Raw genomic sequence first — 230,686 nt, forward strand, 5'->3', positions numbered from 1 at the left:
GTGGCCGACGAGTTGTTCTGGTAAGCGATACCGTTGTCGACGATACCGTACAGGGTCACGCTGCTCTGGGCGTGGGCAGCGGTAGCGGCTGCAAGGCCCACTGCCGTCATGGCGAAAGCGACGCGCTTTTTCATTGATTCTCCGTCCTCAAAGAATGATTTCTTTTCTGGTGTGGTTTTATGACTGACACATGTGCGAGTACATGCCGACGCGATTCTGACGGATTACCAATTGTTTCCCAATACGTGCAGTCGGTCATCGTATGATCGACGCAACGCACGGGTTCACCAAGCGGTTACATAACACCTTGAAACGCTTATGCAGCGGGCCTTTCCGGCATTTCCCGGTGAAAACCCTAGCTTTACATTTTTACTGGTGCAACACGACCGTCCGATGTCGTCAGACGCCTTCGGCAAAAAATCATCTTACAAATGCGCGGTCGCAGCTGACACTGCGATTCACGCCGCCGCGCAGGATCGCTGACATTCATGACACCCACATTTCGGGAAGCGAAATCATGAAAACGTTTTAGTCGATCGGCGGGAAACCGGACGGGCGCGGCCCGGCGAACGCGGGCCGAGGGGATGCCGGCGCAGTGCGCCGGCGATATTCAGCGCGATGCCGGGCCGGCGAGCCGCGCGTTCAACGCATCGGTGAGCGCGGCCATGCGCGCGCGGATCGCCGTGTTCGACCCGACCAGCGCAAGCGACGACGCCATGATCCGGTAGATGCGCTTTCTCGGCACCTTGGCCGGCTTCGCCGGATCGAGCCACGCATCGTGGCCGGCCAGCAGCTCGAGCGTTTCGAGGCCGATCATGATCGGCCACAGGCACGCGAGCCGCAGCCGCATGTAACGGCGCGGAATCGCGAGCGTATACAGGCACGCGTCGCGATACTGGTCGAGCGTCACGCGCAACAGGTCGACCAGCACGCCGCGCGCACGCGCCGACGCACCGGGTTGCATCAGGTCGGCCACACCGAGCCCGTGCGCGCCCAGTACGGCGTCCGGCAGATAGCAGCGGCCGATGCGCAGGTCCTTCGCACAGTCGCGCAGGATGTTGGTCATCTGCAGCGCCTTGCCGAAACGGATGCCCTTCTCCCGCATGTCCGGCAGGTCCCAGCCGCGCGCGGCGCGCGTGTGCGCGCCCGTCATGTCGGTCCAGAACTCGCCGACGCAGCCGGCAACGAGGTACGTGTAGCGATCGAGTTCGCCGCGCGTCGGCAGCGACGCAACCTGCCCCGACTGCTCGTCCGGGAACGTGTGCAGGTCGAATTCCATCCCTGAGATCAGCGTCGCGACGACCTTGCGGATCGACGCGCGATCCGCATCCGGCTGCGCGCGCAGCAGCGCGAGCATCGGCTCCATCGAGCCGAGCAGCACATGCTCGTGCGAATCGGTCTGCATCCGCGTCACGTCCTCGAGCGAACGCGACAGCGCCGCGCCGTCGCCGAGCCGCTCGATCTCGTCGCGCAGGCCGGTCAGCAACGCCGCGCGGCGACCGGGCGCGACGAGCGCGGTGTCGGCGATCGTGTCGGCCGCGCGCGCGAGCAGGTACGCAAGGCCGACCGGGTCGCGCATGCCGTCGGGCAGCACGCGCAGCGTCAGGTAGAAGGAGCGGGAAACGTTCTTCAGCAGCTCGCCGAGCAAATAGGCGGGATCGGTATGGGTCGTCATGGGTCGGGAAAAATCGGCCGGCGCGAGCCCCGGACGCACTCGGGCGCCGGGCGCCCGCGCCGTCCGCGAGTCGCCGCATCGTCGCGCCGGGCGGGCGTCGGCCCCCGGCGCGGCGATGCAAAATTCCCGCAAGTTTAGTGCATCCGGCGCGCGGCCTGCCTGCGGCGGCCGGATTGCGGCATACGCCAGGCCATCGTCAACGCGCCTGTCACGGGCATCGCACCCTAAAAAATCAGAACGGAAAGGTCAAAGTAATACATATGTAATTATTCGGTGCGACGATCGCGCACCGTTCGATCCCGTGCGGCACGGCCCCCCGGCCGCGCCGCCGGAACGACCGCCCTTTTCCGACTCCCGTTTCGAAGGTTCATCGACATGCTCTTCAAGCGCCCGACCTCCCTGCGCTATGTCCCGTTCGCCTGTGCCGCCGCGTTCCTGCTCGCCGCGTGCGGCGGCGACGACGATGTGGCGTCCGATCCCACGCAGCCGATTTCCGCGAAGGTCCAGGTGGTCGGCCATCGCGGCGCGAGCGCGCTGCGCCCCGAACACACGCTCGCGTCGTACCGCAAGGCGGTCGAGGACGGCGCGGACGTGATCGAGCCCGATCTCGTGTCGACGCGCGACGGCGTGCTCGTCGCGCGCCACGAGAACGAGATCTCGGGCACGACGAACGTGTCGGTGCTGCCGCAGTTCGCGAGCCGCAAGGCGACCAAGACGATCGACGGCGCCCAGCTGACCGGCTGGTTCACCGAGGACTTCACGCTCGCCGAGCTGAAGACGCTGCGGGCGCGCGAGCGCATTCCGCAGGTCCGCCCCGCGAACACCGCGTACAACGACCAGTTCGAGATTCCGACGTTCGACGAGATCGTCGCGCTCGCGAAGCAGATGTCCGCGCAGACCGGCCGCACGATCCACCTGTATCCGGAAACCAAGCATCCGACCTACTTCCAGTCGATCAATCTGCCGCTCGAGGACCGTCTCGTCGACGCGCTGCTGAAGGATACGTACACGTCGCGCACGGCGACCGTCTACATCCAGTCGTTCGAGGTCGCGAACCTGAAGACGATCCGCAACCGGATCAGGTCGAGCCAGCCGAACTGGAAGCTCGTGCAGCTGATGGACGAAGCCGGCCAGCGCCCGTACGACTTCGTCAAGGCCAACGACAAGCGCACCTACGGCGACCTGTCGACGCGCGACGGCATGCGCGAGATCGCGACTTATGCGAACGGCGTCGGTCCGTACAAGACGTCGATCATCGCGGTCGCCGCGGACGGCACGCTGCAGCAACCGACGCCGTACGTGCGCTACGCGCACGAGGCCGGCCTCGTCGTGCATCCGTACACGTTCCGTCCGGAGAACAACTTCCTGCCCGCGTCGCTGAAGGACGGCGGCACGCCGGCCACGCGCAATACGGCCGGCTCGGTGCGCGAGATCCAGGCGTACCTGCGCGCGGGCATCGACGGCTTCTTCACCGACGATCCGGCCGTCGGCCGCACGGCCGTCGATACGTTCAAGCGCTGACACGCGCGACCCGGGCGCGGCGCACGTCGCACGCACCGCGCCCGGTTGCACCGTATCGGTCAGATCACGTTGAAGTGGTGCGTGCCGTCCCGCTTCAACTGGTCGACCAACCCGTATTCCCAGTCGAGATACGCCTGCATCGCGGCCGCCGCGTTGTCGGTGCCTTCGTACGGGCGCCGGTAGCGGTCGACGCGCGGCGACGCGAGATGCGTCTCGCCGCTTTCGAGCGGCAGCCCCGCGTCGATCCACGCGGCCGTGCCGCCGGTCAGCACCGAGATGTCGGCCGACGCCGGCAGCAACGCGCGTGCATCGTCCGCCGCGAACCGCGCCAGCAGGCTCGATCCGCACGTGAACACATAGCGCTTCGCGGGCGGGATCGCCGCGAGCGCATCGCGCAACTGCGCGCGCACGGCGAACCACGCGCCCGGAATATGGCGCTTCACGTAATTCGCGCTGGCCGTCACGTCGACGATCGCGAGTTCGCCGGGCGCCGCTTCCTTCAGCCAGCCCGCGAGCGTCGCGGGCGACACGTCGGTCGCAGGCGGCGTTGCCGGCACGTCGCGCGGCGGCTGGCCGCGCTCGCCGAACGCGGCCTCGCCGGCCGGTTCCACGACACGCACGTCCCAGCCCATCTGCGCGAGCCACGACGCGGTCATGTCCGCGCGCACGCCGTCGTCATCGGCGAGCACGATCCGTGCACCGCGCACGGCCGCGTGATGGTCGGTCTCCTGCACGAGCTGGCCGCCCGGCGTGCTCAGGAAGCCCGGCAGGTGGCCGGCTTCATATTCCTCCGGCGTGCGCACGTCGAAGCGGTACAGCGTGCGGCCCGGCTCGTCGAGCGCGGCGACGTCGGCCAGCGCCATGCGCGGCACGCCGGCACGTTCGGCCACCGCGCGTGCAGCCTGACGCGCGTCGGCGCGCTGCGTCGCGTCGATCTCGTCCGGAAAGCGGCGGGCGGCGCCGCGCTCGAGCGCCTGGCCCGCGAGCGTCCAGCCGATCGTGCCGTTGCGCAGTGCCGCGACCGGATTCGGCAGCCCCGCGTTGACGAGCGACTGCGTGCCGATGATGCTGCGCGTGCGGCCCGCGCAGTTGACGACCACCTGCGTCGCCGGATCGGGCGCTAGCGCACGCACGCGCAGCACGAGTTCCGCGCCCGGTACGCTCGTCGACGTCGGGATGTTCATCGTCTGGTATTCGTCGAACCGGCGCGCGTCGACGATCACGACATCGGCCTTCGCATCGATCAGCGCCTGGACTTCCTGCGCGGACAGCGACGGCGTATGGCGTTCGGCCTCGACCCATTCGCCGAACGACTTGCTCGGCACGTTCACGTCGATGAACAGCTCGCCGCCCGCAGCCTGCCAGCCGGCAAGGCCGCCGTCGAGCAACCGCACATCGGTATAGCCGAGTGCCGCGAGCTTCGCGGCCGCGCGCGGCGCGAGATCCTCGCCGCCCGCGTCGCCGAACACGACGATCGGCGTGTCACGGCGCGGAATCCGCGTCCATGCGTCGAGTTCGAGCTTCGACAGCGGGAAGTTGGCAGCCCACAGCGGATGGCCCTGCGCGTACGGATCTTCCTCGCGTACGTCGATCAGCGCGAGCTCGTCGCGGGCCAGCAGGCGTGCGCGCACGTCTTGATACGACGCGACGGGAAAACGGGAGGTGGAATCGGCGGATTGCGTCACGATGTCTCTGGGTTGAATACGTTGAAGTCGGTGAAGAAAGCGGAACGGATCAATCTTGGGCCTGCCGGCACGCGCCCGCAACGGGCCGCGACGACGGGCGTTGCGTCAGGCATTCGAATAGCCCGACACGAAAGGCTTCACGGTGCCGTCGTCCAGGAACACCGCGCGCTCGACCTTGCCGATGTTCGCGCCGTACACGTGAATGCTGATCGACACCTGGTCGGCAAATGCGTTGGTCACGCGATGGACGTCGCCGATGCGCGGCGACACGGCCTCGACCTCGCCGGGCGCCAGCCGCACGGCGTCGCCCGCGGCCACCGGCTTGCCCGCTGCGTCGAACCGGTACGGCTGCGAGAACTCGCCGCCGCGCAGCATCCCGATCAGCCCCCACACCGTGTGGTTGTGGATCGGCGTCGTCTGGCCGGGGCCCCACACGAAGCTGACGACTGAGAACCGCTCGTCCGGATCGAGATGCAGCAGGTATTGCCGATAGCGCTCGGGATCGGGCTGCGCGAACGCGTCGGGCAACCAGTCGTCGTGTTCGACGAGCGCGGCGAGCAATGCGCCGCCCTCGTCGAGAATGCGCGCCTCGTTCGCGCCGGACGCGAGCAGCGCGCCCAGACCGTCGACGAACGGACGCAGCGGCGTCTGCTGCAACGAAAGCGTACTCATCGGCTGTCTCCTCGAATATGATGCCGAATATGATGGATCGTCATGATGCACCCGAAAGACCATGCAGAACAAACATGAAAATTAGCGATATCGACGCTTTTGCAGCGGTCGTCCGCTGCCAGACCCTGAGCCAGGCCGCGGCCGAGCTCGGGATGACGCAGCCCGCGATCACGCGGCGCGTCCAGAATCTCGAGGAAGCGCTCGGCGTGATCCTGCTCGACCGCAACACGAAGCCGCCGCGCCCGACCGACATCGGCCGGCAGGTCTTCGAGCAGTGTCGCGCGATCCTGCGCGAGGTCGATGCGCTGCGCGAGCTGACGGCCGGTGAGCAGCCGCCCGCCGGCGAATTCCGGATCGGGCTCACGCAGGGGCTCGGCGAACTGATGTTGCCGGCGCTGATCGCCGATCTCGCCGCGCAGTGGCCCGCGCTCGCGACGCAGGTCACGACGGCCTGGGGCGGGATGCTCGTCGAGCGTGTCGCCCGCCGCGAACTCGATGCGGCGCTCGTGTTCCTCGCACGCGAAATGGTGCTGCCGGCGCAGGTCGAGGGCGAACGGCTGCTGGCCACGCGGCTCGTTGCAGTCGGCCGCCGGGGCGACTGGCCGCGCCGCAGCTACCGGCTCGCCGATTGCCACGCGCGCGGCTGGGTGCTCAACCCGGACGGCTGCGGCTTTCGCGCGGGGCTGCGGCGCGCGCTCGACGCGCAAGGCCTGCCGATGCCGGTCACGCTCGACACCTACGGCCGCGACCTGCAACTGCAGAGCGTCGCGAATGGCTTCGGCCTGGGGTTGATGCCGCTGCCGCTCGTCGAAGGCAGCCCGCTGCGCGATGCGCTCGACATCGTGCCGCTCGCCGATTTCAAGCCGCAGATCGATCTGTGGCTGCTGCGCCGGCGCGATGCGGCCCGCTTCGACGCGCCGCTCACGGCCGTCGCCACACATGCACGCGCGGCGTTTGCCGTGCCCGGGCAATCGCACGGCAAGGCCGCTTAACCCGGCGGGGCGGCACGTCCACCGCGCCGCCCGGTCGTCACGCGCGACACCCCAGCCTCGCTCATGCATCGTGTCGATCGCGTTCGACCTCGCTGCGTGACGCGTCTCCCGCCTCGATCCTCGTTTCGCTCGCGCTTGCCGCGTCAAGCGCCGCCCGCCCCGCCGCCACCGCGATCGCGTCGTCCTGCGGCGTATGCACACGGCTGCACAGCACGTCGCGATAGTGGCGTTCGAGCGGATTGGCGCGGCTCAGCCCGTGATTGCCCGACAGCTTCAGCGCCTGCTCGACCACGCGGATCGCGTGCCCGGTCACGGTGCGTTTGACGAGGCCGCTCGTCGTCACGGACGGCGCGTTGCCCGCGTCGGTGCGTGCGATGTGATCGTCGAGCAGCACCCGGTTCGTGTGCAGCCAGCCCTCGATTTCGCCGACGGCTTCCTGCACGCGCGGCAGCGTCGCGAGCGGCGCGCCGAGCCCGCTCGGCGCACGCGTCGTCGCGAATCCGGCCAGCCAGTCGCGCGACGCGCGCGCAACCGCGTCGTACAGGCTGCCGAGCAGCGCGACCATCCACGCTTGCTGGTCGGCCTGCGCGTCGGCATCCGCATGGGTCGCGCCCGACACGGCCCACGCGTCCGGCGCGCGCACGTCGACCGCGTGATCGGGCGGCACCCACGCATCGTCGAACACGACTTCGTGACTGCCCGATGCGCGCAAACCGAGGTGGTTCCAGCTTTCGATCACGCGGATGCGGTCGCCGTCCGCGTCGCGGTCGCGCGGAACGAGAAACACGCCAACGCGCGACTCCGGTTCGTCGGTGCGTGCCCACACGGCCAGCCAGCGCAGTGCCGGAATGCCGGTGCTGTACAGCTTGTGGCCCGACAGCCGCCAGCCGTCGCCGTCGCGACGCGCGATGGTTGCCGGGAGCCCGCCGCGCGACGGCGAGCCGAGTGCCGGCTCGACGCGCAGCGCGTTGATCAGCGCGCCGTGCGCGACCGCGCTGTCGAACACCGCGCGCCGCACCTGGGCCGGCCAGCGGTTGTCGGCGCGGCCAAGCGCGCGATGCTGCAGGTACGTCATCGTCAGTACCAGCGCGGTGGCCGGATCAGACCGCGCGACGGCTGCCACGATCCGGCTCGCCTGCGCGAGCGTCGCACCGGCGCCGCCATGCTCGCGCGGCACCACCTGCGCGATCAGCCCCGCGCGATGCAGCCGCGCAAAGTTCTCGTGCGGAAAACGGCCTTCAACGTCGTTGCGGGCCGCATCGTCGGCAAGCTCGGGGGCGAGACGGTCGAGCAGCGCGGCGACGCGTGCGTCGTTCGCCCGGTCGGCGTCGCCGGCATCGTCGGCAGGCAGGAGGCGCAGCGCAGGCTGCGGGGACGGCGAGGAAGCGGCAAGGCTGGCGGACATCGAGACGGATTCCCTGGGGAGTGCAAACACGGCGCCAACGCGCGCCCGATCATTCACGAGCCCACAGCGTATGCGCAACGCAACCGGCCCCAAACCATGCAAATCTGATATTCAAATCGGGATTGATTATTTCCATTCCGCATGATCGCGGCGTTAACCTGCGCTCCATTCCTGCCCGGCCGTGCGCCGGGATACCCCTGCACCGGAGACCCAGATGAGCGTCGAATTCATCGGCATGATCCAGAGCCAGAAGCAGTCGGAGATCCACCCGGCATCCGGCCCCGTGGTCGATCCCGACTATGTGCGCGACTTCGCGCGCGCCCACGAAACGGCCGGCTTCGACCGGATCCTCGTGCCGCACCATTCGACCGGCCCGTCGGCCACGCTGACGATCGCGTTCGCGGCGGCCGCGACCGAGCGCATCCACTTCATGCTCGCGCATCGTCCGGGCTTCACCACTCCGACGCTCGCCGCGCGGCAGATCGCGACGCTCGACCAGTTCAGCCGCGGCCGGCTCGCCGTGCACTTCATCTCCGGCGGCTCGGACAGCGAGCAGCAGCGCGACGGCGATTTCCTCGACCACGATGCGCGTTATGCGCGCACCGACGAATATCTCGGCATCCTGCGGCGGATCTGGACCGCAGCGCAGCCGTTCGATCACGACGGCGCGCACTACCGGTTCACGCAGGGCTTTTCGGAAGTGAAACCGTTCCAGCAGCCGCATGTGCCGATCTACTTCGGCGGCGCGTCGGAAGCCGCGCTCGCGGTGGCCGGCAAACACGCAGACGTGTACGCGCTGTGGGGCGAGTCGCTCGACCAGGTGCGCGACCTGACGACACGCGTGCGCGCCGAAGCCGCGAAGCACGGCCGGCAGGTGCGCTTCTCCGTGTCGTTCCGCCCGATCCTCGCCGCGACCGAAGACGAAGCGTGGGCGCGCGCGCATCGCATCCTCGACGAAACGCGCCGGCTGCGCGAAGCCGCCGGTCTCGGCGCCGGCGGCCCGCAGCAGAGCGAAGGCGCGCGTCGCCTGCTGGCCGCGGCCGATCGCGGCTCGCGTGTCGACAAGCGGCTGTGGACCGAGATCGCGAAGCTCACCGGCGCGCGCTCGAACTCGACGGCGCTCGTCGGCACGCCCGAACAGGTCGCCGACGCGCTGCTCGACTACCACGACCTCGGCGTGACGACCTTCCTGATCCGCGGCTTCGACCCGCTGGAAGACGCGATCGACTACGGCCGCGAACTGATTCCGCGCGTGCGCAGCGCCGTCGCCGCACGCGACGCAGCACGCCGCGCCGCCTGAGCCCAACGGAGCAACCCGCCATCATGTCCGCCGTCCTTTCCTCGCCCGTCCGCACCGCGTCGGGCCTCGAACTTGCCGAAGCACCGCGCCAGCATTTCTGGTTCGACCCGGCCGCACCGCGCATCGACGTCACCGCCGAACGCCGCCACCGTCAGGAGCGGCTCGCAGCCGCGTTCCGCCTGTTCGCGCGCTTCGGCTTCGCGTCGGGCCTCGCCGGCCACATCACCGCGCGCGATCCGGAACTGCCCGATCACTTCTGGGTGAATCCGCTCGGCGTGCATTTCTCGCAAATCAAGGTGTCCGACCTGCTGCTCGTCAACGCACGCGGCGAAACCGCGATCGGCACGCGGCCGCTGAACAAGGCCGCGTTCGCGATCCATGCGGCGATCCACGAAGCCCATCCGCACGTCGTCGCCGCCGCGCACACGCATTCGACCTACGGCAAGGCGTGGTCGACGCTCGGCCGCCCGCTCGATCCGCTCACGCAGGACGCTTGCGTGTTCTACGAGGATCACGCGCTGTTCGACGACTTCACGGGAATGGTCGTCGACACCAGCGAAGGTGCACGGATTGCCGGTGCGCTCGCGAAACCGGACGGCACCACGCACAAGGGCGTGATCCTGAAGAACCACGGGATCCTGACGGCCGGCCCGACGGTCGAGGCCGCCGCGTGGTGGTACATCGCGCTCGACAACGCCGCGCACACGCAATTGCTCGCGGAAGCGGCCGGCACGCCGCAGCCGATCGATCACGCCACCGCCCGCCACACGCACGGACAGATCGGCGGCCCCGACGGTGCGTTGCATGCGTTCGACAGCCTGTTCGCGCGCGTCGTCGCCGACGAACCCGACCTGCTCGACTGAGCGCCCTTCCGCAAGACCGGAGACCCGACAATGACCCACCCCACCGCTCCCGCTCCCGCCGGCACGCACGACGACAAGCGCCGCCGCCTGCTGCGCGCGGCCGGCGTCGCCGCGCTCGCCGTGCCGGCGATCACGCTCGGCCGCAAGGCATGGTCCGCGCCGCCACTGAAGAAGCTCACGTTCGCGTGGAACCAGAACGCGTTCTGCCTGACGCCGATCGTCGTCGCGCAGGAGCGCGGCTTCTTCGAGAAAAACGGCCTGAAGGTCGAGTTGGTCAACTACAGCGGATCGACCGACCAGTTGCTCGAATCGATCGCGACCGGCAAGGCCGATGCGGCGGTCGGAATGATCCACCGCTGGCTGAAGCCGCTCGAAGCGGGCTTCGACGTGAAGATCATCGGCAGCTCGCACGGCGGCTGCGTACGGCTGCTCGGCGCGAAGGCGGCCGGCGTCACGACGCTGCAGGCGCTGAAGGGCAAGACCGTCGGCGTTAGCGATCTCGCTGCGCCCGGCAAGCATTTCTTCTCGATCCTGCTCGCAAGGAACGGGATCGATCCCGAGCGCGACATCACGTGGCGGCAGTATCCGGCCGACCTGCTCGGCGTCGCGGTCGACAAGGGCGAAATTCATGCGATCGCCGACGGCGACCCGAATCTCTATCTGCTCGAAAAGCGCAGCAACGGCGCGTATACGGAACTCGCGACGAACCTGTCCGGCGAATACGCGCGCAAGGTGTGCTGCGTGATCGGCGCACGCGGCGACCTCGTACGCAACGACCGGCCGTCGGCCGCCGCGCTTGCGCGCTCGATCGTCCAGGCCACCGAGTACACGCACGACAACCCGAACGAAGCCGCGAAGGTGTTCGCGAAGTATTCGCCGAAGATCAGCCCCGAAGACCTGCGCAAGCTGTACGCGACGCTTACCTACACGCATCACCCGACCAACGTCGACCTGCAGCAGGAAATCGCGTTCTATGCGGACGATTTCCGCCGCATCAGCGTGTTGAAGAAGAGCACGGACCCGCAGCGTTTCGCGCAGCAGGTCTATGCCAACGTACTGGGGTAACGCGATGTCGACGATCGAACACGCTTCCACGGCCCGCACCGCCGCGGCACCCGCCGGCGGCAGTAGCGCCACGTCTGCGCGCGTTGCCTGCACGGCCTGCGAAGCCACGCTGGCCGCCGAAGCGCGCCGCGCGCGCATCTGGCCGGCCGGGATCGCCGCCGCGCTCGCGTGGGCCGCGCTCGGCGCGCTCACGCAACTGTGGCCGAACCGCATCGTCGGCTTCAGCGACTGGGCGTACACCGACACGTTCGGCACCGCCGCATGGACGATCGCCGCGCTGCTGCTGGCCGCCGCGACGCTCGGCCATCTCGTCCCCGCGACGCGCACGCGGCTCGCGCGCGTGCGCCCGGCCGGCCCGTGGCTCGTCGCGCTGCCGCTCGTGCTCGCCGCGTGGGAAATCGTCACCGCGAAAACCGGCTGGCTGCCGACGCCGTTCTTCGCGCCGCCGCAGGCGCTGATCGAGGTCTACGTCGACGACTGGCCGCGCCTGCTGGGCAGCGCCGGCAACACGCTGAAGCTGCTCGCGCTCGGGTTCGCATACGGCGTCGCGGTCGGCTTCGCGGTTGGCGTGTCGATCGGCTGGTCGCGCCGGATCGGCTACTGGATCCATCCGGTGCTGCGCGTGCTCGGCCCCGTGCCGGCCACCGCGCTGCTGCCGCTCACGTTCTACTTCTTCCCGTCGAGCTATTCGGCCGCCGCGTTCCTGATCGCGCTCGCAACCGGTTTCCCGGTCGCGGTGCTCACGTGGTCGGGCGTCGCGAGCGTGAACAAGCAGTACTACGACGTCGCCCGCACGCTCGGCGCGAACGCGCGCTTCCTCGTGCTGCGCGTCGCGATTCCGGCCGCGCTGCCGCACGTGTTCGTCGGCATCTTCATGGGGCTGAGCGCGTCGTTCACCGTGCTGGTCGTCGCCGAGATGATGGGCGTGAAGTCGGGGCTCGGCTGGTACCTGAGCTGGGCGCAGGGCTGGGCGTCGTACGTGAACATGTACGCGGCGCTGATCGTGATGGCGCTGCTGTTTTCCGGGCTGATCGCGCTGCTGTTCGCGGTGCGCGACCGCGCGCTCGCGTGGCAGAAAGGAACCGTCAAATGGTAAGCGCCGCCGTACTCGAATCATCCGATGCCGCTGCACCCGCCGGCACTGCGCCGCGCGGCGCACGCATCGACATCCGCCGCGTAAGCCATGCGTTCGACGGCCCCGGCGGTGCGCTGCCGGTGCTCGACGACGTCACGCTGTCGGTCGCGGCCGGCGAATTCGTCGCGCTGCTCGGCCCGAGCGGCTGCGGGAAATCGACGCTGCTGCGCCTCGTCGCGGGGCTCGATGCCGCGCGGCAAGGCGGAATCGCGCAGGACGGCGTGCCGATCGAGCAACCCGATCCGTCGCGCATCGTCGTGTTCCAGGACCCGACGCTGTACCCGTGGCGGCGCGTGCGCGCGAACGTCTCGCTCGGCCTCGAAGCGCGCGGCGTGGCGCGAACCGCGCAGCACCGCGTCGACGATGCGCTCGCGCGCGTCGGGTTGCAGGACTTCGCGAACGTGTTCCCGCATCAGTTGTCCGGCGGGATGGCGCAACGTGTCGCGCTCGCCCGCGCGCTCGTCAACGATCCACGTCTGCTGATTCTCGACGAACCGCTCGGCAAGCTCGACTCGCTGACGCGGCTCACGATGCAGGCCGAGCTGACCGCGCTGTGGCAACGTGACGGGTTCTCGGCGCTGCTCGTCACGCACGATGTCGAGGAAGCGCTGTTCCTCGCGCAACGCGTGATCGTGTTCGGGCCGCGCCCCGCACGGATCGTCGCCGAATTGCGCGTCGACCTGCCCTACCCGCGCCATCGCGGCGACCCGCGCCTCGCCGAACTGCGCCACGACGCGCTGCGGCATCTCGGGCTCGACGCGAGCTGGTAGATGCGAGGTGCCGTTCGACGACGGGTTGTGACACGGCGGAGACGCGTGCGATGAATGCGCCGCCGTTCTCCGACTGGGCGATCGCATTCCTGCAATTGCTGTATCGCGCGCAAATCGCATTGGCGCACGTGTTGCACGCAGTTGGCCTGACGGGTGACGCCGACGGCCAGGCCGCGTGGCCGTGGACGCACCGTATTGCGCTCGAAACATTGCGCATCGATGCCGGACTGACGCGACAACTCGCGTTCGCCTGCGCAGTGACGGCGCTGGCCGTCGTGCTCGCCGGCGTCGCGCTCGCTGCGCGCAAGTGGCGCGTGCCATCTGCGATTGCCGCTCTGGCAGTCGCATGGCTCGCGCCGTGGCCGCCGTCGTCGCTGTGGCTCGCGCCCGCCGTGCCGACGAGTTTTCAGCGCGATCCCGCGCCGTTTTCCGTATCGAACGTGATGCGCGGCGCGCACCTGTATGCGCAGCACTGCGCGGCCTGCCACGGCGCGGACGGGCGTGGCGAAGGACCGCTCGCGGCCACGCTCACGCACTGGCCGCCAACCTTTGCCGGCGCGCTGCTCGCGCGTCGTCTCGACGGCGAACTGTTCTGGCGTGTGCGGAACGGCACGCACGACGAACGGGGTGTGTCGACGATGCCCGGGTTCTCCGCGACACTCGGCGCGCAGGACACGTGGGCCGTGCTCGACTACCTGAAGGCGCTGGCTGCGGGCAGCGGCGCGCAGGCGGACGGCGCATGGCCGGTACCCGTCCCGCTGCCGGCGCTCGACGTGCGCTGCGGCAACGCCGCGCCGCAATCGCTCGACCGCTGGCGCGAAGGCCAGCGCGTGCGCATCGTTGCGCTCGCGCCGGGTGCGGCAGCGCCCCCCGAAGACGCGCGCTGGCAAACCTTGCTCGTCACTGAACAGGGGGCGTCCGTGGCGCCCTCGACCGCCACGCGCGCGAACTGCGTCGCGACGACGCCCGACGCATGGCTCGCGTTCGCAACGATTGCCGGCGTCGCGCCCGACGCGCTCGGCGGCACGCAACTGCTCGCCGATCGCCGAGGCTGGCTGCGGGCACGCGCGTTGCCGGGCAGCGCCGGCTGGTCGGACGCCGACCTGCTGTGCCGCTCGGATGCGGGCGCCCGGCCGGCTGCCTCGACCGCCGGTGGCGACGCGCTGAGCGCCCTGCTGCTGCGCGTCGACACCGAACCCGTGCGCGACGTGCAGGCCGGACTCCCGCATTGACCTCCTCGAATCCTTCTTCCGACCGACCTTCACGATGAATCCGACCCGACGCCATTTCCTCGCGCAAGCGAGCGCCCTCGCCACGATCGCCGCCGTGCCTGCCGCACTGCGCGCGCAATCGGGTTCACGGCCGCTGCTACGCGCCGGCGACCAGAAAGGCGGCCTGCGCGCGCTGCTCGAAGCGGCCGGCGAACTGAACGGCCTCGCGTACGACATCGCGTGGACCGAGTTCCCGGCTGCCGCACCGCTCGCCGAAGCCTTGAACGCGGCGGCCGTCGACTGCGGGCCGATCGGCGACGCGCCGGTGATCTTCGCGCTCGCGTCGGGCGCTCGCATCAAGGTGATCGGTGTGAACCGTTCCGATCCGTACGGCACGGCCGTGCTCGTGCGCCCCGACGCCGCACTGAAAGGCGCGGCGGACCTGAAGGGCAAGCGCATCGGCACCACGCGCGGTTCGATCGGCCATTTCGTCACGCTGAAGGCGCTCGACGCCGCCGGCCTGCCGCCCGATGCGGTGTCGTTCCGCTTCCTGCCGCCGGCCGACACGATGCTTGCGCTCGCCACCGGGTCGATCGACGCGTGGGCGACGTGGGAGCCCTATACCGCGCTCGCCGAAACGAGCGGCCGCGCGCGCGTGCTGGTCAACGGCCGCGGGCTGTGGTCGGGCCTCAGCTATCTCGCGGCGACCGACGCGGCGATCGCATCGAAGCGCGACGCGTTGCACGATTTCCTGCGGCGCGTCGTGCGCGCACAGACGTGGTCCTACCGGCATGCCGACGCGTATTCGGCGGCGCTCGCGCGCATCATCGGCATTCCGCCGGCCGCCGCGAAGCTGCAGTTCGAGCGCCGCAACACGCGCTGGCTGCCGATCGACGCGACGGTGATCGCCGAACAGCAGCGCACGGCCGACTTCTACCTGAAGGCCGGGCTGCTGCGCCAGCCGCTCGACGTGCGCACGACCTTCGACACCGGGTTTCCGCTCGCCTGAGCCGCGGCGCGGCAGCGTGCAACGGCCCAAACGGCATCGGCACGATCTGGCACAATCGCGATTCGACCATCCCGCGTTCAGCCAGCGTCATGCCAGCCATCACCGAACTCTTCGTCTATCCGATCAAATCCTGCGCCGGCATCGCGCTGACGCGCGCACAACTGCTCGAAACGGGCCTCGCGTACGACCGCCACTGGCTGATCACCGATCCCGACGGGCAGATGATCACGCAGCGCACGCATCCGCGCCTCGCGCTGATCCGCACCGCGCTCGACCAGGATGCGCTCGTACTGAACGCGCCGGGCATGCCCGAGATCCGCACGCCGCTCGACGGCGACGCATCGCCCGCGACGCCGAAGATGGCCGCGACCGTCTGGCGCGACACCGTCGACGCGATCGACACGGGCGCCGAAACGGCCGCGTGGCTCACCGCATACCTCGGCACGCCGACGAAGCTCGCGCGCTTCGGGTCCGACTCGCGCCGTGGCTGCAACCGCAAATGGACTGGCGAGATCGACACGCATACGCAGTTCGCTGACGGCTATCCGCTGCTCGTGATCGGCCAGTCGTCGCTCGACGACCTGAACGCGCGGCTCGCCGCGAAAGGCGCGCCGGCGATTCCGATGAACCGCTTCCGCCCGAACATCGTCGTGTCGGATCTCGATGCATACGAAGAGGATTTCGTCGAACACCTCGACACCGACGGCGAAACGCCGGTGCGGCTGCGCCTCGTGAAGCTGTGCACGCGCTGCCCGATGCCGACGATCGACCAGGCCACCGGCGCACCCGATCCGGCGTGGCCGCACGAGCCGACCGACACGATGCAGACCTATCGCGCGAACCCGAATTACGACGACGCGCTGACGTTCGGCATCAATGCGATCGTCGTCGAAGGCGCCGGTGCGTGGCTGGAAATCGGCCAGCCGGTCGAAGCGGAAATCGGGTTCGGCGACTGAGCCGGGCAGTTCCCCCTTCCGGTCCCGCAGCGTCACGCACCCTCACGCGGCGCGTGACACCACCGCCTCCTTCACCGCCACCGGCAGCCGGATCGTCACGACCAGCCCGCCGCCTGCCGCATCGGCAAGGGTGACGCTGCCCTGATGCACGCGTGCGATTTCCCGCACGATCGACAGCCCGAGCCCCGTTCCTTCGACCGTCTGCGTCTTGCTGCCGCGATGAAAGCGCTCGAACACGGCATCGCGTTCGTCCATCGGGATGCCCGGCCCGTTGTCGATCACGTCGAGCCGCGCCTGCTCGCCGTCGCGCGACACGCGCACCGTGATCACCGCATGGTCACCCGCATAACGGATCGCGTTGTCGATCAGGTTGCCGATCATCTCGCCGAGCAGGTCGGACTGCCCGTGCACGTCGACGTCGGTCTCGTGCTCGAAGCCGAGATCGATGTCGCGCGCACGCGCGACGGGCGACCAGTCGAGCGTCACGCTGCGCGCGAGCCGGTGCAGCGCGACCGGCTTGTGCGCGACCGCATGGCCGCTGTCCGAATCGAGCCGCGACAGCGACAGCAGTTGCTGGACGATCTTCGCCGCCTGCCGCACCGCACCGTTCGCGCGCCGCAGGTGCCCGTTCGCGCGCGGCTGCTCGTCGGGCCGCAGCGCGAGCTCGACGCCGGCCTGCACGGCCGCGAGCGGCGTCTTCAACTGATGCGCCGCATCGGCGAAGAAGCGGCGCCGGGCAACCTGCATCCGCTGTGTGCGACCGATGTACTGGTTGATCGAATCGACGAGCGGCGCCAGCTCGCTCGGCATCGCGCCGGTGTCGAGCGGCGTCGTGTCGTCCTCGCTGCGGGCGGCGACGGTGGCCGACAGCCGGTTCAGCGGCCGCAGCCCGCGCCCGACACCGAGCCACACGATTCCGAGCGCGAGCACGACGAGCAGCCCTTCCTGCAGCAGCGACCCGATCAGGATCTCGCGTGCGAGCGCCTGGCGCGCCTCGATCGTCTCGCCGACCATCACCCACACGATGCGCGACTGCGCGGTCGGCACGTCGTGCACCGGGATGCGCAGCGCGGCCATCCGCAACTGTTCGCCGCGATAGACGACGTCATAGTAGCGCGTGACGAACAGCGCGCCGTCGCCCGCGTCGCGCCCCTGCGGCAACGGCAGGTCCGGATAGCCGGTGATCGTGTGGCCGTTGTCTTCGCGGATCAGGTAGTAGATCTTGCCGCCGTCGCTCGATTCGAGCATTTCGAGCGCGAGATACGGCAGGTCGACCTCGATCTCGCCGTCGTTGAGGCGCACGCCTTCGCGGATCGACTTCAGCGACGACGACAGCGTGCGGTCGAACGCGACGTGCGCGGCGCTCATCGCGCGCTGGTACGTCAGCCACGAGTCGAGCGCGAGCAGCCCGAGCAGCGGCAGCAGCAGCCACAGCGCGACCTGCGCGCGCAGGTTCGGGCGGGTCATTCAGCGCGCTCCACCTTCGCTTCGAGCAAGTAGCCCAAGCCGCGCAACGTGACGATCGCGACGCCCGTGTTCTCCAGCTTCTTGCGCAACCGGTACACGTAGATCTCGATCGCATCGGCATTGACCGACTCGTCGAGCCCGAAGATCTTCTCCGACAGCGTGTCCTTGTTGATCGCGCGGCCGTTGCGCAGGATCAGCACCTCGAGCACCGAGCGCTCGCGCGGCGTGAGCGACAGCGGCTCGCCCGCGAGGTGAAAGCTGCGGTCGATACTGTCATACAAAAGCGGCCCGCATTCGACGCGCGAATGCTCGTGGCCGAGGCTGCGCCGGATCAGCGCGCGGGCGCGCGCCTCCAGCTCCGTCAGCTCGAACGGCTTCGCGAGATAGTCATCGGCGCCGAGATCGAGCCCCTTCACGCGGTCCTCGACCGACCCGTGTGCGGTGAGGATCAGCACCGGCACCGGGTTGCGGCGCGCGCGCAGCCGCCGCAGCACCTCCAGCCCGTCGAGCTTGGGGAGCCCGAGATCGAGGATCACCAGCGCGTAATCCTGCGTGCGCAGCACGTGGTCCGCCGCCTCGCCGTCCGCCATGTGATCGACCGCGAAGCGCGCGGCGCTCAGCGCGTCGCTCAGCGACTGGGCGAGGTTCGGATTGTCTTCGACGAGCAGCACACGCATGGGGATTCCGGTAAGGTCAGCGACAGGCCGCTACATTACATGATCCTTTCCATGCCGACGCCTCGCGGAAACACGGGTTGCGCGGGTGCCGCCAAGCCGCCGCGCGCGGCCCCGACGCTGCGGCTCAGCGCTCGGCGGCGGAACGGTTGCCCGTCGCGAATCGCGCCTTGCCGACCCCGCTCCGTTCGCGAAAACCGACCACCACCGCCAGGAACGCGACGCTCGCGCCGACCGTGACGACGATCATCGGGTGCGGCGTACCGTCCGACAACCACGCCAGTACGCCGCCGCACGCGGCCGTGATCCCCATCTGGATAAAGAAGAACAGCCCCGACGCCGTGCCGGCGATTTTCGTGTACGGCTGCATCACCGCGAACTGGCAGGCCGGGATCGCGATCCCGACGGCGATCATCACGACGAACATCGGCACGACGAGGGCCGTGACCGCCATCGGCGCGACCGCGCCGCCGATCCACAGCACGGCGGCGCCGGCCAGATTGACGGCTGCCGCCGCCGCGATCACGGCATCGGCGTTCCAGCGCCTGCTGGTCCGCGCGAACGCGCTCGAGCCGATCAGGTAGCCGAGCACGGTCACGCCGAAAATCGCCGCATAGACCGGGCCGGACACGCCGATTTGCCGCTGGAACAGCGTCGACGATTCCGCGATGAACGGATAGTACGTGCAGTAAACGAAGCTGATCGCCAGCGAGTAACGCAGGAAACGGCGTTCGCGCAGCAGGCCCGCGTAGATCCGCACGAGCCCGGGGCCGGCCTGCGGCCCCGCATCGCGCTCGCGGGTCTCGGGCAGGTAACGCAGCACCATCGCGGTTGCGACCAGCCCGCCCGCCGCGAGCCACCCGAACACCCCGCGCCAGCCGAGCCACTCGGCAATGGCGCTGCCTGCCAGCGGCGCGACCACCGGCGACAGCGCCATGCCGGCCGAAATGTGGCCGAGCATCGTGGCCTGCGTCGCGGCCGGAAAGCGCTCGCGCACGATCACGCGCCCGATCACGGTGCCGCTGCAGCCGCCCAGCGCCTGGAGCACGCGCGCGGCGATCAGCGCCGGGATGCTGGTCGACAGCGCGCAGGCGACACTCGCGACGACGTACAGGCCCAGGCCGCCGAGCAGCACGGGACGGCGGCCGTAGCGGTCGGACAATGGCCCTGACACCAGCATCGACAGTGCATAGCCGACCATGTAGAGGGTCAGCGTCAGCTGCAATTGGGCGTCGGTGCCATGCAGCGCGTCCGCCATCGCGGGCAGCGACGGCAGATACGCATCGATCGTGACGCGCGGCAGGCACACGACGAGCATCAACAGGAACAGCCAGCCCCATTGGGCCAAGGAACGCGTCTTCATGCGATAAGTCCGTTTCAGTCCGGATGGATGGGATCGATCGCAATTTATGAGGAAAGTGATATAAGCTGAAGGGCCATTAAATCCACCATTGACTGGACCACTATGCCGCGAGGCAAAGCCGCGATTCCGCTTGATCTGCCGCGCCCCGCCGGGTTGTCGGCCGGCAGTCCGCAATCGAAACAGGAGTGCATCGCCGACACGATTCGCGATGCGATCCTGAAGCGCCTGCTGCCCGGCGACAGCCCGCTGCCGTCCAGCCGGACGCTGGCCGCGCGCTGGGACATCGCGCGCGGCACCGTCGAAGCGGCTTACGACATCCTGTGCGCCGAGGGCTACATTGCGCGCACGCAAGGGTCCGGAACGCGGGTCTGCGCGGTGGTGCCGGACAGCTATCTGCGCGCGGCCGCGCAGTCGCGCGACGGCACCCCGCGCGTCACCGCGGAGTCCGTCGCGCCGACCGCCGCCGAGCCCGAACATGGCGTGCGCCCGGGCGTCCCGTTCGTCGCGCGGCTCGCCGATCCCGGCCTGATGCCGATGCAGCAATGGAAGAAGGCACTCGGCGCGAGCCTGCTCGCCGCGACGGCTGACGACCTCGGGGCGACGCCGGCACAAGGCGTCGAGGGCCTGCGCAGCGAAATTGCCGCGTACCTGCGGGAATACCGCGGCATCCCGTGCGAAGCCGGCGACATTTTCATCACGACCGGCATCCGGAACGCGATCGATCTCGTCGCGCGCACGCTGCTCACGCCCGGCTCGACGGTCCTGATGGAAGATCCCGGCTACGCGTCGGCCTGGCAGATTTTCACGATCGCGGGGGCGACCGTGATCGACGTGCCGGTCGATCGCGAGGGGATCGACGCCGCGGCGCTGGACCGCTATCCCGATGCGTGTGCCGCTTACGTGACACCGGCCCATCAGGCGCCGCTCGGCATCACGATGTCGGTATCGCGCCGCCTCGAGCTGCTCGACCGGGCGCAGCGCCACCGCACGTGGATCATCGAAGACGACTACGACGGCGAATTCAGCTACCAGACCGCCCCGCTGCCCGCGCTGAAATCGCTCGACGCGTGCGACCGCGTGATCTACTGCGGCTCGTTCAACAAGACGCTGTTTTCGGGGCTGCGTATCGGCTTCATGGTCGTGCCGGAAGCATTGCGGCCGGCGCTGTCGGCCGTGTGGCACGCGACTGCGCGCGCGGTCGGCGTGGCACCCCAGCTGGCGCTCGCCCGCTTCATCGCAAACGGCGATTTTGCGAAGCACCTGCGCGCCGCCCGCCATGCGTACCGCCAGCGTCGCGACATCGTGCTCGACCAGTTGGCGAAGCACGCCGGCGGGCGCTACACGGTGTCCGGCGAGCACGCGGGCTTTCATTTCGTGCTGTGGCTGCCGCCCGGGATCGACGACGCGACCTGTGTCGCACAGGCCCGCGCGGCCGGCGTCGCGTTGCAGCCGATCCGCGAATTCTGTCGCAGCGCCCGGCGCGAAGCGGGCGTCGTCGTCGGGTATTCCGCGCTGACCGCCGCGCACGCGCGGCATGGCGGCCGCCTCCTCGGCAAGCTGCTGGCCGCCGCCGCGTAGCCCGCCGCCAACAAGGGCGTCCGCGCCCGCCTGCGCACCGCTTTCTTCCCCTGTCGAACCGTGCCGCGCGCCGCGAAACCCGCGGCCGCCGCCGCTTCGACCTCGGGAAATCCATGACACAAACGACACGATTGTGAACCGGAATGAAAGCAGGCTGAAAGTGCCTCGCAATTAACATCCGCGTCACTCGAACAACACTATGCGTAACTGGAGGAAGACATGCCGTTTGCACCGAAGCACCTCGCCGCCGCGCTGGCGATCGTCCTGGGCACTGCCGCCGGCAGCGCCGTCGCGCAGGTTCCGGCCGGGTATCCGGGTAACTACCAGGGCGTGATCGACGCCGCGAAGAAGGAAGGCAAGCTGATCGTCTACTCGACGACCGACACGGGCCTCGTGCGTCCGCTGCTCAAGGACTTCGAAAGCCTGTACGGCGTGAAGGTCGAGTACAACGACATGAACAGCACCGAGCTGTACAACCGCTACATCAGCGAGAACGCGGCAAGCAGCACCAGCGCCGACGTGCTGTGGAGCTCGGCGATGGACCTGCAGGTGAAGCTCGTCAACGACGGCCTGATGGCGTCGTACGATTCGCCCGAAAGCCCGAACGTGCCGCAATGGGCGCAGTACCAGAAGCAGGCGTACGGCACGACGTTCGAGCCGCTCGCGATCGTCTACAACAAGCGCCTGATCCCCGAGAACGAAGTGCCGACGACGCGCGCCGACCTGATCAAGCTGCTCACCACGCAGGCCGACAAGTTCAAGGGCAAGGTCACGACCTACGACATCGAGAAATCGGGCGTCGGCTTCAACTACCTGACGCAGGACGCGCACGTGAACGAGAAGGTCACGTGGGAGCTCGTGAAGGCGATCGGCGCGACCGGCCCGAAGCTGCAGTCGAGCACCGGCGCGATGATGGAACGCATCTCGTCGGGCGAGAACCTGATCGGCTACAACATCATCGGTTCGTATGCCTATGCGAAGGCGAAGAAGGACAAGTCGATCGGCTACGTGTTTCCGAAGGACTACACGCAGGTCGTGAGCCGCCTCGCCACCGTGTCGAAGAAGGCGAAGAACCCGAACGCCGCGAAGCTGTGGGTCGACTACCTGCTGTCGAAGCGCGGCCAGACGCTGATCGCGAACCAGGCGAACCTGTACGCGATCCGCGCGGACGTGAGCGGCGAAACGTCGGCCGCCAGCCTCACGAAGGAACTCGGCGATTCGCTGAAGCCGATCCAGATCGGCACCGGCCTGCTCGTCTATCTCGACCAGTCGAAACGCCTCGCCTTCCTGAAGCAATGGCAGCAGGCGATCAAGCGCTGATCCGCTGACTGCCGGCCGCCCGCCGCACATCGCGCGGGCGGCCCCTTCCCCTTACCGACTTCCTTGAGGCGGCCATCCGGATGGCCGCAGGGGCGAACTCATGCTTTCAACCAGCACACGCGGCACGGCACCGGCCGTTCCACCCGCCACCGGCCCGCGCGACGCGATTCCCGCGCTGCCGGTCAACAGCCTGCAGCCGCTCGCCGGCATGCTGCGCTGGATCGTCGTCGCGGTACTGACCATCGCGGTCGCACTGCCGCTCGGCTTCATCCTGTTCCAGAGCCTGCTGTCCGCGCCGTTCTTCGACGCGAACAAGACGCTCGGCATCGAAGGCTTCCGCTTCATCTTCAGCGATCCCGACTTCTGGTCGGCGGTGAAGAACTCGTTCATCATCGCCGGCGGGATGCTGTTCATCTCGATCCCGCTCGGCGGCATCCTCGCGTTCCTGATGGTGCGCACCGACCTGCCCGGCCGCCGCTGGCTCGAACCGCTGCTGCTCACGCCCGTGTTCGTGTCGCCGATGGTGCTCGCGTTCGGCTACGTGGTCGCGGCCGGCCCGGTCGGCTTCTACTCGGTGTGGTTCAAGGAACTGTTCGGGGTGCAGAACGTGCCCTGGAACGTGTATTCGATCTTCGCGATCACGGTCATCGTCGGCCTCACGCACGTGCCGCACGTGTACCTGTATTCGTCGGCCGCGCTGCGCAACCTCGGTTCGGACGTCGAGGAAGCCGCGCGAGTGACGGGCGCCCGCCCGTTCCGCGTCGCACTCGACGTGAGCCTGCCGATGACGATGCCCGCACTGCTGTTCGCCGGCGTGCTCGTGTTCTTCCTCGGCTTCGAGGTATTCGGGCTGCCGCTCGTGCTCGGCGATCCGGAAGGCCACCTCGTGCTCGCGACCTACCTGTACAAGCTGACCAACAAGCTCGGCGTGCCGTCGTATCACCTGATGGCCGCGGTCGCCGTGTGCATCGTCGCGATCACGTTCCCGCTCGTGCTGCTGCAGCGCCGCCTGCTGAAAACCGCGAACCGCTTCGTCACCGTGAAGGGCAAGGCCGGCCGCGCGACGGTGCTGCCGCTCGGCGTGTGGCGCTGGGTCGCGCTCGCGATCGTCGCGCTGTGGCTGATGCTGACCGTGATCGTGCCGATCTCCGGCATCGTGCTGCGCGCGTTCGTGACCAACTGGGGCGAAGGCGTCGCGCTCGCCGAGGTGCTGACGCTGTCGAACTTCGTCGAACTGTTCGAACAGGACAACCTGGTGCGCGCGATCGTCAACACGCTCGGCATCGGCGTGATCGGCGGCGCGCTCGCGATCGGCTTCTACTCGCTCGTCGCGTTCGCCGGCCACCGCCGCCCCGACTGGGCGACCAGGCTGCTCGACTACCTCGTGCTGCTGCCGCGCGCGGTGCCCGGCCTGCTCGCCGGCCTCGCGTTCCTGTGGATCTTCCTGTTCGTGCCGGGCCTGCGCGAGCTGAAGAACTCGATGTGGAGCATCTGGATCGCGTACACGGTCGTGTGGCTCGCATACGGGATGCGCCTCATCCAGAGCGCGCTGCTGCAGGTCGGCCCCGAGCTCGAGGAAGCCGGCCGCAGCGTCGGCGCGACGCGCAGCCGCGTATCGCTCGACGTGACGCTGCCGCTCGTGCGCTTCGGCCTGCTCGCCGCGTGGCTGCTGATCTTCATGATCTTCGAGCGCGAATACTCGACGGCCGTCTACCTGCTGTCGCCCGGCACCGAAGTGATCGGCGCGCTGCTCGTGTCGCTGTGGGCGACCGGCGCCGTCGACCAGGTTGCCGCGCTTTCTGTCATCAACATCGCGATGGTCGGCGCCGGTCTCGGCGTGGCCCTGCGCTTCGGAGTGAAACTTCATGGATAAGCTCATCGTCGACGACCTGCATCTCAGCTACGGCGCCAATCCGATCCTCAAGGGCGTGTCGTTCGAGCTGAAGGCCGGTGAAGTCGTGTGCCTGCTCGGCGCGTCGGGCAGCGGCAAGACCACGCTGCTGCGCGCGGTGGCCGGCCTCGAACAGCCGTCCGACGGCCGTATCCAGCTCGACGACCGCGTGTTCTTCGACGGCGCGCGGCGCGTCGACCTGCCCGTCGAGCAGCGCTCGCTCGGCCTCGTGTTCCAGTCGTACGCGCTGTGGCCGCACCGCACCGTCGCCGACAACGTCGGCTACGGGCTGAAGTTGCGCCGCGTCGCCCCGGCCGAACAGAAGCGCCGCGTGCAGAGCGCACTCGACCAGCTCGGCCTCGGCCATCTCGCGGAACGCTTTCCGCACCAGTTGTCGGGCGGCCAGCAGCAGCGCGTCGCGATCGCACGCGCGCTCGTCTACAACCCGCCGGTGATCCTGCTCGACGAGCCGCTGTCGAACCTCGACGCGAAGCTGCGCGAGGAAGCGCGTGCGTGGCTGCGCGAGCTGATCGTGTCGCTCGGGCTGTCGGCCCTGTGCGTGACGCACGACCAGACCGAGGCGATGGCGATGTCCGACCGCATCCTGCTGCTGCGCAACGGCCGCATCGAGCAGGAAGGCACGCCGGCCGAGCTGTACGGCGCGCCGCGCTCGCTGTACACGGCCGAGTTCATGGGCAGCAACAACCGGATCGACGCGCGTGTCGCGGCGATCGACGGCGAATGCGTGACGCTCGCCGGCGACGGCTGGGAGCTGCGCGCCCTCGCCCGCGACACGCTCGCGCCGGGCCAGGACGCGCAGGCCGTGATCCGTCTCGAACGCGTGCAGGTCACCGACGGCCCGGGCGCGAACCGGCTGCAGGCCGACCTCGTCACGTCGATGTATCTCGGCGACCGCTGGGAATACCTGTTCCATTGCGGCGACATGCGCCTGCGCGCATTCGGCCACGTACCGCGCGCGGCCGGCAAGCACTGGATCGAATTCCCGACCAACGACTGCTGGGCGTTCGCGAAAGCGGGCTGACCCGGTCGCGGCGGCCCACGTGCCGCCGCGCATGCACGCCGCGCGCATCCCGCCATGCGATGACACGCCTGTCCGGCGGACGCCTGGCCGCGTCCGCCGCGGCCGGTTGCGCGCCGCCCCCGTTTCACCCCACCCACAAGAAACAAGGAGACACCGTCAATGAAGTCACGCGCAGAACGCTCCCTTCGCGCCGCCGTCCTGACCGGATCGGCCGCCGTCGCCGGCCTCGCGGCAGGCGCCGCGCACGCGCAGTCGTCGGTCACGATGTACGGGATCATGGACGCCGGCATCGAATACACGAACCATGCGGCGCCGGAAGGCGGCAGCTCGGTCAAGCTCAAGTCGGGCAACAAGAACACGTCGCGCTGGGGCTTGCGCGGCGTCGAGGATCTCGGCGGCGGATTGAAGGCCGTGTTCCGCCTCGAAAGCGGGATCGACCTCGCGAACGGCGCATTCGACGACGGCCCCGACTCGATCTTCGCGCGCCGCGCGACGGTCGGCCTGAAAAGCAAATGGGGCGAACTCACGCTCGGCCGCAACTACACCGTCACGTACGACTACATGCTGCCGTTCGACCCGATGGGTTACGCGCAGAACTATTCGTGGGCCACGTCGTCGATGGCGACGGGCGGCCGCAAGGACGGCATGTTCACGCGCTCGTCGAACGCGGTGCGCTACGACGGCGAGTTCAGCGGCTTCAAGTTCGGCGCGATGTACGGCTTCGGCAACGTGCCGGGCAGCATGAAGACCAGCTCGAAATACGACTTCGCGGTCGGCTACGAGAAAGGCCCGTTCGCGGCGGTCGTCACGTTCGACCGGCAGAACGGCGCGGCCGACAGCGTCACGCCGGCCGATACCGTCAACTATATCCAGGGCATCCACGCGGGCCTGAGCTACGACTTCGGCAACCTGAAGACGATGGCCGGCTATCGCAACTACAAGCGCACGTTCCACACCACGGCGGCGAACCAGTTGAGCGACACGGTCTGGCTCGGCGGGTCGTATCAGTTCACGCCGGCGTTCTCGCTGATCGCGGCCGTCTATCACCAGAACATCAAGGGGGGCAGCGATGCCGATCCGACGCTGGTGTCGATGCGCGCGAACTACGCGCTGTCGAAGCGCACGGTGCTTTACGCGGCAGGCGCGTTCGCGATCGCGAAACATGACCAGAAGGTCGGCGTGTCGCGCGATTTCGCGGGCTACGGCACCACGCAGGTCGGTGTCACGGCGGGGATTCAGCAGCGGTTCTGACGCCGGCTCGACGGGCGGCAGCGGTCGGCCGCCCGTTCTTCACGCCACGCGCGGCGGCATGACGGCGAACGGCCGATCGCTGCCGCGCAGCTCGCCACCCCGCGCCGTCTCCGGCTGGCGGCGTTTCGATACGCCGCTCACTCACTGTGCATCGTGAACACCGGGCGCACGAGACTGTTTGCTTCGCTCCAGTGCTCGCCAACCGCCGACAGCGGCACCGTGCGCGTGCCGATCGCGAAACCCGCCGGCCCGGCCGCATCGAACACGCCGCGCACCGACGCCAGCAAGCGCGGCAGCGACACGCTGCCGAGGCCGCTGCCCATCAGTTCAATGGCAGTCGCACGCAGTACCGCGCCCGGCAGCAACACGTCCGCACCGCCGATCGAGCCGATCTGCACGAAACGCAGCCGCCGACCATCAGGCGTCGCCTTCGCGGCGGCAACCAGCAGCGTCTGCGCGCTGGCCCCCCACAGATAGTCGAGCACGACATCCACGCCTTCACGGAAATGCGGTTCGAGCGCCCGTGCCAGATGTGCGTCGTCCTGCTGCAACGACACGACGGCATCCGCACCTGCATTCAGTAGCCCCTGCAACACCGCCGCGTTGCGGCCCGTCGCGATCACCTTTGCGGCGCCGAGATGTTTCGCGATCCGCACCGCCAGCCGCCCCGACGTCCCGGTTGCGCCATTGACGAGCACCGTCTCGCCCGCGACGAGCCGCGCGCGTTCGGTCAGCGCCGCCCACGACGACATCCCGGGAATCGCAATCGCCGCAGCCGTGACGTCGTCGAGCGTATCCGGCAACGGCACGCACTGCGTATCGGGCGCGATCGTGCGTTCGGCCAGCGCGCCGAACGGCGCGGCAGCGCCGAAGAAGTAGACGCGTTGACCATCGTCGAGGCGGCCGACACCGTCGACGCCGACGACGAACGGATAGCGTCCGTCCGACGAGTAATGCTGGCCGGACGCACGCGCCTGCGCGATCCGGCTCAATGCCGACGCCGTCACGTCGATCAGGCGGTGGCCCGGCATCGCGTGCGGCGCATCGAATTCCATATGAACGGGACGCTCGCCGGCGCCCGTCACGACTGCTGCTTTCATGGTGACTCCTTGAATCGGGGATCTCGATCGACTGATCCGGTGCGCATCAGCGTGCGTCGAGCCATGCGCGCAGCGCGGGATCGCGGACTTCGAGCACGTCGAACAGGCCGAGCGCCCGCAGTGCGGGCAACGCGTCGATCGCGTCGGCCTCCGCGCGCGCCCGGTCGGCGGGTGCTGCGCTCGGGTCGATCAACACACGCGCGTTGACCAGGAACGCGCCGACGGTGCCCTTGCGGATCGTCGTTCCGCCGGTTTCAATCTGGTCGACCTGGTCGGGAAGCATCTGTTCGGCTCGCATCGCGTCGTACTCCGGTTGTCATCGATGGACGCAGTGTAGGCGTGCGAAGCCGGCCGATCTCCGGTATAACTGCCATTCGATACCGATTTCCGGCCATGTCCGATCCGCTCCTGCCCGCCCGATTCATCACGTCCGACGACGGCCCGTTCGTGGTCGCCGCCGTGCTGTCGCAACGCGACCCGCGCGTGACAGCCGCGCATTCGCATGCGCGCGGCCAGCTCGTCGGCGCGCTGAGCGGGCTGGTGACGATCGGTCTCGACGATCAGGACTGGGTCGTGCCGGCGATCCACGCGATCTGGATTCCGCCGCATTGCCGGCATTCGCTGCGCTCGTTCGGGCCGATTGCCGGCTGGTCGGCGTTCATCGCCGAGGCGCGCTGCGCGGCGCTGCCGGCCACGCCGCGCGCGCTCCGCACGACGCCGCTACTGCGCGAAGCCGTGCAGCGCGCGGCAAGCTGGGGCGATTCGGAACTGGACGCCGCGCAGACGCGGATCGCCGACGTGATCCTCGATGAAATCGCGGCGTCGGAGGTCGAGGCGCTGGGGCTGGTACGGCCGCAGGATCCGCGGCTCGTGAAGATCACCGATGCGCTGGCCGCGGATCTCGCGGACAACCGGCGGCTGGAGGAATGGGCCGAATGGGCCGGCATCAGCGCACGGACGATGAGCCGCCGCTTCGTCGCCGAAACGGGGCTGACGTTCGCGCAGTGGCGTCAGCAGGCCAGGCTGCTGCGGGCGCTGGAGCGCATTGCCGACGGCGTGCCGGTGACGACGATCGCGCTCGATCTCGGGTACGACAACGTGAGCGCATTCATCGACATGTTCCGGCGTGCGCTGGGAACGACGCCGGGAAGATATATGGAGGCGGGACGGCGCACGGAAGAATAAGTGCAGCGATGCACGGCGGAAGGCGGACCGTTCGACAGGTCGAACCCTGCCTCCCGCCGCCGCGTCAATACGTGCCGTCGCCCTGCTTCACGGCCTCCCCGCCGTTCCCCTTGAACTGCGCGGCCAGCCGCTCCGCGCTTCTCGCGAGCAGCGTCGTATCGACACCGACCGCGACGAACCGCGCACCCGCTGCCAGGTAACGCCGCGCGGCCGTTTCATCGGCACTGAGTATGCCCGGCGCCTTGCCGGCCGCCTTGATCGTCCGGATCGCGCCGTCGATCGCGGCCTGCACGTCCGGATGCCCCGGATTGCCGAGATGCCCGAGGTCGGCGGCGAGATCGGCCGGCCCGATGAACACGCCGTCGACCCCCTCGACCCGCGCGATCGCATCGATTGCATCGAGCCCCGCCCGCGTCTCGACCTGCACGAGCACGGCCATTTCGTCGTTCGCGCGATGCAGATAGTCGCCGACACGATTCCACCGCGACGCACGCGCCAGCGCACTGCCGACGCCGCGAATCCCGTGCGGCGGGTAACGTGTCGCGGCCACGGCCGCGCGCGCTTCGTCGGCGCTCTGCACCATCGGCACGAGCAGCGTCTGCGCGCCGAGGTCGAGCACCTGCTTGACGATCACCGGATCGTTCCACGGCACGCGCACGACCGGATGCGACGGGTACGGCGCGATCGCCTGCAGCTGCGCGAGGATCGTCGGCACCGTGTTCGGCGCATGCTCGCCGTCGATCAGCAGCCAGTCGAAACCGGCGCCCGCGACGACTTCGGCACTGTACGGATTCGCGAGCCCGAGCCACAGCCCGACCTGCGCATCGCCGCGTGCCAGCGCGGCCTTGAACACATTCGACGGAATCTGCATCGTTCGCTCACCTCACTCGAAATAGCACTGGATCGTCCCGAGCGGGCCGTAGTCGACGCTGAACGTGTCGCCCGAGCGCGCCGCGCACGGCCGTGTGAACGAGCCGCCGAGCACGATCTGCCCGGGTTCCAGCGCGACGTCGAAGCGCGACAGCCGGTTCGCGAGCCACGCGACGCCGTTCGCCGGATGGTTCAGCACGCCGGCCGCGACCCCCGTTTCCTCGACCACGCCGTTGCGCGACATGATCGCCGCGACCCAGCGCAGGTCGACGTCCTGCGGCCGCACCGGCCGGCCGCCGATCACGACGCCCGCGTTCGCCGCGTTGTCGGCGATCGTGTCGAACACCTTGCGCGGCCGTTTCGTATCGGGGTCGATCGACTGGCTGCGCGCGTCGATGATCTCGAGCGCCGGCACGACGTAGTCGACCGCGTCGTACACGTCGAAGATCGTGCAGTTCGGGCCGGTGAGCCGCTTGCCGAGCACGAACGCGAGCTCGACCTCGACGCGCGGCACGATGAAGCGGCCGGTCGGGATCGTGCCGCCGTCTTCGAAGAACATGTCGTCGAGCAGTGCGCCGTAGTCGGGCTCGTCGATCTGCGACGTGTTCTGCATGGCCTTCGACGTCAGGCCGATCTTGTGCCCCTTCAGCGTGCGGCCTTCCGCGAGCTTGAGGGTCACCCACGCGCGCTGGATCGCATACGCGTCGTCGATCGTGATGTCGGGATGGTCGAGCGAGATCTGGCGGATCTGCTTGCGCTCGCGCTCGGCGTCGTGCAGACGCTGCGCGAGCTGGTCGATGATGGCGGGTTCGAGCATGGTCGGATCGGGAATGGGGTTCAGCCGGCCCGCTTGTAGCGGGCGTGAATGTTGTTGTGCTTGTACGAGCCGCTTTCGCTGAACTCGGTCAGTTCCATCGACAGCGCGAGGGTGCGTTGCGCGTACAGTTCGGCGAAATGCAGCTTGATCGCGTCGAACAGCGCGTCGCACGCGGCCTTCTTCTGCGCGTCGGTGCGGCCCGAGCCGATCTTCAGCGTCACGTGGACGAACGCGTCGTCCTCCGTGCCGTCGGCGACGCAGTAGTCCTGCAGTTCGATCGCGCGCGAACGGATGCCGCCGGTCGGGAACACGCCGCCCTGCGCGATCAGCGTCGCGTTGATCGTGCGCAGCAGCGCGGGAATGCGCGCGTCGTCGCGGATGTTCGCGGTGTATTCGACGACGATGTGTGGCATGGAAAACCTCCGGTCGGATGTCGGGTGCGCGGCGCTCAGGACAGCGGGAAGATCGCGTTGATCTGCCCGGTGCCCGAACTCGCGAAATAGTCGGTGACGATCTCGACGGGCTTGTCGTAGCGGTCCCAGCCGAGCAGCCCGAGCAGCATCGCCGTATCGTGCATCCCGCCTTCGCCGTGGCAGTGCGTGTTGTACTCGGGCAGCATCGCGCAGAAGGTCTTGAAATCGCCCTGCTTCCACAGCTCGACCACGCGCAGGTCGACCTGCCGGAAGAATTCGCGGCTGATCTGGTGGATCGATTCCTCGGGGCTGCCGTTGTCGTTGAAGCGGTGCGACAGCGAACCGCTCGCGAGAAACGCGACGTTCGAATCGCTCTGCTCGATCGCTTCGAGCAGCGCCTCGCCGAAGCGGCGGCTTTCGTCGAGCTGGTGCCACATGCACCAGCCGGCGATCGACACGACCTTGAAATGCTGGTCGGCGTTCATGTAGCGCATCGGCACCAGCGTGCCGTATTCGAGTTCGAGGCTGTCGATCTCGTGCGCGCGCGTCGCGATGCCGCGCCCGGTCGCCGTCTCGGCGATCAGCCGGCCGAGCGCCGGATTGCCCGGATACGCGTACTGCATGTCGCGGATGAAATGCGGCAGCTCGTTGCTCGTGTAGGTGCCCGAGAACCGGGCATTGCAGTTCACGTGATAGCCCGCGTTGACGAGCCAGTGCACGTCCGACACGACGATCGTGTCGACGCCGAGCGCACGGCAGCGCTCGCCGATCAGCTGGTGGCCGCGGATCGCCGCCTCACGGCAGCCGTGATGCTTGCCGGGCAACTCCGACAGGTACATCGACGGCACGTGCGTGATTTTCGCGGCGAGGGACAATTTGCCCATCGTTTAGTCTCCGTATGGTCTTTGCAGCGACTCGACCCGCGCCCGTCACACGCCCCAGCGCGGGACGTGATGCGAACCCATCGAGATGCACACGTTCTTGATCTCCGCGAACACCTCGAAACTGTATTCGCCGCCTTCGCGCCCGGTGCCCGACTCCTTCACGCCGCCGAACGGCTGGCGCAGATCGCGCACGTTCTGGCTGTTCACGAACACCATGCCGGCCTCGATCCCGCGTGCCAGACGATGCACCTTGCCGACGTCCTGCGTCCAGATGTACGACGCGAGGCCGTACGCCGTGTCGTTCGCGAGCCGCAGCCCGTCGTCTTCGTCCTCGAACGGGATGATGCAGGCGACCGGCCCGAAGATCTCTTCCTGCGCGATACGCATCCGGTTGTCGACGTCGGCGAACACGGTCGGACGCACGAAGTTGCCGTTGCGCAGATGGTCGGGCAGCCCGGCCGGCTTGTCCGCGCCGCCCGCAACCACGCGCGCGCCTTCCTGCTCGCCGATGCGGATATAGCCCGTCACCTTCTCCCAGTGCTGGCGCGTGATCATCGCGCCGAGATTCGTGCCCGGATCGGCCGGATCGCCCACCACCAGGTTGTTCGCGCGGCGCGCGAATTCCTGCACGAAGCGATCGTAGATCGTGCGCTGCACGAAGATCCGCGAACCGGCGGTGCAGCGTTCGCCGTTGATCGAGAAGATCGTGAACAGCGACGCGTCGAGCGCGCGATCGAAATCGGCGTCGTCGAAGACCAGCACCGGCGACTTGCCGCCCAGCTCCATCGAATACTTCTTGAGACCGGCACGCTCCATGATGCGCTTGCCGGTGACGGTGCCGCCGGTGAACGACACCGCGCGCACGTCCGGATGCCGCACGAGCGCGTCGCCGGCGGTTGCGCCATAGCCCTGCACGACATTCAGCACGCCGGGCGGAATGCCGGCTTCAAGAGCGAGCCGGCCGAGCTGGTCGGCCGTCAGCGGCGACAGTTCCGACATCTTCAACACGGCCGTGTTGCCGAGCGCGAGGCACGGCGCCGTCTTCCACGTCGCGGTCATGAACGGCACGTTCCACGGCGACACCAGCGCGCACACGCCGACCGGCTGGTACAGCGTGTAGTTCAGCATCTGGTCGTCGACCGGATACGTGCGGCCGTTCATCTGCACGCATACTTCCGCGAAGAAGTTGAAGTTCTCGGACGCACGCGGAATCAGCTGCTTGCTCGTCTGCGCGATCGGCAGGCCCGTGTCCTGCGTCTCCAGCGCCGCGAGCATCGGCACGTTCTTCTCGATCAGCTCGCCGAGCTTGCGCATCAGCTTCGCGCGCTCCTTCGCGGGCGTGTTCGCCCATTTCGGAAACGCTTCCTTCGCCGCGCGCACGGCCGCGTCGACCTCGACCTCGCCGCCCGACGCGACGTCGGTGATGACGTCACCCGTCGCGGGGTTCAGCGTCGTGAAGGTTTCGCGGCTCTCCACTTCGCGGCCGCCGATCCAGTGCTTGATGGTCATGTGCTCTCCTTGGGCGACGGGCTCAGCCGGCGCGATAGTAGTCTGCTTCGCCGACGATCGTGTTCACGAGCCGGCCAATCCCTTCGATCTCGGTCACGACCTCGTCGCCCGGCTTCGTGTCCGCCAGCCCCTCGGGCGTGCCGGTCAGGATCAGGTCGCCCGGCGAGAGCGTCATGAAACCGCTGATGTGCTCGATCAGCGCCGGCACGTCGAAAATCATGTCGCGCGTGCTGCCGCGCTGCGTCTCCTGGCCGTTCACGGTCGTGCGCAGCATCAGGTCGCCTGCGTCGCCGATCTCGTCGCGGCTGACGAACCACGGCCCGAGCGGCGTGCAGGTGTCGCGGTTCTTCACGCGCAGGTTCGGGCGGTAGTAGTTCTCGAGATAGTCGCGGATCGCGTAGTCGTTCGCGACCGTATAGCCGGCCACGTAGTCGATCGCCTGCGCGCGGCCCACGTTGCGCGCGGGCCGGCCGATCACGACGGCCAGTTCGCACTCGTAGTGCATGTGCGTCGCGTCCGCCGGGCGCACGGTGCGCGATCGGTGGCCGACGAACGTGTTCGGCCCCTTCAGGAAGATCAGCGGCTCGCTCGGCGCCTTGAACGCGAGTTCCTTCGCGTGGTCGGCATAGTTCAGGCCGAGCGCGAACGTCGTGCGCGGCGCGACGGGCGGCAGCCACGCCACCACGTCCTCGGCGACCGTGCGCCCCGTATCGAGGCGGATCATGCCGTCGCCGGCCGGTTCGGCCGCATGCAGTGCGCCGTTGTAGATCACGCGCGCCGTCTTCATCGTGCTTCCTCCGCAACCAGCGTATGCCGCAGCGTGCCGATGCCGGCGGCTGAAATCTCGATCGTGCTGCCCGCGCGGGCGCGCGGTGCGCCGCCCGCGACGCCGAGCAACAGCACGTCGCCCTCGTCGAACGACATGAACGCCGTCACCTCGGCGATCAGCTCGCGCACCGGGCGGACCAGCGTCGCGGTCGATCCGGACACCGCCACCTCGCCGTCGATCCACACGGTCAGGCCGATCGCGTCGACATCGCCGAGCGCGGCGGCCGGCACGATGGCCGGGCCCAGCGGGCAGAAGCCGTCACGGCACTTGAAGCGCACGGCCGGACGGTAGTAATCGGGATGCGGCACCGAGACGTCGCTCGCGAGCGTGAAACCGTGCACGTAGTCGAGCGCCTGCTCGGCCGGCACGCGCGTCGCGCGCCGGGCAAACACGACGGCCACCGATGCGCCGATCTCGAGCGCATCGACGCCGGCCGGCACGACGACGGCCGCACCGTCGGCCGCATGCGTGTTGGCAGGCTTGATATACAGGATCGGCGCCTGCGGCGGGCGGCCGTAAGGCGGTGCGTTCACGGCATCGCCGAGCGCGTCGAGCGCCGCGCGCTCGTTGAGCAGCGCCCCGTAGACGGTACCGATGGCGACCGGCAACGGCGGTGCCGCGGCGGTCGTGCAAGACAGCTCCATGCGTCATTCCCCTGCCGCGCGTCGCGGCGCATCGTCAATAGTTAACATCTTAAGTAAACAATCGGGCGCTGGCAACCTCGATTACCCTGAGATGCGAAATTCATCACCTTCGGCTGTTAAGATTGATGCGTCCCCGTCCTCTACCCACCCCGATGAACCGTACGCTCGACCATCGCAACCTGGCCATGCTGCTGCTCGAGGCCCGCGAAACGCTGATGGGTCTGTTTCGCCCCATTCTCAAGGAATTCGCGCTGACCGAACAGCAATGGCGGATCATCCGCGTGCTCGACGGCGAACCGGCGCATGCGCTCGAAGCAGGACAGATCGCCAGGCGCTGCTGCATCCTGAGCCCGAGCCTCACGGGCGTGCTGGAACGGATGGAGCGCGACGGCCTGATCACGCGCACGCGCGCGCAGGAAGATCAGCGCCGGCTGCTGGTCAGCCTGACGCCGCAAAGCAGGAAACTGGTGACGGAAATCGGTCCGCGCATCGACGAGCAATACCGGCAGCTCGAGTCGCGCTTCGGCCAGGACGGCCTCGAAGACATCTACCGCGCGCTCGACCGGCTCATCGAGCTCGGCGGCAACGCGTGATGGCGGCGCCCGCTCCCGTCACGCACGGGAACGGGCACCGGCCCGGTGCGGGCGGTCAGTGCACCGCGCCGCGCATCAGCTCGGTCACGGCGACGCCACGCGACGTGCGCATGCATTCCTCGACGTAATCGATGAACGGCAACGGCTCGAAATCGATTTCGTCGCGTACGCGGCGGTTGTCGAACACGCGATCGACCGTCGCGAATTCCCCGCAGCGCTGCAGCGCCCGGCCGATCACGCGCTCGAGCGCCGGATCGGGCCGCCCGAGCACATCGCGCACCACGAGCGGCAGTTCGGCCGGCGCGCACGCCGCGTAGCGCGGCGCCCCCGTCATCCCCGCCGCCTCGTCCATCGCGCGCACGATCTGCGCGACCTGCGGCGCCTCGTCGCCGGCCGACACGTGATAGACGTCGTGCGCGAGCGTCGGCTTCACGGCCAGCAGCATCGTCGCGCGCGCCACGTCGTCCACCGACACGATGTCGATGCGCGTCATCGGCCGCGCGGTGAAGCGGCGCGCGGCATGCGCCAGCCGGAACATCCAGAACGAATTCGGCGCAGGCCGCGTGCCGAGCACCGTATGGCCGACCACGTGCGACGGCCGCACGACGACGAGCGGCAGCCCGAGCGCGCGCAGGCGCTGCTCCGTTTCCGCCTTCGCGTGCAGGTAGCCGGCCGCGAGCACCGCGCCCGGCAGGCCTTCGTCGTTGTGCGCCGTGTCGTTCAACGCGTCGCCCATCGCTTCCTCCTGCACGATCCCGCCGCGGCCCGCATGCGCATAGGCCGTGCCGACGTACACGAAGCGCTGCAGGCGCGGCGCGCGTGCAAAGCGTTCGGCGAAGTGCACCGCATCGGCGATGTCGGCCTGCAGGTGCGCGCCGTCTGCGGGCGATGCATGGCCCGCGCAGTGAATCACATGCGTCGCGCCGGCGAGGCGCGGTGCATCGGCGCCGCGCCATACGTCGCCGAGCGCACCGACGATCACGTTCGCGTCGGTCAGACGCGATGCCCAATACGGCGCGAGCCCGGCGCGCAATGCCGCTTCGCGCAGCCGCGCGACCGCATGGCCGCGGTCCTGCGCACGCACGACGCAGACGATGCGGTCGAGCAGCCCAGCATTCACGAGCGCCGTCAGCACGGTACTGCCGATGAAGCCGGTCGCGCCGGTCAGCACCAGCCGTCCGACGTTCGCCGCCGCGACCGGTGCGCTGGCCGGCGACACGAGGCTCGTCCGCCAGTTAAGCGACAACGCGGTTTTCCAGATCAGCACGATAGTCTCCTTCGAAGAATCGGCCGGGCGGCGCGGCACCCGCGGTTGCGGGCTGCGCACGGCACACCGGCCGGGCCGGGGCTGACGCGCGCCCTGGCAGCCCCGATCGGGCGTGCGGCCTGCGATCGCGTCGATCGCGCTCTGGCACGAGGCGGCGGCAGCCGCCGCGGACGGGCGTCCGCGGCACCGGATCGGGAAGTTCCCAGTGTGGGGCCCGACCGAATGCAAGTCTGTCCCGAAAGTTTCGTGAAAGTGTGCCGATTTGTACGCGATTGTCGGAGTGTGTCAGGCCGGCCGCACCGTCAACACGCTGAAACATCCGTCCGGGCAGCGTCCGGGCCCGGTCTTGCCGCATCCGTCGGCACCGTGTCCGGCGGCACATCGCGCGCGACAGATCGACGCGCCCCGCCGCCATGTCATCCCATGTCTCGCGCACCATCGACGGGCGCATCGGCGGAACGGCCGCCCGTGATGCCCGTCACTGCGCAAGCCTCCGGAATGACCACGAATCGTCAGACGTCTTTTCATCTGAAACCGCAATAGACTCAATACGGACTTATTGCGGATTAACACTTGCGTTTCACACCAGTCTATCTAGACTGATCAAGTCAAAACGGTCCAATGTGTCATTTTCTAGGAGACGATCACAATGCGCCTCACCATTCGGATTAATGGCAGCGAATCGGCAACCCGGCATTCCTTCGCGGTACTGTGGGTCGACACCGACGAGGGGCTGTGGTCGCGCGAGGCACATCAGGGCATCGATCTTCCGACCTGGGGCAAGGTCCGCGACGTCGAGGGCGCAATGGCGCTCTGCGCGGCCGACAGCGGGAACGCCGTGTGCCAGTTGAAGGGGCTGTCGTTCGACGCGACCCAGCGCGAACAGGGCCCCGCCGTGCTCGCCGGCGATCATGCCGGTGCGTGGCGGCTGCAGGAAATCGATCGCTGCACGACCCAGCCGGAATACCGCGAATTCATTTCCGTTGCACGCTAGGATTTATTGACGTGAATCGTCTGCGGTTTTCGGGTTTATTCCGGTCTCGGTAATATTCATTTCGATATTCAGTATTAACGACGCCCCTTTTCGGGGCGTTTTTCATTTTCTGGCATAAAGAAATAATCGAGGCCCGGGCAATTGATCGCGCTGCGCCGACGGCCGCGATCGACCGGCGCCGGCATCCGCATACGCGGATCGACGCGCGGCCGGACGCTCGCCTCATCGCCTGCCGCCGCACCGACATCCCGCGTTCCCCGCGCCGTTCCTGCCCCCGTTTCCGCGTACGGCCGAATCGCCGTTTAACGTTTTTCACGGGGCCGGAACACACTTTCCCCACACGGTGTTTACTCATTTATTACAATCGCATTATCCAGACTGATTTGCCGCCGCCCGGCGGCCTGACCCGGCCATTGCATGAGCGTGAAAAAGAAGACCCACCCCGCCGATCCGTACGCGGCTGCGACCAAGAATCCGATGCTCGCGTCGCGCCTGCCGATGTGGCGCTCGAGGTTCATCGTGGTCATCGTGTTCCTCGCGTTCGCCGCGCTGATCGCGCGGGCTTTCTGGGTGCAGGTCGCGAACCAGGATTTCTACGTCGGCCAGGGCCAGAAGCGCTACCAGCGCACGATCGAGCTGGATGCAATGCGCGGGCGCATCGTCGACCGCAACGGTGCGATGCTCGCGGTCAGCCTGTCGACCTATGAAATCTGGGCGAACCCGAAACAGGTCGCCGATACCGACTACCCGCAGATCGCGAAGCTGCTCGACATGCCGCTCGTCGAGGTGAAGCGGCGGCTCGGCAACGAGAAGACCTTCGTGCTCCTCAAGCGGCAGGTCGACGCCGATACCGCGGGCCGCCTCGACAAGCTCGCGATCGACGGCATCACGCAGATCGCCGATTCGAAGCGCTTCTATCCCGAAGGCGAATCGGCCGCGCACGTGGTCGGCTTCACGAACGTCGAGGACAAGGGCCAGGAAGGCGTCGAGCTCGCGGCGAACGCCCGCCTGCAAGGCACGTCCGGGCAGCGCGAAGTGATCCGCGACCGGCTCGGCCGCATCGTGTCGGATACGCGCCCGCTCGTCCCCGCGCAGCACGGCGCGACGATCGAACTGACGATCGACCGCCGGATCCAGCAGCTCGCGTACAGCCAGCTCAAGGCGGCCGTGGTCGAGAACAACGCGGAGGCCGGCAGCGTCGTCGTGCTCGACGCGCAGAACGGCGAAATCCTCGCGCTCGCGAACTACCCGACTTTCGACCCGAACGACCGCGCGCGCCTCACCGGCCAGCAATTGCGCAACCGCGCGGTGATCGACACGTTCGAGCCGGGCTCGACGATCAAGCCGCTCGTCGTCGCGCTGTCGATCGACGAACGCAAGGTCACGCCGAACACGATCATCAACACGTCGCCGGGCACCTACAAGATCGGCCCGGCCGTGATTCACGACACGTCGAACCACGGGTCGCTGACCGTCTCGCAGGCGCTGCAGAAGTCGAGCAACGTCGCGCTCGCGAAACTCGCACTGAACCTGCCCGCCGAAACGATCTGGAACAAATACCAGGAGTACGGGATCGGCCGCGCGCCGGAACTGACGTTCCCGGGTGTCGCGTCGGGCCGGCTGCGCGGCTACAAGCGCTGGCGGCCGATCGAGCAGGCGACGATGGCGTACGGCTACGGGCTGTCGATGTCGCTGCTGCAGATCGCGCAGACCTACACGGCCTATGCGGGCGACGGCACGCTGCACCCGGTGTCGCTGCTGAAGAACGGCACCGACCAGCAGACGATCGACGCGCATCGCGGCCACCGCGTGACGTCGCCGCAGACGGCCGCGTCGATCCGCTCGATGCTCGAGATGGCGGTCGGCGAAGGCGGCACGGGGCGCCGCGCGCGCGTCGACGGCTACCGGATCGGCGGCAAGACCGGTACCGCGCGCAAGCAGGTTGGCGCGACCTATGCAAAGGGCAAGTACCGCGCGCTGTTCGCGGGGATGGCGCCGATGAGCAACCCGCGCCTGATCGTCGCGGTGATGATCGACGAGCCGCGCGGCAAGGGCTACTACGGCGGCACGGTGGCCGGCCCGGTATTCGCGTCGGTCACGAGCGGCTCGCTGCAACTGCTCGGCGTGCCGCCCGATGCACCCGTCGAGCCCGAGAAGAATGCGCCGGCGAAGGCTGCTGCGCCGCAGAAGACGGTGGCTGCGCCGAAGGCGGCGGCCCCGGCCAGGACGGCCGTCTCGCAGAAACCGGCCCCGCTCAGGACGGCCGCGCACGCTGCGACGGCTGCGCCGGCGAAGACTGCTGCCGCAAGCTGAAGAAGCCGCTCGGGCGATGCTGCATGCGCGTCGCCCGCTCCCTCCTCGCCCCCGCTTTCATCCCACTTTCTAGGAATGCGCCGCATTATTTGAGCGTTCCCGCCGCGTCCTCCTACAATTTTTGCGCGCCGCAGGCGGCCTTGCCTGCGCGCCCGACTACAAAAACGGAGAGAGACGCATGCGATTCCACTGGAAAACGCTCGTGCTGGCTACCGCGAGCGTCACGCTGCTGGGCGGCGCCCCGGCCCGGGCCGCCGATGCCACCGACGTGAAAATCGGCTTCCTCGTCAAACAGCCGGACGATCCGTGGTTCCAGGACGAATGGCGCTTCGCCGAGCAGGCCGCGAAGGAAAAGCACTTCACGCTGATCAAGATCGCGACGCCGAGCGGCGAGAAAGTATCGACCGCGCTCGACAGCCTCACCGCGCAGAAGGCGCAAGGCGTGATCGTCTGCGCGCCCGACGTGAAGCTCGGCCCCGGCATCGCGGCAAAAGCGAAACGCGCGGGGATGAAGCTGATGTCGGTCGACGACCAGCTCGTCGACGGCCACGGCGCGCCGCTCCCGGGCGTGCCGCACATGGGCATCTCCGCGTACAAGATCGGCCAGCAGGTTGGTCAGGCGATCGCCGACGAGACCAGGCGGCGCGGCTGGAACCCGGCCGAAGTGGGCATTATCCGGATTGCCTACGACCAGTTGCCGACCGCGCGCGAACGCACGGCCGGCGCGGTCGATGCGTTGAAGGCCGCCGGATTTCCGGCCGCGAACGTGATAGACGCGCCCGAAATGACAGCCGATACCGAAGGCGCGTTCAACGCGGCTAACATCGCGCTCACCAAGCATGCGAACTTCAAGCGCTGGGTCGCGTTCGGCTCGAACGACGATACGACGGTCGGCGCAGTGCGCGCCGCCGAGGGGCGCGGGATCGGCGCGGACGCGATGGTCGCGGTCGGCATCAACGGCAGCCAGGTCGCGCTCAACGAATTCGCGAAGCCGAAACCGACCGGTTTCTACGGTTCGATCCTGCTGAATCCGCGCCAGCACGGCTACCAGACGAGCATCGACATGTATGACTGGATCACGAAGAACCAGGCGCCGCCGCCGCTCGTGCTGACGTCCGGCACGCTGATCACGCGCGACAACGAGAAGCAGGCGCGCGCCGCGCTCGGCCTGTGAGCCTGCACCAGGAGCCGACATGACACGCACTACCCTCGTGACGGGCGCCGCCGGCGGCATCGGCCAGGCGCTGTGCCGTACCTTTCTTGCTGCCGGCGACCGCGTGCTCGCGCTCGATCGCGACCGCGCGGCGCTGGACCGCTTCATCGATACGCTCGGCGACGCGCGCGCGACACCGGTCGTCGACGACCTGACCGACGCCGAACGGCTGCGCTCGGTGCTCGAAGCCCATCCGCCGGCCGACGTGCTGGTCGCGAACGCGGGCACGGCCGCATCGACCACGCTGCGCGACACGACGCCCGCCAGCTGGCGCACCGATCTCGATGCGAACCTGACGGCCACTTACGTGAGCGTCGAGGCCGTGCTGCCCGGCATGCGCGCGAACCGGCGCGGCGCGATCGCGATCATCGGTTCGGTGAACGGCGTGCACGCGCTCGGGCATCCGGCCTACAGCGCGGCGAAGGCCGGGCTGATCAGCTACACGAAATCACTCGCGATCGAATACGGCCGCGACGGCGTGCGCGCGAACATCGTGCTGCCGGGCACGGTGAAGACGCCCGCCTGGGAAGCGCGCGTGCAGCGCAACCCGCAGGTGTTCGAGCAATTGAGGAAGTGGTATCCGCTCGACGATTTCGCGACGCCCGACGACGTCGCGCAGGCCGCGCTGTTCCTGTGCTCGCCGGCCGCGCGGATCATCACCGGCGTCGCGCTGCCGGTGGACGGCGGCCTGCTGGCCGGCAATCGCGTGATGGCGCAGGAACTGACGCTCGAGACGTTTTACTGAGCGATCGTGAAGCGGCCCGCAGGGCCAGCGGCCGCCCGGGCCGCCGCGCCGTGCCCGATACGCGGCCCGATATGCGGCGCGATGCCGCGCGCCATCAGTGCGCGGCCGCGACCGGCTTCACCATCCGGCCGAGCACGTGCTCGGTCATCCCGCGTGCGAGTTCGGTCTCGCCCATGAATACGGTGCCGATTCCTTCATGCGACAGCAGCGCGGCCTCGTCGCCGCTGTTCGTGCACAGCACGACCTCGAGCGTCGGGTTGAGCGTGCGCGAGATCTCGACGATCTGCCGCACATCGAACACGTCGGGCAGCGTGACGACCAGCATCCCGGCGCGCGCGATATGCGCCTGCACGAGCACGATCGGCTCGATCGCGTCGCCCGATACGGCCGCAATGCCGTCCGCGCGCAGCTTCTCGACGAGTTCGCGATTCTGCTCGACGACGACGTACGCGATCCCGCGCTCGTCCAGCGCATGTGCGATCCGTGTGCCGACCTTGCCGTAGCCGACGATCACGACCTGCCCGGTCAGGTGCGTCTGCGGCGTCGACATCGGCAGCGCGGCGAGCGGATCGTCGCGCGCCTCGAGTTTGCGCGCGAACGCGGAATGCTTGCGGATCCATGCGAGTGCGGGGTCGATCATCGCGAACAGCAGCGTGTTCATCGCGATCGAGATCAGCGCGACCGCGAGAATCAGGCTTTGCCCCTCGGCCGACAGCAGCCCGAGCGCCCGGCCCAGCCCCGCGAGGATGAACGAGAATTCGCCGATCTGCGCGAGGCCCGCGCCGACCGTCAGCGCGGTGTTCAGTGGATAGCGGAACGCAATCACGAGCGCGACGGCCGCGAGCGTCTTGCCGACCAGCACGATCGCCGCGACCTCGATCACGTGCAGCGGCTCGTCGAGCAGCACCTTCGGGTCGAACAGCATGCCGACCGAGATGAAGAACAGCACCGAGAACGCGTCGCGCAGCGGCAGCGTCTCGTCGGCCGCGCGCCGGCTGAATTCCGACTCGCGCATCATCATCCCGGCGAAGAACGCGCCGAGCGCGAACGACACGTCGAACAGCTTCGCCGCGCCGAACGCGATGCCGACCGCGGCCGCGATCATGCACAGCGTGAACAGCTCGCGCGAACCGGTGCGCGCGACGAGCCACAGAATGCGCGGGAACACGCGCTTGCCGACCACCAGCATCAGCGCGATGAATGCCGCGACCTTCAGCATCGTGACGCCGAGCGTGCCCCACACGCTGCCGCCGGCCGCCTGCGTATCGCCGGGCGGCGTGCCGCCGAGCAGCCCCGCGACGGGCGGCAGCAGCACCAGCACGAGCACCATCACGAGATCCTCGACGACCAGCCAGCCGACCGCGATGCGCCCGTTGACCGTCTCGACGAGCCCGCGCCCTTCCAGCGCGCGCAACAGCACGACGGTGCTCGCGACCGACAACGCGAGCCCGAACACGAGCGCCGCGCCGAGGCTCCAGCCCCACGTGAGCGCGAGCCCGCCGCCGAGCAGCGTCGCGACGGTAATCTGGACGACGGCGCCCGGCAGCGCGATCTTGCGCACCGCGAGGAGATCGCCGAGCGAAAAATGCAGGCCGACGCCGAACATCAGCAGCATCACGCCCACTTCCGCGAGCTGCTGCGCGAGCGACAGGTCGCCGACGAAACCGGGCGTGCCGGGGCCGATCACGATCCCGGCGAGCAGATAGCCGACGAGCGGCGGCATTTTCAGCAGCGACGCGAGGTAACCGAAGATCATCGCGAGACCGAAACCGGCCGCGAGCAACGCAATCAGGCTGACGTCATGAGGCATCCCCCCTCCCAAGTTCTTGTAACTATTTAGTAAGGTTCAAGAGTGAGAGGATAAGGGATGAGGCGGAAGAATGGCGCGCGGCCACGAAAATATCACGCGGCGGCGTGCCTTTGCGGGGTGCAACCCCGGCGGAACGGCAGGCGCCGCACGTCGCGGCCGGCGCCCTGAAACGGGCCGGGCTGGCGGGGCCGGGGCCCCGCCGCCGGCGTCAACGCGACGCTTGCGGGAACCGCGCGCCCGGCGGCGGTTCGGGCCGCGTCGACGGCACGCTCTTGCGCACCTTCGCGACCTGCGCGGCCGTCACCGGCGCGCCGGTATTGCCCCAGCTCGTGCGCACGAAGTTCGACACGTCCGCGACTTCCTGGTCCGACAGGCGCCAGCCGAACGGCGGCATCGTGAAGGTCGACGGCGCGGTGCGCGTCCCCTCCAGCGCGCTGCCTTCCAGTACGACGTGGATCAGCGAGGTCGGATCGTCGCCCTGCACGACCGGGTTGCCGGCCAGCGCCGGGAACACGCGCGTGTAGCCGTGGCCGTCGCTGCGGTGGCAGGCCATGCAGTTGTCGCGATAGACGGCCGCGCCCGGCTTGCTCGCATCGCCGGTCTGCAGCGCCTTCGCGGCGGCCGCATCGTACACGTGCGGCTGCTCGCCCTGCACGCGCGGCGGCAGCGTCTTCAGGTAGCGCGCGATCGCGTTCAGGTCGCCGTCGGTCATGTGCTGCATGCTGTGGCCGACCACGTCCGTCATCCCGCCGAATGCGGCCGTGCGCAGCGTGCGGCCCGTCTTCAGGAACTGCACGATCTCCGCTTCGTTCCAGGAGCCGAGGCCCGTGCGCGGCTCGCCGCGCAGGCTCGTCGGCACCCAGCCGTCGATCGCCGCGCCGCCAGCCAGGAAGTCCGGGCCGTCCGCGTCGGTCAGCCCGCGCTCCTGCATCGTCGGCGCGCGCGGCGTGTGGCACGCGCCGCAGTGGCCGAGGCCCTGCACGAGATACGCGCCGCGCGCGACCACCGGATCGGTGTACGGCGCCGCATCGAACGGCTTCGGCGTCGGCGCGAACATCTTGCGCCAGATGCCGAGCGGCCAGCGCATCGACAGCGGCCACACGATGTCGACGGCGCGGTTCTCGTGCTCGACGGGCGCGACGCCGTGCATGAAGTACGCGTACAGCGCCTTCATGTCGTCGTCGGTGACGCGCGCGTACGACGGGAACGGCATCGCCGGATACATCGTGTCGCCGTTCTTGCGCACGCCTTCGCGCACCGCACGCGTGAAGTCCTCGTAGGTCCAGCCGCCGAGGCCCGTCTTCGGGTCCGGCGTGATGTTCGTCGAGTAAATGCCGCCGATCGGCGTGTCGAACTTCAGCCCGCCCGCGAACGGCTTGCCGCCGCTCGCGGTGTGGCACGCGATACAGTCGCCGGCGCGCGCGAGGTATTCGCCGCGCTTGATCAGGTTCGCGTCGGCGGACTGGGCCACCGGTGCAGCCGCCGGGCCGGAAGCCGCGGCGGGCGCCGCCGGTTGCGCGAAGGCCGTCGTGCCGGCCAGGCCGAACACGGCCCAGCTCGCACCGGCCGCCAGTGCGCGCCACAACGGGGACATACGGCGCGTGGCGAGGGAGTTCATCGTCCTCTTCATACGGTCACCAGCGGGGCAGGATTCTTCAGGTATTGCTCGCGGATCGCACGTGCCGACCAGTAGGCCAGCGCCGCGATGATCCCGGTCGGGTTGTAGCCGATGCCCTGCGGCAGCGCGGACGCGCCCATCACGAACACGTTGTGCACGTCCCAGCACTGCAGGTAGCGGTTCAGCACGCTCGTCTTCGGGTCGGTGCCCATGATCGCGCCGCCGACGAGGTGAGTCGTCTGGTACGCACGCGAATCGAAGTGCTTGCCGAACTCGCGCGTCGACACGCCGATTGCCTTCGGCCCCATCGCTTCCGCGATCTTCTTCATCTGCCCGGTCACGTACTGCGCCATCTTGATGTCGTTGTCCTTCCAGTCGAACGTCATCCGCAACAGCGGCTGGCCGTACGAATCGCGATAGGTCGGATCGAGGTCGAGATAGACGTCGCGATACGACATGTTGGTGCCGTGCGCGTCCATCGAAATCGTGTGCGCGTAGTTGTCCTTGACGGCCTTCTTCCACGCCGAGCCCCACTGCGGCGTACCGGGCGGCGTGGCGATGCCGCTGATCGGCTTCACGCCGGCCTGGTTCACCCACAGCGGCGAGCCGCCGACGAAGCCGAGCGGGCCGTGGTCGAAGTTGTCCGCGTTGAAATCGTCCACCGCGACGCCGTTTCCGCCCGCGCCGATGAACGGGTTCGTGTAGGTGTCCTTGTCGAAGAATGCCTTGATCGTCGACAGGTTCTGGTACGCGAAATTGCGGCCGACGACGCCCTCGCCCGAGACCGGATCGTACGGCTTGCCGATGCCCGACAGCAGCAGCAGGTGCACGTTGTGGTACTGGAACGCGGCCACGATCACGAGATCGGCCGGCTGGTGCACTTCGCGCCCGGCCGGATCGACGTAGGTCACGCCCGTTGCGCGCTTCTTCGTGTCGTCGAGATCGACGCGCAGCACGTGGCACTTCGAGCGCAGCTCGAAGTTCGGCGCCTGCTTCAGCGCGGGCAGGATGTTCAGGTTCGGCGACGCCTTCGAGTACATGTAGCACGCGTAGCCGCTGCAATAGCCGCAGAAGTTGCACGGGCCCATCTGCACGCCGTACGGGTTCGTGTACGGGCCCGACGTATTCGCCGACGGCAGCCGGTACGGATGCAGGCCGAGCGACTTGGCGGCATCGGAGAAGCGCTGCGCCGAATACGTATTGAGCTGTGCGGGCAGCGGGAAGTTGTCGCTGCGGTTCGCTTCGAACACGTTGCCGTCGCCGACCACCTTGCCGCCGACCTTGTACGCCTGACCCGACGTGCCGAACACCTTCTCGGCGAAGTCGAAATACGGCTCGAGCTCGTCGTAGGTCACGCCGGTATCCTGGATCGTCATCCCTTCGGGGATGAACTTCTTGCCGTAGCGCTCTTCATAGTGGCTGCGCAGGCGCAGCTCTTCCGGCGTGATCCGGAAATGCACGCCCGACCAGTGCAACCCCGCGCCGCCGACGCCTTCGCCCGGCAGGAACGCGGCGAGCTGCCGGTACGGCAGCGCGGTGTCCTGCAGGCCGTGGCGGATCGACACGGTCGTCTTCGACAGGTCGAGGAACAGCTTCTTGCGGATGTTGTAGGTCAGCTCGTCGATCGTGTTCGGATACGCGCCGTCCGGATAGGTGTCGCGATATTCGCCGCGCTCGAGCGCGACGACCTTCAGGCCCGCTTCGGTCAGTTCCTTCGCGAGAATCGCGCCGGTCCAGCCGAAGCCGACGATCACCGCATCGACATGCGGTTTTTTCTCTGCGGCCATCAGCTGCGCTCCCCGTTGATCGAGACGGGGCCGTACGGATAGGCCTTGCCGCTCTGGTTGACGAAATCCATGAAGTCGGCGCGCGCGCCCGGAAAGCCGATCATCTTCCACGCGGCCATGTCGCGATTGCCGCCATGCACCGGGTCGCAGAAATAGCCTTCCCGCGTGTTCTGCAGCAACTGGCCGAAGAACACGCCGGGCGGCACGTCGTCGATCTGCGCGCCGCCCTTCTCCAGCGCGCCGAGCACCGCGTCGCGCGCCGGTGCGTCGAGATCCGCGAACGCCTTGCCGTGCGCCTTCTCGCAATAGCGGTTGACCGCCGCGATGCCGAGCCGGTAAATGTCGCGCGGCACCAGCTTCATCTGGTAGCCGAGTTCGGGTACGCCCTGCTGGAACGGCCCCTGCATGTACCACGTCGCGCCGTGCGCATACGGCGTCTCCATCTGGCGGTCGATGAATTCGGGCACGCCCGATTCGAGCGCGCCGGGGCCTTCGGCGTCGGCCGGGATCAGCCGGTCGACGGCGGCCTGGACGAACGCCCACTCCTTCGCATCGAAGAAGGTCGGCTTGTACGGGGCGCGTTCGGCGTTGGCCGATGCGGCGGGCGCGTTGCCGGCCGTCGTCGCGGATTGCGACGACGAGCGCAGGTCGCAACCCGCGACCGACGCGATCGGCACGAGCGCGACCGACGTGCGCAGGAAACGGCGGCGCGAGTTGGGTTTGTCAGGTGGCGTGGACATGGTCGGATGTTGATCGTTGGGGATCGGGGTCCGGACGCGCGCACTCCGCATGCGGCATGTCCGGCATGGCAGCCATGCCGCGCGCGGCCGGCCGTCCTGTTCTTTCGTGTGTTGCGAACAACCTCGATGCGGGCGCCCGCCGCGCTATCTGCAACGGCGCCTTCATGCAGCCGCACATCGCGCCGGTTCCGGCGGCGCTGCGCGGATCGGCCTCTTCGCGAGCCTTATCGTCTGACAAATGCCGGCATCGGCCTGCATCTGCCCCTCATCGCCCATGACCCTCATTCAACTTAGACGTCGCGTTTGCCGACAGCAAGCGCAACGTGCACGACCCTCTTTCGGGTCCGGCGACGAGTGCCGCGAATTATATATGGAACCGGTTCCATTACGAGGGGGATCAATGCAATTCAATGCATCGAAATTCGCAACAATTGAAAAATCCGGAAGCCGGAATGGGCAAGGATGGCGGGATCACAAGCGGATGAAGGTCGCGGGCGCGTTTGTTCCGCGCCGGTATCCGGCCGTGCAACCGCCCGAGCGCCTCTATCACGGCACGGCGACACGCTTCCTGGATTCGATTCGTGCACAAGGACTGAAACCCGGCACCCGGCATCACGTGCACCTGTCGTGCCGACATCCGGACTGCGCTGGCTGTCGGCGCGCGCTACGGCGTGCCGGTGATTCTCGAAGTCGCTGCGCAACGCATGCACCGGCAGGGCCACGCGTTCTTCGTCGCCGAAAACGGCGTCTGGCTAACCGATGCCGTGCCGGCCGATTGCCTTACGGCGATCGGTACGCAGGCGGGCTGAACCGTCCGCCCCTCACCACGGCCAGAACATCGACGCGATCGACAGCGACAGCGCCGCGCAAAGCGGCGAGTAATACAGCGTGTCCATCCGCGCGAAACGCGACCCGCGAATCCGCTTGAAGAAGCCGACGTAGCGAAAATCGCCGACGGCACGCACCGCGAAAATCAGTGCGAACGCAACGACTGCGAATGCGATCGTGCCGGGATACGCGTTGCGCCCCAGCCAGCCCGCCCGCGCGGCAACCACGCACGCACCGCCCAGCAGTGCCACCGCGACGGCAAGCGTGCCAATGGCGGTCGGCCGCAGCAGCGGCACGCCATCCTGTTCCGGAATCGCCGCACGCTTGCCGCGCCGCCCGCCCAACGCCCAGTAGACGTGCACGAGCGCGATCGCGCAAAGCGTCGGCACGCTGAAATACGCACCGGTCATGTCGGTAAATGTCCTCGTCTCGTTGTTCTGCCGGAACGGTTCCGGCACGCGGCCCCGGCCCGCGCCACGCATGACGATACCGAAACCCGGCATGGCGTGCATTGCGACGTCCGGTCGCAACCCGCGGCAGCGCATGGTGCGATGCAGTGCGCACGCATCGCCGCGGAGGCCGGCCGCTTGACTTCCCTCCGCGCACTACTACCCTGTTATTCCAGTGCTGCGCCGGCACGCCGCTGCGCAACCGGCTGCCCGCACGACAACGATAACGAAGGCCAAGGAGGCGACTCATGCTGATCGGTGTGCCGAAAGAGATCAAGAACCACGAATACCGCGTCGGCCTCACGCCGGCCGGCGCGCGTGAACTCACGCGGCACGGCCATCGCGTACTCGTGCAGCGCGGTGCGGGCACGGCGATCGGCCTGCTCGACGACGACTACACGGCCGCGGGCGCGACGCTCGGCGACGGCGCCGACGAAATCTTCGCGCGGGCCGACATGATCATCAAGGTCAAGGAGCCGCAGCCGGCCGAATGCGCGATGCTGCGGCGCGGCCAGATCCTCTATACGTACCTGCATCTCGCGCCCGATCCCGACCAGGCGGCTGCGCTGGTGAAATCCGGCGCGGTCTGCATCGCGTACGAAACCGTGACGGGCCCCGGCGGCGGCCTGCCGCTGCTCGCGCCGATGAGCGAAGTGGCCGGACGCATGTCGATCCAGGTTGCGGCGACCCACCTCGAAAGCCCGCGCGGCGGCCGCGGCCTGTTGATGGCCGGCGTGCCCGGCGTACCGGCCGCGCATGTCGTCGTGCTCGGCGCGGGCGTCGTGGGCACCGGCGCGCTGCAGATGGCGGTGGGCCTCGGCGCGCGCGTCACCGTGCTCGACAACAACGTGAACCGGTTGCGCCAGCTCGACCTCGTGTTCGCCAACCGGATCGCGACGGTCTGTTCGAATGCGCATACGGTCGACGAAGCCGTACGCGATGCCGACGTCGTGATCGGCGCGGTGCTCGTGCCGGGCGCATCGGCGCCGCGGCTCGTCACGCGCGACATGATCGCGACGATGCGTACCGGCGCGGTCGTCGTCGACGTCGCGATCGACCAGGGCGGATGCTTCGAGACATCGCACGCGACGACGCACGCGGATCCGACCTTCGTCGTCGACGGCGTCGTGCACTACTGCGTCGCGAACATGCCCGGTGCCGTCGCGCGCACGTCGACCTTCGCGCTGAACAACGCGACGCTCGGGCACGCGCTCGCGCTCGCCGACAAGGGCTGGAAACAGGCGATGACCGACGATCCGCATCTGCGCGCGGGGCTGAACGTCTGCGACGGGCACATCACGTACGAAGCGGTCGCGCAGGCGCTCGGCCTGCCCTACGTACCGGCGGCCGGCGTGCTGGCATGACCGTGCCGGCCTGACCTGGATGCACGGCTGGCGGCACGCGCCGCCGGCCGCGTTCACGCGCCCTTCGACCGGCTCCGCTTCGCCCCGCCGCCCGCGCCCATCGTGCGGGCCAGCAACGGCCGCAGTTGCGCGAGCGTGCGCGTGTTCAGCACATCCTGCCGCGTGAGCCAGCCGCGTCGCGCCTGATCGACCCCATACGCGAGATTGTCGAGTTCGTCGCCACTGCACGCATCCGAACCGATCGCGACCGCCACGCCGGCCTGCGCAGCCTCGCGGCACCAGATGTCCGGCAGATCGAGCCGCCGCGGCTGTGCATCGAGCTCGACGAAGCAGCCGCGCGCCGCGGCCTGCGCGATCACGCGCGGCACGTCGAGTTCGCATGCGTCGCGCTCGCCGAGCACGCGGCCGGTCGGGTGCGCGAGAATCGTGAAATGCGGATGGTCCATCGCGCGCAGCATCCGCCCGGTCTGCGCGTCGCGCGGCAGGTCGAAGCCGTCGCGCACCGCACCGACCACGAGATCGAGCCGGCCGAGCATCGCATCGGGCACGTCGAGACTGCCGTCCTCGCGAATGCCGGCTTCCACGCCCTTGAGCAGCACGAAATCGTCGAACGACGCGTTGACGCGATCGATCTCGTCGAGCTGCCGCGCGAGCCAGTCGAAGTCGTTGCGGCCGCCGCCGGCAGGCGGTGCGCGGTCGGTGACGGCCAGGTACGCAAGCCCGCGCGCACGGGCCGCATCGGCCATCGCGCGCAGGCTGTCGCGACCGGCCGACACGTCGGTATGCGCATGCAGGTCGCCACGGACGTGCTTGCGCTCGACCAGCGCCGGCAGCGTGCCGGCACGCGACGCGTCGATCTCGCCGCGATCCTCGCGCAGTTCGGGCGGCACGTCGTGCAGCCCGATGGCGGCGTACACCGATGCCTCCGTGTCGCCGGCAATCCGCTCGTCGCCGCGAAACACGCCGTATTCGTTGATCTTCAGGCCGCCGGCCTGCGCGATCCTGCGCAGCGCGATGTTGTGCGCCTTCGATCCCGTGAAGTAGACGAGCGTCGCACCGAACGCATCGGCATCGACCACCCGCAGGTCGACCTGCAACCCGCTGGCGAGCACGACGCTCGATTTCGTCTTGCCGTGCGCGAGCACGCGCGCCACGTCGCCGTAGCCGACGAACGCTTCGGCAACCGCCACCGGGTCGCTCGCGGTAACGAGGATGTCGAGATCGCCGACCGTCTCGCGGCGGCGGCGGAAACTGCCGGCCGGTATGACCTTGGCGACGCCGGCGACCGCACGCAGGCGTTCGAGCAACGGCATCAGCGCATGCGCGGCGTCGGGCAGCAGGAAGCGCTGCGGTCCGCGCTGCAGGCGGTCGTCGATCGCTTCGAGCAGATGGGCCTCGGTCTTTGCGCCGAAGCCCGGCAGTTCGCGCACATGCCCGCTCTTCGCTTCGGCGCGCAGCTGTTCGAGCGAATCGACGTGCAGCGCGTCATGCAGCGCCTTCACGCGCTTGGCACCGAGCCCCGGCACATCGAGCAGCTCGACGATCGCGCCCGGCAGCGCCTGGCGCAGCGTCTGCTGCAGTTCGCAGGTACCGGTCGCGGCGATCTCGCGCAGCTTCGATGCGAGATCAGGCCCGATCGACGGAATCTTCCCGAGATCGTCGCCGTTCGCGATCATCGCCGGGATATCGCGACCGTAGTCGGCAATCGTCCGCGCGGCATTGCGGTACGCCCGCACGCGAAACGGATTGGCGCCCTGGATCTCGAGCATGTCGGCGATCTCGGCGAACACGGCCGCGCACTCGGCATTGTGGATCGGCATGATCGGCGTGGCTCCCTTCCACGTGGATGGCGCCGCACGCGTGCGCGACGGCGTCTGCCCGCCCGGCGCCGCATGTCGACGCCGCCGGGCGCCCGTTCGTCATCGTACGCCGCCGGCGCGCCGCGTGCAGCGCCGTTGCGGCCGCGACGTCAGAGCGACGCGCGCGGTGTCGTCGCGTAGTGCCGCTCGTAGATCGACTGGCAATGCGTGCAGCGTTCGGCGGTCGGGCGCGCCAGCAGGCGCTCGTAGCCGACCGAGCTGTCGCAGTCGATGCATTCGCCGTAACTGCCGTCGCGCATCCGCTGCTGCGCACGGCCGATCGCGCGCAGTTCGGTCAGCTTCATGCCGATCAATGCATGATCGACGTCGACGAACAGATCCGCGTTCGCCTCGTCGCCTTCGTCCGGCGCCGCGCCGGCAAGGTCCGCATAGGATTCCGACGCACGATGGTCTTCGCTCGTGCGGATCTCCGCACGCAGCGCCTGCTCGCTCTCGTTCAGCCGCTGTTTGAGCGTCTGCCGTTGTTGTTGGTCGAGCGACATGGCCGTCTCTCCTGTTCCGGGTTCCGCGCGGAAAAATGCGGCGCGCGGTATCGCGCCGGTGCGCGGCAGGCAGGCGCCACCGCCGCTGCCGCGTCCGGATGTGCGCCCGGCAGCACGAAGCACCGGACGCCTTCGACGCAGGATAAACCCATTGAACACGCGTGTGTTGACCGGAATCAGCCCGCCGGTCGCGCGCGCGGCCGGCGCGCGAAAACTGGGGACGGACGCGAAATCGCGGCCGGCCACGCTCGCCGCGCAGCCCGTCGGCGCAACCGCAGCGCAGCAATTTTCCGTACGGCCCCATTGCTTCTTCGACGCGCGGCCCGGCATCCATCCGTCGACCGGATCGCTCGCGCAGCGCGCCGCCTCCTCAATGATTCGTCATCCTCAGAAAGCATTGCGCCCGATGAAGCCGCGCACGACCGTCAGCAAGATGATCTTCATGTCGAACCAGAAGCTCCAGTTCTGCATGTAGAACAGGTCGAACTTCACGCGCGCGGCCATCGCCTCGACCTTGCGGGTCTCGCCGCGATAGCCGTTCACCTGTGCCCACCCGGTGATGCCCGGGCGCACGCGGTAGCGGTACATGTAGCAATCGATCAGTTGCCGATAGAAGTCGTCGTGTTCGATCGCGTGCGGACGCGGGCCCACCACCGACATCTGCCCGAACAGCACGTTAAAGAACTGCGGCAGCTCGTCGAGCGACGTGCGCCGCAGGAACGCGCCGACGCGCGTGATGCGCGCATCGTTGCGCGACGCCTGCCGCACGACGCCCGGCTGCGCGCGATGCACGCGCATCGTCCTGAACTTCAGGATGTCGAACTCGCGGCCGTCGACACCCTTGCGGCGCTGCCTGAACAGCACAGGCCCCGGCGACGACAGCTTGACCGCGATCGCCAGCATCGACAGCAGCGGCAGCAACGGAATCAACACGCCGAACGCGAACAGCCGGTCGAACGCGAACTTCGCCCACAGCTCCGGCGCCGCGCGCGGCGTGGTCGCGAGATTGATCGCCGGCATGCCGAGGACGTCGGTCGCGGAGCGATCGACGACCGCCATCTGCCGGACGTCGGGCAACAGCCGCAACTCGACGAATTCGTCGCGCAACTCGCGCACGATGCGCTGGATCCGCCATTCATGCGACATCGGCAACGTGAGCCACACCTCGTCGATCCCGCCGCCGCGAATCAGGTCGCGCAACGCGTTCCAGTCGTCGATCACCGGGACGCCGCCGATGCCGCCCGCGGCAACCTGGGCATCGTCGTCGAATACGCATGCGGCCACGAACGGGCCATTCGGCGCGAGCTGCATCCGCTCGATTGCCACGCGCCCGTATGCGGTTGCCCCGACGACAGCGACGCGGCGCTGCCGTGCGCGCGGACCGTCACGCGTGAGCGCAAGGGCCAGCAGCGCCGCGCGGCCGAGCAGCAGCGCCGTGTCGCCGGCCAGCACCGTGCGCACGATCCAGCGGGTCGTGACCGTGCCGCCGCGATTCATGATCCACATCGCGGCGGCCACCGTCAGCACGCTCGCGCACACGACCGCCACCATCGTCTGCGTCAGCACGTGCGCGCCGCCCTGCGCCGCCACGCCGCCGCGCACGGTGCGCAGGTAGCGCGGCAGCAGCGCCACCGTCAGCACACACAGCAGCGCGATCGCGCCGCGCTGCGCGTCGGACAGTTCGCGCCACGCCAGCCCCGACGCCGCCTGCGCGGCAAGCGCCCCGGCCAGCACGAGCACGACGTCGGCCGCCGCGATCGCGGCACGCCGCATCGCATTCGTTCCACCGGACATCGACGGCATCGTCACGCACCATGTGCCGGAAATCCGCAACGCCCCTCCTGCAGGCGCGGGCGAACCGGCGCCGGCCGCACATTCCCGCGCGTGCCGAGCAAGCGACGATAGTCGGCGCGGATCAGGTCGTAACATTCGCACGCGTGATGTTCGAGGCCGTCGCGATCGAGCACCGTGATGCGGCCGCGGCGCTGCCGGATCAGCCCGGCTTCCTGCAGGTTCCCGGCTGCCTCCGTCACGCCCTCGCGCCGCACGCCGAGCATGTTCGCGATCGTCTGCTGCGTGACGGCCAGCTCGTCGCCGTCGATACGGTCGTGCGCGAGCAGCAGCCAGCGGCTCAACTGCTCGCCGACCGAGTGATGCCGGTTGCACAGTGCGCTGCGCGAGATCTGCGCCATCGCCGCCTGGCAGTAGTTGAGCAGCAGCCGGTACGTCTGCGGCGATCGCTCGAACTCGGCGCGCATCACGCAACTCGGCACACGATAGGCCATCCCGCCGATGCGCACCTCGACCCGGTTCGACGCCGCGACGCCCCCGACCAGCGTCCCCAGCCCGACCACGCCTTCGCGGCCGACCACCGCCACCTCGACCATCGCACCATCCTCCATCAGGTGCTGCACCGACATCATCGCCGTCGTCGGAAAATGCAGATGGCGCATCGGCTCGCCGACCCGGTCGAGCATCCCGGCCTTGATCCTGACCAGTTCGAGATGCGGTGCGATGGTGCGGATGCTGTCCTCCGGGAGGGCAGCGAGGATGGCATTCGCCGAGTAGCTCGAGTGAAGATGAAGCATGTCTGTATCCCTTTTATTGTCCGCGCCGCCTGCAGCCGCATGCACGGAACTCGTTATCGCGATGCGCGCCCGGACGTTGACAGCGGTTGCGGCCCACAACCCTGAATCCGACTGACCGTCGGCTTGTCATCACCGGATTGAGTCGACCGTCCCGTTTCGGCACGCGAGCCCGAATAAGCGATTTACGTGCCAATACCCGCCCATCCTTAATATATGAATCACATCCGATTTAAATCGGCCGAATAACCGGCCTCAAACCGTAAAAAGCGTCTCATTTCCGGACACTCTTCCATGCGATGGACACAGAACGCCATTCGACTGACTAATTCCCGCACGTCGCGGCGGCACAACCGCATTGCCCCGCAACGCTTACCGGTCAATTACTTACAGTCGATTTTCAATTGTTTCCGTGATGAACCGGGCGGTATTTTCGAGCGCCGCCACGCTTCACACGCTCGTTTGAAACTGTCTCAGGCCTGAATCGACGCACTCATATCCGGCTCTGTCACCTACCGCACATATTCCACGCAAGCCATTGATTTAAATAAACAATCTTTCAACACCCGTTTATTTGTCAAATAATGTTCAATGTCCAACCGACACTTTCGCAGTACGATGCGCGGCATTGCGCGATTGATTCCCGCTCGGAGCTGAATGACAGGAACGCAGGCCATTCCATTTCCCGATGATTAATTCCATGAAAATGAATCATTAAATCCGCATGACGTTTTCACCCAATCGCAATCGTCAAACTTTGTGAAATGACGTCATGCGCAATTGCCTGAATTCAATTGCGTGCTAGCCTTTTTGCCAGCATCGTCATTCTGTTTTCGATGAACACAAGTCCGCACGATCGTGCGAAATTCCCGCCCGGGGATATCGCCGCGACGACGCGCGACCGCCACCCTGCGAGGATGTGCCGTGACTCACCAGGCCCCTGACGCCGTCGCGTACGCGAACGGCATGATCGAGCTTTCCCACAGCTTCGAAGCCAACCGGTTTCTCGCGGCCATCGACCGCGACGAGCTCGCCACGCTCACGCCCCACCTTCAACTGGTTCACCTGAAATCGGGGCAAGTGCTCTGCGAACCCGGCGAAATGCTTGCCGCGGTCTACCTGCCCGTCACGACCGCGATTTCGCTGCAGTACGTGTCGTCCAGCGGCATGACGCTGGAGGTCGCGGAGATCGGCAGCGAGAGCGTGGTTTGCGACGACGTGATCGGCGGCAGCGGCCGGATGCCCTGCCGGGCGGTCGCATGCCGCGACGGCTTCGTCTACCGGCTCGACCGGCGCGTGTTCGCCGCCGCGTTCGATGCATCGCCGGTGATCCGTCACCTCGTGTTCGTCTGCGTGCGGCTGCTGATGGCGCAGGTCTCGCAGATCACGTTCTGCAGCCGCCATCACGTGCTGAAACATCAGTTATGCCGATGGTTCCTGCTCGCGTTCGACCGCACGCGCAGCATCGAGATCCAGGTCACGCACAGCATGCTGGCGCAAATGCTCGGCGTGCGGCGCGAGACGGTCACGGATGCCGCCGGCGAAATCCAGAAGCTCGGCCTGATCCGGCAATACCGAAGCTCGATCGAGCTCGCCGACCTCGACGGCCTCGAAAAGATGTCGTGCGGCTGCCGCGCGATCGTGCGCGACGAGATGAAGCGCATCCTGTCGGCCGATTCGGGCGTACCGGCCGCCTCGCGCGCCTGATTGGCGTGCCGGACCGGAACGGCGCCGCGGCGCCGTCCGGGTTCCGGGTTAGCTGTTTGTAGGGTGGCGAACAGAACGTCGTGCCTGCCAATGGTCTACTGATGCCGGACTGCCGGGGGGACGTCAGCGCCTATCGCGCGTTTGCCCGAGCGGACGACACCACGCACGCCGGAGCAGCACGTGAAAAACGAAATCAGAACCATCCTGAAGCACGTCGCCCATCTCGAAGCCGCGATCGATTCGATCGGCGACGGGGACGACCTCTACGCAGCGGGCCTCTCCTCGCTCGACACGATCCAGCTGATGCTCGCGATCGAGAAGCAGTTCAACATCGAGATTCCCGACGAGATGCTGAACCGCAACCTGTTCCGCAGCATCGACGCACTCGCGGACACCATCGCCACGCTGCAACGCACCGAGCATTCCGCATGAGCGCGCTGCTCCCCGAACTCGCGGCCGACAGCGATTCGCATCGGCTCGACGAGGCCGCGCACGCCGTCGCGCAGATCGCCGCCCAGCATGCGGATGCGGTCGATCGCGACGCGCGCTGCCCCGTCGAGGCGATCGAGGCGATGCGCGCGCGCCGGCTGCTCGGCGCGATGGTCCCGACCCATCTCGGCGGCGCAGGCGCGTCGCTGGACGACATTGCGTCGGCCTGTTCGATCCTCGGCCAGGCGTGCGCATCGTCGGCGATGGTGTTCGCGATGCACCAGATCCAGGTCGCCTGCATCGTCAGCCACGCCGCCGACCAGGGCTGGCACAAGCTGTTCCTGCAGCAGCTCGTGCGCCACCAGTGGCTGCTCGCGTCGGCCACGTCGGAAGACGGCGTCGGCGGCAACCTGCGCGCGAGCCAGTGCGCGCTCGAAACCGACGGCGGCGGGTTCCGGCTGCGCAAATCCGCGCCGACGATCTCGTACGGCGACTATGCGGACGGCATCCTCGCGACCGCGCGGCGCGACGCGGACGCACCAGCGTCCGAGCAGGTGCTCGTCACGCTGCTGCGCGACGGCTATACGCTCACGCGCCGCGGCGAATGGGACACGCTCGGGATGCGCGGCACGTGCAGCAACGGCTTCGAGCTCGACGCGCAGGGCGCCGCCGTGCAGTGCCTGCCGGTGCCGTTCGCGAAGATCGCCGAAGAAACGATGGTGCCGGTCTCGCACATCCTGTGGGCCGCGGTCTGGATCGGCGTGGCCGGCGACGCGTTCCATCGCGCACACCAGTTCTTCCGCGCGCAGGCTCGCCAGACCGACAGCGCACCGTCGCCCGCGGCGCGCCGCATCGCCGAATCGCTCGCGCTGATGCAGGCGATGCAGGCCCGCGTCGACAACGTGCTGCGCCTCCATGCGAACGCGTCGGCCCGCTCGTGGTCGGCCGGCATGGCCTGGGCCGCCGAGATCAACACGCTGAAGACCTACGTGTCGGCGAGCGCGCTCGAAGTCGCGCACCAGGCGATGATGATCTGCGGGATGGCCGGCTACAAGCAAGGCTCGCCGTTCAGCATCGGCCGCCACATTCGCGACCTGCACGCGGCGCCGCTGATGATCAGCAACGACCGCATTGCCGCCAACACTGCGAGCCTGCTGCTCGCGCTGCGTCCTGCGACGCTGGAGAAACATACGTGAACGACCGCCTCGCCGTGCCCTCCACCGCCTCCCTTCCCGCCGACGCACCGCTCGACCGTGCGGGCGTCAACCCGCTGCGCGACGAACTGATCGACGCCGGCCTGCTGGTCTCGACCGGCATCCAGGGCCTGTTCGGCCGCAGCGAACGGTTCGAGCGCGTCGTCGAAGCGCTCGACGCGTTCGTCACGCGCCTCGGGGCTGACCAACAGGCCGAAGTGCTGCGTTTCCCGCCGGCGATGAGCCGCCCCGAATTCGAACGTAGCGAATACATGAAGAGCTTCCCGCAGCTCGCGGGCAGCGTGCACGCGTTCTGCGGCGACGAACGACAGCACCAGCGCGTGCTGCAATGCCTCGATCGCGGCGACGACTGGACGGAAAACCAGAAGCCGACCTACGTCGTGATGACGCCGGCCGCGTGCTACCCGGTCTATCCGGTCGTCGCGCGCGCGGGCGCGCTGCCCGCCGACGGCCGGATCGTCGACGTGTTCTCGTACTGCTTCCGTCACGAGCCGTCGCTCGACCCGACCCGCATGCAGCTGTTCAGGATGCGCGAGTACGTGCGGATCGGCACGCCCGAGCAGATCGTCGCGTTCCGTGAAACGTGGATCGAGCGCGGCACGCGCATGATCGACGCGCTGCGCCTGCCGAACGCGATCGACCTCGCGAACGATCCGTTCTTCGGGCGCGGCGGCAAGATCGTCGCGAACAGCCAGCGCGAGCAGAACCTGAAGTTCGAGCTGCTGATCCCGATCGAGCACGACGGCCGCCAGACCGCGTGCCTGAGTTTCAACTATCACATGGACCACTTCGGGCTGCTGTGGGACATCCGCACCGCGACGGACGACGTCGCGCACACGGGCTGCGTCGGCTTCGGCCTCGAACGGCTCACGCTCGCGCTGTTCCGCCACCACGGATTCGATATCGACGCATGGCCGCGCGAAGTCCGCGACGTGCTGTGGGGCACGCCATGAGATTCGTTTCCCGCGACGGCGAAGACGCGTCGTTCGAGGACGTGCGCCACCGCGCGCGCCACTACCGGCCACACCCGCTGCACAGCCAGGAGATGGTCTGGAAACAGACCAACTGCTACGTCGACATGTGGCTCGAGGTGCTCCGGTGGTGGGGCTTCAATCCGTATGCGGCACTGCCGTTTACGATCGCGCTCGATTTCGAGGGCGACCAGTTCACGTTCTTCAAGTTTCCGCACGACGAGCTGGAGCGGCTCTACGGGATCGTCGTGCAGGAACATTCGATCTACGAACCGCTCGACCAGCACATCGAAACGCAGGTCGCGCGCGGGCACCTGATGATCGTCGAGGTCGACGCATGGTTCCTGCCCGACACGCGCGGCAGCAGCTACCGCACGCAGCACACGAAGACGACGATCGGCATCGACGCGATCGACCGTGCGAAACGCCAGATCGGCTATTTCCACAACAGCGGCTATTACGTCGCCGAGGATTTCGACTACAACGGGCTCGTCGGCGCCAGTTCGCCGATGACGCTGCCGCCGTACGTCGAGTGCGCGAAGCGACGCTTTGCGCCACTCGACGAACGCGCGCTCTGCGAAGCGTCGCTCGCCGCGCTGCAGCGCCACCTGCGGCGCCTGCCGGTCGTCGATCCGATCGCGGCATTCCGGCGGCAGTTGCAGACCGATGCGCGGACCCTCGCCGATTCGCCGCTCGAACACTTCCATGCGTATTCGTTCAACTCGGTGCGGCAGCTCGGCGCGAACTTCGAACTGTTCGGCCACTATGCCCGCTGGCTGCAGGCCAGCGGCTGCGTCGGACCGTTCGCCGAGATCCGCGCCGCGTGCGATCGCATCGCGTCCGAAGCGATGGTGCTGGAATTCCGGCTCGCGCGCGCCTGCGCGCGCGGCAAGGAAGAGCGCGGCGATTCGACACTCGAAGCCATCGAGGCCGCGTATGCGGACGTCGTCGCGTGCGCGCGGCAAATCGGTTCGCCGCTGCGCCACGTGACGCCCGTCCATTACGACGCGGCCCCCGTGCCGGCCATGCGGTGACGCGCGCGCGGACCCTGCCCGCATGGTCGATGCTGGCGACGGCCGCGGGCGCCCTGCAGGCACCACGCGACCTTCCGGCCGACCACGGCGGCTGGATCGCGGCGCCGGTGCCCGGCACGGTCGCGCAGGCGCTTGCGCTGGCCGGCCGGCTCGACGAAGCCGGGTCGCTCGACGAGCGCGACCACTGGTACCGGATCGAATTGCGCGGGCGCGGGCCGCGCATCCTGCGCTTCCACGGCCTCGCGACGCTCGCGCAGGCGTGGCTCGACGACACGCCACTCCTCCGCTCGGACAGCATGTTCGTCGCGCACGACATCCCCGTGTCGCTCGACGGCACACACCGGCTGACCCTCTGTTTCCGCGCACTCGCGCCGCACCTGCGCGACGCGCGCGCGCCGCGCCGTGCGCGTTGGCGCACGCGGCTGGCCGAGCCGGCCGTGCTGCGCACGGTCCGCACGTCGCTGTTCGGGCACATGCCCGGCTGGTTCCCGCCGTATGTGCCGGCTGGCCCGTGGCGCCCGGTCGACGTGCTCGATCCGGCCGACGGGCCCGTTCTCGCCGATTGCAACCTGCACGCGCGCGTCGAAGGCGACACGGGCTGGCTCGACGCGGAACTGACGTTCGCCGCACCGCTGCCCGACACGCTCGCCGCGCGGCTGTCGTGCGGCGAACATCACGCGACGCTCGAACGGGCCGGCGCCGACCGGCTGCGCGCGAGCGTCGCGGTACCGAACGTGCGTCGCTGGTGGCCGCATACGCACGGCGAGCCGGCCCTCTACGCGGTCACGCTGCATCTCGGCGACGCACGCCGGCCGCTCGGCTCGACGGGCTTCCGCACGATCGAGATCGACACCGGTGCCGACGGCAAGGGCTTCGGGCTGCGCATCAACGGCGTGCCCGTGTTCGCGCGGGGCGCGTGCTGGAGCAGCGCCGCGCCGCTCGCGCTGCACGCGGACGACGCGACTTACGGCCGCCTGCTCGGGCTCGCGCGCGACGCCGGCTTCAACATGATCCGCGTCGGCGGCACGATGACCTACGAAGCCGACGCGTTCCATGCGTGGTGCGACCGGCTCGGCCTGCTGGTCTGGCAAGACTTCATGTTCGCGAACTTCGACTACGCGCTCGACGATCCCGCGTTCGCGGGCGACATCGATCGCGAAGCGAGTCAATTCCTCGTGCGTCATCGCGCATCGCCGTCGCTTGCGGTGCTGTGCGGCGGCAGCGAGATCGCGCAGCAGGCGGCGATGTCGGGGCTCGGGCCGAAGCAGCGCTTCGTCGAGCTGACCGCCGACCGGCTGGCCGGCCACGCGGCCGCGCACCGCCCCGATGTCCCGTACGTGCCCGATTCGCCCGACGGCGGCGTGCTGCCGTTCACGCCGCGCGAACGCGTGTCGCACTACTACGGCGTCGGCGCCTACCTGCGCCCGCTCGACGACGCGCGCCGCGCGGACGTGCGCTTCGCGAGCGAATGCCTCGCGTTCGCGAACGTACCGTGCGATGCAACGCTCGCCGAACTCGGCTGGCCGGGCGTGCACGAGCCGCGCTGGAAGGCGGCCGTGCCGCGCGACCCCGGCACGTCGTGGGATTTCGACGATATCCGCGACCACTACCTGCAAACGCTGTACGACGTTGCGCCTGACCGGCTGCGGCGTGAGGATCCGGCCCGCTACTTCGAACTGTCGCGCGCGGTGATCGCTGACCTGATGCGCGAGACGTTTTCCGAATGGCGACGGGCCGGCTCGCGGTGCGCCGGCGCACTCGTGTGGCAGTTCCTCGATGCGATGCCGGGCGCCGGATGGGGCGTGATCGACGCCGCGCACCGGCCGAAATCGGCGTGGTACGCACTGCGCCAGGTGCTGCAGCCGGTTCAGGTGCTGCTCGTCGACGAAGGCTTGAACGGGCTCGACGTGCATGTGATCAACGAGCGCCCGGCGCCGCTGTCGGCTGCGATCGAGCTGGTCGCGCTGCGCGACGGCCGCACGCCGGTCGCGCGGGCCGGCTGCCCGGTGCGGATCGCCGCGCACGATACGGTGCGGCTCGGCTCGGCCGAGTTGCTCGGCCGTTTCTTCGACTGGACCTACGCGTACCGTTTCGGGCCCTGCGAACACGATACGGTCGTCGCGACGCTTCGCGCCGACGACGGCACGCTGCTGTCGCAGGCGTTCCATTTCCCGTCCCGCACGCATCCGGCCGTGCTGGCGCGCCGCGAACCCGGCATCGAGGCATGCGTGTCGCGCACCGGCGATACCTGGCACGTCGACATCGACACGCGGCACGTTGCGCGCCATGTGCAAATCGACGCACCGGGTTTCATGCCGAGCGACGACTGGTTCCATCTCGCGCCCGGCATGCCGGCGCGCATCGCGCTCATGCCGCTGGGAACCGGCGGAAAGCAACCGGCCGCTGACGCCAACGTACCGCCTGCGGTGGACATCCGCGCCGTGAACGCCGCGCGCGCGGTGCGCGCCACGCAGGCGGATTGACGCGACGCGCGCGGCCCCGCGAGCGTCGCGCCGTCGAATCTCAGTCGGACGAGCCCGTCCCGCGCGGCCGCTCGATGCCGTACGCCTCCATCCAGCGATACAGCGTTGCGCGCGACACGCCGAGTTCGCGCGCGGAAGCCGCGACGCGCCCGCGCGTGCGCAGCAACGCGGTTTCGATCGCCTCGCGCTCGATCGACTTGCGGATGTCCGCCACCGACGGCGACGCCGCGTCGAGACAGTATTCGAGTTCGAGGTCCTGCGCGGTGATCAGGCGCCCCTCGGTCATCACGACCGCGCGGCGCACGCGGTTGATCAGTTCGCGGACATTGCCCGGCCAGTCGTGCTTGTAGAGTGCCGTGATCGCATCCGTCGAGAACCCGCGCACGCGATGGCGCGCGTCGCCGCGGAAGCGCTCGAGCATGTGATGCGCGAGCAGTTCGATGTCCTTGCCGCGTGCGCGCAGCGGCGGCTGGTCGATGCGCATCACGCACAGGCGGTGGAACAGGTCGGCACGAAAACGCCCCTCCTCCATCGCGTCGCGCAGGTCGACGTGCGTCGCCGATACGATCCGGACGTCGACCGGCACCGGATCGCTGCCGCCGAGACGATGGATCGCACGCTCCTGCAAAAAACGCAGCAGGCTCGCCTGGCTCTCGTGCGGCAGATCGCCGATCTCGTCGAGCAACAGCGTGCCGCCGTTCGCGGCTTCGACATAACCGATCTTGCGCGCATTCGCGCCGGTAAACGCGCCGCGCTCATAGCCGAACAGTTCGGATTGCAGCAGATGCGGCGGAATCGCGCCGCAATTGACCGCGACGAACGGGCCGTTGCGCCGCTCCGAATGACGATGAATCGCGACGGCCGTCAGTTCCTTGCCCGTTCCTGTTTCGCCGAACACGAACACCGGTGCGTCGGTGCGCGCGAAACGCCGCACCGTATCGAACAGCCGCAGCATCGCGCTGCAGGTGCCGACGATGCCCTTTTCTTCCGATTCGAGCTGCTCGCGATCGCGTGCGAACAGGCATTCCATGCCGTACGCGTGGCCGACCGTATCGGCGATCCGCTGGTGCGACGCGGGCAACGTGACGTAGTCGAAGCAGTAGTCGCGCAACAGCGCGCGCACGTTCGGCGACGCGGTCTGGCCGACGTCCACGAGCGCCACCCAGACGACGTCTCGCATCGACGCGCAGGTCGACGCGATGCTGCCGATCGCATCGGCATGACCGCCGCTCAGGTCGAGGATGCCGCAGGTGATTTCACCGGACGTGTCGCGCAACTCGTTCGCATGCGCGACGATCGACACCTTCCAGTCGCGGCGCGACAGTTCTTTTCGCAGCATCACGGACGGCGCCTGCGTCCAGTAGATCAGCGGACGTTGCCCGTTACCGCTCCCCGCGCCGGCGCTCTTATCGCGCGTTATTGGCATATTCATAACGAACCATCACTATCTCCACTCCGCGAACCGTTCGCGTGCGCTGCGGCCGGCGGCGCATGGCCACCTGTCCGCGCTGCGTTTCCGCAGCCTTGGCGAAGATCGAAACTGCACACGGCGAGAACCCCCGGAGGTCGAGCCGGATGTCATCCGGCCTCGTTGTCATCGAACTCGAACGGAATGCGCGGCTGCGGGAGTCGCGACATTCCGGCTTTGAAACGACCCGCCGTCAGGCAGGACACCACGGCAAACGGAAATGCCGTCCGCATGTGCGTCGCGTCGTACACGACAGTCGCGCCCGATGCTGAACCGGATGGCCGCCAAACCGCACGCGGATTGACTGCCCCATTTCATTCGCCCCTGAATTTACACCCCGTTTCGAGATGGTCTTGTTACCAAAAGATAATCCTGAATCAGGCGGTTACACCACCGGTCACCCCGCGCCATGCGTATTTGATCACTGAGATTTGATTATCTACGACCATTGCCGTCAATCAGTGGCAAATACTACTTTTCCGCAAGATTGGCACTGCCGATTGCCTGCGATTCTCGTCGAAATCCCCGAAAACGGCCGGCACCGCATGCCACGCACCGCATAATCACGCGCACCGCCGGGCCGCCGCCTCGCATCGCAGCGGCATGCGGCACGCTCGGCCGTTACACGTCGTAATCAACCGCGTCGCGGCACGCCGCCTGCTTGCAATGCCGGGCCCGTGCCTGCCATTTTGCGGCGACATGCCGTTGCACGGCGAGAAACCGGTGGCGCCGGCCGCCGCTTCCCGCAATGCAGCATGCCCCCGGCACACCGGCGGCGACACGCGGCCGTGACCGTTCAGATCGCGGGGCCCGCCGCGAGCGGACGCAACGGCAAATTGCTGCGGCCACATCTGCGCGCGAACGGCAGCTTGTGGACGGAGGACGTACGTGCCGCTCAGGCACGCAGGGTTCCGATGGAATTCGACGAGGCCAACGCAGCCAGCGCCACGGCCGGCACCGTCATGCACGACCGGTCCGTCGTGAACGATCGCAATCTTCAAGTCCTGCCCCCGGGTGCGTCATTCGCATGCGATGTCAGCCAGCCGCGCATCGCCGCGGGCCGCCACGATGAATCAATTATGAAAAAGCGCCGGCCTCGACGATGTGTGCTACCGCACATTGCGACACTCCCGCGGCGCGCGCATCGCCCCGCATCCCGCGCCGGCAGCGCGGATCCGGAGCGTGAGTACGCTTTCGAACAGACCGGTGCGCCGCGCAGCCGGATGATGAAGATCGCCGCGCAGCACGGAACGATCGCGTCCGTGCGGCGCGGCGTGCCGAAGGCATCACGCGAGGACCGCATCATGGAATGGCATTGTTGTGAATTCGAACATCTGAGCGCCGTCGATCTCTATGCAATCCTGCGCGCGCGCAACGCCGTGCTGGTGGTCGAGGACGCGCACACGCATCTCGACATCGACGGCAAGGACGCAGGCGCGCTGCATGTCTATGCGAGCGTGCGCGACGGCGACACGACGGAAGTCGCGGCCTACGCGCGCATCCTGCCCGGCGACGACATCGATCCGGACGTCGTGATCGACAAGGTACTGACGAGCGAGCACTGTCGCGACGACGACACGCTCGAGCGGCTGATCGGACGCGCGCTCGCGGCCGCGCAGGCCGCGTGGCCGGACACCGCCGTGCGCACGCACGTCCCCGCGCCGCGTCAGGCGTTCTACAAGCGTTTCGGTTTCCGCAAGGCCTACGGCCCGTATCTCGAACAGGGTGCGCCGTTCGTCGGCCTGGTCCGGTCGGCCGACCGCGCGGCCGGCACACTGCGCCACCTGCTGTCCCGGGCCGTGTCGGCCTCGCGCTCGCGCAGCGACGACACGCATGCGGACGGGCGCGCTCACAGCCGGCTGCCCGCCGATACCGGAGCCAACCGATGACCCGCACCCTTCGCCCGGTTCCCGAACCCGATCTGCCGAGCATCCTGCCGGTGATCCTCGCCGGCGGCTCCGGCACGCGGCTGTGGCCGCTGTCGCGCGAGCAGTATCCGAAGCAGCTGATCGAGCTGATCTCGAACGAGTCGCCGCTGTCGGCGACCGCGCGCCGCCTGAACGGCATCACCAATGCATCGCTCGGCGACACGCTGCTGCTGGTGTGCGGCGAGCAGCATCGCTTCATGAGCGCGGAGCAGGTGCTCGGCCGCTCGGCGCCGGCCCGCATCCTGCTCGAACCGGCCGCGCGCAACACCGCGCCCGCATTGACGCTTGCCGCACTCGACGCGAGCGCCCTCGCGGACGATCCGGTGCTCGCGGTGATGCCGGCCGATCACGTGATCGTCGACGTCGGTGCGTTTCAGGACGCGATCGCACGCGCGGCACGTTACGCGCAGGAAGGCGCGATCGTCACGCTCGGCGTGCTGCCGCGTCGCGCGGAGACCGGCTACGGCTACATCCAGGTCGGCGAGCCGCGCACCGGCAGCCACGGCGGCCAAGGCGGCTACGCGATCGGGCGTTTCGTCGAAAAACCCGACGCGGTGCTCGCCGAGCGCTACCTGCAATCGGGCGACTACTGGTGGAACAGCGGGATCTTCGTCACGCGCGCCTCGGTCTGGCTGACGGCGATCGGTGCGCTCGCACCGGATATCCACGCGGCCTGCGAAGCGGCCTGGCGCGCGGGTGTCGCCGACGATCCGTTCTTCCGGATCGATGCGGCGGCCTTCGACGCGTGCCCGTCGGATTCGATCGACTACGCGGTGATGGAGCGCCTCGCGGAGCACGGCGAACTCGGCATCGAAGGCATCGTGGTGCCGCTCGCGGCCGGCTGGTCGGACGTCGGCACGTGGGACGCGATCTGGGAAATCATGCCGAAGGACGACCACGGCAACGTCGCACGCGGCCCGATCGTGTTCGAGGACACGCAGGACAGCCTCGTGCGCTCGGAGGGCCGCCTCGTCGCCTGCGTCGGGATGAGGGATGTCGTGGTGATCGAGACGCCCGATGCGGTGCTGGTCGCGAACAAGCACGACGTGCAGCGCGTGAAGAACATCGTCGCGCGCCTGAAGACCGACCGGCGCCCGCAGGCGAGCGAGCACCGCAAGGTGCAACGGCCGTGGGGTCATTACGATTCGATCGATCTCGGCGAGCGCTTCCAGGTGAAGCGGATCGTCGTCGAGCCCGGCAAGCGGCTGTCGCTGCAAATGCACTATCACCGCGCCGAGCACTGGATCGTCGTGCGCGGCACCGCGAAGGTGACGCGCGGCAACGAGACGTTCCTGCTCTGCGAGAACGAGTCGACGTATATCGCGGTCGGCGAAGTGCATCGTCTCGAGAACCCCGGCCGGATTCCGCTCGAAATCATCGAGGTGCAATCGGGCGACTATCTCGGCGAAGACGATATCGTCCGCTTCGACGACCAGTATGGCCGGCCGACCTGCGCACCGCCGGAACCGGATGCGCCGACGCCGCCCGCGCTCGCGCTGCCGACGGCGAACGATGCGCGCTGACCGCGCGGCCGGCGCCCGCAGGCCCCGCGTGCGTCAGCGCACGACGATCGCCGCCGACACGACGTTCTCGATGAACGGTTTGCCCACCGCCTTGATGAAATAGGTACCCGCGCGGCCATCCGGAAGCGGGAGGCTCGTCGCATCGGCCGGATAGCGGCCCGCCAGCCTGAACGTCGCGTCGCCGACCTGCTCGTACAGCTCGAGATGGTCCACGGTGTCCGGATGGGTGATCCGGACGGTCACGCTCGCGCCCACCGGCTGCGCGTCGATCGCGGTGCAACTGGCGATGCCGGTTTCGAGCGCGCTGCCCTCCTCGTAGTCGTTCCACGTGATCAGCTGGACGAACGGCAGCTGCTGCCGCACGCTGTAGCGCTCGTTGATGCTCCTGAACGTGTCGAGCCAGGTCCGGCCGCACGATGGCGCAAGAAATCGCGGCGCCGCGGCGCCCCACGATGCCTTCGTATCGTCGAACCCGCTCCACGCGCCACCGACCGTAATCGTCCCGGGCGGCTGGTTGCGCGCGATGGTGTAGAAACGCTCGCGATACAGCAGGTCGTGCCGCGTGCCGGTGGCTTGCGGCGTGGCCCACGACGACGGTTGCGCCCAGACATACGCGCCCTTGCTGTACGGAAGATCGAAGCCTTGCGCGAGCGTATGAATCCAGTAGATGTCGGGGTACGCCGCGTGAATGCGCGCCCAGTCGGCCTTCCCGACCGCATCCATCCCGAACTCGGACACGACCGGATGGCCGTCGTAACGCAGATACTGATCCGACGTGAAGTATTCGCGGCTGATGTACGCCAGGTTGTGCAGGATCGTCCCGGTCAGGTCGCAGCCGCGGCACGCATTGAACTTGAAGGAGCCGCTGTCGATCATGATCGAGAACGTCATCCCGGGAAATTTCGCCAGTTCGGGCAGGGACGCCCGCCAGGCCGTGTCGACGAAATGCCCCTCGCCGTACCAGTCGACGATCACACCGTCGATGCCTCTCGAACGCATGTCGGCGAAGGTACGGAAGGCCTGGTGCGGATCGTCGGATCGATAGCCGACGTTCACGCCGCGCGGGTCGGGACCCCACCACGGCAGGTAGTGGGCCAGCACCTGCGTCGTGCTGCCCGGATACAGCAACGTATGCACGTCGACTTTCGATATCGACGACGTGCCGGCGAGCAGCCCGTTCGACGATCCCTTGAAATCGCGGCTGCCGGACGTATTGGCCGGCGCGATCTCCGCCACCCGCCCGCTGTCATGGCCATAGCCGCGACCGGCCGACAACGCCAGTGCGCCCAGCGCCACCGCCGCGATGCGTCTCAATGCCCGCATGACATTCCTCTTGCGTGAGTATCGCGGCCGCGCGGCGCGCGCGCGGCCCGTATGGTCGTGCTGGCCTTGTCCGATGCGACGCCTCCGCGTCGCGCCCTAGCGGCCAGGGTGCCCGCCGAGCTCCAGCCACGACGCAAGCTGCGCCGCGTAGCGCGACGTTGTGTAGGCCGAACAATCGTAGTGCCGGCCGGCGGTGCGCAAGTGACGGTTCAACTCGTCGAGCGCGCTCGTCAGGCCGGCCGGCGAATTCCGGTACAGGATCTTGTTGCCGATCTCGCTGCCGAACGTCGCCAGGCTGCCGATTTCGTGCGCGAGCACCGGCAACCCCAGCGTGGCGGCCTCGACCACCACGAGCGGCGCGTTCTCGGCCCAGACGGACGGCAGCACCAGCGCATCGTGAGCGCGCAGCGCATGAAACAGCTCGCCGTGGCCGAGCCGGCCCGCAAAGCGCAGCCGGCCGGCCTGCACCAGATCCTGGTGGCGCGTTTCGAGCTGCGCGCGCTGCGTCCCGTCGCCGTAGAGCGTCAGGCTGCCGATACGACGGAAATCCGTCTGGCGCGCCAGTTCGATGAACTCGTGGATACCCTTCTCCGCATCGAGGCGCCCCACGTAGGCCAGATCGAACCGTTCGCGATCGCATACGCGCGGCGGAAACGGCTCGGCCAGCGTGCTCACCGGGTTCGGCAACAATGCGCTTTTCGTGATGCCTCGCTGCGCCAGCGCCGTGCGCATGTAGGGACTCGGGCACAGGAACAGGTCGAATACGTTTCGCGGATTGCAGTATGCGTACACGGCATGCCAGTGCAGCTTCTTCACCGTGTCGTAGAGACGCCCGCGCGGGCTCGCAAGCGCGAACAGCCGCGCCGGATTCGACAGCGCATCGACCGGGACGGGCACCGGTTGCCCGTTGCGATAGGCCAGCAGATTCGGGTTGTAAAAGACCAGATGGTAGTCGTGGCACGTGAGATACGTGCGGAAGCCCTGCTCGCGGCGCCGCCGCGCGAGTACCGGCAGGATCGATTGCGTCAGCAGATTGTGGTAGTTGTGCACGAGAACGCGATGCGGACGCACTTCGTCGAGCAACGTCGCCAGCGCACTCGCCGCGGCCCGGTTCCAGCCGCGCGTGAGCGAGCCTTCGCCCGACGGGAAATTCGTCTCGTCGAACGAGTACACGTCGACGTCCGGCATGTTGCGCAGCACTTCGATGGAAGTCTGGTAGACCTCCTCCGCGCCGCCCTTTCTCGCGTAGTCGTTGATCACGACGATGCGCGTCGTTTCCGCGCGGGAACCGGTCGACGGGAAGCCGTTCAATTCGGCATCCCGAACACAGGTTGAACAATCCGGCATCGTGGCATGCCGCCGCAACCGTCAACCACCATCGCATTCGTCATCATCATTTGCATTCCGTACGGTCCATTCCATTCATGTCGGCAACCCGGGATTGCCGTTTCAAGCCGTCGATCGTCCGGGCCGGTCAGTTGCGGACCGGGTCTTGCGTCGCGTTGACCGGACGATTGCCGGCCGGCAGGTCGCCGCGTTGCCGCGACGCAGTCAGGCGGTGCGCGAGCCGCACACAGGGCGCTTCGCAATACCGGTAGCTTGCATACGACAATGCGATCAACGGCACGACGGGAACGATCATGTAGACGCCCAGCGGCCACCCGGTCCATCGGTAGTGTTCGCACAGCCAGTAAAACCCGAACAGCGGGATCGCATGAAACAGGTAAATCGAATAACTGACCTCGCCCAGCTTCGCCATCACGCGCAGGCGGATTTTCAATACCGTCGCCATCGTCACGAAGATCGCGATGCCGGCCACATACGCCAGCGACGACGGCAGATGAGCCATGTTGCGATGCCGCCAGTCGCTGGCAGCGCCGGCGAGCGCAACGCCGATAAGCATCGCCGTCAGCAGGCCCGCGACGGACCGGTACGTCAACGCGACGCCGCCGTGTCCGCCGCGCCGCCCTGTCACGCGCACCGTTTCGAACGGACGGTCGTAGGCCTGACGAAAACACGCGCCCCAGAACATGATCGCAAGGTGGTAAGGCATCGCTTTGTACTGGCCCAGCGTGTTCTCGGGGAAAACGCGCAACCCGAGCGTGATCACGAACACCGCGCACAGCGCGATGCAGGCGAGCGCGAGATCGCGCATCCGGTGCAACCCGCCCCACCAGAACAGCACGAGGCAGAGCCCGTAGAAATACAGTTCCGTTTCGAGCGTCCAGTAATGGCCCATCACCGGCTCCTGCCCGAACGCGGTCGGGATCATCGTCGCGTTGGCAACCAGCAACGCCGCGCTCACCGGCTTGCCGAACAACGTCCAGAAGACGACGCAGCCCACCGGAATGGACAGCCAGAATGCCGGATACAAGCGCAGGAAGCGGCGGATCAGGAAGCGCCGCGTGCCGGGTCCGGCGGGGCCGCGCAGGCTGACCGGAATCAGCAGGCCGCTGATGCCGAAGAAGACCACCACGCCGATCCGTCCGAAGTTGACGGAGCGCTGCAGCGTGTCGAGCCACTGCTGGGCGCCCGCCAGCGCCGCGAACCGTTCGGCGTAGTGCGTCCAGATGACGAGCAGGACCGCGACGGCGCGCATCGCGTCGATATGGTCAAGACGTCCGGTGTTTTCGGAGGGCATCGTAAGGGTCGCGCAGAAGCCGGGCGGGTTCGCCAGAAGACAGGCGAGTTACCGTATCACCGCCCCTGCGCGCCGACTGTGCGACATCTGACACAGCCCCGCCTGCCCCGGATCACGCGGGCGATTCCGCGTTGACGATCCTCCCCGTCGTCGCGCGACGCGCGTCGAGCCCCTTGACGAATTCGCTGCACAACCCGACCACGGCCTCGGCAGCATGCGCGCTGAAGAGGCTGTGATCGAGATCGTCGAGCACGACGGCGCGCGCGCCGGCGAAGCGCGACAGCCGCTTTCCGCGCGGGCCGAAATACATCGTCATCAGGTCGAGGCTGCTGTCGAATCCGCCGCAGACGAACAGCGTGCTTACCTCCTTGCGCTGCAAGGTGCGCAGGATGTCATGCGGATCGACCGGCATCGTCTCCGCGCACGACCATCCGGCGATCCGGCGCCGCCACGCGCCGGTGCGGACCGACACCAGCGTCGCCATGCGCTTCAGCACCAGCCGGACGAACGGCATGATCTTCCGGTCGCCGCTCAGCACCTGCTTCCATTTCTTCAGTTCGAAGAACGACGACCGGTAACCGGCCATCGAATTGGGGCGGTGCTGGCGCAGTGCGTCGGTCGAGATGCCGTCGGGCATGTGGAAACGCTGCAGGTTCACCGAGATGACGCCCGACAGCGCCCGCCCCACGAGCGCCGCACGCAGCGCACTGTACGCGCCCGAGCAGATGCCGAAGGACACGACCTGCCGGTACCCCTGCTCCTTCAACCAGTGGGCAGCCGTCGCGACATCCTCGACGACGGCACTCGAATAGACCGGCTGAAGCGCGTCTTCCGGCGCACTGTCGCCGCGCACCGGCGCACTGTCGCCGATCCCGCGCCCGTCGAACCGCAGCGATGCGATGCCGCGGCGCGCGAGCTCGCGGGCGATCCGCACCGACAGCCGGCTGTCGCCGACATGCGGACTCGCCGACGTGTTCGTGATCAGCAGCACCGGCCCACGGTCGTGCAACGCGTGCGGTGTGCACAGGATGCCGAACAGGCCGGCGACGCCGAACCGGACCGGCCGTTCGCAGGCTTCCGGCGTCCGGAGCATCAGGCCAGCATCCCAGTCCAGGTTCGACGCGGCGCGCGGCGCCGGGTCGTGCTGGCCCCCGGTGGCCGCGATCCAGTCGACGACCGCGTCGAAAACGCGCGTCGGCATGCTCGAGAAAGTCGTTTCCTGCATGAACGCCGCATAGCCGTCGAAAGACCGTTGCTCGACAGTACCGCCCAGCGCCTGGAGCCGCTTCTGCAGCGGTTCGCTGGCGCCGGCCGTCACGTCGACGATCAGCGTTCCCGAGGCCGGCGCGCCTGCGCCGTCCTTCAACGCGTCGACGGCGTCGAACGCATTGAGCCGCGTCCGGAACGCCGCACTGTAGACCTGTCCGAGCACGTTGAACGGCGCGTCTTTCGGCTGGGCCGCGCGCAATGGCGCGGCCAGCTGGTCGAGCCAGATATTGCGCATGATCGACAGCTCGCGCACGTAGCTGCGCCCGCTGGCCACCGGCGCCAGCAACACGAGCTGATCCACGTCGCGCGAGTTCGCCGCAAGCAGCGCGAATGCCGCGCCCAGGCGCAGGCCGCACAGCGTCACCCGCGTCACGCCGGTTGCCTCGCGCAATTGCGCGATGGCTGCGCACACGTCGTCGACGGCCGTCTCGAACTGGTCGCTCGCGCCGTCCGCCCCGGCGGAATCGCCCGTGCCGCGGTAATCGAAACGCAGCACCGGCATCCCGCTCGCGGACAGGCGGTCCGCCAGGTTCCGCATGCCGCCGTGACTCCAGACGGATTCGTGCCCGTAAGCGTTGCACAGGACGACGCCCCGCGTCCCGTTGCCCGGATGCAGCCATCCGAACCGTCCGCCAAATATGATCGGTCTCATTTTCTATTAGGTATCGGTGAAGAATGGGTACGGCGTCCTTCGGCCGGACTGCTGAATCGATCAGCCGCAGGACGGCAAATCGCTCGCGGAAGCCTTTCCTCTTTCCGGCATCCCCGCTGCACATGCAAGGTCCGGAAGCCGGCCGGCCGCGAGCCGTTCGGATCACGCCATCGAGGCCCTCCTGTCCGTTGCGCCGCCCGTCACGACGGGCTGCCTGCCGGCGGCGCGATCAGCGCGCGCCACCGGCGATCGAATACCGGCATGCTGAAATGCTGCTCGCAGTACGCGGCGAAGCGCGTCGCCGCTGCCACGACCCGATCCAGCTCCGCGGCCGGCTCGGCCACGAGCCGCTCGAGTCGCGATTCGCTCATCGCCAGCGCGTCGTCGTGGAATCCGAGCCCCTCGAAGGCGGCTTCGTTTCCGACCGGCACGCAACCGTACGACACGGCTTCCAGTACCTTCGACTTGATGCCGCCGCGCAGGAATGCGGGGCACAACGCAATTGAGCACCCGGTGTAGACATCGGCCTGCGTCGGCGCGAACCCGGCGAATTCGACGTTCGGAACGGCTGCGTAGCGGCCGGCCATGCGCCCGTAGATCACCAGCGGCGTGGCCGGCCTGACACGCGCCCACAGCGCCACCAGGTACTCGATCGCGAGCCGGTTCTGCAACTGGCGGTCCGAACCGATGAAGACGAACCGGAACGGCGCCGCCGGATACCGCATCGGCATCAGCGCATTCATCGGCGGCGCGATCACGTGCGTCTTCATGGCTTCGTCGCGCGTGAGGGACTGCCGCAGCGCATGCGCGTCTTCCGTGGAAACGAGCGTGACGGCATGCGACGACCCGATCGCCGCACGCTCCTGCCGCTTCAGCGCGAACGCTTCATAGCCCAGGAATGCGTTGCGGACCAGCCTCGCGTTGGCGAGCCTGACGAACGGCCGCGGAATCGACTTTTCCAGATACCCGGCCGACAACGGAAAATCCTGTTCGCGCAGGATGTTCGCGCGGCGCGACATCAGGTCGTCGAAATCCACGACGATCCGGCAGCCAGGCACGCTGCGCCGAACCAGGATCGCGTAGTCCACGAGCCGGATGCCGTCGAAATAGATCACGTCCGGCTTGAACGCGTCGACGGCGCGAAGCAGCGCCGTCCGCTTGCTCGGGTGCGAGAACATCGCCACCTGAAGCGCGCACGGCGCGCCGCGCAACACGCTCCATCCGACCCGCACCGCCGCGCCGACCTTTGCGCGCCAGCCGCCGTCCTCGAACACCGACCGGATCTTGAATTCGGTCACGTCCATGTGGTCGCCGATTGCCTGGCGGATGAAGCTCAGCGTGCGCTCCCGCCCGTTCGATACGTCTTGCGGAATGTCCCGCGTCATCACCATCAGCACCCGGCTTTTCACGAGTGGCCTCCCCGTCGATCCGAAACTTTCCCGATTCCATTCCCCGCCCGCACCGGCCCGGCTGCTCACGGCCGCGCCCGGTTGAAGACGAGATTCCCGAGCACCACGCACCAGAACGCGACGAGCGATACCGCGATGCCCGTCGAAGGCGCATACATCACCAGCGTGCGCGGCATGACGAACGGCGCGGCGACGATCGCCGCGACGATCAGCACCTGCTTGATCATGATGAGCCGGTAGCGGCGCACGGCCAGCAGCCACGTGCTCAGCCCCGCGTCGACGAACGTGGCGATCGCGCAGCCGGTCGCGTAGATCATGATCGGCACGCCCTGCACGAATGCCGGCCCGTAGATCATCAGGAATACCTTGCGGCCGACGAAATAGCTGCCGACCCATGCGACGCAGCCGACGAGGCCGAGATACAGGCCGAGCTTCAACGCCTTGGCACGCACGAGCGACTCGGTCCGCGCCGAAAAGACCATGCTCGGCGCCAATGCCAGCGCCAACGTCGTGCCGACCGAATTCCACTGCTCGACCAGCGACGCCGCCGACGCGTAAATGCCGAGATCGGCCTTGGAGACCAGCACGCCGAGCAACAGCCGGTCCATCCGCAATACCAGCACGCTGGCCGCAATGGCCGGCCAGATCCGCAGCCCGCGCACGACCAGCGCTTTCGTGACGGCCGCGCTGCCGCGAAACGATTTCGGCGACTTCAACGCCAGCGCGCGATAGCGGCTGAACGGTGCCGCGGCCGCCACGCATGCCTCGAGCGGCCACGCGAACGCGGCGACGATCACGCCCATCGACGCGTGTGCCGCGACGTACAGCCACAGCACGCGGACACAGCTTGCATAGGCCCGCGCCCGCGTGATGACCCACGGCTTGGATTCGGCATAGGCCATCAGCGAACCGAGCGCGATCGGCTCCACGATCAACGCGAAAGCCGCGATCAGCGTGAGTTCGGACACGCTCGACGGTCGCATGACGATCACCACGACGCCCATGAACAGCAGCATCACGGCCAGCGTCAGCGTGAGCCGCAGGCGGAACGCGCGGTAGACGACCATGTGCCGCAGGCGCGGGTGCTTGCCGAGGATCGGCTGGATCACCTGTGCGCCGAAAATCAGCGCGACGCTGCCGATCACGTAGGCCAGCGACAACGCGAACTGCAGCTCGCCGAACAGGCGTGCGCCGTAGATGTTCGCAAACAGGTGATTGCTCGCGATTGCCGCGAGCGCACCGATGATCTTTTCGCACACCACGCCCGCGAACGACGAAAACAGCAGCCTGACGAACGCGTTCAAGATGTCCCCGTCCGCGTCGCACCGGCGCGCTGGCGCCTCGCGTCGATGCAATGCCACCAGATCAGTGCGATCGCCAGGTAGAACAACGTGCGCGCGCCGAACAGCGTCCAGTAGTCGCCTTGCTGGATCGCATAGGTCGCGTAAGCGAACACCTTCGCGGTCAGCCACAGCATCACGACCCCGCCGCGCATCGCGACCTGGATCAGCATCGCGCTCGCCGCGCCGTAGACCGCGCCCGTCAACGCGACGAAGAGCGCACCGCCCGCGTAGCCGAACCAGTAGACCGGCACCGCCACGTTGCCCATCGTGAACGTGACATCGTCGAACACGTAGGCTTTCAGGATCTCGGGCGTGCCGTACGACAGCATCAGGTCGCGCAGGCCGCTCACGGGTGCATCGCTGAAGAAGGTCGGTTCGGTGAACGAGCCCAGCGAACCGATGAAGCGCCCGAACGCCGCCATGCCCCCGAACGCCGGCGCGCCGAACAGGTGCGCGTCGCCGTCCACCACGTACCACGCCTGCCCCTGTTCGAGAAATCGCGACACCACCGTCTCCGCGATGTCCAGCCCCTGCCCCCGGTACGCGTAGAACACGGACACGCTGCCGATCACGAGCGCGATGACCGAGCCGATCCCCAGGTAGCGCATTACCGGCTTGCCGTTCATCGCATGGATGGCGATAAACGGGATCAGAAAGGTCAGGCACACATGCAGTACGGCCATGAACTGCTCGCCGTGCAACGCCTCGAGCACCAGATCGGCGACGATCATGCCGACGGACACCCATCGCACCGTCTTGTTCGTGCTCGTGCAGAAGGTGCCGAGCAGCACGGCGACGAACGTCTGGTTGTTCAGGAACAGGTTGAACAGCGTGCTGTTCGACGCGTCGTTGCGCAGCGCGTAGCGGTTGACGCCGCTCAGCACCGCGAAGCCGCCCGTCAGGCCCGCCAGCACGCCCGTCGCGAGGATCGCGCCGACCAGCCCGAACCCGAGCGCGAGGCTGACCGGCACGCGCGTCATCCGCGCGCGGATCGGTTCGTGCACGGCGCGCTCGTTCAGAAACCGGCCGAATGCGAACAGCGCACATGCGACGAAAATCACGTAGAACGACAGCAGCCGGCTGAACGCGCCGTTCGCGACGCCGAAGATGTCCGTTTCCCGCAGGAATCCGCCGGATTCGATCCCCACGCCGGCGACGAATGCGGTCAACCCGATCACCAGCGTGTAGAGCGCCGACACCGCGAACACCGGGCGCGCGACGATCAGCGCGATCACGCCCGCCACCGCCACCAGCAACGTGCAGGTCGCGCTCGGCGCCATCGCGCCGAGCGCCGGCAGCATCGCGTTGAGTGTCAGCGCGAGCGCGAACAGCGTCGCCACGGTCAATCCCGTCACCGCCGCCGCGCGGCCGTCGGCTTGCCTCGCTCGCATCGCCGCCTCTTTCACGCTTGCGCCCGGCCCGCGCGCGGCCGCTCATGCACGGCCCGGTCGAGCGCACCGTGCAGTTGCGCGCTGACCGCGCGCGACGAGAAGCGCTGGGCATTGACCCGCCCGGCGCTCACCAGCGCGTCCCGCAGCGACGGGTCGCCCGCGACGCGTTCGATCTGCCGGCCCCATTCGGCGGCATCCATCGCGTCGGCGACCGCCACGAACGACTCGCCCATCGTGTAGCGGTACACCGGCAGATCCGACGCGACCACGGGAACGCCGACGAACTGCGCTTCGATCACCGTGCGGCCGAAGCCTTCGTGCAGCGTCGGCGACACGTACAGGTCCGAGGCCTGGAAGAAATAGCCGAGATCCTCGTCGCCGACGTTCTCGACGAAATGGGCGGCGATTCCCGCCTGGGCGGCAATGTCCCGGCATTCGTCGCGGTTGGTCTGGTTTTGCGCGCTGCCCACCCGCAGCACCATCACGTCCTTGCGCCCGAGCGACGCCAGCGCGCGAAACAGCGTCGCGTTGTTCTTGCGCGTTTCGTCGGAACCGACGTTCAGCACGACCAGCGCGTCGTCGATACGGATGCCGAAGCGTGCCAGCAGCGTCGCGCGCGCCCGTTCGCGCACGGCAGCGTCAGCCGGCGCATAGCGATCGTCGAACGCATTGGGCACGACCTGGATCCGGTCGGCGCGCAGGCGAAGGTCCGCCAGCGCTTCCTGCGCCGTCACGTCCGAGGGCGCGAGCACGACGTCCGCGGTCGCGATCAGCGACTGCGTGAGCCTCATGTACGCGTTCTTCAGCTTCTCGACCACGCCGCGCACCTGCCCCGGACGCTGCACGTGATGCAGCACGATGCCGACCCGGCCGCCCGCCCAGCGGATCAGCGGAATCATGAAGGCCAGGTCCTCCTGGTACAGCATGACGAAGTGCCCGGCACGCGCCGCCGCGACCGCGCGCAGCGGGTACAGCACGAACTGCGTCCAGTAGCGCCGGAACGAACGCGGCTCGGCCGGAATATCGACCGGCTCCACGTCGAATCCCGCCATTGCCGGAATGAAGTCGATGCATTTGAGGCTGTATCGCATGACGCCGTTCCAGCTCACCGGACGCGGCCCGAGAAACCACACGACCCGCACCGCGTGCGACGCGCGCCGCAACCCGCCCTTGCCTGCCATCGAATTGCTCATGCGCTGCGCTCCTTGCCCAATTGCATCGAATCCTCCGTGCGATCAGGCGCGCGCCGCTGCGAAGCCGGCGCCGATCCGGCGAACGCCGCGCAGCGGCGACGGCACGAAGCCGTTGAACACCAGTCCGTCGATGCGCACGCCGATCTTGCCCAGGCTGTCGAGCGCGTCCGTCACGCCGGCCGCGCTCGCCGAACCCTGGCGCGCCACCAGCAGCGTCATGTCGGAGACGCGCGACAAGGCGGCGAGATCGGCCACCGGCAGCGCGGACGGCGCATCCACGACGACCATGTCGTATTGGCTCCGCAACGACGCGGCCAGCTTGTCCAGACGCGCGAGGTCGAACAGGTTGCGCGTTGACGCGCCCGGCGATCCGGCCGACAGCGCATCGAGCTGGCCGGCGACGCGAGTGATCGCCTCGTCGGCCGGCAGCGCGCCCTTCAGTACGTCCGACAGGCCTTTCGTCGCCGTGACCGGCAGATAGCGATGCAGCGCCGGTGCGCGCAGGTTGGCATCCACGATCACCGTCCTGAGCCCCTTCTCGGCATACAGGTACGCGAGATTCGCGGCAATCATCGACTTGCCCTGCGCGGGCGACGCGGACGACACCAGCACGACCTTCGCGTCGCCGCCATACGCCGCCAGCCGGTGCCGCAACGTCAGCGCCAGGCTGTCCATCGCGTCGGCCAGCGGCTCGTCGGCCGGCTCCTTCGTCGCGATGAAGGCCGGCGTGCGGTTCGCATCCGCGTCCGCCTGGCGGCGCGAATTCGGGAGAATGCCGAGCATCGGGATGCCCAGCGCCGCTTCCAGGTCATGCGGATCGCGAATGCGCCCGGCCAGCAATGCACGGCCCTGCGCCGCGAGAAAGCCCAGCATCAGTCCGATCACCGCACCGGCGAGGATCGCGACCAGGCGCTTCGGCCGGACCGGCTTGTCGCTGACGACCGCCTTGTCGACGATCGACGCGTTGCCGACCGTGCCGGCTTCCGCGATCTGCAACTGCTGCGTGTTGTTCAGCAGCCCGACATAGAGCTGATTGTTGACCTCGACGTCGCGCGCCAGCCGCAGGTACGTCTGCTGCTGCGACGGCAGGCGCGCAGCCTTGTCCTTCAGCACCGCGGCCTGCTTGTCGAGTTCCTTCAGCTTGTTGGCCGCCGCCACGACCTGCGGTTGCCCCGGCACGTACTTCGACAACAGGTCCTGGTACGCGAGCTTGGTCTCGAGCCGCGACTTGTCGACGAACGCCAGCTGCTCGACGAGCAGCCGGATGTCGCCCTGCGCGTCGATCGACCCCTGCTGGTTGCGAAACGCGTTCAGCGCCTGCTCGGCCTGCTGCAGCCGTGCCTTCACGATCGGCAGCTGTGCGTTGAGGAACTTGAGACTGCGCTCGGCATCGTCGGCGCGGCGTCTCGCGTTGAAGTTCAGGTAGGCCGCCGCGATCGCATTGAGCATGCGCGCGGCAAAGTCCGGATCGGCGTCCTCGAAACTCAGCTGCATGATGCCCGACTGCCGCTTCGTCTCGGTCACGCCGAGTTTCTTCAGGATGGCTTCGAGCCGCACGTCGGTGGCGATGCGCCGCACACGGAATGTCGCGCCGGGGCGCGCGACGATCCGCGCCACGTCGACGCGATAGCCGTTGCTTGCGGCCGGCACGCCGACCGCGCCGCTCAGCACTTCCTGGCCGCTGCGATCCGTCAGCCGAAACCGGTTGCCGTCGAGATAGTCGAACGTCAGCGGCTTGCCGATCTGCGCAGTCGGAACCTCGAACGTGCGGAACTCGAGGCGCTCGCCGCCCCATGCCCACGACGACATCCCGAGCGGCGCGTCGACGAGCCCGTTCGCGTCCTTCGGCATGAACGCGCCGATGAGGCCGCCCACGAGCGGAAACCGGCTCTCGACCGATACTTCGGCCTGTGCGGCCGTCGCGGTCATTGCGTCCATGACGACCGTGCGCGAGCGGACGATGTCGATTTCGCCGACCACGGCCGAATTCTGGATGTCGAGCGCCTTCGAGATCGACGACAGCGAGCCCAGCGCGCTGGCCTTGTTCTCCTCGATCTGGATCAGCGTGTCGGCCGAATACACCGGCGTTGCCGCGACCGCATAGACGATCGCCAGCAGCAGGCAGGCCGCGAACACGGCGACGAAGAGGCGACCGTGGTCGAGCACGTTCTCCAGCAAATCGATCGGCGACAACCGCGTCGCAGGCCCGGCAGCCTGTTTCGGTTCGTTCTGGTGTCCGGTCAATGCAGGTCGGTCCATCTTCATGCTGAACTCCAGAATGGAAGATCCGGCTGGCTTCGCCGCTTTACGCGCGTGTTGGTTCACATTCATTTCATTGAAAATCCGGCTGGAAGCCCTTCAGTGCCGCTCGGGAAACCGCTGCGCCGGGAATCGGGATTCCCCGCGCGTTTCCGCCCGGCCGGCGCCACGGCCGGCGGTTCGTTTCGAAGGCGTCGTTCGATTCATTCCGGCCTGCAGCCGTCGATGCCGCCGCCGGCTACGCACGCATGGCGGCAATTTCCCTGCCTTGCAGCGCCGCGCCGATATCCGCCAGCCGTGCAACGACCTCGGCAGACGGATCGGCATCCGCATCGCCGGCCCGGTCGCCCACGAACAGGAAGCGACGCCCGACGCCGGCGCGCGCGCCGGCATCGAGATCGGACCGCTTGTCGCCGACCAGGATCGACGCAGACAGGTCGAGGCCGAGGTCGCGCCGCGCGTCGTGCAGCATCCCGGGCTGCGGTTTGCGGCATGCGCACGCCTGCCGGTAGCGGCCCATCCCGGCCACCGGGTGATGCGGGCAGAAATAGACGCGGTCGATTCTCGCGCCGCGCTCGTCGAACCTGCGGCGCATCCAGTCCATGAACGCGACGAACTGCGATTCCGAAAAATAGCCGCGGCCGATTCCGGCCTGATTCGTCACGACGACCACCTGGTGACCGGTCGCATTCGCCAGCCGCACGAGATCGAAGATGCCGTCGACGAATACGCAGTCCTGCTGGCGGTGGACGTAGCCGTAGTCGACATTGATCACGCCGTCGCGATCCAGGAACAGGGCTTTACGCTTCACTGGTTCGCGTCTCCAGCATGAGCGGAATGACGGTCTGCGCACGCCGGTAGTCCGCCGGTACGCCGATGTCGATAAACTCGGTGACTTCCGGGAACACACGGATGTCGAGCGCCTCGACCCGTTCGCCCAGGAAATCCTGCTCGAACGAAAATGTCGCCGGCAGCGCGAAACCGAGCAGCTTGCGCGCGTTGACGACATACGTGCCCGCATTGATGTAGCCCTGCGCCGGGCGCTTCTCCCGGAATGCCGACAGCCTGCGCGACGTCGCGTCGAAATCGAGCGTGCCGTAGCGCGACGCATCGTCGACCCGGGTTGCCGCGACGACCAGATCGGGGCATGTCGCGCGATAGAACGCCGACAACGCGCGCAGATCCAGATTCGACAACGTGTCGCCGTTCATCACGATCATGTCGTTCGCGCCGCATGCCTTCAGCGCGTGAACGATCGCACCGCCGGTACCGAGCGGCACGTCCTCCTCGATCACGGAAATCGCGATGCCGAAGTCGCGCGACGCCACGAGCGCCTTGATCGGGCCGCTGCCGTAGCCGAGCGACAGCACCACCTCGGTGACCCCCTGCTGCCGGAGCGCCCTCAGCATCCAGCACAGGAACGGCTCGCCGTCGATCGACGCGAGCGCCTTCGGCAACGCGTCGCCCAGCACCGGGCGCAGCCGCGTGCCGAGGCCGCCGGCGAGGATCAGGCAAGGCAGCATCGCGCTCATGCAAAGATCCGCTCTTCGACGATGCCGCAGATGATGTGGCCGCACACGAGGTGCCCTTCCTGGATCTTCGGGGTCGATGCGGACGGAATCTCGATGCAGATGTCGGCACGCCCGCGCATCTCGGCGGCGCCCGGCCCGTTGCCGGTGAACCCGACCGACAACATGCCGGCCGTCCTGGCCACTTCCAGCGCACGGAGAATGTTCGGCGAACGCCCGGACGTCGAATACGCCCAGAAGATGTCGCCGGGGCGCCCGGTCGCCTGGATCTGGCGCTCGAACAGTTTCTCGTAGCCGTAGTCGTTGCCGATCGCCGTCATGACCGAGCTGTCCACGGTCAGCGCAAAGGCGGCGAGACCCGGCCGGTCGAAGTTGAAACGGCTGACGAATTCGCCGGCGATGTGCTGCGCGTCCGCCGCGCTGCCGCCGTTGCCCGCGAGCAGGATCTTGTTGCCCGTGCGCAGCGCCTCCGTCACGCGCTCGGCCACCTGCTCGATGCGCGCCAGTTGCTCGCGGTCGGATACGAGCGCCGTCAGGACCGACAGCGTCTGGCGAATTTCGCTCTCTACTCCGATCGTCATTGGTTCTTTCTCCACGACTGGGCGCCGATGTCCGTGAACGTGCAGTTCAGCACCTGGCCATTGATCCCGTTGTATGCATCGAGCGCACGCATCACGGCCGGCCGTTCGACCGGATCGACGAAGAACATCATGAAGCCGCCGCCGCCCGCGCCGGATACCTTGCCGGCCTTCGCGCCGGCCCGCACCGCGACCCGGTACAGATCGTCGATCATCGCGTTCGAGATGTTCTTCGCCATGCGCTTCTTCGATTCCCACGCGTCGCGCATCGACGCGGCGAACGCGTCGAAGTCGGCGCGCAACACGGCTTCCTTCATGCGCACGGCCTCGTCCTTCACTTCGTGCAGCGCGGCCAGCGAATCGACCACGCCTTCCGTCACGTTGCTGCTCTGTTCCTTGATGATGTTGGCCGACTCGCGCGATACGCCGGTGTAATACAGCACGAGCGACGCCTCCATCTCGGCCTTGATTTCCTGCTTGATCCGCAGCGGATTGACGATCACGCGATCGCCGTAGAACTCCATGAAGTTCAGCCCGCCGAACGTCGCCGCATACTGATCCTGCTTGCCGCCGGCAAGCCCCAGATCCTCGCGCTCGATGTCGTGTGCGAGATGCGCGATGTCGTATTCGCCGAGCGGCAGCGACAGCAGCTCGCAGAAGGCCCTGACCAGCGCGACGACGATCGTCGACGACGATCCGAGCCCGGAACCCGGCGGCGCTTCGGAACACGTCGTGATCGTGACGGCCAGCGGGTGACCGCCGTGAAAGTCGCGGACGATCCGGTTGTAGACGCCGACATGCAGCCCGAGCCCGTTCTGCACCTCGAGCACCGGCGACACGGGGCCGATCCATCGGGTGTCCGTATCGGCCGCCACCAGTTCGACCTTCGCGTCGTCGCGCGGCGCGATCGACGCGTACGCAAACTTCTCGATCGTCACATTGAGCGCCAGACCGCCGAACCGGTCCGAATAAGGCGGCACGTCGGTTCCGCCGCCGCCCAGCCCCAACCGCAAAGGCGCCCTCGAACGGGCAATGAAGCGTGTCATGAAATCTCTCGCAGACAATGAGCCGGACGCCGGCACGATGCCGTTCCCGCCCCCGCACATTCCGCCGGGAATGCACGGCCATGTTCGTTGGCGCCACTATGCGATAGATGTCCGGGACGCTGCGTGCGATGGCTTACATTCAGCCGCCGCCGCGAAATCGAAGCGCCCAACCTGCGTTACGCTCTGTTCGCGGTCGGCACGGCGACGTGCGAACCGGCGGGGACATCGCCGATACGTCACCGGCCGCGCACGACGACGCCCTTCCGTCATTGCCAATTTTTGACAATCGCTTTCCGGAGCGATGCCGCGGTGGAACACGCGCCGGTCGATCGGTGCCGGAATGCCGCCAGGAAGCGTCATCACGATGTGCGGAACGAAGCGGGCACGCAATGACCGGCCCGCATTCGATCCGGATACCGTATCAATCGATTCATCGATGCTGGACACAAAAATGACAAACGCTCTATCGTTCGATTCCGTGGCGCCGGGCCACACTCGCACTGCCATGCGCGGCATGTGCATGGCGCTCTCCTTCGCGACCGTCGCGATGCTTTCCGCATGCACGGTGGTGCCGGGGCAGCACATGAGTTCGACCGCACTGCCGGTCACGACCGCCGACAACGGCGACGTGACGAGCGACATGCAGGTGCCGGTCAGGCAGATCGACCTGACGCAGATCGAGCAGATCCGCGCCGAGCAGAAGCGCGCGCCTGCCGCGTCCATCCCGCCGAACCTGTCCGCGAAGTCGGACATGTACCGGCTCGGCGCCGGCGACGTGCTGCAGATCACCGTGTGGGATCACCCGGAATTCGCGACGGCCGCCGGGCAACCCGTGCAGAACACGAAAGCCGCGGACGCCGCGCCGGGCTTCGTCGTCGACGGCAACGGCAACGTGCAGTTTCCATACGTCCCGCGGCCGATCCGCGCAGCCGGGAAAACCGTCGCGCAGATCCAGCACGAGGTCGGGACCGAACTCGCCAAGGTATTCGTCAAGCCGCAGGTCACGGTGCGGGTCGCGTCGTTCCGTGCGACGCAGGTCTACATCGACGGCGAAGTGCGCAACCCGGGCGCGCAGGCGATCAACGACATTCCGATGACGCTGATCGAAGCCGTGAGCCGCGCCGGCGGATTCGCGCCGACCGCGGATCAGAGCCGCGTCACGATCACCCGCAACGGCACGATCTATCCGCTGAACGTCGCGCAGATGATGAAGACGGGGAAGAACCCGGCGGACATCATGCTGAAACCCGGCGACATGCTGCATGTGAGCGCACGCGACGACAATCCCGTGTACGTGATGGGCGAAGTGGTCAGGCCGCAAGCCGTCGCGCCGCTGCGCGACGGTTCGCTCACGCTGAGCGAAGCGCTCACGCAGGCCGGCCAGCTCAACCAGCAGACCTCGAATGCCAAGCAGGTGTTCGTGCTGCGCAAGGCCGCCGACAGCGCGCCCGTCATCTATCACCTCGACATGCAGTCGCCGGTATCGATGCTGCTCGCGAACCAGTTTCCGCTTGCGTCGAAGGACGTCGTCTATGTCGACAACACCGGGCTCGTCCGTGCGAGCCGCGTGCTGAACCTGCTGCTGCCGGCGATCAGCGCCGGGTTGACCGGCGCGCTCGTGACGAAGTAAGCCGCCGCGTGTTTCAACCGGCCCGGTTCGATGCGCACGCAACGAACCGGGCCGCCCGCCTCGATCGGTTTCCCCGCAAAAACCCAGGTACTTCTTACCCGGCCGCCCCCGCGCCATCGGGAACGATGACCGCCTTTCCACCCTGCCGCGCCACCGCGTCGAAAAAAGATCGTACGTATCGGTAGAAACACCGATGCTGTAGTCAAACTACATTCGTACGATTGGTCGCTGCAGAGAATCGCTACATCCGATTCGGCAGTGTCGGACGGTCCGCGTCGCCGTCCTCGATGCCCGGTCGGGCCCAACCGGCCGTAACGATTCCCCGCCTGGCCTGGCATGCCGACGCGCAACCACCCTGCATCGCCAGCCGAATGCGTCCGGTGCGAATCCATCGGACGAGCGCAGCTCCAGACATCATTCGAACAACCGGCAATACGATCATGGAGAGCAACATGCGGGACAAACTCTGGCCGGCCGTCGTGCTGGCAGCAACCCTCTGCACCACCGCCTACGCCGGCGACGCCGGTTTCAACTCACCGGGCGACGCCACCGACGCATTCGCGTCGGCCGCCGCGCAACGGCGCGCCGACCTGCTCGTGCGCAAGATGACGCTCGACGAGAAGCTCCAGTTTATTCATTCGCAATACGAAATGTCCAAGGTGCCGGGTGGCGGCGCCGGCTATATCCAGGGCGTGCCGCGGCTCGGCATTCCCGATCTCAACATGGCCGATTCGTCGACCGGCTCCGGCAGCACGTCGCAAGCCAGCACGACGTTCCCGGCGACGATCGCCGTCGCCGCGAGCTGGGATCGCCGGCTGTCGTACGACTACGGCAAGCAGGTCGCGATCCAGTTGCGCGCGCAAGGCTTCGGCATGGGCCTCGGCGGCGGCACCAACCTCGCGCGCGAGCCGCGCGGCGGCCGCCTGTTCGAGTATCTCGGCGAAGATCCGCTGCTCGCCGGCGACCTGCTCGCCGAACGCACGCTCGCCACGCAGCGGCAGAAAGTCATCGCGACGATCAAGCACTACGCCGGCAACGAGCAGGAGCACGGCCGGATGGGCGGCAACACGCAGATCGACGAACGCACGCTGCGCGAGCTTTACCTGCTGCCGTTCGAGATCGCCGCGAAGCGCGGGCGGCCCGGCAGCGTGATGTGCAGCTACAACCGCCTGAACGGCGCGTATGCGTGCGAAAACAATCACCTGCTGAACGACGTGCTGAAGAACGAATGGGGCTTCCAGGGCCAGGTCCAGTCCGACTGGGGCGCCACGCACAGCACCGCCGCCGCGATCAACGCCGGGCTCGACGAGGAAGAAGACGTCGGCTCGACCGTGTATCTGACGCCGGCGGCCGTCAAGCAGGCGATCGCGAACGGCTCGGTATCGACCGCGCGCCTCGACGACATGGTGCGCCGCAAGCTCGCCGTGATGATCCGCGTCGGCGTGATGGACGATCCGGCCAAGGGCGGCGGCACGATCGATTTCGCGGCCGCGAACCGGTTCGCGCAGGCGGCCTCCGAGCAGTCGATCGTGCTGCTGAAGAACGACGGCAACCAGTTGCCGCTGGCCGCGTCGGCGCTGTCGCGTATTGCAGTGATCGGCGGTCATGCGGATGCGGCCGTTCTGTCCGGCGGCGGCTCGGGCAACACGCGCGATCCCGTATCGGGGTCGTTTGCAGGCTGCGGCGGCCTGACGTTCGGGTCGTCGACCGGCTGCAGCTGGTGGCGCAATCCGTGGCTCAAGGTCGACGTGCCGATCGTCGCGGCCATCCGTGCGCTTGCGCCGGCCGCGCAGGTCACGTACGCGGGCAACAGCGACCAGCAGTCGCCGTTCCGCGCGTACACGCAGCAGGAAATCGACCAGGCCGCAGCGCTCGCCGGCCGCTCGGATGTCGCGATCGTCGTGGTCGCGCAGCCGGCCGGCGAGGATTTCGGCGATCTGCAGAGCCTGAGCCTCGCGAACCCGTCGAACCAGGACGCGCTCGTCGAAGCCGTCGCGCGTGCGAATCCGCATACGATCGTCGTCGTCCAGAGCGGCAATCCGGTGCTGATGCCGTGGAAGGACAACGTGTCTGCCATCGTCGAGGCGTGGTATCCGGGCGAAGCCGGCGGCAAGGCGATCGCGAACGTGCTGTTCGGCGCGGTCAATCCGTCAGGCAAGCTGCCCGTCACGTTCCCCGCGCGCGATCAGGATTCGCCGACCTGGGGGCAGAACGGCGCGTTCGACAACGATCCCGTCTACGCGGAAAAGCTGAACATGGGCTATCGCTGGTATGACGCGCGCAACATCAAGCCGATGTTCGAATTCGGCTACGGGCTGTCCTATACGCACTTCGCGTATTCCGGGCTGTCGGTGTCGAAGCAATGGGACGGTTCGCTGAGCGTCGCGTTCACCGTGCGCAACGACGGGCGCGTCACCGGCGCGGAAACGCCGCAGGTCTATCTCGGCGTGCCGTACAAGGACGAACCGCCGAAGCGGCTGGTCGGCTGGGAGAAGATCCGGCTGAATCCGGGCGAAGCGCGGCGCGTGCGCGTGACCGTATCGCCGCGGATGCAGAGCGTGTGGGAGACGTCGCGTAACGGCTGGCGAGTCGTGCCGGGCGGAACCGTGTATGTCGGTGCTTCGTCGCGCGATATCCGCCTTCAAGGCCATTGATCGCCGATGAATCGACGGGGGACGCCGGGCATCGCATGCCCGGCGTCCCCCGCGCTGGCCGATCCGCGGATCGCGTCTAGCGGACCAGCAGTGCCAGCGTCGTCGCGAGCGCCGCAATCGCGGCGATTCCCGCCACCACACCCGCCAGATGCGCGGCAACCACCAGGCCGGCCGGCAATCGGGACGCGACGCCGGCCATCACGCGCCGCCCGCGTCCAGCGTATCGAGCAGCGGCCTCGCCAGATGCAGGACCTGGTACACCGTGCCCGCGCCGCCGCCGTCGTCGTCCGGTTCGTGTTCCGTGACGACGGCACGCGTCAGCCGCCAGCGCAGCGGGTCGAGACTGACGGCCGCCGCAACCACACCCCGCCGTGCCGCCACGTCGCGATTGCGCGCAACCTCGCGCGCAAGCGTCGCATCGAGGTCGGCATCCGCCGGAATCTCGATGGTTTCCAGGCGCGCGAACCGTCCCGTCGACGCACTGCCCTTGCGCGCATCGAGCGCAACCTGGGTGTCGATCGGCGCGCGGCCGAAGCTGTCCGTCACGACCCGATAGCGGCCGTCGGTCACGAAACCGGCGAACGCCTGTTCGTTGCGCCACAGATAGAACGACGCATAGCCGTTTTCCGTCGCGCCGTAGCGGCCGGCCTCGCGCAGCAGGAATCCCTTGAACAGCAGGTCCGGCGTGTCGTCCCACAGCCTGCCGCGCTCGCGCACGCGCTGGCGGATGATCTCGAGGTCGTAATCCGCCGGCAGGCGGTGCACGTAGTACGCGGTCAGCATGATCGGCTCCTGGCAAAAGAAAGGCGGGAATTCGGGACAGCCTGGAAACAGCGTAGAAGACCTTGAATCATTTGAAAAGACGATGGCAGAATATTTCAATGATTCGATTTTGAAATGGGTGCGTGTGCGATGAAAACGCTCGACATCGAAGCCGTGCAGGCGTTCGTGCTGACCGCCGACCTCAAGAGCTTCACGCGGGCCGCGGAAGCGATGGACACGACGCAGTCCGCGGTGAGCCTGAAGATCAAGCGGCTGGAAGACGGGCTCGGCCGCCGCCTGCTGGAGCGCACGCCACGGCAGGTCCGCCTGTCGGCCGACGGCACCGCGTTCCTGGAACCGGCGCGCGAACTGGTGGCGGCTCACCATGGTGCGGTCGGCGCGTTCGGCACCGGCCAGCGGCGGCTGGTGATCGGCGTCAGCCACCATGTCGTCGGCGCAGATCTCCCGATGCTGCTGCGGCGCATGAGCGAGGCGGAGCCGACGCTCGTGCTCGAGATCCGCGTCGCCGCGTCGCGCGACGTGCTTGATGCGTTCGATCGCGGGCAGCTCGACGCGGCCGTCGCGCTGCAACACGACAGCCGGCGGCTCGACGGCGAAACCCTCCTGTCGGAGTCGTTCGGCTGGATGGCCGCGGCCGATTTCGAGTACCATCCGCCGCAGCCGTTGCGGCTGGCCACGCAAGCCGAGCCGTGCAGCGTGCGCCGCATGGCGGTCGGCGCGCTGGACGAAGCCGGGGTCGCGTGGACGGAAGTCTTCGTCGGCGGCGGCGTGGCGACGATCGGCGCGGCGGTATCCGCGGGGCTGGCCGTCGCGGCGCTCGGGCATCGCGTGGCGCCCGCCGGCACGGTCGACGTCGGTGCGCGATACGGGTTGCCGCCGTTGCCGACGCGCGACGTGGTGCTTCATTCGAACCTGACCGATGCACGCGCACGGCAGGCATTGCGCACGCTGGGCGCGGCGCTCAGGTCATCGGTCGGCACGCGTTGAGGTCGCACGCGTGGGTGCTGGTCGTATCGCTCACGCCTGGCCGATTCCGAACCGCCCCTCTCGGAGAGAACAAACATGCGTCCGCTGGAAGAACTGGTCGACGAACGCGAGTCCGCTCTGCCGTCACTGCTCGAGTGGGCGGCGGCAGCGGGCCATCGTTGCGAAATATTGCCGCCCTCGGATCGGAACGGCGAGATTCTCTCCGCCCTTCAGGTCACCACGCGCTCGCCCCTGGGGACCATCGCCTATTCGACGGGCGGCGTGCTCGTGGACGGCGGCTACCTCCGTCTGCTCGGCTCGGGCCATCACAAGATGCGCAGGGACATCGTCGGCTGGAATGACGGACGGTCTTCCGGTTTTCTGCTGGTCGCGGACGATGCCGTCGGCGGATTCTTCGCGCTGAACGGGGGCGCACTCGGGGAGGACACGGGTTCGGTGTACTACTTTGCACCGGACACGCCGGGATGGGAGCCCCTTGAGATCGGCTACGGCGACTTCGTGCGATGGTCCCTCGGCGACAGGCTGCACGACTTCTACGCGAGCATGCGCTGGCCCGGCTGGCAAGCCGATGTTCAGGGCCTGACGACGGACCAATGCTTCAGCTTCTATCCGTTCTTGTGGACGAAAGAAGGCTCGGTCGAGCACAGCAGCCGTCGGGCGGTCAACGTTTCCGAGGTGTACGCGCTCCAGATCGGCGCCGGTCCCGTGGCATCAGGGCAACCGTGATCGGGTATCCGGGCGCCGGGATCCAGCGCGATGCCGCCGCCGGGTCGCGTTTTGACCTCGTCGACCTGCTTCGATGCGCGCCACGGTAAAATTCCCCGTTCATGTCACCCGCCCGTGCCGGCCAGCCATGCCTGCCCGGGTCAACATCAAAGCCGTCATCGCGTTGATTTCCTTGTACTTTTCATCTTGCGGCGCATGAGTTACTCGCTCGCCACCACCTACATCAGCGAACTCGAGATCCGCAAGAGCCGCTTCATCGCGTATGCGCTTCCCGTCGACGACCGCGACGCCGCCATGCAGGTGCTGCAACGCCTGCGCGACGAGCATCCGGCGGCCACTCACGTGTGCTGGGCGCTGCTGGCGGGCGGCCAGTCGGGCATGTCGGACGACGGCGAGCCGTCGGGCACCGCGGGCCGGCCGATTCTCGAAGTGCTGCGCCATCACGATCTCGACGGCGTGCTCGGCGCGGTCGTGCGTTACTACGGCGGCGTGAAGCTCGGTGCGGGCGGGCTGGTGCGCGCGTACACGGATGCGATCGCATCGGCGCTGCTCGATGCCGAGCGCGTCGAACGCATTCGCTACGCACGCCTCGCGATCGAGATCGGCTACCCGGAAGAAGCGCGCGTGCGCCGCTGGATCGAACAGGCCGGGTATGAACTGGTCGACAGCGCGTACGGCATGACGGTGAAGCTCGTGATCAAGCTGCCGGAAACCGCCCACGCCGATGCAAAAACCGAACTGTTCGATCTGACGCAGGGGCGCTCAGGGTTTCCGGACCTTTAAGTCATTGCGACGGCAGGCCCGCGCGGGTGCGACCGCCCATCCGGAGACTTCAACGGAAAGCCGGCCACGGCCCCGAGAATGCAAGAAACGGCGCAATCAGGATGATCAACGGCACCTGGCCGATCACGACCACGCCATCGGCTGCAAGGGTCAGCGGCGTCAACGGCAGCAACGCGATCTTCTGCCCTGCACTCAGCCGCTGCCGGACCTGGATGCTGTACGGCCGGTTGAAACGCTGGACATGCGCGGCGACGTTGTCGTTGCCCGCATTGAACACCTGCCCGGCAATCTCCTCGTCCAGCGTCAGCAACTGACCCGAGCGGGCAAATCCCAGTTCCGCAGCGCGACGTCGGATGTCGTCCGGTGCATCTTTCCTGAGCGATAACGTGAACGATCCGGATACCGCGCCGGCATCGACGGTGAAGGTCCAGAACCGGGCCGTCAGGTACTCGCGAACGGGAGATTCGAGGATGTTCGCCAGATTCGGCGGAATATCGAAGATGTAGTGACGCGTCTGCCCGATAACGACGAGCTTCGACCGATCACCGGTCATCGCGAAGGTCTCGATCTGCTCGGTGTACGGATGATCCGAGAACAGATCCTTGGTCATGTGCGGCGCGCAGGCGCCGACGGAAAGCGCGCCGACCGCAATAGCGCCTGCGACGACGAAACGTCTGCGTGCCGGGTTCATCGGGCCATCCCGTTCGCGTTGCCTTGCGCAATCGCGCAGGCAGGCGCTTCTTCATGGGGATCGCCGCTGCGATCGCTAGCGTCGACACGCTGCAACCGCGCCGCGGCCATGCGGACACGCTCCGGTTCATTCATTTTTTATGCAGGCTCTCAGGTTCTCGCGACCGCATGGATTTCCCGGTGCGATCATATTCTTCAGCGCGTCCGGACTGCCCGTTTCGACATCGACGACGCTCGTCGACGCGCACATTACGGCACGCTTTCGAAGCTGTCAATCCGACCTCGCGAAAGACTGTAAAACCCGTCAAGGCGAATCGCCCGCGCCCGGCGAAGACGCAAAAAAAGCGCGCCGCATGACGCGGCGCGCTTCTTCACATCAAATCCGGCCGGTGTGAACCGGTCAGTAAGTATCCGGCACGATCATGTTGTCCGGCACCGGCCGGCGGATGTAATCCTCGTGATGTTCACGCGGCGGCAGGTCGATCGGCGGGTGCGACACCTCGTGATACGGCACCTGGCCCAGCAGGTGGTGGATGCAGTTCAGCCGCGCGCGCTTCTTGTCGACGGCCTGCACGACCCACCACGGCGCCTCGGGAATATGCGTGCGCTGCAGCATCTCTTCCTTCGCGGCCGTATAAGCCTCCCAACGGCGACGGCTTTCGAGGTCCATCGGGCTCAGCTTCCACTGCTTCAGCGGATCCTCGATCCGGCTCTGGAAGCGCAGCTCCTGCTCATGATCGGTGATCGAGAACCAGTACTTGACGATCTGGATCCCGCTGCGCACGAGCATCTTCTCGAACTCGGGCACCGACCGGAAGAACTCCTCGTACTCGTCGTCGGTACAGAAATTCATCACGCGCTCGACGCCCGCCCGGTTGTACCAGCTGCGGTCGAACAGCACGATCTCGCCGCCGGCCGGCAGATGTGCGACGTAGCGCTGGAAATACCATTGCGTGCGCTCGCGGTTGCTCGGTGCGGGCAGCGCCGCGACGCGGCACACCCGCGGGTTCAGGCGCTGCGTGATGCGCTTGATCGCGCCGCCCTTGCCGGCCGCATCGCGCCCTTCGAAAATGACGACGAGCCGGTGACCCGTGCTCACGACCCAGTCCTGCAGCTTCACGAGCTCGCCTTGCAGCCGGAACAGTTCGCGGAAATATTCCTTGCGCGCCTCGCGACGCTCTTGCGAAAACAGCAGGTCGTCGCCCTCGTCGAAGCGGCGGTCGTCAAGCTCCATCTCGAGTTCTTCGTCGTAGGCGTCGACGAGATCTTCCTCGAAGCGGCGCTGGCGCGACTCCATCGACGCCATGTCGGCGCGGTCGTCGGTCTCGGTACGGGTATCGTTGTCGCCCATGGGGCCTCCTTCCATCATTGACGCAGCCAAACTCGGCCATTATCCCAGTGTCGCGCGTCAAATTCATGAAAATGGGCGGCCCCCGTCAGAAGCGGAAGTTCAGCAGCACGCTGGCCAGCACCGGGTTCGCCGAAATGTCGAACGTGTTCGATGCGAGTGTCCGGTTCGGCTGGCTGATGTCGAGCGTGATCTTCGTGCGCAGCGGGATGTAGGTGACCATTCCGGTGACCCAGAGCTGGCGCGTGATCTGGTAGCTCGCGCCGACGGTGAACACCGGCTCCCACACGCTCTTCACCTTCGCCGACACGTTGGTCCGCCCCGACAGCAGCAGGTCGCCGCCCGCGTCCCAGATCCGCTGGAACAGCGCCGGGTCGAGCAGCAGCGACTGCAGGCTGCCGATGTCCCCGCCCGCCGCGAGCAGCCCGCCGAGCGATGCCAGCTTGCGCTGGAACACGGGGTTCAGGTTCGTGTTCGTGAAGCGCGTATAGCTGATGCCGATGCCCGCAAATGGGCGAAAACGATCGTCGCGCTCGCCGAGGTAGTACTTGAACACGACGGACCCGAGCCATGCGCGCGTGGTCGCGAGCGGGTTGCTTTGCGTGTTCGCGAGGTCGATCAGCGGAAAGCGCCCCTGGACGCCGGCAAAAATGCGATCGAGCGGCAGCGCGATGCTGCCGTGCCCGCGCAGCGTCAGCACCGGCGGAATGCCGCCACCGAGTTCGGCCGCCCAGTTCTCCGAGAAAAAGTGAGTGAACGTGAACGCCAGCGTGTTCGAGTTGCTGAGCGACAGGCTCGACCCCGCGTTCTGGAAGCTGTTCAGCCCGAGCGCGTCGGTATGCGTCGTCACGGGCGTCGACCGGCCAGTCGTCGCGATGAAGTGCCAGCCAAGGCCGACCATGTTGCGGTCGTCGCCCATCAGCTGCTCGAGCAACGGCGGCGCCTGCGCGGCCGGCAGATCGGGCAGCCGCGACGGATCGACCGGATGCAGCTCGTACGGCATCCGGTCGGCGTGGACGACGCCGCCGGCCGGTGCGCCATCCGCCGCTGCATCGCGCGGCGCGGCCGGATCGCAGCCGCCGGGCGAACCGTTGTCGTCGAAGCCGATACCGTCCACGCCATCGTCGCGCGCTGTCGCGCACGCACGCCCCGCTCCGCCGGTTCGCTGCCCGAGCGTGATCTTGCGGGCGGTCAGCGGAACGGGGTCGGCCGGCGGCACGTCGACGGACGCACCGTCGCGCCCGCCGCGCGCCGGCCCTGCATCGGTTGCCCACGCGCTCGCATCGAACCCGTCCGCATCGCCGCCCGGCCAGAAGCCGATCCCGTCGGCGCCCGCCTGCCAGTGTGGTTGCGTGTCGCCGTCCTGCTGCGGCGCGCCGTGCGCGGCGGCCGCGCACGCGAACAGCGTCGCGCCGAGCCAGCGCGACAGCGGGCGCACGGTGCCCGGCCGCGCGCGGCGGCGGGTCGTATCGCGAGTCGTCATCGGCTCAGGCCGGCACGCCGAACAGGCGCTGGCGGATCCGGTACAACGGCTCGAACAGCCATTCGAGCAGGCTGCGCCGCTCCAGCACGACGTCGGCCTTCAGCATCATCCCGGCGCGCAGCGACAGCGGCCGCCCGTCGAACGACGGCGCGCGGTCGGCGAGTTCGACCCAGGTCTTGAAGTAGGTCTGCGGCGCAGCCGCGTCGCCGGGCAGGTTCAGCTCCTTCGCCGAGAACGCGACGGGCGAGATCGACAGCACCTTGCCGCGATAGGTGCCGAATTTCTCGACCGGATAGCTTGCGTACGCAACCTTCACCTCCTGCCCCTTCTTTACGAAGCCGGCCTTCGACGACGGAATGTAGACCTCGGCGATCAGCCCGTCGGCCTTCGCGGGCAGGATCTCGACGACGCGCGTGCCCGGCGGGTCGATCACGCCACCCTGCACGACGTCGAGCCGCACGATCTGCCCGTCGGCCGGTGCGTACAGCACCTGGTTCACGTTCTCGTCGATGTTGTATTCCTTTGCGTTCAGCTCCTCCTGCTTGATCTTCAGCTCCGCGTTCGCGCCGTCGTACTTGCTCTGCATCGTGTCGAGGTCGCCGCGCAGCTTCATCGCGTTCTTCGCGAGCTCGGCGCGGCGCAGCAGCAGGTCCTGGTACGCCTGCCCGGCCTGCAGGTACTGCGTGTTGACCTGGTTGTACTGCTCGAGCGTCACGACCTGTTCGTCGAGCAGCTGCTTCACGCGCGCGCGCCGTTCGCCGTACTCGTCGACGATGCGCTTCTGGTCCTGGATCTGCCGGTCGATCAACCCGCGGCTCTCGCCCTGCGCGGCGATCTGCTGGTTGATCTGCTGCACCGTCGACCGGTATTCGAGCTGCGCCGCGTCGATCTGCTGCTTCACCTCGACGCGCTGCCGGTCGAGCGCCATGCGCATCCCCTGCACGTTGTTCGCCTGGCTGACGAAGCTCGTGTCGCGCGTCACCGCGAGCAGCTTCTGGCCGGCCTTCACGTGCTGGTCCTTGCCGACGTAGATGTCGCGCACGGCCCAGCCCGGCGGCGCACTGACGCCGATCAGCCCCGAACGCGGCGTCAGCATCCCCGACACGCTCTCGGTATTCGCGTAGCTCAGTTCGACGAGCGCGGTCACGAACATCGCGAACATCGCGAGCGACAGGTAGCAGAAGAACCGCATCGACACCGGCACGTCGACGACGCCGTGGATCACGGTGCCGAAGGTCGTGCCGCGCGCGAGCTTGCGCGACGGCTTCTGTTCTCGGAGGGCGGAGTTCCAGGTCGGCATGGGGCAGGCTCGTCAGGCGCGACGCCGCGCGGCCGCATCGAGCAGCGGCGTCGGCATCAGGTAGGGCGTGAAGTGTTCCCAGAAATGCCATTGCTCGGGCTGGCGCACGAGCGCCTGCTCGAGGCGGTCGACGATCCGCTGGTGTGTCGCGCGCACCGGCGACGCGTCGTCGTCCGCGCCGAGCATCGGCGCGAGCGGGCTGGCCGCGAGTTCGGTGAAATGCACCGCGCAGCGATCGCGGAACGGCACGCCCGTCGCATACGCGACAAGCAGCGGAATCCCCTGCTCGACCGCGAGCTTCACGCCGCCGCCGGCCATCCGCACCCAGCGCCCGCCGAGCCGGCAGCGGTTGGTCTTGCCGAACTTGCCGTGCAGGTCGGAGAACAGCAGGAACACGGGCGCCTCGCGCCGCAGGCTCGTGATCAGCCGCCGCAGGTGCACGCGCTCCTCGATGTCGATGAACTCGACCTCACCTGCGCCGTATTCGGCGACGAGCCGCAGCGCATCGTCGAAGAACGCACCGGGCGCATCGCGGTGCATGATCACCATCAGCTTGCGGTCGTCCGGAATCATGAAGCGCAGCTTCGTGACGAACAGCATCAGGTTGCCGAAGTGCAGCCCCGCGAGCATCAGCGGGCCGCCGCGTGCAAGCGCCGCCCGCAGCTGCTCGTCGCCTTCGCACGCCATCCCGTCGATCATCGACTTCATCGATGCGAGGCTGTGCGTGCGCAGCTTGAGGCCGGCGAACTCGGCCTCGAACAGCTCGCGCACGACCGCAGCCGACACTTCCCGCACGCGCCGCGGATCGTCGTTCAGGTGTGCGCTCAGCATGTAGGCGACCGCGCGTTCGATCGATTCGCGAATGCACGGAAAGCAGCGCAGGCATGCCCCCGAGCACCAGCGCATCAGCCGCAGCCCGCGCGCGGGCGACGTGCGCAGCGCGACCGCACGCACCGCGCGGCGCACCAGGAACGCATACGAGAACGGATTCAGCAGAAAGAGTCGCCCGAGCATCACCGCATCTCCTCGTTCATGCGCCATGCGCCGGTCGCATCGGTCAGGACGCCCTCGTGCATCTGGTAGATGCGGTCGACCATCGACAGGATCGACGCATCGTGCGTGACGAGCACGATCGTGGACGGCAGCGTCAGCACGTTGCGGCAGATCTCGTGCGTCGTCGCCTGGTCGAGATTCGACGAAAACTCGTCGAGGATCAGCAGGCGCGGCTCGCAATACAGCGCCCGCGCGATCAGCAGCCGTTGCATCTGGCCGGCCGACAGGAATTTCTGCGTATCGCCGAGCGGCGTGTCGTAGCGATGGTCGAGCCGCTCGATCTCGTCGTGGATGCACGCGAGCTTCGCCGCGTCGAACATCGCGCCGATCCGCGGTGCCGGCGCGAAGTTCGTGATGTTGTCGCGAATCGTCCCGCGAAACAGCTGGTCGGACTGCGTGACGGCCGCCAGATGCTTGCGGTATTGCCGCAGGTTCACTTCCGCGAGATCGACGCCGCCGACGAACAGCGTGCCGGGGTCCGGCCGCACGAGCCCGCAGATCAGGTTCAGCAGCGTCGTCTTGCCGCTGCCGGTGCGGCCGACGATCGCGATCTTGCTGCCGGCCGGCACGTCGAGCGCGACGTCGCGCAGGATCGGACGGTTGCCGCCTTTCGGCGTGTACGACAGCGCGCGGATCGCCAGCGTGCCGTCGAACCCTTCGACCGGCCGCACGACCGCATCCGGCGCGGGCTCCTCGGTCTCGGTCTGCAGCACGTCCGCGACGCGGTCCATGTGCACCTGCAGCACCTTGCGGCGCACGTAGAGCTGGATCGAATCGATGAACTTGTCCGCGAACAGGTTCTTGTACTGGATGAACGCATAGATCACGCCGATCGTGCTCTGGCCGTGCATCACGAGCCACGCGCCGTAGGTCACGATCACCAGTTGCTCGACGTGCACGATCCCCTTGGAAATTGCATCGAACAGCAGTTGCAGCCGTTCCTGCTGGCGCATCGCCTGCAGCTTCTGCGTGAACGCGTTGACCCACAGGCTGCTGCGCGCGGTCTCGGCCGACAGCAGTTTGATCGAATGCGCGGAACGGATGTTCTCGATCAGCAGCGCATCGGCCTCCGCGCCGCGCGTGAGGATCTGCGACATCGCGTCCTGCAGTTGCGGCTGGATCGCGAGCCGGCTCAGCGCGAACAGCACCATCCCGGCGAGACTGATGCCGGCCAGCACGGGGCTGTAGTACAGCATCAGCACGAGCGTCAGCGTGCAGGTGACGATATTGAGCAGCCCGCCGACGAGCCCGTCGACGAGAAAGCGCCCGACCTCCGACACCGACGACACGCGCGAAATCGAATCGCCGGTGTTGTGGAACAGGAAATAACCGATCGGCAGCCGCGCGAGATGGCCGACCATGTTCGCCGACAGCTGCTGCGACACGATGTTGCGCAGGTAGCTCTTGATGTTGCCGACGAGGTTCGCATACAGCGTGTCGAACAGGAACACGATCGCGAACAGGATCGTCAGCAGGTACAGGATGTCGACGTCGGTCTTCTTCAGCGCCTCGTCGATCGTCAACTGCACGTACGACGGGCCGAGCAGCAGCAGGAGCTGCGCGGCGACGCCGCCCGCGACCCCGATCGCGAGGCTCTTGCGGATGCCCGTCAGCCCTTCGAGGTAGTCGCGCAGCCGGATCCGGTCGGCCTGCCCCGCCCGCGTGAAACCGATGTCCGGATTCAGCTCGAGTGCATAGCCGGTGATGTGCGTGAGCGCCTGTGCGAGCGGCAGCTTCGTCTCGCCGAGCGCCGGGTCGACGATGTGCACGCTGCCGTAGCCGATCTTCGTCAGCACGACATAGTGGTTCATTCCCCAGTGCAGGATGCACGGCGTCTTGAGCGCGTCGAGTTCGCCCGCGTCGAACTGCAGCCCGCGGGCGCGCAAGCCGAGATCGTTCGAGATCTCCATCAGGTCGAAGAACGACAGCCCGGAATCGATCCGGACCGGATAGCGGTTGCGCAGCGTGCGCAACGTCGTTTCGCGCCCATGCCACGACGCGATCATCGCGAGGCAGGCGAGGCCGCACTCCGTCACTTCGTCCTGCAGGACCGGACGGACTTTACGCGTATTGAAGAGCATGGTCGGGCACCCGGGGCGCGACGACGCGCCGCCCGGGCCTGACGGTGCGGGCCCGCGGCGGATCGTGCGCGATACGCATGGGCGCAGCCGGCACGCTGCCGGCTGCGACGGAAGATCGGTGTTACCGGCCGCTCAGCGCGACGAACCGAGCGACATCCGGAACTGTTCGACGGCGCGGGTCTGGTACTGGGTCATCAGGCCCTGCAGCGTGGTCCCGATCGACTGATTGACGAGATCGACCGTATAGGCGGCCGAATTGGAGTAAAGCGACGCGCCGCCGCGAATCTGGCGGGCCTGTTCTTCCGTGATGTCTCGCATTTGTTGTGGCCTTTATATTTTCGGAATGCCTTCAGCTGTCAGCCAATCGCAAACCCAATGGCCGTTTGCTTTATTACGGAGATAATCCGGCACTCCTGCCTCCCGATAATCGCCCGATCCCGAAACAATGCATTTCGGAGTCGCTTTATTTCCACTGCGGCGATCGATTCTTTTCCTTCTGTTTCGCAGCATTTCGCGCGGGGGGCGCCTCCCCGCGCACGGCGGTTACTTGCCGGTGTTATTGAACGTCTTCGGGTTCTGCAGGTAATTGCCGAGGCTCGGCAGGAACTGGCCGAGCGCGGTTACCACCGGCGCGGCGTCAACAGCGAGGCTACCCAGCGAGCTGATCGCACCGCCGCCATGCACATTCCTGACCTGTTCCGTCGTCATGACCTTCATCATTCTCTCCTCGTAAAAATAAAGATGATGCAAAGAACCTTCATTGAAAGACAAACGGCCTTTAATCCCTAGCGACTTGTTAATCTAATAATCACTGCGATTACGAGCCGAAATCAGGCTATCATGCGGTCGCATCGGAATTCAATGGAGGACACACTCTTACAGGTGCGTTTTCCGATGTGTGACAGGTGGCAGACATTCACGCTGTTTGAATTTCAATTTCAAAACGTTTAAATCCCGCCGCAATGCATTGCGGCACGGGCAGGAGACGGAGACGGCCATGTTTGAAACGAGGCGCGCGAATCGCGGATCGGCGGCACCGGATACGGGTAATTCCCTATCAAGATTTTCGACTAGGTGGAATCCCCGACTTGCAACCATGACAGCGTTCGCTGTAACGATGGCCGGCATGTCGGCAAGCACGCAAGCGTTCTGCCTCGATACGGCCTACCAGTACGCGGCCGTGCACGATCCGCGCTACCTGCAGGCGCGCAGCGAATACGATGCGGCTCGCCAGAAATTCCCCGAAGCGCGCGCGCAGATGCTGCCGCAGGCCGCCGCGCAACTCGAATGGGGGCGCTACGGCACGCACGCGAACCTGTTCGGCATCGACGTCAGCGGCTCGAGCAATGCCGCGTACGGTTCCGCGCAGGTCACGCAGGCGCTGTTCAACGTGCCCTACCTGTACGACATGCGGCGTGCGACGGAGTACGAGGAATCGGCGAAGCAGAAGCTCGAGGTCGCGAAGCAGGACCTGATCCTGCGCGTCGCGAACGCGTGTTTCGACCTGCTGAGTGCGCGCGAGAAACTGCAGTCGGCCGACGACGAGGTCAGCGCGCTCACGCGGCTCGAAAGCGATACGCGGCGCATGGCGCAGCTCGGCATGAAGACGATCGGCGATACGGCCGAGATCGAGGCGCGCCGCAGCCTCGCGCAATCCGACGAGGCACTTGCGCAGACCGACGTCGACGCGCGTCGCGCCCGCTACGAGACGCTGCTCGGCTCGACGATCGACTTCACGCGCTGGCCTCGGCTCGCGATGCGCGGGTCGTCGCCGCGCATTCCGTCGGGCGAGTACGCGCCGCAGGACAACCCCGCGTACCGGCAGGCGTATCGCGACGTCCAGGTCGCGCGGCTCGCGGCGAAACGCGTCAGCGCCGAGCATTTGCCGACCGTCGACCTGTTCGCGTCGTATTCGCGCGGGCTCAACCCGAACCTGCGCGGGCTCACCGATCGTTCGGACTTCCATCAGAGCGCATTCGGCGTACAGGTGACGATCCCGATCTTCTCCGGCGGCAGCGTGTACTACCGGCAAGTGGAAGCCGAGCACGTGACCGAGCAATACCGCAACCGGCTGCGCGAGGTCGAGGAGCAACTGGGCACCGATCATCGCGAGGCGTTGTCCGCGCTCGAATCGGTCGGCAAGCGCATCCGCGCGCTGCAGCAGTCGCTGCAGGCCGCACGGCTCGCGTACGATTCGTCGATGAAGGCGCATCAGGTCGGCTACAGCACGACGTACGAAACGCTGAACCTGCGACGCGACATCTCGGGCATCCGGCAGAAGCTGTTCGACAGCTACCTCGATGCGCTGAAGCTGCAACTGAAGCTGAAAAGCGTGCTCGGCACGCTCGACGAACAATCGCTGATCGCGGTGGACGGCTTCCTCCAAAGCAACGCGGCGACCGACCGGAGCTGAACGCAATTCGATGCGCATCGCACATGCCGAATAACGTTGTGTACGCAACGTTATCGAGGAAGGCCGATTCGCCGGCCGGTCGCTTCATCGACACCCGCGCATCGCGATTCCGTCTCGTCGCTTCCCGCAAGCTTGCGTCCGACCCTGCACGTTCGTGCCGCGCAATGTCCGGTCCCGACCGCACATGACACCGGCCGTCGCCCCTTCACGACGTGCAGGGGTATACGCGGTGTTGCGTCGGAAAAAAACTTTGCATAGAGTGCTTCCCATCGATCCGGCGGACAAAGACGTCCCTCGATCGTGCGCAGCGCGATCCCGATAGCCCGCGCTTCGCTGGCCACGCATCCGGCCACCCATCCGCATTCCCGTTATCCGACAGCGTTGTCGGATGAACGGACCGGCAAAGAAGCCCTTGCCTCGCTCGTCGAGGCAAGGGCTTTTTTTTGTCTTTCGAAAACGCACGTCTTCACCTGAACCAGGAGCACACCATGCGTCATGGCGATATTTCCAGCAGCAACGACGCCGTCGGCGTCGCCGTCGTCCAGTACAAGATGCCGCGCCTGCACACCCGCGCCGACGTGATCGCGAACGCCCGCGAAATCGCGGAGCGCGTGGTCGGCATCAAGCGCGGCCTGCCCGGCATGGACCTCATCGTGTTTCCCGAGTATTCGACGCACGGGATCATGTACGACGCGAAGGAGATGTACGACACGGCATCGACGATCCCCGGCGAGGAAACCGACATCTTCGCGGCCGCGTGCCGCAAGGCGAACGTGTGGGGCGTGTTCTCGCTGACCGGCGAGCGCCACGAGGAACACCCGGACAAGGCGCCGTACAACACGCTCGTGCTGATCAACAACCAGGGCGAGATCGTGCAGAAGTACCGCAAGATCATGCCGTGGGTGCCCGTCGAAGGCTGGTATCCGGGCGACTGCACGTATGTCGCCGACGGGCCGAAGGGGCTCAAGATCAGCCTGATCATCTGCGACGACGGCAACTATCCGGAAATCTGGCGCGACTGCGTGATGCGCGGCGCCGAGCTCGTCGTGCGCTGCCAGGGCTACATGTACCCGGCGAAGGACCAGCAGGTGCTCGTGTCGAAGGCGATGGCGTTCATGAACAACTGCTACGTCGCGGTCGCGAACGCGGCCGGGTTCGACGGCGTGTATTCGTATTTCGGCCACTCGGCGATCGTCGGCTTCGACGGCCGCACGCTCGGCGAATGCGGCGAGGAGGAAAACGGCGTGCAGTATGCGGAGCTGTCGGTGAGCCTGATCCGCGACGCGCGCCGCAACATGCAGTCGCAGAATCACCTGTACAAGCTGCTGCACCGCGGCTACACGGGCAAGATCGGCTCCGGCGAATCGCCGAACGGCGTCGCGCAATGCCCGTTCGAGTTCTACGCGAACTGGGTGAACGACCCGGACGGCACGCGCCAGGCCGTCGAGCGCCTGACGCGCGCGACACCCGGCACACCTGAATGCCCGATCGAAGGCATTCCGTCCGAAGCGCCCGCGCACCGCTGAGCCCGCGCCCCGCCCGGCCGTTCGCGCCACCTGCGCGAACGGCTCCGCCTCACTCTGGAGCCCTCATCATGCTCGGTGTCGCTCTCTTCTTCATCGGCGCGGTGCTGGTCGTCAACGGCGTCGCGCTCACCGGCCGCATCGAACCGCGCGACGCGGCCGGCCTGAACCTGCTCGTCGGGCTGCTTGCGCTGCTGATCAACCTCGCCGGCCTCGTGCAGGCATCCGCGCCGCCGCAATATTTCTCGAGCGCGGGCGGCCTGCTGTTCGCGTTCACGTACCTGTACCTCGCGGCCGTCCAGTGGCGCGGGCTGCAGGGCGCCGGCCTCGGCTGGTACTGCCTGTTCGTCGCGATCAGCGCGCTCGTCTATGCGGGCACGTCGAACGACATGCGTTTCGGTGCGATGTGGCTGCTGTGGTCGAGCCTGTGGTTCCTGTTCTTCGTCGCGCTCGGCCTGAAGCGGACCGTACGCTTCCTGCCCGGCTACACGATCGCGATCGGCGTCGGCACCTGCTGGCTGCCCGGCATGCTAATGATGACGGGGAGGTGGTAATGAGCGCACGCGATACGCCGCTCGCCGCCGATCCGCTCGCCGGACACCGCATCGCCGACGCGCCGTTCTACCAGGCGGCCGGCGCCGAAGCCGACTGGTTCGAGACGGCCTGCCGGCATCGCCTGCCGATCCTGCTGAAAGGGCCGACCGGCTGCGGCAAGACGCGGTTCGTCGAATACATGGCGTGGCGCATGGGCCTGCCGCTGATCCAGGTCGCGTGCAACGACGACACGTCGGCGGCCGACCTGACGGGCCGCCATCTGCTCGACGCCGACGGCACCTACTGGGCCGACGGGCCGCTCACGCTCGCGGCGCGGCATGGCGCGATCTGCTATCTGGACGAGATCGTCGAAGCGCGCCCCGACGCGACGGTCGTGATCCACCCGCTGACCGACTCGCGGCGCGTGCTGCCGCTCGACCGGCTCGGCGAGGTCGTGCACGCGCATCCGGATTTCCATCTGGTGATCTCGTACAACCCCGGCTATCACGGCGAACACCGGCGGTTGAAGCCGTCGACGCGGCAGCGCTTCGTCGCGATCGACTTCGGCTATCCGGATGCCGCACACGAGGCCGATGTCGTCGTGCGCGAAAGCGGCGCCGACCGCGACACCGCACGCCGGCTCGTCGATCTCGCGCAGCGCACGCGTGCGTTGGCGCAGGCCGGCAACGGCCTCGACGAAGGCGCGTCGACGCGCCTGCTGGTGCACGCGGCCCTGCTGATTGTCGCGGGGCTCGCGCCGCTCGACGCGTGCCGGATCGCGATCAGCGACGCGGCAACCGACGACGCCGACACGCGCGCCGCGTTGCAGACGATGGCCGCCGCGCACTTCGCGACATGAGCGCGCTGCACCTCGCCCGCTTCCTGCACGGAATGAGCGCGCAGGAGACCGACGTGCGACTCGACGATGCGGCATTGCGCGCGACGCTCGGTCACGCCGCGTTGCGCGTGCCGGGCACGTTACCGCCCGATGCGCGCATCGCGGCGGCCGCGCACGCGCTTGCGCACTGGCGGCATTCGCCGCCCGGCGAACCGGCCGACACACTGACGCCGATCGGCATCGCGGTTGCCGGCCTGATCGAGGATGCGCGTGTCGAGACGCTGCTCGCCCGGACATGGCCGGGGCTGACGACCTTCTGGGCACCGGCGTTCACGCCGATCGACCGCGAAGGGCTCACGTTCGGTTGCCTGTGCGCGCGGCTCGCGAAGGCGCTGTTCGATCCGTCGTATCGCGACGGCAATCCGTGGGTCGACAAGGGTGTGCAGCTGTTCAACGCGAAACGCGATGCACTCGACGACTACCGCGCATTCCGCTCGATCGCGTCGCGGCTCGCGAACGATCTCGGCCAGATGCGCGTGCGCTTCGAGCCCGACGACGGCGCATGGCTGCGCTATCGCGACGACAACGCGTGGCTGTGGGCGCAACCGGCTGCCGCGTCGGAACGAGCGGGCAACGAAGGCGTCGAGACGTCGGCCGCGACAGGCGGCCACAGCGACGAACCCGACGACGAACCGCACCCGGCACCCGACGCGCCGCGCTATCCCGAATGGAATTGCCACACGCAACGCGAGCGCCGCGACTGGGCGACCGTCGTCGAACGCGCGCCCGTCACGTCGGCGCCGCCGCGCTCGCTGGCCACACTGATCGAAGCCGACCGGCGCGCCGCGAAACGGCTGCCGTCCCCGCGCGCGTCGGAGCCGATGCGACGCGTCGGCCGCCAGCTCGACGGCGACGCGCTCGACGTCGATGCCGCGATTGCCGCACGCATCGCGCGCCGCGCCGGGCATGCTCCCGATCCGCGCGTGTTCCGCCGCCGCGTGCCGCACGATGCGCACGGGCCCGTGCTGATCCTGCTCGACCTGTCGGCGTCGACGGCCGCGCACGTCGCCGCGCTCGAAAAACGCGCCGCATTCGTGCTCGGCGACCTGTTCGACCGGCAGCGGCGGCGTTGGGCGGTGCACGGCTACACGTCGGACGGCCGGCATCGCGTGTACTACGCCCGCTTCAAGGATTTCGGCGATGCGTTCGACGCCGGCCGCCGCGCGGCGCTGCTCGCGGCCGACGCCGGGATGAGCACGCGCACCGGTGCGGCGCTGCGTCATGCGCTGGCGCTGCTGCGGCGTGAAGCGGCCTGCGCGCGCGCCGCCGTGCTGATGATCGGCGACGGCGAAGCGGCCGACATCGACGTGTTCGACCCGCGCTACCTCGTCGAGGATGCACGTTACGCGGCACGCCAGGGCCGGCAGCGCGGCGTCGCGATCGCCGGTTTGTCGTTCGGCGCGCCGCCCGGGTTGTCTACAATACTTGGCATCGGCCCGCGCTGCGTGCACGCGGCGAACGGCGACGCCCTGCCCGCCGTCGTCGCGCACGCGGCCGGCCGGCTGACCGCGTGACGGCCCTACCCGCAAGCATCAGGATGGACGAATGAACAGTGTGAAGGTTGGCGTATTGTTCTCGCAGAGCGGATGCACGTCGCACCTTGGCCAGAGCCAGTTGCGCGGCACGCTGCAGGCGATCGCCGAAATCAACGAAGCGGGCGGCGCGAACGGCTGCGAGATCGTGCCCGTCGTGCGCGACGCGTGCTCGGACCCGGCCGTCTACGCGCGCCTCGCCGAGGAGCTGATCGCCACCGAGCGCGTGAACGTGCTGTTCGGCGGATACATGTCGAGCAGCCGCAAGGCGTTGATACCGATCGTCGAGAAGTGGGACAAGCTGCTGTTCTACCCGACGCTCTACGAAGGCTTCGAGTTCTCGCCGAACGTGATCTACACGGGCGCCGCACCGAACCAGAACAGCGTGCAGCTCGCCGCGTTCATGACCGCGCAGTTCGGTGCGCGCGTGTACCTGGTCGGGTCCGACTACATCTACCCGTACGAGTCGAACCGCATCATGATCGACCTCGTCACGCAACACCCTGAAGGCCAGATCCTCGGCGAGGTGTACATGCCGCTCGTCGCATCCGAGCAGGATTTCGCGGCGGTCGTCGAGGACATTCGCGCGAAGGCGCCCGACTTCGTGTTCAGCACGCTCGTCGGCGACAGCACGGCCGCGTTCTACCGCGCATACGCGCAGGCCGGCCTCGATGCACGCAAGATGCCGATCGCGAGCCTGACGACATCCGAGATCGAACTCGGCCAGATGGGCGCGGCCGCGGCCGGCCACTACACGTCGTCGCCCTATTTCCAGACGATCGATTCCGACGTGAACCGCCGCTGCATTGCACAGCTCAAGGCGCGCTTCGGCGACGATGCGAGCGCGTCCGCGCCGTGGGAAGCCGCGTATTTCCAGGTCCACCTGTTCGCCAACGCACTCGCGCGGGCCGGCACCGACCAGCGCGACCGGCTCGTCGAACATCTGGCCGATGCGGAGTTCGATGCGCCGCAGGGGCGCGTGAAGATCGACCGGCTCACGCAGCACACGTGCCTGTACCCGCGCATCGGCTGCGCGACGGCCGACGGCAACTTCACGATCGTGCGCGAAGCGACGCGCCGCGTGCATCCCGATCCGTACCTCGTCACGCATTCGCTCGGCGACCGCGTGCACACGCCCGACGAACTGAAGGCGTAACCGACGATGCGCGCCCGCACCCCGATCCGCTCGACGCCGCGCCTGCTCGCCGAACTGCGCTCGCTCCGCGTGATGGTGTACTACCCGGACGACGACAACGGCCTGCTGCTCGTCGAGCAGCTGTCGCGCATCGGCTGCCCGACCGAGCAGCGCTGGCCGCCGCCCGCGGCGCTGCCGGAGAGCGTCGATCTCGTGATTCTCGCGGTCCGGCCGGACCTGCTGCACCTGTCGATCCCGTGGCTCGAGGACGACGCGCGGCCGCCCCTCATCGCCGTCACGACCTACGAAAGCCCCACGATCCTCGAACTGATGCTGCGCATCGATGCGCAGAGCGCGGTCACGACGCCCGTCCGCTCGTTCGGCCTGTTGAGCGCGATGGCGCTCGCGTGCCACCAGAGCCGCCGGCACGACGAATACCGGCGCCGCATCGCGCAGCTCGAACAGCGCGCGATGTCCGTGCGCACGCTGCAGGAAGCGAAGGCGCTGCTGATGCAGCACAACGCGATCAGCGAGGAAGAGGCGTACCAGCAGATCCGCTCGCAGGCGATGGAGCGGCGCATCTCGATCAACCAGCTCGCCGAGCAGATCGTGCAGGCGCATGCGCTGCTGAAGCGGTGATCCCTGCCCGTGCGCCGCGCGTCAGTCCGGCGGCGGCAGCACGACCGTGTCCTCCGGCCCGAGCACGCGCCCGTCCTGCGCACGCAGCTCCAGCTTCCTGACCGGCAGCCCGGCCTTCCGGTCGACGAGCAGCACGTGCGCCTCGTCCGGTTCGAAGAAGAAATCCTCGCCCCACTGCCGCAGCGCGACCAGCAGCGGAAACAGCCCGCGCCCCTTCTCGGTCAGCACGTATTCGTGATGCGCGCCGCCGTCGACGGCCGGCACGATGTCCATGATCCCGTGCGCGACCAGGTTGCGCAGGCGGGCGGCCAGGATGTTCTTCGCGAGGCCGAGGTTCTTCTGGAATTCGCCGAAGCGGCGCAGCCCGTCGAACGCGTCGCGCACGATCAGCAGCGACCACCAGTCGCCGATCGCGTCGAGCGGGCGGGCAACGCCGCAAAGGGAATCTTCGTGCGTGGTTCGTCTGTTCATCGATGCGTGCGGCGATGCCGCTCCCGAAGCGCCGGCTGGATGGCGGTCGTTTCCGTTGACATAAATGGTTGCAATATAAAACCCGTTCAGCAAAAGATCAATTCCGGGAGCCGGACTGTTCGCGATCGATGAACGGCACGACGGCTTCATCCCGGATTGATGTGCACAGCGATCATATTCAGGCGATATTCCCCCGCGTTTTCACCCTCCGTCGCGCCCTCCCGCGCCATCGCCCTCGCCATTCGGCAAGTGGACCGACGATCGAATAGGTTGCAACTTGAAACCACATATCCTACGCTTCGACTTGGTTTCAACTTGAAACCAATCTGTCCGACTACCGAAGGAGCGCTCGATGATCCGGTCCGATGCCACGTTCGACGGCACCTTTCCTTTCGCCCCGCATTTCGACGACGCATCCGGCTTCCGGATGCATTACGTGGACGAAGGCCCGCGCGACGGCGAAACCGTCCTGTGCCTGCATGGCGAACCCACGTGGGGTTATCTGTTCCGTCATCTGGTGACGGCACTGCGTCCCCGCTATCGCGTCGTCGTGCCCGATCACATGGGATTCGGCAAAAGCGCGACGCCGCAGGACCGCAGCTACTGGCTGCAGGACCACATCGACAATCTCGAGCATTTCGTGCTCGCCCGCGGCCTCGACCGCATCACGCTCGTGATGCACGACTTCGGCGGCCCGGTCGGCATGGGGCTCGCCGCACGGCATCCGGACCGGATTCGCCGTATCGTCTCGGCGAACGGGCCAACGCCGTTCGGCCAGCCCGACCTGGTCGAGCGACTGACGGCGAACGGCCGCGATGCGCCGTGGTTCCAGTGGATCATGCGTGCAGCGGCCGACGACACGCTCGAAACCGTGCTCGGGCAGCTCGGCTTCAACATCCTGAGCACGCTGAAGCTGAACGGTTTCGAGAATCACGCGATCGTCAACGACACGTGGATCGCCGCGTACGGTACGCCGTTCGCGCAACCGGCCGACTGTCTCGGCGCGATTGGATGGGCACGCGGGTTCGCGGCCGGCGCGCACCGGTTCGAGGCACCCGATGCGGCGGCACGGCGCGCGATACGCGACAAACCCGCGCTCGCGATCTGGGGAAACGCCGATCGAACGCTCGGCGCAGAACACTTCCTGCCGCTCTTTACCGCACTGTTTCCGGCCGCGCCCGTCGAGCGGCTGGCGGGCGTCGGACACTACTGTTTCGAGGATGCGCCCGACACCATTGCCGCGCGGATCGCCGGTTTCATCCGGACGACCGGCTAAAAAAATCGGCAGCCGGACCGACACACCCGGCTGCCGAACGGCGTGCGCACCGCTTCCGCCAGCGCGCACGCATTGCTTCACGTCAGCGGATGATCCGCGTCACGCCACGCCCGCGCGGATCGGCCATCGCTTCCGGCGTCTTGCCGTCGATCTTGATGACCTGGATGTCGCCGCTGAAATCCTGCCCCTTCAGCGTATAGCCGCGCGCCTCGATCTGCTTCGCGAGTTCGCCTTCGATCGGGTGGTACGGCTCCCAGAAGATCGTGTTCGGCGGCAGCAGCTGGTGATGGAAGCGCATCGCACCGACCGCTTCCTTCAACGGCATCTTGAAGTCGTAGATGTTGTTGATCACCTGGAAGATCGACGTGAAGATGCGCGAGCCGCCCGGCGTGCCGATCACGAGCGACACCTTGCCGTCCTTCGTCATGATCGTCGGCGACATCGACGACAGCGGGCGCTTCTTCGGTTCGATCGCGTTCGCGTCGCTGCCGACCACGCCGAACATGTTCGCGACGCCCGGCTTCGCGGAGAAGTCGTCCATCTCGTCGTTCAGCACGATGCCGGTGCCGTCGGCGATCACGCCCGAGCCGAAGTAGCCGTTGATCGTGTACGTGTTCGACACCGCGTTGCCCCACTTGTCGACCACCGAGAAGTGCGTCGTTTCGGCCTTCTCCGGCATCGTCGTGCCGAGGCCCGGCTGCACGCTCTTCGTGTCCGACGGCTCCTTCGGGTTGACCTCGGCCGCACGCTTCGCGATGTACGCGTTGTCGGTCAGCTGCGCGATCGGCACCTTGTAGAAGTCGGGATCGCCGAGATACTGCGCGCGATCCGCAAACACGCGCTTCTCGATTTCCGCGACGAGGTGGATGTACTGCGGCGAGTTGAGCTTCACGCCCTCGAAATCCTGCTTGAGGTCGGCCTTCATCTTCAGCAACTGCACAAGGCCGATGCCGCCCGAGCTCGGCGGCGGCGCGGTGATCACGTCATAGCCGTTCCACTTCGCCTGCACCGGCTGGCGCCATACCGCGCGGTACTGCGCAAGATCCTCGGTGGTGATCAGCCCGTTGCCGTCGCCGGTCTTCATCGACGCGGCGATCAGCTCGGCCGTCTTGCCCTTGTAGAAGCCTTCCGCGCCGTCGTTCGCGATCCGCGTCAGCACGTCGGCGAGGTCCGGCTGCTTGAAGTTCACGCCGGCCTTCAGCCCGGCGAAATACTTGTCGAAGTTGGTCTTGCCGCCGAACTCCTTCGATGCATCGACGCCGCGCTGCGCGAGTTGCTCGTCGACGACGAAACCGTCGCGCGCATAGTGGATCGCCGGCGCGAGCACCTGCTTCCACTTCAGCTTGCCGAAGCGCTTCTGCGCTTCCCACATGCCGGCCACCGTGCCCGGCACGCCGACCGCGCGCGGACCGTACAGGCTCATGCCCTTGACGACGTTGCCGTCCTTGTCGAGGTACATGTCCTTCGTCGCGGCAAGCGGCGCGCGCTCGCGGTAGTCGATGAAGTACGGCTTGCCGTCCTTGTAGATCGTCATGAAGCCGCCGCCGCCGATGTTGCCGGCTTCCGGATACGTGACGGCGAGCGTGAATGCGATCGCGACGGCCGCGTCGATCGCGTTGCCGCCCTCCTTGAAGATCCGCTCCGCGGCATCCGCGCTGTACTTGTCGGCCACCGCCACTGCCGAGCTCGTCAGGACCGCCGGCTGCGGCCCTTTCGCATACGCGGGCGCGTTCGGCAGGAACCCGATGCCGGCCACCGCCGCAAGCACGGCAGCGGATGATTTGAAGCGATTCAGCGTAGTCATTGCATGTCCCCCATGTGGATCTCCTTCAGGCAGGAAAAGCGCCTGATCCGCGGATGGCCGCCGGCACGCCAACGGCCATATGCCGGCTTCGTAGTATAGGGGGACAAAAAGGGTCGAACACGTGGCATGCCACGAAAGCATGCCGATCGGGTGCGCCCGGTCACGTTGCAGCGCCGCGACGTGCAAACGCATCGGCCGAAACGGCATGCGATGCACGTCATCACGCAGCGCACAAAACCGAAAGTTGCGAACCTCGCGGCATGCCATGCAGCACGCGCAAAAAAATCTGCAAACGCCCCTCCCGCAGCGCGGGTCGATCTGAGAAGATAGCGCCCCTTTCGCACGGCATCACCGTTTCGTTCACGTGCCGCTTCACGTTTCTTCGTCTCGCTCCCTATGGCATCACACAATGCGCATCATGCGTCCGGCTTCGCGGCCGGCGTCGCCGCCGCCGTCCTCGTCGCTCAAACCGGGGCAACCGGCCCGTGGCACACCGGCATGCTCGCCGCGTTCGCGGCGGGCGTCGCGGGCGGCACCGCGCCCGACTGGCTCGAAGTCGCCTGGTGGAGCCGCAAGCGCCGCCTGTGGATCACGCATCGCACCGTCACGCACTGGGGCATCGGCTGGATCGCGCTGCTTGCGCTCGGGTGGCACGGGCTCATCCATCATCCGCATCCGCTGTGGGCCGCACCGCTGTTCGGCTTCGCATGCGGCGGTTTGATGCACCTGCTCGCCGACTGGCCGAACCCGCTCGGCGTGCCGTGGATCTGGCGGCGCCACTCGCTCAACCTGTGGAACAGCGGGAATTGCGACCTGATCGTCGTGGCCGCTGCATGGGGCGGCACGCTGTGGCTCGCGCAGTCGCTGTGGTCGCGCGCACCGCTGCTCGAACACTGGCTCGGCTGGCTGAATCGCGTCTAGTTGCGATTCGAAGCAATTCGGCGCGATATCGGCGCACCGAATGGCACGCAACTTTCCGTCCGTTGAAAGTGTGGCGCGAGCCCCAACTGAATTGGCTTCGTCGACATGCATGCCCGGCACGCACGCGCGACGTCTGGCACACTGACGATTCGATTCAGGCGCGGTTCGTCCGCGCACTCGCACCCCATTTCAACGCTCCGATGGACGTCACCGCTATCCGCCCTGCCGCCCGTGCGCTCGACGTGTTCCACCCGGCCGTCGCCGCATGGTTCCAGCGCACGTTCGCCGCGCCGACCGGCGCGCAGGCGCTCGCGTGGCCGCACATCAAGGCCGGCCGCTCGACGCTCGTCGCCGCGCCAACCGGTTCCGGCAAGACGCTCACCGCTTTCCTGTGCGCGCTCGACGATCTGGTGCGCGATGCGCTGGCGCACGACGGCACGCTGCCCGACGCGACGCTGGTCGTCTATGTGTCGCCGCTGAAGGCGCTGTCGAACGACATCCACGTGAACCTCGACGCGCCGCTCGCCGGCATCGCCGAATCGCTCGCGCACCTCGGCCTGCCGGTGCCGACGATCCGCACCGCGGTACGTACCGGCGACACGACGCAAGCGGAACGCGCCGCGCTGCGCAAGCGTGCGCCGCACATCCTCGTCACGACACCCGAATCGCTGTACGTGCTGCTGTCGTCCACGTCGGGGCGCCAGATGCTGTCGAACGTGCGCTCGGTCATCGTCGACGAGATCCATGCGCTCGCGTCGTCCAAGCGCGGCAGCCATCTCGCGCTGTCGCTCGAGCGCCTCGATGCACTGTCCGGCCGCGCATTGCCGCGCATCGGGCTGTCGGCCACGCAAAAGCCGATCGACGCGGTTGCGCGCTTCCTGGTCGGCGGGCCGGCCGATGCGCCGCGCGACTGCACGATCGTCGACACGGGCCACACGCGCGAGCGCGATCTCGCGCTCGAACTGCCGAACGTGCCGCTCGAACCCGTGATGGCGACCGACGTGTGGGAACAGGTGTACGACCGCATCGCCGGGCTCGCGGCCGCGCATCGCACGACGCTCGTGTTCGTCAACACGCGGCGCACCGCCGAGCGCATGGCGCGCCATCTCGCCGACCGGCTCGGCAAGAACGCGATCGCCGCGCATCACGGCAGCCTCGCCAAGGAACACCGCTTCGATGCCGAGCAACGTCTGAAGCGCGGCGAACTGAAGCTGCTCGTCGCCACGGCCTCGCTCGAACTCGGCATTGACATCGGCGACGTCGATCTCGTCTGCCAGGTCGGCTCGCCGCGTGGCATCGCGCCGTTCCTGCAGCGCGTCGGCCGCTCTGGGCACCATGTCGGCGGCGTGCCGAAGGGCCGGCTGTTCCCGCTGTCGCGCGACGAACTCGTCGAATGCGCGGCGCTGCTCGATTGCGTGCAACGCGGCGAGCTCGATGCGCTGCGGATTCCCGAAGCGCCGCTCGACGTGCTCGCCCAGCAGATCGTCGCCGAAGTCGCGTGCACGGAATGGCAGGAAGACGCGCTGTATGCGCGCTTCACGCACGCGGCGCCGTACGCACGGCTGACACGCGAACGCTTCGACGAAGTGATGAAGATGCTCGCCGAAGGCTTCACGAGCCGGCGCGGCGTGCGCGGTGCGTACCTGCATCGCGACGTGGTCGGCGGCACCGTGCGCGGGCGCCGTAACGCAATGATGACCGCGACCACGTCGGGCGGCACGATCCCCGACATGGCCGACTATGCGGTGCTGCTCGAACCGCAAGGCATCCAGGTTGGCACCGTCAACGAGGATTTCGCGATCGAGAGCCTGGCCGGCGACGTGTTCCAGCTCGGCAACCAGTCGTACCGGATCATTCGCGTGGAAACGGGCCGCGTGCGCGTCGAGGACGCGCAAGGCCAGTCGCCGAACATTCCGTTCTGGCTCGGCGAGGCGCCGGGGCGCAGCGACGAACTGTCGGCGGCGGTCGGCCGGCTGCGTGCACGGCTCGACGGGCTGTTCGCGGACGGCGACCGGCAGGCCGGTGCCGGTGCCGGTGCCGGTGCCGGTGCCGGTGCCGGTGCCGGTGGACGCAATCGTGCGGGCAGCAACGCCGAAGCCAAAGCGAATGGCGAAACCGGCACGGCACGCGCCTCCGCCGAAAGCCGCCTCGCGCCGGCGCTGCGCTGGCTCGTCGACGAGCTCCGCCTGTCGCCGGACGCGGCGCGCCAGATCGCCGACTACCTCGCCCGCACCCGCGCCGCGCTCGGCGCACTGCCGACGCAGGACACGCTCGTGATGGAGCGTTTCTTCGACGAATCGGGCGGCACGCAGCTCGTGATCCATTCGCCGTTCGGCAGCCGCATCAACCGCGCCTGGGGGCTCGCGCTGCGCAAGCGCTTCTGCCGCAGCTTCAACTTCGAGCTGCAGGCCGCCGCGACCGACGACGCGATCATCCTGTCGCTGTCGCTCGCGCACAGCTTCGCGCTCGACGAGGTGTGGCGCTACCTGCGTTCGGCCAGCGCCGAGCACGTGCTGGTCCAGGCGCTGCTCGACGCGCCGATGTTCGGCGTGCGCTGGCGCTGGAACGCGACGACCGCGCTCGCGCTGCCGCGCTTCACCGGCGGCCGGCGCACCGCGCCGCAACTGCAGCGGATGAAGAGCGAGGATCTGCTCGCGACCGTGTTCCCCGATCAGGTCGCGTGCCTCGAGAACATCGTCGGCGAACGCGAGATTCCGCATCATCCGCTCGTCGACCAGACGCTCGACGATTGCCTGCACGATGCAATGGACACTGACGGCTGGCTCGCGCTGCTGCGCCGGATCGAAAGCGGCGCGATCGAACTCGTCGCGCGCGACCTGCCCGCACCGTCGCCGCTCGCGGCCGAGATCCTGAACGCGAAACCCTACGCGTTCCTCGACGACGCACCGCTCGAGGAGCGCCGCACGCAGGCCGTTCAGTCGCGCCGGTGGAGCGATCCCGAATCGGCCGACGATCTCGGCGCGCTCGACGCCGACGCGATCGATGCAGTCCACGACGAAGCATGGCCGCTCGTACGCGACGCCGACGAAATGCACGATGCGCTGCTCACGCTCGCCTGCATCGCCGACAGCGAAGCACAAGCCCACGCAGGCTGGCCCGACCGGCTCGCGGAACTCGCGGATCGCCGCCGCGCGACGAAACTGGTCGCGCCGGGCGGTACCGCGCTGTGGGCGCCGGTCGAACGGCTCGTATGCCTGCGTGCGCTGCATCCCGACGCGCGCCCCATGCCGGCGCTCAAGGTGCCGGCCGCATGCGCGCAGCCGTGGGAAGCCGATGCGGCACTCGTCGATGTGATCCGCGCGCGGCTGACCGGCTTCGGGCCGCTCACGCTCGACGCGATCGCGACACCCGTTGGCCTGCCGCCCGCGTCGGTCGCGACGGCGCTCGCGGCGCTTGAGCGCGAAGGCTACGTGATGCGCGGCCGCTTCACGCCGGGCGCGACGACCGACGAATGGTGCGAACGCCATCTGCTGGCGCGCATTCACCGCTATACGGTGAAGCGGCTGCGCCGCGAAATCGAACCGGTCGAGCGCGCCGACTTCATGCGCTTCCTGTTCCACTGGCAGCACCTGACGCCCGACACGCGCGGCACGGGCCGCGACGCACTCGCGGCCGTGGTCGAACAGCTCGAAGGCTACGAGGCCGCGGCAAGCGCGTGGGAAGACGCGCTGCTGCCCGCGCGGCTCACCGACTACATGGCCGGCGGCCTCGACGAGCTGTGCCGCTCGGGCAAACTCGTCTGGACCCGCATCGGCGCGCCGGCGCGCGCGGCCGGCACACCCGTGAAGACGACGCCGATCGTGCTGCTGCCGCGCCGCCACCTCTCCGCGTGGCAGGCGCTGCGCGATCCCGATGCGCAACCGGCGCTGTCCGCGCGCGCCACGCAGGTGCGCGACGCACTCGCCGCGCACGGCGCGATGTTCTTCGATGCGCTGCTCGACGACCTGCACGTGCTGCCCGTCGAACTCGAACAGGCGCTCGGCGAACTCGTGTCGGCCGGCCTCGTGAATGCGGACAGCTACGCGGGACTGCGCGCGCTGCTGAAGCCCGCCGTCAAGCGCAGCGCAACCTATGCCCCGCGCACGCGACGCGGCGGCGCGCTGATCGGCGGAATGGACGACGCGGGCCGCTGGGCGCTCGTGCAGCGTCAGGCGCCGCGGGACGATGCGCCCGCGCCGAAGCGCGGCCCGGCGGCGACCGATCCCGACGCGCTCGAGCACATCGTGTGGACGCTGCTGCGCCGTTACGGCGTCGTGTTCTGGCGACTGCTCGAACGCGAAGCCGACTGGCTGCCGAGCTGGCGCGAACTCGTGCGCGTGCTGCAACGGCTCGAAGCGCGCGGCGAGATTCGCGGCGGACGCTTCGTTGCCGGGCTCGCGGGCGAGCAGTTCGCGCTGCCCGAAGCGATCCCGATCCTGCGCGAACTGCGGCGGCAACCGGGCGACGGACAGTACGTGTGCGTGACGGGCGCCGATCCGCTGAACCTCGCCGGCACGCTGCTGCCCGGCGACAAGGTGCCGGCGCTCGCCGGCAATCGCGTGCTGTTCCGCGACGGCGTGCCCGTTGCATCGCTGGTATCCGGCACGTTCCATTACGCCCCCGACCTGCCGCCCGCCGCCCGCGAGGATGCGCGCCTGCGGCTCGCGCGTTACTGCTGACATCGGCTGACACGCACGCCGCACAGACTACTGATCGCCGGGCCGCGCAGCCGCCATCGTTCAGGTAGCATCGGACGATTGACTGCGCGGGCTCCCGCGCGTCGCCCAGACAAAACAAGACTTCCGGAGACTGCCGCTCATGGCTTCGCATGCCGATTCGCCCGTCGCTCATCACGCGGGTTCGCTGACCATTTTCCAGGGTGCCGCACTCTATATCGGCGCGGTGCTCGGCACCGGCGTGATCGCGTTGCCCGCGCTTGCCGCCGAAGTCGCGGGGCCGGCCTCGCTGCTCGCGTGGGCTGCGCTCGTCGTGCTGTCCGGGCCGCTCGCTGCCACCTTCGCCGCACTCGGCGCCCGTTATCCCGATGCCGGTGGCGTATCGACCTACGCCCGGCGCGCATTCGGCCCGAAGGCCGCTGCCATCGTCGGCTGGTGCTTCTATTTCGCGGTGCCGGCCGGCGCGCCGGCCGCCGCGATGTTCGGCGGCGCATACGTTGCGGCCGTCACGGGCGGCGGGCACACGACGATCATCGTCACGGCCGCCGCGCTGATCGCGACCGTGTCGGCCGCGAACGCATTCGGCGTCACCGTGTCGGGCCGCATGCAACTCGTATTGTCGGCGCTGCTCGTCACGCTGCTGCTCGTCGCGGTGCTCGCGTCCGCGCCGCATGCGCGCCCCGCGAACCTGCATCCGTTCGCGCCGCATGGCTGGCTCGCGGTCGGCCAGGCCGCCGCGCTGCTCGTGTGGAGCTTCGCCGGCTGGGAAGCGATCACGCATCTCGCGGCCGAATTCCGCCGGCCCGCGCACGACATGCCGCGCTCGGCCGGCATCGCGGTCGTGGTCGTCGGATTCCTGTACCTGTCGGTCGCCGCCGCGAGCGTGATGGTGCTCGGGCCATCGGCCGGCGCATCGGGTGCCCCGCTCGCCGAACTGATCGCAGGCGGCATCGGCGGCCACGCGCAGGTGCTGGCGGCCGCGGCCGCGCTGCTGCTCACGCTCGGCACGATGAACGCATATTTCGCGGGCGCGGCCAAGCTCGGCGCGGCGCTCGGTCGCGACGGCGCGCTGCCGGCGTGGCTCGCGCAGGGCAGCCAGATCGGCGGCGTGCCGCGCCGCAGCCTCGGCGTGATCGCCTTGCTCGCGGCCGTCGCGCTCGCTGCAACGACGCTCTCGGACGTCGGGCCGAAACCGCTCGTGCTCGTCACGTCCGGATGCTTCGTGATGGTGTACGGGCTCGGCGCAGCCGCCGCGCTGAAGTTGCTGCCGCGCGGCAGCATCGCCCACCGTTGCGCATGGGTTTCGCTGATTGCGGTCGCGGGGCTGTTCCTGACGACCGGATGGTATTTCCTGTTCCCGCTGCTGCTCGCAGGCGCCGCACTGCTTTATCTGCAAGTGACCGGCCCGCGCAAATGACCTGGCGCGTGCACGGGCATCGCCCGCCCGCTCGCTGCGCACGGCGCTTGCCGGGTCACGCCGATCCGGCCAGGCGCCGTTTCGTCGCGCCGGTCAGGCCGGCACCAGTTCGAAGCTGAGCCGTTTGCCGAGTGCGGCGGCCGCGCTCGCGAGCGTCGCCAGCGTGAGGCTCGTGTCGGTTTCGTCGAGCAGGCGGTTGAGTGCGGCGCGGCTGGTTTTCATCCGCGCGGCCATCGCGGTTTTCGTGATGTGTTGCGCCTTCATCTCCTGCCCGATCTGCCACGCGATCACGCGCTTGATTGCCGTGGCGGTGGCCGCTTCGAGATTGCCGTCTTCTTCGAGGAAGCGATCGAAATCGCTGCCGATATGCGGGTTGTTCGTGGTCGTCATGTCGTACTCCAGGTGCATGGCGTTGCCGGCTGCTCGACCGTCGGAGACGGCGCGTTCCGGCACAACCGGGGAATTCAGATGGCGTGCGTCAGCACCTTCAGGCGCGCGACGGTGACGTCGAGATCGTCCGACGGCGTGGCCCGCGATTGCTTGAAGAAGCCGTGCAGCAGGACCATCGTGTCGCCAGCGACCGTGAACAGCACGCGAGCGCTTCGCCCCGGCAGCATCACGCGGATCTCCCATAGATCCTTCGCCATCTTCCGGACCAGCGGCATGCCGAGCGGCCAGCCGAGTTGAACGGTCTTGATCTCTTCGCCGATCGCCGTTCGCTCCGCCTGCCCGAGCGCCTTGAGCCATTCGCGCACCGGCTCGTTGCCTCGGGCCGTCCGGAAGAACCGCACGCCGAGCGTGACCTGTATCTGCTGTCTCGCCATCGTCTTGTCGCCAATCGTACCAAAAACGGTACGATATGCCAAGTGCCCCGGTGGCGGCTACTGACCGGATGGCCAGTCCTGCGGCAAGGAAAGGGATCGAGCTGCGCCCGACGGGTCAACGGTTGCCGCGGGCCGGCTTGCGCGCCGCCCGAGGCGCCCGGTGCGGGCGTGTGTCGCCGAAGCGCGACCGCGCGATGTCGCGCACCGCGTCGATCAGCGTTCGCGCCACCGGCGACGGCTGCGCATCGGTCCGCAGCACGAGCCCGACCGGCTCGTCGGTGCCCGCCGACGGCAGCGGCAGGCGCGCCAGCGCACCGGCCGACAGATCGTATTCGGCCGCGTAGAGCGGCACGAACCAGACCGCGTCGTTCTCGAGCGCAAGCGCACGCGCGACCGAGACCGACAATACCTCGATGAACGAATCCAGCGGCGGTGCGCCGCATGCGCCGAGCAGTTGCTCGGCCGACTGCCGGATCAGCGTGCCGAACGGCGGCAGCACGACCGGATAGCGTGCAAGCTCGGCAGCCGGCGCCGCGCTTGCGAGCAGCGGATGCCCGGCACGCACGACCGCGACGAGCGGTTCGTTGTACAACTGCTCGAACGCGAGCCCGATCATCCGCTCGGGCTCCGACAGCCGCCCGATCGCGCATTCGATCGCACCGGACTTCAGGCGCTCGAGCAGCTCGGCATTCGCGGCCGTCGCGATCCGTACGACGATGCGCGGCCAGCGTTCGGCCAACGCCTTCATCAACGCCGGCGCGAGCGAGGCCGCGACGGTCGGCAGCATGCCGACTTCGAGCGTCGCCGCCGCGGCCCCGCCCTCGCGCGCGAGCAGCCCGACGCCCTGCCGCAACGCGAGCACGCACGCATTCGCGTGCGGCATGAACAACTGCGCTTCGCGGGTCGGCTGCGCGCCCTGCCGGCCACGTTCGAACAGCTTCACGCCGAGGATCGCCTCCAGTTCGGCGATCGTCTTCGACACGGCCGGCTGCGTGATCGACAGGCTTTCCGCCGCCTTCTGCACGCCGCCCAGCTGCGCGACCGCGAGAAAGCACTGCAGGTGCCGGAATTTGACGCGGCCGTCGGCAATACGATTATTCATAACGAACGGTTATGCGGATGACGATGAAATGCCATTTTGCATAACTTTCCGGAGAGTCCCAAGCACTCGGTGATCCGTCATGCTTTCCGTCGCAGCGCCTGGAAACCCGTCGGCTCCCAGATCCGCTTCGCGATCAGCAAGCCCGTTCCGTGCTTTTGCCCGAGCGGCGCCGACGCCGATTCCGCATGCAGCGCGGCCGCCTTGCTGCGCAGCCGGCGCAACTCCAGTTCGAGCTCCGCGGCGGCGGCTTCGGTCAGCATCCCCTGCGAGAACGTCATCGTCTCGCCCGCGCCGTCGAAGCGGCTGTCGAGGAAATCGCCGAGCGCATGCGTATGAAAGTAACGGCGGATCGGCCCGCCCGGCAGCCAGTCGAAATCGCGCGCGACACGCACGCGAATCCGGTCGCCCGGCAACAGCGCCACGACGTTCATCCGGTCGAGCATCAGCAGGTATTTCACGCACTCGGCCTGCGACACCCGATACGCCGACACGATGTCCTGCACGGTCCAGTAGTTGATCGCGCAGACGGCAACGAGCAGCAGCTTCTCGTCCGACACGAGCAGCGCCTCCTGCTGTTCGGTCAGCACGTGCAGCCTCGGCGCCGAAGCGGACGCCTCCTGCACGAGCTCGGCCAGCGTATAGCCGAGCAGTTGCGCGATCTCCACGACCCGCTCGAGCGTGAAGCGGCCGCTGGCGAACAGCCGCTTCACGCTCGTCTCGGAGACGTCGAGCGACCGCGCGACGTCGCGGTAGGTCATGCCCTGCGCCTTCAACTGGCGCTTCAGCGTTTCGATGAGCTGGGCGGTTTCGGTCATATTGGTATCGAAAAATGGTGCTCACGGTCGAATGTTAGGCTACCTGCGCAGGCAAATGAACACTTTTCGTTACTTACCCGCATAATCCGCTCCGTCCTGTCACTCAACGACGGAGCCGAAATGACCACCCGGACCGAAACCGCCGCGTACGAACCGCACGACACCGCACCACGCGATGCACGCGACACCGATCGCACGATGCCACTCGCGACCGTCCGCACGCTGGCCGCCAGCGCGCATGTCGGCGATCTCGTGTTCATCCGCGTGCCGGCCGGGGCGCAGCGCGACGCGGCCGGCACGACGGGCCCGGCCGGCGCGTGGGCCAATCGCTGCGGGATCGTCGTCGATACGTCGGGCGACGAACCGTTGATCGCCGAATCCGCGGCGTTGGCGTGGACGAAGCTCTCGCCGCTGTCGCGCTTCGTCGCCCGCACCGCAGGCGGACGCATCGCACTGGCACGCCGCATCGCGGCACCCACCGCCGATGCGCAGCGCCAGGTCCATGCCGCGGCCGAACAGCGAATCGACGCGCTGCTCGGCAACCGCTTCAACCTGCGGGTGCGGCGCGGGTTCTGCGCGCGATATGTAAGCGACGTGCTCGGCATGGACCAGGCTGCGACGCCGGCCGCCCTGCTGCGCAGCGGCGCGCTGACACTCGAATTCGACGGGATCGTGTTCGATCCCGGCCGCCGCTGATAACGGGCACGCTCGGGGAGACCGGATAACGACAAGAACAAAAGACAAGAAATAGCGACGGGCTGGCTGGAGGGCCGTGCACGGGGTCGTCACCGACGACGCGAAGCCCGATCGCTTTTTCCGCCGGACAGGCATCCTGTCCGGCGGATTTTTCATGGGCGCGCCGAACATAACGAATGGTTATGCGATTCGCGAAAAAAGGTCATTTTGCATAACTTTCCGGATTGGCTAAAGTCGTGCCATCCACTTTGCGAAAAACCTATCAGGAGACGCCCGATGGATTCCCCCACGATCCTCACGCCGCGCGACTGGCCGTCGCATCCGGCCTATGTCCACCCCGAGTACCGTTCGTCCGTGAAGCGCGGCCCGACCCGAGCGCTGATCCCGCTGAAGGAGAAACTGCGCGACCAGTACGCCCCCGTCTACGGCGCCGAAGATCTCGGCGCGCTCGACCACGACCTGACGAAGAACGCCGTGAAGAACGGCGAGCCGCTCGGCGAGCGCATGGTCGTCACCGGCCGCGTGCTCGACGAAGGCGGCAAGCCCGTGCGCAACACGCTCGTCGAGGTGTGGCAGGCGAACGCGGCCGGCCGCTACGTGCACAAGGTCGACCAGCACGACGCGCCGCTCGACCCGAACTTCCTCGGCGCGGGCCGCTGCCTGACCGACGACGACGGCCGCTACCGCTTCCTGACGATCAAGCCCGGTGCGTATCCGTGGGGCAACCACCCGAACGCGTGGCGCCCGAATCACATCCACTTCTCGCTGTTCGGCGATTACTTCGGCTCGCGTCTCGTCACGCAGATGTACTTCCCCGGCGATCCGCTGCTCGCGTACGACCCGATCTTCCAGGGCACGCCCGAGGCCGCGCGCGATCGCCTGATCTCGCGCTTCTCGATGGACATCACCGAAGAAGGCTATGCGCTCGGCTACGAATTCGACATCGTGCTGCGCGGCCGCGACGCCACCCCGATGGAGCGCTGAACCATGACGACGCTGAAGCAAACCCCTTCGCAGACGGTCGGCCCGTACTTCGCGTACGGCCTGTGCCCGCAGCAATACGACTATGACCTGAAGAGCCTGTTCACGCCGACGATCGCCGCGGCGCACGCCGAAGGCGAGCACGTGCTGCTGGTCGGGCAGGTGTTCGACGGCGACGGCAACGTGGTCGGCGACGCGGTGCTCGAATTCACGCAGGTGGACGGCGCGGGCCGCTACCCCGCCTCGCGCGACGACATCGCGAAATCCGGCTTCACGGGCTTCGCGCGGGTCGGCACGGGCACCGACCCGCAGCAGCGCTTCGTCGTCGAGACGGTGAAGCCGGGCCGCCTCGCCGCCGACGAGGCACCGCACATCAACGTGACCGTGATGATGCGCGGGATCCTCACGCATGCGTTCACCCGCGTGTACTTCGACGACGAAGCCGCCGCGAACGCGGCCGACCCCGTGCTGAACGCCGTGCCGGCCGAACGCCGCGCGACGCTCGTCGCGAAACGCGACGCGCAGCCGGGCCGGCCGGTCGTCTACCGCTTCGACATCCGCATGCAGGGGCCGGACGAAACCGTATTCTTCGACGTTTGACGCATGCGCCGGCACTCGCCGGTGTCGACAGCATCCACGCCGTGTGGCGCGATACCGACAGGCATCGCGCCACACGGCGTTTTTCATGCGCCGTCGCCATCATTCGATGATGCGTCGCATCGTGGCGCATTGCGACGACGGATGCCTGTTGACCAAGGCTTCCCGCCCCAATATCAAACGATCGTTTGAAACGCATGCTGCGACCGCACATGAATCGTCGGGCCGACAGGATATCGTTTGCGCGTTATGCGGCGTATCCTTCGCTATCTGCAACGAGTCAGCGGGATTGAATCGGACGAGGCAACAATTACATGAGTCATGCGCGACACTGCCCGGCAGGCCGTTCGCGCATTTTTTCTGACCGGGTGCCTTTAAACGCGTCTGACCGAATTTGGCGGACGCGTATTTTTTTTCCTGGCCGGCCCCGCTAGCGGCGAATCTCCAGATACCGGCTCGGCGTGTCGCCCAGGATGCGGCGAAACGCCGACGTGAACGCGCTTGCGCTCGCGTACCCGAGATCGAACGCGACGCGCGTCACCGGCTGCCCGTCGGTCAGGCGGGCAATCGCCGCGAGCATGCACACCTGCTGGCGCCACGCGGCAAAACTCACGCCCGTCTGCGCGCGGAACTGCCGCGTGAACGTCCGCCGGCTCACACCGGCATCGGCCGCGACCCGGTCGAGATCGGCCGCGATCGACGGCGACGCGAACAGGTGCCGGCACACCTTCGCCAGCCGTGCGTCGGCCGGCAGCGGCGCATGCAGCGACAGGCGCGGCATCGTCGCGATTTCCGCAACCAGCAGATCCATCAGCTTGCCCGCGCGCCCGTCGACGTCGTACAGGGCCGGCAGGTCGATCGCATCGTCGATCAGTTGCCGCAGCAGCGGCGACACGCCATGCACGCCGCACTGCGCGGGCAGCCCGGCAGCCTGCGCGGCGTCGGCGGACACGAACGTGTTGAGCATCGTGACCGGCCCGGTCATCGTCATTTCGTGCCGCACGCCGGCCGGCACCCAGCACGCGCGCTGCGGCGGCACCAGCCAGCGGCCGTGCGGCGTCGACACGCTGATCGTGCCGCGCGACGCAAACGCGAATTGCCCGCGCACGTGCGCGTGCTCCGGAAACGTCGTGCCCGCCGCAAAGTCGTTGGCGGTCACGACCACGCTCCGGGGAATGTGTTCGTAAGGATCTAGCTGCGTATTTCTCACGGCCCGAATTCCATCATCAATGACCCGATATCGAAGGCGGGTCGCCTTCGATCGATCTACGATCCGCTCCACCGTTGCGCGACCTCGCGGCCGCAAGACCCGTCGGCCCGATCGGCCGGATTGCAACCTCATCGGAGCGGAGATGCCGAATACGTTTCATCGCGTGGGGGACGGCCCCCACCCTGTTCTCGTGCTGCACGGCTGGTTCGGCGACGCCCGCGCGTTCGAGCCCGTCGAAGCCTGGCTGTCGCGCGAGCATTTCAGCTATGTATTCATGGACTACCGAGGTTACGGCCGCATGCGCGACGCACGCGGCGACTACACGATCGACGAGATTGCCGCCGACACGCTCGCGCTCGCCGACGCACTCGGCTTCCCGACCTTCAGCCTCGTCGGCCATTCGATGGGCGGCATGGCGATCGAGAAGATTGCCGCCATCGCGCCCGACCGCGTGCGCGCGCTGGTACCGATCGCGCCCGTGCCGTGCGGCGGCCTGCCGTTCGACGCCGTGCGACGCGCGCTATTCGAGCGTGCCGCCGGCCACCTTGCCGATCGCAGGACCATCATCGATCGCAGCACCGGCAACCGGCTGCCGGCCGCCTGGGTCGAGTGGAAAGCCGCGTATTCGGCCGCCTGTTCGTCGGCGCAGGCATTCGGCGCGTACTTCCGTGCGTGGGCCGATACCGATTTCAGCAGGGAGATCGCGGGGCGCCATCCGGTGAAAGTGCTGATCGGCGAACACGATCCCGCTTTCGACATGGCGCTGATGGCGCGCACTTACCTGCAACGCTACCCGCTCGCCACCGTCGACGTGCTGCGCAATGCAGGCCACTATCCGATGAACGAGACGCCGCTCGCGCTGGTCGCGGCGATGGAAGCGTTCCTGCTCGCCGCGATGGCTCGCCCCGCCGCCATCGACTGACCGGCCGCGCGCCGGCGGCATGGCCGCGGCACGCATCACCGCAGCATGAACGACATCGCCGACAGGCTGTTCAGCGTGCGCACCACGTGCTCGACCGACGGCCCGTCGAAGCGCAGCGTCACCGCATCGACACGCTCGAGCGAAGGCAGCACGCAAAACAGGTCGGCCAGCGCGGCCGTCTGCACGCGCAACGTGCAGGCGGCCGGTGCCGGCCGATGCGCGCCGGCGCGCACGCCGGCCGACAGCGCCCGCGCAACCGTTTCGCGCGCCGCGGTCGCGATCCGCGCACACGACGCGGCGGGCGTGAGCGTATCGCCGCTCGAGGCGCCGCCGGCCGTCTTGACCGTCTCGAAACGCGCATCCGGAAACAGCGGCTGCGTTTCCTCGGCGAACACGTCGTCGCCCGTGGCGAGCGCGACGTGCGCGCCATATTCCCGCGCCAGCGCGCCGTACAACCCGGCTTCGCCAAGCTCGACGCCGTTCAGCCACACCTGCGTGAACGCAAAGCTGTTGATCGTGTGCGCGAGCACGCCGCGCGCCTGCGATTTCGCGTGATAGCCGATCATGAACACGAGGTCGGGCTGCTGTTCGACGCCCGCCATCATCCCGAGCATGCGCGGCTTGCCGAGCACGACGCGCGCACGCGCATCGAGCCCGTCGGGCAACAGGTTGCGAAAGCCGCCATGCGAATCGTTGACCCAGACGCTCTGCGCACCGCCCGCGAATGCGCCTTCGATCGCCGCGTTCGCCTCGGCGGTCATCCAGCGGCGCGCCCGTTCGTACTCCGGATTGCCGGCGCGCGTCTGCTCGGTGGCGAATACGCCGGCGACACCCTCGATGTCGGTCGAGATCAGGATCTTCATGACTGGTTCACAGCCCTTCGTTAGGTTCGTTGAACAACCGGTCGAGATCGGGCACCGCGTCGCGCAGCGCTTGCCGCACGTGGCCGTCGCGCCCGGCGACCGTCACGGCCTGCAGCATCGCGTCGGCGATCGCGTGCTCGACGCTTTCGGCCGCGGCCATGAACAGCGGGTCGAGCGCCGCATCGGCCACGAGGGCCGGCAGCGCGATCGTCGATGCGTCGTGCGCGATCGTGTAGGCGGTCGAGAAGGCAAGCGCGATGTCGCCGCTGCCATGCCCGTAGACGGAACCCGTGCGGGCCAGCCCCGCGCCCGCGCGACGCGCGAGCCGCGACAGCTGCCGCGCATCGAGCGGCGCGTCGGTGGCGAGCAACAGGATGATCGAGCCCTGCTCGGGCGGCGCCGCATGCGCGGCTTCAGCCGCGCGCCGTTGCGCGACGATGCGCCCGAGCGGCACGCCGCCGAGCGTCAGCATCGGCAGCCGGCCGAAATTCGCGAGCACGAGCGCACCGACCGTATAGGGCCGGCCGGCCGCGACGGCGACGCGCGACGCGGAGCCGATCCCGCCTTTCAGGTCGAAGCACGACATCCCGCGCCCGGCGCCCACCGCGCCGCGTGCGACGTCGCGCGACGCGGTGCGGCACGCATCGTCGTAATGCGCGGCGGTGACCGCGAACGCCTGGATATCGTTCAGGTAACCGTCGTTGCACTCGAACACGAGTGGATTGACGGTCGACCAGTCGCGGCCGACCTGCGGATTCGCGGCGATCGCCGCGCGGATCTGCGCCTGCGCGACCGCGCCGACGCCGAACGTATTGGTCAGCGCGATCGGCGTATCGAGCGTGCCGAGCTCGTCGACCTGCACGAGCCCGACGCTCTTGCCGAACCCGTTGATCACGGCAGCGCCCGCCGGCACCTTGCTGCGGTACACGTCTCCCGGATGCGGCTTCACGACGGTCACGCCCGTCTGCACGTTGCCGGCATCGAGCGTGCAATGGCCGACCGTCACGCCCGGCACGTCGGCGATCGTGCCGCGCGGCCCGGCCGGCAGCGTCGCACTCCACATCGGAGCAGCATGCATCAGCGGCGCTCCAGTTTCGGATCGAGCGCGTCGCGCAGCCCGTCGCCGAGCAGGTTGAACGCGAGCACGGTCAGGAAGATCGCAAGGCTCGGGAAAATGGCGATGTGCGGCGCCGTCACCATGTCCGCGCGCGCTTCGTTGAGCATCGCGCCCCACTCCGGCGTCGGCGGCTGCGCGCCGAGCCCGAGGAACGACAGGCTCGCGGCCGTGATGATCGACGTGCCGATGCGCATCGTGAAGTAGACGACGACCGACGACACCGTGCCCGGCAGGATGTGCCGCATGATGATCGTCCAGTCCGACGCGCCGATGCTGCGCGCGGCCTCGACATAGGTCATGTGCTTGAGCATCAGCGTGTTGCCGCGCACGAGCCGCGCGAACGCCGGGATGCTGAAGATCGCGACCGCGCAGATCACGTTGACCATCCCGTTGCCGAGGATCGCGACCACGCCGATCGCGAGCAGGATACCCGGGAACGCGAACAGCACGTCGGCGACGCGCATCGTGATGCGGTCCCACCAGCCTTCGTAGTAACCGGCGAGCAACCCGAAAAACGTGCCGATCACCGCGCCGAGCGCAACCGAGAAGAAACCGGCGGCGAGCGAAATGCGCGTGCCCGCGATGATCCGGCTGAAGATGTCGCGGCCGAGCGAATCGACACCGAACCAGTGCACGGCCGACGGCCCCGCGTTCAGCGCGTCGTAGTCGAAGTAGTTCTCCGGGTCGAACGGCACGATGTGCGGGCCGACGAACGCCAGCACGACGAGCGCCAGCACGAAGCCGCCCGCGACGAGCGCGACGGTCTGCTTGCGGAACTTGCGCCAGAATTCGCGCCACGGCGTGCGGATCGCAGTCGGTGCGGCCGGCGCCGCGGTCTGGACAGTCGCGTTCATACGCGCCTCACTTGAACCGGATGGTCGGGTTGATGACCGCGTACAGCACGTCGACGGTCAGGTTGATCAGGATGAATTCGAGCGAGAACAGCAGCACGATCGCCTGGATCACGGGGTAGTCGCGCATCGTCACGGCATCGACGAGCAGGCGGCCGAGCCCCGGCCAGTTGAACACGACCTCGACGACGATCGAGCCGCCGAGCAGGAAGCCGAACTGCAGCCCCATCATCGTGACGACCGGGATCATCGCGTTGCGCAGGCAGTGCTTGAGCACGACCATCGGCTCGTGCACGCCCTTCGCCCGCGCGGTGCGCACGAAGTCTTCGTTCAGCACCTCGACGAACGACGCGCGCGTGAAACGCGCCATCACGGCCGCGACCGCGGCGCCGAGCGTCAGCGACGGCAGCACGTAGCTTTTCCAGGTACCGTCCGGCACGACCGGCAGCCAGCCGAGCTTCACCGAGAAGATTTCCATCAGCAGCATGCCGAGCGCGAAGGCGGGAAACGAGATGCCCGACACCGCGACCGTCATGCCGAGACGGTCGGGCCAGCGATTGCGCCACACCGCCGACGCAATCCCGATCGCCATGCCGAACAGCGTCGACCACACCATGCTGACGAGCGTCAGCATCAGCGTCGGCATGAAGCGTTCGCCGATCTCGGTCGAGACCGGCCGCTTGCTGCGGGTCGACATGCCGAAGTCACCGTGCGCGATCTTCGTGAAGAAGTTCACGAACTGCGCGGGCAACGGCCGGTCGAGCCCGAGATCGGCACGCACGAGCGCGATCGTCGCGTCGTCGGCTTCGGGGCCGGCCGCGAGCCGCGCCGGGTCGCCCGGCAGCAGATGCACGAACAGGAACACCAGCACCGCGACGATCGCGAGCGTGGGCAGCAGGCCGAACAGGCGTTTGACGAGGAAATTCAGCATGGGGCACCGATCGAATCAGCGTACCGGCGGCGTGCGCCGCCGGCACCGCGTGGCGGGCAAACCGCCGTCATTTCAGCGAGATCTCGTCGAAGTTGAACGAGCCGTCCGGCATCACGTACGCGCCCTGCAGCCGCTTGCTGCGCGCATACACGATCTTTTCCTGCACGAGGAAGATCCACGGCGCATCGGCCCAGATCTGCTTCTGCGCATCGGCGTAGAACTCGGTCTTCTTCGTCCGGTCGACCGTCTCCAGCGCCTTCGTCAGATCGCCGTCGACCGTGTCGTTCTTGTAGTACGCGGTATTGACGAGCTTCGGCGGCGCCGACGCGCCGGCGAGCAGCGGCGTGATCGCCCAGTTCGCCTCGCCCGTCGACGACGACCAGCCGATGTAGTACATCCGCACCGGCGCCTTCGCCGGATCCGGCGCGCTCTCGACCTTCGCGACGCGCTCGCCGGCTTCCAGCGCCTGCACCTGCACCTTCACGCCGACCTGCGCGAGCTGCTGCTGCACGAACTGGATCGCCTTCTGCGACGTCGAGTTGTTATAGGCGGACCACAGCGTCGTCTCGAAGCCGTTCGGATAACCGGCTTCCTTCAGCAGCGCACGCGCCTTCGCCGGGTCGTACGGCCAGGGGCCCAGCTTCGTCGCAAAATCGACGCCCTGCGGCACCACACCGGTCGACGGCGTCGCGAAACCGGAGAACGCGACCTTCGCGAGCGCTTCCTTGTTCACCGCATAGTTCAGCGCCTGGCGCACCTTCGGGTTGTCGAACGGCTTCTGCAGCATGTTCAGCGACACATAGCGCTGCACGATCGACGGCCGCTCGACAACGTCGACCTTCGCGTTGCCCTTCAGGTCCGCCGCCTGCTCGAACGGAATGCGGAATGCGAAATCGGCTTCGCCCGTCTTCATCAGCGCCGCGCGCGTGTTGTTGTCGACCACCGGCTTCCAGTCGATCGCGTCGATCTTCGGGTAGCCCTTCTTCCAGTAGCCGGCGAACTTCTTCACCTTCAGGTCGTCGGTCTGCTTCCATTCGACGAACTCGAACGGCCCGGTGCCGACCGGATGCAGCGCGATGTCGCGGCCCCACTTCTTCAGCGCGGCCGGCGAGATCATCACGGCCGACGGGTGCGCGAGCGTGTTGATGAACGCCGAGAACGGCTCGCGCAACGTCACCTTCACCGTGGCCGGATCGACGACCTCGGTCTTCTCGATCACGCGGAACATGTTGTAGCGCTTCAGGTGGTTCGCGGGATCGGTCACGCGGTCGAAGTTCGCCTTCACGGCCGCCGCGTTGAAATCGGTGCCGTCGTGGAACTTCACGCCCTGGCGCAGCTTGATCGTGTACGTCTTCGCGTCGGCGCTCGCGTCGTAGCTCGTCGCCAGCACGTTGACGAGCTTCATGTCCTTGTCGAAGCCGAACAGCCCCTGGTAGAACGACTTGACGACGGCCTGCGACACCGTGTCGTTCGCGTCGTACGGGTCCATCGTCGTGAAGGTCGAATCCACCGCCATCACCGCGGTCTGCTGCGCGTACGCGGGCAGCGCGGCCGACAGCGCGAACGCGCCGGCGAGCGCAACGAAGCATGCGCGCGGACGAAACATCGGGAACGGATGCTGCTTGGTCATTTTGCTGGGCTCCTATCGGTGAATCGGTGACGCCTCACGGGCGTTTCGGTTTCGACTGCCTGCTGGTTCGCGCGCCGTCATCGCGGCGCACGCACTCAATAAAGCGATGGATCTGGGTGCACCTCAATACGCGCCGCCGACGCGATGCGTCGCGACGTAATGATCGGGGCCGACCGCGACGAGCGGCGCGACGACCGGTTCGTCGCCGATCGTGCGGATCGGGCTCGGAATCTCGTCCGCCGCGAGCTGGCGCGGCGCATGCCGGCGCGCGGGGTCGGCCACCGGCACCGCGCTCATCAGCTTCTTCGTGTACGGGTGCTGCGGCGCCTCGAACACCGCGCGGCGCGGGCCGATCTCGACGATCTGGCCGAGATACATCACCGCGACGCGATGGCTGATGCGCTCGACCACCGCCATGTCGTGCGAGATGAACAGGTACGCGACGCCGAGCTCGCGCTGCAGGTCGAGCATCAGGTTGACGATCTGCGCCTGCACCGACACGTCGAGCGCCGATACGGACTCGTCGGCGATCACGACCTTCGGATTCAGTGCGAGCGCACGCGCAATCGCAATCCGCTGGCGCTGCCCGCCCGAGAATTCGTGCGGATAGCGGCGCGCGGCCTCGGGCGGCAGGCCGACCTTGTCGAGCAGCCAGTCGACGCGCGCCTGCGCCTCGCTGCCGGTTGCGACGCCGTGCACGAGCAACGGCTCCATGATCGAGAAGCCGACGGTCAGGCGCGGGTTCAGCGACGCGAACGGGTCCTGGAAAATGAACTGGATGTTCCGGCGCAGCGCCTGCAGGTCCGGGCCCTTCATTGCGCTGATGTCGCGGCCGTCGAATTCGATCGAACCGCTCTGCGATTCGACGAGGCGCAACAGCGAACGGCCGGTGGTCGACTTGCCGCAGCCCGATTCGCCGACGAGCGCGAGCGTCTCGCCCGCGCGCAGCTCGAAGCTCACGCGCTCGACCGCATGCACGTATTGCGACACGCGGCCGAACACGCCGCTCTTCACCGGGAAACGCGTGACCAGATCGCTCACGCGCAGGATCGGCGGCGCCGCCCGATCGACGGGCGGCTGCACATCGTCGTTCGCGGCAGGCGCCGTGGCCGGCGCCGTCGTGTTCGCGTCCACCTTCAGCAGCGGGAATTTCTCGGGCGCGTCGGTGCCCTGCATCGAGCCGAGCCGCGGCACGGCGGCGAGCAGCGCGCGCGTGTAGCGATGCGCGGGCGCCGCGAAGAGGCGGTCCGACTCGCCCTCCTCGACCTTCTCGCCGCGATACATCACGAGCACGCGGTCGGCCACTTCGGCCACCACGCCCATGTCGTGCGTGATGAAGACCACGCCCATGTTCATTTCGTCCTGCAGCCCGCGCACCAGTTGCAGGATCTGCGCCTGGATCGTCACGTCGAGCGCGGTCGTCGGCTCGTCGGCGATCAGCAGCGCGGGCCGGCACGACAGCGCCATCGCGATCATCACGCGCTGCCGCATCCCGCCCGACAGCTGGTGCGGATAGCGCGCGAACACACGGCGCGCTTCCGGGATGCGCACGAGATCGAGCAGCCGCAGCGCTTCCGCGCGGGCTTCGGCCGCGCCCTTCGACTGGTGCAGCGCAATCGCTTCGCTGATCTGGTCGCCGACCGTGAACACCGGGTTCAGCGACGTCATCGGCTCCTGGAAGATCATCGCGATGTCCGCGCCGCGGATGCCGCGCATCGTCGCGGCGCTGGCCCGGGCCAGATCGACGAGCGCGCCGCCACGGCGCCGGAACGCGATCCGGCCGCCCGTGATCGCGCCGCCGCCGTGCTCGACGAGCCGCATCAGCGCAAGCGACGTGACCGACTTGCCCGAGCCCGATTCGCCGACGATCGCGAGCGTCTCGCCGCGATCGACGTGAAACGACACGTTGCGCACCGCGTCGAACGTCGCGCCTTCGCGGCGGAACGTGACCGACAGGTCGTCGACGGCCACCACGCGCTGCTCGGGCAGCGCCAGGGTCGACGGGTTACGGCTCGAAGTCATGCGTGTCTCCTCGTGCGATCCGGCATCAGGCCGCATCGTCGCTGTAGATGCCGACGACCGGCGCCTCACCGACGCGCGCGTAGCCGCGGTACATCCCTTCGGTGTTGAACGGCATCGCGACGTTGCCCTGTGCGTCGACCGCGACGATCCCGCCGCGGCCCGCGAGGCGCGGCAGCTTGTTCATCACGACGTCGTGTGCCGCATCGGCCAGCGACGCGCCGCGATAGGCCATCTGCGCGGCCACGTCATGCGCGGTCGCGAGCCGGATGAACATTTCGCCCGTGCCCGTCGACGATACCGCGCAGGTCGCGTCGTCCGCATAGCAACCGGCTCCGATGATCGGCGAATCGCCGACCCGTCCGGGCTGCTTGTTCGTGATGCCGCCCGTCGACGTCGCCGCCGCGATGTGGCCGTTCAGGTCGCACGCGACCGCACCGACCGTGCCGTGCTTGCGGTCCGGATCGAGCGGCTCGGCCGGCTGCGGCTGCGGCTGCGACTTGCCGAACGCAAACGTCGCCGCATCGTGGTCGAGCATCGCACCGGCCGCCGCACGCGCCTTGACCCACTGCGCATGCCGCGACTCGGTATCGAAGTAGCCGGGTTCCGCGAGTTCGAGCCCCTGCGCGGCGGCGAACGCATCGGCGCCCGCGCCGGCGAACAGCACGTGCTCGCTCACCTCCATCACGCGTCGTGCAGCCAGCACCGGATTGCGCACGCGCGTCGCGCAGCAGATCGCGCCGGCGCCGAGCGTCGCGCCGTCCATGACCGCCGCGTCGAGTTCATGCTTGCCTTCTGCCGTATAAACGGCGCCGCGTCCGGCGTTGAACAGCGGACAGTCCTCGAGCATGCGCACCGCGACCGTGACGGCGTCGAGCGCACTGCCGCCGTCGGCCAGCACCTGCTGCGCGGCCTGCAGGATCGCGGTCAGTTCGGCACGGTATCGACGTTCGGTGTCGGTATCCATCGCTTCGCGCAGGATCGTGCCTGCGCCGCCGTGAATTGCGACGATCGCGGATGAAGTCATGATTTTTTCGGACGTGGGGAAGAAGGGTTGGCGGCCGGCAACGCCGCTTGCGGCTGCACGAGCCACGGCAGCAGGAATTCGGTCATCTCGGCGGCGGATTTCGCGGACCGGTGCGTGCGCAGCGCGACTGCATCGATCAGCGCCTCGATCATCGTGAGCACGGCGGCTTCCGACGTGGCCGCGAAACGCCGTTCGGCCTTGACGTACAGGTTCAGCGATGCGATCGGCGCCAGCGGCGATTGCGGCCCGTCGGAGATGCCGAGCACGCGCGCACCGCGCGCCGCCGCACGCCGGGCCAGCTCGATCGTGTCCTTCACATAGCGCGGAAACGCGAGCGCGATCACGAGATCGCGCGAATCGGCCGTGTACAGGCGCCGCGCCGCGTGCGAAGGGCCGCCGAGCAGCGCGAGCGATTGCACGCTGTCGTGGCACACGGACAGCCCGTGCTCCATCAGCCCGGTCAGAAACGCGCTCGACCCCGCGCCGAGGATCAGCACGCGCCGCGCGCCGACGATCGCCTCGACCGCGGCCTCGACATCGGCCGCGTCGAGTTGCGCGCGCGTGCCCTCGATGTTGGCGACAGCCTGGTCGAATACCGCGTCGATCCACGCGGCGCCGCGTACGCCGGGCTCCTGCTCCTGCGCGGAACGCAACCGCTCCACCGGCCCGAGCGTCGCTTCGAAGCCCCTCACGAGCGCCGCGCGCATCGCCGGATAGCCGTCGAAACCGAGCGCCTTCGCGAAGCGGTTCGCAGTCGCGATCGACGCATTCACGGCCTGCGCGAGTTCGTCGATCCGCATCGTCGCCGCGCGAAACGGGTTCGCGAGCACGAATTCACCCATGCGCCGGTGAATCGGCGTCATCAACGGCATCGCCGACGCGATCCGCTCGGCGATCGCGGGTTCGTCGTGACTGGCGTCGTGCGGAACGAGAGGCGTCATGCGAAGGGTCATTGCAAGGTGAATGAAAATCAATTTACACAATCTGTCTCCAGAAAAGAAATAAATTTTCATCAGGGTTGTCACGCCCTGCCCGGCGTCCGGCGTTCGTCCGGAAACCGCTCAGCCCCGTCGCGCGGGCCTTTGGCGCGCGATCTCGATGCGTCGCCGCACACGCCGCACTCACCCGCTCATCGGGAAAACCCCGAGCAAGTTCGTTCGAATGCAGATTCACGTTGACCGGATTCGAATTCGAACATAGGATGTTCGAAAATGATCAGTCGTCAGATAACATGGCGATTGAATGACAGATAAATGTTCGCTTGAACACCGTATTTTCGGCATAACCGAGGAAAAACGGCGCGCATCAAGATCGGACATCGTACAAATAAAGCGAAACAAGCCATCCCGGACGGATGGCCCTCATGGATCGGGCAGGCGCCGCGCGCCCGCCCTGTCTGACAGGAGACAGCAGTGAAGACAGTCAAGGCGTTGCGCTGGTGGATCATCGTGCTCGTGTGTCTCGGCACGATCCTCAACTACCTCGCACGGAATTCCCTCGCGGTGCTGGCACCCGAGCTCAAGCAGGTGTTCTCGATCTCGACGCAGCAGTATTCGTACATCGTCGGCGCATTCCAGATCGGCTACACGATCATGCAGCCGGTGTGCGGGTTCGTCGTGGACCTGATCGGGCTGCGGCTCGGCTTCGCGCTGTTCGCGATGCTGTGGTCGGTGGTCGGCGTCGCGCACGGCTTCGCGTCGGGCTGGCTGTCGCTCGGCATCCTGCGCGGCTTTCTGGGGCTGTTCGAGGCCGCCGCGATTCCGTCGGGGATGAAGGCCGTCGCCGAATGGTTTCCCGATCGCGAGAAATCCGTCGCGGTCGGCTACTTCAACGCGGGTACGTCGCTCGGCGCCGCGATCGCGCCGCCGCTCGTCGTGTTCCTGTCGATGCGGTTCGGCTGGCAGGCCGCGTTCATGGCCACCGGTGCGCTCGGGTTCGTATGGGCCGCGCTCTGGTACACGCAATACCGGTCGCCGGCCGATCACCCGCGCATCACGCCGCAGGAGCGCGCGCTGATCCGCGACGGCCAGGCCACGATGCCGGCCGTGTCGACGCGCCGGATCCGCGACGTCGTCACCGCGCGGCGCTTCTGGGCCATCGCGCTGCCGCGCTTCTTCGCGGAGCCCGCGTGGCAAACCTTCAGCTTCTGGATTCCGCTGTACCTCGCGACCGAACGCCACATGGCGCTCGCGCAGATCGCGATCTTCGCGTGGATGCCGTTTCTCGCGGCCGACCTCGGCGGCATCGCGGGCGGCTACCTGTCGCCGTATCTCGCGAAACGCTACAAGCTGCCGCTCGTGTGGTCGCGCGTCGCCGGCGTCGCGCTCGGCGCGGTGCTGATGCTCGGGCCCGCGATGATCGGCCTCGTGTCGTCGCCGTACACGGCCATCGCGCTGTTCTGCGTCGGCGGTTTCGCGCACCAGATGATCTCCGCGCTCGTCAACACGCTGTCGGCCGACGTATTCGATCCCGAGGAAGTCGGCACCGCGAGCGGCTTCGCCGGGATGGCCGCGTGGATCGGCGGCCTCGGTTTCTCGCTGCTGGTCGGCGCGCTCGCCGACAAGATCGGCTATGCGCCGCTGTTCGCGTGCCTCGGCCTGTTCGACATCATCGGCGTCACGCTGCTCGCGGTGCTGATCCGCGGGCAGTCGAAGCAGGAACGCCTGCTCGCGCGGCACGCCTGACATTTGCCCTCACCAGGAATCGCATTCATGACTTCGCTCCTTCATCCGCCCGTGTTCCGCGTCGCCGGCAAGCATGCGAACCGCGTGCTGCTCGCGTCCGATGCGGGCGCCACCCTCGAGATCTTCGTGCTCGAGGACGACATCGTGCGGGTACGCGTGCTGCCCGACGCGACGGCGCACACCCCGCGCACATGGACGATCGCGCCGGGCCTCGACGACGTGCCGCTCGACGGGCGCGATCGCCTCGACCTCGACGGCTTCACGCTGCCCGCCTTTACCCTCGCCGAAGACGACGACGGCCTGCACGTCGAAACCGCGCAGATCCGGCTCGCCGTGCGCTGGCAAGGCGGCCATTGCACGTGGTCGATGCGCGGCGCGGACGGTACGTGGCGCGTCGCGCTCGCCGATCGCGCGACGCAGGCGTACAACTTCGGCTGGTGGGACGGGCGCGCCTATCACTACGTCGCCCGCGAACGCGGCGACAAGGTGTTCGGCCTTGGCGAACGCGCGGGCGAACTCGACCGCACGGGCGCGCGCTTCGAGATGCGCAACATCGACGCGATGGGCTACAGCGCGAAGCATACCGACCCGCTGTACAAGCACATCCCGTTCTACATCACGTGGTCGCCCGATGCGTGCCAGGGCTTCGGGCTGTTCTACGACACGCTGTCGGACTGCTCGTTCGACATGGGCCGCGAGCTCGACAACTATCACGGCCCGTACCGCTACTTCGTCGCCGAGCATGGCGATCTCGATTACTACTTCATCGCATCGCCCGATACGCCGCTCGCGGCCGCGCGGCGCTTCACGTGGCTCACCGGGCGCCCCGCGCGCACGCCGAAATGGGGGCTCGGCTATTCGGGCTCGACGATGAGCTATACCGACGCGCCGGATGCACAGCAGCAGATGAACCGGTTCGTCGAGCAGTGCGACGCGCACGACATCCTGTGCGATTCGTTCCACCTGTCGTCGGGCTATACGTCGATCGGCGCGAAGCGCTACGTATTCAACTGGAACCGCGACAAGTTTCCCGACGCGAAGGGCTTCGCGAAGCACTATCGCGACCACGGCATCCGCCTGTGCGCGAACATCAAGCCGTGCCTGCTGCGCGACCATCCCGCGTTCGACGATGCCGCGCAACGCGGCCTGCTGATCCGCTCGGCATCCGGCGAACCCGCGTGGGTGCAGTTCTGGGACGAGGTCGGCGCGTACGTCGACTTCACGCAGCCGGACGCGTACCGCTGGTGGCGCGAACAGGTCACATCGGCACTGCTCGAGTACGGGATCGAATCGACCTGGAACGACAACAACGAATACGAGATCTGGTCGCCCGATGCGATCGCGCACGGCTTCGGCCGATCGTTCCCGGCACGCGAAGCAAAAGTGTTGCAGACGATGCTGATGATGCGCGCGTCGCGCGAAGCGCAGCGTGCGCATGCACCGGCGCAGCGGCCGTTCCTCGTGTCGCGCTCCGGCGGCGCCGGCATGCAGCGCTACGTGCAGACCTGGTCCGGCGACAACTACACGTCGTGGGAAACGCTGCGCTACAACCTGAAGATGGGCCTTGGGCTCGCGCTGTCGGGCGTATCGAACATCGGCCACGACATCGGCGGCTTCTCCGGCCCCGCGCCGTCGCCCGAGCTGCTGCTGCGCTGGGTGCAGTTCGGCATCTTCATGCCGCGCTTCAGCATCCATTCGTGGAACGACGACGGCACCGTCAACGAGCCGTGGATGTATCCGGAGATCACCGCGCAGATCGCGTCGCTGATCAAGCAGCGCTACCGGCTGCTGCCTTACCTCTATCACCTGCTGTGGCTGTCGACGACACGCTACGAGCCCGTGCTGCGGCCGACCCTTGCGGATTTCCCCGGCGATGCGCGCTGCTACGACGCGTGCGACGACATGATGCTCGGCGACGCGCTGCTCGTCGCGCCGGTCGTCGATCCCGGCCAGACCGAGCGTACGGTCTACCTGCCGTCGGGCGCGCGCTGGATGTGCTGTGCGAGCGCGCAGGCGTTCGACGGCGGCGCGAGCGTGACGCTGCCCGCACCGCTCGACACGCCGGTGATGCTGCTGCGTGAAGGCCGCGTGCTGCCGCTGAACGTCGCGGCGCAGCATTTCGGCACGCGCGCCGACACACGCGGCTTCCTCGTCGCGCCCCGCATCGAGGACGGCGTCGCATACGGCGAATGCGTCGAGGACGACGGCGAAACGGAAGCGTGGCGCGACGGCGAATACGGACTGTGGCGCATCGAGACCGGCCGCGAGGCGTCGGGCGTGCTCGGCGTGTCGGTCCGCTGGGACGGCCACCCGGGCCGCCCGGCCAGCCGCGTCGAGATCCTGCTGCCCGCGTCGCTGCAAGGCCCGGTTGCCGTCCGCGGCGCCCGCGCCGAACAGGACACGCGGGACGGCGCATGGCGCCGCCTCGTCGTGACGTTCGACAACTGAAGCAAGCCCGATCAGGCGGGCCGTTCGCGCGGCCCGCCGCCCGTCATAGAGGAGGCGCTGCAGCCTCCCGCCCCGTTGAAAAGATGATGAGCCCCGGAGATCGACCATGAAAGCACCCGTCAACCGTTATGCAATCCTGATTTTATCGGCCGCATCGCTCAGCGCGACCGCCGCCCACGCGCAGAGCAGCGTGACGCTGTACGGCGTCGTCGACGATTCGCTCGCGTACGTGAACAACCAGCAGGGCCATTCGAACCTCTACATGCGCGACGGCAACCTGTACGCGTCGAAGTTCGGGCTGCGCGGCGACGAAGATCTCGGCGGCGGCACGCACGCGATCTTCGACCTGCAGTCCGGCTTCAACCTGAACACGGGTGCGCAGGCCGCCGCCGGCACGATGTTCAACCGCCAGGCCTTCGTCGGCCTGCGCAACGATCGCTACGGCACGATGACGGCCGGCCGCCAGTACACGCCCTACTTCCTGTTCGTCGGCCCGTACGCGTCGAGCAGCTGGCTGACCGGCGCGACGGGCGCGCATCCTGGCGACATCGACGGCCTCGACACGACGATCCGCGTGAACAACTCGGTCACCTATACGTCGCCGACCTTCGCCGGGCTGACCGCGAGCGCGATGTACGCATTCGGCGGCATCGCCGGCGCGACCGGCAAGGGCAACACGTTCAGCGCCGCGCTGCGCTACGCGAACGGGCCGATCGGGATCGCGGCCGGCTACCTGCGGATCAACAGTTCGGGCTCGTCCGCGGGCTTCCTGAATCCGGCCACCGCACCGTCGGGCAGCTTCGCGGTGTCCGTGCTGAACCAGGGCTACCTGACCGCGAAAGCCGTCGAGCAGGTCGCGGCAGCCGGCAACTACACGCTCGGCGACCTGACGATGGGTCTCAACTATTCGAACGTGAAGTACCTGCCCGGCAACGGCTCCGCGTTCACCGACACGGCCGTGTTCAACACCTACGGCGCGCTTGCCGCATACCGCTTCACGCCGGCGTTCTCGGTGGCCGGCGCATTCGCGTACACGCTGGCGTCGAGGGCGAACGGCGTCGCGAACGCGGCCCGCTACCAGCAGTATTCGCTGAAGGAGTCGTACAGCCTGTCGAAGCGCACGACGCTCTACGCGCTGCAGGCGTACACGCATTCGAGCGGCCAGACGCTCGGCGCGCAAGGCGCCGGCCACGTCATCGACGCCGCGCCGATCGTCGGCGATTCGCAGCAGCTCACGCCGTCGACGACGCACGGCCAGTTCGTCGGCATGGCCGGCATCGCCGTCACGTTCTGAACCCGCCCCGCAGCGCCTTCGGCGCGCAGCCCATGCCCCGGACGATGCGCGTTCCGCGCGCGCCGTCCGGGCGCCCGATGTCCGTCCGCCACGACGTCTTCCGCGTCCCGCCGGCCCACCCGGCGAATCGCCCGGGTTTTCCCGATCGCCCCGATACCTTACAATTCGTCAGGTTCATCCCTTCTGCATGCCCCTTCTTGCAGTCCTGACACCGCGGTACACTCGACGCACGCCGTATCAGGGTCCGACGCGCGACGCGCGCGCCGGGCGGCGTCGCGCCTCGTTGCGCCCACAACTGGATGCCCGCCATGCCAGATTCCCGCCCCTCGCCCCGCACGACCTTCAAGCCGCAGGTCGTCCTGCCCGCGCTCGCGGTCATCGGCGCGCTGCTCGTCGTGTGCGCGCTGCGCCCGAGCGAAGCCGGCGCGCTGTTCGCCGCCGGCCAGCAATGGGTCATCGCACGCTTCGACTGGTTCTACGTGCTCGCCGTCACCGGCTTCCTCGTGTTTCTCGTGCTGATCGCCGCAAGCGACTTCGGCAACATCCGCCTCGGCCCCGACGATGCCGAGCCCGAATTCAGCTTCGTGTCGTGGACGGCCATGCTGTTCGCGGCCGGCATGGGCATCGGCCTCATGTACTTCGGCGTCGGCGAGCCGATGCAGCATTTCCTGAAGCCGCCGACCGTCGATCCCGGCACGCCCGCCGCCGCGCGCGAGGCGATGCTGATGACCTTCTTCCACTGGGGTTTCCATGCGTGGGCAATCTACGGGCTGATGGGGCTCGTGCTCGCGTATTTCGGCTTTCGCTACAACCTGCCGCTGACGCTGCGCTCGGGGTTGTATCCGGTGCTGCGCGAGCGCATCAACGGCTGGATCGGCCACACGGTCGACGCGTTCGCGCTGGTCGGCACGGTCGCCGGCATCGCGACGACGCTCGGCTACGGCGTGATGCAGCTGAGCGCGGGCCTGCATACGGTCGGCGGCTGGGATACCGGCAGCAACCTGTTCCGCATCGGGCTCGTCGCAATCGTCGTGATCCTCGCGGGCGTGTCGGCCGCGACCGGCCTCGACAAGGGCGTGCGCCGGCTGTCCGAGCTGAACCTGCTGCTTGCGTTCCTGCTGCTCGCCTTCGTGGTGGTCGCCGGCCCGACGGCGTTCCTGCTGCGCGCGCTCGGCGACAACATCGGCCAGTACCTGTCGAGCCTCGTCGACCTGTCGTTCCGCACGTATGCGTACGCACCGCCGCGCGAGGAAGGCTGGTTCGGCGGCTGGACGATCCTCTACTGGGCGTGGTGGGTGTCGTGGTCGCCGTTCGTCGGCATGTTCATCGCACGCATTTCGCGCGGCCGCACGATCCGCCAGTTCGTGATCGGCGTGCTGCTCGTGCCGACCGCGTTCAACCTAGTGTGGATGACCGTGTTCGGCAACAGCGCGATCTGGCTCGACACGCACGGCGCGGCCGGCGCGCTCGCGCAAACGGCCACCAACGTCGACGCGCTGCTGTTCCGCTTCTTCGATTTCCTGCCGTTCCCGCAACTGCTGTCGATCGCCGCGATCGTGCTGATCGCGGTGTTCTTCGTCACGTCCGCCGATTCGGGCGCATTCGTGATCGACCAGATCGCGACGCGCGGCAACCCGCATTCGCCCGTGTGGCAGCGGCTGTTCTGGGCCGCGCTGCTCGGCGTGACCGCCGCGGTGCTGCTCGTCGCGGGCGGCCTCGGCGCGCTGCAGGCGATGACGCTGATCGCCGCGCTGCCGGTCGCGATCATCATGATCGCGCTGTGCTACGGGTTATGGCGTGGACTTGCCGCCGACCGCGCGCACTATTCGCAGGACGTCGCGCCCGCGACGAGCTTCTGGACCGGCCAGCACTGGCGCCATCGCCTCACGCACATCCTGCGGCAGACGACCGAAGCCGAGGCGCGCCAGTTCGTCGCGGAAACGGTCGAGCCCGCGCTGCGCAAGGTCGCCGACGAACTGCGCGCGAGCGGCGTCGATGCGCACGTGCAGCGCGACAGCGACGATGCGGTGCGGCTCACCGTGCCGACCGCCGAGCATCGCGACTTCGTGTACGGCGTGCGCGTGACCGTGAAATCCGCGGCCGCTTTCCTGGTGCGCGAGGCGGCCGAGCCGGATCCGGCACGCGAGCACGTATACGGGATCGTCACGTTCTTCGAGGACGGCCGGCTCGGCTACGACGTCGAATACCTGCGCGGCGACGAGGTGATCGCCGACGTGCTGCGCCAGTACGAACGCTACGTGTCGCTCGCGGCCGACAAACGCACGCATCTGCTGAGCCGCGCGCCGGGACATGCCACGGAGGCCGAATGAACGGGTTCCTGCAAAGCCGCGCGTCCGACGTCATCGCGCTCGGCACGCTCGCCGTGCTCTACCTCGGCGGCTCCGGCATCGCGCTGTGGCGAATCCGGGCCGCGGCGCCGCGCGGCAAGATCTACTGGATCGCCTGCGCGGCGCTGCTCGCCGGCGGCGCCATCGCGATGGGCGGCAACCTGTCGCCAGTGCCGGACAGCGGCGACATGCCGCCCGGCTTCGCGCTCGGCGCCGAGGCCGTCCTGCTCGGTCTCGCGCTGGTTGCCGGCGGTTGCGCCTGGCTGATGCTGCGCGCGCGGAAACGCTGACGCGCGCACCGCACGGCCCCGCTTCGTCACGCGCGAACGGCAACGCGCGCGGCGAACCGGCAGCCGCGCCTTCCCCGATCCGCTTCTCTGCCGCACTACGTCATGCGGACGGCGCGCGCGCCGTCACGAGCCAGCACGCCGCGTCGAAGCGCACCTCGGCGCCGTGCACGTATTGCTCGAACGCCGCACGCACCGCATCGACCACGCGCCGCCGCGTCGCTTCGTCCGTCTCCAGCAGCGCAAGGCCCACCGGGCCCAGCCGCGCAATGTAGTCGTCCAGCGCGGCCTCAGGCAGCGCACACGCCCTGTCGACCGGTTCGATCACAATGCCGGTCCAGCCGCTGTCCGACAGCACCGACGCGATCCGCTGCCGGTCGCCGAACGCGAACTGGCCCGGCGCGCCGGGCTGCCGGGCGGGCAGGTTCGGCAGCAACGGCGCGGCCACCCGCTCGGCCGTCGTCATGAACGGGTTGTCGGCCGGCCCGCGCCACGCGACGAACTGCATCCGCGCGCCCGGCCGCGCCGCATGCCGCAGGTTCGCGAATGCGCGGACCGGATCGTCGAAGAACATCACGCCAAGGCGCGACACGATCAGGTCGACGCTCGCGGGCTCGAACGCATGCGTCTGCACGTCCGCACACACGAAACGGGCGTCCAGGCCGCTGCGTCCGGCGCGCCCCCGCGCGGCGTCGATCATCCGCGCCGAGATATCGATGCCCGTGCAGCGCGCGTTCGCCCCCAGCCGCCGTGCGACCGCGAGCGTGACGGCGCCCGTGCCGCAGCCGACGTCGAGCACGCTGCGGGCCGACGACGCGGCCGCTGCATCGGCGAGCAGCGTCTCGAACGGTTCGAACATCCGGTCCATCGGCGCCTGCGCATCGACCCATGCGCGCCCCGACGGGCCGTTCCACAACGCGGATTGCGCTGCGTTGGGCCGGTTGGTTTCCATCGTCGATCTCCTTCTGGTTCATGGTTGATGAACCGCACTGTGCTGCTTCAAGCCGGCTTGAGGTCAAGGCCGGCCGGGTTGCGCCCGCCGTCGCGCCCCGCTTTTCACATTTCTTACATTCACGCTGCGTATCGTTGACGACTTTCCTACGGTGCCTCCCATGCGACGACTCCTCACGCGCACGCTGCTCATGCGCTGCGCTCCCCTTGTTGCCCTCGCCGCGCTGTCCGCGTGCTCGAATCACATCGATACGCCGGACGATCCGGCCAGCGCATCGGTCAACGTCCAGGCCGCATGGGTCGAAATCGGCGACGCGAACCAGGCGATCGCGCGCGTCATCACGAACTACACGCCCGCGTCGGCCAGCGATCCGCTGTGCCCGCAGTTGACCGTCGACGGCAAGCTGTCGCGCATGGCGCTGCGCGCAGGCGCCGCGACCGTCGCCCAGCGGCCGACCGCCAGCGATCCGGCCGATTCGAAACCGTCCAGCTTCCCGGTCTCCGTGTGCGAAACGACACTGCCGGCCGGCGCGCAGGCCGCAAGCGTCGCGGGCCGCACGCTGCCGCTGCCGAAAGCGCAGCCGCAACGCGTCGCGATCATCGCCGACACGGGCTGCCGGATGAAGAAGGCCGACAACGCATGGCAGGCGTGCAATGACGCATCGGTCTGGCCGCTGGCCACGATCGCGGCCAGCGTCGCGAAGCTGTCGCCCGATCTCGTGCTGCACATCGGCGACTACCACTATCGCGAGAACGCGTGCCCGCCGGACATCGCCGGCTGCAAGGACAGCCCGTGGGGCTATGGCTGGGATACGTGGCAGGCCGACCTGTTCCGCCCGGCCGCGCCGCTGCTCGCGAAGGCCCCGTGGGTCGTCGTGCGCGGCAACCACGAGGAATGCGCGCGCGCGGGCCAGGGCTGGTTCCGCTTCCTCGATCCGCGCCCGTATTCGGCGGCCCGCTCGTGCGACGATCCGGCCAACGACAACAACGCGAACTATTCGGAACCCTATGCGGTGTCGCTCGGCGGCGGCTCGCAGGTGATCGTGTTCGATACCGCGAAGGTCGGCCGCACGCCGCTCAAGACGACCGACGCGCAATTCGGCATCTACCAGAAGCAGTTCCAGACGGTCGCATCGCTCGCGTCGAAGGCCGGCATGACGACGACGATCTTCACGAACCATCATCCGATCCTCGCGTTCGCGCCGATCGCGGGCAGCACGCCCGCGCCGGGCAACCTCGCGCTGCAATCGGTCATGTCGAGCCTCAACGCGCAGGCATACTACCCGCCGGGCGTGCATGTCGCGCTGCACGGTCACGTGCACGATTTCCAGGCGATCAACTTCTCGTCCGGGCACCCGGCGACGATCGTGTCCGGCAACGGCGGCGACAACCTCGACGTTGCGCTGCCCGACCCGTTCCCGGCCGGCCTGACGCCCGCACCGGGCGCAGTGATCGATCGGCTGTCGCACAACAACAGCTTCGGGTTCCTGATCATGGAACGCAGCGCAGCGCCGGCAACGGGCTGGGTATACCGTGCGTATTCGGCGGCCGGCAAGCTGCTCGCGTCGTGCAACCAGTCGGGCACGACGCTCGCCTGCGACAAGACGGGGTTCATCGCACCGTGAGTGAAGCAGTCCGATGTGACGGCCGCGGGGTACGCGGCCGGCAAAAGCGGTACGCGCTTGCCGCAACCGTGCTCGCCGGCCTGACGCTCGCGGCCCACGCCGCGCCGGCCGAAACGGTGCTGCTTCCCGGCGCACCGCCGTCGCGGGTCGTCGACACGATCGGCAACGGCACGCCGCAGGTGACGGGCAAGATCGACGCGGCCACCGCGCGCTTCGCGCCCGACCCGACGCTCGTCGCGCTCGGCCGCCGGATCTTCTTCGATCCGCGGCTGTCCGAGCCGCGCGGCATGTCGTGCGCGAGCTGCCACGATCCCGGCCGCGCGTTCGCGCCGACGCTGTCGGCGGCCTCGCTCGCGGGGCCCGGCGTGCCGGAAGGCAGCCGGCCCGGGCGCTTCAGCCAGCGCAATGCACCGTCGCTGCTCTACGTGCGCTACGTGCCGCGCCGCCACTTCTACCAGGACGACGATGCGCCCGCGCCGTCGCCGTTCGGCGGGCTGTTCATCGACGGCCGCGCGGATACGCTCGCCGAGCAGATCCGCGGGCCGCTGTTCGATCCGGACGAGATGAACAACCGGTCGCCGGCCGCGCTGCTGCGCAAGGTCAACGCGACCGAACTCGCGCCCGATCTCGCCGCGCGCTTCGGCGCGCCGGTGCGGCGCGATCCCGAGCAACTGGTACGCGCACTGGGTTCGGCTGTCGAGGCGTATCTGCAGAGCGACGAGATGGCGCCGTTCACGTCGCGCTTCGACGCATTCCTGCGCACGCGCAAGCCGCTCGCGCCGGCCGAGATGCGCGGCCTCGCGCTGTTCCGGAATCCGGACAAGGGCAATTGCATGACTTGCCACACGCTGTCGGAGACATCGAGCCGCCCGGAGCGCTCGCTGTTCACCGATTTCGGATACGACGCGATCGCGGTGCCGCGCAACCGCGCGCTGCCGGCGAACCGCGATCCGCGCCATTTCGACAACGGGCTGTGCGACACCGCGCGGCGGCTGCGCTGGCCCGAACCGACGCAATGGTGCGGCTACCTGCGCACGCCGGGGCTGCGCAACGTCGCGGTCAAGCAGACGTTCATGCACAACGGCGTGTTCACGACGCTGCGCGACGCGGTCGCGTTCTACAACACGCGTTCGACCGACCCCGGCTTCTGGTATCACGGCGCCAAAACGTTCGACGACGTGCCCGCCGCCTATCGCGGCAACATCAACGTCAACTCGACGCCGATGAACCGCCGGCCCGGCACGCCGCCCGCGCTGACCGACGCGGAAATCGACGACATCGTCGCATTCCTCGGCACGCTGACCGACGCGCGCTATACGGGGGTCGCGGCCCCTGCTGCCCGCCTCGCCCGGACCGCCGCGCCGGCACGCTGACCCTGGCCGAACGGCCAGCCGGATGCGCACCCGCTTGCGGACAGCGAAAACACTGGTTATATTTACAGTACTGTATTTATGAACAGTGAGGTGCGCGATGGAACATCTGGTCCGTATCGTCAACGACACCGATCGCCAAGTGCTGGCGTGGCTGCGTTCCCAGGTCGGCGATGCCCGCGTCGAACGCGCGGCGCGTCAGCTCGGGCATACACGCAAGCCCTTTCCGTCTGCCGTCTGCCGGTATCTGGGCATGAGCGCGCCGGCCACGCTGCGTCCGGCGGCCCGGCCGCGCGCCGCACGCGATTTCTCGGTAGGCGATCGTTACCTGTCGCTGATCCGCCAGCATCTCGCGTCGCACTCGGCCAGCCGATGAAATGGCGACGGCTTGTCGCGTCGGTGCCTTGGCAAGCCGGGGCGCTCGCCTATTCGCAAGCCCGGCTCGTCGCCGCCACGCTTACGCAGCCGCCTTGGCTTCCCGTACGAGGCGGCCGAGCGTTTCGAATGCCGCTTCGTGCGCCACATCGAACACGCGCGTGCAAGCGAGCCGGATATAGCCGTCGAAGCGGTCGGAATTCGAGAAGATCGACCCGGGCGCGATCCTGATTCCGTGCGCCAGTGCGGCGTCGAACAGCGCATCGGAGCGCACGCCGTCCGGCAATGCGATCCACAGCAGCATTCCGCCCGGCGGCTGGTTCATCCGCGTGCCGGCGGGGAAATGCCGCGCTATCGCGTCGATCGTCACGTCGCGCTGCACGCGCAACTGTTCGCGGAACCGGTGCAGGTGGCGGTCGAACGCGCCCGAGCCGACGAATTCGGCCGCAACGGCCTGCAGCAATGCGGCGTTGTGCCGGCTGTGCGCGAACTTCAGCATCCTCACACGCGCCTGCCAGCGGCCCGCAGTCATCCAGCCGAGCCGCATCCCGGGGGCCAGCACCTTGTTGAACGACGGGCAGTAGATCACCGTGCCGTCGCGGTCCCATGCCTTGACCGGCTTGACCGCCTGCGGCGCCTCGACGAGCTCGCGATACGGCTCGTCCTCGATCACGGCCACACCGTGGCGCGAACAGAGCGCGACAAGCCCCGCCTTGCGCTCGTCGGGCATCACGCAGCCGAGCGGGTTCTGCAGGTTCGGCACGACCACCACGGCCCGAATGTCCGGATACGCGGCCAGCGCCACTTCGAGCGCCTCGATCGACAGGCCGGCCGTCGGGCTCGCCGGGATTTCGAGTGCACGCAGGCCGAGGCTTTCGAGCAACTGGATCAGCCCGAAGAAGGCCGGCGATTCGATCGCGATCGTGTCGCCGGGGCGCGCCACCGCACGCAACGCGAGATTCACGGCATCGACGCCGCCGCTCGTCGACATCACGTCGTCCGGCGTCACCGTCACGCCATAAGACAGCGCGCGTTTGGCCATCGTCTGCCGGAATTCGGGCGAACCGCCGACCGGCCCCGCATCGGTCAGCAACGTGGGCTTGCGCCGCAGCAGCCGGATCGCCAGCGTCTGCAGGCGCTCGGCCGGATACAGCGTGGCGAGCGCGGACGCGCCGCCGAGATTCAATGCATCGGTCGCCGCATTCGCGCGGTCGATCACGCGCGACACGCGCTCGTGCAGCCCCGCGAACGGCGGCTCGACGCTCAGCGGCGGCCCGTCGCTTTCCGGCAGTGTTGCAAGCGCGGCCGCCGCGCGGCGGCGCACGAAGTAACCGGAGCGCGGCTTCGCCTCGCACCAGCCCGTATCCTCGAGCCGCCTGAATGTCTGGATCGCGGTCGACAGGCTCACGCCGTGCTGCGCCATGAACGCGCGCACCGACGGCATCCGGTCGCCGGGCGACAGCGTGCCGGCCGCGATGATCCGGCGGTAATGTTCGGCGAGCCGTTCGTAAAGCGGCTCGCCGTCCAGCGGCAAAGGCGTGCGGGATACGTCGGCGAAAGGCGTGCGGGATACGTCGGCGAAAGGCGTCATGCGGATCATCGTGCCCGCTCGCCCAGGCGCTCGCCAGATACAGATTCGGGGAAAACCCACCGATACAGCCGCTCGAAATCGCTGCCTGCACCGCAACAGATTCCCGTCCCCTGAATCTGTCGTGCCTGTGCCCGTTTCCCTAACCTGATTGCACGCCAGCGCCTCGCCGTCACGAGGCCGCGCAACCGGGGCCACCGGGAAAAGGAATCGCGATGCGAACGCAACACATCCGGCTCGACGCCGGGCAAAGCCACTTTGCGTGGTTCGACAAGGGTAGCCAGGTGATCGTGCTGGACGGCGCACTCGCGGTCACGCTGCGTCACCGCGCGCTCGACTGGCTGCCCGACGCGCCGCAATACATACGCCGCGAACTCGACGAAGGCGAATGCCTGACGTTCGAGACGGCCGGTCACGCGGCGCTGTCGGCTGGCAACGCCGGCGCGGTCCGTACAACGGTCGTGGAACCTGCGGGCCGGAACGGCATGCGCGCGGCGTGGCGACGCATCCTGCGCCGGCTGTCCGGGCGAGTGCGCGGCGGCATTCATGTGCGCGAGCATTCCTGACATCGCGACTTGCCGCGACTTGCCGCGACTTGCCGCGTCGCACCGCGCACCTCCCCCATTGTCACTGCAACCGGCGAACGCACGCTTTGCCGGCCACCCTCACCGGAGCGTCCCCATCGCCCACCATTCGACCGCCGCAGCCTTCCCGGCATCGCGGCGGTCACCGCCTCACCGTGCGCTCCGGCGACGCTCGATCCACTCGAATACGGCCATCCCCACCAGCATCGCTGCGACGAACCCGATCCCCTTGGCCGACCCGAAGCCGATCGACACGATCGCGGGTCCCGGACAGAACCCGGCAATTCCCCAGCCGATGCCGAACACCGCACTGCCTGCGACGAGGCGCACGGTAATCGCGCGCAACGCCGGCAACTGCATCGGCAGGCCGAGCCATGACCGTGTCCGGCGCTTTGCCCACGCGAACGCGAATACCGCCACACCTGTCGCACCCGCCATCACGAACGCAAGCGACGGATCCCAATGGCCGGCCAGGTCCAGAAAGCCGAGCACCTTCTGCGGATTGGCCATGCCCGACACGATGAGGCCGACGCCGAACAGCAGCCCCGCCAGAAACGCGCATCCTGCCTGCATGTCAGCCTCCCGGCACGTGCAGCCGCACGAAGACGGTCACGAAACCCGCGACCATGAAGGTCGCCGTCGCGACCACCGAGCGCAGCGCACCGCGCGACATCCCGCATACACCGTGGCCGCTCGTGCAACCGCCCGCGTACCGCGTGCCGATCCCGACCAGCAGACCGGCCGCCAGCAATTCGAACCAGCTTGCGTCCACCTGCGGCGTCAGACCGGCTCCGGCAACGCGCATCAGGACCGGCGCGACGATCATCCCGCCGACGAACGCCATGCGCCAGTCGCGCTCCCCGCCACCCGCCGTCAGCAGGCCGCCGACGATCCCGCTGATGCCGGCAATCCGGCCGTTGAACGCGACGAGCCACGCGGCCGCGAACCCGATCAACACGCCGCCCGCCAGCGACAGCCACGGCGTGAAGTGAAGTGCGTCAATCTGCATCGCGCTTCTCCTTCGCGGCCGGGCCGCAGAACTGTTCATACAGCACGCCCATCACCGCGATCGCGGCCGGACTGTCGAGCGAATAGTGGATGGCCTTGCCCTCGCGGCGCGTACGGACCAGCGCGTTGTCCCGCAACACGCCGAGCTGCTGCGACAGTGTCGGCTGACGAATGTCGAGCCGTGCCTCGAGATCGCTGACGCAACGCTCGCCCTGCGACAGTTCGCACAGCAGCAGCAGCCGGTCGGGATTCGACAGCACCTTGAGGAGCGCGCAGGCCGATTCGGCGGCAGCGCGCATTTGATCGGGCCGGGGCGGCCCGGCGGGAAGCACGGCATTCATCGGAGCAAAAAAATCAATTAACGAATTGATATTATATCGTTTTATATAATATTGCACCCTGCCGCTCGTTCACCGGCAACCCGGCCTTGTCCCCTCCTTCGCTCAGGCCTGCTCGCCCGCGATCCCGTCGACGCCCGACGCCCGCGCCGCATCGGCGCGAACCCTCCCGAGCGCCAGCACCGCGACCGCCGCGATCACGCACGGCACCGCCACGACGGCAAACGCGGTCGACAGCGGTACGCCCATCGCGAGCATCGCACCGCCCGCCATCGATCCGACCACCGAGCCGCCGCGGCCGATCCCGTTGGCCCAGCTCACGCCGGTGGTCCGGCACTCGGTCGGATAGAACGCGGCCGACAACGCGTTCGCACCGACCTGCGAGCCCGACACGCAGAAGCCGGCGGCGAACACCGCGAGCGCGGCGCCTGACGGCGACGCGGCAAACACGCCGATCGCCGCGACGAAGATACCGGCCGCCGCATAGCTGCAGGCCAGCACGCGATGCGGATCGAAGCGGTCCATCAACCCGCCGAGGACGATCGCGCCGAACGTGCCGCCGACCTGGAACATCGCGGTCACGCGCGCGGCCGTCTGCAGCGTTGCACCGGTCGTGCGCAGCAGCGTCGGCAGCCAGCTGGACAGCAGGTAGATGACGAGCAGGCTCATGAAGAACGTCAGCCACAGCAGCAGCGTGCCGCGCAGCAGGTCGGCGCCGAACAGCCGGCCGAGCGGCGACCCGGCCGGCTTGCCGGCCGGTGCGACGAACGACGCGTGCACGAGGTGCGGATCCGGTGCGATGCGGCCGAGCATTGCCGCGATCCGCGCGGAAGGCGCGCCCTGGTTGACGAGATAGCGCACCGATTCCGGCAGCCGCCATGCCAGCACCGGCAGGAGCAGCAGCGGCGCGGCGCCGCCAACGACGAGCACCGCGCGCCAGCCGTGGTGCTCGATCAGCGACGCGGCCGCGAGCCCGCCGAGCGCGGAACCGATCGTGAAGCCGCAGAACATCGTCGTCACGAGCAGCGAACGGCGGCGCGCCGGACAGTATTCGGACGTCAGCGTGATCGCATTCGGCATCGCGCCGCCGAGCCCGAGCCCGGTCACGAAGCGCCACACGATCAGCTCGGTCAGGCCGCCGGCGCTTGCCGACGCAGCACTCGCAATGCCGAAGCACGCGACGCACGCGAGCAGCAGGCGCTTGCGGCCGAACCGGTCGCCGAACGGCCCGAACACGAGCGCGCCGGCCATCAGCCCGGCGAGCCCCGCGCCGAACACCGGGGCGAGCTGCGCGGGCGACAGGCCCCACTCCGTACGGATGACGGGTGCGATGAACCCGATCGATGCGGTATCGAATCCGTCGATCGCGACGATCAGAAAGCACAGAACGACGATCGCGGCCTGAAACGGCGCCACGCGATGCCGGTCGATCCATTCGCTGACGTCGATGGACAGCGTATCGGCCATAAGGGTGTCTCCTCCAGGAAGGCGGTCGCGCGTCGTATGTCGTTGGAATGCGCGCCGCCGGAATCGGGCTGAATGTATGCGTTATGCGACAGTCTTCAGGCAATCCTCCGCGCGCCAGCCGTGCAGCCAGTCGAGCGCGTCGTAGAACTGCGCCTGCGTGCGGCCGACCCAGAGCCCGTTGCGCACCTGCCGCTCGACGCCTTTCGCGTGATAGATCCGCCCCATTTCCCGTGCCGAATACAGCACGCGTGCGGTACGCGGAATCCGCACGCGTTCGTACCGCGCGAACGCGGCCTCGAAATCACCGTCGGTCTGCGCAACGGCCGCGCCGAGCGTCACCGCGTCCTCGAGCGCCTGGCATGCGCCCTGCGCGATGTATTGCGTCATCGGATGGGCCGCATCGCCGAGCACCGTCGCACGGCCCGCGCTCCAGCCCTCCACCGGATCGCGGTCGGCGGTCGCCCAGCGTTTCCACGACGTCGGCCGGTCGAGCATCTGTTTCGGCAGCGGATGAATGCCGTCGAAGTACGACAGCACCTCTTCCTTGCTGCCCTCGCGCACGCCCCAGGTTTCCTGCTCACGGCTGTGGAACGTGACGACGAGGTTGTACTGCTGCCCGCCGCGCAGCGGATAGTGAACCAGATGGCAATGCGGGCCGGCCCACACGACCGGTGCATTGATCTGCAGATCCTTCGGCATGTTGTCGACGTCGACCACCGCGCGATACACGACGTGGCCCGTCACGCGATGCGCATCGCCGATCAGCGCCTGACGGATCGCGGATTTCACGCCATCGCAACCGATCACCGCGTCGGCGCGATAGCGCTCGCCGTGCTGGTCGATCACGGTCACGCCGTTGCCGTCCTGCTCGAACCCGCACACCTGCGTGCTCGTCCGGAATTCGATCAGCGGGTGATCCCGGACCGCTTCGTAGATCGACAGGTGAATGTCCGCGCGATGGATCACTGCATACGGATTGCCGAACCGTTCGCGATACGCAGCCCCCGTATCGATGCGCGCGACTTCGCGTGCATCGATCGCGTCCATCAGTTGCAGCCAGTCGGTGAACACCGCGCGACCGCGTGCCGCCTCACCGACACCCAGCGCATCGAGCGCGTTGAATGCGTTCGCCGCAAGCTGGATTCCCGCGCCGATCTCGCCGATCTGCCCGGCCTGTTCGAGCAGCTTCACGCGGATACCCTGGCGCGCGAGCGCCAGCGCCGCTGCCAGCCCGCCGATACCGCCGCCGATCACGAGAACGCGCCGGCCGTTGTGGTGTGTCTCACCCATGTTTGTCTCCTGCTTTGTGTTACGCGACGTAATCCGGTTGCCGCTGCGGTTGCGCGGCCTCGAAAGCCGGCTCGTGCCGCGCGTGTTCAAACACCGCGAGGCTGCGCGGAAACGCGCTCAGGTCGCAATCCATCCGCAATGCGTTCGCGACCTGCGGCACGAGACACACGTCGGCGAGCGTCGGCGTGTCGCCGAAGCACCACGGGCCCTCGTCCGCGCGGGCCAGCAGGCGCTCGACGCCGGCCATCCCTTCCGCGATCCAGTGCCGGTACCACGCGGTCTTCTGCTGCGGCGTGACCTTCAGTTCGCTGTCGAGATAGCGCAGCACGCGCAGGTTGTTGACCGGATGGATGTCGCACGCGATCAACGTCGCCAGTTCCAGTACGCGCGCCCGGCGGCGCAGCTCGAGCGGGATCAGCCGCGGTTCCGGCCGGATCCGGTCGAGGTAATCGAGGATCGCAAGCGACTGGCCGAGGCGGAAATCGCCGTCAACCAGCGCCGGCACCGCGGCTGACGGGTTCACCTGCGCGACGTAAGCGGCGTCGCGCTGCTCGCCGGTGCGGATGTTCACGGGCAGCGTGTCGTACGGCAGCCCTTTCAGCGCGAGCGCAATGCGCACCCGGTAGGATGTCGAACTGTTGAAGAAGCTATGCAGTTGCACGATGTGACCTTTCGGGGAAACGCGTCAGACCACGCGCACGGTCAGTTCGCCGAGACGCTCGACGCCGACCTTCATCACGTCGCCCGCCACCACCGCGCCGACACCTTCGGGCGTACCCGTGAAGATCACGTCGCCCGGTTCGAGGCGGAAGAACTTCGACAGGTCGGCCACCGTCTCCGCAACCGACCAGATCAGGTGCGACACGTCGCTCTTCTGCTTCGTCGCGTCATTGACCGTCAGCCACAGGCCGCCCTGCTCGAAATGACCGACGTCGCTGGCCGGATGCACGGGCCCGATCGGCGCCGAGCGGTCGAACGCCTTGCCGATTTCCCACGGCCGGCCCATTTCGCGCATCTTCATCTGCAGGTCGCGGCGCGTCATGTCGAGGCCGACCGCATAGCCCCACACGTGCTCGAGCGCGCGCTCGAGCGGGATGTCCGAACCGCCCTTGCCGACCACCGCGACGAGTTCGGCTTCGTAGTGATAGTTCTGCGTCTGCGACGGATACGCGAGGTCGAGCGTTTCGCCGTACGCGACCGGCACGATCGAATCGGCCGGCTTGCAGAAGAAGAACGGCGGCTCGCGATCGGGATCGAAGCCCATTTCACGCGCATGAGCCGCGTAGTTGCGGCCGACGCAATAGACGCGGCGCACGGCGAATTGGGCATCGCTGCCGGCAACAGGCAGCGCCACGGGTGCTTCGGGCGGGAAAACGAAAGTCATGAACGGCTCCAGCTTAGACATGAATGAAGGGGCGCGCCGCCGCGGCAGCGCACGGAAAACGGATCGTTGAAAGCGCCGGCGTCAGTCGCGCGCTTCGCGCAGCAGATTCAGCGCGGACAGCACGGGCCGGTCGGAATAGCTGAACAGCACGCTGTCGGACGACGCCGACAGCCGCACCGGCGCCCACGACGGCGCGACGAAGATGTCGTGCGGCTCGAACGCGAATGCGCTGTCGCCGACCCATGCGGTGCCGGAGCCTTCGACGACGCAGTAGATCGTCGCGTCGGTGCTGCGGTACGTGCGGCCGTCGAAGCCGGCCGGCAGGAACTGCATGAAGGTGGCGATGGTCGGCATCGGCCAGCCGCCCGTCGCGGGGTTCACGTAGCGCAGCTTCACGCCGTCCCACGCGTCAATCTCGCCGTTCCGGTACAGCGCGTCGAGCGCCTCGCGGGTACGGGCATACGGATAGCTGAACACCGGCGACGTCGGGTCGCTCACGCGATGCCGCACCGGCACCATGTTGTGACCGAAGCGCGCGAAGCTGTCGCCTTCCGGGCGATTCACGGGCTGCACGGCTTCCGGGTAGTTCTCCGCGAAACCGGCGTCGAGATTCGCGACGAGCGGGATGTCGAGCCCGTCGAGCCACACGACCGGCTCGCCGCCCTCGTCCGCCGACGGATTGCCGTGGTCGTGCCACGCCCACGACGGCGTGATGATGAAGTCGCCCGGATGCATCGTCGTGCGCTCGCCGTTCACGGCCGTCCATGCGCCGCGCCCTTCGACGATGAACCGCAGCGCCGACTGCGTATGGCGGTGGCTCGGCGCGATCTCGCCCGGCAGGATCAGCTGCAGCCCCGCATACAGGCTCGGCGTCATGCTCGACTTGCCGGGCAGCCCCGGGTTCTCCAGCACCAGCACGCGGCGCACGGCTTCTTCCGCGCTGATCACGCTGCCGGCCTGCATCACGAGGTCGCGTATCTGCGCGTACTTCCAGATCGCGGCCTGCGCAGCCGGCTGCGGCGATTTCGGCACGAGGTTGTGCAGCGATTCCCACAGCGGCGCGAGGCGCTGCTCGGCGATCCGTGCGTAGTAGGCGGCGCGCGACGCGTCCGGATGGGTCGTCATGATGTCTCCTTGCAGGCGGCCGATCGGCGTCGGCGCCGGGTCTGTCGGGTCGGGGACCGTGCTGCGGTCCGTGAGTGGATTTATATTCGACGCAGCCATACCCGGTAAAATGATCAAATCATCTGATCCATATAATTCTGGATATACCTTCTCGAGACAAGGCATGCGATGGACTGGACCCACCGGCTGCGGCTGCGGCATCTGCAGGTACTGTTGAGCCTGGCCGGCACCGGCAACCTGAGCCAGTCGGCGCTGGCGCTCGCGACCACGCAGCCGGCGCTGTCGAAATGGCTGAAGGAGCTGGAAGAGGATGTCGGGCTGCCGCTATTCGAGCGGCATGCGCGCGGCCTGCGGCCGACGCCCTACGGCGAAGCGTTGATCGAGCACGCGCGCCGCGTCGAAGCGCAGCTCGACATCGCGCGCGACGACATGGCCGCGCTGCGCGAAGGCGGCAGCGGCCTCGTGACGATCGGCACATCGGGCGTCGCGGCGGCCGATACGGTGCCGCTCGCAGTGTCGCAACTGCTGAAGCGGATGCCGCGCGCGCAGGTGCGGCTCACCGAAAGCACGATGAACCAGCTGATGCCGCAGCTCGCACGCAGCGAACTGGATATCGTCGTCGGCCGCTCGGGCTCGACCTACGTCGATCCGCTGCTGCATGCCGAAGCGCTGTATGTCGATCCGGTCGTGTTCGTCGCGCGGCCCGGCCATGCGCTCGCCGGTGCGACGTCGGTCGGCTGGGACGACGTGCTCGCCTACCCGTGGATCGTGTGGCCGTCCGGCACGCCCGTGCACAACGCGCTGGAAGCCGCACTGAATGCCGCCGGCCGCGTGCAGCCGCCGCACTGCGTCGAATCGAATTCGTCGATCCTGAACCTCACGCTGCTGAACAACACCGACCTGCTCGGTGTCGCGTCACATCGTGCCGCGCGGCGTTTCGCGCAACTGAACGCGATCCGCATCCTGCCGATGGAGCTCGAGGGCCAGGGCGCGGTGTCGATCTACTGGCACCCCGACAGCGCGAACCGCGCGGCCGTGGCCGCGACGATCGAGTGCCTGCGCGCCTGTGCGGCGCCGCAAGTCGGCGGCTGGGAGAAAGTGAAGGTGGAGTGAATGGCGCGGCCCGGCGCGAACCGGGCCGCCTGGAGGCGCCACGTCACGCGCCGTCGCAGGATGCCGTGCCGTCGAGCATCAGCGTGCCGACCCGCGCAGGCACGAGCGGCGTACGCGGCACCGGCGGCGTCCAGCCGAACAGCGCCTGCGCGGCCGCACCGCAGACGCGGCCCTGGCACGCGCCCATCCCGCAACGCGACTGCAGCTTCGCGGCCGTCCAGCCTGGCTCCTGCACGACCGCATCGACACGCACATCCTCGCAACGGCACAGCAGCGTATCGGGCCGCGCGAGCCGGCGGACCGGCTCGCGGATCGCGAAGCGCTCGCGTACCGCGTCCGCGAACGCCTGCCAGTGCGCGCGCCGCGCGACGAGCGCAGCCAACGGCGCCGTTTGCCCGGTCGCCGCGTAACCGGCGATTTCGCCTTCGACCATCGCCAGTTCGCTGCCGCCGACGCCCGTACACTCGCCCGCCGCGAAAACCCCGTCGCGGCTCGTGCGCTGGTGCGCATCGACCGCCACCGCACCGTTGTCGATCCGGCAGCCGAGATGGCTCGGCAGCACGGTATTCGGCACGAGGCCGAAGCCGCACGCGAGCCGCTCGCAATCGACGTCGAACTCGCGATCGCCCTGACGGATCCGGACACGTTCGAGCCGCTTGTCGCCGAATGCCTCGACGACGTGCGCATCGGGCCGGTAAGCCGCCGTGACGAGCTTCGCGGCCTGCGCGAGCTTCGACGGCCAGCGCCACAACCCCGCGCCGAAGCCCGCCACGTCGCCCCATGCGGCCTGCTCGAGCACGTGCGACACGCGTGCCCCGGACTGACGGGCCGTCGCCGCGCTCGCCAGCAGCAGCGGCCCGCTGCCCGCGATCACCGTGCGCTGCCCGCGCACATCGAGGCCGTACTTGATCAACGCCTGCAAACCGCCCGCGCCGGTGACGCCGGGCAGCGTCCAGCCCGGAAACGGCAGCAGCAGTTCGCGTGCGCCGCAGCAAAGAATCAGCGTCCGGAAATCGAGCAGCAGCCCGCGCTCGTCGTCCTCGAGCAGCAGCGTGCCCGGCTGCGTTTCGGCGACGATGCGCGTCGCCGCGAGATGCGTGACGTCCGGCTGCCGCAGCACGGCGAGGCGTTCAGCGGCGACCGGTACCGGTGTGGCCGCTGCGCCTTGCCGCCAGATCTGCCCGCCCGCCCGCGGGTTGTCGTCGACGATCGCGACCGTCGCGCCGCCTTTCGCCGCGGCCCGCGCGGCCGACAGCCCGGCCGGGCCCGCGCCGACGATCGCGACGTCGACGCTCAGTCGTTCCTGTTTCATCGCGTACGCTCCACCTGCATCCCGTCACGGCACAATGTCTGGCAAGCCAGCCGGCGCCGGCCGTCGATCGTCATCCGGCATTCCTGGCAGACGCCCATTCCGCAAAACGGCGCGCGCGCCGCGCCCGTGCACGACACACGTGTCGTGTCGTCGCCGCTCGCCGCGACAGCGGCCGCGACGGTCGCGCCGTCGGCCACCGTCAGCGCGCGGCCGTCCAGATGAATGATCATGTCAGCGCTCCGGCGACGGGGGACGCGGTCAGGAAGCGTCCCGGCAAATACGGTTCGATATCGATCGGCGGCCGCTCGCCGGCCATCAGCGCGGCAATGAGCCGCGCGCTGCCCGGCGCGGTCGTCACGCCGAGCCCTTCGTGCCCGACCGCGAGCCACACGCCCGGCCGCGCCGGGTGCTCGCCGAGCAGCGGCAGGCCGTCGGGGCTCGCGGAACGGAATCCTGTCCATGAACGGATGCCGTTCAGGTCAGCCAGATCCGGCAGGTAGCCGACCGCGCGGCGCAGCATCCGCGCGAGCACGGGCGGCTCGACACGCGCATCCTCGGTGTCGAACTGGCGCGACGAACCGATCAGCAACTGGCCGGTCGGCCGCGGCTGCACGTTGAACGCGACCGACGTACCGTCGCTCGCATGCGCGCTTGCGGCATAGCCGAGTTCGACGAGCTGGTGCGACACGTGCCCCGGATAGCGGTCGGTGATCAGCAGGTGGCCCTTTTTCGGGCGCAGCGGCAGTTCGGGCAACAGTGTGCGTGCCGCGACACCATTCGCGACGACCACGCGTTCGGCGCACAGCGTGTCGCCGCTTGCAAGCACCACGCCCGGGCCGTCAACCGCGACGGCCCGGTCGCGACGCAACGTGATGCGCGGCGCGCGCTGCAGCAGCCAGTTCGCGGTGACGGGCGCGTAAAGAATCGCGTCGCCGGGAATCTTCAGCGCACCGCCGAGCCCCGCGCGCAGCATCGGCTCCAGTTGCGCGAGCGCCGTCGCGTCGATCAGTTCGCCCGCCACGCCGTGTGCGGCGAGCGTCGCCTGCTTCGCGCGTGCCAGATCCATCTCGTGCGCATCGGCCGCGAGCCACAGCGTGCCGCAGTTGCGGTACGCGCAGCCTTCGGGCATCTCGCCGCTCAACGCGCGCCACAATTCGATCGAGTAGTGACTCAGCGCGAGCTCGGCCGCGTTGTCGTCCATCGCGACGAGGTGGCCCATGCCCGCGCCGGTCGCGCCGCCGCTCGCGTCGTCGACGACCAGCACGCGCAGCCCGCGCTGCGCGAGTTCGTGCGCGCACGCCGCGCCGACGATGCCGGCGCCGATCACGACGACGTCGGTCTTCGTTTCGCTCACGACCCGATGCCCCAGCCGAACGGATCGTCTTCCTCGATCAGCAGCGTCGCTTCCGCGCTCAGGTGCGCGCTGCCGCGAATCGTCGGCACGATGCCGCCGTCGGCCTGCTCGTAGCTCGCGTGGAACACGCTGCCGATCACGCTCGCCTGCCGCCACACGGCACCCGGCGCAAGCTTGCCGTCGGCCGCAAGGCACGCGAGCTTCGCGCTGGTGCCGGTGCCGCACGGCGAACGGTCGTATGCAAGGCCCGGACACAGCACGAAGCTGCGGCTGTCGTGCTCGGGGTCGCCGGCAAACAGCTCGATGTGGTCGATCTCGCCGCCGTTCGCGCCGGTGATGCCCGCACGTTCGAGCCCTTCGCGCACGGCCGACGCGTACGCAGTGAGCGCCGCGACGTTGTCGCCGGTCACGCGCTGCCTATGGTCGCTGATCAGGAAGAACCAGTTGCCGCCCCACGCGATGTCGCCCTTCACGGGGCCGTATCCCGGCACGTCGAGCGCGACGTCCTGCGCATGACGATATGCAGGCACGTTGCGCACGCTGACCGACAGGTCGTCGTGCAGCGTCGCCTCGACGGTGCCGACGGGCGTTTCGATCCGGTGCATGCCGGGCGCGATGCGCCCCATGTGATGCAGCGTGCGCACGACACCGATCGTGCCGTGCCCGCACATCCCGAGATAGCCGCTATTGTTGAAGAAGATCACGCCGGCCGCCGCGTCGGGCGATACGGGTTCGCACAGCAGCGCGCCGACCAGCACGTCGCTGCCGCGCGGCTCGAGGATGCACGCGGTGCGGTAACGGTCGTGCTCGCGCGCGAGCACGTCGCGTCGCTCGGCCATCGTGCCGCTGCCGAGCGACGGGAAGCCGGACACGACGAGCCGAGTGGGTTCGCCGCCCGTGTGCGAATCGATGATCTGGATGCGCTTCATCATGAGCCGTCCGAAGTGGGGAAAGGAGCATAGCTTCCTCCGTCGCGCGTCCGCCCGCTTGTGGCTTTTCGATGAGGACGACGACGAAATCGGCATAGTGCAACGCGCCCGCCGCGCCCCTGCCGGCCGCTGTGCCGATTTCGTCATTTTGCTCCGCGATACGACTCAAGCGTGATGGGCATTTGCGCGGCGATACTGGTTGCCACACCGACACACCTGTCGGCCGACCGATACAAACGTAGGAGATTTCAGTGAGCCGAAACGCCATTCAGTGGACCGGGGTTTTCCCGGCCGTCAGCACCCAGTTCAAGCCGGACTTTTCCCTCGACATCGACGCCACGCACCGCGTGGTCAAGAACCTGGTGAACGACGGCGTGTCGGGCCTCGTGGTCTGCGGCACGGTCGGCGAGAACACGTCGCTGTCGACGAGCGAGAAGCTCCAGGTGATCGAGGCTGCGCGCGACGCGGCCGGCGGCAAGATTCCGGTGATCGCCGGCATCGCCGAATTCACGACCGAATTCGCGCGCAACACGGTGCGCGAAGCGCAGCGCGTCGGCGTCGACGGCGTGATGGTGATGCCCGCGCTCGTGTACTCGGCGAAGCCGCACGAAACCGCCGCGCACTTCCGCGCGGTCGCGACGAGCACCGACCTGCCGGTGATGGTCTACAACAACCCGCCGATCTACAAGAACGACGTGACGCCCGACGTGCTGATCGCACTGCAGGATTGCGAGAACATCGTCTGCTTCAAGGATTCGTCTGGCGATACGCGCCGCTTCATCGACCTGCGCAATGCGGTCGGCGATCGCTTCGTGCTGTTCGCTGGCCTCGACGACGTCGTGGTCGAGAGCATCGCGGTCGGCGCCGAAGGCTGGGTGTCGGGCATGTCGAACGCGTTCCCGAAGGAAGGCGAGACGCTGTTCCGCCTCGCGAAGCAGAAGCGCTTCGACGAAGCGCTCGCGCTGTACCGCTGGTTCATGCCGCTGCTGCACCTCGATGCACGCCCCGACCTCGTGCAGTGCATCAAGCTGTGCGAAGAACTGGTCGGCCGCGGCAGCGCGATCACGCGTCCGCCGCGCCTGGCGCTGCAGGGCGACACGCTCGCGGAAGTGAAGGCGATCGTCGCGAAGGCGCTCGAAACGCGCCCGGTACTGCCCGACGTCGGTCTCTGATCGACTCCCTTGCGGCGGCGCGCAGGCTTCCCCTGCACGCCGCCGTCTCCGGTCCGGCATGGCCTGCGGACCCGTTCGCCCCGGCGCCAGCCCGCGCCGCGCGTGAACGGCCCGAGCCCCGCCCCGGTCGTTCGAACCGGGCGACGCCGGCCGGCAGGCAAGCGCCGCTGCTCCGTCGGAGCGCGGCGCACCTCAAGCCTGTGCCGATATTCCCCCTAGGAGACAAGCCCATGCCAGGCCAAGGCAACGCTCACCCGTCTGTCCCGCTTTCCCGTTCCGCGCACCCCGACGCGGGTCACGGCAAGTTCAAGAAACAGCTGTCGCTGACCGATCTCACGTTCATCGGTCTCGGCGCCATTTTCGGTTCGGGGTGGCTGTTCGCCGCGAGTCACGTGTCGACGATCGCGGGCCCGGCCGGCATCTTCTCGTGGCTGCTCGGCGGCTTCGCGGTGCTGCTGCTCGGCATCGTCTATTGCGAACTCGGCGCCGCGCTGCCGCGCGCCGGTGGCGTCGTGCGCTACCCGGTGTTCTCGCACGGCCCGCTGCTCGGCTACCTGATGGGCTTCATCACGCTGATCGCCTTTTCGAGCCTGATCGCGATCGAAGTCGTCGCCGCGCGCCAGTATGCGGCCGCATGGTTTCCGGGCCTGACGGCCGAAGGATCGAGCGACCCGACCACGCTCGGCTGGCTCGTGCAGGCCGCGCTGCTCTGCTTCTTCTTTTACCTGAACTATTCGAGCGTGAAGACGTTCGCAAAAGCGAACAACATCATCAGCATCTTCAAGTTCATCGTACCGCTCGCGGTGATCGGCGTGCTGTTCACGTTCTTCAAGCCCGCGAACCTGACCGTGCACGGCTTCGCGCCGTTCGGCATGCCGGGCATCGAAATGGCCGTGTCCGCCGGCGGCATCATCTTCGCGTACCTCGGGCTCACGCCGATCGTGTCGGTCGCGAGCGAGGTGCGCAATCCGCAACGCACGATCCCGATCGCGCTGATCCTGTCGATCCTGCTGTCGACGCTGATCTACGTGCTGCTGCAGCTCGCGTTCATCGGCAGCATCCCGACCGCGATGCTCGCCGCCGGCTGGCACGACGTGAGCAAGGCGTTCTCGCTGCCGTACCGCGACATCGCGCTCGCGCTCGGCGTCGGCTGGCTCGCGGTGATGGTCGTCGCCGACGCGATGATCTCGCCGAGCGGCTGCGGCAACATCTACATGAACGCGACGCCGCGCGTCATCTACGGCTGGGCGAAGACGGGCACGTTCTTCAAGGTGTTCACGCGCGTCGACGAAGCGTCGGGCATCCCGCGCGCGGGCCTGTGGCTCACGTTCGGCCTCGCGATCTTCTGGACGCTGCCGTTCCCGTCGTGGGAAGCGCTGATCAACATCGTGTCGGCCGCGCTCGTGTTGAGCTATGCCGTCGCGCCGGTGTCGGTCGCCGCGCTGCGCCGCACCGCGCCCGACCTGCCGCGGCCGTTCCGCGCGAGCGCGTTCGGCATCACCGGCCCCGCGTCGTTCGTGATCGCCGCGCTGATCGTCTACTGGTCGGGCTGGAGCACGGTGTCCTGGCTGCTCGGCCTGCAGATCGCGATGTTCGTCATCTATCTCGCGTGCCGCCGCTGGGTGCCGACCGCGCACCTGAGCCTCGCCGAACAGGTGCGCTCGTCGGCGTGGCTGATCGCGTTCTATGCCGCGATGATCGTGCTGTCGTATCTCGGCGGCTTCGGCGGCACGGGCCGGCTTGCGCATCCGTACGACACGGGCGTCGTCGCGGCCGTCGCGCTCGTCATCTACTACTGGGGCGCCAACACCGGCGTGCGCGCCGACAAGCTGCAGCTCGACGACGACGAGGACTGACGCGCCCGCGCCCTTTTCCCCTTTCCATCGGCCGGGCGCACCACGCCCGGCCCCTGCTTTTTCCGAGGCACACCATGCAACTCACAGGTCAGCTCCTGATCGGCCAGTCGGCCGTCGCCGGACAGAACGGCACCCTCCATGCGATCGCCGCCGCAACCGGCGAACCGCTCGAACCCGCTTTCGGCGGCGCAAGCCTGCATGACCTCGAGACGGCCTGCGCGCTCGCCGACGACGCGTTCGACCGCTATCGCGAAACGTCGCTCGAAGCCCGCGCCGCGTTTCTCGATGCGATCGGCCGCCACATCATGGCGCTCGGCGACGACCTGATCGAGCGCTGCGTCATCGAAACGGGGCTGCCGCGCGCACGCGTCGAAGGCGAGCGCGGCCGCACGGTCGGCCAGCTCGCGCTGTTCGCGGCGCTCGTGCGCGACGGCGGCTTTCTCGACGCGCGGATCGATCCGGCGCGCCCCGAACACAAGCCGCTGCCGCGCGTCGACCTGCGGCTGCGCAACGTCGCGGTCGGGCCCGTCGCCGTGTTCGGCGCGTCGAACTTCCCGCTCGCGTTCTCGGTCGCCGGCGGCGATACGGCGTCGGCGCTGGCGGCCGGCTGCCCGGTGATCGTCAAGGCGCACTCCGCGCATCCGGGCACGTCGGAACTCGTCGGCCGCGCGATCCAGCAGGCCGCGCGCGAATGCGGCATGCCGGCCGGCGTGTTCTCGTTGCTGTTCGACGCATCGCGCGAGATCGGCCAGGCACTCGTCGCCGATCCGCGCATCAAGGCCGTCGGCTTCACCGGCTCGCGGCGCGGCGGCGTCGCGCTGATGCACATCGCGGCCGCGCGCCCCGAGCCGGTTCCGGTCTATGCGGAAATGAGCTCGATCAATCCCGTGCTGCTGTGCCCCGCCGCGCTCGACGCGCGCCACGACGCGATCGCGCCGCAGTTCGTCGCATCGCTCACGCTCGGCGCCGGCCAGTTCTGCACGAACCCCGGCCTGGTGCTCGCCGTCGACGGCCCGGCGCTGCGCGCATTCGAAGCCGCGGCGGCCGTTGCCGTGCGCGCGGCGGCCGCGCAGACGATGCTGACGCCGCATATCCACGCGAGCTATGCGCAAGGCGTCGCGGCGCTGCGCAATCACGATGCGGTCGAGCCACTGGCGGAAGGTGCCGAAGGCGGCCGTCTGCAGGCCCGCGCAGCGCTGTTCGCGACGTCCGCCGACGCGTTCGTCGCGCGCCCCGAACTGCGCGACGAAGTGTTCGGCCCCGCGTCGCTGATCGTCCGCTGCCCGGATGCCGACACGCTGCATCGCGTGCTGAAGTCGCTCGAAGGCCAGCTGACGATCGCCGCGCACCTCGCCGACGGCGACTCGGCGCTGTTCGCCGCGCTGCGCCCGACGCTCGAGCGCAAGGCCGGCCGCATTCTCGTCAACGGCTTCGGCACGGGCGTCGAGGTCGGTCATGCGATGGTGCACGGCGGCCCGTTCCCGGCGACGTCCGACACGCGCACGACATCCGTCGGCGCACGCGCGATCGAGCGCTTCCTGCGCCCCGTGTCGTACCAGGACCTGCCGGACGCGCTGCTGCCGGACGCGATCCGCAGCGGCAATCCGCTAAACGTGCCGCAACGCATCGACGGCGTGCCCGCGCCGCGCGAGGTGAATCATGGCTGAGCAAACCGCCGAAGTCGTCCTGTCGCTCGATGAAGTCCATGCGCTCGCGCTGCGCGTGCTGACGCACCACGGGATGTCCGACGCGCATGCGCGGGCCATCGCCAACGTCATCACCCAAGGCCAGCGCGACGAATGCCATTCGCACGGCGTGTACCGGCTGCTCGTCTGCGTGCGGTCGCTGAAGAAGGGCAAGGTCGATCCGCAAGCGGTGCCGACGCTGCGCCGGCTGTCGTCGTCGATCGTCTCGGTCGACGCGCATCGCGGCTTCTCGCTGCTGAGCTTCGAGACCGGGCTGCCCGTACTCGTCGAGATGGCGAAGCAGCACGGCATCGCTGCGATGACGATCAATCACTGCTACCACTTCTCCGCGTTGTGGCCCGAGGTCGAGGCAATCGCGGCCGAAGGGCTGGTCGGCATCGCGATGAACCCGAGCCATAGCTGGGTCGCACCGGAAGGCGGCCGCGAACCCGTGTTCGGCACGAACCCGATCGCATTCGCATGGCCGCGCCCGGGCGGCACGCCGTTCGTGTTCGATTTCGCGACGAGCGCGATCGCGCGCGGCGACATCGAGCTGCACGCGAAGCAAGGCAAGGCGATTCCGTCGCACTGGGCGATCGACGCCGACGGCCAGCCGACCACCGACCCGAAGGCCGCGCTGCAGGGCGCGATGCGCACGTTCGGCGGCCACAAGGGCTCGGCGCTCGCGGCGATGGTCGAACTGCTCGGCGGCGCGCTGATCGGCGACATGACGAGCCGGGAATCGATGGACTTCGACGAAGGCGTCGGCGCAACGCCGTGCCACGGCGAGCTCGTGATCGCGTTCGACCCGAAGGTGTTCCTCGGCGACGATCTCGACGCAGGGCTCCAGCGCGGCGAACGGATGTTCGAATCGATCGTCGCGCAGGGTGCGCGGCTGCCGTCGCAACGGCGCTTCGACGCCCGCGCGCGCAGCATCGCGAACGGCGTGCGGATTCCGCAGGCGCTGTACGACGAGATCCTGACGCTGCTCGACTGACGCGGGGCACCGGGGGCCGCGCGCGCTCGTCATCGTCAGGAAGGCGCCTCGGCCGCCTCCCGAACCGGCCAGGCGGGCAGCCCGCAGCCCCCGTTCGTCACGCCGCCCGGCCCACCCCGGCCCCGTGAGCGCCACGCCCGCGGCGGCTGTGGGATAATCGCCGGGTTTGCCCAGGGCGCAGCTCAAGAGGTTGTTCGCACGGGCGCGAGAGAGGCCTTTATTCCCGTGCCTCCACCCTTTTCCCGCGATATTTCTTCAGCAACCACCATGCCCACTTACCGTTCCAAAACCTCCACCGCCGGCCGCAACATGGCAGGTGCGCGCTCGCTGTGGCGCGCCACCGGCATGAAAGACGACGATTTCTCGAAGCCGATCATCGCGGTCGTCAACTCGTTCACGCAGTTCGTGCCCGGGCACGTGCACCTGAAGGATCTCGGCCAGCTCGTCGCGCGCGAGATCGAAGCCGCCGGCGGCGTCGCGAAGGAATTCAACACGATCGCGGTCGACGACGGCATCGCGATGGGTCACGACGGCATGCTGTATTCGCTGCCGAGCCGCGACATCATCGCCGACTCGGTCGAATACATGGTGAACGCGCATTGCGCGGACGCGATGGTGTGCATCTCGAACTGCGACAAGATCACGCCGGGGATGCTGATGGCCGCGATGCGCCTCAACATTCCGGTGATCTTCGTGTCGGGCGGCCCGATGGAAGCCGGCAAGACGCGCCTCGCGAACCCGGTCACCAAGACCGTCGAACTGAAGAAGCTCGACCTCGTCGACGCGATGGTGATCGCGGTCGACCCGTCGTATTCGGACGCCGAAGTCGCCGAAGTCGAACGCTCGGCCTGCCCGACCTGCGGTTCGTGCTCGGGCATGTTCACCGCGAACTCGATGAACTGCCTGACCGAAGCGCTCGGCCTGTCGCTGCCCGGCAACGGCACGGTGGTCGCCACGCACGCCGATCGCGAACAGCTGTTCAAGCGCGCCGGCCGTCGCATCGTCGAACTGACGCGCCAGCACTACGAGCAGGACGACGAACGCGTGCTGCCGCGCTCGGTCGGCTTCGCCGCGTTCGAGAACGCGATGACGCTCGACATCGCGATGGGCGGGTCGACCAACACGATCCTGCACCTGCTCGCGATCGCACAGGAAGCCGGCATCGACTTCACGATGAAGGACATCGACCGCCTGTCGCGCACCGTGCCGCAGCTGTGCAAGGTCGCACCGAACACGAACAAGTACCACATCGAGGACGTGCACCGCGCAGGCGGCATCATGGCGATCCTCGGCGAGCTCGACCGCGCCGGGAAGCTGCACACCGATGCACCGACCGTGCACGCACCGACGCTGAAAGATGCGCTCGACCAGTGGGACATCGTGCGCACCCAGGACGACGCGGTCCGCACGTTCTACCTCGCCGGCCCGGCCGGCATCCCGACGCAGGTCGCATTCAGCCAGAACACGCGCTGGCCGAGCCTCGACCTCGACCGCGCCGAAGGCTGCATCCGTTCGTACGAGCATGCGTTCTCGAAGGAAGGCGGCCTCGCCGTGCTGACGGGCAACATCGCGCTCGACGGTTGCGTGGTGAAGACGGCCGGCGTCGACGAAAGCATCCTCGTGTTCGAGGGCGCGGCTCACGTGACCGAATCGCAGGACGAAGCGGTCGAGAACATCCTGAACGACAAGGTCAAGGCCGGCGACGTGGTGATCGTGCGCTACGAAGGCCCGAAGGGCGGCCCGGGCATGCAGGAAATGCTCTACCCGACCAGCTACATCAAGTCGAAGGGGCTCGGCAAGGCCTGCGCGCTGCTGACGGACGGCCGTTTCTCGGGCGGCACGTCGGGCCTGTCGATCGGCCACTGCTCGCCGGAAGCGGCAGCAGGCGGCGCGATCGGCCTCGTGCGCAACGGCGACAAGATCCGCATCGACATCCCGAACCGCACGATCGACGTGCTGGTGTCGGACGAGGAACTGGCGCGCCGCCGCGAAGAGCAGAATGCGAAGGGCTGGAAGCCGGCGCAGCCGCGTCCGCGCAAGGTATCCGCGGCACTGAAGGCGTACGCGAAACTGGTCATGTCGGCCGACAAGGGCGCCGTGCGCGACTTGTCGCTGCTCGACGACTGACGCAGCGGGCGACCGGCGACGGCCGGAAGGAGGCTACGCAGCCGACCGCTCGCCCGAATCGAAAACCGCTCTCCGGAGCGGTTTTTTTTCGTCCGGTGCCCGGATAGATCCAGGCACCGGCGACATCAATGGCGGAAATCCTCGGGGCCACCGCCTCCACCGCCGCCCCCGCCGCCGCCGTGGTTACCGCCACCGTTTCCGCCGCCTTGCGGCCGCGCATAACCGCCGCCGCCGCCACCGCCACCACCGCCACCACCGCCCTGACGCACCGGCGGCATCGTGCGGACCTCGCCGCCCGGTGCGGGCGGCGGGCGCAACACGGCCGGCGGCGGGCCGGCAGGACGCGCATTGCCCGCCCCGCCCGGCATCGGCGCAGGCGCCGGTGCTGCCGGCGGCGGTGTGCGGATCGCACCGTTCCAGCCGCCGCGTGCAGCCGATGGCCGCGCGTCATGCACGGGCGGCGGGCCGCCCGGCGCAACCTGCATCGGCCCTCCCGGTTGCGGCCGGCCTTGCCCCGGCGGCCTGCCCCCGGGGCCGAGCCTCGGTTCCGGACGATTCGCCCAGCGATCGCGGTCGTGATACCACGGGCGGTGCCGGTAATAGCGATCCCAGTACGCGGCGATCGCGAATCCCGTCACCGGGACCCCGATGATCGCGCCGTATTCGAGCAACGGCACGTAGTTGCCCTGATACGGATACTCGAGCAACTGCGCATCGATCCAGCCGCGCACGCCCGGCAGCGCGACGTCGCACCACGAGTAGTCGCTCAGGCAGCCGAATACGTCCAGCGCGGTGTCGGGCGGGATCTGCGCGACCACCGGATAATCGGGCGCCGGCCCCGCAAACAGCTCGGCCGGCGAGTTCGTGTAAGCGCTGCTCTGCGCATCGGCGATGCCCGGCGCGGCCGCAAGGCCGGCCAGGACGACGCACAGACTTCGGACAATCGTGTTCCTCATGATGCTCTCCCGCGCGGTGCCGCCGCGCGCCGGTCAATCTCGATCAGTGCCGATGGCCGCCGCCCCAGTGGCCGCCGCCCCAATGCCCGCCGCCCCACGGGCGATGCCAGTACCCGCCGCGCCCGCCCCAGTATCCGCCGCCCCAGCGGCCCCAGAAGCCGATCGTGACGGGCGGCCCGTACCAGCCCGAGTAATACGCGGGGTAGTAGTACGGATACGGCGGCGGCACATAGGCCGGTGCGACATACACGGGCGCCTGCGCATCGACGTAGTCTGGCGTGACAGGCACCGTGGAAGGGGCCGGACCGGGCGTCGCCGGTGCGGCCGGGATTTCACGCTGCGTCACCGTGGCGGGCACCGGCGCGTAATAAGGCGCATAGCCGTACGGACTCGAGTAGTAGCAGCCGCCCAGCGTCAGGGCGGCCAGCGCGATGACGGCGGGTCTCGCGGCGGGAATCGGGTTCATCTGTTGCTCCGGCAGAATCCGCGCGCCGCCGCCGGGCGCGCGCCTGACTCTAGCTTACGTCCCCTGCAGATTTCCGCGCGTATGATCGGTTACTTTTTGTTTCCTGCCCCGGACGGCCGCGCAGGCACGCCGCGTGCTGGCCCGTCCACCGCGCCGGCGTTGAAGTTGGCGCAAATGCCCTCAACTTGAACGATGTCAGGCTGACCGGCGCGGACGAGCGTTCGCGAGCAACCGGCAACCGCAAACCGGCGAGCTTCGGCCCGCCCAGACAGGAACGCGGCTCGCGCCGCCATCGACATGACTACGCCACGCCCCACTCCCCGGGCGGACACACCGCTCGATCCGATCATCCAGTTGCTGGCGCTCGCCGGCGAGCAGGGTTATCTGACGCACGCCGATCTCGTCGACGCGCTGCCGCCGGAAAGCGACAGCCCCGACGCGCTCGACGTCGTGCGCGCCGCGCTTGCCGACATCGGCATCGCCGTGCTCGACGAGCCGGCCGCGCCCGCGCCGTTCGCCGGCGCGGCGCCGGTCGACGTCGATCGCGACGCGCTCGACGAAGGCCGCGCGATGCTCGGCGACCTGACACGCGGCACGGCCGCGTCGACCGATCCGCTCGCGCTCTACATGCGGCGCATGCAGGCCGTGCCGCTGCTCACGCGCGAAGGCGAAATCGTGCTCGCCCGAGAGATCGAGACGGGCCGCCACCAGATGCTGCACGCGATTGCCGGCTATCCGGCGGCAGTCGATGCGCTGCTGGTGCGTCACGGCGCGACGGGGGCGACCGGTGCAACCGCCACGGCCGACGACGACGCTGCCGATACGCCCGCCCCTGCCCGCTACGACGCGCTGCAGGCCGCTGTCCCGGCGTTGCGCGACGCGTTGCAGGCGCATGGCTTCCGTTCGGACGACTACCGCGACGCGCGCAACCGCGTGGCCACCCTGCTCGGTTCGCTTGCGTGGGTGGCACCGGCCGTCGACGATGCCGGCCGCGTCGTGCGTACGCTCGCAACCGCGCCGCATGGCGACGCAACAGGCGAAGCCGCCCGCTTCGACGCGGTCGCTCGGCGGGCCCTCGCGGCGGCGCTGAACGACGGCCAGCAGAAAGTGCGCGATGCGACGCGCGCGATGCTCGAGGCGAACCTGCGGCTCGTGCTGTCGATCGCGCGCAAGTACATGAACCGCGGCGTCGACCTGTCCGACCTCGTGCAGGATGGCTCCCTCGGCCTGATGCGTGCGATCGAGAAGTTCGAATACCGGCGCGGGTTCAAGTTCTCGACCTACGCGACCTGGTGGATTCGTCAGGCGATCACGCGCGCGGTCGCCGATCGTTCCCGCACGATCCGCGTGCCCGTGCACGTCGGCGACCAGTACCAGCGCGTGCAGCGGCATGCGCTGCGCTTTCGCCAGCGTACGGGCCGCCGGGCGACGCCGGCCGAACTCGCGGCCGAAACCGGCCTCGACGAGGACAAGCTGCGCGCGGTGCTCGCGCTGCCCGCCGAGCCGCTCTCGCTCGATACGCCGCTGCCCGACGCGGACACCGGCCTCGTGGAGCTGATCGAGGACCAGACGTCGGCCAGCCCGTTCGAGCAACTGGCCGACACCCGCATGCGCGAATGCGTGCGCTCGCTGCTCCGGTCGGTCACGCCGGCCGAAGCCGACGTGCTGCGCCGGCGGTTCGGCCTTGGCGGCACCGAACCCGATACCTACGACGCGATCGCGCAGGACGCGGGGATGTCGCGGGAACGCGTGCGGCAGATCGAGAAACGGGCGCTCGCCGCGCTGCGCACGGCCGCCGAGGCCGAAAACGCGCAGTCGTTCCTCGACGCGTAACCGCGCCACGCGACGCACGGCCGTGCCGCTTCATGGCACGACCGTGCGCTTCGCGCCTGTGCTACGTTTGCCATTGACGTGCATCAAGTTTTCTTCATCGCGCGTCGCGACAATGGTTGAAAGCCGACCGGCGCATCGCTCGCCGCGTCCATTCCGTTTGTGCTACCCCGGGTCCTTTGCCATGCAGTCGGCCGTCAGCCAAACGCACGAGGAAAACCGGCATATCGCGGCCTGCCTGCGCGAGGCCGCGCAGTGGCTCGTCGACCAGGGCGCGAACCCGTACCGGGTCGCCGCATATCGCGCGGCGGCCGATACGGTCGACGCGCTCGACCGTGATCTCCGCACCTTGTTCGAGTCAGGCGGCATCGACACGCTCGGCGCGCTGCCCGACATCGGCACGGGCGTCGCGCAGGCGATCGCCGAGTTGCTGGTGACGGGACGCTGGCGCCAGCTCGACCGCCTGCGCGGCGATGCCGAACGTACGTCCGCTTTCGAAGCGGTGCCGGGCATCGGCCACGCGCTCGCGCTGCGCATTCACGACGCACTGCACATCGACACGCTCGAGGAACTCGAACGCGCGGCCCGCAACGGCCAGCTCGAAACGATCGCGGGCGTCGGCCCGCGGCGTGCGGTCGGCATCCGCGCCGCGCTCGACGACGTGCTGAGCCGCCGGCGGCGCTGGCTGGGCCACATGCAAAACGCCGGTCCGGGCACGGAGCCGCCCGTCGAACTGCTGCTTTACATCGATCGCCAGTACCGCAACAAGGCCGCCGCCGGCGTGCTGCCGACGCTCGCGCACCGGCGCCTGAACGCGGACGCGTACGTCCCGCCGCCCGTGATGCACATGACCAAGGGCGGCTGGCATTTCACCGCGCTGAGCCTGCATGCGTCGATGCGCACGCCGGAAGCCGTCCGCCCGACGGACTGGGTTTCGCTCTACTTCTACGACGCCGCGCAGTGCGAGCACCAGCGCACCGTGTTCACCGAAACGTTCGGCTCGCTCGTCGGCAAGCGCATCGTGCGCGGGCGCGAGATGGAATGCCGCGTGTATTACGCGGGATGAATCATGCGTCGGAGGATTCGCTGACGTCGAACGCTGCGTCGAGCAGCGACGCGATCTCGCGACATGCACGGGTGAGCGTGCGTGAACGGCGACGTGCGTGTTCGAGGTCGAGATTGAGCGATGTCCAATGCGACACGTAATCGTCCGCCTTGCCCCGCTTCGGCACGTCGAACGTGAGCGACACCATGTAGCCGCCGGCCCAGCGAACCGGCATCACCAAGTCGAGCTGGAACTTCGTGATCGCACCATGGCGGAACCGGAACCAGTCATCGCCGGCGCGGAATCCCGACCACGCACCGTCGTTCGACGCGAACACCGTCAGCGTGTCGTCCGTCGACGTGGCCAGCATGTGCCCTGACGCCGCCAGTTCGGCCGCCGACACCATCGCCGCATCCGATCCGCCGCGACCGGACTCGACCTCCACGAACGCTTCGATCTTCCCCTTCAACCCGTCGTAGAAACGGCGCGTGATACCGCATCGCGCCTCGTCGTCAACCAGCACCAGTTGCTTGAATCGCGCGTGTTCGCCGTATTGAAGCGGCACGTCGGGTTCGTCGCCCAGCTCGTCCGCGGACTCATCGTCAGGCTCGGCCCCTGCATCGTCGCCTGGCGCGGCCGGCGCTGCGGGTTCAGGCTGGACGCCGCCCCCGCGCCGCCGCTCCAACCAGCCCACGCTCCACGTCAGCAGCGCGGTCTGCGCTGCCAGCACGGCCGCCATCGTTGCGCACCCCGCGAGAAATCCGTAATGCGGCCCGATCTTCGATGCCGCATACGCGGCCGGAAGCAGGTAAAGCACAAGTAATGGCGCAAGCAATAACGACACGTGGCAACCCTGTTGTTTCTGTTTTCGTGTGCGACGTCCGGCTGCGCATGGCGGCGGCGCTCCCTGCGGCCGGGCCGCTACGCCCCCCGCGCATCGCGTGGGCTCGCGGCCTACGCGCCTTCCGCCTTCGTGCGGCGCGCCGGATGACGATGCGCGGCGATGCGCAGCAGTTTCTGGAACGACGGGCATTCGAGATGGTTCGCCGCCGGGCACGCGACCGCATGCCGCAACGCATCGCGTACCGCACCGAGACGGCGGATCGTGCGGTCGAGCTCGTCAGCCTTGCCGTCGAGCTTCGCGCGATCGATTGCGGGCCGGCCGTCCGCGCCGACCATCGCGAGGATGTCGTCGAGCGAGAAGCCGGCCTCGCGGCCAAGCGCGATCAACGCCAGGCGTTCCAGCACCGACTCGTCGTACTGCCGCCGCAGCCCGTGCCGGCCGATCGGCACGATCAGCCCCTTTTCCTCGTAGTAGCGCAGCGTCGACGCGGGCAATCCCGTGCGCCGCGCGACGTCCGCAATGTCCAGTCGGCTCATGCTTGACCTCAAGTGAACTTGAAGTTGCAAGATAACCGCTCGACTCCATCGAGACAAGCACGAACCGCCATGAAACCGTTGAAACCGCCTTGCATTCCGCTGCGCCCCGCAGCCATCGCCGCCTGCCGTGGAGGTGCGCAATGAGTTCGCCCGACGTTCTGTTGAACCTGCTGCTGATCGGCGCGGGCGCGACGTTCTTGATGGATCTGTGGACGCTGTTCCGGCGGCGTGCATTCGGCACTCCGTCGCTCGATTACGCACTGGTCGGCCGCTGGATTGGCCACATGATGCACGGCCGGTTCCGGCATGCGTCGATCGTCGCCGCGTCGCCCGTGGCGGGCGAGCGTGCGCTCGGCTGGCTCGCGCATTACGCGATCGGCATCGCGTTCGCGGCGTTGCCCGTCGCGATCGCGGGCACGGCATGGATCGACACGCCGACCCCCCTTCCCGCGCTCGTCGCCGGCGTCGCGAGCGTGGTCGCGCCGTTCTTCGTGATGCAGCCGGCATTCGGTTTCGGCATCGCGGCATCGCGCACGCCGCATCCGGGCATCGCGCGCCGGCGCAGCCTCGTCACGCATCTGTCGTACGGGGTGGGACTCTATCTCGCGGCTTTCGCGCTCGCGGCGCTGGCCCGTTGAACATCCGGCTTCACATGAGCGGTGCCCGGCCGCGCGCATACAACCGGCAGCCGTCGGCGATTCATCGTGCGAACGCGCGATCCGTCGGCGCTCCCGTTGTTTCCAGCCCTCCGGCGCCCCGCGCAGGCGCCCACGTCACTCCCCGCCGCAATCGATCAGGTTGTGGCGTACGCGGCCGAGCAGCCGCACCAGCGTATCGCGTTCGTCGGGCGTGAAGCCGCGCAGCCCGTCGTCGGCGACGGTATCGCCCACTTCCAGCATCTGCGGAAAGATCTCGCGCGCCTTGTCGGTCAGCCGGATCACGAACGCGCGCCGGTCGTCGTCGTTCGCGACGCGTTCGATCCAGCCGTAACTTTCCATCCGGTCGAGCAGCCGCGTGAGCGAGATCGGCGTGATCTCGAGCCATTCGGCCAGCCGCGCCTGGTTCATCTCGCCCTTCCACGTCAGGTACGCGAGCACGCGGCTTTGCGCCCGCGTCAGCCCGATGCGCTTCGCGCGCCGGTCGAACAGGCGTCCGTTCAGGCGGGCCACGTCGGCGATCAGGTAACCGATCCGGTTCTCGTAAGTCTTGTCCATCCGCCGATTATAGGGTCAAGCCGTCAACCAGCCGTGGCTCGCGCCCTGGCGATAAGCAGCTATATAATAAGTGTGCTTATAACTTGAGCCATACCGGATCGCCGCCCACGGCGACCACCCCACGGAGACACCCGCTTGAACCCCGCCGCCGACGCCCCCGCCTCGCCCGCCCTGAACCGGCCGATGCTGACCCTGTCGATCATGCTCGCCACGCTGATCCAGACCCTCGACAGCACGATCGCGAACGTCGCGCTGCCGCACATGCAGGGCACGCTGTCCGCGTCGCAGGACGAAATCACGTGGGTGCTGACCTCCTACATCGTCGCCGCGGCGATCGCGACGCCGCTCACCGGCTGGCTGTCCGACCGGCTCAGCGTCAAACGGCTGCTGATCGTGTCGATCGCGGGCTTCACGGTGGCGTCGGCGCTGTGCGGGCTGTCGGAGACGCTCGTGCAGATCGTCGGCGCGCGGCTGCTGCAGGGCGTGTTCGGTGCCGCGCTGGTACCGCTGTCCCAGTCGATCCTGCTCGACATCAACCCGCGCGAGAAACAAGGCCAGGCGATGGCGATCTGGGGGATGGGCGTGATGGTCGGCCCGATCCTCGGCCCGACGCTCGGCGGCTGGCTCACCGACAGCTACAACTGGCGCTGGGTGTTCTTCATCAACGTGCCGATCGGCGCGTTCGCGCTCGCCGGCGTGATGACCTTCCTGCCGGCGCGCGCACCGCGCCCGCACGTGAAATTCGACGCGTTCGGCTTCGCGACGCTGGCGCTCGCGATCGGCGCGTTCCAGGCGATGCTCGACCGCGGCGAACAGCTCGACTGGTTCGGTTCGTACGAAATCCGCATCGAGGCGCTCGTCGCCGCGCTCAGCTTCGCGTTCTTCCTCGTGCACACGGCGACCGCCGGCAAGGCGTCGTTCTTCAAGTCGGAACTGCTGCGCGACCCGAACTTCGCGACGGGCACGCTGTTCATCTTCGTGGTCGGCGCGGTGCTGTACGCGACGCGTGCGCTGCTGCCGCCGATGCTGCAGAACCTGATGGGCTACCCGGTCGCGACGACGGGCCTCGTCACCGCGCCGAGCGGCGCCGGCACGATGATCGCGATGCTGTTCGTCGGCAGGCTGTTGAAGTACGTGGATGCGCGGATGCTGCTGCTCGCGGGGCTGTCGATTTCCGCGCTCGCGCTGTGGCAGATGATGCAGTACACGGTCGTGCTGTCCGAATCGGACATCGTGTGGCCGGGTGTGGTCCAGGGCTTCGGGCTGGGGCTCGTGTTCGTGCCGCTGAGCGCGCTGTCGTTCTCGACGCTGCCGCCCGACCTGCGCGCGGACGGCACGGCCACCTACAGCCTGATGCGCAACATCGGCAGCAGTATCGGCATCTCGATCGTGCAGACGCTGATGACGCGCAACACGCAGGTCGCGCATGCCGACCTCGCCACCCACATCACGCCGTTCAACCCGGCCGTGCAGGCGATGACCGGCAGCCGCCTCGACATCGCGCTGCTCGACCGCACGATCAACCAGCAGGCGACGATGATCGCTTACCTGAACGACTTCAAGCTGATGTTCGTCGCGACGCTGCTGATGATCCCGCTATTGCTGCTGATCCGCCCGCCGCAGAAAACGGCGAGCGTCGACGTTGCGCACGCGGCGATGGACTGACGGGCGCACGCGCGGCGCGCGCCCGATCCGCATGTGGCCGCGTCAGACCTTCATCGTGCCGGTCCGCACGTAGCGCTCGTGCCACGACAGCGCCTCGGCGAGCAGGTGCGGCGTGTGCTTGCCGAAGCTCTCGTGCGATGCGCGCTCGAAGTAGTCCTCGAGCATCGGCCGGTAGTCGGGATGCGCGCAGGTCGCGATGACCTTGCGCGCGCGCTGCTTCGGCGACAGGCCGCGCAGGTCGGCCAGGCCCTGCTCGGTCACGACCACCGCGACGTCGTGCTCGGTATGGTCGACGTGGCTCGCCATCGGCACGATCCGCGAGATCGCACCGCCCTTCGCGGTACTCGCCGACATGAAGCACGACAGGTAGCCGTTGCGCGCGAAATCGCCCGAGCCGCCGATGCCGTTCTGGATCTTCGTGCCCATCACGTGGGTCGAGTTCACGTTGCCGTAGATGTCGGCCTCGATCATCCCGTTCATCGCGATGCAGCCGAGGCGGCGCACGAGTTCCGGATGGTTGCTGATCTCCTGCGGGCGCAGCACGATCTTCTCGCGGAACGTCGCGATTTCGTCGGCGAAGCGCTGCACGGCGGCCGGGCTCAACGACAGCGCAGTGGCCGACGCGAAGCTCAGCGTGCCGTCGTCGAGCAGGTCGAGCATGCCGTCCTGGATCACTTCGGTGTAGGCGGTCAGGTTCGAGAAGCCGGCCGAGCTGAGTTCCGCGAGCACCGCGTTGGTGATGTTGCCAACGCCGGACTGCAGCGGCAGCAGGTTTTCCGGCAGGCGGCCGCGCTTCACTTCGTGGCGCAGGAAGTCGATCAGCTGCAGCGCGATCTGCTTCGACGTCGCGTCCGGCGCGGAGAACGCATTGCTGCGATCGGGCGCGTCGGTCTCGACGATCGCGACGATCTTGTCGGCCGGGCAGCGCAGGTACGGCTCGCCGATCCGGTCGTCGCTCTTCGTCAGCGGAATCGGCTTGCGGTGCGGCGGCAGCGCGGTGCCGTAGTAGATGTCGTGCATCCCGTCGAGGCCGAGCGGCTGACGCGAGTTGACCTCGAGGATCACGTGCTTCGCGCGCTCCAGCCAGGTCTTGTTGTTGCCGATCGACGCGGACGGGATCAGCAGGCCGTCCTCGCGGATGCCGGCGACTTCGACGATCGCGACATCGAGATCGCCGTACAGCCCGAACCACGCGTACTGCGCGACGTGGCTCAGGTGGACGTCCTGGTAATCGACTTCACCGCTGTTGATCTTGTCGCGCAGCGTCGGGTCGGACTGGTACGGCAGCCGCATCGAGATGCCGTTGGTGCGGGCAAGCGCGCCGTCGAGTTCCGGCGCGGTCGATGCGCCGGTCAGCACGTTGATCCGGAAATCCTCGCCGCGCGCGTGCGCCGCGTCGATATGGGTGGCAAGCGCGGCCGGTACGGCCTTCGGGTAGCCCGAACCGGTGAAGCCGCTCATGGCGACGGTCATGCCGGGACGGATCAGCGCGGCGGCTTCGTCGGCGGTGCGGACGAGCGAACGCAGGGCGGGAGCGAGGATGCGTGATGAAGACATGGCTGGTTTCTGACGCTTTGATCTGTCGTTGACGTCGCGGGGGGTGTCTCCTGAGCGACATGAAGCCCTTGGGGCCGCGCGGGGCGGCCGGCACCACAGGCACGGTCGGAGTATCGCAGAGGCCATCGCCGCGAAATGTCCGCTGGATGCAAAAGATCCTTGCCGAATATGCCGGGTATCGAACGACCGTTCTGTGACAGGCAATCCGCACGCGCCGGATGCACGCGAAAGGTGCACGAAAGCATCGGAACGAATGACCGGACACGGATCGCCAACCTTCGCGCATCAATCGGCGGATTTTCTTTGCAATTTGCCGCCCGGCGATCGGTAATCGCCGATGAAACCGCGGCGCGGCCAATTGTCACCCGATGCGGCTTTTCCGGACCTGACGCACATCAACGTCGCATGCGCTGCGCGCCGCCCGCCGGCTCGCTCGAAAAGCTCCGGCGGATCGGCCTGCGAGGCCCGTCCGTCCTTGACAGCCGCGTGACGCGAGCCACACTGGAATACGGGTCCGGCCGCGCCGTTTGCCGTCCCGATCGCCCGCGCTTGCGCACGTCCGGGATCGACCGGCCGATACGAGCAAGACGCGGTAACACTCCCGCATGTCAGGACATTGATCGAATAAAAAGCACCAAATTACAATTCCGTATATATTTCGCCGATGGACCAAAGAAAAACCGCCACACGCTCCGAGCCCCCCCTGCCACGCACCTGGGATGCGCGGCTCGCGCGCTCGCTTGTCCGACCGCTCGTCGATACACCCGTCACCCCGAATCACCTCACTACCGTTCGCCTGCTGATCGGCCTCGCCGGCGCCTGGTGCCTTGCGCACGGCGGCTTCGGCTGGAGCAACGCAGGCGCGTTCCTGATCGTGCTGTCGAACTTCGTCGATCACACCGATGGCGAACTCGCGCGCATCAGCGGCAAGTCCAGCAAGATCGGTCATTTTTACGATCTCGCGGCCGATGCGCTCGTGACGGTCGCGCTGTTCGTCAGCATGGGCCTCGGCATCGTCGCCCAGGGCGGCCAGATGGCAGCATCGCCGGTGCTGCTCGGCGCCGTGGCCGGCGCGGCCGTCGCGCTGATCTTCTTCCTGCGCATGCGGATCGAATCGATCGCCGGCAAGGCCGGCACCAAGCAGGCATTCGCAGGCGGCTTCGAAACCGAGGACGTGCTGTACCTGCTGCCGATCGTGACGCTCGTGGACGGCGTCGAGCCGTTCCTGCTCGCGGCGTCGATCGGCGCCCCGCTGTTCGCCGCATGGGTCGTGATCGACTGGTGGCGCATCGTCCGCCGCGGCAACGCCCCGCAGAATTCAACTGAAATCCAGGCTTCCAAATGACTCCTAGCACGCGCGACGACTCCGTGCTGAGCCCGGCACGCCCCGCGCCCGTGCGCGCGGCCGCGGCCGACCCCGATCGCACCGTGGCCGACCGCGTCGGCCATCTCGACCTCGACCGCCTGCGCAGCGACTACACGCGCCAGGGCTCGTTCCTGTACCTCGATGCCTTCCTGCCGGCCGACGCGCACGCGAAGCTCGCGGACGCCGCCCGCGCGATGCAGGCCGGCCTGAACCGCAATTACCTGCCCGGCCACAAGCAGGGCGGCAGCGTGAGCCGCCATACGATCGACGAGCAGGCGCCGTACATCGCCGAGCTGTATCGCTCGAAGGCGCTGATCGGGTTCCTCGAGAAAGTCACGGGCGACAAGCTGATGCTGTCGCCGGACGACGATCCGCATGCCTACGCGCTGTACTACTACACGAAGCCCGGCGACCACATCGGCTGGCATTACGACACGTCGTACTACGACGGCCGCCGCTACACGCTGCTGATCGGCGTGATCGACGAATCGTCGTGCCGGCTCGACTACGAGCTGCACACGCGCAATCCCGACGTGGCCGACGAACCGGGCTCGGTGCAGATCGCCGACGGCGGCATCGTGCTGTTCGACGGCGACAAGCTGCGCCACCGCATCACGCCGCTCGGCCAGAACGAGATGCGCGTATCGCTCACGTTCGAATACGTGACGAACCCGGGCATGCGGCCGTGGAAGCGCTTCATCTCGAACATGAAGGACGCGATCGCGTATTTCGGTTTCCGCCAGGTGTTCAAGCAGCTGGCCACGCGGCGCACGACCGGATCATGACGCGCGCGGGCCTCATCCTGCTGTCCCTCGGGACGGCACTCTTCATCGCACTCCTTGCCTGGCAGGGCGTCGGCGCGGTCGCGTCCACGTTCCTCGCGGCCGGCTGGGGCCTCGCGCTCGTCGCGGCGTTCCACGTCGTGCCCCTCGTGATCGATGCCATCGCGATCTCCGTGATGTTCCGCCGCGGCCAGCCGGGCGCCGAGCTCGGCAACGCACTGCGCGCGCGCTGGGTCGGCGAATCGGTGAACAGCCTGCTGCCCGCCGGGCAGATCGGCGGCCCCGTGCTGATGGTGCGCCACCTCGCGCAGCGCGGCACGCGGATGGCCGACGCGGCCGCCGCCGTGACCGTCAGCACGACGATGCAGGCGCTCGCGCAGATGGCGTTCGCGCTGATCGGGATCGCCGCATTCAGCCTGTATGCGACGCACGAGTCGGTCGCGCACCTGCGCACGCCCGCGCTGATCGCGACCGGCGTGCTCGGCGCGCTCGCGGTGCTGTTCTATGCGGCGCAGCGGCGCGGGCTGTTCGGCCGCGGCCTGCGCCTCGCGTCGAAGCTGCTCGGCCCGCGCGACTGGTCGTCGCTGGCCACGCGCGCCGACGCAATCGACGACGCGGTCGGCGCGCTGTACCGCGATCGCGCGAAAGTCGCGAAGACGTTCGCGTTGAGCCTCGTCGGCTGGATCGTCGGCACCGCGGAAGTGTGGCTCGCGCTGCACTTCCTCGGGCACCCGGTGAGCTGGCTCGACGCGCTGCTGCTGGAAAGCGTCGGCCAGGCGATCCGTGGTGCGGCCTTCGCGATCCCGGGCTCGCTCGGTGCGCAGGAGGGCGGCTACCTGCTGCTCGCCCCGCTGGTCGGACTGCCTCCCGACGCGGCGCTCGCGCTGTCGCTCGCGAAGCGCGCGCGCGAACTCGCGCTCGGCCTGCCCGGCCTGCTCTATCTGCATTTCAGTGAAAGAAACTGGCAGCGGCGCCGTGCGCCGCAGCCGCTCGCCGACTGATCGTTCAGATCGCCGGCTTTTTGGTTGGAGAACCCATGCGAGCCATCATTCTTGCGGCAGGCCTCGGCTTGCGCCTGCAACAACCGCCCGAAGCGCAGTTCCCGAAGTGCCTGCTGCGCTTTGACGACGTTTCGCTGCTCGAGCGCCATCTGCGCGTACTCGACGCCGCGGGCGTCGACGAGATCGTGCTCGGGCTCGGCTTTCAGCACGAGAAGGTCGAGCAGGAACTGAAGCGCCTCGGCCGCCAGGCCGAGATCGTCATCAACGACCGCTACGACCTCGGCAGCGTGCTGACCGTGCATACCGTCGCCGATGCGATGACGCGCGGGGGCGACGTGCTGCTGATGGACGCGGACGTGCTGTACGACGAGAACATCCTGCACGCGCTGGTGGCCGATTCCGACAAGACGGTCGATCGCCTGCTGATCGACCGCGACTTCGAAGCCGGCGACGAGCCCGTCAAGCTGTGCCTGAAGAACGGCGTGCCGGTCGAACTGCGCAAGCAGCTCGCGGTCGATCTCGAATACGACACGATCGGCGAATCGGTCGGCTTCTTCCGCTTCACCGAAGGTACCGCGCGGCGCCTCGCGACGATCGTCGCGGGCTACGTCGACAGCGGCCGCGCAAACATGCCGCACGAAGAAGCCGTGCGCGACCTGCTGCTCGAAGGCGGTCACTCGTTCGACGTCGCCGACGTCACCGGTTCGCCGTGGATCGAGATCGACTTCCCGAACGACGTCGCCCGCGCCACGCAAGAAATCCTCCCCCTGATTCAACGCACCACCGCAGGAGCCGCACGATGAACGCACGCGAACCCAACTTCACCGAATCGCGCAGCGCACGCCTGCGCCGCATGCTCGTCAGCAGCGACCTCGAATTCCTGATGGAAGCGCACAACGGCCTGTCCGCGCGAATCGTCCGCGAAGCCGGCTTCAAGGGCATCTGGGCATCGGGCCTCGCGATCTCCGCGCAGTTCGGCGTACGCGACAACAACGAAGCGAGCTGGACGCAGGTCGTCGACGTGCTCGAATTCATGGCCGACGCAAGCGACCTGCCGATCCTGCTCGACGGCGACACCGGCTACGGCAACTTCAACAACGTGCGCCGCCTCGTGAAGAAGCTCGAACAGCGCGGCATCGCGGGCGTCTGTATCGAAGACAAGCAGTTTCCGAAGACCAACAGCTTCATCGACGGCGAACGCCAGCCGCTCGCCGAAATCGACGAATTCTGCGGCAAGATCAAGGCCGGCAAGGACTCGCAGACCGATCCCGACTTCTCGATCGTCGCGCGCGTCGAGGCGCTGATCGCGGGCTGGGGGATGGACGAGGCGCTGCGCCGCGCAAACGCGTATGCGGAAGCCGGCGCCGACGCGATCCTGATCCACAGCAAGCTGTCGCGTCCGGACGAAATCCTGCAGTTCGCGCGCGAATGGAGCGGCAAGGCGCCGCTCGTGATCGTGCCGACCAAGTACTACAGCACGCCGACCGACGTGTTCCGCCAGGCCGGCATCAGCACCGTGATCTGGGCGAACCACCTGATCCGCGCGTCCGCGTCGGCGATGCAGGCCGTCGCGCGCGAGATCCACGAGAACGAAACGCTGATCAACGTCGAAGACCGCGTCGCATCGGTCAACGAAATCTTCCGCCTGCAGGACGCCGACGAGTACTCGGCGGCCGAGCGCATCTACCTGTCGTCGTCGTCGCGCGCGTCGAACGCGGCGGTCGTGCTCGCCGCCAGCCGCGGCAAGGGCCTCGAAGCCGTCACCGAAGACAAGCCGAAGGTCATGCTGCCGGTCGCCGGCAAGCCGCTGCTGCGCTGGCTCGTCGACGGCTTCAAGAAGCAAGGCGTGAACGACATCACCGTGGTCGGCGGCTACCGCGCCGACGCGATCGACACGTCGGGCATCAAGCTCGTCGTCAACGAGCGCCATGCGCAGACGGGCGAACTCGCGTCGCTCGCATGCGCGGCCGAGCGCCTGACGGGCGACACCGTGATCTCGTACGGCGACCTGCTGTTCCGCAGCTACATCCTGCGCGACCTCGCGGAGAGCGAGGCCGAATTCAGCGTCGTCGTCGATTCGTCGCTGACGGAGCCGTCGAACCAGAGCGTGCGCGACTTCGCACTGTGCTCGGCTGCCGACGATCGCGGCCTGTTCGGCCAGAAGACCTACCTGCAACGCGTGTCGAGCGACGTCGCCGCGGGCACGCCGCACGGCCGCTGGATCGGCCTGCTGAACGTGCGCGGCGCCGGTGTCGACCGCCTGAAGGCGATGCTCGCGACGCTGCAGGCACGCCCCGACTTCGACACGCTCGACATCCCGTCGCTGCTCAACGAACTGATCGCCGCCGGCGAGAAGATCGAAGTGCAATACGTGCACGGCCACTGGCGCGGCGTCAACGATCTCGAAGACTTCCGCCGCGCGGGCGACTTCGCGCACGGCCAGACGCCGCTGTCCGAACCGGGCGCCGGCAACGGGGGCGCGCAATGATCGAAGCGGCCCAGTTCGTCGAGGCCGCGCGCGAACGCGGCTTCGACTGGTACGCGGGCGTGCCCTGCTCGTACCTGACGCCGTTCATCAATTACGTGCTGCAGGACCCGACGCTGAACTACGTGTCGGCCGCGAACGAAGGCGACGCGGTCGCGCTGATCGCGGGCGCGACGCTCGGCGGCAAGCGCGGGATCGCGATGATGCAGAACTCCGGGCTCGGCAACGCGGTGAGCCCACTCACGTCGCTGACCTGGACGTTTCGCCTGCCGCAGCTGCTGATCGTCACGTGGCGCGGCCAGCCGGGCGTGGCCGACGAGCCGCAGCATGCGCTGATGGGCCCGATCACGCCCGCGATGCTCGACACGATGGAGATCCCGTGGGAGACGTTCCCGACCGACCCCGAACAGGTCGGCCCGGCACTCGACCGCGCGATCGCGCACATGGACGCGACGGGCCGCCCGTACGCGCTCGTGATGCAGAAAGGCAGCGTCGCGCCGTATGAACTGAAGGCGAACCCGGCCGTGCAGCCGCGTGCACACGTCGCCGCGCAATCGTCGTCGCGCGCAGCGTCGGCCGATGCGTGGCCGACCCGTCACGACGCATTGAAGCGCGTGATCGCACACACGCCGGTCGATTCGACCGTCGTGCTCGCATCGACCGGTTTCTGCGGCCGCGAACTCTATGCGCTCGACGATCGCCCGAACCAGCTGTACATGGTCGGCTCGATGGGCTGCGTGACGCCGCTCGCGCTGGGGCTCGCGCTCGCGCGCCCCGACCTGCACGTGGTGGCCGTCGACGGCGACGGCGCCGCGCTGATGCGGATGGGCGTGTTCGCGACGCTCGGCACCTACGGCCCGGCCAACCTCACGCACGTGCTTCTCGACAACGGCGCGCACGAATCGACGGGTGGCCAGGCGACGGTGTCGCAGCATGTGTCGTTCGCGGGCGTCGCTGCCGCGTGCGGCTATGCGTCGGCGGTCGAAAGCGACACGCTCGACGTGCTCGATACGACGCTGGCTGAGTCGAGCGATGGCGCACGGTTCGTGCGCGTTGCGATCCGCACGGGCGTGCCCGACGGCCTGCCCCGCCCGACCGTCACGCCGGTCGAGGTCAAGACCCGTCTGATGCGGCACATCGGCGCCGCGCAGACCGAAGCCCACGTTGAAGGAGCCCTTTGATGCTGCTGCTGAACCCCGGCCCGGTCACGCTCACGGAACGCGTGCGCCGCAGCCTGCTGCAACCCGATCTGTGCCATCGCGAAAGCGAATTCTTCGATCTGCAGGATGAGGCGCGTGCGCGCCTCGTCGCCGCATACGAGCTCGATCCGGCCGAATGGTCGGCCGTGCTGATGACGGGTTCGGGCACGGCCGCCGTCGAGAGCATGATCGCGGCACTCGTGCCGCAGGACGGCAAGCTGCTCGTGATCGAGAACGGCGTGTACGGCGAGCGGATCACGCAGATCGCGACGCAGTACGGGATCGCGCACGACGTACTGAAGCATGAGTGGATGCAGGCGCCCGATCTCGCGCAGATCGGCGCGCGACTCGATGCGGGCGGTTATACGCACGTCGCCGTGATTCATCATGAAACGACCACGGGCCGGCTGAACGATCTCGGCGCGATTGCGGAAGTCTGCCGCGCGCGTGGCGTGAAGATGCTCGTCGACGGCGTCAGCAGCTTTGGCGCGGAAGCGATCGATTTTGCAGGCGGCGATATCGATGCTGTTGCTGCGACGGCGAACAAGTGCCTGCATGGCGTGCCGGGCGCGGCGTTCGTGATCGTGCGTCGCAGCGCGCTTGCGAAGGCTGCGAGCCGGACTTACTACCTCGATCTCGGTCGCCTCGCGAAGCTGCAGGATCAGCGGAATACGCCGTTCACGCCTTCCGTGCATGCGTATTACGCGCTTGTCGAGGCGCTGCGCGAGTTTGACGAGGCTGGCGGCTGGCGTGCGCGGCACGCGCATTACAAGGCGCTCGCCGATCAGGCGCAGGCCGGGCTGGCGGCGCGCGGAATGCCGCTGGTGCTGCCGGAAGGTGCTTCGTCGGTCGTGCTGCGCGCGTATCGGCTGCCGCAAGGCGTCACGTACGAGACGCTTCACGACGGGCTGAAGGCGCGTGGCTTCGTGATCTACGCGGGGCAAGGTGGGTTGTCGAAGGAGCTGTTCCGGATTTCGACGATGGGCGCGATTCAAGCGGCTGATGTTGAGCGGTTGCTGGAAGGGTTTACGGCGTTGACGCGGTAAGCGTTGCTCGTACCTTCGTCTATGAAAGGCCCGCAAGGGCCTTTTTTCTTGTTCTTCGCAAATTTCGGCGGGAGATGAGACACGCTGTCGCCATTCGGCCAAAAGCAGACATCAGGGGCATAACTGTCATTGCGAGTTATGCTGCCGGATGTACCTCCAGATGAGCGTCGAGGAGAATCCGCTCATCTTCCTTCCAGAAGAATGACATGACATCGCCGCCGCTGCCTTCAATGATCGAACAGTTCCGCCAGTACGCACGAGAGGTGCGTGAAGCGCTGCCCAACGAGTCGTCGGCGAACCACGTCTATACCTTGGCGGTGAGAGTCCTGAACTCGACCTTTGGCAACGGCTGGGTGGACCGTCACGTACTAGCCAGTGATGATCAATCCCCCTTCTTTCGCAATCTCGAGGCGGCAGCTGGAGACGAGGCGTTGCATCGCGCGCGCGTGGTTGATCTCGCCGAGACCATCATCAACCTTCAGAAGGTTCCGGGCTTGATCGACGTTCTCCGCGCGATGAAGTCGGGCCACATCGAAGACCGCTTTGCCGAGCTTGAGGTGGGCAAGATGCTGGCTTTGGCAGGTTCGCAGTTCAATTTCGTGACACCTGGCGGCCCCCGCGGCAGCAGCTACGACCTGGAGATCGTGACGCCAGCGGGCAAGGTATGTGCGGACGTCAAGTGCAAAGTTGAGAGCAACCTCACCCCCAGTGCGAGCGCGATCCTGAACACCCTCAAAGCTGGGCGCACACAGCTGCCAAATGATCAAATGGGAGCATTCTTCCTCAAGTTTCCGCAATCCTGGGCGCCCGACGGCGACATCAAGCCGCTAATTGCGATACTGGAGCAAGCTGCGCTCGACTTCCTGCGCGGAACGAAGCGCGTCGTAGCCATCGTCATGTACTTCAACATCGTCTTGCCGGTGAACGGTGGTTTGGGCGTCTACAACGTGTATCGACAGGTGCTCAACTCGCGGCACCGGTTTGGGAACAACGAGGTCCCCGTCCTTCCTCTAAACCACGAACCGTTTATGGCGCCGCGTCCAGACTGGATCCGCTTGGCGGACGTCTTTAGGTGAGTGCTCAGGTCGAGCATGCACCTCCTAACCCCGCGGGCGCCGCCACTGGCCCGTTTGGCGGGGTGTAGTTGAACATGCGCAATGCACGACGTCTGCTTTGGGTCGGGAAGCGCCATTCGCTGGCGCGAGATGGCACGGCGACCAAGGTAGCCGCTTTACACTGCAACAAATGAGCGACCCTTCCCTGCAACCCCAGCCCCAAAACGTCCTCACCTCCTATTTCTGGAGCGGCGACGCCATCCGCAGTCGGCGCGTAAGTGACATCGTGCTGTCCGGCACGGTCGCCGTGCCAGAGCCGCCGGCGCGTCTGCTCGCGGATTGGGCCAGGGAGATTTCGTCCCGCATGACCCTGGAACCTGGGGATGTTGAGGCGTTACCTCTGGCACGAGCACGAGCGCGCTGGCCGGACTACTCGCACTGCGTGCAGGCAGTGGCTGATTGGGCGAGCAAGCTTGGACTGCCCGGAGTACTTGCCTCCAGTGACGTCGCGCTCATGGCTTGCCGCGGCGCGAGGTATCACCACGACGGAGAGCAGTATGGCGGCGCAGCCTTCTGCAATCTCTTCCTGAGCGAGGATAAGGGTCAGGACGTACACTTTCCGTCGTTGGGTCTTCGAATCCCCCTGACCCGCGGTTCGGTTCTGATATTCGATACCTGCCAGTCTCATGGCGTCATTCGGCGCGGCAGCAGCGGTTTTGACGTGGACGACTTCCCACCCGACCAGGATTGCACTCAGCTATTCCTGACCTGGGAGCTTCCCGTTGAGGCTATCCATGTCAGGCAGGCACTCAATGTCGCCTTCGACATTGATCTTTCGACCTCGCTGAAGGTAAATGAGGAGCAAGTCCGGCTGAATGATGAAAGAGTCAGCGTGTGTGACAAGTCAGGTCGGTGGCACCGAGCTGACTAATCGCCAGGACTAGTCGCGATCCCACCTGGTCGGCTGCATCGATCTCGCCGTCGCCTGCCGGCCAGGAGCAGCCGCTGGACTTACCCGTGGCAGCACCCGGCTCCTACTAAAAGCGATCATTCGACAGGATGCCAGCAAACTCAAAAGCCTGTGCGACCCTCGACGCGATTATCAGGTTTAGGCGCGATACTCCTTGCCCTTTGTGCTTCAACTTCAGCCAGAATTCGCTGGCCTACCGCGCCGTAAAAGCGCAACCCAGTAGCGCAACCGTGGATACGTAACGTGACCGTGCGTAAAAAGAACATCTGTCTTTGTGATGCGCTGATGGCATCCCAGGGTATGGAGATCGCGGGAAGTCGCAAGTTCAATGGAAAGCTGGGTCGTAGCCATAAGTGTTGAGGATAGAGTTCAACGGCCACAGCGAAGCTGGTCCATTTTATTCGGCATGAAACCCAGCGATAGGATCCATTGGAGATTTGCCTTTCGTTCGGGGCATCCCGCCTCGTCTTGTACGGCTCAAGATCCTTCCAGCCGGACAGCCACCGCACAGCCTGGAGCCCGGAACCAAAGAAAATGACCACGACGAAGATAAATCGGAAGGTATCGCGCATATTCCGTGGAGTTAGGATGCACTCGCCATGAATCGCTTCGTCGGGTGCATGTTGCCGAACACGGGTGCGGTGTTGGGGCGATGACTCGCTCGGGCGAGAGGAAACCCTTCTTACCGGGCATTCCCGGCCCCACCAATCGTGATCGTCCGCTTTGCGGATCAAGGATACCCAAAGCTTGATGGCGCCGAAGGACCGTAACGGGTCGGTAGCGGCCCATCCATAAAAGTGCGGGCGTAGGTTTCAGCGTAGCTTTGTGCGTCGGACCTTGTCAGATAAGGCGCAGGTACTGCTGCATCATTGGAGTGACGGGTGCACGTGCTGCTGCGGGTTGCGTGCTCATGTGACCGGGGAAAGTTGCTTTGGCTGCCCGAGTTTACCAGTGGCACTGACTGCGCCGCGCGAATCTAGTCATTTGGCCAACTAAGGCAATTCGACAATCGGTACCGGATCGGCAAGAATTGCATCATCGAGTCAACGCGGCGGCTTGCACGGCTGCCTACTTTCCCATCATGAACGCTAATGGACCCTCTATCGGACAACTCGGTTTCGTCGCCGCAATCCTGATTTCGGCGATAGTTCGATGGAATAGTTGGCGCAAGTCGCGGGCGCAAGGTCTGAACCGCGCTCAGTTTGCCCTGGCAAGCGGGCTCACGGCTCAACGAGTGCGTGAACGAGCACGAAATGCACGTCTGTTAGGATGGGGCCTGATCTGCTTTCCGCTTGTACTAGCTGCCGTATCAATGATCCACCGTCGAGATCCGTGGCCGGTTCTAGTTACAGGTGTGATCCTATTTCAAGTTATCTTCGGGGGGCTCGGATGGATCTTTCTCTGGATCGCGAAAAGCAATGATGAGCTCGCTCGTCAGATGTAGGTAAGGGGGGCGCAATGGCGGAATTGAATATCGCGGAAGTTTTGTATCCAAGCGGTGCGCTGAGATACCGCTACAGCAGATACATGGCTGCTGATGGGCGGCGATGGATTCGGCACGGCCTCTTCGTTGAATACAGAGAGGACGGCACTCTCGCGTCTGAAGGAACCTACGAACACGGCGTTGAGCACGGAGTCTGGAAGGATTTCCATCCAAACGGACAACTAGCCGCCCTTGGGGACTACGATCACGGAACCGAAGCCGAGAACTGGACGTATTGGGATGCTGAAGGGCAACGCGAGATGAAGTGACGGCCGATCTCGACAGCGGCGAGCGTAGGTCTCAGCGTAACTTTCTACGCTAACCTTTGTCAGATAAGGCGCAGGTACTGCTGCATCATTGGGGTGACGGGTGCACGTGCTGCTGCGGGTTGCGTGCTCATGTGACCGGGAAAAGTTGCTTTGGCTGCCCGAGTTTACCAGTGGGCTGGACGGGATCGTCCGAAGTTTGCCATCCGGCCAGGTGCTGGGAGGCAAGCGGCGGCTGCCGGCCACAAACGGCCGTTCGACACTGCTTTTTAGATCGTCGACAATCGGTGCAGATAAGGTAAGGGCGTAGCCTTTAGCGGTTACCGTCGATCAGATCGTTCAGCAGCGCATCGAACGCGGCCTGTGCGTCTTCAAGTTCCTGCAGGGCGGCATCGAAGGTTTGCAGCGCGAACGGCGAAGGCTCGCCGCTGCCTTGCGGCGGAAATTGCTTTTGCATCGAGGCGAACGTACTCTGCACGCGCAGCGTGGCGGCCACCATGCGCTCCATCGCCTGGGTTTCTTCGGCTCGGGCCTGTTCCGGATTCATTCCTCTCTCCTTGGATGGTTTTCTTGAAGACCAGATCGTACACGCTGTGTCCGTTCTTGCCGCCCTTGGCAGAACGACTCCGTTGAAGGTTCCAACGGCACGCTGTGGGAGAAGCGATTAAATCGGGAATGATTCCGCAGTCGCGCCGAGGCCAAGATACTCATCGAGCGTGGCTACAAAATCCCGCTGCAGGTCACAACGATTGGCCGCTTTGGATAAATCTAAAGGGCCATTCAGGGTCGGTAGGCAACACCCACGAACATCCATGAAGAAACATTTCCAATCGCGACAATGAGAATCCTGCGCTTCGCCCCATTACTGGCGCTCGCCGCCGCCCCCGTCGTTCACGCCACCGACAGCCAGCCGTGCGGCGACGACACCGTCACGACCATCGCCCGTTGGGCCGGCATCGCCAGCGCCCGCATCGCCACGCGCGACGCGGACCGGCTCGTCGTCGCGTCGGCGTGCAAGGTCATGCCGAACGCGCCGGAAACGACGATCGCGGCCGTTGCGTTCGATTCGCTGCCAAAGAGCAAGAACCCGGACGAAAGCAGCAAGCTGCAGATCATCGCGTTAGTCGAAGGCGGCAAGGTCGTGGCGGCCGCCCGGTCGGTGGTCGTTGAAGACGCGGCGACGGCAATCAATGAGAACAGCTATCGCATCGACACGGCGCCGTATCGCTTGTCGCCCGAAGTACGGGCGTTCGGCGTCGTGTTCACCAGCGGCGCGCACGGGCCGAACTGCCCTGACGCCTACATGGAGAACGAGTTGACGCTGTGGATTCGCGATAGTGCCCGCATCCGTCCGGTGTTCGGGACCAATCTCCATGGCTGGGTAGCCACCACAGGCACCGCATGTGGCCCCGATACCAGCGACCTGCGCAGCGAATCTGCACGCATGACGATTGCTGTCGAGAAAACGGCTCACAACGGTTTTGCGGATTTGTCGATTACGGCGCACATCGCTGACAGCGACGACTCAACCACGGGAAAACGTACCGTGCGCACGATCATCAAATACGACGGCAAGTCGTACGGAATCGATATGTTCCGCGACTTCTGGTATTCACCCGCCTCAAAGAAGCGCTTCAAGTAAGACGCCGCCCCGCCCGCCTACTCCACCACCTTCGGCCCGATTGCATCGCCCGACGCCGGCATCCGCAACGCGTCATCCCGCACGCGTCGCACCTCGCGCGCGGTATAGCGATCCTTCAACCGCAGGAACGGTTTCTCGACGAGGAAGTAACTGGCCGTCGCGGCCAGCAGCGCCCACACGATGCCAAGCGGAAACGCGTGCGGAACCGCCAGATCCGGGTTCGCGAACGGCTGCTGCCACAGATAGAGGCTGAACGAGATCGTGCCGACGAACACCACCGGCCGCGCGCGCAGCCAGCGAGCGCACCAGAACTCGTTGCGGAAATTCAGCACGACGATCACGATCGCGATCAGCGCGGCTTCGAGCGTCACACCATACGTCGCATTCCAGAACCCGCCGAGCCGATGCTCGGCGAGCGGCATCCCGAGCAGCACGATGAAAACGAGCGCCGTCACGATGCGCGCCTCGCCGCGCCACGAGCCGATCCACGCTTCGAGCCGTTCGCGGTTGAGCGATGCATAGCAGCCGATCAGGATCGGATCGACACCGGTGTGGAGCATCATCCCGAGTTGCCCCCGCAGCGCAGGCGCAACGAAGTACGTGACGGCGCGCACCAGCGGCACGATCAGGATCAGCGCGGCCAGCCAGCGCGTGCCAGGGCGGCGCGTGCCGAACCCAAACAGCAGCGGCCAGAACCAGTAGAACTGTTCCTCGAGCGCAAGCGACCAGAAATGGCCGAGATACCACGCACCGTCCGGATGCAGCGCGTTGTCGCCGGTCAGCCCGAACCACGCCGAGTAATTCCACAGGTGCAGCGCCGCATACAGCCACTGCCGGCGATCGACGTCGAACCAGCCGGCAAACGCCACGATCGCGACGGCCGCGAGATAGACATAGCAAGCCGGCCAGATCCGCAACGCGCGGCGCACATAGAACGACGTCAGCGCGATGCCGCCGGTGCGCGCGAACTCGGCGCGCAGCACGTTGGTAATCAGGAAGCCGCTCAGGACGAAGAAGATCAGCACACCGAGCCGGCCGTCGGCGATCAGCCGCAACGGCGCGTACCAGCCCGTATAGCCGCCCGGCAGTACATGCTCGGCGTGTCCGACCACCACCATCGCGACCGCGACGGCGCGCAATCCGGTCAACTGCGTGACGCGATGGTTCATCGGCTGGTTCCCGTTGGCACGGTAAAGGAGCAGGAGATGGCCGGCGCGCCGACTGGCACGCCGATATGCCGCCGGGATTTTGTATGAAAAATATCGGAATGAAATTGCTTCAAAAATCCCCGGGGCAAATACCGGCGGCACCGCTGCGCCGCAACGCCCCGACGTCCGGCGCGGCGAATGGGCATAATGACTAGCCTTGCCCGGCGGCGGCCGGACCGATGCCCACGCAACGATTTTTGCGGCGCAGCAACACCCGACGTACCGTACCCGCCCGCGCACCGGCCCGCGCCTCGCCCGCCCCCTGTCGACCCTCACCCGGAGCCTGCCTGTGTACCCACCGATCGAACCTTACGCCCACGGCCACCTCGATACCGGCGACGGCCATCGCATCTACTGGGAGCGCTGCGGCAACCCGGCCGGCAAACCCGCCGTGTTCCTGCACGGCGGCCCCGGCGCCGGCTGCAGCCCCGACCATCGCCGCCTGTTCGATCCCGAGCGCTACGACATCCTGCTGTTCGATCAGCGCGGCTGCGGGCGCTCGACGCCGCATGCGAGCCTCGAGAACAACACGACGTGGCATCTGGTCGCCGATATCGAACGCCTGCGCGAGATGGTCGGCGCCGAGCAATGGCTCGTGTTCGGCGGATCGTGGGGCAGCGCACTGTCGATCGCGTACGCGGAAACGCACCCCGAACGCGTGAGCGCATTGATCGTGCGCGGCATCTTCACGATGCGCCGCGCAGAACTGCTGTGGTACTACCAGGAAGGCGCATCGTGGCTGTTCCCCGATCTGTGGGAAGACTTCCTTGCGCCGATTCCGGAAGCCGAGCGCAGCGACCTGATGGCCGCCTATCATCGCCGCCTGACCGGCGACGACGAAGTCGCCAAGCTCGAAGCCGCGCGCGCATGGAGCATCTGGGAAGGCCGCACGATCACGCTGCTGCCCGATCCCAGGCTCGCCGCGCATTTCGCGGACGGCCACTACGCGCTCGCGTTCGCGCGGATCGAAAACCACTACTTCGTGAACAAGGGCTTCGTCGAGGAAGGTCAGTTGCTGCGCGACGCCCATCGCCTCGCCGGCATTCCGGGCGTGATCGTGCAAGGCCGCTATGACGTCGCGACGCCCGCACGCACCGCGTGGGAACTGTCGAAGGCGTGGCCGGAGGCGACGTTCGAGATCGTGCCCGGCGCCGGGCACGCATACAACGAACCGGGGATCCTGGAAGCGTTGATCGCGGCGACGGACAGGTTCGCCGCGTAGTCCGCACAAGCGCAACACAACGCGGCGCGGCGCGTGCTGCCGTGCCTGCCGGCACGCCCACGCGCCGCCCGGTCAGAGCGCGGTTTCGACGATCGTCCTGCCGCTGATTGCCCGCTCGACGAGTTGTTCGTCTCCGACCTTGCGGATCGCGTCGTCGAGCAGCCCCTCCGGTTCTTCGGTCGCCACCTTCAGCAAGCCCGACAGGCCGCGCGCGTCGAGCACGACCAGCGTTTCCATCGAATCCGCGCGGCTCACGAGCACGCGGCGCAGCGCCGGCCCCGCGCCGAAACTCGCGCAGAGTGCAATCGTCTCGCTGCCGAGCGTGTAGTCGAAGTGCTTGATCATGGTCTGCCGCCGTTGCAAGGACAGGGTGACGCGCGACGGCGCGGCGCCGTGACGTCGACGCACCCGCGCGTGCCGCCGGCGCGCCGGACCAGGGTCCGGACCGTTCACCGGCATCACCATGCTAGGCGTGCAGTATTAACGAAGACTTAAAGCACCGGCCCGGTATCCGGCGCCGCTCGGACGAGCATGGTGGAGAGCCAAACCAGCCGGCCGTTGCACTGCCAACACTCACCACGAATAGCCCTGCATGCCGTAGTCGGTGTCGTGCCGGCGTCCCCACCACGGCAGGTAGGCGTTGTTTCCGCCGCGTGCGCGGAACCAGTCCTTGTCCGGATCGATCGTCGTAAGCGTCGACGGTGGCAAAACGACGACCGCGACCGGATGGTCTGGATCGGTCGTACCGGCGACCAGCGCATTTCCGCCATAGTGGTTGATCCGCCCGATCGCGAGCGCAACATCGGTCAATGCGCTCCCTGTACCCATGTCACCGAGGAGTGCGGCCGTGTTGAACGACTGCTTCGAGTGGTCGTATTCGGGAATCGTTTCCGTCAAGGTCTGGGCGAGCGCGGCAAGACGTGCCGACGATGCATTGCTGCCTGTACCTGCGTCGTGAACGATGAAATGGAGGTCCGGTACCGCGACACCGGCATTGCGTGCGGCTCGATCGATGGTCGCCTTCCACGCCTGCACGATGCGCGTCGTGCCAACCTTCGGCGGAAAGTCACGCGAGTTGCCGGTTGCGGCCCGGCCGATCCAGGCGAGCGGTTCGCGCTCGGTGTTGAAGGTTGGGCCCGTGAGAAACAGCACGACAAGGTTTTCGTTGATCTGCGCATCCGTGGGCGGGAAGCTCGGTGCATCCCAGTTCATTACCCAGACGCTCTTGTCGGGGTTCGCCTGCAAGTAGTCCAACGCCTTGTTCAGCGATGTGAAGCCGGCGTTCGCACCGCCTTGCGTGATTTGTACATCGGGGAGCGTGCCGCTGCTCCACATCGTCGGGAAATTTGGATTACCGATCGAGAAGGTCTTTCGAATTGAGTCCCGCAAGTAGCTTTGCGACTCGGTTGCGTCAAGTCGCTCCGGAATGGCAAGTTCGACACGGATGCCAGCCAATTCGCGCCAGTCGTGTTTATTGTCAGGTTTTACCGTGTAGAAATATTTCGCGTTGCTCGCATAGCGTGAGCGAAGCAGCAGCGGAAACTTGTACATGTACTTGTGATAGAAACCCTTGAACGTCTCCGTTCCACGATTACCGTATACCAGCGCGCCAATTGATTGAAGCTTCGCAAATGACTTCGGATCGGTGCGAACCATGTCATCGTTCGTATTCGGCGTGGCAAGCCCCTGTGTCCACAACAATTGCCATTCGGTTGGGTAGTCCATGCGTTGCAACGGATTCAACCAGATCAGGCCGACAACCTGTGCAACAAATGGCTTCGCTGGCGCTTCTGCAGTCGGGGTTGCATTTGACGCTGGCTCCGGGACAGGTGCGGAATGTGCCGAACGCACTATGGCCGTCGTGAACAGAAATGCCATGAGCGCCACCAGGCTGGGCACAACGACAAATCGCTTCATCCAATCTCCTACTTCCAATTGTGTTGGATCTGGTTGTTCTACGTGCGCCATCAGCGAGGCCATGACCAGGGCCGCGATCGTCCATGCTGCGACCGCAACAGCGACACGTCGCGGCCATGTAGCGATCAGCGCCTTCATACCGCCCTACCGACCTTCAGATAAAACTGCCCTTCGCGTTCATCCACGATTGCGGTTGGCATCCTGCCTTCGCTGTTCTCCTCATGTATCCAATCCTGTATCGATAGATCGTCAAGTTCACCACGTGCAAAATAGTCGTAGTACTTCTTGTTCGGATTGTCATCGGGGACGCCGTCCCCCATCCTCCAATCTGCCTCAATCCGCAAGTCGTAGAGCTGATCCGGCGTCAGATAGCAAAGCCCGACCGCGACGTCGTTCGCAAGCGCCTTTTCAGCATGCTCCGGATTGGTCATCGTCGTGGAGTGGTTCGTCGGGCTGTTCGTCGAGCCACGATCGAGCCAATCGACAATTTGCTTGTCGCGCCATTCCTTGTAGCCATCGGGCATTGCGCTCTTGCCGTCCTCGCCGATCACGCGGCCTTCGCCATCGAGCCAATCCGTGTTCAGTGTCCGCCGCGCCCCCATCCGCATCAGCGCGCGGTCCTCATAGCGCTGTCCGGCTTCACTCTCCGCCGTCCCTTGCGCGACGCTGTCCTGATTCCTTGCCTTGTACTGATCGTACGGATCGTCGGCCCGCTTGTCGGTATCGGTCTTGCTCGCGTCGCGCCATGCAGCGGGCGGATCATTGCCTTCGTTGAAATCGCTTGTCGCGTCGCCGTCCTTCGTTTCGACCCGCTGGCCGAACCGCAACGCCTTCGGCTGGAACGGCTCGTCAAGTGCCGGGGCGTCCGCCACCACGGTCCAGCCCTTCGGCGGATCGGCATTCACGCGGAGCATATTCAACGCCGAACTGATCCCGGTCACGACGAACATGAGCGGCGCAGTTGCTAGCGTCGCCGCCACGCCCCAGACAGTCTCGTTCCCTTTGAGCGCACCGACGAGATTGAATTTGGCGGGTGGCGAAGGCGGATACCAGAATCCCGACGTCTTTCCCTTCTGCACGCGCCGCCAGTCATCTTCCCAATACCGGTAGGGCTTCTGCACGCCAACCGGGAAACCAGACGCAAAGACGCGCTGCGTCAGAACGCCAGCCGCACCGATATCGTCGAGTTCGTGCTTGCCGATGCCGCGCCAGCCGATGCCTTGCACCGTCACCGCCGAAATCACCTGATCGTGCGGGCAGCAATAGGCCGTGACGCGCCCATACGTCGATTCATTCAGGCCGTACCGCACACGATCCTCTTGTGTCGCGTAAGACCTGTTGCTTGTCGGTGATACCCGCTCGTTGGCCATCTCTTCATCGATCCTGCTGGCGGGTAGCCCGTGGGCTTTGCGCGTGCCGACGATCGACAGAAACGTGCCGAACGTTATCGCGCGCGCGGCGTAGGTCTGCCGCCCGCGACGGCCGCTGCCGTCCTTCGTCGCGCGTTGCGACCATGTATCCATGAACGTATCGGATGGGTTGGGACCGTCTGCGCGCGCCAGACTATACGGCGCATTCGCCAGCACGTAGGCGTCCGCCACGCAATGCCCGCCGCGTCCCCAGGGATCTTCGGCATCCGGCAGCGCATCGCCGAAGAACGCGGCCGTCAGGCCCACGATATTGCCCTGGCTATGGCATACGACGGTAATCGGGACGTCGGCCTGCATTCGACGAATCGACTCGATCAGCCGGGCCAGGCGCAACGCGGCGAGCACGCCATACGCGCGGGGCGGCGCGCGATACAGGGGCCGGTTGGTCGGATTGATACCCTGCACGGTCATCCATCCGGCCGTGCGATCGTCGAGGCCCCCGTGCCAAAGATCGGGCAGGCTCGCACAGCCATTCGTGAACGGACCGCCGCCCCAATAGTCCTTCTCGTTCAGGAAAATCTTGTCGCCGTACTCTTTCAGCTCTTCGGCTGTCGCCCGGTAGCCCCATCGGAAATGGATGACGGGCGAAAACGACGGATCCGGCTTGACGTAGTTGTCCGCAAGCAGCTTCGGATTCAGGAATCCGTCCGGCGTCACGCTTTTCGTGTACTTCGCAGGCTTCAACTGCCCGGCATCGATGCCGCGATACTTCAGTTGATCGTCCAGGCGCCCGAGCCGCCGATTCAGGCCGTCGCACAGTCCCTGCTCGGATGCCGCGAACCATTCGCCTTCGGAATTCACACCGTGTACGAAGATGACGATACCGGGCAACGGCAATTGCTTGATGCAAATCAGCCGGGTGTCCTTTGTCAACATCGCCACCCCTTCGCCCCGGCCGACCATGATCGGTGGAGGCTTGCGTGACGTCGCGGTGCGGCCTGATTCGGTTGCATCGACCGATCGTGCGACGGGTTCTGCCGTCGTCGATTGAAGATCGGGATAAAGCTGGGTCACCCTGGCTCCTGCGCGCGGTTCGGTGTTGTTCTGCCGTTCTGCCGCCAGTCATTCAAGCTGACCGTACATGAACGTAGACCCGGATCATCGGAAATCCGCGCACCAGCGCACAAGTGCAGTTTTCTCTTTTCCTAAGAAATTGAACCCGTCTGATTAAATTGCCGCGAATGTCATCCGACATTCCGGTCATGTCTCACGGTCGAGTACTAAGCCTCTACCGAGCCACGAGGTTGCGACTGTCAAATTCGTGTCGCCGTCATCGGCATATGCACCCACCGGCCGCAGTCAACCAACGACCGGTCCGATCAGCGAGCCCGCGCTGCGGACCCGCGTCAATCGACGTCGAGCGGTTCGACCGTCACCCCGACCTTCAGCTCCTGATCCGCGCCACCGCCGCGAATCACGCCGCGCAACGGCGTCACGTCGGCATAGTCGCGGCCGATCGACAGCATCACGTAATCGTCGCCCGGCGCACGATCGTTGGTCGGATCGAGCTGCAGCCAGCCGTTGTCTTCGGGCCACGCCGGGTCGTACACCTCGACCCACGCATGCGACGCATCGGCGCCGATCAGCCGAGGCTGACCGGGCGGCGGCTGCGTGAGCAGGTAGCCGCTCACGTAACGCGCGGCCAGCCCGAGCGAGCGCAATGCGCCGATCATCACGTGCGCGAAATCCTGGCAGACGCCCTTGCGCAACCTCAGCGCGTCGAGCGCCGACGTCGTGATGTCGGTGCTGTTCGGCGTGTACGCGAAATCGGCGTGCACGCGCCGCATCAGGTCCCAGGCGGCCTGCACGAGCGGCCGCTGCGGCGTGAAGCTCGCGGCCGCATACGCGGCGAGCTCGGGATCGCACGCGACGTGCGGCGACGCGAACACGAATTCACTCGCCGCGTCGTACGGCTGCCCCGCGCGGAACCGCAAGCGGTCGCGCACGGCCTCCCACGTGGTCGCACGTCTTGCGTCGGGATTCGCGATCGCGGGCGGCGGCTCGCCGCGCGCGCCGAGCGACCACACGGGCGGCGTCACGCGCACCGTGCTGCGGCTGCGCACGAGCAGCGCGTCGTGCGGCTGGTTCAGCGCGAACGACGCACGCGCATTGCCGAATGCGTCGATCTCCGTGCCGACCGATTCCGGTGCGGGCTCGATGTCGAGCGAGAACGACAGCACCTGCTGGCGCGGCGTCACGAGCGGTTGCAGGCGCGCCTGGTGCTGCGCGGATTCGACACGCGCAGCGTAACGGTATTCGGTGTCGTGCGTGACGCGCAGCAACCGGCCGGGTGCAACGGCGGCGGGTGCAGCCGCTGCTTGTCGTGCATTGCCGGCGCCAGGCGGCGCCTTTCCCGCGCCTTTCGTTGTCACCATAGCGTCCTGCCCGCCTCGCGCACGTGGCTGAAGTAGCGCTCGCCGATCCGGTTCGACAGTTCCCAGACCGCTTTCACGGTCGTGTCGAGCGCGGCGAGCAGCTTGTCGTGCCGGCCGCCTTCCGCGGTTTCGCACAGCTCGTGCAGCGACCACGCGGGCACGTCCGGAATCGTCTCGGCCAGCTCGGACAGCGCATAGCCTTCGCTGCGCTCGACCTTCGTCAACCGGCCGCGCAGCGCCTGCACGACCCAGCCGAGCGAGCGCGGGTTGTCGGTATCGAGCACGACGAGCGACAGCAGCGGCGCGACGTCAAAGCCACGCTGGAACCGCGAACGGAACGTGATCGTGCTGTCGAACAGCTCCAGTACGAGTTCGAAACCATCCTGCCGATGCACCGCCCCTTCGTCGAATGCGAACTTCAGCACGCTGCACAGGAAGTCCAGCCGGTCGATCTGCCGGCCGATCGACAGCAAGCGCCAGCCGTCGTCGCGCGTCATGTTGTCGGTCTGCGCGCCGGTGATCGCGCCGAGCAGCAGGCCGAGGCGCTCCAGCAACTGCAGCGCCTCGTTGCCGATCTGCTCTTCGGCCTCGGGCAAACCGGCACTGTCCGCGAACAGTTGTGTCGCGTCGTCGATCAGCCGCCATTGATCGCTCGACAGCCGTTCGCGGATCGCGGCAGCCGCACCGCGCATCCCGAACAGGCACGACGCGATGCCCGACGTGCGATCCGCGCCGCGCGTCAGCGACGTCGCGAGCGCGTGCTGGAACGCGCGCGGCGCATCGACGGCATTCGGCGCGTCGGCCGCGATCAGGCCCGTGTCGCGGCACAGCGTGTCGATCAGCTCCAGATGCGCGGGACTGTCGACGTCGTCTTCGCCGCGCAGCCGTTCGAGCGCGGCGCGCGCCAGCCGCATCAGGTTGGTTGCGCGCTCGGTGTAACGGCCGAGCCAGAACAGGTTCTCGGCCGCACGGCTCGCGATCGCGCGCGGCCGCTCGACGAGGTCGTCGGGGCCGAGGTGCGTCTGCAGCAGCGTCGTCGAATCGACGATGCCCTCGGTCATCACCCACGTATCGACGGTGCTGCCGCCGCGCGGCATCGGCGCGTTGAACAGCGTGTCGCGCGTGCCGACCCGCGACAACCCTCCCGGCAGGAGCCGCCAGCGCTGCGCGCCGTCGGCGAGCGCGAAGACGCGCATCAGCACCGGCTTCGGCACGATGCGGGCACTGCCGTTGCCGTCGGGTGCGTCTTGCCGCGGCCAGGTCGGCGCCTGCGACAGCGGCAGGTCGGCCTGCACCGTGTAGTGTTCGGGCCGCGCGAGGATACGTGCGCGCCATTCGGCCAGCTGTGCCTGCGTGAGCCGCGCGCCGATCACCGGCTCGAACGCGCCGCCGGCCTGCACGTCGGGTGGATAGGATGCCTTGACGATACTGCGCGCGAGCTGCGGCAACGCATCGTCGCAGGCAGCCGCCTCACCGCACCACCACGAATGCACGGCCGGCAGCGTCAGCGTTTCGCCGAGCAGCCCTTCCGCGAGGCGCGGCATGAAGCCGAGCATCGCCGGCGATTCGAGGAAGCCCGAGCCGGGCGCGTTCGCGAGCAGCACGTTGCCCGCGCGCACGGCCTGCAGCAGCCCCGGCACGCCGAGCATCGAATCGGGCCGCAGTTCGAGCGGATCGAGCCACGCGTCGTCGACGCGGCGCAGGATGCCGTGCACCGGTTCGAGCCCGCGCAGGGTCTTCAGGAAGACGCGGTTGTCGCGCGCGGTCAGGTCGCCGCCTTCGACGAGCGTGAGGCCGAGGTAGCGCGCGAGATACGCGTGCTCGAAATAGGTCGCGCTGTGCGGCCCCGGTGTCAGCAACACGATCCGCGAATTCTTGCGGGCCGGGCTGAGCGACTGCATGCTCTGCAGCAGCGCGCGATACGCGGACGCGAGCCGCTGCACGCGCAGCCCGCGAAACCCGCGCGGAAAGAGCCGCGACACGATCAACCGGTTTTCGAGCAGGTAGCCGAGCCCGGCCGCGCCCTGCGTGTGCTGCGCGACGATCCGCCACTGCGCGTCCGGGCCGCGCGCGAGATCGAACGCGACGACGTGCAGCCACGTGTCGCCCGGCACGCGCGCGCCGCGCATCGCGCGCAGGTAGCCGGGATGCCCGGAGACGAGCGCCGGCGGCAGCAGCCCGCGCTGCAGGATCGTCTGCGGCCCGTACAGGTCGGCCAGCGTCGCGTTGAGCAGCCGCACGCGCTGCAGCACGCCGCGCTCGATCGCGACCCAGTCCTCGGGCGTGACGATCAGCGGCAGCAGGTCGAGCGACCACGGGCCGGCCGCGCCGTCGCCCGCGCGCTGCTCGTGCAGCTGGTAGAACAGTCCGTTCTCGCGCATGCGCCGGTGCAGCGCGTCGGCGCGGCGATCGAGGTCGGCCACGCCGTCGCTGCCGATCGATGTGAAGAAACTGCGCCATGCGGGCGCGAGCGCAGGCGCGTTCAGGCCGGCGGCGCTGCCGCGCAGTTCGTCGTAACGGCCGGCCGCCGCCGGCGCCGCAAGCGCGGCGGCCAGTTCGGCGGCGTCCGGCTGCGCGCCGGAATCGAAAAGCGTGGGCATCGCGTCGGGGGCGGCGAGATGATCGGTGTCAATGGGCGGCACGATGTCGTTCCGTCGTCAGGGTGCAACCGCGCACGCGCGCCGCCGCACCGGCGGCAAGCTGCTGCGGTGCGCGGCCGCAATCTGCCCGCATCCTAGCATTCCGGCGAGGCCGCCGGGAGGTCGCGAGCCGCGCATCGTCGTCCGCCCCGTCATCGATGGATCAAGGCCGCCGCAAGTCGAGCGTGAACGGGAATTCGCGGCTCGGCGCAGCCGCCGCGACATCCATCCGCCCCGGCGTATGCCCCATCTCGACGAAGCGTGCGAGCCGGCGGCTCTCGGCTTCGTATGCATTGACCGGGAACGTCGCGTAGTTGCGCCCGCCCGGATGCGCGACGTGATAGCGGCAGCCGCCGAGCGAGCGCTGCAGCCACGTATCGACGATGTCGAACGTGAGCGGCGCGTGCACGCCGATGGTCGGATGCAGCGCGGACGGCGGCGACCACGCCTTGTAGCGCACCCCCGCGACGTACTCGCCGACGGTGCCGGTCGGCTGCAGCGGCAGCGCGCGGCCGTTGACGGTCACGACGTGCCGGTTGTCGTTCAGCCCCGTCACGCGCACTTCGAGCCGCTCGACCGACGAATCGACGTAGCGCACCGTGCCGCCGGGCGCGCCCTCCTCGCCCATCACGTGCCACGGTTCCAGCGCACCGCGCAGCGACAGCTGCATGCCGTTCACCGCGATCTGGCCGAACAGCGGGAAGCGGAACTCGAAGTGCGGCGCGAACCACGCCGGATCGAACCCGAACCCGGCATCGCGCAGTTCGGCCAGCACGTCGTCGAAATCCATCTGAAGAAACTCGGGCAGCATGAAGCGGTCGTGCAGCGCGGTACCCCAGCGCGTGAGCGGCGTCGTGTACGGCACGGCCCAGAAACGCGCGACCAGTGCGCGCAGCAGCAGTTGCTGCACGATGCTCATCCGCGCATGCGGCGGCATTTCGAACGCACGCAGTTCGAGCAGGCCGAGCCGGCCCGTCGACGAATCCGGCGAATACAGCTTGTCGATGCAGAACTCGCTGCGGTGCGTGTTGCCCGTCACGTCGATCAGCAGGTTGCGCAGCACGCGGTCGACGAGCCACGGCGGCATGTCCTGCCCGAACAGCAGCTTGTTGCGCTGGATCTCGGCGAATGCAATGTCGAGTTCGTAGAGCTGGTCGTTGCGCGCCTCGTCGACCCGCGGCGCCTGGCTCGTCGGTCCGATGAACAGCCCCGAGAACAGGTAGGACAGCGACGGATGGTTGTGCCAGTACGCGATCAGGCTCGCGAGCAGGTCCGGGCGGCGCAGGAACGGGCTGTCGGCCGGCGTCGCGCCGCCGAGCACGAAGTGGTTGCCGCCGCCGGTGCCGACGTGGCGGCCATCGACCATGAACTTCTCGCTGCACAGCCGCGACTGCCACGCGGCGTCGTACAGGAATTCGGTGTGGTCGACGAGTTCGTCGAAGCTCGCGGCCGGATGGATGTTCACCTCGATCACGCCGGGGTCGGGCGTCACCTGCAGCAGCTTCAGCCGTGCATCGCGCGGCGGCGGATAGCCTTCGAGCACGAGCTTCACGCCGAGCGCGTGCGCGGTCAGCTCGATCGCGCCGAGCAGGTCGAGATAATCCTCGAGCGCGGCGAGCGGCGGCATGAACAGGTACAGGATGCCGTTGCGCACTTCGACGCACAGCGCGGTGCGCGTGATCCACGCGGCCGATTCGAAGCGCTCGGGCCGGCGCTGCGGATCGTGCGCGGCGGCTCGACCGCCCGCGGCCGTGCCGTCGCTGCGCCGCTGCATGACCGTCTGCGCGGACGCTTCGCGATGCACGCCGGACAGGTAGCGCGGCGCGTCGGCCGGGCCCGCGTAGTGCGCACGGATCGCGGCGGCGTCCGGCAACGCGGTGCGCGGCGCGAACGGATCGCGTTCGACCAGAAACGGATAGTCGGCACTCGCGACCCACGGCAGCGAATCGAGCGGCAGCCGATAGCCCATCGGCGAATCGCCCGGCACGAGGTACATCCGCTCGTCGCGGAAGAACCACGGGCCCGTCTGCCAGCGCGGCCCGTCGAGGCCGGGTGCATCGTCCACGCGCTTCATCGGCAGCACGTAGCCGACGACGCTGTCGAGCTGCTGATCGAACACCTTGCGCAACCGCGCGCGCTCGAGCTCGTCGTCGAGTCGCGAGTCGAACGGATCGACGTTGACGGGCAGCCGGCGCTCGCGCCACAGGTAGTACCAGACATCCTCGTAGCCGGGCCGGATGAATTCGCCGGTCAGGTTCAGCCGCGCGGCAAGCGCATCGATGAAGCGCTTCGCGTCGCCGGTCGTATACGCGGACGGCTCGCGCTCGTCGGCGAACAGCGACGGATCGTGCCACACGGGCTGGCCGTCCGCGCGCCAGAAAATCGACAGCGCCCAGCGTGGCAGTTGCTCGCCCGGGTACCACTTGCCCTGCCCGAAGTGCAGGAAACCGCCGTCGCCGTACTCGGCGCGCAGCCGCTGCACGAGTTCGGTCGCGTAGCCTCGTTTGGTCGGGCCGAGCGCATCGGTGTTCCACTCGGCGCCGTCGCGATCGTCGATCGACACGAAGGTCGGCTCGCCGCCCTGCGTGAGCCGCACGTCGCCGGCCGCCAGCGCGCCGTCGACCTGCGCGCCGAGCGCCAGCACGGCGTCCCATTGCGACTCCGTATACGGCTTCGTCACGCGCGGCGATTCGTACACGCGCGTCACGCCCATCTCGTGCTCGAACGACACCTCGCATTCGTCGATCAGCCCTTCGACCGGCGCGGCGCTCGTCGGCTGCGGCGTGCACGCGAGCGGGATATGCCCTTCGCCGGCAAGCAGGCCCGACGTCGGGTCGAAACCGATCCAGCCGGCGCCGGGCAGGTAGACCTCGCACCATGCGTGCAGGTCGGTGAAATCGACCGACGTGCCGCTCGGGCCGTCGAGCGATTTCACGTCGGGCGTGAGCTGGATCAGGTAGCCCGACACGAAACGCGCGGCGATGCCGAGATGACGGCACAGCTGCACGAGCAGCCACGCGCTGTCGCGGCACGAGCCGGACGCGAGCTCGAGCGTCTGCTCGGGCGTCTGCACGCCGGGCTCCATCCGCACGAGATAGCCGATGTCGCGCTGCAGCTGCTGGTTCAACGCGACGAGGAAGTTCACGGTGCCGGCCGGCGTGAGGTCGACACCGTCCAGATACGTGCGGAACAGCGTCGACGCGCTCGTCTGCGGATCGCACGCGAGATACGGCGCGAGCTCGGTCTTCAGCGCGTCGTCATAGCTGAACGGGTATTGCTCGGCGCTCGCTTCGAGGAAGAAGTCGAACGGGTTGTACACCGACATCTCGGCGACGAGATCGATCGTGATTTCGAAATGCTCGGTGCGCTCCGGAAACACGAGCCGCGCGAGATAGTTCGAGAACGGATCCTGCTGCCAGTTGATGAAGTGCTGCGCGGGCTCGACCGTCATCGAATACGCGAGGATCGGCGTCCGGCAATGCGGCGCGGGCCGCAACCGCACGACCTGCGGGCCGAGATTGACGAGCCGGTCGTAGCGATAGCGGGTGGTGTGATGCAGCGCGACGTGGATGGACATGGGAGCTCGGTTCGGGTTGGGCCGGCCGCGCACGCCGCGTCGCACTCGACGCGGCGGCCCGGCATGGCGGATTCGGCGAAAGCGTGCGCCGGGTCAGACGAGCTCGGGCGTCTGCACGACGCTGATCTCGACGCCGACGGCCGTCGCGCCGAGCCCCGTCACCGGCTGCGCGTCGCGAGAATCGAGGCCGGCCGCGATGCGCACGTAGCGCTCGTCCGGGCAGCGGTTCATGAACGGATCGAACCCGACCCAGCCGAGCCCTTCCACATACGCCTCGGCCCATGCATGGCCAGCCGGCTGCTGCATCAGCGCGGCGGCCTGCGGCTGCGCGCCGAGCGCCGGTTGCGGCATCCCTTGCGATTGCGCGGCGTGCGACGCGCCGAGCGCCTGCTGCATGCCCTCGCCGCTCTGCAGCGCGAGCGCTTCCTCCTCCTCGACGTCGCCCGTGTTCTGCTTCGCATCGGCGATGCGCTGCATCGCGCTGTCGGCGAGCACGTAGCCCGAGATGTAACGCGCGGGAATCTTCAGCACACGCGCGGCGGCAATGAACGCATGCGCATGGTCGCGGCTCGTGCCCTCGCCGCTTTGCAGCGCGGTTTCCGCGTCGACCGGCGCGTCGGCGGCCAGGTTCGGCGCATACGCGATGCGGCCGTGCACTTCCGTCATCAGCCAGTGCAATGCGTCGAGGCCGAGCGGCTCGATCGGCAGCGCTTCCGTGAGCGCGCGTACCGTATCGCCCGCCTTCGTGAGCGCGGTCTCGCGCTCGAAGATCCACGGCGGCGCATAGCCTTCAGGATTCCCGATGATGCCCGCGCGGTCCTGCGTCTCGACGACACCGGCCGCGATGACGACGATCTCGGCCTTCGCACCGCGGTCGTGACGCACGAGATCGATCCGGTTGCCGAGCCCGTCGGCGTACGACAGCGACGGCTCGACGCCGTCGATCGTGACCTGCCACGCGCGCACCGTCTGCCCGGGGCCCGACTGCGGGCGCAGCCGCAGCCGTTGCAGCGCATGGGTGGCTTGATCGTCGAACTGATAACGCGAGATGTGTCGGATGGCGAGTCGCATGGCAAGTTCTCAGTCGAAGTTGTAAGCCTGGGCGATTTCGAGCCCGAGACTGTTGTTGCGGCCGATGAAGTCGGTCAGGAATTCGTGCAGGCCGCTCTTGAAGATCCGCTCGACCGAGGTATCGGACAGCATCTGCAGGATCTTCGTGGCCGTGTCGTGACACGGGTGTGTCACGCCGTAATCCTTCGCGAGCAGGTTCAGGCTCGACACGACGCGCCCGTAGCAATAGCGCAGCGAACGCGGCATGCGGCCGTTCAGGATCAGGTAGTCGGCGATGTTCATCGGCTTGTACTGCACGTCGTACACCCAGCGGTACGACCGGTGCGCGGCGACGCAGCGCAGGATCGTCTCCCACTGGTAGTTGTCGAGGATCGTCCCGACGTGCGACACCGACGGCAGCAGCAGGTGGTATTTCACGTCGATGATCCGCGCGGTGTTGTCCGCGCGTTCGATGAATGCGCCGATCTGCGCGAAATCGAAGATCTCGTTGCGCAGCATCGTGCTGTAGAAGCTGCCGAGGATCAGCGCGGTTTCGCGCTTCACCTGGTCGAGCACGGCCGGCAGCTCGCTCTCCGGCACCGGCTGTGCAAGCGCGCGGCGCAGCGAGAGCCACGCGCCGTTTACGCTCTCCCACGCCTCGCGTGTCAGCGCCGTGCGCACCATCCGCGCGTTCGAGCGCGCGGCCTCGATGCACGCCAGCACGCTCGACGGGTTGTCGCGGTCGCGCAGCAGGTAGTCGGTCACGGTATCGGCCGCATACGCATCGTATTTCTGCCGGTAGCCGTCGTCGGTGCCCGAGCTGACGAGCACCGACGACCATTCGGCCGGCGCGTCGGACGTGCGCGTGAGCGCCATCCGCAGCCCGGCATCGACGATGCGCGCGATGTTCTCCGCGCGCTCGATATAGCGGTACATCCAGTAGAGACCGCTTGCAGTACGTCCCAGAAGCATCTCGTGTCCACTCCGTCTTCGTTCGGTTGGCGCGCCGGCTCCGGCGCGCGCGGTCGCGTCCGGCTCAGTCGGCCAGCACCCAGGTGTCCTTGGTGCCGCCGCCCTGGCTCGAGTTGACGACGAGCGATCCCTCTTTCAGCGCGACGCGCGTGAGCCCGCCCGGCGTGATGCGGATCCGGTCCGACACCAGCACGAACGGCCGCAGGTCGACGTGGCGCGGCGCCAGGCCGGCGTCGGTCAGGATCGGTGTCGTGGACAGCGCGAGCGTCGGTTGCGCGATGTAGTTCGCGGGGCGCGCGCGCAGCTTCGCGGAAAACGCCTCGAGCTCGGCCTTCGACGCGCAGGGCCCGACCAGCATCCCGTAGCCGCCCGAGCCGTGCACTTCCTTCACGACCAGTTCGTCGAGATGCTCGAGCACGTACTTCAGGCTGTCGGCCTCGCCGCAACGCCAGGTCGGCACGTTCTCCAGCAGCGCCTTGCGGCCCGTGTAGAACTCGACGATCTCCGGCATGTACGAGTAGATCGCCTTGTCGTCGGCGATGCCCGTGCCCGGCGCATTCGCGATCGTGATGTTGCCCGCGCGGTACACGTCCATGATCCCCGCGACGCCGAGCACCGAATCGGGGCGGAACGTGAGCGGATCGAGGAACGCGTCGTCGACGCGGCGGTACAGCACGTCGATCGGGCGGAACCCTTCGGTCGTGCGCATCGCGACGCGGCCGTCGATCACCTGCAGGTCGCTGCCCTCGACGAGGTGCACGCCCATCTGGTCGGCGAGGAACGAATGTTCGTAGTACGCGGAATTGTGGATGCCGGGCGTGAGCACGGCGATGGTCGGGTTGTCGGCGTTGCCGCCCGGCGGGCACACGGCCGCGAGCGACTGGCGCAGCATCTGCGGATAGGTTTCGACCGGGCGCACCTTCACCTGCTGGAACAGCTCCGGGAAGAGCTGCATCATCGTCTCGCGGTTTTCCAGCATGTACGACACGCCGGACGGCGTACGCGCGTTGTCCTCCAGCACGTAGAACTCGTTCTCGCCGGTGCGCACGATGTCGACGCCGATGATGTGCGTGTAAACGTTTCCGGGCGGCCGGAAGTCGATCATTTCCGGGATGAATGCTTCGTTGTGCGCGATCAGGTGCTTCGGCACGATGCCCGCGCGCACGATTTCCTGCCGGTGGTAGATGTCGTCGAGGAAGGCGTTCAGCGCCATCACGCGCTGCTCGATGCCGAGCGACAGCCGGCTCCATTCCGCGCCCGAGATGATCCGCGGGACGATGTCGAACGGAATCAGCCGCTCGGCGGCCTCCGCGTCGCCGTAGACGGCGAACGTGATGCCAGTCTTGCGGAACACGCCCTCCGCGTCGTGGGCCTTCTGGGCGAGGCTCGCGGGATTCTGCGTGTCGAGCCATTGCTTCAGGCGCGCGTAAGGCGCCCTTACCATGTCGCCGGATTGCAGCATTTCATCGAATGGCTTCATCGATCTTTTCTCCATCGATCGTTTTCCCCGGCATTGCGCATGCCGGACCGGCGTAATCAATGCGTCGCAAGGAACGTGCCTTGCGCAATCTCCTCGATATCCCCCCGTTTTTGCGCCGCGCCAGGCACGCCCGCGCGGCATTGCGCACCACAACGGTGCAGCGCCCGACGCGACGTGCGCCCGCATGCGCCGCGAGCGCGCACGGCCGATGCTGCGCCGCGTCTTTCAAACATAGTTCCCCCGCGTGTCACGACTGTGCAATCTGCACTGCACAAAAAAACGGCGCGACCGGGCACCGGACCGCCGCGATGGAGGCGGGCCGGCACGCATCCAGCGCAGCCGGCCCTGGGGGAAGTACCGTCTGCGGCGCGCCGGCAGTTCGACGCTGTGAACTGTCCGGTTAGCCGGGTCCGGCACCTCAACGCTATGCAGCCGTAATCCCGCCGACAACGCTCATGCATATTTCGACTGACACCCATCGAAAAAAAACATCGCGCCGACCCACGCGAGGCGCGGTACGCTAGAAAATTGGTGCAGCACACGGTGCCGCCGCCCTCAGGCGCCCGACTATAAAAAGCGACGATCGAAATGGAAGCAAAGTGGCTGGAAGATTTCCTGAGCCTTGCGGATACCAAGAGCTTTTCCCGGGCCGCACGTCACCGGCACCTCACGCAGTCGGCATTCAGCAGACGAATCGCCGCACTCGAAACGTGGATGGACGCGAAGCTGGTCGACCGGAGCATCAATCCGGTCGCGCTGACGCCGGCCGGCCAGATGTTCCGCGGGCTCGCCGCGGACATCCTGCGCAGCATGTATGCGGCGCGCAATCTCGTGAACGGCTATGACCAGTTCGCGGCCAGCGACCAGGTCGTGCGTTTCGCCGTCGCGCATACGCTCGTGTTCACGCTGTTTCCCGAGTGGCTCAAGCAGCTCAACGGCGAGGTCGGCCACGTCACGGCACGCGTGAACGCAGTGAACGTGCCGGAAGGCGTGCAGCAGCTCGTCGAAGGCGAATGCGACCTGCTGCTCGGCTATCACCATCCGCAACTGCCGATCGTGCTCGACCCGAACCACTTCCCGTTCGTCAGCCTCGGCGTCGAGCGGATCCTGCCCGTATCGACACCCGATGCACGCGGCAAGCCCGTGTTCCAGCTGCCCGGCACACCCGATGCCCCGCTGCCGTTGCTCGCGTATTCGTCGGGCGCGTTTCTCGGCAACATCGTCGAGATGCTGCTGTTGAATGCGACCGAGCCTTACGTGTTGCACCGCTGCTTCGAGACACACATGTCCGAGGCGCTGAAAGGGATGGTCGTGGCCGGGCACGGGATCGGCTGGCTGCCGGAGAGCTGCGTCGCGAAGGAGCTCGCGGACGGCACGCTCGTGTGCGCGGGCGCCGGGGACTGGATCACCGAACTCGAAATCCGCCTGTATCGATCGGCACGCCAGCGCGGGCTCGCGGCCGAGCAGCTGTGGACCTACATCATGAACCGGCCACGCGCGGCGGTCGAAGGTGCGGTCGCCGCCGAGCAAGCCGCCGCGCCGGCGATGCGCACCGCGCGGCGAATCGCCGGCGGCAGCCGCTGACTTATGCATGCGCGCGGTGCGGATTCGCCGCGCGAGTGCCCTTTCGACAGCAATCGGCACTCCCGCCGCAGTCCGTAATATCCCTGTGCCCGACCCGTAATCGATATCAGACGAAATGCAAACGTTTGCGTTTCAATATCGCATTTTTTACTGTCACGTCATTACATCCGAATATTCAGCCTGATTTTTCGGACAGAAATACCCTGTTACAGAACAAATCAAAAGTTTCCATTTACCTGCGGCAGTCAAAAATTACAAAGACGTCGCACCCTCTTTTCACAATGCGCGGCCTGTATCCGGACCTTCATTGATTCGCCGCGAACACAGCCGCAAAAATTCCTTTTATCAGTCGTTATTATTCGGCACGAACGTCGATACCTCCGACGTGATTCAATGCGTGCTCGATCATCACTGCCGACGAGCAATAATCATATTCGGCAATATCGACTTTCTTCAGCGTTAAACGAGTCATACGAATCCGTCGTTATCCTATTTAAATAAGATTATTCACCCTCGTCCCATTCGTGCCACACGCGGTTGTTGGTTCAAAAGTCATCGTGTATCAATAGCGTGTCGCAAAAAAACGCTGGCAAATCTGACTCGGAATAAATGCATGTCATTGACTCCAGACGGGAGGTTGCAATGTCTTCCTCGTTTCGACAGCATGCTCGCCCTTTCCTGAGCGTCTTCATCTCCGCGCTCTGCATCAATGCAATGGCTCAGGCCCCCGCGTCCGGTCCGGGCGCGGGCCGCTACGTGATCTCGTATATCTGCGGCGACGCACGAATCGACGGAACGGCACCGCTTCCCCCCGACGGCCGGCCCTACAACCTGGGCGTGTCGTTTGCTTCCGCCCGTACCGGGCAACCGCTGGCCGACGTGCAGGTACGCCTGCGGCGACATGGCCGCGTACTCGTCGAATTCAACGCATCGGGGTCGCGCTGCCTGTTCAGCGTACCGGATGCGAGCTATCGGGTCGAAGGGACCTATCAAGGCGCCACCCAGTTCGCGATCGTCGAGACGGGCGCGCTCACCACGCAGTTGCGATGGTGAACGTCGCCTGAATCCACGCCGATCGCGTCATTCACCGCAGCGTATCGAATCGAGGAGCATTGAATGACTCGTGCAGAACGACCGGACGACTCACCCGCCCGCCAGCCGAAGCCCTCGTGGGGGCCCGGAAAGAACGCGGCACTCAGCATCGTCGCGTTCGCCGCGATCTTCGGCCTCTTCGCGTATGCCGAGCGGGACTCGGTGGTCGGCCACGCGAGCATCGCGCACGACATCTCCCGCGTGATCGCCACCGCCGTCGGGAAATACCGCAACGCGATCGTGGCGGCGACGTCCCGCGCAACCGGTGCATCCGGCGCGACGGTCGCCACCGCACCCGCATCGACGATTGCACAACCGGTCATGCCGCCCGCGCCGCCGGTGCCGATTCCGGGACCCTCCGCGTCGACGGCACGCGCGGTGTCGACCGTGCGGGCCGCCCCGATCGTGGTCGAGCCGGAAGCCGCGCCGCGAACCACGCCATACATCGTTGCAAAACACCGGCAACCGTCCCATGCGACGCCCATGACATTCGCCGCCAATACGGGTGCCGCGCCGGCCTCCGGTCGTGCCATCGCACGGCACGGCGCGGCGCATCACGCGCAGCGAACCGAAACGCTGGCGGGCACGAGAAAGCGCCTGGACGACACGGCGAAGCCGCGCTCGTATGGCACCGACACGGCGCGCATGCAGACGGCAAGCGTCACACCTGCGGAACTGGAAGGTGCGCGTGCGCTGGCAAAGGCGCGCTCGTGCGCGCAGATCGACGAATGGAACTGTGTGGAGCAGAACGCGAGCCGTGCGCTCGCGATCGACCCGAAGAACAGCGAATCGCGCGCGTTGCTTGGACAAGCGATCCGCAATCGCCTGTGAACCGGTCGGATGCCGCCGGGCCTCGCCGCCCGGCGGTGCGACGGCCGGCGACGCGCGTCGTCGGGCGTGCAACCGACGTGATCGTTTCAGAGTGAGGACACACCGTGGACAGCAATCGGAAACAACAATGCCCCACCGTCGCTCCGCCGAACCGGCGGATCCTCCTGCATGCGCCATTGCTGCTCCTGCTCGTCGCGTCCGGCCCCTGCTTTGCCGCCGAAGGCGACGCGGAACCGGGCGGCGCGAGAGAAATCGCCGGGGCGGCCCCCGACGCGCTTGCGCCCGACATGCAAGCAGCCGGGACGCCGATGAAGATCGCCCTGGGTTCGGGCACGCTGCCCCCTCATGCGCCGACACCGATCGCACAGGCGTCGGATGCGTCGATGCAGATCGCACCGGCACCGAACCCGGCGATGCCGACCACGGTCGTGGTGGACCCGGACGCGCCGCAGCCGGGTGATCCGGGCCCGGGCGCGACATCGCCGAATACGCCGGCCCCGGTCGCGCAGGCGTCGAACCCGACGATGCGGCTTGCGCAGGCCTTCGACACCGCGCCTCCGAATACGTCCGCATCGCACGCACAGACGTCGAATGCCCCGATGCAGCTTGCCCAGGCATCCGGCACCGCGCAGCCGGAGACGCCGGCGCCGGTCGAGCACACGTCGGGCGCCCCGCCGCAGTTCGCCCAGACCGCGACCGCCACGCAGCCAACCACGCCGACGCCGACCGCGCAGGCCACCGGCACCCCGATGCCGAACTCGCCTGCGCCCGTCACACCGCCCCCCGGCTCGCAACCGCCGTCGTCCCAGGCACCGAATTCAGCGACACCCGGCGCGCAGCTACCCGGCGAAACGATCCAGCGATCGCAAGGACCCGACGTCGAAACGCCGAATGCGCAGGCGCCGAATCTTCATACCGCCGATGTCGCGACGGTGCGCAACGACGTGTTCGGCCTCGCGGCGAGCGGCGGCGCGGTCAAGGCGCTCGATGAAGCGAAGGCCCGGCCCGACGCCTTCTCCGCAGTCGACATCGCGCAACTGGAAGAACTGTCGATTCGCCAGCAAGTACGCGGCGGACGCGACAAGTCGCGTTCGATGACGAGTTCGGACCGCTTCGACGGGCTCGACAACGCGCTGCGCGCGGCCGACGACCTCGACAGGCGAATGCCGGCCACGCCGGAATACACGCCGGTCCGGACGGCGCTCGCGGGCGACCGCACGGTCGCCTATGCGGCACGCGGCGACATGAAGACGGCCGTCGCGACGTTCGAGACGATTCCCTCCAACGCGGAAATCTCGATCGACGCGCTGGCCGCCGTCGGCGATGCGTACCTGTACCTGAGCGAACCGGTCAAGGCCAACGCCGTGTACCGGCGCGCGCTGCAGCAGGCCACCGCGTCGCCGACCGACCGCGCGACCCGCGGCTTCCAGTACGGCGCCCGCACGCGTCCGATCGAACTGCGCGAAGGGCTGTTCTGGTCGTACGTCGACCAGGGACGTGCGCCGGAAGCAAAGCAGGCGCTCGACGAGATGGGCAAGTCGCTGCCGCCCGCCAAACAGGTGACCAGCGTCGGCCCGGAAGAAGGCGACTACCTGCGCTACTACCGGCTGCGCGCGCAATACCTGATCTTCACGGGTCATGTCGACGAAGGGATCGCCGCGCTCGAACAGCTCGAGAAACAGGTGCCGTTCAACGCGGAGATCCGCGCCGCGCACGCGGACGCGGTCTCGGGCCAGTCGCATCCGCGTCAGGCGATCTCGATGTATCGCGCATCGCTGACCGATCATCCGGACAGCGTCGAGATGCTCGCGGGCCTCGGTCGCGCGTCGCTCACGGCAGACGACTACACGGCCGCGAAGACCGTCGACCAGACCCTCGGCAACACGTTCCCGGACAGCGGCGCCGTGCGCAGCTTCAAGCGCGACTACAACGCGTACCGCAGCCCCGTGTTCACGACCGACCTGAGCTACGAGCACGGCAACAGCGCGCTGGCGGACAACAGCTTCTCGTCCGACAGCTATGTGTATTCGCAACCGTTCGGTGACAACTGGCGGGTCTTCTCGCATACGTTCTTCGGCTATGCGCAAACCGACAGCGGCAACATCAGCCGCACGCGGACGGGCATCGGCGGCGACTACCGGCACGGCCCGCTCACCGTGCAGGGCGAAGTCACGCGCTCGCTCGGCACGGACGGCCGAACCGGCGGCCGCGGGACGGTCGCGTATGCGCTGAACGACTACTGGACGGTCAGCGCCGGGCTCGACACCAACGACAATTCGCTGCCGTGGAAGGCCTATGCCGCTCACATCTGGGGACGCTCCGCGAACGTCGAGGTCGTGTATCGCCAGAACGACCGCCGCCAGGTCAAGCTAAGCTACGGCGTGAGCCGCTACAGCGATTCGAACCTGCACCAGGAGATCGCGGCGAACGTCACGCAGCGCGTGTACACGTCCGCGAACCAGCTCGTCAACGTATCGCTGGATCTCGGTACCGACAGCAACACGCGCCAGGACGCACCCTACTTCAACCCGGGTCGCGACTATGCGGCCGCGGCAACCGCCATGCACCAGCTGACGCTGTGGAAGAAAGGCGACATGTCGCTGCAGCAGCGCGTGTCGGTGTCCGGCGGCGTGTACAACGAGCGCGGCTTCGGCACCAGTCCACTGTGGAGCGCGCGCCTCGAGCACGCGTGGACGTTCAAGCACGACATCACGCTGACCTACGGCGTCGAAGTCAGCAGCCACGCGTACGACGGCCAGCGCGAACGCTCCGAAACCGGCTTCCTGTCGGTCAACCTGCCGTTCTAGCAAGGAGATCGCGCAATGCAAACCAGACGGACCTTCATGTGCGGATGCCTCGGCACGTTTGCCGCCTGTTCGTTGTTCCCGGGCGTGACGAACGCCAAGATGATCGACCTGCTGCCGCCGTCCGATCCGGCCGACGGCAAGACATTTCGCGTGATCTGCATGCACGATGTGCGCGACAACCTGATGGCGTCGTTTTCGTCGCCGACGGCGATGGTCGATCCGTTCGCGGTCGATACCGGTACGCTGACCGCGATCTTCTCGTGGCTGCAGACCAACAACTACCACACCGTCACGGTCAGGCAGATCGAGGAGTCGCGGCACGGCGGCAGGCCGCTGCCGCCGCGCGCGGTGCTGCTCACGTTCGACGACGGCTTTCGCAGCCACTACACGAAGGTGCTGCCGCTGCTCGAGCGCTTCAAGTATCCGGCCGTGATGGGCATCGTCACCGCGTGGATCGATACGCCACCGGATACGCCGATCCGCATCAGCGACAAGGTCCAGGTGCCGCGCGACTACTTCATGTCGTGGGACGAAGTGAAGCAGCTCGGCCAGTCGCACCTCGTCGAGCTCGGCTGCCACACCCACAACCTCCATCATGGCGCGATCGCGAATCCGCAAGGCAACGAGTTGCCGGCGACCACCTCGCACCTCTACCTGCAGGACCAGAAACGTTATGAAACCGATGCCGAATTCCAGGCGCGCGTGCACGACGACCTGCAGACATGCGTGCGGCAGATCCACGAACACACGGGCATCGTCGCACGCTCGATGGTGTGGCCCTACGGCGCGGAAAACCAGCCGGTGCGCCAGATATCGACGTCGCTCGGCATGGACATCCAGTTCAGCCTCGATGCCGGCCCGAATACGCCGGACGTGCCGCTGGACCGGCTGAGACGGATCCTGATGATGTACGACGTCGATATCGGCGGGTTCGAACGCTCGATGCGCGAGCCGGCGTCCAACCGCGGCGACGTCGACGTGCCGGAGCGCACCGTGCAGGTCGATCTCGACCAGGTCTACGATCCCGATCCCGCGCGCCAGGAAGCGAATCTCGGCAAGCTGATCGAGCGTATCTACCGGATGCAGCCCAAATCGGTGTATCTGCAGGCGTTTGCGGACCCGAAGGGCACCGGCGTGGCCGAATCGGTGTATTTCCCGAACCGGCACCTGCCGATGCGCGCCGACCTGTTCTCGCGCGCCGCGTGGCAGCTCAATACGCGCTCCAACGTGCAGGTGTACGCGTGGATGCCGGTGCTCGCGTTCCGGCCGCCGGCCGACAAGCAGCGCGGGCTCGAGGCCGTCAGCGCATACGGCGGCGCGCCGGCCCGCGAGAGCGGCACGCGCGTGTTCCGGCTGAGCCCGTTCGATCCGGATGCGCGGCTGATGATCCAGCAGATCTACGAGGATCTCAGCAAGCACGCGTCGTTCAGCGGCATCCTGTTCAGCGACGACGCCGTGCTCGACGACTACGAGGATGCGGGCCAGCACGCGCTGCGCACCTATTCGCAATGGGGGCTGCCGGCCGACGTCGGCAAGATCCGCGAGAACCCCGACCTGATGAAGCGCTGGACGCGCGAGAAATCGCGTTATCTGATCGACCTGACCCGGCAGCTCGAGCAGATCGTGCTGGCGCACCAGAACGTCGGCGACGTGCTGACCGCGCGCAACATCTTCGCGCTGCCGGTGCTCAAGCCCGAGTCGGAAGCGTGGTATGCGCAGAACTACGACGATTTCCTCGCCACCTACGACTACGTCGCGCTGATGGCGATGCCGTACATGGAGCAGGCGAAGGATCCCGAAGGCTGGCTGGACCAGCTCGTGCGGGCCGTGCGCGCGAAGCAGCGCGGGCTGCAACGCACCGTGTTCGAACTGCAGTCGTACGACTGGCACGCACACAAGGACGTGCCGGCCAGCACGCTGCTCGCCCAGATGCGACGGCTACGCAGCGAGGGCGCCGTGAACTTCGGGTACTACCCGGACAACTTCCTGAACGGCCAGCCGGAGCTCGACACGATGCGCGACGTGATGTCGCTGAAGTCACGCCTCGACGCCACCTCGATCAACGCGCTGATGCAGATGCAGCAGTCGCACGGAGCAAAGACGCCATGACCACCCACGGCATCATCCAGCGCCTGCAGGATTTCGTCTTCTACTACCCGTTCTTCATGTCGTATCTGTGGATGATCGGCGGCGTCGTGCACTACTTCCTGCTGGAAGAAGGCCGCGAGCTGTCGACACGGACGATCGCGTCGAGCGGCATCCCGAAGATCTCGATCATCGTGCCCTGCTTCAACGAAGCCGCGAACGCGCGCAGCGTGATCAGCCACCTGACCCGGATGCAGTATCCGAACTACGACATCATCGCGGTCAATGACGGCAGCCAGGATCGCACCGGCGAGATCCTCAACGAGCTGGCCGTCGAGATTCCGCGGCTGCTCGTGATCCATCACGCACGTAACGAAGGCAAGGCGGTCGGGCTCACCACCGCGGCCGCGATATCCAACGCGGAGTACCTGCTCTGCATCGACGGCGACGCGCTGCTCGCGCACGATGCGATCGGCTGGATGCTCGAGCACTTCCTGACCGACCCGGGCGTCGGCGCCGTGACCGGCAACCCGCGCATCCGCACGCGCACGTCGCTGCTCGGCCGCATGCAGGTCGGCGAATTCTCGTCGATCGTCGGGCTGATCAAGCGCACGCAGCAGGTGTACGGCCGCATCTTCACGGTGTCGGGCGTCATCACGATGTTCCGCAAGACCGCACTCGCCGACGTCGGCTACTGGAGCTCGGACATGCTGACCGAGGACATCGACATCAGCTGGAAGCTGCAGTGCCGCGACTGGCGCGTCGTGTACGAGCCGCATGCGCTGAGCTGGATCCTGATGCCCGAGACGCTGAAGGGCCTTTACCGGCAGCGGCTGCGCTGGTCGAAAGGCGGCATCCAGGTGCTGATGAAATATGCAGGCACGCTCGCGCGGCCGACGCAGATGATGATGTGGCCGCTGTTCGTCGAATACCTGATCGGCATCGCGTGGGCCTATTCGATGTCGTTCATCCTGCTGCTCGCGCTGGTCGACGTCGTCTACCCGTTGCCGCCGAGCTGGCACGTATCGGTCGTGCCGCACTGGCACGGAATGCTGCTGGTCGCCACCTGCATCCTGCAGCTGATCATCGGCAGCATGATCGATCGTCAGTATGACGAAAAACTCCTGATGTATTTCCTGGACACCATCTGGTATCCCGTTGCTTTCTGGCTGATCAGCATGATCACCACCGTCGTCGCCCTGCCGGCCGTCGTGCTGCGGGGCCGCGGCAAGCGGGCCGTATGGGTCAGCCCCGACCGAGGCATTCAACATGAAGAACGCGCCGATTATTGACCTTTCCCTGCGCACGCCGCGCGAAATGATCGCCGAACGCGGCCGCATCGCCGGCTCCGTGCTGGTCGTCTGGTTCCGCCTCGTGCGGCCGGCGCTGGTCGGAGCCGTGTGGGCGTCGATCTGCATCTATACGTACCGCTACCTGCTGCCGTTCAACCAGGCCGAGATGCCGATCGAACAGATGGTGTTCTACGCGACCGCGATCGCGACCATCGCGGGCACGATCGTCACGTGGCTGATCGCGGGGCGCGTCGTGCATCCGCTCGCCTACCGGCTGCGCGTGTCGAAGATGCTGCGGCGCTCGGCCAGCGCGAAGGTGCGCTCGGTGCCGGCCACCGCGCTGGCCGGCGCCCGCCGGCGTGGCGCGCGACGCACGACACGCATTCTCGTCGCGTCGCACGACGCGAACGGCTCCATTTCCGGCATCGAATGGGTCGCCCACGCGGGGCCGCAGCCCCGCGAGTAAGTCAGCGGAGACGCGCCGCCGCGCACGGGACGCCATCCGTGCGGCGCGGCGCCGCTCCTGACGCCGCGCTGCCATGCATCGCCGGCAGGCCGGCAACTTCTTCTGGACGAGGTGAATCATGTGCGGAATCGTCGGAGCAAGCGGCCTGAACAATCAGGTGCCGCAACTGGTCAATGCGTTGAGCCGGCTCGAATATCGCGGCTACGATTCGTGCGGCATCGCCGTGCAGGGCGACGGCCGTCTGCGCAGCGAACGCACGTTGCGGCGCGTGACGGACCTGCAGGCGCGCGTGCTGACGCTCGGCCTGGAAGCGCAGACCTGCATCGCGCATACCCGCTGGGCGACGCATGGCGCACCTTCGGAAACGAACGCGCATCCGATCATGTCCGGCGACACGATCGCGGTCGTGCACAACGGGATCATCGAGAATCACGACGCGCTGCGCGTCGAGCTGCGTGAACGCGGCTACACGTTTCGCGGCCAGACCGACACCGAGGTGATCGCGCACCTGATCCACAGCGTCTATCGCGACGACCTGTTCGACGCGGTCGTGCGCGCCGTCAAACGGCTGCACGGCGCGTATGCGATCGCGGTGCTGAGCGCACGCGAGCCGCAACGCCTCGTCGCCGCGCGCGCCGGCTCGCCGCTCGTGATCGGCATCGGCGCCGATCAGAACTACCTCGCGTCGGACTGCGCGGCGCTCGGCGACCTGACCGACCGTTTCGTCTACCTCGAAGACGGCGATGTCGCGCTGATCACGCCGGACCGCATCGCCGTGGTCGACTCGGGCGGGCATGAAGCCCGGCGCCCGCTCTGTGAAGTGAAGGCGCGCGAAGGCGACGCCGCGCTCGGTCCGTACCAGCACTTCATGCAGAAGGAAATCTTCGAGCAGCCGAAGGCGATCGACAGCACGCTCGACGGCATCGACACGATCTCGCCGGCGCTGTTCGATGCGACCGACGGCGCGCGCGCGCTGTTGTCGAGAGTCAGGAGCGTGCTGCTGCTCGGCTGCGGCACCAGCTACTACGCGGGCCTGACCGCGAAATACTGGCTGGAGAGCATCGCCGGCATTCCCGCGCAGGTCGAGATCGCCAGCGAATTCCGCTACCGCGACACGGTGGCCGATCCGCGCACGCTCGTCGTCGGCATCTCGCAGTCGGGCGAAACGGCCGACACGATCGGCGCGCTCGAACAGGCGCGCGCGATGGGTCAGGCGCTGTCGATGGCGATCTGCAACGTCGCGACCAGCACGATCGCGCGCAACGCGCCGCTGCGGTTTCTCACGCGAGCCGGTATCGAGCTCGGCGTCGCGTCGACCAAGGCGTTCACGACGCAGCTCGTCGCGCTGTTCGTGCTGACGCTGACGCTGGCGCAACAGCGCGGCCGGCTCGACGCGGCGCACGTCGCGATGCACCTGAAGCAGTTGCGTGCGCTGTCCGGCCGCATCAGCCACGCACTTGCGCTGGAAACGCAGATCATGGGCTGGGCCGCGAAGTTCGCGCACACCGAGAACGCGCTGTTCCTCGGGCGCGGCATCCATTTCCCGATCGCGATGGAAGGCGCGCTGAAGCTCAAGGAAGTGTCGTACATCCACGCGGAAGGCTATGCGGCCGGCGAGCTGAAGCACGGCCCGCTCGCACTCGTCACGAGCGCGATGCCGGTCGTCACGATCGCGCCGGACGACCGCCTGTTCCAGAAGCTGAAGTCCAACATGGCCGAGGTTCGCGCGCGCGGCGGCCGGCTCTACGTGCTGGCCGGCAACCAGCTCGAAATCGACGCCGACCGCGACACGCACCTGATCCGCGTACGCGAGTCGGGCGACCTGCTGTCGCCGATCGTCAACGTGATCCCGCTGCAGCTGCTCGCCTATCACGTCGGCTGCGCGCGCGGCGCCGACGTCGACAAGCCGCGCAACCTCGCGAAATCGGTGACCGTCGAATGACGCGGCGAATGCGCCCGGCGCGGGCGGCCGTGAAGCGCGTCGCGGCCGCGCTCTGCGGCGCGTGCTGCATCGGCGCGGTGCCGCTGTTCGCGCTCGCGGTCGCGCCGGCCGTGCATACGGTCGCCGTGCCGGCGGCGTCGACGCCGCAGGAAACCGGCGACCCGCGCCGCTTCATGCACGGCATCGGCGTGGCCGATGCCGGCAACGGCAAGCGCTGGGTGTTCTTCAGCAGTTCGGGCATCGTGCCGCGCGGCGCGCTGCGCAACGGCAACTGGCCGCATGACGTGTACGTCGGCGAATGGCTGCCGGGCAAGCCGCGCCTGCTGCATGTCCGCACGTTCATCAGCCGCCCCGAGGCACAGGAACCGGTATCGATCGCGCAGAACGCGCGCGGCGACATCTTCGTCACGTTCGAGGACGGCTGGAACGCACCGCAGGAAGTCAGCCAGCGCTATGGCGTCTATCGACGCGACCTGAAGCCCGTCAAGCCCTACCCGAACGACGTCGAGCCGGGCGGCCATTCGGGCCATGTCGCAACGGTCGGCGAACGCTTCGTCGTGTTCTATTCGGCCGACTGGGTCAACGGCGGCGGCGTCGACAATCTCGGCACCGGCAACGGCGTCTACCTGAAAACCTACGACGCGGCCGGACGTGTGCTGAACCACGTGGCGGTCGCGCCGCACCGCCGCGAGTGGTGGCCCGTGATCGCGGGCTCGCCGCGCACCGCGTTGCTCGTCTGGCAGAAATTCATCGAAGGCAGCACCGACGCGACGCTCGAGTACGCGACGTTCGATCCCGTCACGGCCAGGCTGGACCTGCTCGGGACGCTGAACGACAGGATCCGGTACTACGTGTACTCGTCGGCCTATGTGCCGGAAATCGATCGCTTCATCGTCGTCACGACGACAGCGGACGATCGCGGCGTCGCGATCCTGATCGCCCCGGACGGCCGCCGCACGGCGACGCTCGATTGCCTGCCGGCGTCGGTGCGCGAAGCCGGCATCGGGGTCTCCGGCACGCATGCGTACGTACCGACCCGCGACGGGCGGCTGCTGACGCTGGCGCTTGGGGCCTCGGACATTTCGGTAAGTGGCATGCAGCGTTCGCCGATTCCGTGGGGCTCGACCGGTATCGCCGGGTTCCCGGCGCGCGGCACGGCGATGCATTTCGTGTCGCTGACGCCGTCGGGCACGCGCGAAGCCGATTTCGAAGCGGAGCGCGACACGCCGATGCCGAACGGCGAAGTGCCTTGTTCGAGTCATTGACGCCGCATGACCCGCCCGGTTGAAGCCGTTCAGCCGGCGATCCCGCTACCCTGGCCGAACCGCGCCACGCAATGCCACACCCACTTGGCCGTCTGGTAGTCGAGCACGCCGTCGCGCGCGCGGCCGAGCACGGCCGGCGTCACGACGCGGTCGACGGCAATCTGCGCGATGGCATCGGCCGCCGCCGGCCCGCGGAACTGCTCGCACTCGGCAAGCCGATCCAGCGACAGCCGGAAACCGCCGTGCCACTCGACCCGGCAGCCCGACCGCCCCGCCGCCGCCTCGACCGGCGTATCGCGATAGCTCGGATCGAGCACGATCGCGTCGACATCGTCGCCGAGACTGACCGCACCGTGGACCTGCGCCTCGATGTAGTTGTCGAGCAGCGCATCGAGCCCGTCGCGGTTTTCAGCCGCGAGCGGGATCAGCGCCGTGCAGTCCTGGATCGCGAAATGCGCGGGCTGGTAATGGCTATCCGGATAGCAGAAGGTCGTTCGCCGGTGCACGTCGTTGCGCAGACGCAAATGACAGGATCCAAAGCGTCTCGATCCGCCAACCGGATCGAGCCGATGATTCAGCGCACCGTACTTGGGCCGCAGTGCGGGATCGGCATCATCGTATGCCCGCCCGAACATCCTGCTTTCCCATTGCCAGCGATCGCCGCCGGGATACGCGGTCAGGCCGCCATTGCTCGTCGCCGTTTCGAACTGCGACCGGTACATGCCGTCGCGGACAATCCGCTCGAGCGTGCCGATGCCGGCGGCCAGCGTATCCGGATGAAAATTGAGCGTAACGGGGAAGGCAGGGCCCAGCCGCTCCGGCGGCGGCCAGGATCGTCGGATATGGGCGAGCGCCCGGTCTGCGGCAGTGTCCATGCGTGGTGTCCGGTAGCGTCGAACGTTGCCGACGGTATCGTGGCGTTGCCGGCCCGGCGCCGGGGCGGATGGCCGCGTCGGGCACGTGCCGAAGCACGATACTACCGCGCACGTGCTCCGATCGCCCCTCCGTCGCAGAATTCGCCAGCGCCGCGCGTAGCGGATAGACTGTCGCCCGATTCCTTCCATCGGCCGCGGCGCCCGCCTCCTGCCGCCGCCGGAACGCCCTTCCCAGGAGAACGAATGCTGAAGCGCCAGTGGTTTTCGCTCGTGCTGCTGATGGTCTGCCTGATCGGACAACGCGCGTCGGCCCAGTCCACGCTCGAACTCGAAACCGACGGCACGGCCCGCACCCTCACCCGGCAGACGCTGCTCGCGCGCCCCGACGCCACGGACATCCACGTGCCGCGCGACATCGCGTATGGCCGGCCGATGACGTTCCGCGCGGTGCCGTTCGCCGCGCTGCTCGGCGATACGCCGCTGCCGGCCGACGGCGTGCTCGAAACCCGCGCGGCCGACGGCTTCGCCGCGCAACTGCCGATGGATCTCGTGCGCCGCCAGGCACCGTCCCGCGCCGTCCCGTGGCTCGCGATCGAGGATCCGGCCCATCCGTGGCCGAAGCTGCCCGGCAAGCAGGTCAGCGCCGGGCCGTTCTACCTCGTGTGGCTCGGGCCGGATGCGTCGTCGGTGCGCGGCGAGCAGTGGCCGTACCAGATCGTGCGCGTGACGATCGAATCGTCGCCGCTCGCGCGCTGGCCGTCGCTCGCCGTCGATGCCGCATTGCCCGCCAACGATCCGGCCCGCGCGGGACAGCGGCTGTTCGTCACGCAATGTCTCGCGTGCCACCGGCTCGACGGCGCGGGCAGCAGCCACGCCGGCCCCGACCTGAACGCGCCGATGAATCCGGTCGACTACTTCCAGCCGGCCGCGCTGCGCCGCTATATCCGCAACCCGGCATCGGTGCGCGACTGGCCGGGCCGCAGCATGCCGGCGTTTCCGCCCGACCAGTTGAGCGACCGCGAACTCGACCAGATCGTCGCGTATCTCGCGGATAGGGCAAAGCGCAAGGCCGGCAAGTAACGGGCAGCCGGATCATCCAGGGGACGTCGATGACGCCACGCGACACGCTGTTCACCATCGCACCGATCGACGCCGTGCAGACGCACCCGCTCAGGGCGACGATCCTGCTGAACGGCGACCTGACCGCGTGCGAACTGGCGGGAGACCATGCGCCGACGACGCTGCACGTCGGCGTGCGCGACGGCCGGTCGAGCATCGTGGCAGTCGCATCGCTCTGCGAGGAGCCGCGCGACGACGACCCTGCGCGGCCGGCGTGGCGGCTGCGCGGGATGGCCGTCCACCCTGCCGTGCGCGGCATGGGATTCGGGCGTGTGTTGGTGCAGGTTTGCGTGCGGCACGCGGAACAACGCGGCGCCGCGCTCGTCTGGTGTACGGCGCGCGAAGCGGCGTACCGGTTCTACGAACAGCTCGGGTTTGCGGCCGATGGCGCGTTGATGACGATGCCGGGCCGCACCGATACGGCGTTCCATGTGATGCGCCGTTACATCGATCGGCGTTTGCCGTCAGCCTGACGCCACCCGCGCGCGGCGCCGCGCCGGAAGGATGCACGTTCAGCCCGGCGAACCCCTTCCCGCCGGGCCGCGCGCATCACCCTCAGGCTTCCTGCGCGCTCTGCAGCACCGCACGCAACAGTACGTCGGCCCCCGCCGCAGCCCATTCGGGCGTAATCGCTTCGGCTTCGTTGTGGCTCAGCCCGTCGACGCACGGCACGAAGATCATCCCGGTCGGCGCAACCCGCGCGACATAGCACGCGTCATGGCCCGCGCCGGACACGATATCCATGTGCGACAGCCCGAGCACCTCGGCCGCATCACGCACCGTGTCGATGCAGCGCGGCGCGAACGGGATCGGCGCATACGTGAAGATCTGCTCGATCTGCGCGCCGAGCCCGGTTTCGTCGGCCACGCGTGCAAGCTCCGCACGCAGCACCGCATCCAGTTCGTCGAGTACCGCATCGTCGGGGTGACGGAATTCGACCGTGAAGAAACAGCCGCCCGGCACCGTGTTGCGCGAATTCGGCCGCGCCTCGATCATCCCGACCGTTGCGCGCGCATACGGTGCGTAACGGCGGCCGAGCACTTCGATGAACGAGATCATCCGCGCGGCACCGACCAGCGCATCGCGACGGACCTCCATCGGCGTCGTGCCCGCATGCGCGTCGACGCCGGTCAGCGTCACTTCGTACCAGCGCTGCCCCTGCCCGGCCGTCACGACGCCGATCGTCTTGCCGGCCCGTTCGAGAATCGGGCCCTGCTCGATATGCAGTTCATACGCCGCGTGCACCGGATAGCCGCCGACGGGTTCGGCGCCCGCGTAGCCGATCCGTTCGAGTTCCTCGCCGATCGTCCTGCCCGCGCCGTCGGTACGCGACAGCCCGTATTCGAGCGTATAGACGCCCGAGAACACGCCGGCCGACACCATCGCCGGTGCGAAGCGCGAGCCTTCCTCGTTGGTCCAGATCACGACGTCGACCGGACGCTCGGTCTCGATACCCGCATCGTTCAGCGCGCGCACGACTTCCAGCCCGCCGAGCACGCCGTAGATGCCGTCGTAGCGGCCGCCGGTCGGCTGCGAATCGGCGTGCGAGCCCGTCATCACCGGCGCGGCATCGGGGTTGCGGCCCGCGCGGCGCGCGAACACGTTGCCCATCCGGTCGACGCGCACCGTGCAGCCGGCGTCGCGCGCCCATTGCACGAACAGGTCGCGCGATTCGCGATCGAGATCGGTCAGCGCGAGGCGGCAGACGCCGCCCTTCGGCGTCGCGCCGATCTGCGCCATCCGCTCGAGCGACGTCCACAGACGGTCGCCGTCGACACGCGGCGCATTCACGGTGTCGTCACGCATCGCCGTTCTCCGGCGCGCTTTGCCGTGCGTAGCGGAAGTCGCAGCGCTTGCCGCCCTGCATGATCGTGCTCGTGCGCGTGAGCGCGATGTCGGGCGCATAGCCCTGGATGAAATAGCTGTCGCGCGCGCAGCTCAGCAGGTGCCCGATCTCGCCGAGCCCCATTGCGTGATACATCTCCGCGTAGCTGCAGCGATGCACGTCGTAGTCGTAGTGCGCGTCGTCCGCACGCCGCACCTCGACATCGAGCGCATCGTCCTTCTCCCACAGCACCTGCAGCGCGATGAACGACTGCACGCTCGTGCCGCCAGGCTCCTGCGCGGCGAACGTGCGGCCCGCGTCGACGGCCGCGCCGCGCACGGCTTCCGCGATCACGCCCTGCGCGCGCTCGGCGCCGAACTCGCGCTTCATGATTTCGTAGATCGGCTTGATGATTTCCGCTTCGATGCGGCGCCGCGCGAGGATCCCGAGGCGCGTGTCCTCGGGTGCGGCGGCGGATGTCTGGGTCGCTTCGGTCATGGGGATCGTCTTCGTTGTCCGGTTGCTTACTTGACTGCGGTGCGCGCGCCGCCGAGCACATCGACGACGGTCCACTTGCCGCCGCGCACCTGGTAGATCGTGAAAGCCGGGTCCTTCAGGTTGCCTTCGGCGTCGAACGCGATGCGCCCCGTCACGCCTGGCCGCTCGATCGCGCGCACCGCCGCGACCAGCTTCGCCGGCTGTGTCGTGCCGGCCTTCTGCGCGGCCGCGATCAGCGTGGCGGCCGCGTCGTACGCGAACGGCGCATGCAGTTCGATCGGCGCACGGAAGCGTGCCTGGTATTGCGTGTCGAACGCCTTGCCGCCCGGCATCCGGTCGAGCGGCAGGCCCGGCTCGAGCGCCGTCACGCCGTCGCCGTCCTTGCCCGCGAGCGACAGGAAGGTCTGGCTCACGAAGCCGCCCGCGCCGAGCAGCGGCGCGTTCACGCCGAGCTGGCGCATCCGGCGCGAGATCGGCGCGGCCTGTGCGTCGAGGCCGCCGAAGAACACGAGATCCGCGCGCTTGCCCTTGATCGCGGTCAGCACGCCGCTGAAGTCGGTCGACTTGTCGTTCACGTACTGACGATCGACGATCGTGCCGTCGTTCGCCTGCACGCCCTTGATGAACTGCTCGGCCAGCCCCGCGCCGAACGACGTGCGATCGTCGATCACCGCGATGCGCTTCGCCTTCAGCGTCTTCACCGCGTACGCGCCGGTGAAATTGCCGCCTGCGTCGTCGTGACCCATGATGCGGAACGCTGTCGCGTAGCCCTGCTGCGTGTATTGATGGCCGGTGGACGCCGGCGCAATCTGCGGGATGCCCGCATCGCGGTACACGCGCGACGCCGGCACGCTGCAGCCCGTGTTCCAGTGACCGACGACGCCGATCACGTGCTGGTCGACGAGTTGCTGTGCGACCGCGACGGCCGTGCGCGGATCGGACTGGTCGTCGGCTGCGACGAGCTTGTAGACGACCGGCTTGCCGCCGATGGCCGGATGTTTCGCGTTCGCGTCGTCGATCGCGAGTTGCGCGCCGTTCTGCAGATCCTTGCCGATCCGCGCGGACGGGCCGGTAAGCGGCGCGGCGAGACCGATCAGGATCGTCTGCGGCGCGGATTGCGCGAACGCGGGAACGGAAGCGACCAGGGCGGCCGCCGAGCATGCGAGGCTGGCGTGGAGAAATGCGATTTTCATGTGCGAGGGATCGGTGAATCGGATCAAAACATGAAAAATATTAAATATTCATCACCCAAACCCCAAATACCCAATTGTTGGATGCTTATGCCGTTCTCGGCACATTAAAGCACAACCCTGTAAACAAAGGATATTTTCATGTTGTCGCTTTCCCTGACTTTTCGATAAAATTCGACACATGAAAAATATCGAACAATTGCCGCACGATCCGCCGCTGCGCGCGGTACGTGCGTTCGAAGCGTTTGCGCGTCTCGGATCGGTCACCGCGGCGGCGGGCGAACTCGACATCACGCCGTCGGCGGTCAGTCATCAGCTGCAACTGCTGGA

Annotated in this window: 198 protein-coding genes and 1 pseudogene (1 of these 199 cut by a window edge); 97 read left to right on the plus strand and 102 right to left on the minus strand. The window is 67.6% G+C overall.

Annotated features, from left to right (window positions below; translation table 11 throughout):
* Positions 1–134: porin (locus BLA15945_RS06135; RefSeq protein WP_174991791.1), on the minus strand; the 134-nt coding region annotated here is incomplete at its 3' end.
* Positions 135–610: 476 nt separating this feature from the next.
* A complete protein-coding gene (locus BLA15945_RS06140) occupies positions 611–1,675 on the minus strand; it encodes a phytoene/squalene synthase family protein (protein WP_174991792.1) in 1,065 nt (354 codons plus the stop codon).
* A gap of 375 nt (positions 1,676–2,050) precedes the next feature.
* On the opposite strand from BLA15945_RS06140, the gene BLA15945_RS06145 reads away from it, so the two are divergent.
* The gene (locus tag BLA15945_RS06145) at positions 2,051–3,196 is read left to right on the plus strand and encodes a glycerophosphodiester phosphodiesterase (RefSeq protein WP_059240699.1); all 1,146 of its coding nucleotides are present in this window, start codon (positions 2,051–2,053) and stop codon (positions 3,194–3,196) included.
* Positions 3,197–3,255: 59 nt separating this feature from the next.
* On the opposite strand, the gene BLA15945_RS06150 is transcribed toward BLA15945_RS06145, so the two are convergent.
* Both BLA15945_RS06150 and BLA15945_RS06155 read right to left on the minus strand, forming a co-directional pair.
* Positions 3,256–4,881: a rhodanese-related sulfurtransferase gene (locus BLA15945_RS06150; protein WP_059240700.1), complete on the minus strand. Its 1,626-nt coding sequence runs from the start codon at positions 4,879–4,881 to the stop codon at positions 3,256–3,258.
* Positions 4,882–4,986: 105 nt separating this feature from the next.
* On the minus strand, positions 4,987–5,553 hold the full coding sequence (locus BLA15945_RS06155) for a cysteine dioxygenase family protein (protein ID WP_059240701.1): 567 nt from the start codon (positions 5,551–5,553) through the stop codon (positions 4,987–4,989).
* 17 nt (positions 5,554–5,570) lie between these two features.
* Here BLA15945_RS06155 and BLA15945_RS06160 point away from each other — a divergent pair, with 17 nt between their 5' ends.
* A complete protein-coding gene (locus tag BLA15945_RS06160) occupies positions 5,571–6,545 on the plus strand; it encodes a LysR family transcriptional regulator (protein ID WP_174991793.1) in 975 nt (324 codons plus the stop codon).
* 61 nt (positions 6,546–6,606) lie between these two features.
* Here the strand turns inward: BLA15945_RS06160 and BLA15945_RS06165 are convergent, their stop codons facing one another.
* Positions 6,607–7,950 (minus strand): acyl-CoA dehydrogenase family protein, encoded by a 1,344-nt coding sequence (locus tag BLA15945_RS06165; protein ID WP_174991794.1) that lies wholly within the window; start codon positions 7,948–7,950, stop codon positions 6,607–6,609.
* Positions 7,951–8,164: 214 nt separating this feature from the next.
* Here BLA15945_RS06165 and BLA15945_RS06170 point away from each other — a divergent pair, with 214 nt between their 5' ends.
* The 8 genes from BLA15945_RS06170 to BLA15945_RS06205 all read left to right on the plus strand — a co-directional run bounded on the left by BLA15945_RS06170 (position 8,165) and on the right by BLA15945_RS06205 (position 16,259).
* The gene (locus BLA15945_RS06170) at positions 8,165–9,250 is read left to right on the plus strand and encodes an LLM class flavin-dependent oxidoreductase (RefSeq protein WP_174991795.1); all 1,086 of its coding nucleotides are present in this window, start codon (positions 8,165–8,167) and stop codon (positions 9,248–9,250) included.
* A gap of 23 nt (positions 9,251–9,273) precedes the next feature.
* Positions 9,274–10,113 (plus strand): class II aldolase/adducin family protein, encoded by an 840-nt coding sequence (locus BLA15945_RS06175; RefSeq protein ID WP_174991796.1) that lies wholly within the window; start codon positions 9,274–9,276, stop codon positions 10,111–10,113.
* A gap of 30 nt (positions 10,114–10,143) precedes the next feature.
* Complete coding sequence (locus BLA15945_RS06180) at positions 10,144–11,178, plus strand: ABC transporter substrate-binding protein (RefSeq protein ID WP_059240706.1); 1,035 nt, start codon at positions 10,144–10,146, stop codon at positions 11,176–11,178.
* Between the two features lie 4 nt (positions 11,179–11,182).
* Complete coding sequence (locus BLA15945_RS06185) at positions 11,183–12,274, plus strand: ABC transporter permease (RefSeq protein WP_174991944.1); 1,092 nt, start codon at positions 11,183–11,185, stop codon at positions 12,272–12,274.
* Entirely contained in the window at positions 12,268–13,083 is an 816-nt protein-coding gene (locus BLA15945_RS06190) for an ABC transporter ATP-binding protein (protein WP_174991797.1), read from the plus strand. Before BLA15945_RS06185 ends, BLA15945_RS06190 begins: the two co-directional genes overlap by 7 nt.
* Positions 13,084–13,133: 50 nt before the next feature.
* Positions 13,134–14,315 carry a c-type cytochrome gene (locus tag BLA15945_RS06195; RefSeq protein WP_174991798.1) on the plus strand — a complete coding sequence of 394 codons (1,182 nt, stop codon included), beginning with the start codon at positions 13,134–13,136 and terminating at the stop codon, positions 14,313–14,315.
* 34 nt (positions 14,316–14,349) lie between these two features.
* A complete protein-coding gene (locus BLA15945_RS06200; protein ID WP_174991799.1) occupies positions 14,350–15,303 on the plus strand; it encodes an ABC transporter substrate-binding protein in 954 nt (317 codons plus the stop codon).
* A gap of 89 nt (positions 15,304–15,392) precedes the next feature.
* On the plus strand, positions 15,393–16,259 hold the full coding sequence (locus BLA15945_RS06205; RefSeq protein ID WP_174991800.1) for an MOSC domain-containing protein: 867 nt from the start codon (positions 15,393–15,395) through the stop codon (positions 16,257–16,259).
* 42 nt (positions 16,260–16,301) lie between these two features.
* Here BLA15945_RS06205 and BLA15945_RS06210 read toward each other — a convergent pair whose 3' ends face one another.
* The 3 genes from BLA15945_RS06210 to BLA15945_RS06220 all read right to left on the minus strand — a co-directional run bounded on the left by BLA15945_RS06210 (position 16,302) and on the right by BLA15945_RS06220 (position 19,763).
* Positions 16,302–17,726, minus strand: coding sequence for a sensor histidine kinase (locus BLA15945_RS06210; protein ID WP_174991801.1), 1,425 nt, complete (start codon positions 17,724–17,726; stop codon positions 16,302–16,304).
* On the minus strand, positions 17,723–18,403 hold the full coding sequence (locus tag BLA15945_RS06215; RefSeq protein ID WP_059240713.1) for a response regulator: 681 nt from the start codon (positions 18,401–18,403) through the stop codon (positions 17,723–17,725). The genes BLA15945_RS06210 and BLA15945_RS06215 overlap by 4 nt, the downstream gene beginning before the upstream one ends.
* A gap of 124 nt (positions 18,404–18,527) precedes the next feature.
* A complete protein-coding gene (locus BLA15945_RS06220) occupies positions 18,528–19,763 on the minus strand; it encodes a multidrug effflux MFS transporter (RefSeq protein ID WP_174991802.1) in 1,236 nt (411 codons plus the stop codon).
* A gap of 102 nt (positions 19,764–19,865) precedes the next feature.
* Here BLA15945_RS06220 and pdxR point away from each other — a divergent pair, with 102 nt between their 5' ends.
* The 5 genes from pdxR to BLA15945_RS06245 all read left to right on the plus strand — a co-directional run bounded on the left by pdxR (position 19,866) and on the right by BLA15945_RS06245 (position 26,845).
* Positions 19,866–21,341, plus strand: coding sequence for a MocR-like pyridoxine biosynthesis transcription factor PdxR (gene pdxR, locus BLA15945_RS06225; RefSeq protein WP_174991803.1), 1,476 nt, complete (start codon positions 19,866–19,868; stop codon positions 21,339–21,341).
* 219 nt (positions 21,342–21,560) lie between these two features.
* Positions 21,561–22,661, plus strand: coding sequence for an ABC transporter substrate-binding protein (locus BLA15945_RS06230; protein WP_059240716.1), 1,101 nt, complete (start codon positions 21,561–21,563; stop codon positions 22,659–22,661).
* Positions 22,662–22,761: 100 nt separating this feature from the next.
* Positions 22,762–24,534, plus strand: coding sequence for an ABC transporter permease (locus BLA15945_RS06235; RefSeq protein ID WP_174991804.1), 1,773 nt, complete (start codon positions 22,762–22,764; stop codon positions 24,532–24,534).
* The gene (locus BLA15945_RS06240) at positions 24,527–25,594 is read left to right on the plus strand and encodes an ABC transporter ATP-binding protein (RefSeq protein WP_059240718.1); all 1,068 of its coding nucleotides are present in this window, start codon (positions 24,527–24,529) and stop codon (positions 25,592–25,594) included. The genes BLA15945_RS06235 and BLA15945_RS06240 overlap by 8 nt, the downstream gene beginning before the upstream one ends.
* A 159-nt stretch (positions 25,595–25,753) precedes the next feature.
* Positions 25,754–26,845, plus strand: coding sequence for a porin (locus tag BLA15945_RS06245; protein ID WP_174991805.1), 1,092 nt, complete (start codon positions 25,754–25,756; stop codon positions 26,843–26,845).
* A gap of 137 nt (positions 26,846–26,982) precedes the next feature.
* Here BLA15945_RS06245 and BLA15945_RS06250 read toward each other — a convergent pair whose 3' ends face one another.
* Together BLA15945_RS06250 and BLA15945_RS06255 are read right to left on the minus strand one after the other, a co-directional pair.
* Positions 26,983–27,945 (minus strand): quinone oxidoreductase family protein, encoded by a 963-nt coding sequence (locus BLA15945_RS06250; protein ID WP_174991806.1) that lies wholly within the window; start codon positions 27,943–27,945, stop codon positions 26,983–26,985.
* Between the two features lie 46 nt (positions 27,946–27,991).
* Positions 27,992–28,243, minus strand: coding sequence for a hypothetical protein (locus tag BLA15945_RS06255; RefSeq protein ID WP_174991807.1), 252 nt, complete (start codon positions 28,241–28,243; stop codon positions 27,992–27,994).
* Positions 28,244–28,338: 95 nt separating this feature from the next.
* Between BLA15945_RS06255 and BLA15945_RS06260 the strand changes: the two genes are divergently transcribed.
* On the plus strand, positions 28,339–29,130 hold the full coding sequence (locus BLA15945_RS06260) for an AraC family transcriptional regulator (RefSeq protein WP_059240722.1): 792 nt from the start codon (positions 28,339–28,341) through the stop codon (positions 29,128–29,130).
* A 64-nt stretch (positions 29,131–29,194) separates the two neighbouring features.
* Here BLA15945_RS06260 and hpaI read toward each other — a convergent pair whose 3' ends face one another.
* From hpaI to BLA15945_RS06295, 7 genes are read right to left on the minus strand one after another with little or no spacing between them, the layout of a single operon-like run.
* Positions 29,195–30,001 (minus strand): 4-hydroxy-2-oxoheptanedioate aldolase, encoded by an 807-nt coding sequence (gene hpaI, locus BLA15945_RS06265; RefSeq protein ID WP_059240723.1) that lies wholly within the window; start codon positions 29,999–30,001, stop codon positions 29,195–29,197.
* A gap of 12 nt (positions 30,002–30,013) precedes the next feature.
* The gene (gene hpaH, locus BLA15945_RS06270; RefSeq protein ID WP_059240724.1) at positions 30,014–30,817 is read right to left on the minus strand and encodes a 2-oxo-hept-4-ene-1,7-dioate hydratase; all 804 of its coding nucleotides are present in this window, start codon (positions 30,815–30,817) and stop codon (positions 30,014–30,016) included.
* 20 nt (positions 30,818–30,837) lie between these two features.
* The gene (locus BLA15945_RS06275) at positions 30,838–31,230 is read right to left on the minus strand and encodes a 5-carboxymethyl-2-hydroxymuconate Delta-isomerase (RefSeq protein WP_059240725.1); all 393 of its coding nucleotides are present in this window, start codon (positions 31,228–31,230) and stop codon (positions 30,838–30,840) included.
* A 35-nt stretch (positions 31,231–31,265) separates the two neighbouring features.
* Positions 31,266–32,114 (minus strand): 3,4-dihydroxyphenylacetate 2,3-dioxygenase, encoded by an 849-nt coding sequence (hpaD, locus tag BLA15945_RS06280; protein WP_059240726.1) that lies wholly within the window; start codon positions 32,112–32,114, stop codon positions 31,266–31,268.
* A 45-nt stretch (positions 32,115–32,159) separates the two neighbouring features.
* Positions 32,160–33,623 (minus strand): 5-carboxymethyl-2-hydroxymuconate semialdehyde dehydrogenase, encoded by a 1,464-nt coding sequence (hpaE, locus tag BLA15945_RS06285; protein ID WP_174991808.1) that lies wholly within the window; start codon positions 33,621–33,623, stop codon positions 32,160–32,162.
* 22 nt (positions 33,624–33,645) lie between these two features.
* Positions 33,646–34,410: a fumarylacetoacetate hydrolase family protein gene (locus tag BLA15945_RS06290; protein WP_174991809.1), complete on the minus strand. Its 765-nt coding sequence runs from the start codon at positions 34,408–34,410 to the stop codon at positions 33,646–33,648.
* Entirely contained in the window at positions 34,407–35,096 is a 690-nt protein-coding gene (locus tag BLA15945_RS06295; RefSeq protein ID WP_174991810.1) for a fumarylacetoacetate hydrolase family protein, read from the minus strand. Before BLA15945_RS06295 ends, BLA15945_RS06290 begins: the two co-directional genes overlap by 4 nt.
* Before the next feature lie 152 nt (positions 35,097–35,248).
* Here BLA15945_RS06295 and hpaR point away from each other — a divergent pair, with 152 nt between their 5' ends.
* Complete coding sequence (gene hpaR, locus BLA15945_RS06300; protein ID WP_034179682.1) at positions 35,249–35,689, plus strand: homoprotocatechuate degradation operon regulator HpaR; 441 nt, start codon at positions 35,249–35,251, stop codon at positions 35,687–35,689.
* Positions 35,690–35,744: 55 nt separating this feature from the next.
* Here the strand turns inward: hpaR and BLA15945_RS06305 are convergent, their stop codons facing one another.
* Positions 35,745–36,956, minus strand: a complete 1,212-nt coding sequence (locus BLA15945_RS06305) for an SDR family oxidoreductase (protein ID WP_059240730.1) — start codon at positions 36,954–36,956, stop codon at positions 35,745–35,747.
* A 649-nt stretch (positions 36,957–37,605) separates the two neighbouring features.
* Between BLA15945_RS06305 and BLA15945_RS06310 the strand changes: the two genes are divergently transcribed.
* From BLA15945_RS06310 to BLA15945_RS06325, 4 genes are all read left to right on the plus strand, one after another.
* Positions 37,606–37,950 (plus strand): DUF3564 family protein, encoded by a 345-nt coding sequence (locus BLA15945_RS06310; RefSeq protein ID WP_059240731.1) that lies wholly within the window; start codon positions 37,606–37,608, stop codon positions 37,948–37,950.
* A 417-nt stretch (positions 37,951–38,367) separates the two neighbouring features.
* A complete protein-coding gene (locus BLA15945_RS06315) occupies positions 38,368–40,263 on the plus strand; it encodes a peptidoglycan D,D-transpeptidase FtsI family protein (RefSeq protein WP_174991811.1) in 1,896 nt (631 codons plus the stop codon).
* A 178-nt stretch (positions 40,264–40,441) separates the two neighbouring features.
* Positions 40,442–41,437 carry an arabinose ABC transporter substrate-binding protein gene (locus BLA15945_RS06320; protein ID WP_174991812.1) on the plus strand — a complete coding sequence of 332 codons (996 nt, stop codon included), beginning with the start codon at positions 40,442–40,444 and terminating at the stop codon, positions 41,435–41,437.
* Positions 41,438–41,456: 19 nt separating this feature from the next.
* A complete protein-coding gene (locus tag BLA15945_RS06325) occupies positions 41,457–42,221 on the plus strand; it encodes an SDR family oxidoreductase (RefSeq protein ID WP_174991813.1) in 765 nt (254 codons plus the stop codon).
* A 94-nt stretch (positions 42,222–42,315) separates the two neighbouring features.
* Here BLA15945_RS06325 and BLA15945_RS06330 read toward each other — a convergent pair whose 3' ends face one another.
* From BLA15945_RS06330 to BLA15945_RS06345, 4 genes are all read right to left on the minus strand, one after another.
* Entirely contained in the window at positions 42,316–44,031 is a 1,716-nt protein-coding gene (locus BLA15945_RS06330; protein ID WP_059240735.1) for a cation:proton antiporter domain-containing protein, read from the minus strand.
* A 208-nt stretch (positions 44,032–44,239) separates the two neighbouring features.
* Positions 44,240–45,661: a c-type cytochrome gene (locus tag BLA15945_RS06335; RefSeq protein ID WP_059240736.1), complete on the minus strand. Its 1,422-nt coding sequence runs from the start codon at positions 45,659–45,661 to the stop codon at positions 44,240–44,242.
* A complete protein-coding gene (locus BLA15945_RS06340; protein WP_059240737.1) occupies positions 45,658–47,436 on the minus strand; it encodes a GMC family oxidoreductase in 1,779 nt (592 codons plus the stop codon). The genes BLA15945_RS06335 and BLA15945_RS06340 overlap by 4 nt, the downstream gene beginning before the upstream one ends.
* Positions 47,436–48,176: a gluconate 2-dehydrogenase subunit 3 family protein gene (locus tag BLA15945_RS06345; RefSeq protein WP_174991814.1), complete on the minus strand. Its 741-nt coding sequence runs from the start codon at positions 48,174–48,176 to the stop codon at positions 47,436–47,438. The genes BLA15945_RS06340 and BLA15945_RS06345 overlap by 1 nt, the downstream gene beginning before the upstream one ends.
* A gap of 481 nt (positions 48,177–48,657) precedes the next feature.
* Here BLA15945_RS06345 and BLA15945_RS38010 point away from each other — a divergent pair.
* Both BLA15945_RS38010 and BLA15945_RS38015 read left to right on the plus strand, forming a co-directional pair.
* A pseudogene (locus BLA15945_RS38010) lies at positions 48,658–48,759 on the plus strand (hypothetical protein); the annotation flags it as partial.
* Between the two features lie 94 nt (positions 48,760–48,853).
* Positions 48,854–48,985, plus strand: a complete 132-nt coding sequence (locus tag BLA15945_RS38015; protein WP_340625037.1) for an RNA 2'-phosphotransferase family protein — start codon at positions 48,854–48,856, stop codon at positions 48,983–48,985.
* Between the two features lie 12 nt (positions 48,986–48,997).
* Here BLA15945_RS38015 and BLA15945_RS06355 read toward each other — a convergent pair whose 3' ends face one another.
* Complete coding sequence (locus BLA15945_RS06355) at positions 48,998–49,414, minus strand: DUF3995 domain-containing protein (RefSeq protein WP_174991815.1); 417 nt, start codon at positions 49,412–49,414, stop codon at positions 48,998–49,000.
* 287 nt (positions 49,415–49,701) lie between these two features.
* Here BLA15945_RS06355 and ald point away from each other — a divergent pair, with 287 nt between their 5' ends.
* Positions 49,702–50,817 (plus strand): alanine dehydrogenase, encoded by a 1,116-nt coding sequence (ald, locus tag BLA15945_RS06360; RefSeq protein WP_174991816.1) that lies wholly within the window; start codon positions 49,702–49,704, stop codon positions 50,815–50,817.
* Positions 50,818–50,870: 53 nt separating this feature from the next.
* Here the strand turns inward: ald and polX are convergent, their stop codons facing one another.
* A complete protein-coding gene (gene polX / locus BLA15945_RS06365) occupies positions 50,871–52,637 on the minus strand; it encodes a DNA polymerase/3'-5' exonuclease PolX (RefSeq protein ID WP_174991817.1) in 1,767 nt (588 codons plus the stop codon).
* A gap of 149 nt (positions 52,638–52,786) precedes the next feature.
* Entirely contained in the window at positions 52,787–53,179 is a 393-nt protein-coding gene (locus tag BLA15945_RS06370; protein WP_059241005.1) for a TraR/DksA family transcriptional regulator, read from the minus strand.
* On the opposite strand from BLA15945_RS06370, the gene BLA15945_RS06375 reads away from it, so the two are divergent.
* Positions 53,178–53,654 carry a hypothetical protein gene (locus BLA15945_RS06375; RefSeq protein ID WP_174991818.1) on the plus strand — a complete coding sequence of 159 codons (477 nt, stop codon included), beginning with the start codon at positions 53,178–53,180 and terminating at the stop codon, positions 53,652–53,654. The two genes, BLA15945_RS06370 and BLA15945_RS06375, sit on opposite strands and share 2 nt — an antisense overlap.
* Here BLA15945_RS06375 and BLA15945_RS06380 read toward each other — a convergent pair.
* A complete protein-coding gene (locus BLA15945_RS06380) occupies positions 53,567–54,973 on the minus strand; it encodes an undecaprenyl-phosphate glucose phosphotransferase (protein ID WP_174991819.1) in 1,407 nt (468 codons plus the stop codon). The genes BLA15945_RS06375 and BLA15945_RS06380 overlap by 88 nt on opposite strands.
* 11 nt (positions 54,974–54,984) lie before the next feature.
* On the minus strand, positions 54,985–55,767 hold the full coding sequence (locus BLA15945_RS06385; protein WP_059240741.1) for a Crp/Fnr family transcriptional regulator: 783 nt from the start codon (positions 55,765–55,767) through the stop codon (positions 54,985–54,987).
* Between the two features lie 921 nt (positions 55,768–56,688).
* Here BLA15945_RS06385 and BLA15945_RS06390 point away from each other — a divergent pair.
* The 6 genes from BLA15945_RS06390 (at position 56,689) to BLA15945_RS06415 (ending at position 63,602) form a co-directional block, all read left to right on the plus strand.
* Positions 56,689–57,471: a Crp/Fnr family transcriptional regulator gene (locus BLA15945_RS06390; protein ID WP_174991820.1), complete on the plus strand. Its 783-nt coding sequence runs from the start codon at positions 56,689–56,691 to the stop codon at positions 57,469–57,471.
* Between the two features lie 180 nt (positions 57,472–57,651).
* A complete protein-coding gene (locus BLA15945_RS06395; protein WP_059240742.1) occupies positions 57,652–57,903 on the plus strand; it encodes an acyl carrier protein in 252 nt (83 codons plus the stop codon).
* The gene (locus BLA15945_RS06400) at positions 57,900–59,096 is read left to right on the plus strand and encodes an acyl-CoA dehydrogenase family protein (RefSeq protein ID WP_174991821.1); all 1,197 of its coding nucleotides are present in this window, start codon (positions 57,900–57,902) and stop codon (positions 59,094–59,096) included. The genes BLA15945_RS06395 and BLA15945_RS06400 overlap by 4 nt, the downstream gene beginning before the upstream one ends.
* Positions 59,093–60,067 (plus strand): amino acid--[acyl-carrier-protein] ligase, encoded by a 975-nt coding sequence (locus tag BLA15945_RS06405; protein ID WP_174991822.1) that lies wholly within the window; start codon positions 59,093–59,095, stop codon positions 60,065–60,067. Before BLA15945_RS06400 ends, BLA15945_RS06405 begins: the two co-directional genes overlap by 4 nt.
* The gene (locus BLA15945_RS06410) at positions 60,064–61,119 is read left to right on the plus strand and encodes a DUF1839 family protein (RefSeq protein WP_059240743.1); all 1,056 of its coding nucleotides are present in this window, start codon (positions 60,064–60,066) and stop codon (positions 61,117–61,119) included. The genes BLA15945_RS06405 and BLA15945_RS06410 overlap by 4 nt, the downstream gene beginning before the upstream one ends.
* A gap of 29 nt (positions 61,120–61,148) precedes the next feature.
* The gene (locus BLA15945_RS06415; RefSeq protein ID WP_407045089.1) at positions 61,149–63,602 is read left to right on the plus strand and encodes a glycoside hydrolase family 2 protein; all 2,454 of its coding nucleotides are present in this window, start codon (positions 61,149–61,151) and stop codon (positions 63,600–63,602) included.
* 40 nt (positions 63,603–63,642) lie between these two features.
* Here BLA15945_RS06415 and BLA15945_RS06420 read toward each other — a convergent pair whose 3' ends face one another.
* Positions 63,643–65,034 carry a sigma-54 dependent transcriptional regulator gene (locus tag BLA15945_RS06420; protein WP_174991824.1) on the minus strand — a complete coding sequence of 464 codons (1,392 nt, stop codon included), beginning with the start codon at positions 65,032–65,034 and terminating at the stop codon, positions 63,643–63,645.
* A 1,340-nt stretch (positions 65,035–66,374) separates the two neighbouring features.
* On the opposite strand from BLA15945_RS06420, the gene BLA15945_RS06425 reads away from it, so the two are divergent.
* The gene (locus BLA15945_RS06425) at positions 66,375–66,959 is read left to right on the plus strand and encodes a GNAT family protein (RefSeq protein WP_059240744.1); all 585 of its coding nucleotides are present in this window, start codon (positions 66,375–66,377) and stop codon (positions 66,957–66,959) included.
* Positions 66,956–68,521: a mannose-1-phosphate guanylyltransferase/mannose-6-phosphate isomerase gene (locus BLA15945_RS06430; RefSeq protein ID WP_174991825.1), complete on the plus strand. Its 1,566-nt coding sequence runs from the start codon at positions 66,956–66,958 to the stop codon at positions 68,519–68,521. The genes BLA15945_RS06425 and BLA15945_RS06430 overlap by 4 nt, the downstream gene beginning before the upstream one ends.
* Positions 68,522–68,554: 33 nt before the next feature.
* Here the strand turns inward: BLA15945_RS06430 and BLA15945_RS06435 are convergent, their stop codons facing one another.
* The 14 genes from BLA15945_RS06435 to BLA15945_RS37590 form a co-directional block, all read right to left on the minus strand.
* Positions 68,555–69,844 carry a glycoside hydrolase family 71/99 protein gene (locus BLA15945_RS06435; protein WP_174991826.1) on the minus strand — a complete coding sequence of 430 codons (1,290 nt, stop codon included), beginning with the start codon at positions 69,842–69,844 and terminating at the stop codon, positions 68,555–68,557.
* 96 nt (positions 69,845–69,940) lie between these two features.
* Positions 69,941–71,155 carry a glycosyltransferase family 4 protein gene (locus tag BLA15945_RS06440; protein ID WP_174991827.1) on the minus strand — a complete coding sequence of 405 codons (1,215 nt, stop codon included), beginning with the start codon at positions 71,153–71,155 and terminating at the stop codon, positions 69,941–69,943.
* Positions 71,156–71,318: 163 nt separating this feature from the next.
* Entirely contained in the window at positions 71,319–72,485 is a 1,167-nt protein-coding gene (locus BLA15945_RS06445; protein WP_174991828.1) for an acyltransferase family protein, read from the minus strand.
* A 112-nt stretch (positions 72,486–72,597) separates the two neighbouring features.
* On the minus strand, positions 72,598–74,406 hold the full coding sequence (locus BLA15945_RS06450) for an alpha/beta hydrolase (RefSeq protein ID WP_174991829.1): 1,809 nt from the start codon (positions 74,404–74,406) through the stop codon (positions 72,598–72,600).
* A gap of 200 nt (positions 74,407–74,606) precedes the next feature.
* Positions 74,607–75,815: a glycosyltransferase gene (locus BLA15945_RS06455; RefSeq protein WP_174991830.1), complete on the minus strand. Its 1,209-nt coding sequence runs from the start codon at positions 75,813–75,815 to the stop codon at positions 74,607–74,609.
* Between the two features lie 65 nt (positions 75,816–75,880).
* Positions 75,881–77,119 (minus strand): MATE family efflux transporter, encoded by a 1,239-nt coding sequence (locus tag BLA15945_RS06460; RefSeq protein ID WP_174991831.1) that lies wholly within the window; start codon positions 77,117–77,119, stop codon positions 75,881–75,883.
* On the minus strand, positions 77,116–78,549 hold the full coding sequence (locus BLA15945_RS06465) for a DUF6418 domain-containing protein (protein WP_174991832.1): 1,434 nt from the start codon (positions 78,547–78,549) through the stop codon (positions 77,116–77,118). Before BLA15945_RS06465 ends, BLA15945_RS06460 begins: the two co-directional genes overlap by 4 nt.
* A gap of 11 nt (positions 78,550–78,560) precedes the next feature.
* On the minus strand, positions 78,561–79,742 hold the full coding sequence (locus BLA15945_RS06470) for a glycosyltransferase (RefSeq protein WP_059236965.1): 1,182 nt from the start codon (positions 79,740–79,742) through the stop codon (positions 78,561–78,563).
* Positions 79,743–79,784: 42 nt separating this feature from the next.
* Positions 79,785–82,007 (minus strand): GNVR domain-containing protein, encoded by a 2,223-nt coding sequence (locus tag BLA15945_RS06475; RefSeq protein WP_233464134.1) that lies wholly within the window; start codon positions 82,005–82,007, stop codon positions 79,785–79,787.
* 232 nt (positions 82,008–82,239) lie between these two features.
* Entirely contained in the window at positions 82,240–82,812 is a 573-nt protein-coding gene (gene gmhB, locus BLA15945_RS06480) for a D-glycero-beta-D-manno-heptose 1,7-bisphosphate 7-phosphatase (protein ID WP_174991834.1), read from the minus strand.
* Positions 82,802–83,533 carry a nucleotidyltransferase family protein gene (locus BLA15945_RS06485; protein ID WP_233464136.1) on the minus strand — a complete coding sequence of 244 codons (732 nt, stop codon included), beginning with the start codon at positions 83,531–83,533 and terminating at the stop codon, positions 82,802–82,804. The genes gmhB and BLA15945_RS06485 overlap by 11 nt, the downstream gene beginning before the upstream one ends.
* Positions 83,530–84,111, minus strand: coding sequence for a D-sedoheptulose-7-phosphate isomerase (locus BLA15945_RS06490; RefSeq protein WP_059236974.1), 582 nt, complete (start codon positions 84,109–84,111; stop codon positions 83,530–83,532). Before BLA15945_RS06490 ends, BLA15945_RS06485 begins: the two co-directional genes overlap by 4 nt.
* Positions 84,108–85,154: a GHMP family kinase ATP-binding protein gene (locus BLA15945_RS06495; protein ID WP_059236976.1), complete on the minus strand. Its 1,047-nt coding sequence runs from the start codon at positions 85,152–85,154 to the stop codon at positions 84,108–84,110. The genes BLA15945_RS06490 and BLA15945_RS06495 overlap by 4 nt, the downstream gene beginning before the upstream one ends.
* 96 nt (positions 85,155–85,250) lie before the next feature.
* On the minus strand, positions 85,251–85,796 hold the full coding sequence (locus BLA15945_RS37590; RefSeq protein WP_233464146.1) for a hypothetical protein: 546 nt from the start codon (positions 85,794–85,796) through the stop codon (positions 85,251–85,253).
* On the opposite strand from BLA15945_RS37590, the gene BLA15945_RS06500 reads away from it, so the two are divergent.
* Positions 85,702–86,784: a polysaccharide biosynthesis/export family protein gene (locus BLA15945_RS06500; protein WP_233464141.1), complete on the plus strand. Its 1,083-nt coding sequence runs from the start codon at positions 85,702–85,704 to the stop codon at positions 86,782–86,784. The two genes, BLA15945_RS37590 and BLA15945_RS06500, sit on opposite strands and share 95 nt — an antisense overlap.
* 452 nt (positions 86,785–87,236) lie before the next feature.
* Positions 87,237–89,438 (plus strand): glycoside hydrolase family 3 C-terminal domain-containing protein, encoded by a 2,202-nt coding sequence (locus BLA15945_RS06505; RefSeq protein ID WP_059240745.1) that lies wholly within the window; start codon positions 87,237–87,239, stop codon positions 89,436–89,438.
* A 76-nt stretch (positions 89,439–89,514) separates the two neighbouring features.
* Here BLA15945_RS06505 and BLA15945_RS37845 read toward each other — a convergent pair whose 3' ends face one another.
* Entirely contained in the window at positions 89,515–89,640 is a 126-nt protein-coding gene (locus BLA15945_RS37845) for a hypothetical protein (RefSeq protein WP_265095821.1), read from the minus strand.
* A complete protein-coding gene (locus tag BLA15945_RS06510) occupies positions 89,637–90,221 on the minus strand; it encodes a DUF4865 family protein (RefSeq protein ID WP_174991837.1) in 585 nt (194 codons plus the stop codon). The genes BLA15945_RS37845 and BLA15945_RS06510 overlap by 4 nt, the downstream gene beginning before the upstream one ends.
* On the opposite strand from BLA15945_RS06510, the gene BLA15945_RS37850 reads away from it, so the two are divergent.
* From BLA15945_RS37850 to BLA15945_RS06525, 4 genes are all read left to right on the plus strand, one after another.
* A complete protein-coding gene (locus BLA15945_RS37850) occupies positions 90,220–90,354 on the plus strand; it encodes a hypothetical protein (protein WP_256086478.1) in 135 nt (44 codons plus the stop codon). The two genes, BLA15945_RS06510 and BLA15945_RS37850, sit on opposite strands and share 2 nt — an antisense overlap.
* The gene (locus BLA15945_RS06515) at positions 90,351–91,208 is read left to right on the plus strand and encodes a LysR family transcriptional regulator (protein WP_059240746.1); all 858 of its coding nucleotides are present in this window, start codon (positions 90,351–90,353) and stop codon (positions 91,206–91,208) included. The genes BLA15945_RS37850 and BLA15945_RS06515 overlap by 4 nt, the downstream gene beginning before the upstream one ends.
* A gap of 75 nt (positions 91,209–91,283) precedes the next feature.
* Positions 91,284–91,934: a DUF2625 family protein gene (locus BLA15945_RS06520; RefSeq protein ID WP_059236979.1), complete on the plus strand. Its 651-nt coding sequence runs from the start codon at positions 91,284–91,286 to the stop codon at positions 91,932–91,934.
* A gap of 195 nt (positions 91,935–92,129) precedes the next feature.
* A complete protein-coding gene (locus BLA15945_RS06525) occupies positions 92,130–92,717 on the plus strand; it encodes an IMPACT family protein (protein ID WP_059236980.1) in 588 nt (195 codons plus the stop codon).
* Between the two features lie 49 nt (positions 92,718–92,766).
* On the opposite strand, the gene BLA15945_RS06530 is transcribed toward BLA15945_RS06525, so the two are convergent.
* The 8 genes from BLA15945_RS06530 to BLA15945_RS06565 all read right to left on the minus strand — a co-directional run bounded on the left by BLA15945_RS06530 (position 92,767) and on the right by BLA15945_RS06565 (position 101,392).
* Positions 92,767–93,408 carry a hypothetical protein gene (locus BLA15945_RS06530; protein WP_059236981.1) on the minus strand — a complete coding sequence of 214 codons (642 nt, stop codon included), beginning with the start codon at positions 93,406–93,408 and terminating at the stop codon, positions 92,767–92,769.
* Positions 93,409–93,807: 399 nt separating this feature from the next.
* Positions 93,808–94,758, minus strand: coding sequence for a polyphosphate kinase 2 (ppk2, locus tag BLA15945_RS06535; RefSeq protein WP_059236982.1), 951 nt, complete (start codon positions 94,756–94,758; stop codon positions 93,808–93,810).
* A gap of 85 nt (positions 94,759–94,843) precedes the next feature.
* On the minus strand, positions 94,844–96,238 hold the full coding sequence (locus tag BLA15945_RS06540; RefSeq protein ID WP_174991838.1) for an OmpW/AlkL family protein: 1,395 nt from the start codon (positions 96,236–96,238) through the stop codon (positions 94,844–94,846).
* A 4-nt stretch (positions 96,239–96,242) separates the two neighbouring features.
* A complete protein-coding gene (locus BLA15945_RS06545; protein ID WP_174991839.1) occupies positions 96,243–97,538 on the minus strand; it encodes an HlyD family secretion protein in 1,296 nt (431 codons plus the stop codon).
* A 12-nt stretch (positions 97,539–97,550) separates the two neighbouring features.
* Positions 97,551–98,555 carry a lysophospholipid acyltransferase family protein gene (locus tag BLA15945_RS06550; RefSeq protein ID WP_174991840.1) on the minus strand — a complete coding sequence of 335 codons (1,005 nt, stop codon included), beginning with the start codon at positions 98,553–98,555 and terminating at the stop codon, positions 97,551–97,553.
* Entirely contained in the window at positions 98,552–100,672 is a 2,121-nt protein-coding gene (locus tag BLA15945_RS06555) for a peptidase domain-containing ABC transporter (RefSeq protein WP_174991841.1), read from the minus strand. The genes BLA15945_RS06550 and BLA15945_RS06555 overlap by 4 nt, the downstream gene beginning before the upstream one ends.
* A 132-nt stretch (positions 100,673–100,804) precedes the next feature.
* Positions 100,805–100,990 carry a hypothetical protein gene (locus tag BLA15945_RS06560; protein ID WP_027791386.1) on the minus strand — a complete coding sequence of 62 codons (186 nt, stop codon included), beginning with the start codon at positions 100,988–100,990 and terminating at the stop codon, positions 100,805–100,807.
* Positions 100,991–101,215: 225 nt separating this feature from the next.
* Positions 101,216–101,392 (minus strand): hypothetical protein, encoded by a 177-nt coding sequence (locus BLA15945_RS06565; RefSeq protein WP_006479216.1) that lies wholly within the window; start codon positions 101,390–101,392, stop codon positions 101,216–101,218.
* Between the two features lie 376 nt (positions 101,393–101,768).
* Between BLA15945_RS06565 and BLA15945_RS06570 the strand changes: the two genes are divergently transcribed.
* From BLA15945_RS06570 to BLA15945_RS06600, 7 genes are all read left to right on the plus strand, one after another.
* Positions 101,769–103,085 carry a TolC family protein gene (locus BLA15945_RS06570; protein ID WP_233464137.1) on the plus strand — a complete coding sequence of 439 codons (1,317 nt, stop codon included), beginning with the start codon at positions 101,769–101,771 and terminating at the stop codon, positions 103,083–103,085.
* Positions 103,086–103,573: 488 nt separating this feature from the next.
* On the plus strand, positions 103,574–104,611 hold the full coding sequence (locus BLA15945_RS06575) for an aliphatic amidase (RefSeq protein WP_059236988.1): 1,038 nt from the start codon (positions 103,574–103,576) through the stop codon (positions 104,609–104,611).
* 68 nt (positions 104,612–104,679) lie between these two features.
* A complete protein-coding gene (locus BLA15945_RS06580) occupies positions 104,680–105,162 on the plus strand; it encodes an AmiS/UreI family transporter (protein WP_059236989.1) in 483 nt (160 codons plus the stop codon).
* Entirely contained in the window at positions 105,162–106,001 is an 840-nt protein-coding gene (locus BLA15945_RS06585; protein WP_174991843.1) for a CbbQ/NirQ/NorQ/GpvN family protein, read from the plus strand. Before BLA15945_RS06580 ends, BLA15945_RS06585 begins: the two co-directional genes overlap by 1 nt.
* Positions 105,998–107,554, plus strand: coding sequence for a nitric oxide reductase activation protein (locus BLA15945_RS06590; RefSeq protein WP_174991844.1), 1,557 nt, complete (start codon positions 105,998–106,000; stop codon positions 107,552–107,554). The genes BLA15945_RS06585 and BLA15945_RS06590 overlap by 4 nt, the downstream gene beginning before the upstream one ends.
* A 31-nt stretch (positions 107,555–107,585) precedes the next feature.
* Complete coding sequence (locus tag BLA15945_RS06595) at positions 107,586–108,728, plus strand: transporter substrate-binding domain-containing protein (RefSeq protein WP_059236992.1); 1,143 nt, start codon at positions 107,586–107,588, stop codon at positions 108,726–108,728.
* Between the two features lie 6 nt (positions 108,729–108,734).
* Positions 108,735–109,346: an ANTAR domain-containing response regulator gene (locus tag BLA15945_RS06600; RefSeq protein ID WP_174991845.1), complete on the plus strand. Its 612-nt coding sequence runs from the start codon at positions 108,735–108,737 to the stop codon at positions 109,344–109,346.
* A gap of 21 nt (positions 109,347–109,367) precedes the next feature.
* Here BLA15945_RS06600 and BLA15945_RS06605 read toward each other — a convergent pair whose 3' ends face one another.
* On the minus strand, positions 109,368–109,817 hold the full coding sequence (locus tag BLA15945_RS06605; RefSeq protein ID WP_059236994.1) for a winged helix-turn-helix transcriptional regulator: 450 nt from the start codon (positions 109,815–109,817) through the stop codon (positions 109,368–109,370).
* 352 nt (positions 109,818–110,169) lie between these two features.
* On the opposite strand from BLA15945_RS06605, the gene BLA15945_RS06610 reads away from it, so the two are divergent.
* Entirely contained in the window at positions 110,170–111,093 is a 924-nt protein-coding gene (locus BLA15945_RS06610) for an alpha/beta fold hydrolase (protein WP_174991846.1), read from the plus strand.
* Positions 111,094–111,175: 82 nt separating this feature from the next.
* On the opposite strand, the gene ggt is transcribed toward BLA15945_RS06610, so the two are convergent.
* A complete protein-coding gene (ggt, locus tag BLA15945_RS06615) occupies positions 111,176–112,897 on the minus strand; it encodes a gamma-glutamyltransferase (RefSeq protein WP_174991847.1) in 1,722 nt (573 codons plus the stop codon).
* 396 nt (positions 112,898–113,293) lie between these two features.
* Here ggt and BLA15945_RS06620 point away from each other — a divergent pair, with 396 nt between their 5' ends.
* The 3 genes from BLA15945_RS06620 to BLA15945_RS06630 all read left to right on the plus strand — a co-directional run bounded on the left by BLA15945_RS06620 (position 113,294) and on the right by BLA15945_RS06630 (position 119,911).
* Positions 113,294–113,818: a metal-dependent hydrolase gene (locus tag BLA15945_RS06620; protein WP_059236997.1), complete on the plus strand. Its 525-nt coding sequence runs from the start codon at positions 113,294–113,296 to the stop codon at positions 113,816–113,818.
* Between the two features lie 200 nt (positions 113,819–114,018).
* A complete protein-coding gene (locus tag BLA15945_RS06625; RefSeq protein ID WP_174991848.1) occupies positions 114,019–118,497 on the plus strand; it encodes a DEAD/DEAH box helicase in 4,479 nt (1,492 codons plus the stop codon).
* Between the two features lie 139 nt (positions 118,498–118,636).
* On the plus strand, positions 118,637–119,911 hold the full coding sequence (locus BLA15945_RS06630) for an APC family permease (protein ID WP_059236999.1): 1,275 nt from the start codon (positions 118,637–118,639) through the stop codon (positions 119,909–119,911).
* 93 nt (positions 119,912–120,004) lie between these two features.
* Here BLA15945_RS06630 and BLA15945_RS06635 read toward each other — a convergent pair whose 3' ends face one another.
* The 4 genes from BLA15945_RS06635 to BLA15945_RS06650 all read right to left on the minus strand — a co-directional run bounded on the left by BLA15945_RS06635 (position 120,005) and on the right by BLA15945_RS06650 (position 122,652).
* Entirely contained in the window at positions 120,005–120,301 is a 297-nt protein-coding gene (locus tag BLA15945_RS06635; RefSeq protein WP_059240747.1) for an XRE family transcriptional regulator, read from the minus strand.
* A 74-nt stretch (positions 120,302–120,375) separates the two neighbouring features.
* Positions 120,376–120,735 (minus strand): type II toxin-antitoxin system RelE/ParE family toxin, encoded by a 360-nt coding sequence (locus BLA15945_RS06640; RefSeq protein ID WP_174991849.1) that lies wholly within the window; start codon positions 120,733–120,735, stop codon positions 120,376–120,378.
* A gap of 115 nt (positions 120,736–120,850) precedes the next feature.
* Positions 120,851–121,837, minus strand: a complete 987-nt coding sequence (gene pcaQ / locus BLA15945_RS06645) for a pca operon transcription factor PcaQ (RefSeq protein ID WP_059237001.1) — start codon at positions 121,835–121,837, stop codon at positions 120,851–120,853.
* Between the two features lie 77 nt (positions 121,838–121,914).
* A complete protein-coding gene (locus BLA15945_RS06650) occupies positions 121,915–122,652 on the minus strand; it encodes a helix-turn-helix domain-containing protein (RefSeq protein ID WP_059237002.1) in 738 nt (245 codons plus the stop codon).
* A gap of 120 nt (positions 122,653–122,772) precedes the next feature.
* On the opposite strand from BLA15945_RS06650, the gene BLA15945_RS06655 reads away from it, so the two are divergent.
* The 3 genes from BLA15945_RS06655 (at position 122,773) to pcaG (ending at position 124,929) form a co-directional block, all read left to right on the plus strand.
* Positions 122,773–123,348 carry a YiiX/YebB-like N1pC/P60 family cysteine hydrolase gene (locus BLA15945_RS06655; protein ID WP_174991850.1) on the plus strand — a complete coding sequence of 192 codons (576 nt, stop codon included), beginning with the start codon at positions 122,773–122,775 and terminating at the stop codon, positions 123,346–123,348.
* Positions 123,349–123,624: 276 nt separating this feature from the next.
* Positions 123,625–124,332: a protocatechuate 3,4-dioxygenase subunit beta gene (gene pcaH, locus BLA15945_RS06660; RefSeq protein ID WP_059237004.1), complete on the plus strand. Its 708-nt coding sequence runs from the start codon at positions 123,625–123,627 to the stop codon at positions 124,330–124,332.
* 3 nt (positions 124,333–124,335) lie between these two features.
* Positions 124,336–124,929 (plus strand): protocatechuate 3,4-dioxygenase subunit alpha, encoded by a 594-nt coding sequence (gene pcaG, locus BLA15945_RS06665; RefSeq protein WP_059237005.1) that lies wholly within the window; start codon positions 124,336–124,338, stop codon positions 124,927–124,929.
* Between the two features lie 427 nt (positions 124,930–125,356).
* Here the strand turns inward: pcaG and BLA15945_RS06670 are convergent, their stop codons facing one another.
* A complete protein-coding gene (locus tag BLA15945_RS06670) occupies positions 125,357–126,136 on the minus strand; it encodes an AraC family transcriptional regulator (RefSeq protein ID WP_174991851.1) in 780 nt (259 codons plus the stop codon).
* Positions 126,137–126,278: 142 nt separating this feature from the next.
* On the opposite strand from BLA15945_RS06670, the gene BLA15945_RS06675 reads away from it, so the two are divergent.
* Positions 126,279–127,058 carry an alpha/beta fold hydrolase gene (locus BLA15945_RS06675; protein ID WP_174991852.1) on the plus strand — a complete coding sequence of 260 codons (780 nt, stop codon included), beginning with the start codon at positions 126,279–126,281 and terminating at the stop codon, positions 127,056–127,058.
* Positions 127,059–127,093: 35 nt separating this feature from the next.
* On the opposite strand, the gene BLA15945_RS06680 is transcribed toward BLA15945_RS06675, so the two are convergent.
* The 8 genes from BLA15945_RS06680 to BLA15945_RS06715 form a co-directional block, all read right to left on the minus strand.
* Positions 127,094–127,921: a M55 family metallopeptidase gene (locus BLA15945_RS06680; RefSeq protein ID WP_059237008.1), complete on the minus strand. Its 828-nt coding sequence runs from the start codon at positions 127,919–127,921 to the stop codon at positions 127,094–127,096.
* Between the two features lie 7 nt (positions 127,922–127,928).
* Positions 127,929–128,999: a DmpA family aminopeptidase gene (locus tag BLA15945_RS06685; protein ID WP_059237009.1), complete on the minus strand. Its 1,071-nt coding sequence runs from the start codon at positions 128,997–128,999 to the stop codon at positions 127,929–127,931.
* Positions 128,999–129,892 carry a glutathione ABC transporter permease GsiD gene (gene gsiD, locus BLA15945_RS06690; protein WP_174948792.1) on the minus strand — a complete coding sequence of 298 codons (894 nt, stop codon included), beginning with the start codon at positions 129,890–129,892 and terminating at the stop codon, positions 128,999–129,001. Before gsiD ends, BLA15945_RS06685 begins: the two co-directional genes overlap by 1 nt.
* A gap of 7 nt (positions 129,893–129,899) precedes the next feature.
* On the minus strand, positions 129,900–130,820 hold the full coding sequence (gene gsiC, locus BLA15945_RS06695; protein ID WP_059237011.1) for a glutathione ABC transporter permease GsiC: 921 nt from the start codon (positions 130,818–130,820) through the stop codon (positions 129,900–129,902).
* 67 nt (positions 130,821–130,887) lie between these two features.
* The gene (gsiB, locus tag BLA15945_RS06700) at positions 130,888–132,450 is read right to left on the minus strand and encodes a glutathione ABC transporter substrate-binding protein GsiB (protein ID WP_174991853.1); all 1,563 of its coding nucleotides are present in this window, start codon (positions 132,448–132,450) and stop codon (positions 130,888–130,890) included.
* 123 nt (positions 132,451–132,573) lie between these two features.
* Positions 132,574–134,472, minus strand: coding sequence for a dipeptide ABC transporter ATP-binding protein (locus tag BLA15945_RS06705; protein ID WP_059237013.1), 1,899 nt, complete (start codon positions 134,470–134,472; stop codon positions 132,574–132,576).
* Between the two features lie 25 nt (positions 134,473–134,497).
* Positions 134,498–135,496 carry an isoaspartyl peptidase/L-asparaginase family protein gene (locus tag BLA15945_RS06710; protein WP_174991854.1) on the minus strand — a complete coding sequence of 333 codons (999 nt, stop codon included), beginning with the start codon at positions 135,494–135,496 and terminating at the stop codon, positions 134,498–134,500.
* Entirely contained in the window at positions 135,493–136,437 is a 945-nt protein-coding gene (locus BLA15945_RS06715) for a MurR/RpiR family transcriptional regulator (RefSeq protein ID WP_059237015.1), read from the minus strand. The genes BLA15945_RS06710 and BLA15945_RS06715 overlap by 4 nt, the downstream gene beginning before the upstream one ends.
* Positions 136,438–136,908: 471 nt before the next feature.
* Between BLA15945_RS06715 and BLA15945_RS06720 the strand changes: the two genes are divergently transcribed.
* The 5 genes from BLA15945_RS06720 (at position 136,909) to BLA15945_RS06740 (ending at position 144,560) form a co-directional block, all read left to right on the plus strand.
* A complete protein-coding gene (locus tag BLA15945_RS06720; protein ID WP_059237016.1) occupies positions 136,909–138,180 on the plus strand; it encodes an MFS transporter in 1,272 nt (423 codons plus the stop codon).
* A gap of 27 nt (positions 138,181–138,207) precedes the next feature.
* The gene (locus tag BLA15945_RS06725; RefSeq protein WP_174991855.1) at positions 138,208–140,628 is read left to right on the plus strand and encodes a glycoside hydrolase family 31 protein; all 2,421 of its coding nucleotides are present in this window, start codon (positions 138,208–138,210) and stop codon (positions 140,626–140,628) included.
* 106 nt (positions 140,629–140,734) lie between these two features.
* Positions 140,735–141,922, plus strand: coding sequence for a porin (locus tag BLA15945_RS06730; protein WP_174991856.1), 1,188 nt, complete (start codon positions 140,735–140,737; stop codon positions 141,920–141,922).
* A 308-nt stretch (positions 141,923–142,230) separates the two neighbouring features.
* On the plus strand, positions 142,231–144,252 hold the full coding sequence (locus BLA15945_RS06735) for a BCCT family transporter (protein ID WP_174991857.1): 2,022 nt from the start codon (positions 142,231–142,233) through the stop codon (positions 144,250–144,252).
* Complete coding sequence (locus BLA15945_RS06740) at positions 144,249–144,560, plus strand: hypothetical protein (RefSeq protein ID WP_174991858.1); 312 nt, start codon at positions 144,249–144,251, stop codon at positions 144,558–144,560. Before BLA15945_RS06735 ends, BLA15945_RS06740 begins: the two co-directional genes overlap by 4 nt.
* Before the next feature lie 100 nt (positions 144,561–144,660).
* On the opposite strand, the gene BLA15945_RS06745 is transcribed toward BLA15945_RS06740, so the two are convergent.
* Positions 144,661–145,509, minus strand: a complete 849-nt coding sequence (locus tag BLA15945_RS06745) for a class I SAM-dependent methyltransferase (RefSeq protein ID WP_059237021.1) — start codon at positions 145,507–145,509, stop codon at positions 144,661–144,663.
* 160 nt (positions 145,510–145,669) lie between these two features.
* On the opposite strand from BLA15945_RS06745, the gene BLA15945_RS06750 reads away from it, so the two are divergent.
* The 3 genes from BLA15945_RS06750 to BLA15945_RS06760 all read left to right on the plus strand — a co-directional run bounded on the left by BLA15945_RS06750 (position 145,670) and on the right by BLA15945_RS06760 (position 148,879).
* Positions 145,670–147,133 (plus strand): metallophosphoesterase family protein, encoded by a 1,464-nt coding sequence (locus BLA15945_RS06750; RefSeq protein ID WP_059237022.1) that lies wholly within the window; start codon positions 145,670–145,672, stop codon positions 147,131–147,133.
* Positions 147,130–148,506 carry a cytochrome-c peroxidase gene (locus BLA15945_RS06755; protein ID WP_174991859.1) on the plus strand — a complete coding sequence of 459 codons (1,377 nt, stop codon included), beginning with the start codon at positions 147,130–147,132 and terminating at the stop codon, positions 148,504–148,506. Before BLA15945_RS06750 ends, BLA15945_RS06755 begins: the two co-directional genes overlap by 4 nt.
* Positions 148,507–148,603: 97 nt before the next feature.
* Positions 148,604–148,879, plus strand: a complete 276-nt coding sequence (locus BLA15945_RS06760; protein ID WP_059237024.1) for a hypothetical protein — start codon at positions 148,604–148,606, stop codon at positions 148,877–148,879.
* Positions 148,880–148,960: 81 nt separating this feature from the next.
* Here the strand turns inward: BLA15945_RS06760 and BLA15945_RS06765 are convergent, their stop codons facing one another.
* Positions 148,961–150,469: an aminotransferase-like domain-containing protein gene (locus BLA15945_RS06765; protein WP_407045090.1), complete on the minus strand. Its 1,509-nt coding sequence runs from the start codon at positions 150,467–150,469 to the stop codon at positions 148,961–148,963.
* A 212-nt stretch (positions 150,470–150,681) separates the two neighbouring features.
* Between BLA15945_RS06765 and BLA15945_RS06770 the strand changes: the two genes are divergently transcribed.
* Entirely contained in the window at positions 150,682–151,032 is a 351-nt protein-coding gene (locus BLA15945_RS06770) for a hypothetical protein (RefSeq protein WP_174991861.1), read from the plus strand.
* Between the two features lie 168 nt (positions 151,033–151,200).
* On the opposite strand, the gene BLA15945_RS06775 is transcribed toward BLA15945_RS06770, so the two are convergent.
* The 8 genes from BLA15945_RS06775 to gtdA all read right to left on the minus strand — a co-directional run bounded on the left by BLA15945_RS06775 (position 151,201) and on the right by gtdA (position 157,662).
* Positions 151,201–151,623 (minus strand): DUF6691 family protein, encoded by a 423-nt coding sequence (locus BLA15945_RS06775; RefSeq protein ID WP_174991862.1) that lies wholly within the window; start codon positions 151,621–151,623, stop codon positions 151,201–151,203.
* Position 151,624: 1 nt separating this feature from the next.
* Positions 151,625–152,059, minus strand: coding sequence for a YeeE/YedE family protein (locus tag BLA15945_RS06780; RefSeq protein ID WP_174991863.1), 435 nt, complete (start codon positions 152,057–152,059; stop codon positions 151,625–151,627).
* Complete coding sequence (locus tag BLA15945_RS06785) at positions 152,049–152,399, minus strand: ArsR/SmtB family transcription factor (RefSeq protein WP_174991864.1); 351 nt, start codon at positions 152,397–152,399, stop codon at positions 152,049–152,051. Before BLA15945_RS06785 ends, BLA15945_RS06780 begins: the two co-directional genes overlap by 11 nt.
* 102 nt (positions 152,400–152,501) lie before the next feature.
* Entirely contained in the window at positions 152,502–153,863 is a 1,362-nt protein-coding gene (locus BLA15945_RS06790; protein WP_174991865.1) for an MFS transporter, read from the minus strand.
* 81 nt (positions 153,864–153,944) lie between these two features.
* A complete protein-coding gene (locus BLA15945_RS06795; RefSeq protein ID WP_174991866.1) occupies positions 153,945–155,153 on the minus strand; it encodes a 3-hydroxybenzoate 6-monooxygenase in 1,209 nt (402 codons plus the stop codon).
* A gap of 19 nt (positions 155,154–155,172) precedes the next feature.
* Entirely contained in the window at positions 155,173–155,814 is a 642-nt protein-coding gene (gene maiA, locus BLA15945_RS06800; RefSeq protein ID WP_059237032.1) for a maleylacetoacetate isomerase, read from the minus strand.
* Between the two features lie 24 nt (positions 155,815–155,838).
* Positions 155,839–156,537, minus strand: coding sequence for a fumarylacetoacetate hydrolase family protein (locus BLA15945_RS06805; RefSeq protein WP_174991867.1), 699 nt, complete (start codon positions 156,535–156,537; stop codon positions 155,839–155,841).
* An 81-nt stretch (positions 156,538–156,618) separates the two neighbouring features.
* Positions 156,619–157,662, minus strand: a complete 1,044-nt coding sequence (gtdA, locus tag BLA15945_RS06810) for a gentisate 1,2-dioxygenase (protein WP_059237034.1) — start codon at positions 157,660–157,662, stop codon at positions 156,619–156,621.
* A gap of 168 nt (positions 157,663–157,830) precedes the next feature.
* On the opposite strand from gtdA, the gene BLA15945_RS06815 reads away from it, so the two are divergent.
* Complete coding sequence (locus BLA15945_RS06815; RefSeq protein ID WP_174991868.1) at positions 157,831–158,775, plus strand: LysR family transcriptional regulator; 945 nt, start codon at positions 157,831–157,833, stop codon at positions 158,773–158,775.
* A gap of 43 nt (positions 158,776–158,818) precedes the next feature.
* Here BLA15945_RS06815 and BLA15945_RS06820 read toward each other — a convergent pair whose 3' ends face one another.
* Genes BLA15945_RS06820 through BLA15945_RS06835 form a run of 4 tightly spaced genes read right to left on the minus strand, consistent with a single transcriptional unit; the run spans position 158,819 to position 162,370 of the window.
* On the minus strand, positions 158,819–160,087 hold the full coding sequence (locus BLA15945_RS06820) for an NAD(P)/FAD-dependent oxidoreductase (RefSeq protein ID WP_059237036.1): 1,269 nt from the start codon (positions 160,085–160,087) through the stop codon (positions 158,819–158,821).
* Entirely contained in the window at positions 160,084–160,317 is a 234-nt protein-coding gene (locus tag BLA15945_RS06825) for a 2Fe-2S iron-sulfur cluster-binding protein (protein WP_011355492.1), read from the minus strand. The genes BLA15945_RS06820 and BLA15945_RS06825 overlap by 4 nt, the downstream gene beginning before the upstream one ends.
* Positions 160,314–161,441, minus strand: a complete 1,128-nt coding sequence (locus BLA15945_RS06830) for an NAD(P)/FAD-dependent oxidoreductase (protein WP_174991869.1) — start codon at positions 161,439–161,441, stop codon at positions 160,314–160,316. Before BLA15945_RS06830 ends, BLA15945_RS06825 begins: the two co-directional genes overlap by 4 nt.
* Positions 161,438–162,370, minus strand: coding sequence for a 4-hydroxyproline epimerase (locus BLA15945_RS06835; protein WP_174991945.1), 933 nt, complete (start codon positions 162,368–162,370; stop codon positions 161,438–161,440). Before BLA15945_RS06835 ends, BLA15945_RS06830 begins: the two co-directional genes overlap by 4 nt.
* 251 nt (positions 162,371–162,621) lie before the next feature.
* Between BLA15945_RS06835 and BLA15945_RS06840 the strand changes: the two genes are divergently transcribed.
* From BLA15945_RS06840 to ilvD, 5 genes are all read left to right on the plus strand, one after another.
* Positions 162,622–163,542, plus strand: a complete 921-nt coding sequence (locus BLA15945_RS06840; RefSeq protein ID WP_059237038.1) for a dihydrodipicolinate synthase family protein — start codon at positions 162,622–162,624, stop codon at positions 163,540–163,542.
* A gap of 230 nt (positions 163,543–163,772) precedes the next feature.
* Positions 163,773–165,398 carry an APC family permease gene (locus BLA15945_RS06845; RefSeq protein ID WP_059237039.1) on the plus strand — a complete coding sequence of 542 codons (1,626 nt, stop codon included), beginning with the start codon at positions 163,773–163,775 and terminating at the stop codon, positions 165,396–165,398.
* 74 nt (positions 165,399–165,472) lie between these two features.
* Positions 165,473–167,065, plus strand: a complete 1,593-nt coding sequence (locus tag BLA15945_RS06850) for an aldehyde dehydrogenase (NADP(+)) (RefSeq protein WP_174991870.1) — start codon at positions 165,473–165,475, stop codon at positions 167,063–167,065.
* Positions 167,058–168,080: an Ldh family oxidoreductase gene (locus BLA15945_RS06855; RefSeq protein WP_059237041.1), complete on the plus strand. Its 1,023-nt coding sequence runs from the start codon at positions 167,058–167,060 to the stop codon at positions 168,078–168,080. Before BLA15945_RS06850 ends, BLA15945_RS06855 begins: the two co-directional genes overlap by 8 nt.
* Before the next feature lie 267 nt (positions 168,081–168,347).
* Positions 168,348–170,207: a dihydroxy-acid dehydratase gene (ilvD, locus tag BLA15945_RS06860; protein ID WP_174991871.1), complete on the plus strand. Its 1,860-nt coding sequence runs from the start codon at positions 168,348–168,350 to the stop codon at positions 170,205–170,207.
* Positions 170,208–170,332: 125 nt separating this feature from the next.
* Here ilvD and BLA15945_RS06865 read toward each other — a convergent pair whose 3' ends face one another.
* The gene (locus BLA15945_RS06865) at positions 170,333–171,163 is read right to left on the minus strand and encodes an SH3 domain-containing protein (protein WP_174991872.1); all 831 of its coding nucleotides are present in this window, start codon (positions 171,161–171,163) and stop codon (positions 170,333–170,335) included.
* Positions 171,164–171,206: 43 nt separating this feature from the next.
* On the minus strand, positions 171,207–171,629 hold the full coding sequence (locus BLA15945_RS06870; RefSeq protein WP_059237044.1) for a hypothetical protein: 423 nt from the start codon (positions 171,627–171,629) through the stop codon (positions 171,207–171,209).
* Positions 171,630–171,926: 297 nt separating this feature from the next.
* On the opposite strand from BLA15945_RS06870, the gene BLA15945_RS06875 reads away from it, so the two are divergent.
* A complete protein-coding gene (locus BLA15945_RS06875; protein WP_174991873.1) occupies positions 171,927–173,462 on the plus strand; it encodes a sigma-70 family RNA polymerase sigma factor in 1,536 nt (511 codons plus the stop codon).
* Between the two features lie 181 nt (positions 173,463–173,643).
* Positions 173,644–174,525 (plus strand): helix-hairpin-helix domain-containing protein, encoded by an 882-nt coding sequence (locus BLA15945_RS06880; protein ID WP_059237046.1) that lies wholly within the window; start codon positions 173,644–173,646, stop codon positions 174,523–174,525.
* Between the two features lies 1 nt (position 174,526).
* Here the strand turns inward: BLA15945_RS06880 and BLA15945_RS06885 are convergent, their stop codons facing one another.
* Together BLA15945_RS06885 and BLA15945_RS06890 are read right to left on the minus strand one after the other, a co-directional pair.
* A complete protein-coding gene (locus tag BLA15945_RS06885; protein ID WP_174991874.1) occupies positions 174,527–175,348 on the minus strand; it encodes a hypothetical protein in 822 nt (273 codons plus the stop codon).
* A 110-nt stretch (positions 175,349–175,458) separates the two neighbouring features.
* Positions 175,459–175,884, minus strand: a complete 426-nt coding sequence (locus BLA15945_RS06890; protein WP_059237048.1) for a helix-turn-helix domain-containing protein — start codon at positions 175,882–175,884, stop codon at positions 175,459–175,461.
* A 140-nt stretch (positions 175,885–176,024) separates the two neighbouring features.
* On the opposite strand from BLA15945_RS06890, the gene BLA15945_RS06895 reads away from it, so the two are divergent.
* A complete protein-coding gene (locus BLA15945_RS06895; protein WP_174991875.1) occupies positions 176,025–176,522 on the plus strand; it encodes a DUF2938 domain-containing protein in 498 nt (165 codons plus the stop codon).
* A 135-nt stretch (positions 176,523–176,657) separates the two neighbouring features.
* Here the strand turns inward: BLA15945_RS06895 and BLA15945_RS06900 are convergent, their stop codons facing one another.
* Complete coding sequence (locus BLA15945_RS06900; RefSeq protein WP_059237050.1) at positions 176,658–177,098, minus strand: MarR family winged helix-turn-helix transcriptional regulator; 441 nt, start codon at positions 177,096–177,098, stop codon at positions 176,658–176,660.
* A gap of 135 nt (positions 177,099–177,233) precedes the next feature.
* Here BLA15945_RS06900 and BLA15945_RS06905 point away from each other — a divergent pair, with 135 nt between their 5' ends.
* Positions 177,234–178,763: a DHA2 family efflux MFS transporter permease subunit gene (locus tag BLA15945_RS06905; protein WP_059237051.1), complete on the plus strand. Its 1,530-nt coding sequence runs from the start codon at positions 177,234–177,236 to the stop codon at positions 178,761–178,763.
* Between the two features lie 42 nt (positions 178,764–178,805).
* Here the strand turns inward: BLA15945_RS06905 and BLA15945_RS06910 are convergent, their stop codons facing one another.
* On the minus strand, positions 178,806–180,320 hold the full coding sequence (locus tag BLA15945_RS06910) for an acetyl-CoA hydrolase/transferase family protein (protein ID WP_174991876.1): 1,515 nt from the start codon (positions 180,318–180,320) through the stop codon (positions 178,806–178,808).
* Positions 180,321–180,984: 664 nt separating this feature from the next.
* Between BLA15945_RS06910 and BLA15945_RS06915 the strand changes: the two genes are divergently transcribed.
* The 10 genes from BLA15945_RS06915 to BLA15945_RS06960 all read left to right on the plus strand — a co-directional run bounded on the left by BLA15945_RS06915 (position 180,985) and on the right by BLA15945_RS06960 (position 191,976).
* A complete protein-coding gene (locus BLA15945_RS06915) occupies positions 180,985–181,665 on the plus strand; it encodes a CDP-alcohol phosphatidyltransferase family protein (RefSeq protein WP_059237053.1) in 681 nt (226 codons plus the stop codon).
* Positions 181,662–182,471 (plus strand): HalD/BesD family halogenase, encoded by an 810-nt coding sequence (locus tag BLA15945_RS06920; RefSeq protein ID WP_059237054.1) that lies wholly within the window; start codon positions 181,662–181,664, stop codon positions 182,469–182,471. The genes BLA15945_RS06915 and BLA15945_RS06920 overlap by 4 nt, the downstream gene beginning before the upstream one ends.
* On the plus strand, positions 182,468–183,469 hold the full coding sequence (locus BLA15945_RS06925) for an HpnL family protein (RefSeq protein WP_059237055.1): 1,002 nt from the start codon (positions 182,468–182,470) through the stop codon (positions 183,467–183,469). The genes BLA15945_RS06920 and BLA15945_RS06925 overlap by 4 nt, the downstream gene beginning before the upstream one ends.
* Before the next feature lie 35 nt (positions 183,470–183,504).
* Positions 183,505–184,272 (plus strand): phosphocholine cytidylyltransferase family protein, encoded by a 768-nt coding sequence (locus BLA15945_RS06930; RefSeq protein WP_059237056.1) that lies wholly within the window; start codon positions 183,505–183,507, stop codon positions 184,270–184,272.
* Positions 184,269–185,957 carry a phosphoenolpyruvate mutase gene (aepX, locus tag BLA15945_RS06935; RefSeq protein ID WP_034205044.1) on the plus strand — a complete coding sequence of 563 codons (1,689 nt, stop codon included), beginning with the start codon at positions 184,269–184,271 and terminating at the stop codon, positions 185,955–185,957. The genes BLA15945_RS06930 and aepX overlap by 4 nt, the downstream gene beginning before the upstream one ends.
* The gene (gene aepY, locus BLA15945_RS06940; RefSeq protein WP_059237057.1) at positions 185,954–187,135 is read left to right on the plus strand and encodes a phosphonopyruvate decarboxylase; all 1,182 of its coding nucleotides are present in this window, start codon (positions 185,954–185,956) and stop codon (positions 187,133–187,135) included. The genes aepX and aepY overlap by 4 nt, the downstream gene beginning before the upstream one ends.
* Positions 187,135–188,199 (plus strand): 2-aminoethylphosphonate aminotransferase, encoded by a 1,065-nt coding sequence (locus BLA15945_RS06945; protein WP_059237058.1) that lies wholly within the window; start codon positions 187,135–187,137, stop codon positions 188,197–188,199. The genes aepY and BLA15945_RS06945 overlap by 1 nt, the downstream gene beginning before the upstream one ends.
* A gap of 206 nt (positions 188,200–188,405) precedes the next feature.
* Entirely contained in the window at positions 188,406–189,275 is an 870-nt protein-coding gene (locus BLA15945_RS06950; RefSeq protein ID WP_174991877.1) for a hypothetical protein, read from the plus strand.
* Between the two features lie 169 nt (positions 189,276–189,444).
* Entirely contained in the window at positions 189,445–190,185 is a 741-nt protein-coding gene (locus BLA15945_RS06955) for a hypothetical protein (protein WP_174991878.1), read from the plus strand.
* A gap of 1,497 nt (positions 190,186–191,682) precedes the next feature.
* The gene (locus tag BLA15945_RS06960; RefSeq protein WP_081051923.1) at positions 191,683–191,976 is read left to right on the plus strand and encodes a toxin-antitoxin system YwqK family antitoxin; all 294 of its coding nucleotides are present in this window, start codon (positions 191,683–191,685) and stop codon (positions 191,974–191,976) included.
* Between the two features lie 310 nt (positions 191,977–192,286).
* Here BLA15945_RS06960 and BLA15945_RS06965 read toward each other — a convergent pair whose 3' ends face one another.
* Complete coding sequence (locus tag BLA15945_RS06965) at positions 192,287–192,520, minus strand: hypothetical protein (RefSeq protein ID WP_011549124.1); 234 nt, start codon at positions 192,518–192,520, stop codon at positions 192,287–192,289.
* A 291-nt stretch (positions 192,521–192,811) separates the two neighbouring features.
* On the opposite strand from BLA15945_RS06965, the gene BLA15945_RS06970 reads away from it, so the two are divergent.
* A complete protein-coding gene (locus BLA15945_RS06970; protein WP_174991879.1) occupies positions 192,812–193,615 on the plus strand; it encodes a PA3715 family protein in 804 nt (267 codons plus the stop codon).
* 17 nt (positions 193,616–193,632) lie between these two features.
* Here the strand turns inward: BLA15945_RS06970 and BLA15945_RS06975 are convergent, their stop codons facing one another.
* Positions 193,633–194,784 (minus strand): acyltransferase family protein, encoded by a 1,152-nt coding sequence (locus BLA15945_RS06975; RefSeq protein ID WP_174991880.1) that lies wholly within the window; start codon positions 194,782–194,784, stop codon positions 193,633–193,635.
* 328 nt (positions 194,785–195,112) lie between these two features.
* Here BLA15945_RS06975 and pip point away from each other — a divergent pair, with 328 nt between their 5' ends.
* On the plus strand, positions 195,113–196,045 hold the full coding sequence (gene pip, locus BLA15945_RS06980; RefSeq protein WP_059237063.1) for a prolyl aminopeptidase: 933 nt from the start codon (positions 195,113–195,115) through the stop codon (positions 196,043–196,045).
* 72 nt (positions 196,046–196,117) lie between these two features.
* On the opposite strand, the gene BLA15945_RS06985 is transcribed toward pip, so the two are convergent.
* The 9 genes from BLA15945_RS06985 to BLA15945_RS07025 form a co-directional block, all read right to left on the minus strand.
* Positions 196,118–196,390, minus strand: a complete 273-nt coding sequence (locus BLA15945_RS06985) for a hypothetical protein (protein ID WP_048251347.1) — start codon at positions 196,388–196,390, stop codon at positions 196,118–196,120.
* A gap of 228 nt (positions 196,391–196,618) precedes the next feature.
* Entirely contained in the window at positions 196,619–198,100 is a 1,482-nt protein-coding gene (locus BLA15945_RS06990) for a virulence factor (protein WP_233464139.1), read from the minus strand.
* A complete protein-coding gene (locus BLA15945_RS06995; RefSeq protein ID WP_233464145.1) occupies positions 198,097–200,295 on the minus strand; it encodes a T6SS effector phospholipase Tle3 domain-containing protein in 2,199 nt (732 codons plus the stop codon). The genes BLA15945_RS06990 and BLA15945_RS06995 overlap by 4 nt, the downstream gene beginning before the upstream one ends.
* A gap of 443 nt (positions 200,296–200,738) precedes the next feature.
* A complete protein-coding gene (locus tag BLA15945_RS07000) occupies positions 200,739–201,767 on the minus strand; it encodes a transglutaminase family protein (RefSeq protein ID WP_059237065.1) in 1,029 nt (342 codons plus the stop codon).
* Positions 201,761–204,367: a circularly permuted type 2 ATP-grasp protein gene (locus BLA15945_RS07005; RefSeq protein WP_174991947.1), complete on the minus strand. Its 2,607-nt coding sequence runs from the start codon at positions 204,365–204,367 to the stop codon at positions 201,761–201,763. Before BLA15945_RS07005 ends, BLA15945_RS07000 begins: the two co-directional genes overlap by 7 nt.
* Positions 204,368–204,569: 202 nt before the next feature.
* Positions 204,570–207,983, minus strand: coding sequence for a transglutaminase family protein (locus BLA15945_RS07010; RefSeq protein WP_174991881.1), 3,414 nt, complete (start codon positions 207,981–207,983; stop codon positions 204,570–204,572).
* Positions 207,984–208,076: 93 nt separating this feature from the next.
* Positions 208,077–209,054, minus strand: a complete 978-nt coding sequence (locus tag BLA15945_RS07015; protein WP_174991882.1) for a transglutaminase family protein — start codon at positions 209,052–209,054, stop codon at positions 208,077–208,079.
* Between the two features lie 9 nt (positions 209,055–209,063).
* Positions 209,064–210,005, minus strand: a complete 942-nt coding sequence (locus BLA15945_RS07020; protein ID WP_059237069.1) for an alpha-E domain-containing protein — start codon at positions 210,003–210,005, stop codon at positions 209,064–209,066.
* Positions 210,006–210,069: 64 nt separating this feature from the next.
* Entirely contained in the window at positions 210,070–211,485 is a 1,416-nt protein-coding gene (locus BLA15945_RS07025) for a circularly permuted type 2 ATP-grasp protein (RefSeq protein ID WP_059237070.1), read from the minus strand.
* A gap of 588 nt (positions 211,486–212,073) precedes the next feature.
* Here BLA15945_RS07025 and BLA15945_RS07030 point away from each other — a divergent pair.
* The 9 genes from BLA15945_RS07030 (at position 212,074) to BLA15945_RS07070 (ending at position 224,849) form a co-directional block, all read left to right on the plus strand.
* Positions 212,074–213,069 carry a LysR substrate-binding domain-containing protein gene (locus tag BLA15945_RS07030; RefSeq protein WP_059237071.1) on the plus strand — a complete coding sequence of 332 codons (996 nt, stop codon included), beginning with the start codon at positions 212,074–212,076 and terminating at the stop codon, positions 213,067–213,069.
* Positions 213,070–213,711: 642 nt separating this feature from the next.
* On the plus strand, positions 213,712–214,122 hold the full coding sequence (locus tag BLA15945_RS07035; protein WP_059237072.1) for a hypothetical protein: 411 nt from the start codon (positions 213,712–213,714) through the stop codon (positions 214,120–214,122).
* A 63-nt stretch (positions 214,123–214,185) separates the two neighbouring features.
* Positions 214,186–214,992 (plus strand): hypothetical protein, encoded by an 807-nt coding sequence (locus BLA15945_RS07040; RefSeq protein WP_174991883.1) that lies wholly within the window; start codon positions 214,186–214,188, stop codon positions 214,990–214,992.
* 104 nt (positions 214,993–215,096) lie between these two features.
* Entirely contained in the window at positions 215,097–217,799 is a 2,703-nt protein-coding gene (gene pgaA / locus BLA15945_RS07045; RefSeq protein WP_174991884.1) for a poly-beta-1,6 N-acetyl-D-glucosamine export porin PgaA, read from the plus strand.
* A 15-nt stretch (positions 217,800–217,814) separates the two neighbouring features.
* Positions 217,815–219,908 carry a poly-beta-1,6-N-acetyl-D-glucosamine N-deacetylase PgaB gene (gene pgaB / locus BLA15945_RS07050; RefSeq protein ID WP_174991885.1) on the plus strand — a complete coding sequence of 698 codons (2,094 nt, stop codon included), beginning with the start codon at positions 217,815–217,817 and terminating at the stop codon, positions 219,906–219,908.
* Entirely contained in the window at positions 219,905–221,176 is a 1,272-nt protein-coding gene (gene pgaC / locus BLA15945_RS07055) for a poly-beta-1,6-N-acetyl-D-glucosamine synthase (protein ID WP_174991886.1), read from the plus strand. The genes pgaB and pgaC overlap by 4 nt, the downstream gene beginning before the upstream one ends.
* On the plus strand, positions 221,154–221,642 hold the full coding sequence (locus BLA15945_RS07060; protein ID WP_059237077.1) for a hypothetical protein: 489 nt from the start codon (positions 221,154–221,156) through the stop codon (positions 221,640–221,642). The genes pgaC and BLA15945_RS07060 overlap by 23 nt, the downstream gene beginning before the upstream one ends.
* 118 nt (positions 221,643–221,760) lie before the next feature.
* The gene (gene glmS / locus BLA15945_RS07065; protein ID WP_174991887.1) at positions 221,761–223,584 is read left to right on the plus strand and encodes a glutamine--fructose-6-phosphate transaminase (isomerizing); all 1,824 of its coding nucleotides are present in this window, start codon (positions 221,761–221,763) and stop codon (positions 223,582–223,584) included.
* Entirely contained in the window at positions 223,581–224,849 is a 1,269-nt protein-coding gene (locus BLA15945_RS07070; RefSeq protein WP_407045091.1) for a hypothetical protein, read from the plus strand. The genes glmS and BLA15945_RS07070 overlap by 4 nt, the downstream gene beginning before the upstream one ends.
* Before the next feature lie 29 nt (positions 224,850–224,878).
* Here the strand turns inward: BLA15945_RS07070 and BLA15945_RS07075 are convergent, their stop codons facing one another.
* A complete protein-coding gene (locus BLA15945_RS07075; protein ID WP_059237080.1) occupies positions 224,879–225,724 on the minus strand; it encodes a DUF3626 domain-containing protein in 846 nt (281 codons plus the stop codon).
* Positions 225,725–225,967: 243 nt separating this feature from the next.
* On the opposite strand from BLA15945_RS07075, the gene BLA15945_RS07080 reads away from it, so the two are divergent.
* Positions 225,968–226,804, plus strand: coding sequence for a c-type cytochrome (locus tag BLA15945_RS07080; protein ID WP_174991888.1), 837 nt, complete (start codon positions 225,968–225,970; stop codon positions 226,802–226,804).
* A 29-nt stretch (positions 226,805–226,833) separates the two neighbouring features.
* Positions 226,834–227,316, plus strand: coding sequence for a GNAT family N-acetyltransferase (locus BLA15945_RS07085; protein WP_059237082.1), 483 nt, complete (start codon positions 226,834–226,836; stop codon positions 227,314–227,316).
* Between the two features lie 82 nt (positions 227,317–227,398).
* Here the strand turns inward: BLA15945_RS07085 and BLA15945_RS07090 are convergent, their stop codons facing one another.
* The 3 genes from BLA15945_RS07090 to BLA15945_RS07100 are packed head-to-tail and all read right to left on the minus strand — an operon-like array spanning position 227,399 to position 230,359.
* A complete protein-coding gene (locus tag BLA15945_RS07090) occupies positions 227,399–228,649 on the minus strand; it encodes a Zn-dependent hydrolase (protein WP_059237083.1) in 1,251 nt (416 codons plus the stop codon).
* Positions 228,642–229,166 (minus strand): L-2-amino-thiazoline-4-carboxylic acid hydrolase, encoded by a 525-nt coding sequence (locus BLA15945_RS07095; RefSeq protein WP_174991889.1) that lies wholly within the window; start codon positions 229,164–229,166, stop codon positions 228,642–228,644. Before BLA15945_RS07095 ends, BLA15945_RS07090 begins: the two co-directional genes overlap by 8 nt.
* Positions 229,167–229,192: 26 nt before the next feature.
* The gene (locus BLA15945_RS07100) at positions 229,193–230,359 is read right to left on the minus strand and encodes a branched-chain amino acid ABC transporter substrate-binding protein (RefSeq protein ID WP_174991890.1); all 1,167 of its coding nucleotides are present in this window, start codon (positions 230,357–230,359) and stop codon (positions 229,193–229,195) included.
* 178 nt (positions 230,360–230,537) lie between these two features.
* Here BLA15945_RS07100 and BLA15945_RS07105 point away from each other — a divergent pair, with 178 nt between their 5' ends.
* Positions 230,538–230,686 carry the 5' portion of a LysR substrate-binding domain-containing protein gene (locus tag BLA15945_RS07105; protein WP_174991891.1) on the plus strand. Its footprint extends 748 nt past the window's final position, so 149 of the gene's 897 nt are visible here — the first part of the coding sequence; the start codon lies at positions 230,538–230,540; its stop codon lies beyond the right edge, outside the window.

Origin of the sequence: Burkholderia arboris (assembly GCF_902499125.1) — a bacterium.
GTDB classification, from domain to species: Bacteria; Pseudomonadota; Gammaproteobacteria; order Burkholderiales; family Burkholderiaceae; genus Burkholderia; species Burkholderia arboris.

Coding starts and splice junctions, on each gene's coding strand:
- BLA15945_RS06140 (WP_174991792.1), bottom strand. CDS start 1,675: ATGACGACCCATACCGATCCCGCCTATTTGCTCGGCGAGCTGCTGAAG.
- BLA15945_RS06145 (WP_059240699.1), top strand. CDS start 2,051: ATGCTCTTCAAGCGCCCGACCTCCCTGCGCTATGTCCCGTTCGCCTGT.
- BLA15945_RS06155 (WP_059240701.1), bottom strand. CDS start 5,553: ATGAGTACGCTTTCGTTGCAGCAGACGCCGCTGCGTCCGTTCGTCGAC.
- BLA15945_RS06160 (WP_174991793.1), top strand. CDS start 5,571: ATGATGCCGAATATGATGGATCGTCATGATGCACCCGAAAGACCATGC.
- BLA15945_RS06165 (WP_174991794.1), bottom strand. CDS start 7,950: ATGTCCGCCAGCCTTGCCGCTTCCTCGCCGTCCCCGCAGCCTGCGCTG.
- BLA15945_RS06170 (WP_174991795.1), top strand. CDS start 8,165: ATGAGCGTCGAATTCATCGGCATGATCCAGAGCCAGAAGCAGTCGGAG.
- BLA15945_RS06175 (WP_174991796.1), top strand. CDS start 9,274: ATGTCCGCCGTCCTTTCCTCGCCCGTCCGCACCGCGTCGGGCCTCGAA.
- BLA15945_RS06180 (WP_059240706.1), top strand. CDS start 10,144: ATGACCCACCCCACCGCTCCCGCTCCCGCCGGCACGCACGACGACAAG.
- BLA15945_RS06185 (WP_174991944.1), top strand. CDS start 11,183: ATGTCGACGATCGAACACGCTTCCACGGCCCGCACCGCCGCGGCACCC.
- BLA15945_RS06190 (WP_174991797.1), top strand. CDS start 12,268: ATGGTAAGCGCCGCCGTACTCGAATCATCCGATGCCGCTGCACCCGCC.
- BLA15945_RS06195 (WP_174991798.1), top strand. CDS start 13,134: ATGAATGCGCCGCCGTTCTCCGACTGGGCGATCGCATTCCTGCAATTG.
- BLA15945_RS06200 (WP_174991799.1), top strand. CDS start 14,350: ATGAATCCGACCCGACGCCATTTCCTCGCGCAAGCGAGCGCCCTCGCC.
- BLA15945_RS06205 (WP_174991800.1), top strand. CDS start 15,393: ATGCCAGCCATCACCGAACTCTTCGTCTATCCGATCAAATCCTGCGCC.
- BLA15945_RS06210 (WP_174991801.1), bottom strand. CDS start 17,726: ATGACCCGCCCGAACCTGCGCGCGCAGGTCGCGCTGTGGCTGCTGCTG.
- BLA15945_RS06215 (WP_059240713.1), bottom strand. CDS start 18,403: ATGCGTGTGCTGCTCGTCGAAGACAATCCGAACCTCGCCCAGTCGCTG.
- BLA15945_RS06220 (WP_174991802.1), bottom strand. CDS start 19,763: ATGAAGACGCGTTCCTTGGCCCAATGGGGCTGGCTGTTCCTGTTGATG.
- pdxR (WP_174991803.1), top strand. CDS start 19,866: ATGCCGCGAGGCAAAGCCGCGATTCCGCTTGATCTGCCGCGCCCCGCC.
- BLA15945_RS06230 (WP_059240716.1), top strand. CDS start 21,561: ATGCCGTTTGCACCGAAGCACCTCGCCGCCGCGCTGGCGATCGTCCTG.
- BLA15945_RS06235 (WP_174991804.1), top strand. CDS start 22,762: ATGCTTTCAACCAGCACACGCGGCACGGCACCGGCCGTTCCACCCGCC.
- BLA15945_RS06240 (WP_059240718.1), top strand. CDS start 24,527: ATGGATAAGCTCATCGTCGACGACCTGCATCTCAGCTACGGCGCCAAT.
- BLA15945_RS06245 (WP_174991805.1), top strand. CDS start 25,754: ATGAAGTCACGCGCAGAACGCTCCCTTCGCGCCGCCGTCCTGACCGGA.
- BLA15945_RS06250 (WP_174991806.1), bottom strand. CDS start 27,945: ATGAAAGCAGCAGTCGTGACGGGCGCCGGCGAGCGTCCCGTTCATATG.
- BLA15945_RS06255 (WP_174991807.1), bottom strand. CDS start 28,243: ATGCGAGCCGAACAGATGCTTCCCGACCAGGTCGACCAGATTGAAACC.
- BLA15945_RS06260 (WP_059240722.1), top strand. CDS start 28,339: ATGTCCGATCCGCTCCTGCCCGCCCGATTCATCACGTCCGACGACGGC.
- hpaI (WP_059240723.1), bottom strand. CDS start 30,001: ATGCAGATTCCGTCGAATGTGTTCAAGGCCGCGCTGGCACGCGGCGAT.
- hpaH (WP_059240724.1), bottom strand. CDS start 30,817: ATGCTCGAACCCGCCATCATCGACCAGCTCGCGCAGCGTCTGCACGAC.
- BLA15945_RS06275 (WP_059240725.1), bottom strand. CDS start 31,230: ATGCCACACATCGTCGTCGAATACACCGCGAACATCCGCGACGACGCG.
- hpaD (WP_059240726.1), bottom strand. CDS start 32,114: ATGGGCAAATTGTCCCTCGCCGCGAAAATCACGCACGTGCCGTCGATG.
- hpaE (WP_174991808.1), bottom strand. CDS start 33,623: ATGACCATCAAGCACTGGATCGGCGGCCGCGAAGTGGAGAGCCGCGAA.
- BLA15945_RS06290 (WP_174991809.1), bottom strand. CDS start 34,410: ATGAAGACGGCGCGCGTGATCTACAACGGCGCACTGCATGCGGCCGAA.
- BLA15945_RS06295 (WP_174991810.1), bottom strand. CDS start 35,096: ATGGAGCTGTCTTGCACGACCGCCGCGGCACCGCCGTTGCCGGTCGCC.
- hpaR (WP_034179682.1), top strand. CDS start 35,249: ATGAACCGTACGCTCGACCATCGCAACCTGGCCATGCTGCTGCTCGAG.
- BLA15945_RS06310 (WP_059240731.1), top strand. CDS start 37,606: ATGCGCCTCACCATTCGGATTAATGGCAGCGAATCGGCAACCCGGCAT.
- BLA15945_RS06315 (WP_174991811.1), top strand. CDS start 38,368: ATGAGCGTGAAAAAGAAGACCCACCCCGCCGATCCGTACGCGGCTGCG.
- BLA15945_RS06320 (WP_174991812.1), top strand. CDS start 40,442: ATGCGATTCCACTGGAAAACGCTCGTGCTGGCTACCGCGAGCGTCACG.
- BLA15945_RS06325 (WP_174991813.1), top strand. CDS start 41,457: ATGACACGCACTACCCTCGTGACGGGCGCCGCCGGCGGCATCGGCCAG.
- BLA15945_RS06330 (WP_059240735.1), bottom strand. CDS start 44,031: ATGCCTCATGACGTCAGCCTGATTGCGTTGCTCGCGGCCGGTTTCGGT.
- BLA15945_RS06335 (WP_059240736.1), bottom strand. CDS start 45,661: ATGAAGAGGACGATGAACTCCCTCGCCACGCGCCGTATGTCCCCGTTG.
- BLA15945_RS06340 (WP_059240737.1), bottom strand. CDS start 47,436: ATGGCCGCAGAGAAAAAACCGCATGTCGATGCGGTGATCGTCGGCTTC.
- BLA15945_RS06345 (WP_174991814.1), bottom strand. CDS start 48,176: ATGTCCACGCCACCTGACAAACCCAACTCGCGCCGCCGTTTCCTGCGC.
- BLA15945_RS06355 (WP_174991815.1), bottom strand. CDS start 49,414: ATGACCGGTGCGTATTTCAGCGTGCCGACGCTTTGCGCGATCGCGCTC.
- ald (WP_174991816.1), top strand. CDS start 49,702: ATGCTGATCGGTGTGCCGAAAGAGATCAAGAACCACGAATACCGCGTC.
- polX (WP_174991817.1), bottom strand. CDS start 52,637: ATGCCGATCCACAATGCCGAGTGCGCGGCCGTGTTCGCCGAGATCGCC.
- BLA15945_RS06375 (WP_174991818.1), top strand. CDS start 53,178: ATGGCCGTCTCTCCTGTTCCGGGTTCCGCGCGGAAAAATGCGGCGCGC.
- BLA15945_RS06370 (WP_059241005.1), bottom strand. CDS start 53,179: ATGTCGCTCGACCAACAACAACGGCAGACGCTCAAACAGCGGCTGAAC.
- BLA15945_RS06380 (WP_174991819.1), bottom strand. CDS start 54,973: ATGTCCGGTGGAACGAATGCGATGCGGCGTGCCGCGATCGCGGCGGCC.
- BLA15945_RS06385 (WP_059240741.1), bottom strand. CDS start 55,767: ATGCTTCATCTTCACTCGAGCTACTCGGCGAATGCCATCCTCGCTGCC.
- BLA15945_RS06400 (WP_174991821.1), top strand. CDS start 57,900: ATGAGCGCGCTGCTCCCCGAACTCGCGGCCGACAGCGATTCGCATCGG.
- BLA15945_RS06410 (WP_059240743.1), top strand. CDS start 60,064: ATGAGATTCGTTTCCCGCGACGGCGAAGACGCGTCGTTCGAGGACGTG.
- BLA15945_RS06415 (WP_407045089.1), top strand. CDS start 61,149: ATGCTGGCGACGGCCGCGGGCGCCCTGCAGGCACCACGCGACCTTCCG.
- BLA15945_RS06420 (WP_174991824.1), bottom strand. CDS start 65,034: ATGAATATGCCAATAACGCGCGATAAGAGCGCCGGCGCGGGGAGCGGT.
- BLA15945_RS06425 (WP_059240744.1), top strand. CDS start 66,375: ATGGAATGGCATTGTTGTGAATTCGAACATCTGAGCGCCGTCGATCTC.
- BLA15945_RS06430 (WP_174991825.1), top strand. CDS start 66,956: ATGACCCGCACCCTTCGCCCGGTTCCCGAACCCGATCTGCCGAGCATC.
- BLA15945_RS06435 (WP_174991826.1), bottom strand. CDS start 69,844: ATGCGGGCATTGAGACGCATCGCGGCGGTGGCGCTGGGCGCACTGGCG.
- BLA15945_RS06445 (WP_174991828.1), bottom strand. CDS start 72,485: ATGCCCTCCGAAAACACCGGACGTCTTGACCATATCGACGCGATGCGC.
- BLA15945_RS06450 (WP_174991829.1), bottom strand. CDS start 74,406: ATGAGACCGATCATATTTGGCGGACGGTTCGGATGGCTGCATCCGGGC.
- BLA15945_RS06465 (WP_174991832.1), bottom strand. CDS start 78,549: ATGCGAGCGAGGCAAGCCGACGGCCGCGCGGCGGCGGTGACGGGATTG.
- BLA15945_RS06470 (WP_059236965.1), bottom strand. CDS start 79,742: ATGAGCAATTCGATGGCAGGCAAGGGCGGGTTGCGGCGCGCGTCGCAC.
- BLA15945_RS06475 (WP_233464134.1), bottom strand. CDS start 82,007: ATGAAGATGGACCGACCTGCATTGACCGGACACCAGAACGAACCGAAA.
- BLA15945_RS06485 (WP_233464136.1), bottom strand. CDS start 83,533: ATGAGCGCGATGCTGCCTTGCCTGATCCTCGCCGGCGGCCTCGGCACG.
- BLA15945_RS06490 (WP_059236974.1), bottom strand. CDS start 84,111: ATGACGATCGGAGTAGAGAGCGAAATTCGCCAGACGCTGTCGGTCCTG.
- BLA15945_RS06495 (WP_059236976.1), bottom strand. CDS start 85,154: ATGACACGCTTCATTGCCCGTTCGAGGGCGCCTTTGCGGTTGGGGCTG.
- BLA15945_RS06500 (WP_233464141.1), top strand. CDS start 85,702: ATGCTTTCCGCATGCACGGTGGTGCCGGGGCAGCACATGAGTTCGACC.
- BLA15945_RS37590 (WP_233464146.1), bottom strand. CDS start 85,796: ATGTCGCTCGTCACGTCGCCGTTGTCGGCGGTCGTGACCGGCAGTGCG.
- BLA15945_RS06505 (WP_059240745.1), top strand. CDS start 87,237: ATGCGGGACAAACTCTGGCCGGCCGTCGTGCTGGCAGCAACCCTCTGC.
- BLA15945_RS37850 (WP_256086478.1), top strand. CDS start 90,220: ATGATCGGCTCCTGGCAAAAGAAAGGCGGGAATTCGGGACAGCCTGGA.
- BLA15945_RS06510 (WP_174991837.1), bottom strand. CDS start 90,221: ATGCTGACCGCGTACTACGTGCACCGCCTGCCGGCGGATTACGACCTC.
- BLA15945_RS06515 (WP_059240746.1), top strand. CDS start 90,351: ATGAAAACGCTCGACATCGAAGCCGTGCAGGCGTTCGTGCTGACCGCC.
- BLA15945_RS06520 (WP_059236979.1), top strand. CDS start 91,284: ATGCGTCCGCTGGAAGAACTGGTCGACGAACGCGAGTCCGCTCTGCCG.
- BLA15945_RS06525 (WP_059236980.1), top strand. CDS start 92,130: ATGAGTTACTCGCTCGCCACCACCTACATCAGCGAACTCGAGATCCGC.
- BLA15945_RS06530 (WP_059236981.1), bottom strand. CDS start 93,408: ATGAACCCGGCACGCAGACGTTTCGTCGTCGCAGGCGCTATTGCGGTC.
- ppk2 (WP_059236982.1), bottom strand. CDS start 94,758: ATGGGCGACAACGATACCCGTACCGAGACCGACGACCGCGCCGACATG.
- BLA15945_RS06540 (WP_174991838.1), bottom strand. CDS start 96,238: ATGACGACTCGCGATACGACCCGCCGCCGCGCGCGGCCGGGCACCGTG.
- BLA15945_RS06545 (WP_174991839.1), bottom strand. CDS start 97,538: ATGCCGACCTGGAACTCCGCCCTCCGAGAACAGAAGCCGTCGCGCAAG.
- BLA15945_RS06555 (WP_174991841.1), bottom strand. CDS start 100,672: ATGCTCTTCAATACGCGTAAAGTCCGTCCGGTCCTGCAGGACGAAGTG.
- BLA15945_RS06560 (WP_027791386.1), bottom strand. CDS start 100,990: ATGCGAGACATCACGGAAGAACAGGCCCGCCAGATTCGCGGCGGCGCG.
- BLA15945_RS06565 (WP_006479216.1), bottom strand. CDS start 101,392: ATGATGAAGGTCATGACGACGGAACAGGTCAGGAATGTGCATGGCGGC.
- BLA15945_RS06570 (WP_233464137.1), top strand. CDS start 101,769: ATGACAGCGTTCGCTGTAACGATGGCCGGCATGTCGGCAAGCACGCAA.
- BLA15945_RS06575 (WP_059236988.1), top strand. CDS start 103,574: ATGCGTCATGGCGATATTTCCAGCAGCAACGACGCCGTCGGCGTCGCC.
- BLA15945_RS06580 (WP_059236989.1), top strand. CDS start 104,680: ATGCTCGGTGTCGCTCTCTTCTTCATCGGCGCGGTGCTGGTCGTCAAC.
- BLA15945_RS06585 (WP_174991843.1), top strand. CDS start 105,162: ATGAGCGCACGCGATACGCCGCTCGCCGCCGATCCGCTCGCCGGACAC.
- BLA15945_RS06590 (WP_174991844.1), top strand. CDS start 105,998: ATGAGCGCGCTGCACCTCGCCCGCTTCCTGCACGGAATGAGCGCGCAG.
- BLA15945_RS06595 (WP_059236992.1), top strand. CDS start 107,586: ATGAACAGTGTGAAGGTTGGCGTATTGTTCTCGCAGAGCGGATGCACG.
- BLA15945_RS06600 (WP_174991845.1), top strand. CDS start 108,735: ATGCGCGCCCGCACCCCGATCCGCTCGACGCCGCGCCTGCTCGCCGAA.
- BLA15945_RS06605 (WP_059236994.1), bottom strand. CDS start 109,817: ATGAACAGACGAACCACGCACGAAGATTCCCTTTGCGGCGTTGCCCGC.
- BLA15945_RS06610 (WP_174991846.1), top strand. CDS start 110,170: ATGATCCGGTCCGATGCCACGTTCGACGGCACCTTTCCTTTCGCCCCG.
- ggt (WP_174991847.1), bottom strand. CDS start 112,897: ATGACTACGCTGAATCGCTTCAAATCATCCGCTGCCGTGCTTGCGGCG.
- BLA15945_RS06620 (WP_059236997.1), top strand. CDS start 113,294: ATGGCATCACACAATGCGCATCATGCGTCCGGCTTCGCGGCCGGCGTC.
- BLA15945_RS06625 (WP_174991848.1), top strand. CDS start 114,019: ATGGACGTCACCGCTATCCGCCCTGCCGCCCGTGCGCTCGACGTGTTC.
- BLA15945_RS06630 (WP_059236999.1), top strand. CDS start 118,637: ATGGCTTCGCATGCCGATTCGCCCGTCGCTCATCACGCGGGTTCGCTG.
- BLA15945_RS06635 (WP_059240747.1), bottom strand. CDS start 120,301: ATGACGACCACGAACAACCCGCATATCGGCAGCGATTTCGATCGCTTC.
- BLA15945_RS06640 (WP_174991849.1), bottom strand. CDS start 120,735: ATGGCGAGACAGCAGATACAGGTCACGCTCGGCGTGCGGTTCTTCCGG.
- pcaQ (WP_059237001.1), bottom strand. CDS start 121,837: ATGAATAATCGTATTGCCGACGGCCGCGTCAAATTCCGGCACCTGCAG.
- BLA15945_RS06650 (WP_059237002.1), bottom strand. CDS start 122,652: ATGACCGAAACCGCCCAGCTCATCGAAACGCTGAAGCGCCAGTTGAAG.
- BLA15945_RS06655 (WP_174991850.1), top strand. CDS start 122,773: ATGACCACCCGGACCGAAACCGCCGCGTACGAACCGCACGACACCGCA.
- pcaH (WP_059237004.1), top strand. CDS start 123,625: ATGGATTCCCCCACGATCCTCACGCCGCGCGACTGGCCGTCGCATCCG.
- pcaG (WP_059237005.1), top strand. CDS start 124,336: ATGACGACGCTGAAGCAAACCCCTTCGCAGACGGTCGGCCCGTACTTC.
- BLA15945_RS06675 (WP_174991852.1), top strand. CDS start 126,279: ATGCCGAATACGTTTCATCGCGTGGGGGACGGCCCCCACCCTGTTCTC.
- BLA15945_RS06680 (WP_059237008.1), bottom strand. CDS start 127,921: ATGAAGATCCTGATCTCGACCGACATCGAGGGTGTCGCCGGCGTATTC.
- BLA15945_RS06685 (WP_059237009.1), bottom strand. CDS start 128,999: ATGCATGCTGCTCCGATGTGGAGTGCGACGCTGCCGGCCGGGCCGCGC.
- gsiD (WP_174948792.1), bottom strand. CDS start 129,892: ATGAACGCGACTGTCCAGACCGCGGCGCCGGCCGCACCGACTGCGATC.
- gsiC (WP_059237011.1), bottom strand. CDS start 130,820: ATGCTGAATTTCCTCGTCAAACGCCTGTTCGGCCTGCTGCCCACGCTC.
- gsiB (WP_174991853.1), bottom strand. CDS start 132,450: ATGACCAAGCAGCATCCGTTCCCGATGTTTCGTCCGCGCGCATGCTTC.
- BLA15945_RS06705 (WP_059237013.1), bottom strand. CDS start 134,472: ATGACTTCGAGCCGTAACCCGTCGACCCTGGCGCTGCCCGAGCAGCGC.
- BLA15945_RS06710 (WP_174991854.1), bottom strand. CDS start 135,496: ATGACTTCATCCGCGATCGTCGCAATTCACGGCGGCGCAGGCACGATC.
- BLA15945_RS06715 (WP_059237015.1), bottom strand. CDS start 136,437: ATGACGCCTCTCGTTCCGCACGACGCCAGTCACGACGAACCCGCGATC.
- BLA15945_RS06725 (WP_174991855.1), top strand. CDS start 138,208: ATGACTTCGCTCCTTCATCCGCCCGTGTTCCGCGTCGCCGGCAAGCAT.
- BLA15945_RS06730 (WP_174991856.1), top strand. CDS start 140,735: ATGAAAGCACCCGTCAACCGTTATGCAATCCTGATTTTATCGGCCGCA.
- BLA15945_RS06735 (WP_174991857.1), top strand. CDS start 142,231: ATGCCAGATTCCCGCCCCTCGCCCCGCACGACCTTCAAGCCGCAGGTC.
- BLA15945_RS06740 (WP_174991858.1), top strand. CDS start 144,249: ATGAACGGGTTCCTGCAAAGCCGCGCGTCCGACGTCATCGCGCTCGGC.
- BLA15945_RS06745 (WP_059237021.1), bottom strand. CDS start 145,509: ATGGAAACCAACCGGCCCAACGCAGCGCAATCCGCGTTGTGGAACGGC.
- BLA15945_RS06750 (WP_059237022.1), top strand. CDS start 145,670: ATGCGACGACTCCTCACGCGCACGCTGCTCATGCGCTGCGCTCCCCTT.
- BLA15945_RS06760 (WP_059237024.1), top strand. CDS start 148,604: ATGGAACATCTGGTCCGTATCGTCAACGACACCGATCGCCAAGTGCTG.
- BLA15945_RS06765 (WP_407045090.1), bottom strand. CDS start 150,469: ATGACGCCTTTCGCCGACGTATCCCGCACGCCTTTCGCCGACGTATCC.
- BLA15945_RS06770 (WP_174991861.1), top strand. CDS start 150,682: ATGCGAACGCAACACATCCGGCTCGACGCCGGGCAAAGCCACTTTGCG.
- BLA15945_RS06775 (WP_174991862.1), bottom strand. CDS start 151,623: ATGCAGGCAGGATGCGCGTTTCTGGCGGGGCTGCTGTTCGGCGTCGGC.
- BLA15945_RS06780 (WP_174991863.1), bottom strand. CDS start 152,059: ATGCAGATTGACGCACTTCACTTCACGCCGTGGCTGTCGCTGGCGGGC.
- BLA15945_RS06785 (WP_174991864.1), bottom strand. CDS start 152,399: ATGAATGCCGTGCTTCCCGCCGGGCCGCCCCGGCCCGATCAAATGCGC.
- BLA15945_RS06790 (WP_174991865.1), bottom strand. CDS start 153,863: ATGGCCGATACGCTGTCCATCGACGTCAGCGAATGGATCGACCGGCAT.
- BLA15945_RS06795 (WP_174991866.1), bottom strand. CDS start 155,153: ATGGGTGAGACACACCACAACGGCCGGCGCGTTCTCGTGATCGGCGGC.
- BLA15945_RS06805 (WP_174991867.1), bottom strand. CDS start 156,537: ATGACTTTCGTTTTCCCGCCCGAAGCACCCGTGGCGCTGCCTGTTGCC.
- gtdA (WP_059237034.1), bottom strand. CDS start 157,662: ATGACGACCCATCCGGACGCGTCGCGCGCCGCCTACTACGCACGGATC.
- BLA15945_RS06815 (WP_174991868.1), top strand. CDS start 157,831: ATGGACTGGACCCACCGGCTGCGGCTGCGGCATCTGCAGGTACTGTTG.
- BLA15945_RS06820 (WP_059237036.1), bottom strand. CDS start 160,087: ATGAAACAGGAACGACTGAGCGTCGACGTCGCGATCGTCGGCGCGGGC.
- BLA15945_RS06825 (WP_011355492.1), bottom strand. CDS start 160,317: ATGATCATTCATCTGGACGGCCGCGCGCTGACGGTGGCCGACGGCGCG.
- BLA15945_RS06835 (WP_174991945.1), bottom strand. CDS start 162,370: ATGAAGCGCATCCAGATCATCGATTCGCACACGGGCGGCGAACCCACT.
- BLA15945_RS06845 (WP_059237039.1), top strand. CDS start 163,773: ATGCCAGGCCAAGGCAACGCTCACCCGTCTGTCCCGCTTTCCCGTTCC.
- BLA15945_RS06850 (WP_174991870.1), top strand. CDS start 165,473: ATGCAACTCACAGGTCAGCTCCTGATCGGCCAGTCGGCCGTCGCCGGA.
- BLA15945_RS06855 (WP_059237041.1), top strand. CDS start 167,058: ATGGCTGAGCAAACCGCCGAAGTCGTCCTGTCGCTCGATGAAGTCCAT.
- ilvD (WP_174991871.1), top strand. CDS start 168,348: ATGCCCACTTACCGTTCCAAAACCTCCACCGCCGGCCGCAACATGGCA.
- BLA15945_RS06865 (WP_174991872.1), bottom strand. CDS start 171,163: ATGAGGAACACGATTGTCCGAAGTCTGTGCGTCGTCCTGGCCGGCCTT.
- BLA15945_RS06870 (WP_059237044.1), bottom strand. CDS start 171,629: ATGAACCCGATTCCCGCCGCGAGACCCGCCGTCATCGCGCTGGCCGCC.
- BLA15945_RS06875 (WP_174991873.1), top strand. CDS start 171,927: ATGACTACGCCACGCCCCACTCCCCGGGCGGACACACCGCTCGATCCG.
- BLA15945_RS06880 (WP_059237046.1), top strand. CDS start 173,644: ATGCAGTCGGCCGTCAGCCAAACGCACGAGGAAAACCGGCATATCGCG.
- BLA15945_RS06890 (WP_059237048.1), bottom strand. CDS start 175,884: ATGAGCCGACTGGACATTGCGGACGTCGCGCGGCGCACGGGATTGCCC.
- BLA15945_RS06895 (WP_174991875.1), top strand. CDS start 176,025: ATGAGTTCGCCCGACGTTCTGTTGAACCTGCTGCTGATCGGCGCGGGC.
- BLA15945_RS06900 (WP_059237050.1), bottom strand. CDS start 177,098: ATGGACAAGACTTACGAGAACCGGATCGGTTACCTGATCGCCGACGTG.
- BLA15945_RS06910 (WP_174991876.1), bottom strand. CDS start 180,320: ATGTCTTCATCACGCATCCTCGCTCCCGCCCTGCGTTCGCTCGTCCGC.
- BLA15945_RS06915 (WP_059237053.1), top strand. CDS start 180,985: ATGGACCAAAGAAAAACCGCCACACGCTCCGAGCCCCCCCTGCCACGC.
- BLA15945_RS06920 (WP_059237054.1), top strand. CDS start 181,662: ATGACTCCTAGCACGCGCGACGACTCCGTGCTGAGCCCGGCACGCCCC.
- BLA15945_RS06925 (WP_059237055.1), top strand. CDS start 182,468: ATGACGCGCGCGGGCCTCATCCTGCTGTCCCTCGGGACGGCACTCTTC.
- BLA15945_RS06930 (WP_059237056.1), top strand. CDS start 183,505: ATGCGAGCCATCATTCTTGCGGCAGGCCTCGGCTTGCGCCTGCAACAA.
- aepX (WP_034205044.1), top strand. CDS start 184,269: ATGAACGCACGCGAACCCAACTTCACCGAATCGCGCAGCGCACGCCTG.
- aepY (WP_059237057.1), top strand. CDS start 185,954: ATGATCGAAGCGGCCCAGTTCGTCGAGGCCGCGCGCGAACGCGGCTTC.
- BLA15945_RS06945 (WP_059237058.1), top strand. CDS start 187,135: ATGCTGCTGCTGAACCCCGGCCCGGTCACGCTCACGGAACGCGTGCGC.
- BLA15945_RS06950 (WP_174991877.1), top strand. CDS start 188,406: ATGACATCGCCGCCGCTGCCTTCAATGATCGAACAGTTCCGCCAGTAC.
- BLA15945_RS06955 (WP_174991878.1), top strand. CDS start 189,445: ATGAGCGACCCTTCCCTGCAACCCCAGCCCCAAAACGTCCTCACCTCC.
- BLA15945_RS06960 (WP_081051923.1), top strand. CDS start 191,683: ATGGCGGAATTGAATATCGCGGAAGTTTTGTATCCAAGCGGTGCGCTG.
- BLA15945_RS06965 (WP_011549124.1), bottom strand. CDS start 192,520: ATGAATCCGGAACAGGCCCGAGCCGAAGAAACCCAGGCGATGGAGCGC.
- BLA15945_RS06970 (WP_174991879.1), top strand. CDS start 192,812: ATGAGAATCCTGCGCTTCGCCCCATTACTGGCGCTCGCCGCCGCCCCC.
- BLA15945_RS06975 (WP_174991880.1), bottom strand. CDS start 194,784: ATGAACCATCGCGTCACGCAGTTGACCGGATTGCGCGCCGTCGCGGTC.
- BLA15945_RS06985 (WP_048251347.1), bottom strand. CDS start 196,390: ATGATCAAGCACTTCGACTACACGCTCGGCAGCGAGACGATTGCACTC.
- BLA15945_RS06990 (WP_233464139.1), bottom strand. CDS start 198,100: ATGAAGGCGCTGATCGCTACATGGCCGCGACGTGTCGCTGTTGCGGTC.
- BLA15945_RS06995 (WP_233464145.1), bottom strand. CDS start 200,295: ATGGTCGGCCGGGGCGAAGGGGTGGCGATGTTGACAAAGGACACCCGG.
- BLA15945_RS07000 (WP_059237065.1), bottom strand. CDS start 201,767: ATGGTGACAACGAAAGGCGCGGGAAAGGCGCCGCCTGGCGCCGGCAAT.
- BLA15945_RS07005 (WP_174991947.1), bottom strand. CDS start 204,367: ATGCCCACGCTTTTCGATTCCGGCGCGCAGCCGGACGCCGCCGAACTG.
- BLA15945_RS07010 (WP_174991881.1), bottom strand. CDS start 207,983: ATGTCCATCCACGTCGCGCTGCATCACACCACCCGCTATCGCTACGAC.
- BLA15945_RS07015 (WP_174991882.1), bottom strand. CDS start 209,054: ATGCGACTCGCCATCCGACACATCTCGCGTTATCAGTTCGACGATCAA.
- BLA15945_RS07020 (WP_059237069.1), bottom strand. CDS start 210,005: ATGCTTCTGGGACGTACTGCAAGCGGTCTCTACTGGATGTACCGCTAT.
- BLA15945_RS07025 (WP_059237070.1), bottom strand. CDS start 211,485: ATGAAGCCATTCGATGAAATGCTGCAATCCGGCGACATGGTAAGGGCG.
- BLA15945_RS07030 (WP_059237071.1), top strand. CDS start 212,074: ATGGAAGCAAAGTGGCTGGAAGATTTCCTGAGCCTTGCGGATACCAAG.
- BLA15945_RS07035 (WP_059237072.1), top strand. CDS start 213,712: ATGTCTTCCTCGTTTCGACAGCATGCTCGCCCTTTCCTGAGCGTCTTC.
- BLA15945_RS07040 (WP_174991883.1), top strand. CDS start 214,186: ATGACTCGTGCAGAACGACCGGACGACTCACCCGCCCGCCAGCCGAAG.
- pgaB (WP_174991885.1), top strand. CDS start 217,815: ATGCAAACCAGACGGACCTTCATGTGCGGATGCCTCGGCACGTTTGCC.
- pgaC (WP_174991886.1), top strand. CDS start 219,905: ATGACCACCCACGGCATCATCCAGCGCCTGCAGGATTTCGTCTTCTAC.
- BLA15945_RS07060 (WP_059237077.1), top strand. CDS start 221,154: ATGAAGAACGCGCCGATTATTGACCTTTCCCTGCGCACGCCGCGCGAA.
- glmS (WP_174991887.1), top strand. CDS start 221,761: ATGTGCGGAATCGTCGGAGCAAGCGGCCTGAACAATCAGGTGCCGCAA.
- BLA15945_RS07070 (WP_407045091.1), top strand. CDS start 223,581: ATGACGCGGCGAATGCGCCCGGCGCGGGCGGCCGTGAAGCGCGTCGCG.
- BLA15945_RS07075 (WP_059237080.1), bottom strand. CDS start 225,724: ATGGACACTGCCGCAGACCGGGCGCTCGCCCATATCCGACGATCCTGG.
- BLA15945_RS07080 (WP_174991888.1), top strand. CDS start 225,968: ATGCTGAAGCGCCAGTGGTTTTCGCTCGTGCTGCTGATGGTCTGCCTG.
- BLA15945_RS07085 (WP_059237082.1), top strand. CDS start 226,834: ATGACGCCACGCGACACGCTGTTCACCATCGCACCGATCGACGCCGTG.
- BLA15945_RS07090 (WP_059237083.1), bottom strand. CDS start 228,649: ATGCGTGACGACACCGTGAATGCGCCGCGTGTCGACGGCGACCGTCTG.
- BLA15945_RS07095 (WP_174991889.1), bottom strand. CDS start 229,166: ATGACCGAAGCGACCCAGACATCCGCCGCCGCACCCGAGGACACGCGC.
- BLA15945_RS07100 (WP_174991890.1), bottom strand. CDS start 230,359: ATGAAAATCGCATTTCTCCACGCCAGCCTCGCATGCTCGGCGGCCGCC.